General features: G+C 59.4%; 139 protein-coding genes and 4 pseudogenes. 96 read left to right on the top strand and 47 right to left on the bottom strand.

The window, feature by feature from the left end:
• The 9 genes from GSQ93_RS24045 to GSQ93_RS24085 form a co-directional block, all read left to right on the top strand.
• Positions 1-584: sensor histidine kinase (locus tag GSQ93_RS24045; protein WP_158938133.1), on the top strand; the 584-nt coding region annotated here is incomplete at its 5' end.
• Positions 574-1,923 carry a sigma-54 dependent transcriptional regulator gene (locus GSQ93_RS24050; RefSeq protein WP_158938134.1) on the top strand — a complete coding sequence of 450 codons (1,350 nt, stop codon included), beginning with the start codon at positions 574-576 and terminating at the stop codon, positions 1,921-1,923. The genes GSQ93_RS24045 and GSQ93_RS24050, both read left to right, overlap by 11 nt.
• 371 nt (positions 1,924-2,294) lie before the next feature.
• Complete coding sequence (locus GSQ93_RS24055) at positions 2,295-3,440, top strand: porin (RefSeq protein ID WP_158938135.1); 1,146 nt, start codon at positions 2,295-2,297, stop codon at positions 3,438-3,440.
• Positions 3,441-3,560: 120 nt separating this feature from the next.
• The gene (locus GSQ93_RS24060) at positions 3,561-4,649 is read left to right on the top strand and encodes a YncE family protein (protein ID WP_158938136.1); all 1,089 of its coding nucleotides are present in this window, start codon (positions 3,561-3,563) and stop codon (positions 4,647-4,649) included.
• A 35-nt stretch (positions 4,650-4,684) separates the two neighbouring features.
• The gene (locus GSQ93_RS24065; RefSeq protein ID WP_158938137.1) at positions 4,685-5,455 is read left to right on the top strand and encodes a substrate-binding domain-containing protein; all 771 of its coding nucleotides are present in this window, start codon (positions 4,685-4,687) and stop codon (positions 5,453-5,455) included.
• 268 nt (positions 5,456-5,723) lie between these two features.
• Complete coding sequence (locus GSQ93_RS24070; RefSeq protein WP_254074023.1) at positions 5,724-6,578, top strand: fumarylacetoacetate hydrolase family protein; 855 nt, start codon at positions 5,724-5,726, stop codon at positions 6,576-6,578.
• A 323-nt stretch (positions 6,579-6,901) separates the two neighbouring features.
• The gene (locus tag GSQ93_RS24075) at positions 6,902-7,912 is read left to right on the top strand and encodes an alpha/beta fold hydrolase (protein ID WP_158938139.1); all 1,011 of its coding nucleotides are present in this window, start codon (positions 6,902-6,904) and stop codon (positions 7,910-7,912) included.
• 110 nt (positions 7,913-8,022) lie between these two features.
• Positions 8,023-9,012 carry a YncE family protein gene (locus GSQ93_RS24080; RefSeq protein ID WP_158938140.1) on the top strand — a complete coding sequence of 330 codons (990 nt, stop codon included), beginning with the start codon at positions 8,023-8,025 and terminating at the stop codon, positions 9,010-9,012.
• Between the two features lie 45 nt (positions 9,013-9,057).
• Positions 9,058-9,774, top strand: coding sequence for an FCD domain-containing protein (locus GSQ93_RS24085; RefSeq protein WP_158938141.1), 717 nt, complete (start codon positions 9,058-9,060; stop codon positions 9,772-9,774).
• Between the two features lie 32 nt (positions 9,775-9,806).
• Here the strand turns inward: GSQ93_RS24085 and GSQ93_RS24090 are convergent, their stop codons facing one another.
• Both GSQ93_RS24090 and GSQ93_RS24095 read right to left on the bottom strand, forming a co-directional pair.
• Positions 9,807-11,168, bottom strand: a complete 1,362-nt coding sequence (locus GSQ93_RS24090) for a HAMP domain-containing sensor histidine kinase (protein WP_158938142.1) — start codon at positions 11,166-11,168, stop codon at positions 9,807-9,809.
• Positions 11,155-11,838: a response regulator transcription factor gene (locus GSQ93_RS24095; RefSeq protein WP_158938143.1), complete on the bottom strand. Its 684-nt coding sequence runs from the start codon at positions 11,836-11,838 to the stop codon at positions 11,155-11,157. Before GSQ93_RS24095 ends, GSQ93_RS24090 begins: the two co-directional genes overlap by 14 nt.
• Positions 11,839-11,990: 152 nt before the next feature.
• Here GSQ93_RS24095 and GSQ93_RS24100 point away from each other — a divergent pair, with 152 nt between their 5' ends.
• The 4 genes from GSQ93_RS24100 to GSQ93_RS24115 all read left to right on the top strand — a co-directional run bounded on the left by GSQ93_RS24100 (position 11,991) and on the right by GSQ93_RS24115 (position 18,621).
• Entirely contained in the window at positions 11,991-12,668 is a 678-nt protein-coding gene (locus GSQ93_RS24100) for a response regulator transcription factor (RefSeq protein WP_158938144.1), read from the top strand.
• Between the two features lie 102 nt (positions 12,669-12,770).
• The gene (locus tag GSQ93_RS24105; RefSeq protein WP_158938145.1) at positions 12,771-14,264 is read left to right on the top strand and encodes an efflux transporter outer membrane subunit; all 1,494 of its coding nucleotides are present in this window, start codon (positions 12,771-12,773) and stop codon (positions 14,262-14,264) included.
• Entirely contained in the window at positions 14,261-15,511 is a 1,251-nt protein-coding gene (locus GSQ93_RS24110; RefSeq protein WP_158938146.1) for an efflux RND transporter periplasmic adaptor subunit, read from the top strand. The genes GSQ93_RS24105 and GSQ93_RS24110 overlap by 4 nt, the downstream gene beginning before the upstream one ends.
• A complete protein-coding gene (locus tag GSQ93_RS24115) occupies positions 15,508-18,621 on the top strand; it encodes an efflux RND transporter permease subunit (RefSeq protein ID WP_158938147.1) in 3,114 nt (1,037 codons plus the stop codon). The genes GSQ93_RS24110 and GSQ93_RS24115 overlap by 4 nt, the downstream gene beginning before the upstream one ends.
• Before the next feature lie 109 nt (positions 18,622-18,730).
• Here the strand turns inward: GSQ93_RS24115 and hpnJ are convergent, their stop codons facing one another.
• On the bottom strand, positions 18,731-20,152 hold the full coding sequence (gene hpnJ / locus GSQ93_RS24120) for a hopanoid biosynthesis associated radical SAM protein HpnJ (protein WP_158938148.1): 1,422 nt from the start codon (positions 20,150-20,152) through the stop codon (positions 18,731-18,733).
• Positions 20,153-20,924: 772 nt separating this feature from the next.
• Here hpnJ and GSQ93_RS24125 point away from each other — a divergent pair.
• From GSQ93_RS24125 to catA, 3 genes are all read left to right on the top strand, one after another.
• Entirely contained in the window at positions 20,925-22,121 is a 1,197-nt protein-coding gene (locus tag GSQ93_RS24125; protein WP_254074024.1) for a porin, read from the top strand.
• A 338-nt stretch (positions 22,122-22,459) separates the two neighbouring features.
• The gene (locus GSQ93_RS24130) at positions 22,460-23,605 is read left to right on the top strand and encodes a muconate/chloromuconate family cycloisomerase (protein ID WP_158938149.1); all 1,146 of its coding nucleotides are present in this window, start codon (positions 22,460-22,462) and stop codon (positions 23,603-23,605) included.
• A 64-nt stretch (positions 23,606-23,669) separates the two neighbouring features.
• Positions 23,670-24,578 carry a catechol 1,2-dioxygenase gene (catA, locus tag GSQ93_RS24135; protein WP_158938150.1) on the top strand — a complete coding sequence of 303 codons (909 nt, stop codon included), beginning with the start codon at positions 23,670-23,672 and terminating at the stop codon, positions 24,576-24,578.
• A 163-nt stretch (positions 24,579-24,741) separates the two neighbouring features.
• Here the strand turns inward: catA and GSQ93_RS24140 are convergent, their stop codons facing one another.
• The 5 genes from GSQ93_RS24140 to GSQ93_RS24160 all read right to left on the bottom strand — a co-directional run bounded on the left by GSQ93_RS24140 (position 24,742) and on the right by GSQ93_RS24160 (position 29,849).
• Entirely contained in the window at positions 24,742-25,758 is a 1,017-nt protein-coding gene (locus GSQ93_RS24140; protein WP_216857663.1) for an anti-sigma factor, read from the bottom strand.
• Positions 25,755-26,642: an anti-sigma factor gene (locus tag GSQ93_RS24145; protein WP_158938151.1), complete on the bottom strand. Its 888-nt coding sequence runs from the start codon at positions 26,640-26,642 to the stop codon at positions 25,755-25,757. The genes GSQ93_RS24140 and GSQ93_RS24145 overlap by 4 nt, the downstream gene beginning before the upstream one ends.
• Entirely contained in the window at positions 26,639-27,184 is a 546-nt protein-coding gene (locus GSQ93_RS24150; RefSeq protein WP_158938152.1) for an RNA polymerase sigma factor, read from the bottom strand. Before GSQ93_RS24150 ends, GSQ93_RS24145 begins: the two co-directional genes overlap by 4 nt.
• A 338-nt stretch (positions 27,185-27,522) precedes the next feature.
• On the bottom strand, positions 27,523-28,776 hold the full coding sequence (locus GSQ93_RS24155) for an SRPBCC family protein (protein WP_158938153.1): 1,254 nt from the start codon (positions 28,774-28,776) through the stop codon (positions 27,523-27,525).
• 167 nt (positions 28,777-28,943) lie between these two features.
• Positions 28,944-29,849 (bottom strand): LysR substrate-binding domain-containing protein, encoded by a 906-nt coding sequence (locus GSQ93_RS24160; RefSeq protein ID WP_158938154.1) that lies wholly within the window; start codon positions 29,847-29,849, stop codon positions 28,944-28,946.
• Between the two features lie 267 nt (positions 29,850-30,116).
• Between GSQ93_RS24160 and GSQ93_RS24165 the strand changes: the two genes are divergently transcribed.
• The 5 genes from GSQ93_RS24165 to GSQ93_RS24185 are packed head-to-tail and all read left to right on the top strand — an operon-like array spanning position 30,117 to position 37,204.
• The gene (locus GSQ93_RS24165; RefSeq protein WP_158938155.1) at positions 30,117-31,742 is read left to right on the top strand and encodes an ABC transporter substrate-binding protein; all 1,626 of its coding nucleotides are present in this window, start codon (positions 30,117-30,119) and stop codon (positions 31,740-31,742) included.
• The gene (locus GSQ93_RS24170; RefSeq protein WP_158938156.1) at positions 31,742-32,689 is read left to right on the top strand and encodes an ABC transporter permease; all 948 of its coding nucleotides are present in this window, start codon (positions 31,742-31,744) and stop codon (positions 32,687-32,689) included. Before GSQ93_RS24165 ends, GSQ93_RS24170 begins: the two co-directional genes overlap by 1 nt.
• 6 nt (positions 32,690-32,695) lie before the next feature.
• Positions 32,696-33,526 (top strand): ABC transporter permease, encoded by an 831-nt coding sequence (locus tag GSQ93_RS24175; protein ID WP_158938157.1) that lies wholly within the window; start codon positions 32,696-32,698, stop codon positions 33,524-33,526.
• Positions 33,523-35,172, top strand: a complete 1,650-nt coding sequence (locus tag GSQ93_RS24180) for an ABC transporter ATP-binding protein (protein WP_158938158.1) — start codon at positions 33,523-33,525, stop codon at positions 35,170-35,172. The genes GSQ93_RS24175 and GSQ93_RS24180 overlap by 4 nt, the downstream gene beginning before the upstream one ends.
• Positions 35,156-37,204 carry a CocE/NonD family hydrolase gene (locus tag GSQ93_RS24185; protein ID WP_158938159.1) on the top strand — a complete coding sequence of 683 codons (2,049 nt, stop codon included), beginning with the start codon at positions 35,156-35,158 and terminating at the stop codon, positions 37,202-37,204. Before GSQ93_RS24180 ends, GSQ93_RS24185 begins: the two co-directional genes overlap by 17 nt.
• A gap of 81 nt (positions 37,205-37,285) precedes the next feature.
• Here the strand turns inward: GSQ93_RS24185 and GSQ93_RS24190 are convergent, their stop codons facing one another.
• From GSQ93_RS24190 to GSQ93_RS24245, 12 genes and pseudogenes are all read right to left on the bottom strand, one after another.
• A complete protein-coding gene (locus GSQ93_RS24190; RefSeq protein ID WP_158938160.1) occupies positions 37,286-38,149 on the bottom strand; it encodes a cytochrome c oxidase assembly protein in 864 nt (287 codons plus the stop codon).
• 86 nt (positions 38,150-38,235) lie between these two features.
• Positions 38,236-39,201, bottom strand: coding sequence for a sterol desaturase family protein (locus tag GSQ93_RS24195; RefSeq protein WP_158938161.1), 966 nt, complete (start codon positions 39,199-39,201; stop codon positions 38,236-38,238).
• Between the two features lie 8 nt (positions 39,202-39,209).
• Complete coding sequence (locus GSQ93_RS24200) at positions 39,210-40,226, bottom strand: YncE family protein (protein ID WP_254074025.1); 1,017 nt, start codon at positions 40,224-40,226, stop codon at positions 39,210-39,212.
• 340 nt (positions 40,227-40,566) lie between these two features.
• Positions 40,567-41,178: pseudogene (locus GSQ93_RS24205) on the bottom strand (ParB-like protein).
• 379 nt (positions 41,179-41,557) lie between these two features.
• Positions 41,558-42,220, bottom strand: coding sequence for a hypothetical protein (locus GSQ93_RS24210; RefSeq protein ID WP_158938163.1), 663 nt, complete (start codon positions 42,218-42,220; stop codon positions 41,558-41,560).
• A 286-nt stretch (positions 42,221-42,506) separates the two neighbouring features.
• Positions 42,507-42,971: a hypothetical protein gene (locus tag GSQ93_RS24215; RefSeq protein ID WP_158938164.1), complete on the bottom strand. Its 465-nt coding sequence runs from the start codon at positions 42,969-42,971 to the stop codon at positions 42,507-42,509.
• 45 nt (positions 42,972-43,016) lie between these two features.
• Positions 43,017-43,469, bottom strand: a complete 453-nt coding sequence (locus GSQ93_RS24220) for a zinc-finger-containing protein (protein ID WP_158938165.1) — start codon at positions 43,467-43,469, stop codon at positions 43,017-43,019.
• A 3-nt stretch (positions 43,470-43,472) separates the two neighbouring features.
• Complete coding sequence (locus GSQ93_RS24225) at positions 43,473-43,658, bottom strand: hypothetical protein (RefSeq protein WP_158938166.1); 186 nt, start codon at positions 43,656-43,658, stop codon at positions 43,473-43,475.
• 165 nt (positions 43,659-43,823) lie between these two features.
• Positions 43,824-44,240, bottom strand: coding sequence for an organic hydroperoxide resistance protein (locus GSQ93_RS24230; RefSeq protein ID WP_158938167.1), 417 nt, complete (start codon positions 44,238-44,240; stop codon positions 43,824-43,826).
• A 110-nt stretch (positions 44,241-44,350) separates the two neighbouring features.
• A complete protein-coding gene (locus GSQ93_RS24235) occupies positions 44,351-44,593 on the bottom strand; it encodes a DUF4148 domain-containing protein (RefSeq protein ID WP_158938168.1) in 243 nt (80 codons plus the stop codon).
• Positions 44,594-45,044: 451 nt separating this feature from the next.
• Complete coding sequence (locus GSQ93_RS24240) at positions 45,045-45,350, bottom strand: hypothetical protein (RefSeq protein WP_158938169.1); 306 nt, start codon at positions 45,348-45,350, stop codon at positions 45,045-45,047.
• A 233-nt stretch (positions 45,351-45,583) separates the two neighbouring features.
• Positions 45,584-45,898, bottom strand: a complete 315-nt coding sequence (locus GSQ93_RS24245) for a DUF4148 domain-containing protein (protein ID WP_158938170.1) — start codon at positions 45,896-45,898, stop codon at positions 45,584-45,586.
• A gap of 416 nt (positions 45,899-46,314) precedes the next feature.
• Between GSQ93_RS24245 and GSQ93_RS24250 the strand changes: the two genes are divergently transcribed.
• Genes GSQ93_RS24250 through GSQ93_RS24260 form a run of 3 tightly spaced genes read left to right on the top strand, consistent with a single transcriptional unit; the run spans position 46,315 to position 48,765 of the window.
• On the top strand, positions 46,315-47,385 hold the full coding sequence (locus tag GSQ93_RS24250) for an aromatic ring-hydroxylating dioxygenase subunit alpha (protein WP_158938171.1): 1,071 nt from the start codon (positions 46,315-46,317) through the stop codon (positions 47,383-47,385).
• A 22-nt stretch (positions 47,386-47,407) separates the two neighbouring features.
• Positions 47,408-47,575, top strand: coding sequence for a rubredoxin (locus GSQ93_RS24255; protein ID WP_158938172.1), 168 nt, complete (start codon positions 47,408-47,410; stop codon positions 47,573-47,575).
• Between the two features lie 8 nt (positions 47,576-47,583).
• Positions 47,584-48,765, top strand: a complete 1,182-nt coding sequence (locus GSQ93_RS24260; RefSeq protein WP_158938173.1) for an NAD(P)/FAD-dependent oxidoreductase — start codon at positions 47,584-47,586, stop codon at positions 48,763-48,765.
• Between the two features lie 209 nt (positions 48,766-48,974).
• On the opposite strand, the gene GSQ93_RS24265 is transcribed toward GSQ93_RS24260, so the two are convergent.
• Positions 48,975-49,898 (bottom strand): LysR family transcriptional regulator, encoded by a 924-nt coding sequence (locus GSQ93_RS24265; RefSeq protein WP_158938174.1) that lies wholly within the window; start codon positions 49,896-49,898, stop codon positions 48,975-48,977.
• A 560-nt stretch (positions 49,899-50,458) separates the two neighbouring features.
• Between GSQ93_RS24265 and xdhA the strand changes: the two genes are divergently transcribed.
• The 17 genes from xdhA (at position 50,459) to GSQ93_RS24350 (ending at position 70,971) form a co-directional block, all read left to right on the top strand.
• The gene (xdhA, locus tag GSQ93_RS24270; protein ID WP_158938175.1) at positions 50,459-51,964 is read left to right on the top strand and encodes a xanthine dehydrogenase small subunit; all 1,506 of its coding nucleotides are present in this window, start codon (positions 50,459-50,461) and stop codon (positions 51,962-51,964) included.
• A 27-nt stretch (positions 51,965-51,991) separates the two neighbouring features.
• A complete protein-coding gene (xdhB, locus tag GSQ93_RS24275; protein ID WP_158938176.1) occupies positions 51,992-54,388 on the top strand; it encodes a xanthine dehydrogenase molybdopterin binding subunit in 2,397 nt (798 codons plus the stop codon).
• 13 nt (positions 54,389-54,401) lie between these two features.
• Entirely contained in the window at positions 54,402-55,004 is a 603-nt protein-coding gene (gene xdhC / locus GSQ93_RS24280) for a xanthine dehydrogenase accessory protein XdhC (RefSeq protein WP_158938177.1), read from the top strand.
• 955 nt (positions 55,005-55,959) lie between these two features.
• On the top strand, positions 55,960-56,343 hold the full coding sequence (locus tag GSQ93_RS24285; protein WP_254074026.1) for a GreA/GreB family elongation factor: 384 nt from the start codon (positions 55,960-55,962) through the stop codon (positions 56,341-56,343).
• A 496-nt stretch (positions 56,344-56,839) separates the two neighbouring features.
• The gene (locus tag GSQ93_RS24290; protein WP_158938178.1) at positions 56,840-57,145 is read left to right on the top strand and encodes a non-heme iron oxygenase ferredoxin subunit; all 306 of its coding nucleotides are present in this window, start codon (positions 56,840-56,842) and stop codon (positions 57,143-57,145) included.
• A 46-nt stretch (positions 57,146-57,191) separates the two neighbouring features.
• Positions 57,192-58,418, top strand: a complete 1,227-nt coding sequence (locus tag GSQ93_RS24295; RefSeq protein ID WP_158938179.1) for an NAD(P)/FAD-dependent oxidoreductase — start codon at positions 57,192-57,194, stop codon at positions 58,416-58,418.
• A gap of 18 nt (positions 58,419-58,436) precedes the next feature.
• Positions 58,437-59,729 carry an aromatic ring-hydroxylating dioxygenase subunit alpha gene (locus tag GSQ93_RS24300; RefSeq protein ID WP_158938180.1) on the top strand — a complete coding sequence of 431 codons (1,293 nt, stop codon included), beginning with the start codon at positions 58,437-58,439 and terminating at the stop codon, positions 59,727-59,729.
• Positions 59,730-60,239, top strand: a complete 510-nt coding sequence (locus tag GSQ93_RS24305) for an aromatic-ring-hydroxylating dioxygenase subunit beta (RefSeq protein ID WP_158938181.1) — start codon at positions 59,730-59,732, stop codon at positions 60,237-60,239.
• 52 nt (positions 60,240-60,291) lie between these two features.
• Positions 60,292-62,706 carry a xanthine dehydrogenase family protein molybdopterin-binding subunit gene (locus GSQ93_RS24310; RefSeq protein ID WP_158938182.1) on the top strand — a complete coding sequence of 805 codons (2,415 nt, stop codon included), beginning with the start codon at positions 60,292-60,294 and terminating at the stop codon, positions 62,704-62,706.
• Positions 62,703-63,542, top strand: coding sequence for a xanthine dehydrogenase family protein subunit M (locus GSQ93_RS24315; RefSeq protein ID WP_158938183.1), 840 nt, complete (start codon positions 62,703-62,705; stop codon positions 63,540-63,542). The genes GSQ93_RS24310 and GSQ93_RS24315 overlap by 4 nt, the downstream gene beginning before the upstream one ends.
• A gap of 5 nt (positions 63,543-63,547) precedes the next feature.
• Complete coding sequence (locus tag GSQ93_RS24320) at positions 63,548-64,768, top strand: 2Fe-2S iron-sulfur cluster-binding protein (protein ID WP_174254676.1); 1,221 nt, start codon at positions 63,548-63,550, stop codon at positions 64,766-64,768.
• A gap of 101 nt (positions 64,769-64,869) precedes the next feature.
• The gene (locus GSQ93_RS24325; protein ID WP_158938185.1) at positions 64,870-65,835 is read left to right on the top strand and encodes an amidohydrolase family protein; all 966 of its coding nucleotides are present in this window, start codon (positions 64,870-64,872) and stop codon (positions 65,833-65,835) included.
• A 56-nt stretch (positions 65,836-65,891) separates the two neighbouring features.
• Positions 65,892-66,644 (top strand): Asp/Glu racemase, encoded by a 753-nt coding sequence (locus GSQ93_RS24330; protein WP_158938186.1) that lies wholly within the window; start codon positions 65,892-65,894, stop codon positions 66,642-66,644.
• Positions 66,645-66,675: 31 nt separating this feature from the next.
• Positions 66,676-67,530, top strand: a complete 855-nt coding sequence (locus GSQ93_RS24335) for an alpha/beta fold hydrolase (RefSeq protein WP_158938187.1) — start codon at positions 66,676-66,678, stop codon at positions 67,528-67,530.
• Positions 67,531-67,554: 24 nt separating this feature from the next.
• Complete coding sequence (locus tag GSQ93_RS24340; protein WP_158938188.1) at positions 67,555-68,589, top strand: 2,5-dihydroxypyridine 5,6-dioxygenase; 1,035 nt, start codon at positions 67,555-67,557, stop codon at positions 68,587-68,589.
• A gap of 18 nt (positions 68,590-68,607) precedes the next feature.
• A complete protein-coding gene (locus GSQ93_RS24345) occupies positions 68,608-69,231 on the top strand; it encodes an isochorismatase family protein (protein WP_158938189.1) in 624 nt (207 codons plus the stop codon).
• A 144-nt stretch (positions 69,232-69,375) separates the two neighbouring features.
• Positions 69,376-70,971, top strand: a complete 1,596-nt coding sequence (locus GSQ93_RS24350) for an MFS transporter (RefSeq protein ID WP_158938190.1) — start codon at positions 69,376-69,378, stop codon at positions 70,969-70,971.
• A 160-nt stretch (positions 70,972-71,131) separates the two neighbouring features.
• Here GSQ93_RS24350 and GSQ93_RS24355 read toward each other — a convergent pair whose 3' ends face one another.
• Positions 71,132-71,638 (bottom strand): MarR family winged helix-turn-helix transcriptional regulator, encoded by a 507-nt coding sequence (locus GSQ93_RS24355; protein ID WP_158938191.1) that lies wholly within the window; start codon positions 71,636-71,638, stop codon positions 71,132-71,134.
• 381 nt (positions 71,639-72,019) lie between these two features.
• On the opposite strand from GSQ93_RS24355, the gene GSQ93_RS24360 reads away from it, so the two are divergent.
• The 4 genes from GSQ93_RS24360 to GSQ93_RS24375 all read left to right on the top strand — a co-directional run bounded on the left by GSQ93_RS24360 (position 72,020) and on the right by GSQ93_RS24375 (position 76,163).
• Positions 72,020-73,345, top strand: coding sequence for an MFS transporter (locus GSQ93_RS24360; protein WP_254074027.1), 1,326 nt, complete (start codon positions 72,020-72,022; stop codon positions 73,343-73,345).
• Between the two features lie 344 nt (positions 73,346-73,689).
• Positions 73,690-74,214, top strand: a complete 525-nt coding sequence (locus tag GSQ93_RS24365) for a helix-turn-helix domain-containing protein (protein WP_158938192.1) — start codon at positions 73,690-73,692, stop codon at positions 74,212-74,214.
• A gap of 430 nt (positions 74,215-74,644) precedes the next feature.
• Entirely contained in the window at positions 74,645-75,058 is a 414-nt protein-coding gene (locus tag GSQ93_RS24370) for a DUF3331 domain-containing protein (RefSeq protein WP_301952086.1), read from the top strand.
• 118 nt (positions 75,059-75,176) lie between these two features.
• Complete coding sequence (locus GSQ93_RS24375) at positions 75,177-76,163, top strand: alpha/beta fold hydrolase (protein ID WP_158938194.1); 987 nt, start codon at positions 75,177-75,179, stop codon at positions 76,161-76,163.
• A 136-nt stretch (positions 76,164-76,299) separates the two neighbouring features.
• Here GSQ93_RS24375 and GSQ93_RS24380 read toward each other — a convergent pair whose 3' ends face one another.
• Complete coding sequence (locus GSQ93_RS24380; RefSeq protein ID WP_158938195.1) at positions 76,300-76,920, bottom strand: isochorismatase family cysteine hydrolase; 621 nt, start codon at positions 76,918-76,920, stop codon at positions 76,300-76,302.
• A 643-nt stretch (positions 76,921-77,563) separates the two neighbouring features.
• On the opposite strand from GSQ93_RS24380, the gene GSQ93_RS24385 reads away from it, so the two are divergent.
• The 3 genes from GSQ93_RS24385 (at position 77,564) to GSQ93_RS24395 (ending at position 81,233) form a co-directional block, all read left to right on the top strand.
• Complete coding sequence (locus tag GSQ93_RS24385; RefSeq protein ID WP_158938196.1) at positions 77,564-78,667, top strand: alkene reductase; 1,104 nt, start codon at positions 77,564-77,566, stop codon at positions 78,665-78,667.
• A 79-nt stretch (positions 78,668-78,746) separates the two neighbouring features.
• Positions 78,747-79,175, top strand: coding sequence for an OsmC family peroxiredoxin (locus tag GSQ93_RS24390; protein ID WP_158938197.1), 429 nt, complete (start codon positions 78,747-78,749; stop codon positions 79,173-79,175).
• Positions 79,176-79,544: 369 nt separating this feature from the next.
• Positions 79,545-81,233, top strand: coding sequence for an FAD-dependent oxidoreductase (locus tag GSQ93_RS24395; RefSeq protein WP_254074028.1), 1,689 nt, complete (start codon positions 79,545-79,547; stop codon positions 81,231-81,233).
• Positions 81,234-81,251: 18 nt separating this feature from the next.
• Here the strand turns inward: GSQ93_RS24395 and GSQ93_RS24400 are convergent, their stop codons facing one another.
• Positions 81,252-82,886 (bottom strand): MFS transporter, encoded by a 1,635-nt coding sequence (locus tag GSQ93_RS24400; RefSeq protein WP_367889779.1) that lies wholly within the window; start codon positions 82,884-82,886, stop codon positions 81,252-81,254.
• A 34-nt stretch (positions 82,887-82,920) separates the two neighbouring features.
• Here GSQ93_RS24400 and GSQ93_RS24405 point away from each other — a divergent pair, with 34 nt between their 5' ends.
• Complete coding sequence (locus GSQ93_RS24405; protein WP_158938199.1) at positions 82,921-83,946, top strand: HlyD family secretion protein; 1,026 nt, start codon at positions 82,921-82,923, stop codon at positions 83,944-83,946.
• Complete coding sequence (locus GSQ93_RS24410; protein ID WP_158938200.1) at positions 83,943-85,367, top strand: efflux transporter outer membrane subunit; 1,425 nt, start codon at positions 83,943-83,945, stop codon at positions 85,365-85,367. The genes GSQ93_RS24405 and GSQ93_RS24410 overlap by 4 nt, the downstream gene beginning before the upstream one ends.
• A gap of 85 nt (positions 85,368-85,452) precedes the next feature.
• On the opposite strand, the gene GSQ93_RS24415 is transcribed toward GSQ93_RS24410, so the two are convergent.
• Together GSQ93_RS24415 and GSQ93_RS24420 are read right to left on the bottom strand one after the other, a co-directional pair.
• Positions 85,453-86,181: a helix-turn-helix domain-containing protein gene (locus GSQ93_RS24415; RefSeq protein ID WP_158938201.1), complete on the bottom strand. Its 729-nt coding sequence runs from the start codon at positions 86,179-86,181 to the stop codon at positions 85,453-85,455.
• 408 nt (positions 86,182-86,589) lie between these two features.
• The gene (locus tag GSQ93_RS24420; protein ID WP_158938202.1) at positions 86,590-87,561 is read right to left on the bottom strand and encodes a LysR family transcriptional regulator; all 972 of its coding nucleotides are present in this window, start codon (positions 87,559-87,561) and stop codon (positions 86,590-86,592) included.
• A 653-nt stretch (positions 87,562-88,214) separates the two neighbouring features.
• Between GSQ93_RS24420 and GSQ93_RS24425 the strand changes: the two genes are divergently transcribed.
• Positions 88,215-88,844 carry an isochorismatase family cysteine hydrolase gene (locus tag GSQ93_RS24425; protein ID WP_158938203.1) on the top strand — a complete coding sequence of 210 codons (630 nt, stop codon included), beginning with the start codon at positions 88,215-88,217 and terminating at the stop codon, positions 88,842-88,844.
• A gap of 74 nt (positions 88,845-88,918) precedes the next feature.
• Here the strand turns inward: GSQ93_RS24425 and GSQ93_RS24430 are convergent, their stop codons facing one another.
• The gene (locus GSQ93_RS24430; RefSeq protein ID WP_158938204.1) at positions 88,919-89,830 is read right to left on the bottom strand and encodes a LysR family transcriptional regulator; all 912 of its coding nucleotides are present in this window, start codon (positions 89,828-89,830) and stop codon (positions 88,919-88,921) included.
• An 88-nt stretch (positions 89,831-89,918) separates the two neighbouring features.
• Here GSQ93_RS24430 and GSQ93_RS24435 point away from each other — a divergent pair, with 88 nt between their 5' ends.
• A complete protein-coding gene (locus GSQ93_RS24435; RefSeq protein WP_158938205.1) occupies positions 89,919-90,713 on the top strand; it encodes an NAD(P)H-dependent oxidoreductase in 795 nt (264 codons plus the stop codon).
• Positions 90,714-90,757: 44 nt separating this feature from the next.
• Here GSQ93_RS24435 and GSQ93_RS24440 read toward each other — a convergent pair whose 3' ends face one another.
• Positions 90,758-91,447 (bottom strand): flavodoxin family protein, encoded by a 690-nt coding sequence (locus GSQ93_RS24440; RefSeq protein ID WP_158938206.1) that lies wholly within the window; start codon positions 91,445-91,447, stop codon positions 90,758-90,760.
• A 105-nt stretch (positions 91,448-91,552) separates the two neighbouring features.
• Between GSQ93_RS24440 and GSQ93_RS24445 the strand changes: the two genes are divergently transcribed.
• The 6 genes from GSQ93_RS24445 to GSQ93_RS24470 all read left to right on the top strand — a co-directional run bounded on the left by GSQ93_RS24445 (position 91,553) and on the right by GSQ93_RS24470 (position 99,796).
• Positions 91,553-92,518: a LysR family transcriptional regulator gene (locus GSQ93_RS24445; protein WP_216857664.1), complete on the top strand. Its 966-nt coding sequence runs from the start codon at positions 91,553-91,555 to the stop codon at positions 92,516-92,518.
• Between the two features lie 132 nt (positions 92,519-92,650).
• Positions 92,651-93,649, top strand: a complete 999-nt coding sequence (locus tag GSQ93_RS24450) for a zinc-binding dehydrogenase (RefSeq protein WP_158938207.1) — start codon at positions 92,651-92,653, stop codon at positions 93,647-93,649.
• Complete coding sequence (locus tag GSQ93_RS24455) at positions 93,649-94,860, top strand: MFS transporter (protein WP_158938208.1); 1,212 nt, start codon at positions 93,649-93,651, stop codon at positions 94,858-94,860. The genes GSQ93_RS24450 and GSQ93_RS24455 overlap by 1 nt, the downstream gene beginning before the upstream one ends.
• A gap of 97 nt (positions 94,861-94,957) precedes the next feature.
• Positions 94,958-97,726, top strand: coding sequence for a winged helix-turn-helix domain-containing protein (locus GSQ93_RS24460; protein ID WP_158938209.1), 2,769 nt, complete (start codon positions 94,958-94,960; stop codon positions 97,724-97,726).
• 187 nt (positions 97,727-97,913) lie between these two features.
• A complete protein-coding gene (locus GSQ93_RS24465; RefSeq protein WP_158938210.1) occupies positions 97,914-98,942 on the top strand; it encodes an alpha/beta hydrolase in 1,029 nt (342 codons plus the stop codon).
• A 167-nt stretch (positions 98,943-99,109) separates the two neighbouring features.
• A complete protein-coding gene (locus tag GSQ93_RS24470; RefSeq protein ID WP_158938211.1) occupies positions 99,110-99,796 on the top strand; it encodes a DJ-1/PfpI family protein in 687 nt (228 codons plus the stop codon).
• A 79-nt stretch (positions 99,797-99,875) separates the two neighbouring features.
• Here the strand turns inward: GSQ93_RS24470 and GSQ93_RS24475 are convergent, their stop codons facing one another.
• A complete protein-coding gene (locus GSQ93_RS24475; protein WP_158938212.1) occupies positions 99,876-100,160 on the bottom strand; it encodes a DUF1330 domain-containing protein in 285 nt (94 codons plus the stop codon).
• A gap of 559 nt (positions 100,161-100,719) precedes the next feature.
• On the opposite strand from GSQ93_RS24475, the gene GSQ93_RS24480 reads away from it, so the two are divergent.
• The 6 genes from GSQ93_RS24480 (at position 100,720) to GSQ93_RS24505 (ending at position 106,812) form a co-directional block, all read left to right on the top strand.
• The gene (locus GSQ93_RS24480) at positions 100,720-101,832 is read left to right on the top strand and encodes an ABC transporter ATP-binding protein (protein WP_158938213.1); all 1,113 of its coding nucleotides are present in this window, start codon (positions 100,720-100,722) and stop codon (positions 101,830-101,832) included.
• Complete coding sequence (locus GSQ93_RS24485; RefSeq protein ID WP_158938214.1) at positions 101,829-102,479, top strand: ABC transporter permease; 651 nt, start codon at positions 101,829-101,831, stop codon at positions 102,477-102,479. The genes GSQ93_RS24480 and GSQ93_RS24485 overlap by 4 nt, the downstream gene beginning before the upstream one ends.
• Positions 102,476-103,165, top strand: a complete 690-nt coding sequence (locus tag GSQ93_RS24490; RefSeq protein ID WP_158938215.1) for an ABC transporter permease — start codon at positions 102,476-102,478, stop codon at positions 103,163-103,165. The genes GSQ93_RS24485 and GSQ93_RS24490 overlap by 4 nt, the downstream gene beginning before the upstream one ends.
• 68 nt (positions 103,166-103,233) lie before the next feature.
• Entirely contained in the window at positions 103,234-104,145 is a 912-nt protein-coding gene (locus GSQ93_RS24495; RefSeq protein WP_158938216.1) for an ABC transporter substrate-binding protein, read from the top strand.
• Positions 104,146-104,277: 132 nt separating this feature from the next.
• Positions 104,278-105,831, top strand: coding sequence for a histidine ammonia-lyase (hutH, locus tag GSQ93_RS24500; RefSeq protein ID WP_216857665.1), 1,554 nt, complete (start codon positions 104,278-104,280; stop codon positions 105,829-105,831).
• Between the two features lie 69 nt (positions 105,832-105,900).
• On the top strand, positions 105,901-106,812 hold the full coding sequence (locus GSQ93_RS24505; protein WP_216857666.1) for a 3-hydroxyacyl-CoA dehydrogenase family protein: 912 nt from the start codon (positions 105,901-105,903) through the stop codon (positions 106,810-106,812).
• Between the two features lie 58 nt (positions 106,813-106,870).
• Here the strand turns inward: GSQ93_RS24505 and GSQ93_RS24510 are convergent, their stop codons facing one another.
• Positions 106,871-107,623 (bottom strand): UTRA domain-containing protein, encoded by a 753-nt coding sequence (locus GSQ93_RS24510; protein WP_158938217.1) that lies wholly within the window; start codon positions 107,621-107,623, stop codon positions 106,871-106,873.
• A 283-nt stretch (positions 107,624-107,906) separates the two neighbouring features.
• Here GSQ93_RS24510 and GSQ93_RS24515 point away from each other — a divergent pair, with 283 nt between their 5' ends.
• The 6 genes and pseudogenes from GSQ93_RS24515 (at position 107,907) to GSQ93_RS24540 (ending at position 114,088) form a co-directional block, all read left to right on the top strand.
• A complete protein-coding gene (locus tag GSQ93_RS24515; protein ID WP_158938218.1) occupies positions 107,907-109,082 on the top strand; it encodes a CaiB/BaiF CoA-transferase family protein in 1,176 nt (391 codons plus the stop codon).
• Positions 109,083-109,128: 46 nt separating this feature from the next.
• Positions 109,129-109,914, top strand: coding sequence for an enoyl-CoA hydratase/isomerase family protein (locus tag GSQ93_RS24520; RefSeq protein ID WP_158938219.1), 786 nt, complete (start codon positions 109,129-109,131; stop codon positions 109,912-109,914).
• Positions 109,915-110,066: 152 nt separating this feature from the next.
• A complete protein-coding gene (locus GSQ93_RS24525) occupies positions 110,067-111,236 on the top strand; it encodes a porin (RefSeq protein WP_158938220.1) in 1,170 nt (389 codons plus the stop codon).
• A 48-nt stretch (positions 111,237-111,284) separates the two neighbouring features.
• Positions 111,285-111,986, top strand: coding sequence for a UTRA domain-containing protein (locus GSQ93_RS24530; RefSeq protein ID WP_158938221.1), 702 nt, complete (start codon positions 111,285-111,287; stop codon positions 111,984-111,986).
• A 468-nt stretch (positions 111,987-112,454) separates the two neighbouring features.
• Positions 112,455-113,672, top strand: coding sequence for an acyl-CoA dehydrogenase family protein (locus GSQ93_RS24535; protein ID WP_158938222.1), 1,218 nt, complete (start codon positions 112,455-112,457; stop codon positions 113,670-113,672).
• A 73-nt stretch (positions 113,673-113,745) separates the two neighbouring features.
• Positions 113,746-114,088: pseudogene (locus GSQ93_RS24540) on the top strand (DUF3088 domain-containing protein).
• Positions 114,089-114,157: 69 nt separating this feature from the next.
• On the opposite strand, the gene GSQ93_RS24545 reads toward GSQ93_RS24540, so the two are convergent.
• Positions 114,158-117,763, bottom strand: a complete 3,606-nt coding sequence (locus tag GSQ93_RS24545; RefSeq protein ID WP_158938223.1) for an ABC transporter ATP-binding protein — start codon at positions 117,761-117,763, stop codon at positions 114,158-114,160.
• Between the two features lie 98 nt (positions 117,764-117,861).
• Between GSQ93_RS24545 and GSQ93_RS24550 the strand changes: the two genes are divergently transcribed.
• A complete protein-coding gene (locus tag GSQ93_RS24550) occupies positions 117,862-118,800 on the top strand; it encodes a LysR substrate-binding domain-containing protein (RefSeq protein ID WP_158938224.1) in 939 nt (312 codons plus the stop codon).
• 92 nt (positions 118,801-118,892) lie between these two features.
• Here the strand turns inward: GSQ93_RS24550 and GSQ93_RS24555 are convergent, their stop codons facing one another.
• The 4 genes from GSQ93_RS24555 to GSQ93_RS24570 are packed head-to-tail and all read right to left on the bottom strand — an operon-like array spanning position 118,893 to position 123,396.
• A complete protein-coding gene (locus GSQ93_RS24555) occupies positions 118,893-119,876 on the bottom strand; it encodes an ABC transporter permease (RefSeq protein ID WP_158938225.1) in 984 nt (327 codons plus the stop codon).
• Complete coding sequence (locus GSQ93_RS24560) at positions 119,869-120,897, bottom strand: ABC transporter permease (protein ID WP_158938226.1); 1,029 nt, start codon at positions 120,895-120,897, stop codon at positions 119,869-119,871. Before GSQ93_RS24560 ends, GSQ93_RS24555 begins: the two co-directional genes overlap by 8 nt.
• Positions 120,894-122,456: a sugar ABC transporter ATP-binding protein gene (locus tag GSQ93_RS24565; protein WP_158938227.1), complete on the bottom strand. Its 1,563-nt coding sequence runs from the start codon at positions 122,454-122,456 to the stop codon at positions 120,894-120,896. Before GSQ93_RS24565 ends, GSQ93_RS24560 begins: the two co-directional genes overlap by 4 nt.
• On the bottom strand, positions 122,446-123,396 hold the full coding sequence (locus GSQ93_RS24570) for a sugar ABC transporter substrate-binding protein (RefSeq protein ID WP_254074043.1): 951 nt from the start codon (positions 123,394-123,396) through the stop codon (positions 122,446-122,448). Before GSQ93_RS24570 ends, GSQ93_RS24565 begins: the two co-directional genes overlap by 11 nt.
• 519 nt (positions 123,397-123,915) lie before the next feature.
• Here GSQ93_RS24570 and GSQ93_RS24575 point away from each other — a divergent pair.
• The 3 genes from GSQ93_RS24575 (at position 123,916) to GSQ93_RS24585 (ending at position 128,858) form a co-directional block, all read left to right on the top strand.
• The gene (locus GSQ93_RS24575) at positions 123,916-125,562 is read left to right on the top strand and encodes an FAD-dependent oxidoreductase (RefSeq protein ID WP_158938284.1); all 1,647 of its coding nucleotides are present in this window, start codon (positions 123,916-123,918) and stop codon (positions 125,560-125,562) included.
• Positions 125,559-125,885: a ferredoxin family protein gene (locus GSQ93_RS24580; protein ID WP_158938229.1), complete on the top strand. Its 327-nt coding sequence runs from the start codon at positions 125,559-125,561 to the stop codon at positions 125,883-125,885. The genes GSQ93_RS24575 and GSQ93_RS24580 overlap by 4 nt, the downstream gene beginning before the upstream one ends.
• A gap of 1,599 nt (positions 125,886-127,484) precedes the next feature.
• Entirely contained in the window at positions 127,485-128,858 is a 1,374-nt protein-coding gene (locus GSQ93_RS24585; protein ID WP_158938230.1) for a hypothetical protein, read from the top strand.
• A 273-nt stretch (positions 128,859-129,131) separates the two neighbouring features.
• On the opposite strand, the gene GSQ93_RS24590 is transcribed toward GSQ93_RS24585, so the two are convergent.
• Positions 129,132-129,341, bottom strand: a complete 210-nt coding sequence (locus GSQ93_RS24590; RefSeq protein WP_158938231.1) for a dodecin — start codon at positions 129,339-129,341, stop codon at positions 129,132-129,134.
• A gap of 23 nt (positions 129,342-129,364) precedes the next feature.
• The gene (locus tag GSQ93_RS24595; RefSeq protein WP_158938232.1) at positions 129,365-129,961 is read right to left on the bottom strand and encodes a nitroreductase family protein; all 597 of its coding nucleotides are present in this window, start codon (positions 129,959-129,961) and stop codon (positions 129,365-129,367) included.
• 373 nt (positions 129,962-130,334) lie between these two features.
• Between GSQ93_RS24595 and GSQ93_RS24600 the strand changes: the two genes are divergently transcribed.
• From GSQ93_RS24600 to GSQ93_RS24625, 6 genes are all read left to right on the top strand, one after another.
• A complete protein-coding gene (locus GSQ93_RS24600; protein WP_158938233.1) occupies positions 130,335-131,399 on the top strand; it encodes an LLM class flavin-dependent oxidoreductase in 1,065 nt (354 codons plus the stop codon).
• Between the two features lie 201 nt (positions 131,400-131,600).
• On the top strand, positions 131,601-132,170 hold the full coding sequence (locus GSQ93_RS24605) for a phasin family protein (protein WP_158938234.1): 570 nt from the start codon (positions 131,601-131,603) through the stop codon (positions 132,168-132,170).
• Between the two features lie 256 nt (positions 132,171-132,426).
• The gene (locus GSQ93_RS24610) at positions 132,427-132,768 is read left to right on the top strand and encodes a hypothetical protein (protein ID WP_158938235.1); all 342 of its coding nucleotides are present in this window, start codon (positions 132,427-132,429) and stop codon (positions 132,766-132,768) included.
• 54 nt (positions 132,769-132,822) lie between these two features.
• Positions 132,823-133,392: a DUF4865 family protein gene (locus GSQ93_RS24615; protein WP_158938236.1), complete on the top strand. Its 570-nt coding sequence runs from the start codon at positions 132,823-132,825 to the stop codon at positions 133,390-133,392.
• Positions 133,393-133,696: 304 nt separating this feature from the next.
• The gene (locus tag GSQ93_RS24620; RefSeq protein WP_254074029.1) at positions 133,697-135,055 is read left to right on the top strand and encodes a nucleobase:cation symporter-2 family protein; all 1,359 of its coding nucleotides are present in this window, start codon (positions 133,697-133,699) and stop codon (positions 135,053-135,055) included.
• Between the two features lie 204 nt (positions 135,056-135,259).
• The gene (locus GSQ93_RS24625; RefSeq protein WP_158938237.1) at positions 135,260-136,231 is read left to right on the top strand and encodes a D-2-hydroxyacid dehydrogenase family protein; all 972 of its coding nucleotides are present in this window, start codon (positions 135,260-135,262) and stop codon (positions 136,229-136,231) included.
• A 330-nt stretch (positions 136,232-136,561) separates the two neighbouring features.
• Here GSQ93_RS24625 and GSQ93_RS24630 read toward each other — a convergent pair whose 3' ends face one another.
• The 4 genes from GSQ93_RS24630 to GSQ93_RS24645 all read right to left on the bottom strand — a co-directional run bounded on the left by GSQ93_RS24630 (position 136,562) and on the right by GSQ93_RS24645 (position 141,133).
• Positions 136,562-137,509: a D-isomer specific 2-hydroxyacid dehydrogenase family protein gene (locus GSQ93_RS24630; RefSeq protein ID WP_158938238.1), complete on the bottom strand. Its 948-nt coding sequence runs from the start codon at positions 137,507-137,509 to the stop codon at positions 136,562-136,564.
• Positions 137,510-137,698: 189 nt separating this feature from the next.
• Positions 137,699-139,339 (bottom strand): chaperonin GroEL, encoded by a 1,641-nt coding sequence (gene groL / locus GSQ93_RS24635; protein WP_158938239.1) that lies wholly within the window; start codon positions 139,337-139,339, stop codon positions 137,699-137,701.
• Positions 139,340-139,352: 13 nt separating this feature from the next.
• Entirely contained in the window at positions 139,353-139,646 is a 294-nt protein-coding gene (gene groES, locus GSQ93_RS24640) for a co-chaperone GroES (RefSeq protein ID WP_158938240.1), read from the bottom strand.
• 128 nt (positions 139,647-139,774) lie between these two features.
• A complete protein-coding gene (locus GSQ93_RS24645; protein ID WP_158938241.1) occupies positions 139,775-141,133 on the bottom strand; it encodes an LLM class flavin-dependent oxidoreductase in 1,359 nt (452 codons plus the stop codon).
• A 192-nt stretch (positions 141,134-141,325) separates the two neighbouring features.
• Here GSQ93_RS24645 and GSQ93_RS24650 point away from each other — a divergent pair, with 192 nt between their 5' ends.
• Together GSQ93_RS24650 and GSQ93_RS24655 are read left to right on the top strand one after the other, a co-directional pair.
• The gene (locus GSQ93_RS24650) at positions 141,326-142,060 is read left to right on the top strand and encodes an amino acid ABC transporter permease (RefSeq protein ID WP_158938242.1); all 735 of its coding nucleotides are present in this window, start codon (positions 141,326-141,328) and stop codon (positions 142,058-142,060) included.
• A pseudogene (locus GSQ93_RS24655) lies at positions 142,000-142,512 on the top strand (aminotransferase class V-fold PLP-dependent enzyme); the annotation flags it as partial. The gene GSQ93_RS24650 and the pseudogene GSQ93_RS24655, both read left to right, overlap by 61 nt.
• 781 nt (positions 142,513-143,293) lie before the next feature.
• Here GSQ93_RS24655 and GSQ93_RS24660 read toward each other — a convergent pair.
• From GSQ93_RS24660 to GSQ93_RS24675, 4 genes are all read right to left on the bottom strand, one after another.
• Entirely contained in the window at positions 143,294-144,010 is a 717-nt protein-coding gene (locus GSQ93_RS24660) for an OmpA family protein (RefSeq protein ID WP_158938243.1), read from the bottom strand.
• Between the two features lie 94 nt (positions 144,011-144,104).
• Positions 144,105-144,845, bottom strand: coding sequence for a flagellar motor protein (locus GSQ93_RS24665; protein ID WP_158938244.1), 741 nt, complete (start codon positions 144,843-144,845; stop codon positions 144,105-144,107).
• A 71-nt stretch (positions 144,846-144,916) separates the two neighbouring features.
• Positions 144,917-146,134 (bottom strand): cyclic nucleotide-binding domain-containing protein, encoded by a 1,218-nt coding sequence (locus GSQ93_RS24670; protein ID WP_254074030.1) that lies wholly within the window; start codon positions 146,132-146,134, stop codon positions 144,917-144,919.
• A 422-nt stretch (positions 146,135-146,556) separates the two neighbouring features.
• Positions 146,557-147,210, bottom strand: a complete 654-nt coding sequence (locus GSQ93_RS24675) for a TetR/AcrR family transcriptional regulator (RefSeq protein WP_158938246.1) — start codon at positions 147,208-147,210, stop codon at positions 146,557-146,559.
• A gap of 81 nt (positions 147,211-147,291) precedes the next feature.
• Here GSQ93_RS24675 and GSQ93_RS24680 point away from each other — a divergent pair, with 81 nt between their 5' ends.
• Genes GSQ93_RS24680 through GSQ93_RS24690 form a run of 3 tightly spaced genes read left to right on the top strand, consistent with a single transcriptional unit; the run spans position 147,292 to position 153,148 of the window.
• Positions 147,292-148,830 carry an efflux transporter outer membrane subunit gene (locus tag GSQ93_RS24680; RefSeq protein ID WP_158938247.1) on the top strand — a complete coding sequence of 513 codons (1,539 nt, stop codon included), beginning with the start codon at positions 147,292-147,294 and terminating at the stop codon, positions 148,828-148,830.
• Positions 148,831-148,833: 3 nt separating this feature from the next.
• Entirely contained in the window at positions 148,834-150,027 is a 1,194-nt protein-coding gene (locus tag GSQ93_RS24685; RefSeq protein ID WP_158938248.1) for an efflux RND transporter periplasmic adaptor subunit, read from the top strand.
• Between the two features lie 13 nt (positions 150,028-150,040).
• Entirely contained in the window at positions 150,041-153,148 is a 3,108-nt protein-coding gene (locus GSQ93_RS24690) for an efflux RND transporter permease subunit (RefSeq protein ID WP_158938249.1), read from the top strand.
• 59 nt (positions 153,149-153,207) lie between these two features.
• Here the strand turns inward: GSQ93_RS24690 and GSQ93_RS24695 are convergent, their stop codons facing one another.
• Complete coding sequence (locus tag GSQ93_RS24695; RefSeq protein WP_158938250.1) at positions 153,208-153,681, bottom strand: LysR substrate-binding domain-containing protein; 474 nt, start codon at positions 153,679-153,681, stop codon at positions 153,208-153,210.
• Positions 153,682-154,281: 600 nt separating this feature from the next.
• On the opposite strand from GSQ93_RS24695, the gene GSQ93_RS24700 reads away from it, so the two are divergent.
• From GSQ93_RS24700 to GSQ93_RS24740, 9 genes are all read left to right on the top strand, one after another.
• Positions 154,282-155,172, top strand: coding sequence for an ABC transporter substrate-binding protein (locus GSQ93_RS24700; protein WP_254074031.1), 891 nt, complete (start codon positions 154,282-154,284; stop codon positions 155,170-155,172).
• A gap of 27 nt (positions 155,173-155,199) precedes the next feature.
• Positions 155,200-156,081, top strand: coding sequence for an amino acid ABC transporter ATP-binding protein (locus GSQ93_RS24705; RefSeq protein ID WP_254074032.1), 882 nt, complete (start codon positions 155,200-155,202; stop codon positions 156,079-156,081).
• Positions 156,082-156,090: 9 nt separating this feature from the next.
• The gene (locus GSQ93_RS24710; protein WP_158938251.1) at positions 156,091-156,765 is read left to right on the top strand and encodes an amino acid ABC transporter permease; all 675 of its coding nucleotides are present in this window, start codon (positions 156,091-156,093) and stop codon (positions 156,763-156,765) included.
• 6 nt (positions 156,766-156,771) lie between these two features.
• Positions 156,772-157,431: an amino acid ABC transporter permease gene (locus GSQ93_RS24715; RefSeq protein ID WP_158938252.1), complete on the top strand. Its 660-nt coding sequence runs from the start codon at positions 156,772-156,774 to the stop codon at positions 157,429-157,431.
• Between the two features lie 28 nt (positions 157,432-157,459).
• Positions 157,460-158,494: a proline racemase family protein gene (locus GSQ93_RS24720; protein ID WP_158938253.1), complete on the top strand. Its 1,035-nt coding sequence runs from the start codon at positions 157,460-157,462 to the stop codon at positions 158,492-158,494.
• Between the two features lie 88 nt (positions 158,495-158,582).
• Complete coding sequence (locus GSQ93_RS24725; RefSeq protein WP_158938254.1) at positions 158,583-159,134, top strand: cupin domain-containing protein; 552 nt, start codon at positions 158,583-158,585, stop codon at positions 159,132-159,134.
• Positions 159,131-159,904, top strand: a complete 774-nt coding sequence (locus GSQ93_RS24730) for an alpha/beta fold hydrolase (RefSeq protein ID WP_216857667.1) — start codon at positions 159,131-159,133, stop codon at positions 159,902-159,904. The genes GSQ93_RS24725 and GSQ93_RS24730 overlap by 4 nt, the downstream gene beginning before the upstream one ends.
• Before the next feature lie 3 nt (positions 159,905-159,907).
• Complete coding sequence (locus GSQ93_RS24735) at positions 159,908-160,771, top strand: aspartate dehydrogenase (protein ID WP_254074033.1); 864 nt, start codon at positions 159,908-159,910, stop codon at positions 160,769-160,771.
• Positions 160,772-160,788: 17 nt separating this feature from the next.
• Positions 160,789-161,541, top strand: coding sequence for an SDR family oxidoreductase (locus tag GSQ93_RS24740; RefSeq protein ID WP_158938255.1), 753 nt, complete (start codon positions 160,789-160,791; stop codon positions 161,539-161,541).
• 67 nt (positions 161,542-161,608) lie between these two features.
• On the opposite strand, the gene GSQ93_RS24745 is transcribed toward GSQ93_RS24740, so the two are convergent.
• Positions 161,609-162,673: a LacI family DNA-binding transcriptional regulator gene (locus tag GSQ93_RS24745; RefSeq protein WP_158938256.1), complete on the bottom strand. Its 1,065-nt coding sequence runs from the start codon at positions 162,671-162,673 to the stop codon at positions 161,609-161,611.
• A 484-nt stretch (positions 162,674-163,157) separates the two neighbouring features.
• On the opposite strand from GSQ93_RS24745, the gene GSQ93_RS24750 reads away from it, so the two are divergent.
• Both GSQ93_RS24750 and GSQ93_RS24755 read left to right on the top strand, forming a co-directional pair.
• Positions 163,158-163,748 carry a DUF308 domain-containing protein gene (locus GSQ93_RS24750; protein ID WP_158938257.1) on the top strand — a complete coding sequence of 197 codons (591 nt, stop codon included), beginning with the start codon at positions 163,158-163,160 and terminating at the stop codon, positions 163,746-163,748.
• A 359-nt stretch (positions 163,749-164,107) separates the two neighbouring features.
• Positions 164,108-164,632 (top strand): annotated as a pseudogene (locus GSQ93_RS24755) (integrase); the annotation flags it as partial.

Consider the following 164,632-nt stretch of genomic DNA (forward strand, 5'->3'; position numbering starts at 1 on the left):
ACCAGGTGCACGAAAACCTGCTTGTCATTTGCAACATGACCGAGCGAATGGGCAAGATCACCAGCCAGCTCAAGCGCTTCGCGCGCAAGTCGCCGACCTATCTGGACCGGGTCCTGATCAGTTCCGCCGTGTCGAACTCGCTCTTCCTGCTAGATGCCCGTATTCGCAGCGGAAATATAGAACTGAGACGCGACGAGCCGGACGCGAGGGTATTCGCGATCGCCGAACCGAACCGGCTCGAGCAGGTGCTGATCAACCTGATCGGCAACGCGCTCGACTCGATAACCGAGGCCGGCAACGTTCGCGCGCACGTGCTGACCATCGCGGTCTCTTGCGAAGCAGAGCACGTCGCGATCGAAGTTCGCGATACCGGGGCAGGGATGTCCGAAGAAGTCCGGGGTCATTTGTTCGAACCGTTTTTCACCACGAAGGATCAGGGCGAAGGGCTTGGCCTGGGCTTGACGATTTCGGCCAGCATCATCCAGGAGTTCGGAGGCACGCTGCTGGCCGAGGTCCGGCCCGATGGCACCGTATTTACAGTGAGATTGAAACACGCCACGCGGCGAGGCAACGATGTCCAATAACATGAAGGTGCTCTTCGTAGAAGATGACGCAGCGGTGCGGCTGGGTGGAGTGCAGGCGTTTCGACTGAGCGGGATGGAAGTCCAGGCCTTCGAGCGCGCCGAGCACGCCCTGCGTTATATCGAATTCGGTTTTCCCGGAATCCTGGTCAGTGACCTGCGGCTGCCTGGCATGAGCGGTCTCTCGCTGATGGATCATGCGATCGAAACCGACGCGTCCTTGCCGGTTATCCTCATGACGGGACACGGCGATATTCCCATGGCAGTCGACGCGATGCGCCGGGGTGCTTATGATTTCGTCGAGAAGCCGTATTCGTCGGAACAGCTGGTGGACGTCGCGCAACGGGCGCTCGAGAAGCGCCGCCTGACGCTCGACCTCTGGGCCGTACGGCAGGCGCTCGCTCATCGCGACACCATAGAAGCGAAGATCCTCGGACGCTCCCCGGCAATAGATCATCTGCGCCGCATGATCCTCGATCTTGCCGACGCCGACGCTAACGCGCTGATTCTTGGCGAGACCGGAACCGGCAAGGAACTGGTCGCGCGTTCGCTGCATGATTATGGTCGCAGGAAAGGCGGGAATTTCGCCGCGATCAACTGCGCAGGTATCCCGGAACTATTGTTCGAGAGCGAGGTATTCGGCCACGAGGCCGGCTCCTTCACCGGCGCGATCAAACGGCGCATCGGCAAGATCGAATATGCTCAGGGCGGGACCTTGTTTCTCGATGAAATCGAAACCATGCAGATGTCGCTGCAAGTGAAGCTGCTGCGCCTGCTGCAGGAGAAGAAGTTCGAGCGTGTCGGCTCTAACGACCTGCTCAAGATGGATTGTCGAATCGTTGCGGGAACGAAGGTGGACCTGCTGGAACTGGCCGCGCTCAAGCACTTCCGCGATGACCTGTATTACCGGCTCGGCGTCGTCGTGCTCGAAATTCCTCCGCTTCGAGACCGTCGCGAGGATATCCCCATGCTGTTCGAGCATTTTGTCCTGCAGGCAGCGGCGGAATACAACAAGCCGGTACCGGTCGTCTCCGCAAGTCACGTGCGGGACCTGATGTCCCGTCAGTGGCCCGGAAACGTGCGCGAGCTGCGCAATGTAGCTGAACGATTCACCCTCGGCATGCCGACGCGGGTCGACACGACGGGCAATGGCGTCGGCGCCGGCGCCGGCAAGGCGTCGCTTGAAACGCAGCTCAATTCGTTCGAGCGGCAGTTGATCGAAGAGGCGTTACGCGGATGCTCGGGCCGCGCGGCCCTGGCCTGCGAGTCGTTGGGAGTGCCTAAAAAAACGCTCTACGACAAAATGCGTCGCCTCGGCATCAGTTCGGAAGAGTTCAAGTGAAAACCGTTGGGGATTTTGTCCGCAGCATTTGTCACCGATTTCATCCATCAAACCGGCCGCTTGTCCGGCTTTCCGCAACGAACCGCTGAAGGCCCGTTCGTTTTCCCCGCCAAATCAATAGCTTGATACCAACTCATCTTGGCACGTCGCTTGCATTGTTTCTGATAGATCAACTACAACGGGACCTCCTGCTTGACCGCGCGCTTCACGACGTATGAGCGTGGCGGGATCCTTCCGCATTCAGGTCAAAGGCCGTGAGCCAGATTGGCCTGATGCAGGTAGACAGCGATCCAATGGAAACATGCTGAAAATATTATGTCGGCATACTAAATAAATTAGCAAAAACATATACCTATAAATCCGGAGATAACATGAAACGCATCGCACTTTCTGGCTTTACCATCGCCGCGCTGACCGCGGCATCGGCCGCACAGGCGCAGAACACCGTGACGCTCTATGGGGAGCTGGATAACGCGCTCGCGTACTACAACAACGTCGGGCACGCCTCCCTCGTCACTTTGCAGGGTTCGGACCTGACAGCTAACCAGTGGGGTATGAAGGGCAGGGAAGACCTGGGCGGTGGTCTCGCGACGATCTTCAACCTCGAGAACGGTTTTGACGCCAACACCGGAAAACTGAAGCAGGGCGGCAGGATGTTCGGCAAGAATGCATGGATCGGAATGACCAGCGCCACGTTGGGCACGGTCACGATTGGCCGTCAACTGGACACGACGGTCGACCTGATTCAACCGCTGACCGCCGACGGCTACGGCCCCGCGTTTTCGACCCCCGGCGATGCCGACAACAACGACAATACCTTCCGCGTCCAGAACTCGATCAAGTATACGAGTCCGACATACAGCGGCCTGCAGTACGCACTAATGTACGGCTTGGGCGGCGTGGCCGGCAGCGTCTCGTCGCAGGAGACATCGTCGGCGTCGGTGGTATACACGCATGCCGGCTTCAGCGCTGCCGCCGGCTATGTCTTTGCCAAGAACGACGGCGCCGGGGGAGTGGGCACGGCTGATACGACGGCGAACAACTCCGTGACGCCGCTTTATGACGGCACCGCGTTCGTCGGCTCCCGGTTGATCAGCCAGGCCGCTGTTCAGTATGTGATCGGCGGTTGGACCGGCAACGTGCGCTACAGCAATGCGCAGTGGAAGCCCTATGCTTCCTACACGGCGTTCACCCGCAAGGAGACGTTCAATACAGGCGCCGCGTCCCTTGCGTACCTGGTGACACCGTCGGTCCAGGTTGATGCCGGCTATACCTACACGAAATCGAGCGGGGCCTCGTCCGCGGTCTATCACACGGTGGCGGCAGGCGCTGAATACTTCTTCTCGAAGCGCACCACGGTCTACGCCATCGGCGGCTACTCGCATGCGCACGGCACCACATTCAGCGCCGACGGCAACAGCATCGTCGCCGCGGCCGGGTCGGTGGGAGACCTGGAATCGAGCTCGAGCACGCCGAACCAGGTCGCGCTGATCCTCGGCATCACCCACAAGTTCTGATGCATCGGCAGGTGCGCCCACGGGGTCTCTTGATCCTGCTGTGGGCGGCCGCCTGCTGCGGAACACCGGTTCGTTGGAACCGACACAAACAACGCTTGCACATACCAAGAAAGGATGGAGATGATGTTACGCAAACTCAATTCACTGGCGCTGCTCGGTAGTCTGTTCTCCTGCGTTCTGGCGAACCACGCAGGCGCCGCCGAGCTCAAGATGATTGCCCAGATCCAGGTGCCCGGCGAGCCCCTGGATTCGTTCGATATCAGCTTCGTCGACCAGAAGACCCATCACTACTTTCTCGCCGATCGCAGCAACAAGGCGGTGGATATTGTCGATGGAGCGACCCTGAAGGTCACGGGACAGGTGCATGGTTTCGTAGGTGTCCCCGCAGACAAGGATAACGACACGGCCGGTCCCAACGGCGTCCTGACGATCGGCAACGAGGTCTGGGCCGGCGACGGCGACAGCACGGTCAAGGTGATCGATCTCAAGACCCAGAAGATCGTCGACACGATTCGGACCGGCGGAAAGAAACGCGCGGATGAAATGGCCTACGACCCGAAGCACCAGATATTCATCGTGGCCAACGATGCCGACGATCCGCCGTTCGTGACGCTGATCTCGACCCGGCCGGGCCACAAGATCCTGGGCAAGATCGAGTTCAAGGACGCGAGCGACGGGATCGAGCAGCCGATCTATTACGCGCCCAAGGGCGTGTTCATGATGTCGGTGCCGGAACTCAAGGGCGATAAGTCGGCGGGCGAAATCGCCATCATCGACCCGCTCAAGGTCAAGGTCACGGGTGCGATGAAAGTGGCCAAGTGCCTGCCAGCCGGCCTGGCGCGGGGGCCTGGCAACCGGCTGGTGATTGGCTGCAATGCGGGCGGCAAGAAGTCGGGTCTCGAGCCGATCATACAGATCATCAACGGGGACACTGGCGCCCCGGTTGCGACGGTCGCAGACATTGGCGCAGCGGATGAAGTGGCCTACAGCGCGAAAAACGGGCAATACTACATCAGCGCCAGACAGATGCCGAACGGTCCGGTCCTGGGGGTGATCGATGCCAAGACCAATACGCTGTTGCAGAGTATTCCCACCGGCGGCAACGCGCATTCGGTCGCGGCGAGCGACGTGAGCGGACACGTGTTTGTCCCGCTGCCGAAGACGGGCGGACCATGCGGTGGTTGCATCGCTGTGTACAGTACCCAATGAAGTGCGGAACGCAAACTATCAGGAGATCGGTGCTCATGAAAGGCCGGGCGGGGATTTTAATCGGCGTGCTGCTGGTCGCCATTCAGCCGGCGCGTGCGGCCGATCTGGTGGTGTTCTCGGCGGCAGCTATGAAAGGCGCCCTCGAAAGCCTGCCGGAACAGTATTTGGTCGCGAGTGGTGACCATGTGCGCCTGGTCTACGGCACCGCCGGCCAGGTGCGTGAGCGGGCCGTGTCGGGTCAGGCTTTCGACCTGGTCATTCTCCCGCCCAAGCCGCTCGCGGATCTGGCAGCGCGTCACTTGGTGAGCGAGGACTCCGAGAAGGACATCGCACGAGTGAGGCTCGGGCTGGCGGTGAAGACCGGCGCCGCCATACCGGGTATCGCGGATGACCAGGCATTCGTGAAGGTCCTGCTCGAGGCCCGATCCATAGGTATGGCTGATCCGGCAACTGGTGCGACATCGGGGGTGTACCTGGCGAAGTTGATCGACCGTCTTGGACTCGGGGACAAGGTGGGTCCCAAGCTCAAATACTATGCGGAAGGACAGACCGCGATGGAAGCCATGGCGCGAGACGAGGTGTCGGTCGGGCTTGGACAGATCAGCGAGATCAAGCCCGTTCACGGCGTCACCCTGGTCGGGCCGATCCCTGAAGACCTCCAACTCAAGACCACCTATGCAGCGGGAATCAGCGCGACCAGCGCGTCTGCAGACTCGGCCAGGAAGCTGCTGGCTTATCTTGGCGGACCCGCGGTGCAAGCATCGTTGAAGGCGAATGGATTCGACGTGACAACGCCCGGCAACTGAGCGTCTGCGCACCGCTTTCCCCGTAGGCCGGCATGCCTGCGAATGGACGCTGTGCAGGCTTCACTCCCTCGAAGGAACGAACTTGGATAATTCACGTCGCAGGCTTCTTAAACTGGGCACGGGTTTCGCCCTGAGTTCCGCGGTAACCGTCAAGGCTGGCGCTACGGCCGCGTCAATCATCATTCCGGCAGAACCTGGACCGCAGGGCACAGTGTTGCGCCTTGTCACCTTCAGCGAAGGCGTCCCGGGTTCGCCAAGACTCGGAGCAGTGACAGCCCAGGGCAGGGTGGTCGATCTCGGGGCGGCCGCCAAGGCGATGGATATGACGCTCGCGTTTGATCCCGCGAGCATGGTGTCGCTGATCGCAGCCGGTCCCGATGCGGTTGCGCAGGCGCGCCGCTGCGCCGCATCCGGGCGTCCGCACCTGCCCCTTGACCGGGTGCGGTTGCTCGCGCCGATCCCGGTGCCGGCGCGCAACGTCTATGCAGTGGGCTGGAACTATCTCGAACATTTTGGCGAGAGCCTGACGGCCAAGAAGGCCGACCTGCCGAAGCACCCCGTCTTCTTCACCAAGGGCACGCATACCATCAATGGTCCCTTCGACCCGATTCCTTTCGATCCGGCGGTGTCAGTCAAGATCGACTGGGAGGGGGAGCTGGCCGTGATCATCGGCAAACGCGGCTATAACGTGGCGGAGAGCGATGCGATGCAGCATGTGTTCGGATATGCCGTCATCAACGACACAACCGCACGCGACATGCAGGTCGACCACGGCGGTCAGTGGTTCAAGGGCAAGAGTCTGGATGGCCACGGGCCGATCGGCCCCTGGATCGTTCCCGCCAGCGATATCGACTACACCAACCTGCAGTTGACGACGCGCGTGAACGGCGTGATCAAGCAGCGTATCAATACGAGCCAGATGTATTTCAAGGTGCCGCGCCTTATCGCGGAACTGTCTCTTGGGTTGACACTGGAGCCGGGCGACATCATTGCCACCGGCACGCCATCCGGCATTGGCGCCGCCCGAAACCCGCCGGAATTCCTCAAGCCCGGTGATGTCATGGAGACGGAAATCGATCGAATCGGGGTGATCCGCAACGAAATTCGCAGCGTCGCTGCCTGACGCAAGATCTCTATCGCCAATGTCGCTTGGTTCTTGAAGGAAGCCCTCGCGGCGCGACACCTTTTCCGGACGGCAAGCATCGCCCTGTGCGATTTTTCACATGATCAGGCGCCAAGAAAGGACGGTCGCCCCGCGCTCGCTCGTGAAGGCGGGGCAAATGAAAATTGGCACGGCGCTTGCATCTGATGCCAGTCCACATCCAGGACATCGGCGTTCGAGCAACACCGAAATTGAAGACGAATGATTTAGTCGCAACGCGTTGGCCCCGGCATGAAGCGCCGCGCTTGCCGCACGTTGAGTTTTTGCCGGAAGGGATAAAAACAATGAGCAGTACGGATGACACGCAGGATGCAGGACGGCGGCGCCGTTTCCTGCAAGGGGCAGCGCTGACGCTGGTGGCCGCGGCCGCACCGCCCGGCGCGAGCGCCACGGAAAATGCACGTATCGTCGCGGAGGATCATTGGGCGCGCAAGGGCGCCGTCAAGCTGTACCTGTATCGCAAGCGCATGCCTGACAACGGCCCCCCGAGGCCCGTCCTGTTCCTCGTGCACGGCTCGTCATTCTCGGGACGAGGAGGCTTCGACCTGCAGGTGCCGGGCACGGCGAACTACTCGTTCATGGACGAGTTCGCCCGATACGGTTTCGACGTCTGGACCATGGACCACGAGAACTACGGCCGTTCGTCCCAGACCCAATCGAATTCGGATATCCGCTCGGGCGTCGAAGATCTGAAAGCCGCCCTTCCGGTGGTCGAAAGCGTCACTGGACAGAAGAAGGTCATGTTCTACGGGCAGTCATCCGGCTCGATCCGGCTCGGCGTGTTCGCGATGGAGGAACCCGAGCGCGTCGATCGCATGGTGCTGGATGCTTTCACCTATACCGGCGAGGGCGCGCCGGAAATCATGAGGCGCCGCGCGAATATCGCGAGCCTCACAGCCAGCAACTTTCGCCCGACCTCGCAGGCAAGCTTCGACGCCATCTTCGCCCGCGACGACCCATCGACAGTCGATCCTGCGGTACCGAAGGCGCTTGGCGACTACGAGCTCAAGCTCACGAACCGCACGCCCAACGGAACCTACGTCGACATGGCGATCCACATGCCGATGGTCGACCCGAAGCGGCTGCTGTGTTCGGTCTGCATGACGAGGGCAGAACATGACGGCAATGCAACCGACGCCGAACTGCTCGACTTCTTCTCGCAGTTGCCGAACAAGGACAAGCAATTCTGTGAGATCAGGGGTGTGGCCCACGTCGCGGTGCTGGGCATTAACCGGCATCGCATCTGGCACGTGATGCATGCGTTTTTTACCCTTCCAACGCAACGTTCGGCCTGATTGCAATGGCCGTGGGTTGTCGTGGATTACAGGCAGGGCCGGCGGCATGACACCGGATGCATCGAGCGGCCTGGACAAGCGTATTCGCAATTCAAACGGAGAATGGAACGATGATAAATATTGCCCTGGCGACACGCGTGCTGGCCGGCAGCTTGATGGTGCTCGCAAGCATTGCGTCCGCGAACGCGCAGTCCCATTACAAGCTCGTCAAGACGATCGATCTTCCCGGCAAGGGTGGTCACGGTGACTGGGTCACGTTCGACGAACAGACCAATACTGTCTGGATTGGCCAGTCGCCTGCTCACAATGTCATCGTTATCGACGCGGGGACGCTCACGGTGAAAGCGACGATTCCCGGGGTCGAGGAGGCCAACGGGATCGATCTTGACGACACATACGCCTACGTCGCCGACGCCAAGTCCAACACGCTGGTCGTCATCGACAAACGGACCTTCGAGAAGAAGGCCGCCGTGGATTCGGGCGGCAAGGGGCCGGACGGCGTGAGTGTCGACCGCCGCACCGGCACGGTCTTCGTCGCCAACGACGATAGCAACAACGAGGTGATGTTCGAAGGCAAGACGCCGTTCAAGCGCGTGAAGACGATCGACCTCAAGCCGAATCCTGCCAAGCACGGACCGGACGTGGCGCTGTACGTCAGGGAGCTCGACCGCCTGTATCAGCCGGTCGACAACATGATCGACGTGATCGATCCGAATACCGGCGCGGTCGAAGCCGTCTGGGACTTCGGCGTCAAGAGCGACGCCAAGCCCATGGTCTACGACAGCCAGGCGAAGCACCTTGTGATCGGTACTCGCGACCAGAAGATGCTCATCGTCGACCCGGCGACCGGCAAGCTGGTCGCGAGCGTGCCGTTTACGGGCGGCGATATCGATCAAACAGCGATCGACGTGGCCGCGCGCCGCGCGTTCATGGGCGACAAGTCGGGCAAGCTTGAGGTCGTGGATCTGGACAACAACACGGTGATTGATCATATCGACACGGAAAAGAAGGTCCATACCCTGGACGTAGACCCGAAGACGCATCGGTTGTTCGTTTATCTGAACGAGAGCAACAAGGTCGCGGTGTTCGAGCCATCCTGACCCGGCTCGGCATGCTTTGCGCCGCGGGTAACCTACGATCGAATCATGAAAAGCGACAACCCGGAATCTGGCATCACCGTGGCCGACTTGCGCACGCATACCGTCACCGGCGTCGTGCAGCACTTGATCGAACGCATGATCCTGAGCGGCGAACTGAAGCCTGGGCAACGTCTCAACGAGACGGCGCTCGCCACGCAGCTTGCGGTCAGCCGCGGGCCGGTGCGGGAGGCTTGCCGCTCGCTTGTCGAGCTCGGGCTCCTCTGCCTGATCCCGAATCGGGGCATCTTCGTGCGACGGTTCACGAAGCAGGACGTGGCGGAGGTCTTCGAGCTCCGCGCGGGACTGGTTGCGTTGTCCGCCCTCCTGCTGCTACCGGTCCTGCGGGCCGATGTCTCGGCTGGACTTGATCGCCTGTTGGACGAGATGGAAGACGCGGCGCAAGTCAGCGACTTCGCGCGGTACGACACGCTCAACCTTGAGTTCCACGACTTCATGGTACGCGCCACGGGAAACACCCGTTTGATAAGGCTTTATAGGGGGCTCGTTAAGGAGTTCAAAATGTTTCGCTCGCATGGGGTCACGCAGGGTGACGCCTTGCTGCAGTCGAACGAGGAGCATCGCGAGATCGTGAGTGCGCTCAAGTCCGGGGACGCGAGCCGCAGCTACCAGGCAAGCTTCCGGCACATCGGGCAAGGCACGGCGCGCATGCTGGCGGCGCTCGACAAGCTGTCGCAGACGGACCTGCCAAGCAGCAAGGGATAGCGCAGAAGGGATGTGCCCGGCCGATACGCCTGCTATTCCGGCTGCATGGGTTTGAAGAGAGTGACCTCGCAGCCGCTTGCGATGTCCCCGAAGCGGATCTCCATGCCATGCATGCCCGCCACGGCGTAGGCGAGGCTCAGCCCGAGCCCGTTGCCGGCGGTATGCCGGCTTGCCTCCGTGCGGTAGAACCGTCTCAGCACGGCTTGACGCTCCGCGGGCGCGATGCCGGGCCCGTCGTCGCGGATCGATATGCCGACGCCGGTGGCGTCGCTGAAGAGACGGATCAGGACGTGGCCGCCTGTGGGCGCGAACTTGAGCGCGTTTTCAACCAGGTTCGCCAGCGCCTCGAAGAGCAGGCTTGGGTCGCCATGCATCGGATAAGGTCCGGGAGAGGAACGCTGCACGTCGAAGGAGATTCCCTTGTCTTCGGCGGTGGGTTCGTAGAGCTCGAACACGTCTGTTGCCAGCGCGCCCAGATCTACCGCGGTGAAGCCTTCGCGCCGCACCCCGCTCTCAACCTCGGAAATGCGCAACAGCGCGTTGAAGGTGCGCATCATGCCGGTTGCCTCGGTGAGCGTGTCGTCGAGCGCCGCGCGGGTTTCCTGTTCTGTGCCGGCGCGCCGCTGTGCGCGCTCCAGTCCTGCGATCAGGCGCGTGAGCGGCGTGCGCAGGTCATGGGCGATGGCGTCGCAGACGCCCTTGACCTCGTGCATCAGCCGCTCGATCTCGTCCAGCATGCCGTTCACCACGCGCACCAGGCGGTCGAGATCGTCTTGCCGCGTATGCATGGGCAGCCGCTGGCTCAGGTTGCCCGCGACGATCTGTTTGATCGATGCCGTGACCGCGTCGAGGCGCCGCACCGATCCCACCCCGATCACTGCCGCGCCCAGCAGTCCGACGACCAGCGTCAACAAGGCAGCGGAGAGCAGCGCATGCAGCAGCTCTTCGTCGAAGTGATCGAGTTCGCGGATATTCTGGCATTGCAGCGCGATGCGCTGGTCCGGGAAGCGCATCGCGATACAGCGGCCGGGCGGATTGTGGGGTACGCCGCGCAGTCGGATCGAAAACGGTTTGTCGAAGACGGGGATGGCAGGGCGCTCGCCAGGATAGCCGCCCGCTAGATGGCGACCGTTGGCGTCGAAAAGTCCGAAGGGGCGCTGCATGCGCGGGTCGTAGAGATTCTGGTGTTGAAAGCGCGCGACAAGTTCGACCGGATCCTCACGGGTCAGCTCGGCATGTTCGCGCAGCAGCCAGTCGTCGATTCGCTCCGTCTCGAAACCGGTGATTTCGGTGTACAGGTAGCCGAACAGGATCGCCGCGACGATGCCGAACATCGACAGGAACAAGGTGGCGAGCCGAAAGCTGGTAGTGCGGTGGAGTTCAGTCAGGCGCACGAAGCAAGTACCCCGATCCGCGTACGGTGTGAATCATCGGCATCGAGCCGGAAGGATCGAGCTTCTTCCTCAGGCGGCTGATGTGCACGTCGATGACGTTGGTGCGCTCGTCGAGCCGATAGTCCCAAACCGCTTCGAAGAGCATCGTTCGGCTCACCACCTGGCCTTCGTTTCGCATCAGGTATTCGAGCAGCCGGTATTCGCGCGGCAGCAGCGCGACCGGCCGGCCGGCGCAAGTCACGTCGCGCCTGAGCAGGTCGAGGTGCACGGGACCCACGCGGTACTCCTGGATTTCCGGCGCGGCGTCGCGACGGCGCATCAGGGCATCGAGCCTGGCCGTGAGTTCGATGAATTCGAACGGCTTGGTCAGGTAGTCGTCGCCGCCCGCGCGCAGTCCGCGCACGCGTTCATCCACCGCGGAGAGTGCGCTCAGGATCAGGACGGGTGTCTCTATTCCCGCGCTACGCAGCGACGCGAGCATGCCGAGTCCCTCGAGGCCACCCGGCAACATGCGATCGAGCACGATGGCGTCATAGCGGTTGGCAATGGCGAGCATCAGCCCGTCCCGGCCGGTCTGCGCGGTCTCGACCGAGCAGCCGTGATAGCTGAGCGCTTCGACGATTTCGTTCAAGGTCTGCGTGTCGTCTTCGACGACGAGTACATTCGGCATGCCGTCTCCGGTTTTGCGTGCGAGAGGCGACGGGTCGCCCTAAACGATCATCGAACTTATCCTGTATGTTGGCAGTATGCCGTGCCGAACCGGTCCGGCTTTTCTCCCGAACATGAAAAAATTTTAATGCAAGCGCGTGAGGATGGGTTTTTATGCGCGTCCTGGTGATTGAAGACGATGCCCGCGGCAGGGCCTTCCTGGCCCGTGGCCTCGCGGAGAGCGGCCATATCGTCGATACGGCCGAAGATGGCGCGACCGGCCTCGCGCTCGTGCGCGAGGGAATCTACGACGTGGTGGTGACGGACCGGATGCTGCCTCGGCTCGACGGCGTGGAGCTCGTGCGCGCGTTGCGCGCGCACGGCAATGCAACGCCTGTGCTGATGCTCTCGGCCGTGGGCGGCCTGAACGACCGGGTGGAAGGCATTCGCGCGGGCTGCGACGACTACCTGGTCAAGCCCTACGCGTTTGCCGAACTGCTGGCCCGTCTTGAAGCGGTCGCGCGCCGCCGCGACAGCGGCCGCCGGGGCGATGTGCTGCAATGCGCCGACCTGGCGCTCGACTTGCGCGCGCGCAGCGCGACCCGCGCGGGGCGCAGTCTGCGTCTACAGCATCGCGAGTTCCTGCTGCTGGAATGCCTGGTTCGCCACGCGGGCCGGATCGTGACGCGCAGCATGCTGCTCGAGGCCGCGTGGAACTATGACTTCGAGCCGCGCGGCAACATCATCGACATGCATATGCACCGGCTGCGCGGCAAGGTCGACCGTGATTTTCCGACGGCGATCATCCAGACGGTAGCGGGGGCCGGCTACCTGCTCGGCGAGCCGGTGTGAGGCAGGCCGGTCTGCATTAAAAATCTTTAATCATTGCGCGAAAGGGCGGACAGGACCGTCCCGCTACGCTGGGGTCTTCATCGTAGCGGGAGAAATCCTTCCATGTCCGAGCCTTGTCGTTCGGCACCGTCGAGGCGCCCCAAGCACCTGTCTAGCACGCGCTTGCGTGCGCTCCACGTCCTCGCCACGGGGCTTGCGTTCGCGGTCTGCGGCTGCTCGCTCGTGCCGGCCTACACGCGTCCTGATCCGCCGCTCGCCCAGGGTTTTGACGGCGCCGTCCAGACCTCGCTTGCCGATACCACCCCGGTGCGCAGCGCATGGTGGCGCGCCTACCAGGACCCCGCGCTCGATGCGCTCGTCGAGCGGAGCCTGAGCAGCAATTATTCGCTGGCGTCGGCCGTCGCGACGGTGGAGCAGGCGCGTGGCAATGCCGAGAAGGCGGGCGCGCCGCTCTTTCCGTCGCTGACACTCGGCAGTACGTATGATCGTGGTCATCAGGGCGGCAACGGCGGCGGGAAAGGTTCAACCAGCAAGAGCCAGAGCGTATTTGCCGAAGCCAGCTACGAAATCGATTTCTGGGGGCTCAACGCGGCGAACGCCAACGCCGCCGCGCTGCTCGCCCGGGCTTCTGAGTTCGACCGCGACACGGTAGCGCTCACGCTGACAGCGTCGGTGGTCAATACCTACTTCGAGATCCAGTCGCTGCGGCGCCGCGTGGCCCTGGCCCAGACAGTTTCCGCCGATGCCTCGCGCATACTCCAGTTGCTGCTCGCGCAACAGGGCGCGGGCGTCGCGACCGAACTGCAGGTTCAGCAGCAGCGCAATGCGCTCGCCACGTTCCAGGCAGCCGTCCCGGTCCTGCGACTGCAACTCGAACAAGGCCTTCATGCGCTGGCGGTGCTGACCGGATCCGCGCCGGAAGGCTTCGAGGTGGGCGACGCGCCCTTGAGCGCCATTCCGATTCCGGCCGTGCGGCCGAACCTGCCATCGAGCCTGCTCGAGACGCGGCCCGACATCCGTTCGAAGGAAGCGAGCCTGCAGTCCGCGAACTACAGCGTGGGCGCGGCGCGCGCCGCGTTCTTCCCGAATATCACGCTGACGGCCGATGGCGGCTTGAGCAGCGGCTCGCTGGAGTATTTCCTGGCGAGCCCCTTCGCTACCCTTGCTACGTCGCTGGCGGCGCCCGTGTTCGATGGCGGCGCGCTGCGGGGCCAGCTTCATGCAAACCGGGCTGCGTTCGACAAGGGCGCGGCGGACTATCGGCAGACCATCATGACTGCGCTGCAGGACGTGGAGGACTCGCTGTCCACGGCGCGCCAGCAGCAGCTCGCAGAAGCCGCGGACCAGGCCGCCGCCGACGCCGCGCTCAAGGCGGTGACGCTTGCCGAGGCGCAGTACAAGTTCGGGACCGTGGACTTCCTCACTGTCCTCGACGCCCAGCGCACCTTGTATCAATCGGAAGACACGCTGGTGCAGACGCGCCTCTTGCGGCTGCAGGCATCGGTTGGCCTGTTCCGCGCCTTCGGCGGCGGCTTTGGCGTAACCGAGGCCGACACCGGTCCCCGCTCATCCCAATCGAATCCCGGCAACTCATGAAACAAGAACACGTTCCACTCGAACCTGCGGCAATGCCCGTGCGCGCCCAAGGCCGCGATCGTCGCAAGCTGCCGGCGTTGGTGCTGGCGGTAGCCGTTGTGCTCGCGCTGAGCACCTTCTGGCTGTGGCCAAGACACCCGCCGGTGGCGCTTGTTTCAGCCGTGCCAGTCGATGCCGGCCACGCCGTGCTGCGAGACTTTCCCATCCGCGTCGACGCGGTGGGCACCGTCCAGGCGCTCAACCTGGTCGACGTGAAAGTGCGCGTGGACGGGCAACTTGCGCGCATCGCGTTCAGAGAAGGCCAGGACGTGCAGGCCGGGCAGGTGCTGGCGCAGCTCGACCAGGGGCCGCTCACGGCGCAACTGCATCAGGCGCAGGCGGCGCAGCGCAAGGACCAGGCGAGCCTTGACAACGCGCGCCTCGACCTCGCGCGCTTTTCGAAGCTGGTCGGCATCGGGGCGGCGACCTCGCAAAGCGCGGACACCGCCAAATCGCAGGTCGAGTCGCTGGTGGCGAGCGTGGCCGCGGATGCCGCGCTGGTCCAGAGCGACCAGCTCCAGCTCGACTTCACCACGCTCTACGCGCCTTTTACGGGCCGCGCGGGCGCGCGCGAAGCGGATCTCGGCGCCATCGTCCATCCGGCTGACACCACTGGTGTCGTCACCGTGACTCAGATGGAACCGATCACCGTGCTGTTCTCCGTGCCGCAGGACGCGCTGCCCGAGGTGCTCGCGAACCAGGCGAAAGCGCCGCTGACTGTCAGGGTGACCAGCCGTTCGGGAGGCGAGGCACTGGCTGAAGGCACGCTTGTCTTCATCGACAGCATTGTGGATGCGAGCACAGGGCAGATCAAGATGAAGGCGTCATTCACGAATCGCGACCGCAAGCTGTGGCCGGGCGAACTGGTCAACGCGCAGGTGCTGGTGCGCACCAGCCGCCAGCGTCTCGCGGTGCCAAGCCGCGCGGTGATCAACAGCCAGAGCGGAACGCAGTTGTACACCATCACGCCAAACGGCGAGGCGCAGTTGCGGCCGGTGAGGACGGGCCTGAGCGTGGACGGCATGACGGAGATTCTCGGCGGCGTGGCGGCAGGCGAACGGGTGGTGTTCGATGGCCAGAGCCGCCTGAACCCCGGCACGCGGGTGAATGCGAAGATCATCGCGGCAGCTCCGGACGTGCCGGGCGGCTCGGGTGGCTCCGGTGGTTCAGGCGTGTCTTCCAACGATACGGTAGGAGATCCTTCATGAGCCTGCTCGAGTTCTTCATCCGGCGGCGCATCGCGACCAGCTTCCTGGCGATCGCCGTGCTGCTGGTCGGCACGGTGGCGTACTTCCTGCTGCCGGTCGCGCCTTTGCCGCAGGTCGATTTTCCGACTATCCAGATCGTCGCCAAGTTGCCGGGCGCGAGCGCCGAGACCATGGCGACCTCGGTGGCGACGCCGCTCGAACGACAGTTGTCGCTGATCGCGGGCATCACGCAGATGACCTCCTCGAGCTCGCTTGGCACGACCAGCATAGCCGTGCAGTTCGACCTGTCACGCGACATAAACGGTGCGGCGCAGGATGTGCAGACGGCCATCAACGCGGCGGGCGGCACATTGCCGAAGAACCTGCCGAACCCGCCCACCTATGAGAAGGTCAATCCCGCCGACTTCACGCTGCTCTCGCTCGCGCTCACGTCGCCATCGCTTACGCTCACGCAGCTTGATGGCTACGCCGAAGACTATCTCGCGCAGCAGATCTCGCAGATGCCGGGCGTGGGCCTCGTCGACTTCCACGGTCAGCAACGTCCGTCCGTGCGTATCCAGATCGACCCCGACATGCTTGCTGCCCGCGGGCTCACGCTGGAGGACGTGCGTGCCATCGTAGGCGTGCAGACAGTGAACGCACCGAAGGGCAGCCTCAACGGTCCAGACCGCTCGGTGGTCTTCAACGCAACCGACCAGCTCACCTCGATCCGCGGTTATCGCGACCTGGTCGTGGCCTACAAGAACGGCGCGCCGATCCGCCTGCGGGACCTGGGCACGGTGGTGAGCGCCGCCGAGGACACGCAGGAGGCGGCATGGCTGCAGCATGACCGGGCGATCATCCTCGATGTCCACAAGCAGCCCGGCTATAACGTGGTGAAGACCATCGCCAACATCAACGCGGCGCTCCCGGCGCTGCGGGCGACCCTGCCTGCGGCGGCCCATTTGCACGTGGTCGGCGACCGCACCCAGACGATCAACGCTTCCGTCCATGACGTGCAGTTCACCCTGATGCTCACAGTCGGACTGGTGGTGATGGTGATCTTCGTGTTCCTGCGTAATGTGTGGGCGACCGTGATCCCGAGTCTCACGATCCCGCTCTCGCTGGTGGCGACCTTCGCCGTGATGTACCTGCTCGACTACAGCGTCGACAATCTCTCACTGATGGGCCTGACCATCGCCGTGGGCTTCGTGGTGGACGACGCGATTGTCGTGATCGAGAACGTGATGCGGCACATCGAAGAAGGCGTGCCGCGCATGCAGGCCGCCTTGCTCGGCGCGCGCGAGGTGCGCTTCACCATCATCTCCATGACCATCTCCCTGATCGCGGTGTTTATCCCCATCTTGCTGATGGGCGGGATCGTAGGGCGCCTCTTTCGCGAGTTCGCGGTCACGGTGAGCGCTGCGATCATCATGTCGGCGGTCGTCTCGCTCACGCTTACGCCGATGCTGTGCGGCTGGCTCATCCGCACGCCCGGCAGTGACGCCGGCCGCATGCGCAAGCTCGAAGGCTGGCTTGAGACGGGCTTCACGTGGGTGGAACGGCGCTACGAGCGCGGACTTGACTGGGTTCTGTGCCATCAGAAAACGATGCTCGGTGTGACCGTTGCAACGGTCTTCGCCACGGTTGCCCTGTTCGTTGCCATACCCAAGGGATTCTTCCCGCAAGAGGATTCCGGGCTGATCCAGGGCGTGGCGCAAGCTGCCCCGGACATCTCCCCGCAATTGATGGCCACGAAGATGCAGCAGCTTGGCCATATCATCGAGGCCGATCCCGCTGTCGACAACGTGTATTACTGGATCGGCGCGAACCCGACCGTGAGTCAGGGCCGGGTCATGATCAACCTCAAGCCGTTCGGCGTTCGCACGGCGAGCGCGGGACAGGTGCTCAATCGCCTCAAGCCCAAGCTAACGAAGGTGGTGGGAATCACGCTCGGCATGCAGGTGCGGCAGGACATCCAGGTGGGCGGCCGGGTCAGCGCGGCGCAATACCAGTACACGCTGCAGGCGCCGGACGTTGTCCTGCTGAATCACTGGGCGCAAGTCCTCACCACTCGCCTCGCCGCGCTGCCCGAAATTACTGACGTCATTTCCGATCAGCAGGCGTCCGCCACGAGCGCGACGCTCGTGATCGATCGCAGCACGGCGTCGCGCTTCGGGATCACCGCGCAGGCTATCGACGACACGCTCTACGACGCTTTCGGCCAGCGCCAGGTCGCGACCCTGTTCACGCAACTGAACCAGTACTACGTAGTCGAGGAAGTCGATCCGCGCTTTCAGCTGACCATCGACGCGCTTTCGCGCCTGTACGTTCGCTCCCCCGCGACCGGCGCGCTTGTGCCGCTCAGCACGCTGGCGAAGATAGAGAACAACGTCTCGCCGATATCCGTGAATCACCAGGGCCTGTTCCCGTCGGTCACGATCTCGTTCAACCTTGCATCCGGTCAGTCGCTCGGCAACGCGGTGGCCGCGATCCGCCGGGCCGAAATCGCCGCGCGCAAGCCCGACGCGCTGACCACCACGTTCCAGGGTACGGCGCAGGCGTTCCAGGCGTCCCTCGCAAGCGAGCCTTACCTGATCGCCGCGGCGCTTGTCGTGGTCTACCTGATCCTCGGCATTCTTTACGAGAGCGCGATTCATCCGCTCACCATCATCTCAACGTTGCCGTCGGCGGGCGTAGGGGCGCTGCTGGCGCTGATGCTGTGCGGGCAGGACCTGTCGATCATGGGGATCATCGGCATCATTCTCCTGATCGGCATCGTGAAGAAGAACGCCATCATGATGATCGACTTCGCCCTGGTGGCCGAGCGGGAGCGCGGCATGACCCCGCACGACGCGATCCGCCAGGCCTGCGTGCTGCGGTTTCGCCCGATCATGATGACCACGCTCGCAGCGCTTTTTGGCGCCTTGCCGCTTGCGCTCGGGCACGGAGCTGGCGCGGAATTGCGGGTGCCGCTCGGGATCGCGATCGTAGGCGGCCTGATCCTCTCGCAGATGCTGACGCTGTTCACCACGCCCGTCGTTCATCTCTGGTTCGACAGACTCGCGCACTGGATCGACGTCAAGCGCTCTGCGGACCCGGCCGCCGGACGCGATCCGGCTCATTCGTAGCTGGCAACCTGGCCGATGATCGCGAGGACGGTCAGGAAGACTCGCCACACAGGCGTAAGGGGGACCTTGAAAGTGAAGGAGGCGGGTGTGTCGCTCTACACATCCCGCTTCATGCCTCGTGAGCCCGCAGGAATTTGAAAAATGCCACACCTTCCTGCAGGCGCCGCTTCATCATCTCCCAGCTCATCAGCATCTCGCGCACGATCTCCCAGATCTTTGATGGCCTGAAATAGAAGCGCTTATAGAATTCTTCCACGCTGTGATAGATCTCGTCGCTTGAGAGATGCGGATAGCTGATCGCCGCCAGCTGGACGCCCGTGGCGCTCACCAGATTGCTGATGTTATTTTCTTTCAGCCAGCCATTCTCGATTGCCTGTTTGTGCAGGGACGTGCCCGGGTAGGGCGCGGCGAGGGAGACCTGGATCGTATGGGGGTTGATCTCCTTCGCGTATTCAATGGTCTTCTGAATCGTCTCGTGTGTTTCGCCCGGCAATCCGATAATGAAGGTGCCGTGAATCTTGATGTCGAGCTTGCGGCAGTCCTCGCTGAAGCGGCGCGCGATGTCGGTGCGCAACCCTTTCTTGATGTTAAGGAGGATCTGGTCGTCGCCGGATTCGTAGCCGACCAGCAGGAGCCGCAGTCCGTTATCCTTCATCACCTTGAGGGTCGAGTACGGCACGTTTGCTTTCGCGTTGCATGACCATGTCACGCCCAACTTGCCCAAGCCGCGCGCGATCTCTTCGGCGCGGGGCTTGAAGTCCGTGAAGGTATCGTCGTCGAACATGATCTCCTTGACTTCGGGCATGTTGTCCCTGATCCACGTCACTTCCGCGATCACATTCTCGACCGAACGCGTGCGATAACGATGACCGCCCACGGTCTGCGGCCAGAGGCAGAAGGTGCACTTCGATCGGCAACCACGACCGGTATAGATCGATACATACGGATGCTTGAGGTAGCCGCTGAAATAGTTCTCAATCTTCAGATCGCGTTTGTAGACCGGCGCGACGAAAGGCAACTCGTCCATGTTCTCAAGGATCGGGCGGGCGTCGTTGTGCATGATCCCGCCATCGGGTAAGCGATAGCTCAGTCCCAGAATCGACTCGAACGGCAGTTCTTTCGCGATGTCCCGGCACGTGAAATCGAATTCTTCACGGCACACGAAGTCGATCGCCTCGCTTGCCGTGAGCGAGCCGTGAGGGTCGACCGCGACCTTAGCCCCCACCATGCCGATGAGTATTGTCGGCATGCGTTGTTTCAAATGCTCCGCGAACAACGCGTCGGTAGGAAACGACGGTGTGCTCGTATGAATGATGACCAGGTCGTACTCTTCCGCGATGTCGAGTGACGCCTCCACGGAGAGGCCGTCCGCGGGAGCGTCCAGAACGCGGCTGCCCGCGATCAGCGCGGCGGGCTGTGCAAGCCAGGTGGGATACCAGAAGGACCGGATCTCGCGCCTGGTCTGGTAGCGCGAACCTGCTCCGCCACCGAAGCCGTCGAACGACGGGGCCTGAAGAAACAGTGTTTTCATGGGTGCTCCGAAGAATATTGAAGAGCTGACCGGCTCGCCCGTCCGCTTCGGGCAGAGGCGACGGGCAACGCAAAGACTACGGATGTGATCGGATCAGGTCTCCAAGATAGATCGGGCTTTTAATCGAGTGCGGAATGGGCGCTGTGCCAGGGCATCGTGTCTCGGCGCAGCGGGGGCCGCAAGACAGGCAGAAGCCGGCGCGCTCGCGATCGGACAGCGAAGCCTCGGATGCATGCCGCATGTCTCCGTATTCAAGGTATGCAGGCCTGTTCGGATAAGCCACGTTCTTACTGAGCCGAGTCGCGCGGAGGAACGACGAGTCGGTGAGCGAACGATGCTCGGATTATCCTTAAGGGATGCTTAACCTGGGTCCAAGCGGTAATCGTGCTGAATGGGATTCGAAAGAGATCAGGGGAAATGACAGGCTGAAGGCCGGCACACGGCAGAGGCCGTGCGCTCCTTCCCGGTCGCGTTCGCAATGGACACCTTTCCCGGACACGAAACGTCGCGTTGTCTGACTTTCCACAACGACAGCGAGCAAGCAAAGTGTGAATACGCTACCAGTCAATGACTTGGTCCGCGAGAAAACTGGCACGTGCCTTGCACTACGGTTGCGTCCAGGTGCCGTGCTAGTCACATCAAGGTCTGTGCTGAAAAATCTCGAACCCGTTAGGTTGCCGAACTGCTACGCGTCTGCCGGTCGCGTAGCAGCCAGCCGGTACAAGCTGGCGGCTGGAGTTGGCCTCCAAGAACGGACGGACAGGGAAGCAGCGTGAACAGATCATCGAAATCAATAATTTATCTGCGATACCCTGGAGGAAAGGTGAGAAGTCGTTATTTAGGCATACTATTCTTTGGATCTGTGATGCTCTCCTCCGGAGCTAAGGCGCAAAGCTCCGTTACGCTGTATGGAACGCTGGATGAGGCTGCGGTCTATTTTAATAATGCAGGACATGGCTCTCTCTTCCAGATGCAAGGCGGCGACCTGGATGCGAACAGATGGGGATTGAAGGGCGAAGAGGATCTTGGTAATGGCATCAAGGCAGTCTTCGACCTTGAAAATGGCTTCGAAATTAATTCAGGGGCCCTTGCGCAAGGCGGCCGGGAATTTGGCATGCAGGCGTTCGTTGGTTTGTCGAGTGACTCCTTGGGAACACTGACGCTCGGTCGCCAGTACGATCCCATCGTGGATCTGGTCCAGCCCATTACCGCCGACGGCTACGGCGCCGCGTTCTCGACACCTGGCGACGCGGACAACAACGACAACACGCTTTGGGTCGACAATGCAGTCAAGTATGTGAGCCCGAACTATGCCGGATTTCAGTATGAGTTGCTCTACGCTCTCGGCGGTGTAGCGGGCAGCACGACGTCCGGCCAAACCTATTCAGCGGCGGCGCTCTACGGAAACGGAGGATTCAGCTTTGCCGTGGGCTACTTCTTCGCCAAGAATGACGAGGCGGGCGGGAACGGCTCGGCGGATCAAATCCAAAACAATTCCGTGACGCCGCTCTTCGGCGATACAGCCTTTGTCGGCTCGCGACAGATAGCGCAGGCCGCGGCTCAATACGTAATCGGTTCGCTTACCGCGAATGTGCGATACAGCAATGTGGAGTACAAACCTTACGTCGATTTCGGAGCGTTCAATCGTACCGAGAACTTTAATATAGGCGCCGCTTCGCTTGGCTGGCAGGTCAGGCCGACAGTCCTGCTGGCGATTGGCTACACCTTCACGAAATCGAGCGGAGCAGCGTCCGCGACGTACAACTCGGTGGCTGCCACTTCGCAGTACAGCCTGTCCAAGCGAACCGTACTGTACGCGACGGCCGGCTATACGCATGCGAGCGGTTCGACCTTCAGCAGCGACGGCGCAACCCTCATGCCTGCGGGAGGGACTGTGAGCGACATGACATCGAGCTCCAGCACACCGAACCAGGTCGCCTTGTTGATCGGCATCCTGCACAGATTCTGAGCTTAAGGCGGTTGGCTTCATGATCTCTGGCTCCAGCCGCAAGGCAGCGTCGACATTGGAGCTGCTCCTAAGACCCGAGGCATGAGCAGTACGTGGCAAAACGCCGATGAAGAGGCGAGTGGATTCATGGGCCCTCCCTTTGCCGAATCTTCCCGTTTCGTCCACTAGTTCCGGGAGGGTCGAATTTTGTCGACGCTGTCTTCAAGACTGTAAGTTCAACGTTCACCTATTAGAAAAATATCCGCTCCATACCTTCAGGGTATGAAAGTAGTCGGAAGCGGTGTTGGACTTCCTGGTTCGTTTCTTTCTACCATGTGTGCTCCTGGAGGGAACGCACGATGGTGACAGAAGTAAAACCAACGCTAAAAGCAGCGGTGCAAATCGAAAGCGTGGAAACGCTGCTGATAGACGTACCAACGATCCGGCCGCATCGCCTGTCGGTCGCGACCATGAATTGCCAGACCCTGGTGCTGGTCCGGATTCGCTGCTCGGACGGCATAAGCGGCGTGGGCGAGGGCACGACCATCGGCGGTCTCGCGTATGGCGAGGAGAGTCCCGAGAGCATCAAGGTCAATATTGATACCTACTTCGCGCCCTTGCTCAAAGGGTTGGATGCAACGCGGCCCGGTGCGGCCATGGCGAAGCTGCGCAAGCTGTTCCAAGGCAATCGTTTTGCGAAATGCGCGGTGGAAACGGCGCTCTTCGACGCCCAGGCTCAACGGATCGGCGTGCCGCTGTCGGAGTTGTTCGGCGGCCGCGTGACGGACTCGGTTGAAGTGGCGTGGACGCTGGCGAGCGGCAATACACGGCGTGACATCGATGAAGCCGAGCAGATGCTGGACCTGCGGCGGCATCGCGTGTTCAAGCTGAAGATTGGTTCGGGCGCGGTGGCTGACGATGTAGCCCATGTCGTGGCAATCAAGAAAGCGCTCGGTGAGCGCGGCGACGTGCGCGTGGATGTGAACCAGGCATGGAGCGAGTCTGACGCCATCTGGGCGTTGCCGCGCTTCGCCGATGCCGGCGTCAGTCTTGTCGAGCAACCCATAGCCGCGACGAATCACGCGGGCCTCAAGCGCCTCACCGACCTCGCCCGCGTGCCGATCATGGCTGACGAAGCACTGCATGGCCCAGCCGATGCATTCGCACTGGCGAGCAACCGTTCCGCCGATGTCTTCGCCGTCAAGATTGCCCAGTCCGGCGGACTGCTGGGCGCGGCAAGCGTTGCATCGATCGCGCTTGCGGCTCATATCGACTTGTATGGCGGCACGATGCTGGAGGGAGCGATCGGCACGATTGCATCGGCGCAACTGTTCAGCACGTTCGGCTCGTTAAAGTGGGGGACGGAGTTGTTCGGCCCGCTCTTGCTGACCGAGGAAATTCTCACTGAACCCCTGCGATATGAAGACTTTTCGCTGCACCTGCCGCACGGTCCAGGTCTGGGCGTCACGCTCGACTGGGAACGGATCGAACGGCTGCGGCGTTGACTCTCACTAATCTGCACTAGTTCGCACTCACCGCACCGCCCCCCTACAACACATGGAGACAAACATGAACCACCCAGCTATCGACGCGCTGCTCAAGACCATTAACGACAGCGCCACCAGCGACGGCAATGCGCGCACGAAGGCGATCGTGAACCGCGTGATACGAGACCTGTTTTATACGATTGAAGATCTCGATGTACAGCCCGATGAGTTCTGGACCGCGCTAAACTATCTAGGCGAAGCGGGCAAGAGCGGTGAGCTTGGACTGCTTGCTGCGGGCTTGGGCTTCGAGCATTTCCTCGACTTGCGGATGGATGAGGCGGAAGCGAAGGCAGGACTTGAAGGCGGTACGCCGCGCACGATCGAAGGGCCGTTGTATGTGGCCGGCGCGCCGGAGTCGGTCGGGCATGCACGTCTGGACGACGGCACGGATCCGGGCGAAACGCTCGTGATGCGCGGTCGCGTGATTGGCGAAGATGGCGCACCGCTCAAGGATGCGCTGGTTGAGGTATGGCACGCCAATCATCTGGGGAACTACTCATATTTCGACGCATCGCAACCTGCCTTCAATCTGCGTCGAACCATTCGTACCGATAACGCGGGTAACTACAGCTTTACGAGTGTTGTACCGGTCGGCTACAGCGTGCCGCCGGCGGGCAAGACCCAGCAATTACTCGACCAGTTGGGCCGCCACGGTCATCGTCCGGCGCATATCCACTTCTTTATCTCAGCGCCGGGTTATCGCAAGCTGACGACGCAGATCAACATTGATGGCGATCCGTATCTGTGGGACGACTTCGCATTTGCCACGCGCGATGGTCTTGTACCCGCGCTTAAAAAGGCGGAAGGGGCAGAAGGCAAACCGTATGGCGTGGAGGGTCAGTTCGTGCTGATCGATTTCGACTTCACACTATTCAAGCAACGCGAAGATGTGAAAAGCACGGAGGTCGAACGCGTGCGCGCGGGAGCCTGATAGTCGCAGAGGTCGAACACCTTGAAGCCTGGATCGCTGCTTACCGCTGCAATGCGGTGCAGCGAATTTTTTTCGGTTAAATGACGTCGTACAGACTGCCAACTAAATATTGGATGGGCTAGTAAAAGACTGACCCAATCAAAAGAACAGCCAGGCAATCAATTTATTCCACGCTTGGCGCAATAGAAGACCTCAAGCTAGACGGCCTCAAGCCCGAGGCCACGCTCGGTGCCACGTTCGCCGATGCCAAAGCGGCAGCTACCGGCAACGAGGTTTCACGGCTGAACAGCGGGGCCGTTTCGCCGGCCGATATCTGCTTGCCAAGCGCCGTCAGGTCGACACCTTCCGGTTGACCGATCAGCGCGTAGCCCAACTCGGCCTGCCGCCATGTGACAACGGTCATGGAGGCGACCCGCTGGTCAGCTACCGCAGCGTCGGGCTTGACCTCCTTCATCACGCACAGCGCAATGGGCGCGCCTTTCGCCGGCAGGTAGACAATTTGCACGAGCGGTTTGTCGTTGAACCGCAGGCGCTGCACGCGCTTGAACGTAAGTCCGGCCGCGCTCAGGTCGGGAATGCGCAGCGCGAGGTCATCGTCCTGGCGAATTTCCTTGACGGTCTTGATCGACAGGCTGGTGTCGGGATCGACGTACGCGAGCGTTTCGCGGGAATAGAGTTGCTGATAGCTGGCGGCTGCCATTACCCAGGGCGACACGCCCGTGCCGACCGACGCCAGCGACGCGTCTGCATTCGATGCCGGGCCCATGCCGGGGCCCAACCTAAGCACCAGTCCACAGGCAAACGCGCCGGCCAGGAAAGCGACGCCTAGCCATGCCGGCGCTATGCGGAGCCGCGAGCGGATGGGTGAGGAAGCCGGCGTCCCCGGAGCGTGGGGAACCACCGGGTCGTTGACGCTAATGTCGGGACTCGCGACGGTCTCGGCGGTTTTTGCTTTCGCCGCACGCGCCAGCTCTTCGATCTTCGCGCTAAGGCTAGCCGGCACTGGCGGCAGCTTCTGCGCGGCGAACGCATCGCGGTACGGCAGCCGCGATGCCTGCAACAGCGCGACGCGCTCCGCCACGTCGGGAGACGTGCGCAGTTCGCGCTCGACTTCCTCGCGTTGGTGCGGCGGCAGTTCGCCGTCCACGTAGGCCATTAGCAGGATATCGTCCGATTTCATAATAGCTGCTCCACCTCGCGGTTCGAAATACGCTTGCCGAGTGCATCCAGATCCACGCCTTCGGTCTTGCCGATCAACGCATAACTGAGTTCCGCTTGCCGCCATGTGACTACGTGCATTGTGTCAACCATCTGTGCTGCTACCGCCTGATCCGACTTCACGCCCTTCATGACGCATAGCGCGATGGGCGGTCCTTTCTCAGGCAGATAAACGATCTGCACCAGCGGCTTGTTGTTGAAATTCAAGCGACGCACGGACTTGAACGTCAGGCCGGCGCTGCTCAGGTCGGGAATACGCAGCGCGAGTTTGTCCTCACGACGAATGTCATCGACTATTTTTGATGTCGATGCCGAATTCTCGTCGGCATAAGCCAGCGTGTCGCGCGTGTAAAGCTGCTGATAGCCCACTGCCGCGGTGACCCACGGCGAAAGGCCAGAGCTTGCCATGGCGGCGCTTGCGGAACTCGGCGTACCCCGGCTGAGAAGAGGAAACGTCCCGGGCCGCAAAAAGAGGCCGCCGCAAAACGCGCCGGCGACGCACGCCGCCGCGAGCCACGTGGGAACCGCGCGCAAACGCGAGCGGACCGGTGCGGCTGCGGGGACAGCTGAGGGCAGCGGAACCGGAGGATCGTTTGCACTTGCAGCCGCGTTTTTAGCGCTATGTGCACGGGTTATTGCTTCGATCTTCCGTGTCAGCGAGTCCGGTACCGGCGGCAACTTTTGCGAAGCGAATGCCTGCTTGTAATTAACACTCGACGCTCGCAGCAACGCTACCAACTCCGCGGCTTCCGTAGACGCGCGGATGTGATCCTCAACTTCCCGGCTCTCTCCAGCGGAAAGTTCGCCGTCTACATAGGCCATCAGCATGAGGTCATCGGGTTTCATGCGATGGAGTCCTTGCGTGCGGCCGACGCCCTGGCTTTCGAATCAGGCGTGCCTAATAGCGCGCCAACCGCTTGGCGTGCGCGCGACAGGCGGCTCATGACGGTGCCGATGGGCACTTCCAGAACATCTGCCGCTTCCTGATAGCTCAAGCCCTCGACCGCGACGAGCAGCATGACAACGCGCTGCGCTTCGGGCAGCCGTTCAACGGCACTGATGATCTGGCCGTGCATGAGCTGGGTTTCAGGACCTTTGTCGACAGGGTCGGCCAGGTTTTCCAGGAAGTCATCGTCCCATTCCATGCTGGAACGCTTGCGTACGCTGCGCGCTCGCAGCTCGTTGATCCAGGTGGAATGGACGATCGAAAACATCCAGCTTAGCGGGGAAGTATCGGGCTGTAATTGATGTGCCCGTTCGAGTCCTCGCACGCAGGCCCTCTGGACGAGATCTTCTGCGTCGTGCCGATCACCGGAAATGCGAAGCGCGAACGCCCATAGTCGCGGCAGCATCTCGGGAAGCATGCCTGGTAAGTCTGCGCCGTTCATTGAACGAATGTCTCCCGTGATCCCAGTGTCTACTCAAGTGCCATTGAGCGCATGCATGTGGCTGCTGCATCGCGTTAACATCGTATTTTAGCGTGATGCGGCACATGCCGCTGGACGTCATGTCGGGGCTTGGGTGCTTCAATATCGGGCGGTGTGTGCTTGACCAACCGCAATGAACAGGGAGGCATTCGCTAGCGATTCGTGCTCGCTGTAATGCATGTAAGGTAAAAGTAATCAGGCGCTAACCATCCAGCGAATCTAGCGGTCGTTGCCTGAGAATCGAAAGTATTCTGCCCGCAGTTGATCACCGGGTCACAAGGTTGACGCAATGCGCGGTATCAAATGCCGTGCGCTTCCAACCGCGTTGCGTACCAGCGAGAAAATCGTTCGAGATACGACTCGGTGAAAGGCGAGAAAGGTCCGGGCAGATAGCCAGGGTCTTGCGTACCCTGATGGTTGATCGCAACAAGGCGAGCGTCCTGAGCATTGGTCGCTTGCCATACCTCGATCAGATCCGACAGCGTGTAGTCAACGCCCTCAACCGCATTTTCGTGAACGAGCCACTTGGTTCTGACCAGCGTTCGATCCGGTGCAAGCGGAATGAGGTACGAGATAACGGCGTGGTCGCTCATGACATGCGACCACGAGTTGTGCGTCCACAAATGGGTATCGCCGAGATCGCGGCGCGCGTTGTCGCCGAGCAGCCTGGTGCTGGCGACCTTTGTATTCATCGTTTGCGACTCGCCGTTGCCGGCAATAACCAGCCGCTGTGTTCGGAACAGAGTGGCGACGTCATCCAATCGTTCTACGGCTTCGCTCAGCAATCCCTCCTTGTGCCAGCTCGCAAGCGAAGCCGCGTTGAGCGCCCGATATTCAACGAGCGCGCGCTCTGATTCCTCACTTAAGCCGTCGGGGCAAAAGCCGAAATCTTCGGCCAGGAACGATACGGTGAGCTCCGGGTGCGTCGCGCTGCAGTGATAACACTCGCGGTTGTTTTCGATGGCCAGCTTCCAGTTGCCGTTTTCAATGATGTCCGTTTCGTAGGCAATTTTTGTGCGTGTCAGATCGAACGGTGCGAGGCGCGGTGTCATAGTCTCGTCGAGCGCCGCGATGTCCGCGGGTGCTGCGTCGTTCAGGCACACGAAGATCAACCCGCCTATCACGCGTAGTTGCACGGGCATCAGGCTGCGGCAGGTCGGATCGAAATCCTGTCCCATGTGCGCGGCGTGCTTAAGGCCGCCGTCGAGGCCGTAGGTCCACTGATGGTAGGGGCAGACGAGCATGCCCACGGAACCCTTGCCTTGCTCGCGCAGGCGCGCGCCGCGATGACGGCACACGTTTCGATATGCTCGAATAATGTCGTCATCGTCGCGAACGATGATGATCGAAGCGCGGCCGATATCGACTGCGGAGACATCGCCGGGCTCGCGCACGTCGGCGGTGACACCCACCATGATCCAGTGCTTGTGGAAGAAGATATTGACGTCATTGTCAAAGACGTCCTGCCGGCCGAACAGGGCGCCGGGCATGCCGTGACCTGAAGCCCGACTGCGAAACAATGCGCCGTGCGTAGTGCCATTGATGCTCGACATCGGCTGGTCCTTCTCAGATTCCCTACGTTGCCAGGCGCGACTTGAGTCGCGGAGTGAACGGAGTATCAGTAGGCCAATTCGAAGCGTCAACGCGCTTTATTTTCTCGCTCGCATAACAAGAAGTAATGGCAGAGCGAGTCGCCAAAGCCTGCCGAAACACCTTTGCTTTACGCCACCGGTTCCTCACGAAGCCATTCGATGACGGCATCCACCGCCGGCGTGGCGGCGTGTCCGTGCGGCACGACGGCGTAGTACGCGTCGGTCATTTTCACGCAGGCCTCGCCAAGCGGCACCAGCCGTCCCGATGTCAACATGTCGCCCAACATCCGCCGCCAGCCGAGCACGATGCCCTGGCCCTGCAACGCGGCGTGAATGGCGTCGGTGTAGAGGCTGCAACGCAGCGCATAGTTCAAGCGGTGGCGCTTGATGCCCACCGCGTCGAACCAGTCTTCCCAGCCCATCCAGCCTTCCGAAGTCGAGTCGTAGGCAATGAGCGGGGCATCGCTCAAGTCCTGCGGCGACTGAAGTTCGCCATGCGCTTCAAGCCATGATGGCGAGCAGACGGGCACCACCTCCTCATTGAAGAGCAGCGTTGAGTGACCGTCGCGCCAGTTTCCCGAGCCATAGCGAATCGCAATATCCACTTCGTTATGGCGCAGGTCCGCGGTGAACATCTGCGTGGTGAGGCGTAGCTTGAGTTGCGGCTGCGAGCGCTTGAGCAGCGGCAGCCTGGGCAAGATGCGGAATTGCGAAAACGCAGCGGTCGCCAGGATCGCGAACTCCTGTTCCCGTGTGTTGCTGCTGAGACTGTCGAAGGTGCCCGCGATCTTCTGGAGCGATTCCGACGTGACGAAAAAGAGGGCTTCACCTTCTTTCGTGAGCGCGATCGAGCGATGCAGCCGATGAAACAACTGCAGCTTCATGGCGTCTTCCAGAAAGCGGATTTGCCGGCTGACAGCGGCCTGCGTGACGCCGAGTTCGTCGGCTGCTAGCGTGAAACTCTTGAGCCGCGCAACGGCTTCAAAGTCGACCAATGCATTTAGCGAAGGAATCAGGCGACGGTATCCTTTCATTTCTCGCGCTTCCAGTTTTCTTCGAGGACCCGCTTGAGTTGCTCGCATGTTGCTCGCATGGCAACGTGCGTCCGGATGGCTGGCATTCATATTACCTGTTGTTATGCGAGCGTGAAAATAAAGTGCGTTGACCGCGCAGTTTTGCCTACCGATACTCGCCGCGAGGTCGCTGCTCTGACCCTGTTGTCCGATAAAGGACCGCCCGGATAGACCAAGCCGGCGTGCATCCTGATCCCACGCGTTGACACCCTGAGGAGAAGCTCAAGCATGAAGCCGTTCGACGATCAAGGGGACTCGTTTGACCTGCCGTTGCATAAGAATCCGGATCGCCAGCTAAGTGAGTTAAGTCAAGTAAGCCGCCGTAAGTTTCTGCAAGGCGCTGCGGCGCTGGGTGCAAGCGCGGGGCTTGGCCTGATCGTCCCGGCTAGCGCGCTCGCCGCGCCGCAGCCTAAGCGTGGAGGTTTGCTCAAACTCGGCATGGGCGGCGGCAATACGACAGACTCGATCGATCCAACACTGCTGCCGGATTGGGTACCGCTCAACCAGGCATACATGCTCATGAACGGCCTGGTCGAGATCGATGCAAAGATGCACGCGCAGCCCGAACTGCTCGAAAGCTGGGAAGCGAAACCCGGTGCGGCGGAATGGATTCTCAAGGTACGCAAGGGCGTGGTGTTTCACAACGGCAAGACGCTCGATGCAGACGACGTGATCTATTCGATCAACCTGCATCGCGGCGATGCGTCGAAGTCGGCGATCAAGTCGAGTCTCGCGGATGTGACCGAGATCACAAAGATTGATCCGCTACAGCTTTCGATGAAGTTGAAAAGCGGCAATGCGGACCTGCCTTACCTGCTGTCCGACTATCACTTGCTGGTGGTGCCGAACGGCTTCAAGGACTGGAGTCATCCAATAGGCACCGGTCCCTTTGTATTCGGCGAGTTCACGCCGGGCGTACGGTCGCTCTTCAAGCGCAATCCGCACTACTGGAAGACCGATGGTCCTTATGTGGATGCAGTCGAACTGATCGTGATCAACGACGCGACGGCGCGCACGAACGCGCTGATCTCGGGCCAGGTTCACGCGATCAACCGGGTCGACTTCAAGACCGTCGACCTGCTCAAGCGGAGCCCGGCTGTCAATATCGTGCGCTCGTCCGGTGGCCAGCACTTTACGTTCTTGATGGATTGCGCCGCATCGCCATTCGCCGACAACAACGTGCGGCTCGCGGTCAAATACGGTATTGATCGCCAGAAGCAATTGACGACCATCCTGCGCGGGTACGGGTCCATCGGCAACGACCATCCGATTCCGAAGACCGATCGTTTTTATGCCGCAGATCTGCCGCAGCATACGTACGACCTGGACAAGTCGAAGTTCTATCTGAAGAAGGCCGGCTTGTCGGAACTGAAGATCGAGTTGTCGACGTCCGACGCTGCCTTCGCCGGTGCAGTCGATTCGGCTGCGCTGTTCCAGGGCGAGTGCGCGCCTGCGGGCATTCAGCTCTCTATCCGCCGTCAGCCCGCCGACAGTTACTGGGACAAGGTGTGGATGCAGGCACCGTTTTGCATGGGCTATTGGGGTGGTCGGCCGACGGCGGACCAGATGCTCTCGACCGCGTACAAGTCCGACGCGAAATGGAACGACACGCACTGGCGCGATCCGAAATTCGACGCATTGCTGCTGCAAGCACGCGCGATGCTCGACGACACCAAGCGCCGCGAGTTGTACCGCGAGATGCAGCTTATGGTGAGCGATGACGGCGGCGCGATGATTCCGCTTTTCGCCGACTATATCGATGCAACCAGCAGCAAGCTTCAAGGCGCCACGCCGCATCCGCTGTTTAACTTCATGGGCGGCCGGCTCGCGGAACACGTCTGGCTGGAGTCGTAATGAAGCGGCTTGTCTTGCAGCGGGTGCTGGCGGGTGTGTTGACGCTGTGGCTGGTTTCGGTGCTGATCTTCGTGGGCACAGAGCTCCTTCCCGGGGACGTGGCTTCTGCCATCCTCGGTCAGTCGGCGACGCCGGAAACGGTCGCGGCGCTACGGGCATCGCTCGGTCTTGACCACCCGGCGCTGCAACGCTACGGGCTATGGTTGCTGCATTTCCTCCAGGGGGACCTTGGGACGTCGCTGACGAACGGGCGTCCGGTCAGTGAGGACTTACTGCCGCGGCTGTACAACACGCTGTTTCTCGCAAGCTATGCGGCGCTTGTTGCGGTGCCGCTGTCGGTACTCGTCGGCATCGCGTCTGCGATATGGCAAGACAGTCTCTTCGATCGCGCGGCGAGCGTGCTGTCGCTTGCAAGCGTATCGATGCCTGAGTTTTTCGTCGGTTATGTGCTGCTGCTTTTGCTCGCGGTCAAGTTTCCCGTGCTGCCCAGTCTGGCCGCCGTGTCGCCCGACATGGCGTTCTCCGAGCGACTCTACGCGACCACGTTGCCAACGCTGACCCTGCTGTTCGTTGTAGCCGCCCACATGCTGCGCACCACGCGTGCGTCCGTACTTGCCGTGATGGGCAGCGCCTATACCGAAACAGCCATTCTCAAGGGCTTGCCCAAGTCATGGATCGTAGTGCGTCACGCGCTGCCCAATGCGCTCGCGCCGATCATCAACGCGGTGTCGTTCAACCTGGCGTACCTGATCGTTGGCGTCATCATGGTCGAGGTCGTGTTCGTCTATCCGGGTGTCGGGCAGTTGATGGTGGATGCGGTATCGAAGCGTGACCTGCCGGTGGTGCAGGCTTGCGGGATGCTTTTTGCTACGGCTTATGTCGGGCTGAATACCGTGTCCGACGTGCTCGCTGTCTGGGCAAATCCGCGCTTGCGGCATGCGAGGTAAGAGGCAATGAGATTGTTTGGCAAGGAAGTGCCGTTAAGCGCGGCGATCGGGATGTTGCTTGTTGCGGTCATTGCAGTGACGTCGTTGTGCGCGTCGTTGATCGCGCCGCACGGCGAAACTGAAACGGTCGGAGACGTATGGATGATGCCCGGTGCCGGCCACTGGCTCGGCACCGACAGCATCGGGCGTGACATGTTTTCGCGTCTGTTATACGGCGGTCGTACAACGCTCGGCTTGGCGCTCGCGATCACACTGCTGTCCTTTTCGCTCGGCATTGTCACGGGGTTCGCGGCCGCAGTGCTGGGACGTAAGGTGGACCAAGTGCTGTCGAGGATCGTGGACACCCTCATGGCGATGCCCGTCCTGATCTTCGCGCTGATGATCCTGTCGGTGCTGGGTACGTCGACGCCGGTGCTGATCGGCACGATCGCGATTCTCGATTCAACGCGCGTATTCCGGCTCGCACGGCTCGTGGCACAGGGCATCGCCGTACAGGAATATGTGGAGGCGGCGCGGCTGCGCGGAGAAGGGCTCGCGTGGATCATCCGTCGCGAAATCCTGCCGAATGCGGTGCCACCTTTGCTGGCCGAATTCGGCATGCGCTTCGGGTTCACGATCCTGTTTGTGGCGGGCCTGAGCTTCCTCGGGCTGGGTATCCAGCCTCCCTTTGCCGACTGGGGCGGCATGGTCCGCGACAACGCGCAGGTGATCAATTTCGGCGGCATCGCGCCGCTCGTGCCGGCCGCGGCGATTGCGTTGCTGACGATTGGCATCAACCTGATCGTCGACTGGTTGTTGTCCGTGCGGGCTGTCGGGCAGGCGGGAGTGATCGCATGAACCCAATCTTGAGAATGCGCGCGTTGAGGGTCGAGGCGCCCAACGGTCAGGTACTGGTCGACAACGTCGATATCACGCTTGCACAAGGAGAAGTGCTTGGGCTGATCGGCGAATCCGGCGCGGGCAAATCGACGATCGGCCTCGCCGCGCTCGGTTATGCGCGCGGCCGCTGCCGGATCACAGGTGGCGAAGTGTGGCTCTCCGGCGAGAACATCCTGGGCGCAACGCCGCAACGGCAACGTGCACTGCGTGCGACCAAGGTGGCTTATGTCGCCCAGAGCGCGGCCGCTGCATTCAACCCGGCGTTGACCATTGGCGAGCAGGTCTGCGAAGGGCCGGTACGACACGGATTGATGGGCCGCGACGAAGCGCGAGCCTGGGCGCGCGAGTTGTTCGCGTCACTCGACCTTCCAGATCCGGATACGTTTGGGCGGCGTTATCCGCATCAGGTCTCCGGCGGGCAGTTGCAACGGGCGATGGTGGCTATGGCGATGTCTTGCAAGCCATCAATCCTTGTGCTGGATGAGCCGACTACGGCGCTTGATGTGACCACGCAGATCGAAGTGCTGGTCGTGCTGCGCAGGATCGTGCGTGAGTTCGGCGCGGCCGCGCTCTACATCACGCACGATCTGGCGGTCGTCGCACAGGTCGCCGACCGGATCATGGTGTTGCGTGGCGGCCGAATGGTGGAAGAGGGCACGACGGACGCGGTGCTGAACGCGCCGCGTGAAGAATACACCCGGCGTCTGGTTGCTGAACGCAGTGCGGCTGACACCTTGCGAGCCAGTCCTCCGCATGTGACGGAGCCACTGCTTCATATCGAAGGATTGAACGCGGGTTATCACGGCAAGGCGATCGTTCGCAATATCGCCGTGCAGGTTGCACACGGTGAAACATTGGCGCTCGTTGGCGAGTCGGGTAGTGGCAAGAGCACGGTCGCGCGAGCGATAGTCGGTCTGATCGAGCAGCAGAGCGGTACGCTGCGGTTCGACGGCGAGCCCTTGCCTCATAGGCTGGTTGAGCGTTCGCGTGAGCTGAAGCGGCGTATCCAACTCGTCTACCAGTCGCCTGACGTCGCCCTCAATCCGATGCATACCGTCAGCGAAATCGTCGGGCGTCCGGTTGAATTTTACTTCGGTATCCATAAAGACAAAGTGCGTGAGCGCGTACTGGAGTTGCTACGCCTGACAGAGTTGCCGGAAACGTTCATTGACCGGAAGCCGGCCGAGCTGTCCGGTGGTCAGAAACAGCGCGTTTGCATTGCGCGGGCGCTGGCGGCGCAACCTGACCTGATGATTTGCGACGAGGTCACGTCCGCCCTCGATCCTTTGGTCGCCGATGGCATTCTTTCGTTGCTCGAGTCGCTGCAAAAACGCATCGGGCTGTCATACCTGTTCATCACCCACGATCTAGGCACGGTAAGGCGCATTGCGCAGCGCGTGGCGGTGATGCTGCAGGGCGAGATCATTGCGCAGGGCGCTACGGCTGACGTGTTTAACGCGCCGACTCATGCCTATACGAAACGGCTGTTGTCGTCGGTGCCCGAGTTGCGGATCGGATGGCTCGACGAAAACCTCTTGCAGAGCGCGCGGCCGGCTGTATCGAACACGCTCACGGGAGAGTTGAAGTATGCAGCGCAACAATGAGCAGGCGGCGCACGTGCGCGTGATCGAGCACGTCTGGATTCCGCTCGCTGACGGCACGCGTCTCGCGGCCCGTATCTGGCTGCCGGATGATGCCGCGACCGATGTGTCCCCGGTGCCTGCGATCCTCGAATACATTCCGTATCGCAAGCGCGACGGCACCCGTTCGCGCGACGAACCGATGCATCACTACTTCGCATCGAACGGATTCGCGGCGGTGCGCGTCGATATGCGTGGCAGCGGCGAGTCCGACGGTCTAATGGCCGATGAATACGTGCTGCAGGAGCAGGGCGACGGGTTGGAGGTGATTGAATGGATCGCCCGGCAATCGTGGTGCAGCGGCGCGGTCGGTTTGATGGGGAAATCGTGGGGAGGCTTTAACGCGCTGCAGATCGCAGCACGCAGGCCGCCGGCGCTTAAAGCGATCATCACGGTCTATTCAACCGACGACCGTTACGCGGACGACATTCATTACAAAGGCGGCTGCCTGCTCAACGACAACCTGTGGTGGGGCAGCATCATGCTCGCCTATCAGGGACGCCCGCCTGACCCATTGCTGTACGGCGACGAATGGCGCTCCGCGTGGCTCGAACGCCTCGACAAGCTGCCGTTCTTTCCAGCGTTATGGATGGAGCATCAGCATCGCGACGACTACTGGCGGCATGGTTCGATATGCGAGGACTGGTCATCGATCCAGTGCCCGGTGTTCGCCGTCGGCGGCTGGGCCGACAGCTATACGAATGCCGTGTTCCGCTTGATGGCGGGCTTGCAGGTGCCACGGCAAGGCCTGATCGGACCGTGGGCACATATCTATCCGCACGATGGCGTACCGGGGCCGGCAGTCGGTTTCCTGCAGGAAGCCGTGGAGTGGTGGAACCGTTGGCTGCGTCCTGACTATAAGGATGGTCCACGCGAGACGCCGGAGCGTCCGGCAATGCGAGTGTGGATGGAGAGCGCTCGTGCTCCGAAGACCACCTATGCTACGACGCCGGGAAAATGGATCTCGGAGGCCGCATGGCCAAGCTCCTCTGTCACCATGCAGCCGCTCTATCTTGGCAATGGGACCTTGACACGCACTGCGCCCGACACGGCAACCACGGTGCTGGTTCACACGCCTCAGGGTCACGGTGTGGCGGCCGGCGAATGGATGGGTACCGGCGTTGCAGGCGAGTCACCCGCCGATCAGCGCATCGACGATGGTCTCGCCCAAGTGTTCGACAGTGCGCCACTAACTGAACCCTTGGCGCTGCTCGGCATGCCGGAACTCGAGATCGATGTATCGAGTGACCGTCCCGTTGCTTACTTGTGCGCAAGGCTTTCCGAGGTGATGCACGACGGCGCAGCAACGCGTGTTTCTTATGGCGTATTCAACCTGACGCATCGTGACGGTTCTGCTGAACCCGTAGCTTTGACACCGGGCGAAACGGTTCGCGTACGACTGACGCTTGATGCGTGCGCGCACGAATTTGGCGTCGGCAATCGGGTCAGGTTGTCATTGTCGACCACCTATTGGCCGCTGATCTGGCCCGCGCCGGAAGACGCGACGATTGAGGTAACACTCGGCACTACGGCGCTTCATCTGCCAGTGCGCGAGACTAAAGGCGCTGAGCCGCCGGTCGAATTTCACGTTCCCGAACGAGGTCCTGCGGCGCCCACCGAGCAAGTGCGCTGCGGCACTATGACGCGGACTTCGTCCTACGACCTGACCACGGGCGAGTGGACGTATGTTACTGAGGGTATCGGCGGGCTATTTGGCGAAGGCGTGCAGCGGTTTACAGAAATCGATACAACCGTCGAGCACAACCTGAAGCGCGCTTTGAAAATCCAGGGTGACGATCCGCTTAGCGCGCGCTATACGCTGACGCAATCGCTGCGCATGGGACGAGAAGGCTGGGATATCCAGGTGCGCAGCGAAGTACATATGTCCGCAGACAAGGAGCGCTTCTATCTTAAGGGTTCGTTGCAGGCGGAGGAGAACGGCGAGAAGGTGCGCGAGCGAAGCTGGGATGAAACTATCCCGCGCCTGTTGCTTTAGTTGAGTCAAAGAGGGGCAAAGTTCTTGACCAAGTCCGTTAGAGATTTCTAACGGAACGGTTAGCCTGATCTCGCCAACCCCTCAATTCCCGAGGGCTGGCTTCGCTCGCCGTTTCGCAGGCCGTGGTTTGGGTGGCACGCGGGACGGGAGTTCTGACAGACGCATCAGATGGCGCAACGCCATCATGGCGCCGATCGCCTCAAGCACTCCGGCGGGTACCCACATGATGAGTCCACCCAGGCTCTGGTCGAGCGTCGCAGGAACCGACGTGAACGCACGGCCGCAAAGCGAAAAGATCGGATAGAGGTCGTGCGTCGAGAAGGTAATGATCGCGCCGACGAGAATCTGGGGGGTCATGGTGATGACCGGCGACAACACCCGCAAGCCAGGCCGGGTACGACTCGGTGGATGCGGCCGATGATCGAGCAGCATCCACCAATACAGCAGCCCGCTCACCGCAACCGACCAGTTCATGAACGTGTAGATGCGCCAGTCCAGCATGGCAACAAACTGCACCGATGGAATCAGCCAGAAGACAACCGAGATGACAAACGCTGCCGAGATGAAGGCCGGATTCAGCACGACGGCCGCAAGCACACGCGCCGGCTTGCGGTATTGCCAACGTCGCAGCGCACTGCGCCAACGCAATGGCAGGCCGCCCCGGAGTGCACTGCCCGGATAAGACGCCATCATGATGAGCGGAGCGAGATGGTGCAGCACCAGATGCTGGAGCCGATGTACAAAAAACTCATGCTCGGCGTAATAGTCGAGTCGTGTATGAAGTGCTATGTAGAAGAGCGTCAGGCCAACCCAAAACGCGATGCGCCGGGCAATGCTGATACGAATGTGCCGCGACCCTCGCGCATACAGCGCTGCCGTGATAACGAAAACTGCCACGAGCCCGAAAGAAGGTTCCCATGGGACGAGCAGGTTGAGCAGAGACATGGCAGATCGGAGTTTGTAAGGGAGGCTAGACGCGTCCGCGCCTCAGCGACCCGCATGGTAGCAGGAGGGTAAGAGGCTTGCTGTCGTCACGAACTGCGATGCGCCTTCTTCGATGACGCCCGCATTTCATCGATGAAAAACTGCAAGCCGCCCAGTTGCTGGGCGAAGTAACCTCCGCTTGCCATCGATTCAGGCGCGCGTCGATCTCCGGTCGGGAGATACTGCGCCGAGAAGTCGGCCGTGCGAAACACGATGTCCCAGATCGGGAAAACGGCGCCGTAATTGCATGAGTTACGGCCCGCAGCCCGCAGTCCATGATGCAGACGGTGAAAACGCGGTGAGACGAGCAACCTGTCGCCCAGCCAGCCAAACGACAGGCGGATGTTGGCGTGACTCAGGCTTTCGACGAAACGCATGAACAGGAACAGCAGCGGAAATTGCAGCGGTGGAATGCCGATTGCCAGACCGACCACGCCAAACCAGATAGCCGCAATGAGATCGTCCAGCAGGTGATTACGGTCGTCGGACCAGAAGCTCATCTGCCGTTGCGCGTGGTGCAGCGCATGCAACGCATACCAGCCGCGCCACGAATGCGAGAGGCGATGCCGCCAGTAGTCCGCGCAATCGAGAATCAGGGCGTACGCGAAGAACGTGATGATCGGATGTCCGAGCAGCGCCGGCACAACCGTCTCCAGCGTTGGCGGAATATAGCCGTGGGCGACCACAAAACCGTTCACCCACACCTGTACCTGATAGAACAGCAGGAAGCTGACGACGGGCAATAGACCGACGCGATTGAGCACCGTATAGAACGCGTCCGTTACCACTGTTTTTCGATCTTTCCAGTGTTCGATCGGGAACAGCGCTTCCAGCGGCCAGCAGACGGCATAGGTGACGATGACCGCGAACAACCCATACACGCACACGAGTACCCAGTCGAAAGACAGCTCCTCCCACTGCATCCAGCCGAAGTGATAAAGCAACGGCAGGACAAGGTATTGATCGATTTCGCCGGCAAGGGCGTTAAACAATCTGTCGAGGAATATCAGCATGGCGTTCTTTACAAGGTTTCCGCGGTGATCGGGCCCTTACGGCTCAACTCGGAACTAAGGAAAATGCCATGCGGCGAGCGTCCCACATCAATGGTTTCGTAAGCGCCGCTTTTGGGGTCCAGCACGGCGACCTGTTCACGAAAGCGCAACGTAACCCATAGCTTGCCATCCGGCGCGACGCCGATGTCGTCCGGTCCGGCGGCGTGGAACGGATACGTGCGTTGTATGGCGAGGGAGGTGGGATCCATGGCGACCAGGGATCCGCCGATGCGGTTCGACACGTAGAGCGTGCTGCCGTCCGGTGAAAGGAAAATGTTGTGCGGGCCGACCCCCGTCTTGACTCGACGCAACACGTCACCGGTGACCGGGTCGACCTCCGCGACGTGATCGCTTCCCATGACGCAGACGAGTACTTTACCGTTGTGCCATAGCACGCCAGCCGGCGTTGAACCTACCTTCGACTTCCAGCGGATTGCCATGGTGGTCAGGTCGAACGAAACGAGCGTTCCCGAGCCTTGCATGGAGTTAAAGCTCCAGCGGGAATCCGGCGAGAAATCGAGGTGGCTCGGCATGGAGCCGGGCGAGAAACGCTTGGCGAGGCTCAGGTCCTCAGCGTGATAGACATCGACATAGTCGAGGCGAAGCGCATTCACCACGAGGTAACGATGATCCGGCGTAAAGCCAAGTTGGTAGGGATCGGCAATGACCTTATGACCAAGCGCGGTACCCGTATGTGGATCGACGATGAACAGCGCATTGCCGCTGGCGTCGGCTATATAAAGCTTGTTGCGGTCCTGCGAAAGCGCCCAATGACTCGGCTCGCGCAGCGTAGGTAAGGTACGAACGACTTTGCGCGTCGCCATGTCGATGACCGAGACACTGGCTTCGCCGGAATTCATCACGATGGCCAGCGGCGATGTGGCGGCGTTAGCGATTTCAGACTGAAGAGCCATAAATGGCGACAGACTCAAGCTCAGGGGAACAGCAAGGCCGCGGCCGAGCAGTGCGCGACGTGAAAGCTTCATGGGAGTGTGCATTTCGGAATTCAGCTTTCTATTTTACGGAGAGGGCACCGGCGCGGTCAGGTGGAATGATGTACGGAGGAAGATCGGCAAACTAATGACACCTCAGATACTTTCAGTTCCGCAATCGGACGCGTGGATTCAGGCGAATGATGCGTGATTGTCGCATTTTTGCTTAAAACCATACTGCGCCGGATAGGTTGCTGACGCAGTCCTTGTTCGCGGTCGTCGTCTGGTGCAGGAGCCGAACGAACGAGCGGGCACCGGGGCGCCCGCATCCCGTTTATCAATCTCGGCCGGCAATGAAATTGCACCTACCTGTGCGGTGCCGACAAAGGTCTGCTTAGCGGCTTTCGATCAGCCCGGACCAGCCCGGCCGATACCGTGCCTCTGATGTATGCGCGACGGCTTTGGCCTGATCGAGCGCCTTCGCGAAGCTCTTGCGGATCTTGCTCTCCGCAACGCGCGGGCGCAGGAAGTCGGCCCACAGAAATTCGCTGAACGGCGTCGCGTCGTTTGCAAAGCCACCCACCCTAGTAGTTCGCCAGCGAGACTTCTATACGGATCGTCCGCCAGTCCGGTCACCATCTTGGGGAGATGTTCGTAGTCGTATCGCGAGCCGTCTGCGCCGAACGGATGCACCCACTGGTTGTGCTCCATCATGCGCCAAAAGATTGCCTCGTCCAGCCACGAGAGGTCCTTGAGCATCGCCACCTTCACTTCCTTCGCCCCCTCTTCAAGCAACGCCAGCCCCAGATGATGATCCACGATGTAGTAGAGCTTCTCCGGGCCGAGCACTGCGGGGAAACCAGTGTGAAGCAATGGCTTCGCTGCGCGCCTTCTTGCCAAGCGTCCTCCAGTGCTCGCGCTTCTCGATGACTTCGCGATAACCCACCGTCATCTGTGTGGGCCGCAATGCGGTGAGCTTCGCGTGGATCAGGCATGTTCGCCTCATAGATTTTATCTGCCGCAACGATAGCGCGGTTCAATCAAGCCGACAATTGTGTAGGTGGCGTGGGCGAAGGGCAGCGTCAGCGGCGGGGCGTTCACGCAAGATCAAGCGATAGAGAATGTAAGGTGCTTTGCCAAGGTCATGGCTTTGGTCGCCGTAATCAATCGGTTTCACAAAACATTATAAATTATTACTTTAATTCGGAATGCGAATCAAGAAATCGAAACAATGTGATTTCGCGCTTCAACATGGGTGCGAACCCAGCGAGCGACTTGCGGTAATGGGTGAGAATAATCGGGAAAGCGAATTTTTCACAGGCCGTTGGGGCCTGCACTCGGCGGCAGAAAACGCAATCTTCGTTTGATCAACGACGAACTCAGACTTACGCCGGACCGCCCACGGCGAGTCCGCTTCTTCTGTTTCCTGAACGATGCAGACTGGGCGTCACGTGTGAAGGCAAGGGGGCTTTTTCGTGGCGGACTTTGTGGCGTTGTTCCCACGCGGTGTATCGGCTGAGTGCCGCGTCGAACTCGATCAGGTAGTCGTGATCCTTGACCGCGCCTAATTCGTTTTCTTCGCGTAATTCAACTGCCATGAGCCATGCCCGTCGCCCGAATTCAGCGCAATGCCCTTTGATATAGGCGGCGAACTCGTCAACATTTGTGCAACGATCGTCCGTCTGGATTCGCTCGGCGTGATGCGTTTGGTCGGCGCTGAAGGCCCGCAGATAAGATGCCTTTCCAGCGTCGAGATCACGCCATTCGGTGTCATTGGGGAATGCAAAAGGCGGTATCTCTATGTCGCCCAACTGCACGTGCCGCTGCTCGGAGAGGTCCCTGCGTTCTGCCCGGTCGATGGTCACCTGACAGCGGTGGGCGAACTCTTCCAGGGTGATGGCCGCTGCCAATGCGGTATGACGACCGGCATGAACACGCTCGGTGGCGTTGCGCGTCGAGTTGCGCTTGCGAGCAACCGTATTGCAAGCCACGTTGACGACCGCGCTGAAAACTCCAGCGCCCAAGGCGACGGCTAACCAAGGCGACATAGTGCTCTCGCTAGATTTGACCGGCGTGTTTTAAGCCGATCTTTACAGATGCCCATGCGTAACGAGACGACTCCCTGCGCGCGGTGCAAACCCGGTCACATCGGAAGCAGCCCAGGCAATTTAATCATTTTGCTATGACCCATGTCACCTTATTTCATGCATGACGCGTGCAGTGTTGTGAAGTTTTGACACAGTGGAAACCCGCTCGTGCGACCAAGTCAATGGGCTCAGGGGGGAGGCGCCGAATCCGCCAGGCAGACGTCAAGGAGCAGACGGGTTTTTCTGTTCACGCCCTCTTTAATTTTGGCATTGGGTCCGCTTCGCCAGCCTTAAGACGTTCGAGCCGCTCGCTAGCGGCAGCGAGCACGCCCAACGGAGCGTTGTGAAGTTGGGCATCGTGCACGCAGACGACGCTGGCGACCTGCTCACAGCTTGCGTCGTCCAGTTTCCAGACACCCGTGGCGTGACCTTGCGCGAACGCGGCGTTAATCGCACTTTCGCTTTGCAGCCACGCCTCGCGCGTGATTTGTCCGTATCCCGCCTCGGCGACGTACGCCGTCAGGATCAGGACTTCTGCCAAGGATTGGGTTCCGGCCATCCATCCGGCGCCGTCGCGCAGCGCTTGCAGTGCGCAATGCGCGTGCAATGAAAGGGTGTCCGCGTCCGTCTTGGGCATCGGGAGAAGCTGCATTTTCGACAGGCGGACACGCGTTGCTTGCGCGCTGCGGTTAAACGGTAGGGTACGGGCCATGGAGTCGTCGCGAGAGTTGTCCACGGGTTAACGTACAGGTCGCCGTTATTCTGAAGGGGTGGCAGCTCGTCGATTTTGTTCAAATTGTTCTATTACGCCGATTGCCGCCCTGCATTGCTCCAAATCCAGCAAATTGATGTGGCAAGCTCTGGGTTCGATCTTCAGTTCCCCCGCCAGCCACTTATAGCCCTTTGATCTTGCCTCGAAGATGCTGACGCCGTCGCGCCTGGCCTTGGCTTCCGCCATCGGTTCGAGTGCGGCGTGAAGTTTTGCTTTCCATTCCCGCAATTCGGCATTCGCCAGCCGGCCGAGCGGGAGGTTGCGCGTACTGCGTGCGAATATCCCGATCCAGGCTTCGCACGGTCCGCATAGCCACAGCGGCCCGTGTCCGTCCTGATAAGGGTAAGCGGCCTCTCCGGGGCGCACGAGTGTGGCCTTTGCGCCGCAATAGTCGCAATTCGGATGGGGTAGGGCTTGAACCGGACGGCCGACTCGCATGAATTAGAGGTTGCCTGATAAAACACGGAATATAGCAAAAGCCTGTTCGTACATGACGAGATAGGGGTCGAAGTGGCTGGAATGTCGGCGCGAGCCGGGATTGCGTTTCTTTACGGCGGCCGCGAGAAGTTTTAACGCCTGGGTGAAGCCGCGTCCGCGATTGAAGCCAACAACGAGGAAGCTGAACATTCGATCACGAGTGCCGCAATGGTAGCCGGGGCGGAGTTACGCACTCGGACTTCCATGAATTCTTACAAGCGGAAAGAAATCCGGCTGACGTAGTGACATGAATTGCCTTGCGGCATCGAACCGGCAGAACAGCGGGAACGATGGCGCAAAGAGCGGGTGTTTGGCTCAGACCACCTCGATCACAATATCAATGTTGCCGCGTAAAGCTTTGGAATAAGGACAGGTCTGGTGAGCGGCATCAGCGAGAGACTGGGCGACTTCGGGGTCCAGCCCGGGAAGGCTGACATTCAACCGTGCCTGAAGGAAATAGGCGCCCGCAGTCGTACCCAGATCCACTTCGGCGTCGACTGCCGTGTCCGCTGGCAGGGCAATCTTCAATTTGGCCGCAGCAATACCCATTGCGCCGATAAAGCAGGCAGACCAGCCGGCAGCGAGCAGTTGCTCGGGGTTAGTGCCGGCGACCTTGCTCCCAGGCGCGGAAAGCGCGACGTCCAGGCGGCCGTCGTCGCTGTGGGACATGCCATCACGGCCGCCCGTGGTGTGGGTCTTGCCGGTGTAAAGGACTTTTTCAAGCTGTGCCATGGTTGACTCCTTATCTGGTCCTATTGAGCGCCGATGTTCCTTCGGAACCTCAGTGCAGATTTATTGCACTATGTTGTACTAACTGAAATAGCTCAACGATGAACACGAACTCACATACCTCCCCTATATAACGTGCTGTCAAGGTAAGCGAGCTGTCCGTCCCGCTTCGCTTCAACCAGTTCCTGACGAATTTGCGAGCGGGTCTTGGGGGTGATGTCGTTCGGGGCCGCTGACCCATGTTGTGTCTGAACGTCGCTGATCCCGTTTCCGCCCACGCTAACCGTACCGGCTGCATGAGCCCATCCTGAGACTGCGCAGACAGCCAAAGCCAAGCTAATCATCGAGCGTTTCATATAACTCTCCTGAGAAGGTTTGATCAGTGCCGGCGAATCCGGCGTTGATGCATTAGAACCTCCGCAGGTATCCGGTTTGTGTCTCTAGAACCGGGGAAATCCAGTGTTTTGTATCGATGCCACTCCCGGATACCTTGCGATACAAATCTGCCGGGTGACGCTTGAAGAGGCGCGGTCGCACTTCTCTCGCATTCCATGGTCGCGTCCCATGCGATGGCTGAGAATGTCTACCCAGTGCTTGGAGGCGGCCCAATATAAGAAAGACAACGCTAAAAACAAAAAAGGTCTTGATCCATCGGAGCACGAACTCCGATGGATCAAGACCTTGCAGTGGTCCCGTTATTTCGGGCAGAAAGATAGATTGTTTCTCTGTCGATTTCGCCTCGAAGGCAGCGGCCGACAGATCGCCCAAAGTCGGTGCGGGCGAAAGGGTTATAGAGCAATGCGTTGGTTAAAAATTCACGAATTGTTTCTGGATGAGCGCCGAGTTTTTGAATAGCAATACCACGTGAAGTTGACCGGAGACGCCGCCGACGTAATCCCATCGGCTCAGGTCACCCGCGGCGCTGGTGGCGAACGGACTTCCAAGCTTCTCGAATACTTGCGTCGCTGAAGTCCCGACTGGAAACCGTTGATCGAGGCTTTCATGCGTCCACCCACGTACATGTACTTCATCATAGGAGTACATGGGTGTGACGCAGCCACCCAGTCCTGCTAAGCACGCCGCGCTCACCGCCAAAATAGCAAAGGCTTTCATGTTGTTCTCACTTGAATTTGGATGTGTTCACAATCGCATGTGCAGGGTTGCAAGGCGATCGGACACATCTCAATCCTTCGTGGCAGCGGCGAATTGCTGCAACATGGCGTTACGCTTGCATGACTGAGTTGGTGGGGCATGGTCGTCATCAAGGTGATAGCAATCGGCCTTAGGCCGACTGCTATCTATCTCGTGCAGGCACTTGCCGGCCCTACTTGAGCTTAAGGACATGCTTAAGGATGCGCATAGATCGGGCCTAAGCCAATCACGTCCGAATCCGTCCCGCGTGAACCTGCCGCGGCTGTGCCGCTTGTCGACGGACCATACGATTTTGCTGACACGCCGTTCGCGGCGTCGATCCGCGCTTGCGCCGCTTCAATGTTCTTTGGATATTGCGTCTGATCGCTAGCCGGGTTATAGCCCGCCTTTTCCAGTTGGATGAGTTGGGCACGTACATCGGCCCGGGTGAGCGGTTCGTTCGATTGAGCGAACGATACGGCTGGGATGGCAACAACAGCGGCAATGATCAGCGATCGAACGAGTTTCATAATTGCTTCCTTTAGAGAGTGTGTTTCGGCAAACACCGGTTGCGTATCAAGTGGTTGAAGCTGAATCCGAGTCGGGCTTAATCTGGACTAGATTCGAATGCGCCGTGATGCAGGGCTGGCGTGAATGTATTAGAGCGCGGGGACGTATCTGGCTTGTGTCCGGCAGGCACCTCGGGTGAAACGTTGTGTGTCCATGCGCGTCACAGATACATTGCGATACAAACGATCCGGCGCGCGCTGCTGCGACAGCTCCCGGGTATGTATCCTGCGATACCCCACTCCTTTGCGTCATGTCATTTCATACATAGACTTGTTGCTCTCCCAAGGATGGGTGACGCGATGGGATCCGGATATTGTTTGTTCACGCGGCCGGACTGACAGGTTGCGACGACCCACATCAATTTCTGGAGACACGCATGACATCCGCCAACGCATCGTCTTTTACATCCCAGCCGTTGATATTCCAGCCGCCGAATGGGCCGGCGCGTCACGGCACATTTGACGCCCGGGATTGGGAAATACTCAGTCGCTACTGGCACCCGGTTGCCTTCTCGTCCGATGTAAAGGAAACCCCGATCAGCGCAACGTTGCTGGACGAACCGCTGGTCGTGTTCCGCTCCAATGGTGCGGTTGTGGCGGCAAGCGACATTTGCCCTCATCGCGGAGCGCCGCTTAGCAAAGGATGGGTCGAAGGCGGCAATATCGTGTGTCCGTATCACGGCCTTGCGTATGGCAGCGATGGCAAGTGCCGCCACATTCCATCGCAAACGGGCAGTCCCATTCCCGACCGGCTGCACCTGACAACATTTGCCGCGCAGGAAGCCTACGGGCTCGTCTGGGTATCGCTTGGCGGAGGCCATGAGCCGTTGCCCGCGTTCCCTGCGTGGGACGAAGCGGGTTATCAACAGATCTTGCCGCCCTCGATCGATATCAAGGCGTCAGCCGGGCGGCAAACGGAAGGGTTTATCGACGTTGCGCATTTTGCGTGGATTCATCACGACAGCTTTGCCGATCGGGCGAACCCCGAGGTCCCGACGTATTCGGTTGAGCGGCGTCCAAATGGCATGCACGCGGAATACGTCAGCACTGTCAGTAATTTTCCCAAGTCGATGCAACGTCGTGCGCCGGAGGGGTTTCTATGGCGGCGCATCTTTGAAGTCGATGCGCCATTCTTCGCGCGCCTGACCGTGCATTTTCCGGAAGGTGGTCGGCTTTCGATCCTGAACGCCGCGAGTCCCATTTCCGCGCGACTGACGCGTCTGTTCGTTCCCATCGTGCGAAATTTCGATACGGATCGGCCGCTCGAAGAGGTGTACGCGTTCAACCGGCAGGTGTTCGAAGAAGACCGGGCGATCGTTGAATTGCAGCGCCCTGAAGATCTGCCAATTGCGCGGACCGCGGAAGCGCCTATCCTCGCCGATCGTTCGTCCGGGGCGTACCGTCGCGCACTATCGGAAATCGGACTTGGACAAGCGTATGTCGCTTGAGGGCACACTCTGGAGACTTGTCATGAACATCTGGGAATGCGTGATTTGTGGATTTCGCTACGACGAAGCGCTCGGGCTGCCCGATGCAGGAATAGAACCAGGAACCCGCTGGCAGGATGTTCCCGAAGACTGGATATGTCCTGACTGTGCCACCGGAAAGCAGGACTTTGAGATGCAGGTGGTGGCATGAACGCAAGCATGAAACCAGACGCACAGAATCGCGAACACGATCCGGTGGTCATCATCGGCACGGGTCTCGCGGGCTACACGGTTGCGCGGGAACTGCGCAAGCTCGATCGCGAGGTTCCGATCGTTCTCGTCACCCGAGATGACGGTTGCTTTTATTCGAAGCCGATGCTGTCCAACGCGCTTGCGATGAAAAAGCAGCCGGCAGCACTCGCGAGCTTCGACGCATCCACCATGGCTGCGCAACTTGGCGCGACCGTGCGCGTGCAGTGTCACGTCGAACGGATCTTGCCCGCGGCGCATGAGATCGTCGTGAGCGGCGAACACTTGAAATACCGGAGTCTCGTGCTCGCGCTGGGCGCAGACGCGAGACGTCCCGGTGTCCCAGGTTCGGGCGCAGCCAATATTCTTTCCATCAACGACTTGAGTGACTACGCCCGCTTTCGGCATGTACTCGAGGGATGCAAGTCGGTGGCAATACTGGGCGCTGGATTGATCGGCTGCGAATTTTCAAACGATCTTGTTGCAGCCGGATATGTTGTGTCTCTGATCGACCCGGCGGCGACGCCATTGTCGCGGTTGTTGCCGGAGAAAGTAGGGATGGCTTTCGCGAAAGAGCTTCTTGCCAGCGGCATACACTTTTATCCGGGCCGGAGCGTGGCGACGATAGAGCGCGCTGTGACGGGCTATCGTCTGCACCTGTCGGACGAAACGCACATCGACGCTGACATTGTTATTTCAGCCATCGGCCTTGCACCGCGCACGGCTTTGGCGAGTGCTGCGGGGATTCAGATCGACCAGGGTATTCGTACCGATGCGTGGTGTCGAACCAGCGTTGAGAACATCTTCGCACTCGGCGATTGCGCGGCGATCGACGGGAAAGTGCAGCCATACGTGTTACCTATCATGCATGCAGCAAGGGCATTGGCGCGAACCTTGTTCGGTGAACCGACACGTGTGCAGTTTCCCATCATGCCGATCATCGTCAAGACGCCTGCTATACCGGCAGTGATCGTACCGTCGGGCGGCGCGGGCGAATGGCTTGTTGAGGAGGGAGCGGCTGATCAACCTAGTGCGTTGCGGGCCATCTTCCGAAGTCAGGGGAATGACCGACCGACAGGTTTTGCACTGCTCGGTGCCGCGACGGAAGGCAAGGCATCATTGATCAAGACGATGACCGTGGGCACTTCATAACGCGATGTCAGCCGCGGGCCTATAGAGATCCACTTTCCGAAGGCCGTGAGAATAGAAGAGCTAGTCTGACCGACCATTTGCCGGCTAACGGTCGCATCCCCTTTAGGCGAGGGTGCGTCCTGGTGCCAAACCGCTGCCGCAAGCCATGCTTGCGGCTTTTTTTTTCCAATCAGATCAAGATGCCGCAGGCGGCTCCGCGTAGACGTCGTTCAGGAAACGAGTGCCTTCGCTACTCCAGCGACCAGGCGACGCAGCCAGACGGCCGCTACGCTTCTATGCGTTCTGTCGTGCCAGAGTTGATAGTAGGTGAGTGCCTTGACATCGCCGGGAACGGGTTCAATTCTTAGCGGCAGCACATTGCAGTAATGCTCGGCAAGCGTGCGCGTGGTCGTAAACATCAAGTTCGAACGGACCAGCACATAGGGCGCCATGCCAAAGTAAGGAAGGGTGGTCGTGACCGTCCGGGACAACCCGCAGCGTGACAGCTCGACATCAATCGTGCCCCAGGCCGTCGTGTTGTGCGTCGTGACAGCCAAGTGCTCCGCTTCCTGATAGGCGTGTGCATCCAGTTGTCCCGGTCGGACCGGATGACCCGTTCGCATCAGGCAAACGAGTGCATCTTCGCAAAGCGGTTGCAGGTGAAGATGCTCAGGCGGTGTTCTCCAGTTGCCGATGACGAGATCGAGATATCCCGTCTCCAGACCATGCTCGTAGCCACCGTCGAGCGTCATCAGATGTTTGAATTCAATCTTCGCACCGGGCGCCTCGGTATGGAATGCATTGACGACGGCGGGTACGAAGAAGACATCCAGATAGTCGGGTGAGCCAATGCGGAAGGTCTTGTTCGTGTTCGCGGGATTAAAACTCGTGGTGGGATGCAGGATCGATTCGATGCTGGCCAAGGCCTGCGCCGCCGGGTCGATCAACGTTAAGGCATGCGAAGTCGGCACCATTCGGCTGCCGCTTCGCACCAGCAATGGATCGCCCGTCAACTTGCGCAATTTCCGCAACGCGACGCTGATGGTGGGTTGTGACTGATCGAGCAGGGCGGCGGTTCGTGACACGCTCGACTCGGTTAGCAGCGTAAGCAGAACCCTGATCAGATAGGAGTCCATGGTTTCCTGGCTGGACATGCGAACACACTGTAATTTGCAAGGAAACTGACTGATGCGCTCGCCACACCTGTTTTTCCGAAGCACGTTTAAGGACGCGTAAGAACGGTCGGAATATATATTCGAATATAACGCTCGTCAATTTAGCGCTCGTTTGAAAATTCGCCCTATCCCGCCAGCATTGGCTCATGCCGTGAATGACATGCCTCTTATGCGAAGGGCGCTATGTCACGTGGCCTACAGGTTGTCATCATTATTGCGCATGGTCAGACCAATTCGTAGCTGACCGCAGACGTCAACTACGGCCACCGATAGCGGGTTATGGCGGCGCGCTTCACCTACATTACATTCCGAAAGCCGCGTCGGCATACCGCAGCGCTCCCCGCACGCCGTGACTTATCGCCGCAGCGATATGACGCGCATATCTTCCCCGCTATGGGTTCCAGATATTGACAGTGATACTTTTCGAACCGTCACTGAGACTGCGGTCAGGCCAGCCGGAAAAAGCCGCGTAATGACGCTAGAACGTCGCCAGGACCACCCGAAAAAGCAGCAGCGCAAACCAACGCGAGCAACGAGACATGAGCCAGCCCATCCGCTTTTACCACCGCAACGCGATCCGCGAAGTCAGCGACGCAGCCGTCACGCGCACCGTCCTCCAGTACCTGCGCGAAGACGCACTCTGCACTGGCACGAAAGAGGGCTGCGCCGAAGGCGATTGCGGCGCGTGCACGGTCGTTCTCGGCGAACGAGACGAAGCCGGTGCCGTCAAGTTCAAGGCGGTCAACGCGTGCATCCAGTTCCTGCCGACGCTCGACGGCAAAGCGCTGTTCACGGTCGAAGATCTGCGTCAACCTGACGGTTCCCTGCACCCCGTGCAGGAAGCGATGGTCGAATGTCACGGATCGCAGTGCGGCTTCTGCACGCCCGGCTTCGTGATGTCGATGTGGTCGTTGTACGAGAAAAACGGCCACGAACATTCATGCGCCAGCAAAACCGTTCCGTCACGCGCTGAGATATCGGATGCGTTGACCGGCAACTTGTGCCGCTGTACCGGCTACCGGCCCATCGTCGACGCGGCGGTGCGGATGTTCGAATTCCCCGCGCCAAAAGCGCCGGTCGATGTCGTTGCGTTGTCCCGCACGCTGGCAACGCTCGAACGCGATGACACATTCCGCTACGAACACGCGGGCCAGCGCTTCGAGGCACCGCGCACCGTCGACGAACTCGCCCGAATCAAGGTCGCGCAACCGTCCACGCGCATTCTGTCCGGCAGCACCGACATCGGCCTGTGGGTCACGAAACTGATGCGCGATCTCGGCGATATTGTCTACGTGGGGCGAATCGCCGCGTTGCAGAAGATTGAAACGTCGGATGACTGGATCGAAATTGGTGCGGGTGTCTCGGTGGAACGAGCCTACGAAGAACTCGCGAAGCACTATCCTGAACTGAAGGAAATGTGGAAACGCTTCGCGTCGCTGCCGATCCGCAATGCGGGCACGCTCGGCGGCAATATCGCGAACGGTTCACCAATTGGCGACTCCATGCCCGGCCTGATCGCGCTTGGCGCGCATGTGATCGTTCGTGGAAACGACATCGAGCGCGAGATGCCGCTCGAAGACCTGTACCTGGCGTATCAGAAGAAGGACATGGCCGAGCACGAGTTTGTCCTCGCGCTGAAAGTGCCGACACGCACCGGCGTGCGCACGAATCTGCAGTTCCGCACCTATAAGTTATCGAAGCGTTTCGACTCGGATATCTCGGCGGTGTGTGCGGCGCTCTCTTTTATAGCCGATGGCAACACGATTCGCGATCCGCGCATCGCGTTCGGCGGAATGGCCGCAACGCCCAAGCGCGCGACGCACGTCGAAGCCGTCCTGCGCGACGCCGACTGGCACGAAGCTACCGCGCAGGCAGCAATGCTCGCGCTCGCGAAGGACTACGCGCCCCTGTCCGACATGCGCGCATCGAGCGACTATCGGCTCGAAGCCGCGAAGAACACGTTGCATCGATTCTGGCTTGAGACACGTCCAGTTAATCCGTTGCCGAAAGCGGCGCTCGACGTACGCGCAGTGACTGCTTCCTGAACCCCGAAGGACACGGAGAACAACAGAATGAATCAGCAAGCCGAACCGTTCCTGAAGGACTTGAAGGAAGCGAAGGATCTCCTGGAAGCAGACTTCACGCAGGTCCATGTTTCGCGTCCGCACGAATCCGCGCATCTGCACGTCAGCGGCCGCGCGAGCTATACCGACGACATTCCGGTGGTCGCCGGCACGCTGCACGCGGCGCTCGGCATGTCCGCGAAGGCACACGCAAAAATCGTATCGATGTCATTTGATGCCGTGCGGGCAATCCCCGGCGTTGTCGCCGTCCTCACTGCCGCGGACATCCCGGGCGTGAACGATGTCGGCCCCATCATTCACGGTGACGACCCGATCCTCGCCGATGGCATCGTGCAGTTCGTCGGTCAGCCGATGTTCATTGTCGTCGCGACGTCGCACGACATTGCCCGCCGTGCCGCACGCCGGGCGGAGGTCGTGTACGAAGAGTTGCCGGCAATCCTGACGCCGCAACAGGCGCGTGCGGCCGACTCCCGCGTGCTGCCCCCAATGAAGCTCGCGCGTGGCGATGCCGGTGCGAAGATCGCATGGGCCGCGCATCGCGAAACCGGCGAAATGCTGCTCGGCGGGCAAGAACAGTTCTACCTTGAAGGCCAGATTTCGTACGCAGTACCGAAGGACGACGATGGCATGCACGTGTGGTGCTCGACGCAGCATCCGTCGGAAATGCAGCACATGGTCGCGCACATGCTCAACGTCGCGTCGCACAACGTGCTGGTCGAATGCCGGCGGATGGGGGGCGGCTTCGGTGGCAAGGAGTCGCAATCGGGGCTGTTCGCGTGCTGCGCGGCGCTCGCCGCTTGGAAGCTGCTGTGCCCCGTGAAATTGCGTCCGGATCGCGACGACGACATGATGATCACCGGCAAGCGGCACGATTTTCACTACACGTATGAAGTCGGCTATGACGACACCGGTCTGATCGACGGGGTGACCGTTGACATGACGTCGCGCTGCGGTTTTTCGGCTGACCTTTCAGGCCCGGTGATGACCCGCGCGCTGTGCCATTTCGACAATGCGTACTGGCTGCCGCACGTCTCTATCGACGGGTTCTGCGGCAAGACGAACACGCAGTCGAACACCGCGTTTCGAGGTTTCGGCGGACCGCAGGGTGCGTTTGCGATCGAATACATTGTCGACAACATCGCGCGTTCGGTCGGACTCGATTCCCTCGATGTACGCCGCCGGAATTTGTACGGCAAGACCGAGCAGAACGTGACGCCGTACGGGCAAGCGGTCGAAGACAACGTGATTCACGAACTGCTGGACGAGCTCGAAGCCACCAGCAATTACCGCGCTCGACGCGAGGCTGTGCGCGAATTCAACGCGAACAACGATGTGCTGAAAAAAGGACTCGCGCTGACGCCGGTGAAGTTCGGCATCGCGTTTAACGTGACTCACTTTAACCAGGCAGGCGCGCTGGTGCACATTTATACCGACGGCTCGGTGCTCGTGAATCACGGCGGCACGGAGATGGGCCAAGGGCTCAATACGAAGGTTGCGCAGGTCGTGGCACACGAGCTTGGCATCCGGTTCAATCGTGTCCGCGTCACCGCGACCGATACGAGCAAAGTCGCGAACACGTCGGCAACCGCGGCGTCGACGGGCAGCGATCTGAACGGCAAGGCCGCGCAGGACGCCGCCCGCCAACTGCGCGAACGGCTTGCCGCGCTGGCCGCCGAGCACTATGGATCGGGACAGGTCGACGCACGCGACGTGCGTTTCGTCGACGACCGGATTGTGGTCGGCGACAAGGCGATCCCTTTCGACGAAGTGATCATGCAGGCTTATCGCGCGCGAGTGCAATTGTGGTCCGATGGTTTTTACAAGACCCCGAAGCTCTACTGGGACCAAGGGAAGATGCAGGGTCGGCCGTTCTCTTACTACTCCTACGGCGCAGCGGTTTCCGAAGTCGTGATCGACACGCTGACCGGCGAAATGCGCGTGCTGCGCGCCGATGCATTGCATGACGTGGGCGCGTCGCTCAATCCGGCTTTGGATGTGGGCCAAGTCGAAGGTGGTTTCATTCAGGGAATGGGTTGGCTGACGACCGAGGAATTGTGGTGGAACGCAGGCGGCAAGCTGATGACCCATGCACCATCCACGTACAAGATCCCGACCGTCAATGATTGCCCGCCTGTGTTTGACGTCCGGTTGTTCAAGAACCGCAATGCGGAGGACAGCATCCACCGCTCGAAGGCTGTCGGCGAACCGCCCTTGCTGCTGCCGTTTTCGGTGTTCTTCGCGATCCGCGATGCAGTCGCGAGTGTCGGCAATAACACCGTGAATCCGCCGTTGAATGCACCCGCGACCAGCGAGGAAATCTTGAAAGCAGTGGGTGCCGTTCGTGCTGCAATGGCTGCGGCTGCTGCCCCTACTGCAGCTTCTTGATTCGAGGCTTGCTATGGAAATGCTCCGGGAATCTGTTGTTATCGGCCGTCGTAGCACGGTGTCGACGTCGTCGCCTGCACCGCCAACGCATATCGTATTGTTTGGTGCAGGGCACGTCGGGCATGCCCTTGTCAAGTTGCTGGGGATGCTGCCTTGCGTAGTTCAGTGGGTCGATGCACGCGACGAACTCTTTCCCGATGAAGTGCCCGGCAACGTAGAGATCGAAGCGACCGATACGCAGGATGTCATTGTGGATTCAGCGCCGGCCGGCGCCTGTTTTCTGGTGATGACGCACGACCATTCGCTGGATTTTTCACTTGCGGTCCGGATCATGAGACGCAACGATTTCGCTTACTTCGGCATGATCGGGTCGAAGACAAAACGCGTGAAATTCGAGCGACGATTGGTTGATCGAGGGGTGGACCCCGCGCGATTGATGGAGATGACCTGTCCCATCGGCGTGGAGGGAATCGTGGATAAGGCGCCGGCTTCAATTGCTGTCGCTGTTTGTGCGCAGTTGATGCAGGTCAGGGCCTTGTCACAGTATGGCGCTCGGCTATGCCTGGGGCGTGAAGGCGAACGGCTTTACGGTGAGGCAGCGACTGAAAAAGCGTAAGCGTCCTGAGCGCATCGTTTGGAGCGCAGAAGGCATCGCCCTCCCGGCGTGATTGTGAGTACGGTGATCGGGAGCGCTCGGCAAGCTGTTTTCCAAAGGTGCGAGCCGCGACGTACGCCGAGCAAAATCTTCTCACCTCGATCCGGCACCGATCGAAATAAACCCTTCTACGACAAATCGGATCAGCAACTCGCTCCGTGCATGAGTCCCCGATTTCGCCCATGCTTCAACGAGCATTCGATCAGATCGCAGGTTAGTGGGCAAGTTGCGCTATGGAAAGAACGTTCCAATGGGCGAGGAAAAGCAGATTCAGAGTTTGGAAGCTTGCAATATGCTGACAAACAGGCTTTAATGAGCCATCTGCTTCTTAATTCTTCTCCAGCGCTCTTGACCTAGGCAACCACCGTGTTTCTCACTTCGCTTCATTCACTCACAGTGTTCAATCTTCCGGTCGTGACCGGAAGATGCCTGCGTGCGAGCGAAAAATCGAGCGTCACGCAGTTCAACTGGAGCCGCGCACGTCCGGCGGACAGGTCCACACTTCCTTGAGCCCGGCTCCCGCGTAACGACTGATCTTCAGTCAACGCGCGAACCGGGCCTTTTCCCGCACATCTCACATCGCTGCATAGGCGTCGATTCAATAAGAACCGGCGTTGGAAACGCACGCGTGGCCGTCTGATCGTCGATTGGGCGCATCATTTTTGAGCTGCGGTTTTAACCGTTAAAAAGCGTTTCTTCATTGATTCTCCCTGAAGGCCGGTAGCGATCCTGCGGCGCACATGGGTCTTTCCGTGTCAGTGGCCTAGGGCGCCTTATCACCTAGGATAACTAACGGTAGAAGAATTGGTTCGATGGCGATTGCGTTATCCAACTTAATTTTCAATTTACACACGAGGTACCTATGTCATTCAACAAACTTCAACCCTCTACATTGGCGCGATCCCGGACCAAGGGCATGCCAATTCTGTCCGAACTCGATATGGAACGGCTCAAGCGTTGTGCACGCGTGTCAAGCGCCTCATCCGAGCAGCGTACGCTCGTGGAGGAGCTGGAAGACACAGCCATGCTGCTTGACGCTGCCGAAGTACCAACAGATGTCGTCATGGTGAACACCCGGATCGAATGCACGGCGCTCGCCAGTGGCCACGCCCATCAATGGACGCTCGTCTATCCGGATGAAGCGGACTATGAACGGGGATGTCTGTCGGTTCTTTCACCCGCTGGGTACGCGCTTCTTGGCGCACGGGTGGGGCAGACCGTGGAGTGTCGGCCGCCGAGTGGTGTGTCGATTCAATACATTGTCAAACGCATTCTGTTTCGTCCCGAACAGGTTTCTTAAAAGATGACCTCCACATCCAGACGCGCATCGGCGCGGACGGCGTGTTATTGCGTGCGTCAATCCGAAGGTGCGGGCGGGCAATGCGATGCGCAAGGCGTCGCGTTCACCCCGCTGCGTCTGATGTGCCGCCAGCAAATTTTGCGCTAAAGGTCGCAACCAAAAGGCGCAATTTCGGGTGTGGCAGATTCGTCTGCTTTCGCCGTTCTCCCTCTCAAATAGACAATGCCGATACCAGCCTCAGCTGGCCTTAATTGGTTTGTCAGCCATCGCGAGCACGAGCAGCGCGCTCAAGGCTAGCCGCAGATGCGACAAGAACACTCCGGTCTTTGTCCGTGGCGATACCGCGGATAGACAAACCGCGTCGGCCCCGCAATACGACCCTTTTTCCATAAAGCCGCTCGCCAAGGGTAAACGATAATTTTGACAATATTGACTCAGGCCGGATTAGAGCTATGATTAATTCATCAGCATACTGATCAATTAGCCGGGCAAGCCGATGACACTCAAATTCGCAGCAAACCTCGACGATTTGAACGCGGATCAACCTTATGCCGCGACGATCGAGAACGAACAGATCGCCCTGTACCTGGTAGACGGCGAGGTCTATGCAACGCATAACGTTTGCACCCACCAGTTCGCGTTGCTGAGCGACGGTTTTCTGGAAGACGGATGCATTGAGTGCCCGCTTCATCAGGGGAAATTCGATGTAAAGACCGGTGCCGCGCTTTGCGCGCCCGCGACCGCGCCGATCAAGACTTACAAGGTCCAGATTGAAAAGGGCGCCGTGATGGTCGAGCTTTAAGCGATCGGCTCTTTGACTCAAGCTGACTCAAGCCAGGAATTTAAACGTGGAAACGATCTTGATTATCGGTGCGGGACAGGCCGGTGGCCGCGCCGCCGAAGCGCTGCGGGCACAAGGCTTCGACGGCTCGATAGTGCTCGCGGGTGATGAACAGCACCGGCCGTACGAGCGCCCGGCATTGTCGAAGACCGTGCTGACGGCGATTGACGATAACGACTGCTTCAACGCGTGGCTCCATTCGAGCGACTTCTACGAGACGAGCAATATCGACTGGATCGCGGACAGCGTTGAACGACTCGACGTGACGCATCGCACGGCAACGTTCCGAAGCGGGCGAAGCATCGGATTCGACAAATGTCTGATCACGACCGGTGGGCGAGCGCGTCGGCTTCCCGGAACGCCTGACAGCCATCATGTTTTCACGCTGCGCACGCTGCAGGACGCGATGAGAGTACGAGAGCGCTTGGCCGATGCGCGTTCGGTAGCCGTGATTGGAGGAGGTTTCCTCGGGCTGGAGTTCGCGGCAAGTGCCCGGGCGCGCGGAATTGACGTCACTGTGGCGGAAGCCGATGAGCAATTGCTGGGACGCGCGCTGCCGCGCGAATTCTCTGATCGTCTACGCGCCAAGCACGAGCAAAACGGAGTCAGGTTTATGCTCGGCGCAAAGCTGATTTTGTCAACGGAAGAGGCGTGCGGGGTGAACCTGACGTTCGAAGGGAATACATCGGAGCACTTTGACTTCGTCGTGGTTGCCATTGGACAGGAGCCGAATGAAGCGCTCGCCAGAGCTGCCGGTCTTGAGACAGGTAACGGCATACACGTTGATGCGCATTGCCAGACGTCGATTGCCGGCTTTTATGCAGCAGGCGATTGTGCGAATTTTCCGTTCGGAACGTCCGGCCGGCGTCTGCGTCTGGAGTCATGGCAGAACGCGCAGGACCAGGCAATTGTCGCGGCCCGCAACATGTTGGGAGAGTCGGTCGAGTATCGCCCAAGTCCATGGTTCTGGACTGACCAGTACGACTGGAACGTCCAGATGCTGGGAATGCTCGACGGTCCCGTGGATCAATGGATCGAGCGTCGCACTTCCATCGACAAGACCTTGCTCATGGGCTTGCGGGATAAAGCGATTGTGTACGCGCTCGCGGTAAATAACGGAGGTGAGTTGCGGGCGATTCGTCGTCTTGTTGAACAGGCAACCCAGGTCGATCCAGAGGCTCTCGCGGACCCGAACGTCAAGTTGCGACACCTCGAACGACACGCTCACTCTTAACGTATTCAGGAGAGCATTTTGTATTCGTCAGAGACAGTCATTGGGCTCGGTACACCGAGCGTCAAGAACAAGCCGATTGAACAACTCGTGTGGCCGGAAGAGGGTCTTCATGCGATCCCGGACTGGGTCTATACGAGCGATGATGTATACGCCCGCGAGATAGAACGGATTTTTCACGGCCCTACCTGGAATTTCGTCGCCCTCGAGGCCGAGGTTCCCAACAGCGGGGACTACAAGCGTTCGTACGTGGGGCCAACGCCGGTGGTCGTGTCGCGCGCGGAAGATGGTTCCATCCACGTGTTCGAGAATCGTTGCGCCCATCGTGGCGCCGAATTCTGTCGCCACACACGAGGGAACAATACCGAATTTGTCTGCCCGTATCACCAGTGGTCTTATGACCTGAAAGGAAACCTGCAAGGTATTCCGTTTAAACGCGGCGTGAACAAGCTCGGCGGGATGCCGCGAGATTTCCGCAACGAGGACCACGGTCTGAAGAAGCTCGCTGTCACCACGCGCAATGGGGTGGTCTTCGCTTCATTCACGCACGACATGGAGCCGATTGAAGATTACCTGACGCCGGAAATCCTGAAAGATTTCGACACTGTCTTTAACGGCAAGAAGCTGCGCATTCTCGGGTTTTACAAGAACGAGTTGCCGTGCAACTGGAAGATGTACCACGAGAATCTGAAGGACCCGTACCACGCAACCCTGCTGCACTCGTTCCTCGTGGTGTTCGGCTTGCTGGTCGCAGGAAACCGGTCGGCGATGGTGGCCGACAGCAAGCGCGGTGTCCACGGGACGATGGCATCGGCGAAAAGTGATTCACTTTATGCGGCAGTGGATGCCGACAAGAAGAAAGAGATGCGCTCGTTCCACGAGGGCATGGTCCTGAAGGACGAACGCTTCCTTGAGTACGTGAAGGAGTTTGATTCCGAGTGGTCGGTGACCATGCAGACGATCTGGCCGAACCTGATCGTTCAGCGTGAAATGAACACCTTGGGCGTACGGCATATTGTTCCGAACGGCCCAAACAGCATGATCATGCTCTGGACCATGTTCGGCTACGAAGACGATACCGAAGAGACCACGCGCCACCGGCTCCGCCAGGGCAACCTGATGGGACCCGCGGGTTTCCTGGGTCTGGAGGATAACGAAGCAATGAAGTTTGTTCAGGAAGGGGTGCGCCGCTCCGTAACGGACCGCAGCGTTCTCAAGCTTGACAGCGACAACATCGGAACCGCGGATAGCCTGATCTCTGAAGCCGCCATTCGTGCGATGTACAAGCACTATCGTGAAGTCATGGGGTTCTAAATGCTGCCAGGATTCGATAAGAAACCGATTGCACACGACAAGGCGCTTGTAGCCCGCGCGGCCGTGGAGGATTTTCATGCTGAATATTGCGCGGTGCTCGATGGCGGCGACATTGAGCAGTGGCCGGAATTTTTCACGGAAAACTGCGTTTATCGCGTGACCGAGTACGAAAATGCTGCCCACGGCTTCCCGGCCGGTTTGATATACGCGGAAGGCCGGAACATGCTCCGCGACCGTGCGGTAGCCATTTCCAGAACACAGATGTTCGCGCCCAGGCAGATGCTGCATTTCGTGAGCAACGTCCGCATCCTGGATGTGACCGACGAAGAGATCGTGGCGCAGAGCAATTACATGTTGCTGCAAACGCTGGTTGAAGGGGCGACCACTTTGCATCAGGCCGGCCGGCTTTTTGACCGCTTTGCGCGCAACGGCGCTGAACTTCTCCTCAAGGAACGGCAGGCTATTTATGACACTGCCATGATCGCAAACGATCTGGCCTATCCTGTTTGAACGAGCATGATCAGACCATGTTATTCGCGGACTATGAACCTGGGAGACGTTTATGAGCAGCACTGAACCGACGGAAGCGCCTATCGAAAGTGGCGGCGTCGGCGCCCGTGTCAGGCGTCGCGAAGATGAGCGGCATTTGCACGGGAAGGGGCGATTTGTCGCCGACTATACGTTTCCTGATCTGCAGGAAGTTGCGTTCTTGCGCAGCCCGCTTGCGCACGCGCGGATTGAGCACATTGGCAAGCCGGAGCGCTTCCCAGGCCAGGTCATAGTGCGAGAAGACATGCATACCGCCACAGACATTGTGGCCGACTCCAGTCTGCCGACATACAAGCCTTCTGCGCATCCCCCGCTTGCTTCGGGAAAGGTACGTTTTGTCGGCGAACCTGTCGCCATGTGTTTTGCGAGCTCCCGCGCCGAGGCTGAGGATATCGCGGAAGAGGTTGAGCTGGATCTGCATGAGCTGCCCACATTTGCAAGCGCGTTTGCTGCTCGAGAGCGTACCGATGTCCGTGTGCATGATCACTGGACCGACAATCTCTTCCTGGATCTGAAGGCGGACGTGAATTTCGACGAACGCGCCAAGGATGCACCCGTCGTGGTGAAGCAGAAGGTCGACCTGGCGCGCCAGTGCATGGTCCCGATGGAAGGCAAGGCGGTGCTGGCGTACTGGGATCACACCCAGGCGCAACTGGTCGTCATTACATCGACGCAAGTGCCGCACATGATCCGCACGGTGTTGTCTCAATGCCTGGGAATCGATCATGCGCAGGTCCGCGTGATTTCCCCCGATGTTGGCGGTGCGTTCGGATATAAATGCGTCCTCCAGCAGGAAGAGCTTTGCATCGCGTGGCTCGCTCTCACGTACAAGCGACCCTTTCGTTTTATCGAAGACCGTCGCGAGCATCTGATCGCGGGCGCCAACACGCGTCAGCATCATTACGAGCTGACGGCCTATGCAGACAAGAACGGACGGCTCCTGGCGCTGGACTGCGACCTGTTGATCGATGGCGGCGCCTATTCAGCGTGGCCATTTACGATAGGACTGGAAACTGGGCAGGCGCTCGGCAATCTTCCTGGCCCGTACGATTTCAGCGGGTACCGCTGCCACACGCAGTGCGCGGCGACCAACAAGCCGGGCTTTCTGCCGTATCGCGGTGTGGCGCGTACGGGCGTCTGTTTCGCGATCGAACTGACCATGGATGCCATTGCGCGGGCCGTCGGCCGCGAGGCGTGGGAAGTCCGTTACGACAATCTGGTTCGCGGGGCGGACATGCCCTACACGAACGTTGTCAAAAAACACTACGACAGCGGCGATTTCCAGGAGAGCCTGAAGCGAGCAGCTGCACAGCTCGATGTTGCTAAATGGCGCCGCCGCCAGAAAGAGGGTGAACCGGACGGTCGGCTGATCGGTATCGGTTTTGCGACCTTCACCGAGCAGTCAGCTCATGGAACGGCGGTGTTCGCATCGTGGGGTTTGCCGGTCGTTCCCGGTTATGACCTGGCAACCGTGCGCATCACCGCGGACGGTGGTCTCGAAGTACGCGCCGGCATTCATTCCCACGGACAGGGCATGGAAACCACCCTGGCGCAGATTGCCAATGAAGTGCTGGGCGTTTCCATCCAGAAGATCAAGGTCGTTCACGGCGACACGGCGCTCACCCCATTTTCAACGGGCACATATGCGTCGCGCAGCATTGTCATGGCCGGCGGCGCGGTCGCTGCAACATGTCGCGAACTGGTGCCGCGGCTGATAAAAATTGGCGCGCATATCCTTGGTGAAACGGAGGACGCAGTCCGGTTCGAGGCAGGCGAGGTTGTCGGTGCAACGGGACGGGTTTCCCTGGCGGATATCGGTCACGCCTGGTACTTGCGGCCTGAGCGTCTGCCGAAGGACGTCGACTTGACAGGGCTCGAGGCAACTCATGGTTTCAAGCCGAAGGTCGATACCGGCGCGTTCAGCTATGCAACGCATGCGGCCGCCGTTGCGGTCGACACAAGAACGGGTCACGTCGAGATTCTGGAATATGTGATTGTTGAGGATTGCGGACGAATGATCAACCCGATGGTGGTCGAAGGTCAGACGATTGGCGGCACGGCACAGGGCATTGGCACGGCATTCTATGAAGAGACGCTGTACGACGAAAATGCCCAGCCTCTGACATCCACGCTTGCAGACTACATGTTGCCGGGGCCGACGGAGCTTCCGCCGCTGACGATTATCCATATGGAGACGCTGTCGCCCTACACCGAGTTCGGCGCGAAGGGTGTCGGAGAAGGCGGCGCGATCGCGCCTCCGGCGGCGCTTTTCAATGCGGTGAACGATGCACTGAGTCCGTTGGGCGCACTCGTCTCCGAGACACCGCTCACGCCGCGTAGGTTGCTCGCGGCCATTGAAGCTGCGAAGGCCGCTGCACGCGAAAAGGCAGAGGCAGCGGCAGAACCTGTGCATGAGGTGATTCGATGAAGGCCGCCGCTTTTGATTACGTCAGGGCCGCGACATTGCCGCAAGCGCTAAGCGAGCTCGGCGCTTCGGCCGGGGGCGTCAAACCAATTGCCGGAAGCCAGTCGATGGGGCCAATGCTCAATCTCCGGCTGGCAAGGCCGTCGAAAGTGATCGATATATCGCGTGTCGATGAACTGCGCAGCGTCACCGTTTCAGGCGATCTTATTCGTGTGGGTGCGGCTATCACTCATGCGGAAATCGAGGATGGCAAGTACGAGCTCCTGCGGAATGATTTTATTCAGTATGTCGCCTCGGGCATTGCATATAGAGCGATTCGCAATAGAGGAACCATTGGCGGCAGCCTAGCGCATGCTGATCCTGCAGCGGACTGGCCCTTGGCGCTTGCCACTCTCGACGCCCGGATCGAACTCGCGAAGGCGAGCGGTACACGCCGCGTGCGTGCCAGCGAGTTCATGCTAGGCGCATTTACGACGCTGCTGGAGGAGGGCGAAATCATCTCGGCGGTTTTGTTGCCGAAGATGGGGCTCACCTTGCGTTGGGGCTATTACAAGCTGTGCCGTAAGACGGGTGAATTCGCTCACGCGAGCGCTGCTGCTGCGTTTGACGCGCAAACCGGTCTGGCCCGCGTGATGCTTGGCGCGCTTGACGGTCCCCCCGCAGCGCTGGAGGCACTCGCTCAGTCAATAGCGCAACACGGACCCAGCGCGGCGACTCCGGAAGCGATTGCGGCGGGCGTGGCGAACGCGATGCCGAATGCTGACGCTATCGACCGTTCCATGCACGAAGCGACCGTCGAGCGCTGTCTCGCGCAAGCCTTCGGGTCATCCGGGCATTAACAGGAATTTCCATGTCTGTCATTGAACTCACCATCAATAACCGGGCAATCCGCCGCGACGTCGCGCCGCGTACCCATCTGGGCGATTTTCTTCGCGACAATCAGAACTTGACCGGCACCCACCTAGGTTGCGAGCACGGCGTCTGTGGCGCGTGTACGGTTCTTATCGACGGTGAACCGGTGCGGTCCTGCATCACGTTCGCCGTGGCCTGTGACCATCAGAAGGTCCGTACGATCGAAGGCTTCGACGACGATGAACTAATGAAGCGGCTGCGCCGGTCTTTCTCGGATCATCACGCGCTGCAATGCGGCTACTGTACGCCCGGCATGCTCATTACCGCGCGCGATATCGTGCGGCGTTTTCCGGATGCTGATGAGGCGCGCATTCGACTCGAGCTCTCAGGGAACCTGTGTCGATGTACGGGGTACGTTGGTATCGTCAACGCAATCAAAGCCGTGCTTGTCGACCTGAAGGAGAATCCGCCAGCCGACGTGCCCGTTGCGCCGGTTCGACAAGAGCGCGCACATAAAGCCCCGCCGCAGGCAGCGGGTGAGTTTCAAACGTTTGCTGCGGTAGCTGCGGGATCTATGGATGGGCCACCGCGCTCGTTGCAGGTAGGAGCGGTGTTGCCGGTTTCGAACGTTCAGCCGACGGGTGCGCGCAAGGGCTGGACCGCGATTGACGACAGCTTTGTCGTGCCGTTTCCGCTCGAGAAGGTCTGGGCATTTATGGGCGACCTGCCGTCTGTTACCGCATGCCTTCCCGGCGCTGAATTGATCGAGCACGACTCCGAAAAGGTGAAGGGAAAGATCGCCATCAAGTTTGGTCCGATGTCGGCAAATTTTGCGGGCGCGGCGCGCCTTGAACGTGATGACGCCGCGTACCGTGCGGTGATGCGTGGAGCCGGGCAGGACAATATCAGCCGCTCGAAAGCAAATGGCGATGTGACCTACGCGTTGAGCGATGAATCGAATGGGACGCAGACACGTGTTGCAGTCACGCTCGAATATATGTTGCAGGGGCCCCTCGCTCAATTCTCGCGGTCAGGACTTGTTAAAGACTTCGTTCGCCGGATGATTGCCGACTTTGGTGCGCGGATCACCGCACAACTGTCGGGCGCTGACTTGCCCGCCTCCGAAGGTTCGACGACCCGATTCAATGTCGGTAGTCTGGTGTGGGGTGTTCTCTGGGGCCGCGTAAAACGTCTCTTTGGCCGAGGCGAATAAAACCGCCGGAAACGATAGCTTGAGACGAGCCTAAGGATTCGTCGAAACGCTGCGTTGCATCCATACAATCAGTATGCTGAATAAACGTCTGGAGTCTTTTCATGACTAAACGAATTCGGAAAATTGCCCTGGAAGAACACTTTTCAACGCCCGGTTTCCAGGGCTACTCGAAAAGCTTTACCCAGCACATTGCCCCTGACGTACTGGCCGATCTCGCTACTCGCCTTGCGGACTTCGATGAGCAGCGCATTGCCGAGATGGACCGCGCAGGGATCGATTACACCATCCTGTCCCAGACAGGTCCGAGCGTGCAGGGTGAGACTGACCCGGCCGTGGCAATGGCTCGCGCGAAGGAGAGCAATGACTTCCTGGCAAAACAGATTGCGCGTCACCCAACGCGGTTCGGCGGTTTTGCCACGTTGCCCATGCATACGCCGCAGGGAGCGGTTGACGAACTGACTCGCACGGTACTTGAGCTCGGTTTCAAAGGCGCGCTAGTCAACGGACACACTCTGGGAACGTACTACGACGACCGTACATACGATGTTTTCTGGGCGCGGATGCAGGAACTCGATGTGCCGCTGTATCTGCATCCTACGGATGCCTATGTCATGCCAAAGGTATTCGACGGTCATCCGGAATTGACCGGTGCTGCATGGGGCTGGGGCGTGGAAACGGGCAGCCATGCATTGCGGCTGCTCTTTGGCGGCGTCTTCGACCGCTTCCCCGCGTTGAAGGTCATCCTGGGCCACATGGGCGAAGGCTTGCCGTATCTGCGCTGGCGGTTTGATAGCCGTTTCGCGGTTTATTCGCACGGTATTCGTCTTGAGCGGGCGCCGTCGGCGTACATCGGAACGAACATCCTGATCACTACATCCGGTGTGTGCTCTGCGCCTTCGTTGCTTGGCGCGATTGGCGAAATGGGCCCTGAGGCCGTGATGTTCTCGGTGGACTATCCGTACGAATCGACAGCGATTGCCGCTGATTTTATCGAGCAGGCGCCGCTTGACGACCACGTCAGAAACCTTGTTTGCCACGGTAACGCTGAACGTATTTTCAAGCTGTGACGCCGACCACCGCCGGGAGCAGAAATACATCACATCAAATGGACCTGGAGTTAGCAATGACAAAGCAATATCGAATTGGCCAGATTGTGCCGAGTTCGAACACGACAATGGAGACGGAGATTCCGGCGATGCTGCTCGCGCGCCAGGCAATCCGTCCCGAGCGTTTCACGTTCCATTCCAGCCGTATGCGCATGAAGAAAGTGGTCAAGGAGGAACTGGCTGCGATGGATGCGGAGTCGGACCGCTGCGCGCTTGAGCTGAGCGATGCGCGCGTGGATGTGCTGGGCTACGCGTGTCTGGTTGCAATCATGGCGATGGGGCATGGTTACCACCGCGTGTCACAGGAGCGCCTGCGCTCGCGTACCGTTGAGAATGGTGGCGCGGCGCCGGTCATCACGAGCGCCGGTGCACTCGTCGATGCGCTGAAGGTCATTGGCGCCAAGCGGATCGTGGTCGTTGCGCCCTACATGAAGCCGCTGACCGAACTGGTGGTCGACTATATCCGTAACGAAGGATACGAGGTGCTCGATTACCGGGCGCTCGAGATTCCCGACAATCTCGATGTAGGCCGTCACGACCCGAGCCTGTTGCCTGGCATCGTGGCCCAGATGGACACATCGAATGCCGATGCGATCGTGCTCTCGGCCTGCGTGCAGATGCCCTCGCTGGGAGCGGTGGCCAAGGTCGAGGCGATGACGGGCAAGCCGGTCATCACAGCCTCGATAGCGACCACCTACGCGATGCTCAAACAGCTGGGTCTGGAAGCGGTCGTGCCGGGTGCCGGTGCGCTGCTATCGGGTGCTTACTGACGTGTCGACGTTCGATCAATCCGGGACCCGCATGAGCACAGCATCCACCTTCCTCTATGGCGGTAACGTCCACGCGAACGGGATCCGCCAGCACTACTTGCGCTACGGCGGTGCCACTGACGCACGCGCCGGGCGCGACGCCGTCATCATCGTGCCGGGTATCACCAGCCCGGCCGTGACGTGGGGTTTTGTCGGCGAGCGCTTCGGCACGACGTTCGATACCTACGTGCTTGACGTCCGTGGCCGGGGGCTATCCTCGGCGTCAAACACGCTCGACTACAGTCTGGATGCGCAAGCGGCAGACGTGATCGCGTTCGCTCAGGCGATCGGGCTTGCGCGCTACAGCGTGGTGGGCCATTCGATGGGCGCACGCATTGGCGTACGCGCCGCTCGTACGCGGCCTGCGGGTCTGGCTCGGCTGGTCATGGTCGACCCGCCCGTGTCCGGACCGGGGCGCCGTTCGTATCCGTCCCAACTGCCGTGGTACGTCGATTCCATGCGGCTCGCACGCGAAGGGACGGATGCAGAAGGCATGCGCACGTTCTGTCCCACCTGGACGCATGAGCAGAGGCAGCTGCGCGCGGAGTGGCTGCATACGTGCGACGAGCGTGCAGTGATCGCGAGCTTCGAGGGCTTTCATTCCGACGATATCCACGTGGACCTGCCGCATGTCGGTGTATCCGTGATGCTGATGACCGCAGGGCGTGGTGATGTGGTGCGCCCGGAAGATGTCGAGGAGATCCGCACGCTGGTGCCGCCCCTCGCGCATTCACATGTGCCCGATGCCGGCCACATGATTCCGTGGGACGACGAGGAAGGCTTCTATCGCGCGTTCGGTGATTTCCTGGGCACACCATTGCCGGTTCGGATTGACGCTCAGGCCTGACGCCCCTTACTTGAGGAAACCACTATGCCGGTCAGTGACTACCAGATGATTGAAGCGTGGAAGCAGGTGTTAACGCTCTCGCGGCTCGAGGCGGGTCAGACCGTCACGATTCTCACGAGTGCCGGGACCCACCCACAAACACTCTCAACCGCGTTGATCGCCACGCAGTCGATGGGCGCGGTCGTCAACCGGCTGGACCTGCCTCCCGTGAACGGCGAGAAGGCTCTGAGCCGTGACCCGCTCGCGTACCTAGGCACGACGCCGCTCACGGGGAACCCCGCGGCGATCGCCGCACTCAAGGCGAGCGACCTCGTGCTGGACTTGATGACGCTGCTGTTCTCACCTGAGCAGCTCGACATCCTGAAGACCGGCACCAAGATCCTGCTCGCGGTCGAGCCGCCCGAGGTGCTCACGCGGCTCGTGCCAACTTTGGGCGATCGAGAGCGGGTCTTGGCCGCCCAGGCGCGTATCAACCGCGCCCGCGAGATGCACATTGTTTCCGCCGCAGGGACGGACTTTCACTGTCCGATAGGCGAATTCGAGGCGATTGCGGAATACGGCTTCGTCGATGAACCGGGGCGGTGGGATCACTGGCCGAGCGGATTTGCATTGACGTTCCCGGACGAAGGCCGCGCCTATGGGCGCATCGTAATCGACCGCGGAGACATCCTGCTGCCGCAGAAGAGCTACGTTCAGGACCGTATTGAACTGACTATCGAGAATGGCTTTGCTACCCGGATCGACGGCGGCATGGACGCGGACCTGCTCAACGAATACATGGCTACTTTCGGCGACCCGGAGGCGTACGCGATCTCGCACATAGGCTGGGGGCTTCAGCCACGCGCGCACTGGTCGACGCTGGGCTTATACGATCGCGAGGCGACTATCGGCATGGACGCACGTGCCTTCGAAGGTAACTTTCTCTTCTCGCTGGGACCAAACAACGAAGCGGGCGGCAAGCGAACGACGGCCTGTCACATAGATATCCCGCTGCGTCACTGCGACGTGTACCTCGATGGTGAGGCGGTGGTACGCAACGGCCGCGTGCTGGATAAATAAGATCAGTAAGGAAACCGCATGTCCAATGAACTTGAACCTTACCAGCGCCAGGGTTTCGGCTCGACGCTTGAACCGAAGGCGCCGGTGGGTCTGCTCATCGTTGATTTCGTCAACGGCTTTTCGGACCCCGCAGTGTTTGGCGGGGGCAATATCGGGCCGGCCATCGAGCGCACCGTTGCGCTGCTGGCACACGCGCGTGAGCGCGGTTGGCCTGTCGCCCACACGCGCATTGTGTTCGCCGACGATGACGCAGACGAAAATATCTTTACGCTGAAAGTGCCAGGTCTGCTCGCGCTCAAGGAGCATGCGCACAATAGCGCCATCGTGCCGGAACTCACTCCGCGCGAAGGCGAACTGGTGGTGCGCAAGACGGTACCCTCGGCGTTCTTCGGCACATCGCTGGCTGCGTGGCTTGCGTTGCGTGGCGTGCAGACGCTGGTGATTGCCGGTGCCGTGACAAGCGGCTGCGTGCGCGCAAGCGTAGTGGACGCCATGCAGTGCGGCTTCCGTCCGTTCGTGCTCTCCGACTGCGTTGGTGACCGCGCCATTGCTCCTCACGACGCCAACCTGTTCGAAATGGCGCAAAAATACGCGGCCGTCATGACCCGCGACGAAGCACTGGAAGTACTCGGAGATTGGTAGGAAGCTTTAAGGAAGAGGACGTGCCAGACATGACGTTACAAATGAAAGCGTGGTTTGATTCTGGCCCGGCAATGTCCACTCAATATTGTTCAATTAGCATAACTGAATTTGAACATGGTAGGAACCCTGCCCTCAGGAGTGAGAATGGACATCTCGACGTCCGAGCCAACGCGGAGCGCTGTCACGCGCCGCGAATTTACGCTGATCATCGCGTCATCATTCGGGGCATTGCTCGAATGGTACGATTTTTATATCTACGCGGCGCTGGCTGGAACATTCAGTACGCTTTTCTTCCCCAGCGGCAATGACACCACGGCTTTCCTGGCCAGTCTCGCCACCTTCGGTGCGGGGTTCCTGGTGCGGCCGCTCGGCGCGTTGTTCTTCGGCCGTCTTGGTGACAGGATCGGCCGAAAATATACCTTCATGGCGACAATCGTCCTGATGGGTGTTGCTACGGTGGGTGTCGGGCTACTGCCTCCGTTCGCGAAGATCGGCATGCTGGCGCCGGTGTTACTCGTCTGCCTGCGGCTATTGCAGGGTTTCGCACTGGGCGGCGAAACGGGCGGGGCGGCTACTTATCTGGCGGAACATTCTCCTGCGGGCCGCCGCGGGTTCTATACGAGCTCGCTTCAAACCACCGCGACGCTTGGTTTGCTGTCATCCATTGCGGTGGTCAGCGCAAGCCGAAGCGCCATGAATGATGCGTCATTCCAGGATTGGGGCTGGCGCGTGCCGTTCCTGGTTTCCATTGTGTTGCTCGTCATCTCCGTTTACCTGCGTACGAAACTGGCGGAATCGCCTACCTTCCAAGGGATGAAAGAGGCGGGAAAATTGTCGAAGTCTCCAATTAGCGAGAGCTTCGGCAAGTGGGAAAATCTCAAGTACGTGCTTATCATGCTGTTCAGCACAGCGTCCGGCGTTGGCGTCGTCTTCGGGACGGGCCACTTCTACTCCATGTATTTCCTGCAGAACACATTGAAGGTCGCACCTGACACCGTGAGCCTTTATCTGGCGATCGCGCTCGTGTGCGTCTTTCCGTTCTACCTTGTATTCGGCTGGCTTTCGGACCGCATCGGGCGTAAGTGGATCATGATGACCGCCTGCCTGTTGCTTGCGCTAACCACCCAGCCCATCTTTCACGCGCTGACGCATTACGCCAATCCGAAACTGGAGCTGTTTCAGAAAACCTCGCCGGTTACCGTCCATGCGGATGACTGTCACTTTTCGCTGTTCGCCGCGCCAAGGAGCGAATGCGACCGCATCCGCTCGTTCCTGAGTGCCTCGGGGGTCTCGTACCAGCAAGTGCCGTTGCAGGCCGGCCAGGCGACCGCTACGGCCATTGGCGATGTGACGGTGCACGGTAGCGACCGTGGCGATCTGGAGCGCGCGCTGCTGGCCGCTGGCTGGGTACGGCACGCGGACCCGTCGCAGATCAACGCGCCTGCCGTGATTTTCCTGATGTGGTTGCTGATCGTGTATCTCGCCATGGTCTACGGCCCGATGGCGGCGTTCATGGTTGAACTTTTTCCTGCGCGAATTCGCTACACCTCTCTCTCACTGCCGTTTCATCTCGGATCTGGCTGGTTCGGTGGAATGTTGCCGTTCGTGGTCTCCGCGATGGCAGTCGAAAATGGGAACGTGTACTTCGGTCTGTGGTACCCGATCGTGGTTGCAGGCGTGTCCCTGATAGTCGGCGTGCTCTTCGTTCCTGAAACATTCCGCCGGGACATCTCGCAATGAAGCGCGTTCCCACCCGCCGCAGGAGATCGTTCGGCGCGGTTGCCTCGACCGTCGTTCAGGCACACGCGCCGTGCCCGGTTCATCTCTGGCGACCACTTGATACGGGAGTCGTGGTGGTCACCGATCAGCTGGGGAACCGGCGTCTGAAGACGCCGGTTTTTCAGTCGAAGTGCTTCAGCAACGTGCGGCCGTACTGATTGTTGCCTTCGACCAGTTGCATCATCATCCGGACGAATTCGATGCGCTCTTGCGGGTCCAGCGGCGCCAGGAACCGGACCTGCGCTTCGCGCATGCTCTCGTACATTTCGTTCATGACGCGTCGCCCCTTGACGCTGATGTTTGCAATCTTCTGCCGCCCGTCAGCAGGGCTGGGCTCGCGCTTGACGAGCCCGCGCTCTTCCAGGCGCCGGAGAACGTCTGCCATGGTTGTGCGGTCGACGCCGACTTCGGCGCACAGTGACGTCTGGTCGAGCCCGGGACGCTCGCTTAGCGTCGTTAGCAAGCCGTACTGAACCGGAGTAATCGCGAAATCCTTACAGCTTTCGAAGAACAGCGCGATGTGAATCTGGTTGAGGCGCCGGATCAGGAAACCCGGGCGCTGCCATAAGTGACCCGTCTCGATCGTCGGATTCGAGACGGTAGCTTTCTTCTCCGTAACTGTGCCCATATTCATCCTTTCCAGTAAGTCCTGTCGTTCGGGACAAGTGTAACTCGCGCTTGCCCGATGGCAGGAAGCGCCGCAGGGGGAGGCGGCTGCTTCGTCTCATTCCGGTTCGTGTAACCCCTATGCGAACCACTGTTGCATTTGGATTTTTTTCCAGATAAAAACTTATCTGTCAGTGTGCTGATTATTTTACCGCCAAGTCACCAGACCGTCTTCACAGACACCTATTTCCCTAAGCTTAAGAGTTAACTTAACAAGCGTCGCGCAAGGATATCGGCCAGCGTGTTCGTCAGTTATCGAAACGATATGTATATCGTCAGTATGCTGATCAGTGTGGTTCGGCAATTTTGCCAGGCGTCAACTTTCACGTGTTTGGAGCCAACGATGAGTACTACACCTGCCAGATCAAATGACGCGCCCATGGCGCAGCGGTCGATGTCCTGGAGCGACATCAAGACGCTGGGTCTCGCGTCGCTAGGCGGCGCGCTTGAATACTACGATTTCATCGTCGCCGTATTCTTTACCAAGTTGCTCGCCACTGTCTTCTTTCCCCCGCACACGCCGGAGTGGCTCGCCCAGCTTAAGGTGTTTTGTATCTTCGCCGCGGGCTACCTCGTTCGTCCGATGGGGGGCATCTTCTTTGCTCACTTCGGCGACCGGATCGGGCGCAAGAAAATGTTCGCACTCAGCCTGTTCCTGATGGCGTTCCCCACGCTGCTGATTGGTCTGCTACCTAGTTACGCGATGCTCGGCATGACCGCGCCGCTGTTGTTCCTTCTGTGCCGGATACTGCAGGGCCTGTCGGTCGGCGGTGAAGTACCTGGGGCGTGGATCTTTTGCTCCGAGCACGTCCGGCGTGATCGCGTGGGACTTGCGTGTGGCCTCCTGATGTCAGGGCTGTGCACGGGCATCCTGCTGGGTGCATTGAGCGCAAAGTACCTGATGGGCAACCTCGACGCGGAGAGCCTGAAGAGTTGGGGCTGGCGTGTGCCGTTTATCGCCGGCGGAATTTTCGGACTGATCTCGGTCTACTTGCGCCGCTACTTGCATGAAACACCTGTTTTCGAGGCCCTTCGCGCTAAGCGTGCTGCCGACCCGCGCCTGCCGCTGTCGGTGGTGCTTAAGCATCACCGGGGTGCAATTGCGGTGTCGCTGCTCGCCACGTGGGTGTTCTCCGGAATCTTCGTGCTGTATTTCCTGTACACGCCGACCTTTCTGCAATCGCAGTTTCACTATGAAGCGAAAGCGGTCTTTACCAACAACTCCTGGTCTATCTTCGGGCTGATCATCGGCAGCACGGTCGCGGGATGGGCCGCGGACAGGATTGGAGGTGGCCGTGCGTACGCGCTGGGCAGCCTTGCCATGCTGGCTGTGACCAGCGCGTTCTATTTCGCACTGAGTTCCGGAAGCAGCGCAGTGTGGCCGCTTTATATTGCGGGTGGATTCCTGATCGGCACCATTACGCTCGGACCGTACATTATCGTCAAGAGCTTCCCGCCTGAAGTCCGTTTCACCGGCTTTGCTCTGTCGTACAACACCGCCTACGCGATCTTCGGTGGTACTGCGCCGGCAGTCGCGTCGTACTTGGTGGGCCGTCAGGGCCTTGTCATGGCACCCGCCTGGTACATCGCCGGACTGTGCGTGCTCGGTGTCGTCGTCGGACTGACATGGCGCGCGCCGGTGCATGCGGATGTTGGGTCATCGCATTGAGAGAGCGTTTTCATATCTTTTCTTGATGCCGCTTGAGATGCTCCTGCCTGATGCCTCAATGCACAGGCAGGAGCGTGTCTGAAATAGTGCACGCCAACAGCGTTGTCGCGGCGCCCCTTGCGGCGCGCTGTCATCGTAGGGGCAATCACTGACCTCCTATCGGTCACCTGCGGAACGCAAAAATATTGTGGAGATTTCGACCGTCCCCACGTAGTATTTGGTTTTGCTTCATAAAATGAAGCTAAGCGATCAAAATAGGCGAATGACGCAAAAGAAACCGCCGCGTAGTGCGGTGTATTCGCCAGACGCACAAGCGTTGTACAACCGGGAATGTAGGAGTCGACATGCGCTGGGATGATATTGGCTTTAGCCTTTGTCCAATTGCCCGATCGTTATCCGTAGTGGGCGACCGTTGGACCCTGTTGATCCTGCGGGAACTTGGAATGGGCATGCGCCGTTTCGAAGAGGTTCAGGCGCAGACCGGCATGTCTTCGCACCTGCTTTCGACTCGTCTGAAGCGACTGAAAGCGGAGGGCGTGATCGAGTGGCGTCTTTATAGCGTCAGACCGGCGCGCTACGAATACTCAGCAACAACCAAAGGCAAGGAGCTTGACGCGGTATTACTCGCGCTTCAGGCTTGGGGACAGAAGTGGGGTGGTTTCGATCCTCAGGCCGAGCCATCGCTCACCTGGGTGTTGAAGGCAACCGGGGAAGGGGTCCGTGGTCTATGGACGACTCCCACCGGCGACAAGCCTTTCACTTTCGATGAAACTGATCCGGTCATAAGCGCCGCGTTCCAGGCGGAACGAGAGGCGCGTCGAATTGCATTCCTTGCCCTCCGGCGCGACGCACGAGGCGCACGAAAATAAGCAGGTGATACGCAGTTCACGCCTCCTGGGTCGAGTTCAATGCCGATCGAATGGAGGACGGTCATGCGGTCATGCGGCTTGAATTTTGGAAGCTTGATGCTTTTCACTGTCGCTCATTTTTTGCGTCGACCCATGTTTTTTGCGCGGTCGCTTGGATAGGGATATCAAGCGCTGACGGCAGTCTTCGATCTCCCTCTCATCTGAGCTGAAGAGCGCTCGGCATTTGGAGGATAGGCTGAAGCCGGCAAACCCCGCGAATTAACAACTCTTAATATGAAGTAACTCGTCAACTGACCACCAAAAAGATGACCATAGCGTCACTGTCGCTTGGAGATAGAGACTGCAATGGAACATCATGGACCCCATTTGGCGAGGAACAACTATGCAACGCAATGTTGGTAACGACGATCCGTGGCTGCATGCAATAAAAATGCTCAAGTGTTCAAATAACGCACCTTTCGAGCGCTCTGGATCAACGCATGTGCAGCCACTGACGTGTTCTTCCCCACGCCAAATCGCTCACAGGCAAAAGAACACATTTGTGAAAGTGCTGGAAAAACCGACGAGCACTACGGCAACGGTCGCGTGGTTCGACTCGACGTCCTGTCACTATGGCGATCAGAGTTGGTCGCTTCGCGTTGCGCGTTCCAATGGCATCTGCGCGCTGACCGGCGAGCCGGTGCGAAAGGGCGACCGTGTCTATCAGCCACGCAAGTCGGGTTATCGGCCGCGTAACGCTAACGAGATGATTTTATCGTCGGTGCTAAGCCTCGAAGAATCTCCCGACGTGCCCGAAACACGCGTTGTCGTGAAGCGCAAAAAATGCGAGCGCGAGCCCGCCTAAGCATCGAATCCACATAGTTGGAAATACGGATTGCTCGCAAAATGCTTGCTGGAAAGGCGGCAGACCGTGGCTCGCTACAAGCTTCGTTTGCATCTCATTCAAGCGGATAGGTCGATCAATGAAGTCAAAAACTGTTCTTGCAGCGTTGGCTGTCGCTCTTTGTTCTGGCATTGCGCTCTCCGCGCCGAGAAAGGACAAAGCAAAGACGTATGCGGTATCGGATAGCGCGCTGGTCAAAAGCTTACCCGGTTTTAAAAACGGCTATGCCGATGTTGATGGCATCCGGTTGCACTATGTGACGGGAGGCGAAGGCAGTCCTGTCCTGCTACTTCCGGGCTGGCCCGAAACCTGGTGGGGATATCACAAGATCATGCCCGAGTTGGCGAAGACGCATCGCGTCTACGCGATCGACATCAGAGGAATGGGTAGCTCCGACAAACCTGCTGGCGGTTATGACAAAAAGACCATGGCCAACGACCTGTCCGAACTGATCCACCAGCTAGGGTTTGAAAAGGTCGATGTGGTCGGGCACGACATTGGCGCAATGGTCGCCTTTAGTCTGGCAGCCAACCACCCTGAGCAGGTGCGTAAGCTGGTCATGCTGGACGTCGCTCATCCGTCGCCCGGGTATTTCAAGCTGGCGCTCTTGCCTGAAGCGGGTACGTTCGGTGACAAGATCGACGAAGACCACCCATACCTCTGGTGGTTCGCCTTCCATCAAGTAAAGGGTCTGCCAGAGGATCTGCTGGAAGGTCGTGCAGGACTGGAGCAAGCATGGTTCTTCCGATACCAGCTGAAAGACGAAACCGCGATCGATGCCCGGGATCGCGCTGTCTACGCCGCCGCTTATTCAAGCCGCGACGCAATCCGTGCAGGAAACGGCTGGTATCAGGCCTTTTCCCGGGATATTGCAGATAGTAGAACCTATCAACCCTTGGCGATGCCGGTGTTGGGCCTGGGTGGAACAGGATATCCGCGGCTGAAGGCGTCGCTCGATGCGAGTGCGCCGGGATCGAGTACCTTCCGGATAGACGGAAGCGGTCACTTTATTGCCGAAGAAAAACCATTCGTGCTGCTCTTCTACCTGAACGACTTCTTGAACTGAACTGAACTAAGCGCGCCGCGCGCCAATGCGCCGCGATGCGGGGCCCGAGAGCCCCGATCGGCGGCGCAGTTCATCTACCGGAAAACATGACGAGACCCTGGGTAACAGTGGTCTCGCATGTTCGGTCAAGACCTGCTTAAGCCACGGGTAGCTGTTCCAGAAGCTCCGCAGTCGAATATATCGCATGGGCGAACATGGGCGCATTCGTCGCCGCGGCTTGCATGCCCTCAGCGCTGAACGCCGCCGTCGCGTCGGTCACAAGCGTGACGTGATAACCAAGTTCCATGCCAAAGCGCGCCGTTGATTCAATGCAGCTGTTCGCGATCAATCCGATCAGAATAATTTTCTGGATCCCGTGCTGTTTCAATTGGACATCGAGGTCGGTATTCGCAAAACCACTTTGCGCCCAGTGTTCCTTGATGACCACGTCACCCGGCTGCGGCCCGAATTCGGGGTTGAATTCACCGCCCCACGACCCGACTTCGAAAGCCTTGGTCGGAAGTCCCGCTTTCTGGAACATGTTGATATGTTGCCAGCCGTCGAAGTCGCCATGATGCGAGCGATGGTGAGGCACGATGAACACCTGGATTCCAGCGGCGCGCGCAGCCGGGATGATCTTGCGGAGGTTGCCGAACATGCCGGACGCGTCGGCTGTCGCCTTGATGGCGTTAAACAACTTTCCGCCTTCACTCATAAAGTCGTTGTACGGGTCGACGATGAGGAGGCCGGTTCGTTCTGCGCTATAGGTTGCAGTCATGAAATCGCCTTTCGTATTCAGTGAGTAGGGGGAGACTGGACAGTCGCACGGATGCGCGGCGCGGATGGATCATGGAGGTCGACGTGGATCGACTTTCCGCAGACGGTTTGTCCATTTCAGCAGCGTCGAATAGCCAGCGAGCCGGCTCCTTCGTTCAAGGGTTCGATATTCCGGCCTGCTTAACCGCCCGGTTGAAAGCGTTCGGATCTTGAGGCTTTTAAATACCCTCGAAAGCAGGTCGACGCGAATCGAGAATAGACGCTTTAAAAATGAAAGTCACGTTATTTCTGTCCGCCAAGATCCTCAAGTCAGCGGGGGAGGAAACACAGTCATGCTTTTTTCTTTGCTCACAGTCGGAGACTGGATAAGAGACGGTCCATAGACATACCCGTTCGCGAGCGCCTTGCAGTCGCGGAGCGCACTCTGCAATGTGACCGCCCTCAAATGTCCGTCATTGCTTTCGCGCGCTGACGAAGGCGGGGTTCTTTGACAACACTGGAGATCCGCTGTATTGTAACTTCAAAACATGAAGTGACAAAATGAAGGTGTAAATTTCCCGCGCCGCTTCGGATCGTTGCGGCTGCCCCTGCGACGTAATCGGCTCACCGTCCATGACAACACCTGTCAACGTAAGCGGAATTCAATGACCACACTTTTCGACCCTGTAAAAATTGGCGATATTTATACGGAAAACCGTGTCGTGATGGCGCCGCTGACCCGCGATCGTGCTGGCCCTGGCGGCGTGCCGCGCGAGATGGCTGCGACCTATTATCGTCAACGTGCGAGCGCCGGACTCATCATCGCGGAAGGCACACAGATCTCGGCGCTGGGTCAGGGGTACGTCGATACGCCGGGTATTCATACCGCAGCTCAAGTGGCGGCCTGGCGCCGTGTGACAGACGCCGTGCACGAAGCAGGCGGCAAGATCGTGGTTCAGTTATGGCATGTAGGGCGGATTTCCCACACGTCGTTGCTGTCCGGTGGCCAAGTGCCGGTATCGAGCAGCGCTCGAATCGCAAAAGCACAGACGTTCACCGCCAAGGGCTTTGAACAGGTATCGGCGCCGCGCGCCCTGAGCCTGCAGGAAGTGGCCGGGGTAGTGGAGGAGTTCCGTATTGGTGCGAGAAACGCCATCGCAGCAGGATTCGACGGCGTCGAGGTTCATGGCGCGCATGGTTACCTGATCGAGCAGTTCCTGCGCGACAGCATCAATGACCGCACGGACGCTTATGGCGGTGAGATCGAAAATCGGGTGCGTTTTGTGAGCGAAGTCATGACGGCCATCTCGGACGAGATCGGAGGCGGTCGCTCGGGAATCCGGCTGTCGCCAGTGTCGCCGGTCAACGACGCCGCGCTCGACAGTGCGACGCAAGCGACCTACAACATGGTCGTCGAACGCATGGCGAAGTTGAAGCTTGCTTTCATTCATGTGGTGGAAGGTGCGACAGGAGGTGCGCGTGACTTCGCGCCTCTCGACTACGGGGCGTTACGCAGCCGCTTCAAGGCCGGCAATGGAAGCGGCGCATGGATCGCAAACAACGGCTATACCCGCGAGATGGCGCTGGACGCTGTGGAAAGCGGAGCAGTGGACGCGGTGGCTTTCGGCAAGCCGTTTATTAGTAACCCGGACCTGGTGCGTCGTCTCAAGGAAAACGCACCGCTCGCACCCGCGGACCAGAAAACCATGTATGGCGGCGACGAGAGAGGGTACACAGACTATCCGATGCTTGATGGGAAGGCTGCGTAGTCACTCGTTGTGTTCCGGGGTCTCGCAGTGTTTGCGGTCGTGCGTGACGCCATCCTGACACCTTGATTTGGAGCATTTTATGCAAGCGACCGGATTTTCAAGCTGGACGGGTTCGTGGAAGAGCGGGACGGGGACCTTGTCGACTGACACCGGCTTATTCAAGGCTACGCCGTATTCCTATGCGAGCCGATTCGAGGGCGCCCCAGGTGCGAGCCCGGAGGAGTTGCTAAGTGTTGCTCATGCAGGATGTTTCAATCAAGCACTTGCCAACAACTTTGGCATGATCGATCTGGAAGCGGAGAGTATCGAGACTTCGGTCGACATCGATTTTGGAACGGGAGACGATGGGCATCCCGCCATCAAGCGGTCCCATATCACGGTCAGCGCCAGGGTGCCGGGCGCATCGGATGAGCAATTTCAACATTGCGCGGATCGTGCGCGTACGAATTGTACGATCGCCAAGATCATGAACATCGAGATTACGATGGTCGCCAAGCTGCTTCCGTGAGACAAGCCATAAACTTCTCGAAGGGACTCAGAGGGACCAATCACAATCTGATCGACGCCTTGGATCGGTGAATCCAGCTCCATGCATGGTGCCTCGTCGATTGCTGCGCTGCCGCGCGTGCAAACAAGCTTGGCAGTGGTCGAGAGACTATTAGGCAATCTGATAAAGCCAGCTAAGTGTTTGCAATCAAACGACGGCCCGTACGCTACGTGCGCACTTGCAACCTTGCTCATTCGATGGGACCTGTTACTAATGACCGAAATAACCGAAACACAAAAGATGCAAGCGAACGACGGCGTGCTACCACCGCATGAAGCGCTCAATGTTGTTTCGCGTGGTGTTGCCACTACTCGTCAAAACGACACCGTCATGACAGGAGACGCTCCCTTCTCGGCGCTTGACGACCGACATCATCAAACCCATCCGATTCTCACCGACAGTGAAATTGAGCGGATGAAACACTTCGGCACGCTGCAAACTTACCGATCCGGCGAGCAGTTGCTGGAATCCGGCGTGCCTGTGCCCGGCATGTTCGTTTTGCTTAGCGGCCGGATCAGTATTACCAGACGCGACGGGCTCGGGCGCGTGAGCGAGGTGCTCGAACAACAACCCAGACGCTTCGTTGCGGAGATCGGTCAACTCTCGGGAAGGCCGTCACTCGTCGATGGCCACGCAGTAGGCGACGTCACAGTCATCCTGATCCCGCCGGAGCGCTTGCGCGCGCTTCTCGTGGCGGAAGCGGAGTTAGGAGAACGGATCATGCGTTCTTTGATTCTCCGGCGGGTCAGACTGATCGAGCGCGGAACCGGGCCGATACTGCTGGGAAAATCGGATGATGCGCGCTTGATATTGCTGCAAGGGTTCTTGAGCCGAAATGGACACCCGCACACGGTGATTGATACCGACACCGACCCCGATGCGATCCAGTTACTAGAACGCATGTCCAGATCGGATGCCGATCTTCCGCTGGTCATTTGTCCGGATGGCACGGTACTACGTGCCCCGGACGAAAATCAGCTCGCGTCACAATTGGGCTGGTTGCCTGAATTCGATCCTGAGCATACCTATGATGTCGCGATCGTAGGCGCGGGACCTGCTGGATTGGCCACAGCCGTCTATGCTGCGTCAGAAGGTTTGTCGGTTGCGGTGTTCGATAGCCGCGCGCCTGGCGGGCAAGCCGGAGCAAGCTCCCGCATAGAAAACTATCTTGGTTTTCCGACTGGCATTTCCGGACAGGCGCTAGCGGGTCGCGCTTTCGTGCAAGCCCAGAAATTTGGGGCTCACATTGCAATTCCGTTGCAGATCAAGGCGCTTCACTGCGATTGCTTGCCCGTCGAGATTGAACTGATGGACGGCCGTCGCATTGCTTCGCATACGGTCGTGATTGCTACGGGTGCCGCTTATCGCAAGCCAGCCATTGTGGGACTGGAAAAATTCGAAGGACACGGCACCTACTATTGGGCGTCCCCTGTAGAAGCCCGGCTGTGCAAAGGAGCCGAGGTGGCGCTTGTGGGCGGCGGGAATTCGGCGGGACAGGCGATCGTTTATCTGGCGTCGCATGCATCGCATGTTCACGTGCTGATCCGTGCTCAGGGATTGGAAGCAAGCATGTCGCGATATCTGATCGACCGCATTGCTGCGTTGCCCAATGTCACGCTTCATCGAAGGGCCGCGATCGAGTCCATGGAGGGGGAAGGAGGCGCGCTGTCCACACTGAATTGCACGACTCCCGAAGGTCCGCTGACATTGCATGTCAGGCATCTTTTTCTGTTCACAGGAGCCAATCCGAACACGAGCTGGCTACAAGGTTGCAGTGTGAACACCGACCAGGGTGGTTTCGTGCTGACCGGCAATGCCGCGGCCGGTAGCAGGATCTATAGAACAACAACACTTGAAACCAGTGTGCCGGGCGTGTTTGCCATTGGAGACGTTCGATCAGCATCGACGAAACGAGTGGCTGCAGCCGTGGGGGAAGGCGCTGCTGTCGTGTCGCAGATCCACGGCGTGCTGGCCGGGCGTCAGGAACTGGCGCAACGTGCTAACGCGACACCGGCTTGAGGTACGACGAGGCCTCAATCAGATCTTTGCCGGCGGTCTGCGTAGAACCAACGCAATCAAGACGCCCACAATGCCGGCGGTAGCGGCGATCCGATAGTTGTCCGCGAGGGCGAGCGTGGTCGCCTGGACACGAACGGCACGATCGATCAATGCGTATGCTGCAAGCGGTGCAGATAGCACACTGCTTGGTCCGACTGAAAAGATCCCGGCTTGGGAGAGTATCCGTTCAACCGATTGTGCATCGAAATTATTGAGGTGCATGCCAAGATCATTCGAATACATCTGCTCTCGAACTCGTTGCGCAAACGCGATGGACGTCGTCCCCAGTTGACCTCCGAAAAGGCGGGTTGTCTGCACCAGTGCTCCGAATGTCAGCGCGTACTCCGGGGAAAGATGCTTGATCAGGAAGTAGACCGTCGACGTGACGACCATGGTTTGCCCAATTCCCTGAAGCAACTGAGAAGGAATGAAGTTTCCTTCTACCCAGTCGGGTGTGATGTTGGCGCCAAGAAGAAATGCGACCGTGACAATGGCAAAGCCCGCGACAATGACGCGGCGAGCGTCGATGTGCAGCAGCAGGAATGCGACAAGAGGTGCGGCAAAGATCTGAGGAACAGCAATCCAGCGTAGCGTTTCACCGATCTGAAGCGGCCTTAGATTGTGGACGGCACCTAGAAAAATCGGCGGTATGAAACTTGTGTTGAGCAGCGCAAAACGAGTCAGCAACGTGAGTGTCAACAACAGGGAAATATTGGGTTTCAGCAGGTATTCAAGCGCGATTCCGGGCGATTTCGCCAGGAGTTCCCGTGCGAGGAACGCCGCCAGCAGCACCGCGCCGGCGTAGAGTATCGCGGTCACAAAACCTGACTGAAACCAGAATAGCCGCTCACCCTGGTCCAGCCCCACGAGCAGGCAAACGAACCCGCTGGCTCCCAACAGCATCCCGGCGTGGTCGCCTCGCAACGTTGATGGGGGATAGGGCTCCTTAGGAATGGACAGCGCCACGAAGGCGATGAACGGCAACGTCAGCGCGGCATTCTGCCAATAGAACCAGTGCCACGTGAGATGCTCGCTGTACCAGCCCTCCAACGTGGCCGAAACGTTCAATGACATCTCGATGTTCATCGCGTATGCGGCGATTCCGAAGGGAAGCCACTTCGGAGGCAGCGTTCTCGCGATTACCCCGATTGCGACGGGAACGAAGACCCCGGATGAAAGCCCGGACACCACCTGAATGAAAATCAGCGTCGCAAAGTTGGGCGAAAAAGGCAGTGCCATCTGCGATATAAAAAATATTGTCGCGCCGTAGATAAGCAGCCTTCTAACCCCGGTGACAAAGGCAGCCCACACGGCGATAGGGCCGATGAACATCTGGCCCGCGTTGAACGCCGTATTGATCCAGGCACCCTGGTCGAAGCTGATGCCAAGCGCGCCGCGCAAGTCTGCTAACCCCAACGACGTCAGGCGTGACGTGAACGTCGAAATAATGGTTCCAAGCAACACGGCTCCTATTGCCGCATACGGGCGCAAGCTTTCCCGCGCAATCGCAGCAGCAATGGTGGGATCGACTCGCTCAGTGTCTGGTTTCATTGCCGATGTAAGTTCTCGCCTGTAGACTTGTGACTTCAAATATGAAAGCGTAGCATACGCCATGTTTCAGGATGCGCAACCGAGGAGTTGAAATACCGTGGATGGAGCTGACAACGAGGAGGTATTGGCGTCGAACAGGCGCAGGATCACAGCGATCCTGGGGCTGGTTGCCTTCGCGGTTGCACTCGGTGCAGTACTTGCCTATGCGTACGGGTCAGGCGACCGCGGCACAGACGACGCTTATGTGACCGGTCATGTCCATACCATTGCGGCAAGAGTCAATGGAACGGTTGAGCAGGTGCTGGTGCGGGACAATCAGTTCGTCCACGCCGGGGACAAACTCGTTCGGCTCGATACACGCGACTTCGACGTGCGCGTTGCATTGGAGAAATCGAGGGTCGAGCAGGCACAGGCGGATCAAGCCAAAGCGCGGGCATTGATAGCGCAGGCAAGGGCGGCGATCGTAGCGGCCGCCGCAGACGCGAAACGTGACGATCTTGACTTCGGGCGGGCACAGGAACTCACGCGCGAGACGCCTCGCGGTCTGTCGCAACAGGAATATGACGCAGCCGATGCAACACGCAAATCTGCCGCCGCACGCGTGCTTCAGGCACAGGCGCAACTCGCTATATCGGAAGCAACGTTAGCGTCGTCGGTGGCCACTGAAACTCAGGGCAAGGCCAACCTGCGGGATGCTTCGCTGCAATTGAACTATACGGATGTCGTTTCACCCGTGGATGGTTTCGTCGGTAAGAAGACGGTCGAAACCGGGCAACGTATCGTGCAAGGGCAGGCATTGCTTGCCGTTGTTGAAAACGATGCGTGGGTCGTGGCGAATTTTCGTGAGACCCAGTTGAAGCACGTTCATGTAGGCGATACCGTGAGCCTCCGCTTCGACGCATTGCCGGACGTGGAGTTGTCGGGTCATGTAGAGAGTTTCGCACCCGCCACGGGAGCGCAGTTCGCGCTGCTGCCGCCGGATAACGCGACGGGTAATTTCACGAAGGTCGTGCAGCGCGTTCCGGTCAAGATCTTGATCGACAATCCGGATCTTGCAAGTCGACACATTGCGCTGGGCATGTCGGTGACTGCCAGGTTAGGCGTCCAGGACAAGAGCCCATGACCCGGTTAAACCTTTGGCTCCTGGGCGCCGTGTGCGCAGTAACAGGATGCACGTTGAATCCTCAGCCGCTGCCGGACCTGGCGCTGAGCGGTCAACCTTTCCGACACAGCGAAGCAGCGTTGGCAGCAGGGCGCGTTACCAAGCCCTCCGATGCCATCGAGCTGTCGAATTGGGTCAGTCTTTTCGCCGATCCCCAACTCACCGGTCTGGTCGATTCCGCCCTGAGAGAGAACCTTGAAATTAAATCGGCCAACGCCCGCATCGCGCAGTCGCGGGCGCTGTTCGACGTGGACAAGTCTTACACCCTGCCCACTGTGCGTACAAGTCCGGGTTTCGATAGAAGCCGTGTCTCCGGTACCGTGAATGAAGCGCTCCCCCAACGGACACTGCATAACTGGGCCATGCCCGTCGACGCCAGCTACGATGTCGATTTATGGGGGCGATTGAGGGGCGGCGTCGAGTCGGGGCGCGATAAGCTTCTTGCCGCGCAAGCTGATTCCGACGCCGTCACGCTTCGCATTTCGACGGAGGTCGCGAGCGACTATCTGACACTTAGGTTTATTGATTTCGATCGCACCGAATTGCTGCGTTCAATCGAACTTCGGCAGACTGCGCTCGACCTGATCAATAGGCGGGTGAAGGCTGGCTCCGCTGGTGACCTCGACGCGCTTCGCGCTACAACAGAATTGAAGACCGCATCCGCCGAGCTGAAAGAGAGTGACCGGCTTCGCGAAAATCTCGTCGATGCCATCGCTGTACTGACGGGAAGCTCTGCCACCGATCTCTCGATTGCGAACAGGCAGGACGATGTCGTCCTTCCCTCGGTACCGGTGGGATTGCCGTCCGAGATACTGGGAAATCGCCCGGACGTGTTCGCTGCCCAGCGGCGCCTGGATGTGGCTTCCTTGCAGATCGGCATAGCGAAAACGGCATTCCTTCCATCGCTTACGTTGACTGCCAGCGGTGGGTTTGCAAGCGACAGCTTACGAACTTTTCTCGACCGAAACAGTTCGATGTGGGGATTGGGAGTCAGTGTTGCCGAGACCTTGTTCGATGGCGGCCGCCGCCAGGCAGCGGTGGATTCAGCTAACGCGGGATACCTGATTGCAGAGGCGGACTACCGCTCGACGACGCTTCAGGCATTCCGCCAGGTGCAGGATGCGCTCAACGACATTGCGGCCCAACGTCTTCAAGCCGATGACTACGGCGCCGCGTCGAACGCTTCTTCTCAGGCCGCGGCGCTTTCACGCAGTCGATACGAACACGGCTATGTCAGCTATTTTGAAGTTGTCGATTCCGACCGTAGCGCACTCGCCATCAAGCGCCAGTTGATCCGGAGTCATCAGGCGCAGGCAGTGGCAACGGTTTCGCTGCTACGGGCGCTTGGCGGTGGGTGGAATGGGGTCCGTCCGAGCCTGTGATAGGGGAAAGAGAACCCATGTCGCTACGCCGTGGCCCTGGTTTGCAGTGATCGCTGCAGGGCGGCGGCGCAAGAACCGGCAAGCATCACGCTGCTTTCGATGCTTTCTTGATCGGGGACGCTTTCTTTCTCGCAGGCGGCCGCGCAATCGTTACCCCGGCTTTTTTCGAGGCGGGTTTGGCCACCTTGAGGCGCGGCTTAGCGGACGCGTCTGCTTTTCCTTTTGGCGCAGCTTTTAGTGCCGTTTTCTTCGCCGGCGTTGCAGCGGGTTTTGCCGCAGCACTCGACTTTCGCGCCGGTTTGTCAACGGCCTTTCCGCGGTTGGCCTTAAAAGCCGCAACCCTTGCTTCTCGTTCCTTCGCGAATGCCTTGCTGACCTTGCTTTCAGTGTCGGCGAAAGAGAATGGCTTTTTGCCGCGAGGGACTTGCCACAGTGCGTCTATAGTTTCGCCCGTCTTTCTATACACCAATGCGACGGCCGGCTCTGCGCCTTCCGGCAGGCCGCCCCAGCGCAAAGCCCATGCGCGGATCGCGAGCAGGACGCCGTCCAGTTCCTTGCCTTTCTGGGTTGCGTAGTATTCGAACCGGTTCGAGTGCGAGCTGTACTGCCTGCGCTCGATGACTTCGTCTTCCTCCAGGCGTTTCAGCCGCATGGAGAGCAGGTTCGAGGACATGCCGGTCTGCACCTGGATGTCTTCGAAACGCCGGACGCCCATGCTGATTTCCCGCATGATCAGCAGTGTCCATCGATCCCCGAAGACGGACAGTCCGCGTGCAATATCGCAAACACTCTCTGACGTTGCATCCCAGCTCATGTCGTTTCCCTTCCCGATGATTCGCGTCGTCTACTTGGCATCGTCGCTATCACTATAGCCTTGAAGCGGTCTGCAGCTTTTTGACCGCGATGCTGAGTAGCTGCCTAATTTGAAGGCAGCTGAAAAATAGCTGCTATCCACACATATTATAGCTTATCGTCAAGGCGTGTCGGGCGTACCTAAAGGGCGCGCTGTGGTCTCAGGCAGGCGCCATCGGCGCTTGTCATGACGCGCTGGTTTAAGTTTTTTGGGGGGCGCAGACGCGACGCGAACGAGACGGACCAGCCCTTAGGGCATGTCTCATTCACTGGTTCGAATCTGCCTTTGAAAGACGCTGACCTGAACGGACGATATTCGCCCAATGCGATCGATCGATTGACGAGAATTGAAAGTCTAAGCGGCTGTCGACTAAGCGGCCATCAATCTTTCCGATTCCATCGGACGGCTCGGAAGCGTCATATAAGCCCCAGTTGGGCCCTTGCTGATTCGATCGTTGATCGAGGCAAGCGCGAGTTCATCGAGGAGGTAATCAATGAGCTTGCGCACGCGCACAGGTTCGAGTCGACGCGGCCGGTAAAGAAGATGCACGTCGAGCGATTTCGACGACCATCCGGAAAGGACCGGCAGCAGGTGCGCCTGCTGCGCCAGGAGCGAAGGAACGAGCGCCACTCCCGCACCATGGATTGCCGCCCCAATCAGCGCATCCGCATTGTTGGCCCTCAGCGAACCATTCCTCGGAATGGCAAACCGGCCGGCGCTTGACGCCTCGAATAGCTCAAGCTCCCCGCACGTCGACCGGCTCGCAAGCGCCATGCAGTCTTCGGGATTCAGGTCGCGCGGGTGCTGAGGTATCCCCACGCGCTCGAGGTAGGACTGACTCGCGTACAGCCCGGTCTTCAGCGGCGTCAGCGCGCGTGCTATCAACGTTCCGGGTATGACGCGGTCGACCGAGATAGCCACGTCGGCAAAGTCGCTCAGGGCGTTGGCGTCGCTGTCGTTCGCGTGAAGATCCACGTTGATGCTGGAATTCTCGTTCATGAACATCGCGAGCATACCCCCAAGGCGCTGCAACCCAAACAGCGCGGGCGCGTCGATCCGCACGCAGCCACACGCGTCAGTCGCGTTTTGCTGACCCATGAAAGCCAGTTCTTCGTAGGAGCCGATCACCGCCGTCGCGCGCTCGAAGAAGCACTGTCCAAACGGCGTCAATGACACTTTCCGGGTCGTGCGCACTAACAGGCGCGCTCCCAACTCGGCCTCCAGATCCTGAACCACGCGAGTGGCGATTGACCGGGAGACGTTCAATGCGTCAGCGCCACGTGAAAACCCTTTGTGGTCGACAATGGCTTTAAAAACCTCGAGTGCTTTCAAGCGGTCCATGGCGATTCTCCAAGTTGGTCCGTGTTTGGACCGGATGCGATTTAGACAAAGCGACGTATCTGCGGCGCGTAGCCTGCTTTCGTCCGCTTGTTGCAATCTTGGTGCGCACGACAAAGGACGTCGAGTTAAATGCTATTAATGGTTGTTATTGCGGCTATACACAGCAGCAGGGCAGTGGATGTCATTGCATTTGCGACGCTCTGTCGTGTGTCCCTGGGCCTGTTATCGTTCACGCCAAGGTAACGGTCATTTCACGAAATTTCCGTGAGTCGTGCATATGCATGCGAGTAGCATTCGCTTCGAAGCGATGACGTCAGGCGGACCGCGATATTCAGATTTTATGTGTTCACTTCAAAAAAGTAAGCGAACAACCGAGGAGTCGGCGGGGCTGCCCTGAGCAGCCACTGTTGAGCCGGTTCATGCGCAGCGCGGGAGGCAGACTTCAATAAGCAGAGTGTAAATCCTTTCTTGACAATGTTTTGTTATGGCTTCAATATTTGAAGTGAAAGTTGCGCGCCACACACTGTAGCCTGCTCGACCGCTAGTGAGTCCCGTGCAGTCAGGTAAAAGCTTCACACGGGTTCGCAGGTTTTCGCCGCGTCGCGAACTCGCGAGACCTCCCATGGTGTTGCAAAACGAATTCAGAGGCCTATATGGCAAATCCGACTTATCCTACGAATGTTTCCGCGTTGATTCTCGTCGACGTTCTCAACGACTTCCTGTCGCCGGAAGGCAAGATCAATCCCGGAATCAAGGATCAGATCGAGAAAGTCAACTTGATCGAAAACCTCACCCGGTTGATTGCGGGCGCACGGGCCACCGGCGTTCAGATCGTCTATGCGCCGCACGGATTGCATGAGCATAGCTTCGACGATTTCAAGTACGTCCCGTTGCGGATGCAAAGAGCGATGGAAAACAAGATGTTCTGGGAGGGAGAATTCGGCGCCGATTTTTATGAGCCGTTTCGCCCGCAGAGCGGTGACATCATCATCGGCCGGCACAAGACATTCGACGCCTTCATGGGTACCGACATGGACGCGCAACTCAAGGAGCGCGGCATCGAGAAGGTGATCCTTGCCGGACTGACGTCGCAGACATGCGTTGAAGGTACGGGACGGCACGCTACGGAGGCGGGCTATCACCTGACCTTCCTGAAGGATGCAGTGGCGGAGTTCACCGAAGAGGCTCACAAAGCCGCGCTCGAAATCTCTTACCCGACTTTTGGCCACGAAGTCCTGACCGTGGACGAGTTCCTGGCGGCAGTTCGCAAGTCGGGCGAGTGACTCGCATTGCCGGACGTGCAACGTCCACTAAAAAAAAGCGGCGATGCTTGTTCGAGCAAGCATCGGGTCGAGCTTTATAGCCCGGCATCACTTCCCACCACTCCGGCAATCTGTTCCCGCAACCACCGGTGCGAAGGATCGCGATGTGAACGTTCATGCCAGACCATCGCCATGGTGTAACCGGGAACGTCGACCGGTGCGTTAACCCGTTTCAACGTAGGTCTGTCGGCAATGAGTCTTGAGGGGAGCATCGCCACGAGATCGGTTTCCTCAATAACGGAGATCGCGACTAGAAAATGCGGCACCGAACAAACCACGCGTCGCGACAAGCCGACTGCGTCAAGGACGGCATCAGTCGCACCCTGAAAGCCGCCGCCGCTCGGCGATATGATCGCGTGCTCCATGGAACAGAATTGCTTGATGGTAGGCCGCCGATTCAGTTGCGGGTGCCCAATCCGGCCAACAAGGACGTAGTGTTCGTCGAAGAGTTTTTGCGCCCTCAGCCCTGCGGGTACGGAATCCATGGTCTGCAGGCTCAAATCGATCTCGCCGTCTTCCATACGCTTGGCTATACGTAACGGATTAGTCTCCAGAACGGCCAGCCGGGTTCCGGGAGCGCTTGTCCGAAGGTGTCGAAGCGTGGGAATGAGAACAGCCAGCTCGCCGTAGTCTGCCGCCGCCACTCGCCACGTATTCGTGGCGGATGCAGGGTCGAACGCTTCGTTGGCCATCACGACACGTTTCAGGTGTTCGAGCGCTTCCCGCAGCGGCTCGCGCAGCTCATCGGCTCGAGGGGTGGGCAACATGCCTCTGGGGCCCGGCAGCAACAGGGGATCATCGAACGCTTCGCGCAACTTGCCCAGTTGAATACTGACCGAGGGCTGGGACAGGTTCAGGCGCGTAGCGGCGCGCGTCACGTTACGTTCGCTGAGCAGCACGTCGAGCGTGATCAGGAGATTGAGATCGAGTCGATTGAAATTGTGCACGGCTATACCTGATATTCAGAGAATTCATTTCAGTTATACCAGTCTCGCCTATACGCTACAAAGCACAGTCAACTCAATCAGGGTATATATGAACGTCCTTATCGTCTACGCGCACCCCGAACCGACCTCGCTCAATGGCTCGCTGCTGGACTTCATGGTCAAGCGCTTCGAAAGTGCGGGACATACGGTGCAGGTTTCGGATCTTTACGCCATGAAGTGGAAGCCTACGCTCGACGCCGATGATTTCCTGAATCGCGAGCCTGGAGCGCCCTTCGACGCGATGCACGATTCCAAGCGTGCCTATGCAGCCGGTCAACAGACAGAGGACATTACACGCGAACAGGAGAAGCTTGTCTGGGCCGATGCAGTGGTCATGCAGTTCCCGTTGTACTGGTATTCCATGCCGGCAATCTTGAAGGGCTGGGTCGAGCGCGTCTACGCCTATACGTTTGCGTACGGCATTGGCGAACACTCGGACAAGCGCTGGGGCGATCGTTTTGGTGAAGGGAAGATGACCGGCAAGCGGGCGATGTTGCTCGTGACGGCTGGTGGCTGGGAGTCCCACTACAGTCCGCGCGGAGTAAATGGACCCATGGATGACCTGCTGTTTCCCATCCAGCACGGCATTCTTTACTATCCGGGCTTCGATGTGCTCCCGCCATTCGTCGCCTACAAAATTGGTCTTGGGCGCGTGGACGTTGATCTGTATACGTCGTTGACCGAGTCACTGGGAAAACGAATCGATGAGTTCTGGACGGCCGAGCTAATTGCGTTTCGACCGCAGAACGGCGGCGATTACGACATTCCCGCATTGACGCTGCGCCCGGAGATCGCACCGGGACAGGTCGGATTCGCCGCCCATCGATCCGGCACGACGTCCTGAAGCAGTGACTGGGGAAGGCAAGTTGAGCGCAATGGAGGATGCGCTCAGTCGTCAAACTTTCTCCACTCATGCGGCCCGGCGACATTCCGCCGACGTGACTCTTTTTCGCTGACGGGCTGCGGAGGAAAGGCTTCGGCGCCCACCATCCAGCGGGCGGTGGTACGGGCTATCCGGCGGCCAAAGCGCTCCGCGGTCAGAAGGTCGCCGGGGTGCGGCGCGTTGTCGGGGGTACCGTCGCCAAAGCTTTGTGCGATAAGACCAAGCCATGCCCCATTGACGTTGACGTCCGTGTATTGGCTGGCTGAATAGTTGCCGCCCGGCTGATCGCCTACACCGACCCAGACCATACTCATCTGGGCCGCGAAAATGGCCATCTGTTCGAGCGCGATCAGCTTGTCGCCTGAGCGCGATGCAGAGTTGGTAAAGCCGGCAGCGATCTTGTCCTTCCACACTTGATCAAGCCAGGGAGTGAAGCCGGTTTCGAGGAACAACTTGAACAGTCTATGGGCGGATCCCATGTAGGTAGGCGCACCAAACACGATGGCGTCGGCTTTAGCCAGGCGCGCCATGATGTCGTCGTCGTGCCAGCGGCCATCGGGTTTCAACTGACTGGCCGTGATCTCGATCAGTTCGGCCCTGGCGCCCGGGAAAGAGTCGACGCCTTGCCTGATGTGCTCGGCTACGGTACGGGTATGTCCGTGACCCGACGAATAGACTATGGCGATACTGGTCATCCTTTCTCCCTGCTGTTGGTGTTGAAGACGGAATGTCGTTTTAGCTCAAGGCGGTTTTGCTCAAGACCTTGCTGATAGGCAGCATAAGGCCGGAGGACCGGTCGGATGAAATTCAAACTTTATGGTGCGGGTATCATCGACATGGATGACAAGAGGCTCGACTTAAATCTGCTCCTGGCCCTCGAAGCGCTGCTTGCCGAGTTGAACGTCACGCGTGCGGCCAGACGACTCAACCTGAGTCAACCCGCGTTGAGCGCTCAACTGTCGCGACTTCGAACGATCTTCGGTGACCAGCTCCTGATCCCGACTTCGAGGGGCATGCTCCCCACCGCGATGGCCGCTGATCTCGAGACGCCGTTACGCCTGGCGCTCGACCAGGCGCGCGCCCTGATTAGTCGCGCTCATGCGTTCGATCCGGCAAGCGCAAACCTGACCTTCTCGATCTCGGCCAGCGACTACATGCAGGTTGCCATCCTGCTTCCCTTCCTGTTGCAACTGAATAGCAGGGCGCCCGGGCTGCGCGTCATGATGAGGCTAGGGGACATCCGGGTAGCCGCAGCCGAGCTTGAACGAGGTGACATCGACGTAGCGTTCGTGCAGTCCGGAGACGTGGAAGGGCGCGACCTGCGAAACGTCGATGTACTGAGCGAACGGTACATCGGCATCGCGCGCAAGAATACGGTGCGCGACGGCGTCATGCCGATTGACCGGTTCATGGCCGCGCGACACATCATCGTGTCGCCACGTGCAGAGGGGTTCGCCGGACCGACAGATGACGCACTAGCCTCCCTGGGTCTTACCCGGCAAGTTGCGTTTGCGGTCTCATCCTTCGTTTTCCTGATCGAGGCTGTATCCAGGTCTGATCTGGTCGCACTTGCGCCGGAGCGGCTGGTAGCGCGCTATTCGGATCGGGTCGATACATTCGAGCCACCCATTCCGGTTGCTGGTTTCAAGATTGCCATGGTCTGGCATGACCGCACACACGCCCATCCCGCCAGAGTATGGTTCCGGGATCAGATCCAGGCGTTTTGCGAGGAAAACCAGGCACTCCCTTCCAACGGTTTCGAATAGTGGCTTCTAAAATGAAAGCTATCCATGAAACTGATAGGAGGCGAGAGATTTTTCGATTTCCGGTAACACCCTGTTCGACGTTAAGCTGGTCACCCTACTAACGACGAACCTCGACTGAGGAAGGAGCTGGCCATGGAATCCGCAAAGCAGGTCATCGTGGATCATTTTGGCGGCCCGGACGTCTTGAAAGTGGTTGATGCAGTCATTCCGTCTCCGGGCCATGGACAACTTCTCGTTCGCGTCGAGGCGGCAGGCGTTCTTTATGGCGATATCATGCGTCGTACTGACCGATATCTGACGCCGACGTCCTTGCCTTACGCACCCGGCACCGAAGTGGCCGGAACAGTTGCCGCGATGGGGCCAGGCGTTTCCACCGCTGCCGTAGGCGATCGGGTCCTGTGCCGGGTCGCCTCGCACGGGTACTCGCAATACACGCTGGCCGACGCCACCTCAGCCCTTGCGTTGCCCGACTCGATCGAGTTTGGGGAGGCGACCGGGTTGCTTGCGCAAGGCTTGACGGCTTACCTGTTGACCCACGATGCTGCGAACCTGAACGGCAAGTCGGTGTTTATCGAGGCGGCGTCCGGAGGCGTGGGAATGCAGATGGTCCAGATGGCCCGTGCGCAGGGTGCGACGTTTATCGCAGGGTCAGCGAGCTCGGAGGAGAAGCGCGAACTGGCTCGCCGCAATGGTGTGGATCTGATGGTGAGTTCGGTGACCCCGGGATGGTCGCACGAGGTGCTCGAGGCTACGCATGGTCTGGGTCTCGATGTCGCTTACGAGTCATCCGGCGCGATGTTTTCCGAGTTGCTCAAATGCCTGGCGCCGTTCGGCACGCTGGTCAAGTTCGGGCGCGGGGTCAATGAAAATCAGACTTTCGATCCGTCTCATCTGCTTGGTAAAAATCAGTCGCTGCGCGGCTTTTATCTTCCTGGCTACTTCGACCAGGCCCATCTGCCGATGATCGATGTGGCGAGCCAGGCGCTGATCGATTCGGTGCTCCGTGGTGAACTCAAAGTGCGGGTGGGTCACCGCTTTGCGCTCAATGAGGCGGCGCTTGCACACCATGCAATCGAAGGGCGCCTGACTACGGGGAAAGTGGTCCTGGAGCCGTGGCGGCTGGCGGAGTAATGGCTTCCTCGTCCGGGTATCCGCGCCGTGGCGCTGTTGTCGTCATGGCCGCAGGATGTGGAATCACAGTGGGAAATGTGTACATTTGCCAACCGCTGTTACCGGCAATGGCGGTCACATTCCACGCAACGCCCGGTGCTGCTGCACTGGTGGCAACGGCGGCCCAGATCGGTTACGCCATAGGCATTCTCCTTGTCATTCCCATGGCGGATCGCGCGGACCCGCGCAAGCTGATTCGGATACTGCTTGGCCTGACGTGCTTGATGCTCGTCTGCGCGGGGTTGAGCCCTTCGATAAACGGGCTGGCGTTGTTGACACTGCTAGTGTCCACGGTGACCGTGATTCCGCAGATCTTGATTCCGATCGCCGTATCGAGTGCGGCCGATGGCCAGTCGGGACGGGTTATCGGCGCGATGCAGACGGGACTCGTCCTCGGAATATTGCTTTCCCGCGCAGTCTCGGGCGCAATAGCGCAATTGAGCGGCACATGGCGAGCGTCTTATTTCTTTAGCGCGGCGCTGAGTGCTGTCCTGTTCCTAACGCTGCCTATGTATCTTCCCGAGCGCCGACCCGCAGACGCGGCAGGGGATGTGTCATATCGGTCATTGCTGGCTTCGCTTCCCGGACTCCTAATCAAGTGGCGCGATCTGCAACTATCCGCTGTTCTGGGCGCGACCGTGTTCGGGGCGTTCTCTGCGTTTTGGGCCACACTCGCTTTTCATCTTGCACTCCCGCCGTTTAACCTTGGGAGTGCGCAAGCAGGCTTGTTTGGGCTGTATGGTGCGGCAGGCGCGATTCTCGCACCCGTTTGCGGGCGTCTCGCGGATAAGTATGGCTCGACAACGGTCAACACAATCTCGATTGCCATGGCCGCGATTGCGTTCGCGGTGTTTTTCGTCGCTGGCGATGCGTCGGTTCTAGCCATTGTGATCGGCGTCAATCTTCTGGATTTTGGCGTGCAGTCCGGCCAGATCGCGAATCAGGCCAGAATCTTCAAGCTCGACGGCACCGCAAGAGCGCGCCTCAACACGGTCTATATGGTGTTCACTTTTGGTGGTGGCGCACTGGGGTCGACTCTGGGTTCATGGGCCTGGACCTTCGCGGGATGGCGCGGTGTCTGTTGGGCCGGCCTGAGCCTCTTGGCCGTCGGTGCGCTATTCATGTTGACGCGGGGATTGTCGAGAGTTCGGGTCATCGAAGCACACCAGTAGGGACTTTCTTATCGGCAGCGTAGGTCCCTTAATTGAATTGACCGTTGGCACGCAGGCAAGCAGTGCGCACAACGAATTATCTTGATGACGCAATACGATGACTCAACACTATGCTCTCGCATTCGGCCCGTTTACACTTGACTTCCCGCAGCGGACTCTCTCGCGCGATGGTGTGGAGATCAAGCTGGGTAGCCGTGCGCTCGACATTCTGGTCGCGCTGGCAGAAGCGCTTGGCGAGCTCGTCAGCAATCAGGCGCTGGTGGCGAAGGTGTGGCCTAACACGGTAGTCGACGAAGGGTCGTTGCGGGTGCACATGTCTGCGCTGCGCAAGGCGCTGGATGATGGCCGCGATGGCGCGCGTCTCATCGTCAACGAAATGGGGCGTGGTTATCGGCTGGCGGTGGCGGTTGAAAGACAGACCGTCTTCGCGCGCGGCGAATCGTTCGCCAGGCCGCCGGCCGCCAGGTCAACTCTGCCAATTCTGGTCGGGCGCATCGTAGGGCGTGATGCCGTGATCGACGGCCTGTGCGCGTCACTGGCGGAGCGTCGCCTGATGACCGTTGCGGGCTCGGGCGGCATCGGTAAAACGACCGTGGCACTCGGGATCGCGCATCGTTTCGAGGCCACCACCTCGGCGCGCGCATTCTTCGTCGATTTCGCGCCAGTGACCAATCCGGCGAGCGCGGCCAGCACCATTGCGTTGGCCTTGGGCGCTCCGGTGTCGACCGATGACCCGATACCCCACCTCATCGCGGCAATAGGCAACGAACCGACCCTCATGGTGCTGGATAATTGCGAGCATCTGGTGGACACCATCACCACGCTCGTCGAACGCCTGTTGCGAGGCGCGAGCGGGTTGCGCCTGCTCGTCACGAGCCGCGAGCCGCTTCGCGCCGAGGGGGAGTGGGTGCACCGGCTCGCGCCGCTGGCGATTCCGGGCGATCAGTCGAGCCTGAAGATTGCCGACGCGATGTCGTTTCCTGCGGTCGCGCTTTTTGTCGAACGCGCGGTGGCGGCGCATGACGCGTTTCAACTGTCGGACGCCAACGTAACCGCAGTCTGCGATATCTGCCGCCAGCTCGACGGCATTCCGCTCGCGATCGAGATGGCTGCGGCACGCATTGCATCGATGGATGCCCATACCCTCGCAAGCCGGCTGGTCGATCGTTTCGCGCTGCTCACGCGTGGCCGCAGGAGTGCTTTGCCGCGTCAGCAAACCCTGCGCGCGATGCTGGACTGGAGTTATGCGTTGCTGGAGCCCAGCACCCAGAGCATCCTGAACCGGCTGTCCTTGTTTCGTTCGTCGTTCAATATCGACGCAGCGGTCGCTGTTGCAACGGATGCGGATATCGACAACGTCATGGTGCTCGATGCCGCAGCCGACCTGGTCGCCAAGTCCCTGCTCGTGAGTGACTCAGACCAGGGTGCAACGAGCTATCGGCTGCTCGAAACCACCCGGCATTATGCGTTTGACAAGCTATCCGCGGGTAACCAACGGAGCGCGGTACAAAGGCGGCATGCGCTATACGTCTGCTCGCTCTTCGTTGACCCTGGCCCTGCGTGGGAAGGCAGTGCACGCCGCGAGTCAACCGTGCTTCACCGCGCAACGATTAACGACGTGCGCGCGGCTTTCGACTGGGCAGCGTCATTGGAGGGAGACCCTGCAATCGCGGTCAGGATTGCGGCGTTGACGTCCCCGCTCTGGTTCCAGTTGTCGCTGCCCTATGAGTTCATGCGACTCGCTGAGCGCGGAATCGAGGCCGTTGTGCGTGCGGGTTTGACCGGCTCGGTTGATCACGTGCAACTGCAGATTGCCTACGGACACGCGGTATGGCACACACGCGGTCCGATCCAGGCCATGGCGGACGCATTTGGCGAAGGGCTGGTGCACTCGAGAGCGCTAAACGAGCCGGAGATCATCATGCGTTGCATGTGGGGCATGTGGTCACAAAAGCTTCAAAGTGGCCAGTATGCGCAGAGCCTTGAGATCACTCTGGCTTATCAGCAGATGGCAGCGGTTTCATTGCAGTTATCGACTACGCAGACGGCAAAGCACACACTTGCCTTGTCGCTGGAACGTCTCGGACACTTTGACAAATCGTTCGATCTGATGGAAGACGTGCTGATGGTCGACAGTGCGAATGCGGTGCGGGCGGGCCATGCCAATGCAGCGCAAATGGACGGGCGCATCGCGGCGTGGACGGTAAAAATGCGCCTCTTGTGGCTCCAGGGACGCAGCGTCGAAGCGCTTGGGTTGGCCAGGAACGCGGTAGAGGAGTCGCTGGCCGTCGGACATGATCTCTCAATCTGCTTCTGCCTGACAATGGGCGCCCTGCCGGTTGCCCTATGGTGTGGAGACCGAGGCTTCGGCCTCGAATTACTCGATATATTGCGGAGCCGCACCCGCAAAAATGGTTTGCGGTTTTGGGACACATGGGCCGATGGCTTTGAGGCCATCATGCACGGCACGCCATTTGACGCACGGGAGGCGACGGTCTACCAAATGGAAATTTTCGCCACCTGCGGCGAGAAATCGTCGATAGCGGCACTGGATAAGTTGGGGCGGGCAGAGGAGCCGGTCTGGTGCCGCGCCGAATTGCTGAGGCGCGAAGCCATGCTGGCCTGCGACCATGATGCAGATTTTGAAGCGATGTTGCTGCTCGCACTCAAGGTGGCGGCTGAGCAGAACGCCCATGCGTGGTCGCTGCGTGCTGCCACGACACTGGCTTCGCTGAAGCGGCGCAAGGGGGAAGTCGATGCAGCCAGGGCCATTCTTGCCGATGTGCGCGAGGTGTTCAGTGACGATGACAACACTGCAGATCAACAGGCAGCGGACGCGTTACTGCACCTGCTTTCATGCGAGTGACTGCGAATAACAAGGACTAGCCGGATACGGTCCGTCGCATTAACAACCATTTGCAAAGCTTAACTTACCCGTGACGCTAGTCTTGATGACAATGAAGCCTTGATGCGCAATCACTCCGCTCGCCGCAAGCCGGCAGATGTCGGCGGGGCGGTGAGCGCTGGTCCACGCAAGCTTAGGCAAAACCATCATGACGACGCACGAAGCGAAACCGTTTTCAAAATCGGGCAGCCCTCACCCCTTGCTATCGCCGTCATCGGCACATCCCATCCTTGACGCGGACGTGCAAAGCTTTGTCGACGCTCAGACCGATTCCGACGATGAGTCCTTTTATCTTCGAGAACCTGCAGCTGCCCGAGAGGCGTTCGGAAAACTGCAGGGCAAGTCCAGGCGCGAATTTGCCGTCAGCGTGGATGACCTGGTCCTCCCCATAGGACCTAGCGGGTCAGTGGCTGTGCGCATCGCACGTCCTTCCGGCGCCACGCGGGCTCTGCCGATCGTCATGTACTTTCACGGTGGTGGATGGATCGCCGGAGACCGTCATACGCATGACAGGCTGATTCGCGAGATAGCCATCACAGCGAATGTTGCCGTGGTGTTTGTCGACTATAGCCATTCACCCGATGCGGTGTTTCCTTGCCAGAACGAAGAGGCCTATGCGGCCCTGATTTATGTCGTGGCGAATGCCGCTGCTTTGGGACTTGACCCAGAGCCGTTGGCGTTGGCGGGGGACGGCGCGGGGGGGAACATGGTGGCGGCGGTCGCGATTCTGGCGAAGCGCAGGCGGGCTCCAGCCATTGCGCTTCAGGTCATGTTCTACCCGGTGATGTCGGCGAGTACGGACAGCAGTTCATATCACGAGTTCGAGAACGGGCCGTGGATCACCGCGCTAACCATGCAGAGCCTGGTTAGCGCGCAATTCCCGTTGGACTCGCAAGCCGATTTCAGCGCGCTGCCCTTAAATGCGAACTTCACCGAACTGGAAGGTCTTCCCGCCGCACTTGTGATTACCGCCGAGAACGATCTGGTTCGTGATCAAGGGGAACACTATGCAAAAAAGCTCATGCAGGCAGGGGTGGAAGTGACAGCGACGCGCTATCTCGGGACCATCCACGATTTCATCTGCCTCGATGATCTGGCGCATACACCTCCTTCGCGGGCCGCATTGATGCAGGCCTGTTCGGCACTGCGTGACAGGCTCCATTCAAAGCCAGCGTGAGACGGGTTCAGGCTGGCTCGCACATGCGGGAAGACTGAAAATTTCCTTGGCTGTTTGTAACGTCAATTATTGAAGTAAAAATAAGAAATTTGATTATGTTGCGCGTCCGGTAGGCCGTTACGCGATGTTTCGGCCGACCTCTTTAACTTGCACCTTCGGAAACTAAAATGAAAGTCCTCTTTATCATTACCAGCTCAAAGCGGGGCACGTGGCTCGCTGAGGTCGTACGCCCTTACTGGCATCTTTCGGAGCGCGGCAGCGAGATCCATTTCGCCAGCCCAGCCGGTGGAAAAATCGTCTGGGACCGGCTTAGCGACCCCTTTACAGAGGGCTCGTTCGAGGCCAACGACCTCCCGAGCAAAGGCTTCTTATCCGATAAGGCGCTTGTCGCACGGCTTGAGACAACGATGGCGCTCGAGGCGGTCAAACCGGAGGACTACGACGCGGTGCATGTAGCGGGTGGAACCGGCGCGGCCGAAGATCTATTCCCCAACGAGCAAATGGCGAGAATCCTCGATCACTTCTGGGCGGCCGGCAAGGTCATCGGAACCATCTGTCACGGCTCGATAGCACTGGCGAACAACCCGGCTCGTGTTACTGGACGGCAGGCAACCGGTTTTACGCTGAAGGAGGACATCGAAGCCGAGGCGCTGTATGGGCCGCAGTTCGTGCCCGTCTATCCACAGCCGGCGATGGAAAAGGTCGGTATCGACTTCGTGCATGTTGGACAGCAAGGCGTTCGGGTCGTTGTAGACGGAAAATTGGTGACCGGACAGAACCAGCAATCGGCATCGGAGTACTCGCTCCAGTTCAATCACGTGTTGTTTGGCCAGAACCCGGTGATCACTGTTTAGACTGATGGATCCGTCACTTCCGGCATGACGCCTGGTTGCGTCTTAGCCGGAAGTTGGTCTCTAATGTCCTAAATAGAGACTAGATGCCTTGCACGATCACGCAACGGTACTCTGCCCCCTGAAGCGATGTTCGCGAGCCTCCTGATACGCCGGGCTCGTACCATGCGCTCGCCTCCTCGAATGTCGGAAACTCGATGATCACCATGCCTTCGATCTCCGCCCCTTCCAGCACTTTGTGCTTACCGTAAATCGCCCTCGGTTTCATGCCGAAAGTGCCAAGCGTCGGCTTAACTTTGACGTCGTACACGTCTAGCTCTTCCTGGTTGGTTGTCTTGTCCCGCGTGAATACGATATAGGCGCTCATTCGGTTGTCTCGGTTAGTTCGGGAAGAGGCTTGAACGCTTTGCGGATCTAGCCCAGGGGAACTTCACGCCGATGCCATGAGAAGAACGATCCTGCCGAAGTGCAGCGCGGGATCTACATAGGCTGGAATGATTTACTTCAAATTGTGAAGCTACATGAGCAATGCGTCAAGGCAGCCGTTAAATCCTGTTTCCCCGTGACATTGATAAGTGCCGCGTTTTGCCCGCGTTACGCAGGGAAATGACGATCGTAAGGATCCGGCGATTCCGACAGGAAAATGAAGGCTGCAGGGCTAAAACAGCCAAAGCGGATTGGTCGGGCAACTCCTCGCCCGACATTTTCAGCTCAGGCCGGTCCTGCCAGATTTTATTTTTTCCACTTGCAGACTTTGTTTTTGAATGCGAGCATCAAATCTATACATGTAAAGACAAGTATGTATCACCGGTGACTCAGGGTTTCTTCGAGGGTGACTTTCTTGATGCAGACAATTTTGGCAATCGATGTCCGGTTGCGCGTGCGCGCTCAGCTCGACGGCACCCATCCCGTAGGGGAGGATCACTATGATTTTCTTTGAGAACGTGTCCAAGCGGTACGGTGACGGCGCGGCCGCGGTCGACGGGCTGACGTTTTCAGCGCCGACGGGAAAATTGACGGTGCTCGTTGGACCATCCGGGTGTGGGAAGACGACCTCGCTGCGGATGGTGAACCGCCTGATCCGGCCGTCGTCGGGTTCGATCAGCGTGGGTGGGGAATCCACGGCGAACATGGACGACTCAATGCTTCGCCGCAAGATCGGCTATGTAATCCAGCATGCAGGTCTCTTTCCGCATCGAACGATTGTGGACAACATCGCGACCACGGCCCGGCTCAATGGCAAGAGCAGGAGGGAGGCGCACGTTGCCGCTCAGGGGTTGATGGAGCGTGTTGGATTGCCTCCTTCATTTGCAAAACGCTACCCGTGGCAGCTCTCCGGAGGCCAGCAGCAGCGCGTCGGTGTCGCGCGGGCCCTGGCATCCAATCCGCAGTTCATGCTGATGGACGAGCCGTTCAGCGCCGTTGATCCCGTCGTGCGGACCCAGCTGCAGGATGAGTTCCTACGGCTCCAGAGGGAACTGGGCAAGACCATCATCATGGTTACGCATGACATTGACGAAGCGCTCAAGCTGGGCGATCTGGTAGCAGTTTTGCGCACGGGCGGCCGGCTCGCGCAGCTTGCTTCGCCGCAAGAACTGCTCAAGCGGCCAGCCGATGCATTTGTCGCGGACTTCATTGGGCGGGACCGGGGTTACCGATTCCTGGGTTTTGCGCCTATCGCGGGTGATCTGGTCATTGACGCAGAACCAACGGTCTTCCTCGGCGAGAGTGCCGAAGCCGCACGGCGAGCGACGCGCGAGCGCTGGCTGCTGGTGCTCGACGAACGCAAACGGCCAGCAGGCTGGGTGGAACCGTCCAGCTTGCGTGAGCCGGTTCGCATGGAAGACCTTAACCTGAGCGGGACAATAGCGCCCGTGGATGGCTCCTTGCGGCAACTACTTGACGCGGTGCTGAGCTCGCCCAGTCGTCGCGGCCCGGTTGTCAGCGCTGTGGGTGCTTTGCTGGGGACCGTGACAGCAAATCAGGTCATGGGTGCGCTCGACGAACGCTCGGCTGACGAGCTCAGGAGATCCGCATGAATGTTGACTGGCTATTGCGTGAGGCAGGGAGCATAGCGAGCCTCTTTGCCTGGCATCTTGGGCTATCGGTCGTACCGGTATTGATCGGACTGGCGCTTGCTTTGCCGCTTGGATGGCTGGCGCGCAGCAGCGGTCCTCTAAGGTCCATTGTGCTGGGCGCGGCGGGTTTGCTTTACACGATCCCGTCGCTTGCGCTCTTTGTCTTGCTGCCGGCTGTGCTCGGCACCCGGATTCTCGACACCATCAACGTGGTGGTCGCGCTCACTATCTATACGCTGGCGCTGCTGGTCCGCACAGTCGACGATGGTCTTGGCTCCGTGCCGGCGGACACCTTGCAAGCCGCCCGGGCGATGGGTTATCGGCCACTTCAGAGGTTGCTTGCGGTCGAGTTGCCTGTCGCGGTGCCGGTGATCGCCGCCGGACTTCGCGTCGCGGTGGTGTCGAACGTCAGCATTGTGTCGGTCGCAGCGCTCGTTGGCATGCCGCAACTTGGACTGTTGTTCACGCAAGGGCTGCAACTGCATTTCCTGACGCCGATCATCGCAGGGATTGTCCTTTGTATCGGGCTTGCCGCGGCGCTGGACTCGATCGTTATCCTCACCGGCCGTTGGCTCACGCCGTGGCAACCCAGGGAGGTGCGGTCATGATCGACTGGCTTCTGGACCCGTCACACTGGACCGGAGACGACGGTGTGATGGCGTTGATCGCCCAGCATCTGGCTTATACAGGTGCGGCATTGCTGATCGCAATGGTGATCGGCTTACCAATTGGGCTCTACGTGGGCCACACGCGGCGCGGCACGGTTCTCGTCGCAGGATTTGCCAACGCGCTTCGGGCGTTGCCGACGCTCGGCCTGATTGTCTTGCTCGTGATCTTGTTTGGACCGGTCTTTGCATCGGACCTCGCGTTTATCGTACCCAGCCTGATTGTGCTGATCGTGCTCGCGGTTCCGCCCATAGTGACAGCGGCCTATGCCGGCGTGCTGGCGGTCGACCCAGCCGTCGTCGATGCAGCGAGAGGCATGGGCTATCGTCCCATGAAGATCCTCTTTAGCGTGGAGGTGCCTTGCGCGTTGCCGCTGATTCTTTCCGGCGTGCGCAGCGCAACCCTGCAGGCAGTCTCGACCGCGACCATTGCAGCATATGCGTCGCTTGGCGGTCTCGGCCGCCTCATCATAGACGGCCGCGCGCAAAACGATTACGCGCAGATGGCTGCAGGGGCGGTCCTGGTGGGAGTGCTCGCACTGGTGATCGATCTTGCAATGGGTCTTCTTTCGGTCGTTGTAGTGTCACCTGGAATTAACCGGCGAGTGAGCCGGAGATCACACGCGTGAGTTCTATTTTAGAAGTTTAGTTAGTCATCCTTCCCGAAAAGGGATAACCCCAATCCAGGCAGGTCACCATGTTAAAGAAAATCTCTTCTCTCGCTACAGTTGCAACCGCCGCGCTGTTTGCATTTTCAAGCCACGCTGCGGAAAACCCGCTTAGCTCGGCCCCCTCCGGCGCCTCTGGGCCAAGCATAGTAATTGGTTCAGCCGATTTTCCCGAGAGCGAACTGATTGCCACTATTTACGCTCAAGCACTCAGGGTGAAGGGGATCAAGGCAGAAACCAGGTTGAATATTGGCAGCCGTGAAGTCTACATGCCGGCTTTACTGGATGGTTCGATCGATCTGATTCCCGAATACACCGGCGCGACGCTGAGTTATCTTGACAAGAACTCGACTGTCAGCGCCGCATCGGACGTTGCGCAAGCGCTGGCGAAGGCACTGCCGGCCAAGATCTCGATGCTGACTTATTCCAAGGCCGAGGACTCGGATGTCCTCGCGGTGACTGAAGCAACGGCGCGGAAATATTCGCTGGTGAGCATTGCCGACCTCTCGCCGGTGGCAAGCAAGCTGGTTCTGGGCGCTCCGCCTGAATGGAAGACACGCCAGGAGGGGGTGGTCGGTCTAAAGCAGGTATACGGCCTTAACTTCAAGTCGTTCAAGACGCTGGACGTTGCAGGTCCGCTTACTGTTTCCGCACTTCGGAATGGCCAGGTGCAGGCGGCTGACATGACCTCGACTGATCCAGCAATGAAGCAGGAGAAGCTGGTGGCGCTCAAGGACACAAAAAACCTGTTTGCGGCGCAGAATATTGTGCCGCTCATTGCCAGCAACAAACTCAACGACAACGTCTCTAACGCGCTGAATGCGGTATCCGCAGCCCTTACTACCGAAGACCTCGTGCTGATGAACGGGCGTCTCGCGAACCACGAAAGCTACGACACGGTGGCGGCGGACTGGTTGCACAAGAAGGGCCTCTCTCGCTAAGTCCAGGCAAATGGAACCGGCGTAAAGCGTTCTTCTCAGGCACCGGAATGCCATGCCATTGTCCTCAGGGATTCATGCGCATGATCCGCGAAAGGAAATGAATTGGAACAGCAATATAAGCAAGGAGTCGCCATGACAGACAGAGCCGCGCAGGCCATGGGGTCAGCTGAGCGTGGATCGGTGACCTTGGGGAGCGATCCCACGTCCATTGGCGATATAGCGGCTATAGCCGCAGGCGCAAAGGTAGTCGTCCAGGCCGAGGCGTGGGCGTTGGTGCAGCGCACGCATGAACTGATAGGGCGCGCGCTGGCAAGTGGCAAGCCTATTTATGGGCTGACGACAGGGGTGGGCGATCTCTACACGAAGGTGCTCTCGCGCGAAGAGGTCGCACGCGCCCAGCTAAACATGCTTCGAAGCCATGCAAGCGGTGTGGGCGCTCCGCTTGAACCCGCAGCGGTCCGGGCGATCATGGCCACCATGATCAAAAGCCTGTTGCAAGGCGCGAGCGCTGTTAGCCCAGGGTTGATCGAGACCATGGTCGCGATGCTCAACCGAGGCGTCACGCCGTGGTCTCCCGGCAAAGGGTCAGTGGGCTATCTCATTGCGACCGCTCACATCGGCCTCGTGATCTTTGGGCATGGGCAAGCGTGGCACAACGGCGAGCTACTTGATGGGGGCGAGGCAATGCGGCGGGCCGGCATTCATGCGAAGGATCCGGGGCCGAGAGAAGGGCATGCACTGCTGAGCGGCACCTACGAGATCACGGGCATTGGTGCGCTGGCGTTGCATCGCACAGAGCAACTGGTTGCGATCGCTGATGCAGCCGGTGCGATGAGTCTCGAAGCGCTCAAGGGAAACACGCGTGGATATGACGAGCGGCTGCAGCGCCTGCGTCCGCATCCGGGACAGATCGAGACGGCACAACGTTTGCGCGGATTGTTAAAAGACAGCGAGATACTGGAGTCGTACAAGGATTATCGTCTTCAGGACGCGTTGAGCCTGCGTTGCATTCCACAGGTTCATGGCGCTGTTCGAGACGCGATCGCGCATTGTCGATCCGTGTTGGAGATTGAAATTAATTCAGTCACGGACAATCCGGTCTTCCTGATCGAGGACGATGAACTGGTCGCTCTCCCGGGCGGAAATGGCCACGGCGCACCGACTGCCCTGGCGCTGGATTTCCTGGCAATTGCCATTGCGGCAGTGAGCACGATGTCGCAGGCCCGTTCCGATCGGCTCACGAATGCACACGTTAGCGAACTGCCGCCATTTCTGGTCGATGCCAGCGGTGCGAACTCTGGCTTGATGATTCCACCCTATGTAGCTGCCGCGCTGGCGGGGCAGAACCGCAGTCTCGCGGCACCGGCGACGGTTCATACGGTGTCCACGTGTGCCGGGCAGGAAGACCATGTCAGCATGGGAGTAACCGCTGCTCAGAAAGCCATGGAGGCGGCTGAAAACACAGTTGACATTTTAAGCGTCGAGTTGCTGTGCGCAGCTCAGGCGCTCGAATTCCACCGCCCTTTGCGCGGCGGCAAAGGAACCCGTGCGGTCTATGACGCAATAAGACAGGTCGTGCCTGCGCTGGCGGTGGACCGGGAAATGCACCGCGATCTGCGCGCCATTCGGGACCTGATCGACGACGGGGTCATCAATGCGCTCGTCGACCGTTCACTCGAATCTTGATGCGGTCAGTCATTCGCCGTATCGCAAGTGCATTTGCTTGCGCGCACGTTCAATAAAACAAGGACAGGTATGCCGGAAAAAGTAGCGGTTATAGGCGCCGGAACAATGGGGTCGGGAATCGCGAGTGTGTTTGCTGCTCATGGGTATTCCGTTGCCGTGTATTCGCGCAGCGAGCGCACCCTCGAAACATCCCGGTCGTTTATTGAGGCCGCATCGAAAGAACCGGTCACAATAAAGTACACCACGTCGCTCGAAGCGTGCCTCGACGGAGCCGCGCTCGTCAGCGAAAACATTGCAGAAGACATCAAGCTCAAGCAGGCCATTTTCACGCGCGCGGAAGGCCTCGTGTCGCCGGACTGCCTCCTGACTACGAACACATCGAGTGTCCCGATCAGCGCCATTGCAGAGGGTCTGGTGTTCCCCGAGCGAGTGGTCGGCGTTCACTGGTTCAACCCCGCAACCCTCATGCCGCTGGTCGAGATTGTTCGTGGCGAACGCACGTCGGATGAAACCGTACGGCGCGCTCGTGCACTGTGCGGATATATCGGCAAGCAAACCATCGAGGTGAATCAGGACATTCCTGGTTTCGTCGTGAACCGGCTCCAGTACGCAATCCTGCGCGAGGCGCTGTATCTGGTAGAGGAAGGGGTCGCTTCCATTGAAGACGTTGATCGTGCGGTCGAAACTACGCTCGCGCCGCGATGGGCCGCGTCAGGACCGTTGCAGCTCATGGACCTTGCCGGTCTGGATGTTGTGGAGAAGGTGTCGGGAATCCTGATGCCGTCACTGTGCCGAAGCACGGACATTCCCACCATTGTGCGGCGGCTCTGCGAGGAAGGTGCGCTGGGTATCAAGAGCGGTAGCGGCTTTTATAAGTGGACACCCGAAGGGATCAGCGCAGCTGTTCGAACGCGTGACGAAACCGTTCAACTGCTCACGAAAAAGGGCCGCTCCAAAGTGCGCGACACCGCTACCCAATGATCGATGTGCTTCTGTGCCGGAGAAATTTCGCGGTGGAAATCATAGCCGGCACAGATGATCAGGACTCGGTGTTATCGAGTGTAGAACGACTGAAAAACGTGTGGCGCGAACCAGGATGAATGAATCGGGTAAAGGTGGTCACCGAACCGTTGACCCAGGTTTTGCGCGTGACCAGGAGGCATGGTTCGATGCCAGGCACATCGAGCAATCCCGCCTCGACGGCGTTCGGCGCGATGGCCTGCATCTCGTGTTCAGCTTCCGTGGGTTGCGCGATCAGTTGGAGGTAGTCCGTGGTCGATTGCCGGGTGAAGTCCTGCTTCAGATAGTCGGGGGCAAAACCTGGCGCCACATACCGGTCCTCGATCTGGATGGCAACGTTATTGGCGCAGTAGACGAGCAGACTATGGAAGAGAGGGTCCCCGCGGCTGACGTTCATGCGGCCGGCTATTTCGGCCGTGGCCTTGATCCGCGAGAGATTGTGAACCCGGATGCTGAGCGCTTGCCGGCGCCCGCGTATGTCGTCCGCAATGTTGTGAATGCGGATCAGCGTCGAGGCGGCCTTGGGGGCGGCAACAAACGTTCCTACGCCGTGTACCCGCTTTAGGACGCCGCTCGATGACAACTCTCTCAGCGCGCGGTTTACCGTCAGTCTAGATGTACCAAACGTGGTAACCAGTTCGTTCTCGCTGGGTATCTTCTCTCCCGGCCTATACGATCCGTCCGAGATGCCTGCCATAACGTGCCGCTTGATCTGTTCGTAGAGAGGTAGAGGTTGAGACTCAGCGGTGTTCTTTGGGGAAACTTGACGCATGGTTGATTCCATCGCAGCAAAGTCGCGACAACGGGTTAAAGGCGGAGATCCAAGTCGCATACCGGATCTGGAGTCAAACAATCATAGCATTCATGTATTCCTCGAAGTATTCCCCGAAGTAGACATGTAAAGCACGCGAGTGCACGTCGTGCCGGGTCTTCGCTGGTCAATATTGAAACGCTTGTACTTGTCTTTACATGTAATTAAGATCAATGCACATGAATGCATCACTCCATTGATTGACGATGTGTGCATCCTTACTTATCAACTACCGGTGGTCCTTATGAAAAGTGCGTTCGAAACATTGTCGAAAGACGCTGCCCGGTCTGGTCCGCTCGCGGGCATCAAGGTCGTGGATTTCACGCGGGTGTTATCGGGTCCCTTCGCAACGGCTTTGATGGCCGACCTTGGCGCGGAGGTCATCAAGATCGAGTCGCCTCAAGGCGATGATTACCGGCATGTCGGCCCCTTTGTCGACGGTTCGAGCGCCTTGTTCATGTTTGCAAATCGTGGCAAGAAGAGCGTCGTGCTCGACCTCAAGAACCCGGACGATCTGGCCCAGGCACTGATGCTGGTTGAAGGAGCGGATGTCGTCGTAGAAAACTTCCGCCCCGGCGTCGCAAGCAAACTCGGCATTGGCCATGAGGCGCTTCGCGAGAAACATAAAGGCTTAATCTACGCGAGCATCTCGGGTTTCGGACAACGCAGCGCCTTCTCGAACAAGCCTGCCTACGATCTCGTCGTACAGGCAGCCACGGGCCTGATGTCGATCAATGGCACGAGCGACGGTCCGCCGCTCATTGTCGGCGAGGCTTTCGGTGATCTCTCCGCCGGCTTGTTTGCGTCGTGGGCGGTCCTGGCGGCCCTCGTCCAGCGCAACGCAACCGGCGAGGGCTGTTACATCGATGTCGCCATGTTCGACACGCTTCTCGCGTTGATGCCCACGGCTGCCTGCAGCTACATCGCGACAGGTTTGACGCCACAACGCGTTGGAAACCGACATCCGCTTTCAGCGCCGTTTGGCGCGTTCGCAGCACGCGACGGGACGTTCATCATCGCAGTCCTGAACAACCGCTTGTTCGAAACGCTGGCCAAACTGATCGGCCGACCTGACCTGATCGATGATCCGCGTTACGCCTCGGACGAGCTTCGTGCCGCCAATGAGCCCGGGTTGAGGGAGGCCATTGAAACGTGGTCCCGTTCAGAAAATGTCTCCGTGGTCCTGGAAGCGCTTGGCGCCGCAGGAATACCTTGCGCGCCGATAGAGGATGTCGCCAGCGCCGTGGATAGCGAGCAGACAAGAGATAGAACGCTTTTCCGCGCTGGCAACATGGGTGATGTGAACTTGAGGCTGCCCGAGCAGCCCGTGCACTTTTCGACCATGGAGCGGGGCGCACGCGTCACCGTTCCCACGCTCGGCGAGCACACGGATCAGTTCAAAAGTCAGGCCGGGAAGTAAACGTTGCCGAGTCTATGCAAGTCAATACGGAGCATCGAAGAGAATTATGGATGACCTCGTTCTGCTGGACATTGAAGTGCCGCTTGCGATCATCACGATCAACAGGAAAGACGCGGCCAACGCGCTTAGCGCAGAGGTTCGTCAACAACTTTCGGGCGCGCTGAAAATCGTTCGGAGCACACCATCGGTGCGGGCGTTGATCCTGACCGCCGCCGGCGAAAAGGTTTTCGCAGCAGGTTCTGATATCAAGGACATGGTGGATATGAACGGGCAGGAGTCGATCGCGTTGTCTGAATCTATCCTGCGGTTGAACAACCAGTTCGCTTCCCTCGATATCCCGGTTATTTGTGCCATTAACGGGTGGTGTCTTGGCGGTGGCCTGGAGCTTGCACTCGCATGCGACATTCGCATAGCCGCAGATCATGCACGGTTCGGGTTTCCTGAGCCCAAGCTCGGCATAATGACGGGCGCCGGCGGCGTCCCGCGGTTGCTGAGGACCGTGGGCGGCGGGGTCGCGCGCCATATGTTACTCACGGGCGAAATACTCGATGCGCGCCGGGCATACGACATTGGTCTTGTGACCCGCGTTGTCACCATGCCCGGGTTGCTGAATGAAGCCAAGGCAATGGGTTTGCGCATTGCGGCTCTGGGTCCCACGGCGCTTGCGCAAATCAAACGTACCGTTTCTTTTGCCGAGAGTGCCGATTTGACAGGCGGCATTGAAGCAGAAACGCAGGCCTGCGCAGTTTGCTTCGCCAGCCCGGAGAAGCGCGAGGGCATGGCCGCTTTTATAGAAAAGAGAAAACCGGATTTCGCGGCTGCGGCAATATAGCGATAGATCGGTAGCAGGGCTCGGTTTCGAGCCTTGATGCTTTTTATTCGATTAGTCATCCAAATTATATGAGCAGTCAATTCTAACCGACATCTGCACGCCTTGATCCCCATCAATCGCCTACGTCGACACTGTAACCACTCGAGAAAATCATGAAAAAATCATTGTTCGCATTGGGAGTTTTAGGCTCGTTCGCTGGATTGGCGCACGCTCAAAGCAGCGTGACGTTATACGGGATTATCGATGAAGGGCTCAACTACACCAATAACGTAGACGGCCACAATCTCTTCGCGTTATCGAGTGGCGACGTGCAGGGCTCCCGCTGGGGCCTGAAGGGAACGGAGGATCTGGGCGGCGGCTTGTCCGCTCTGTTTCAGCTGGAAGCAGGATTCAACGTCAATAACGGCAAGCTGGGCCCTGAAGATCAGCAGTTTGGCCGGCAGGCGTTCGTCGGTGTGTCGAGCACCACGTTCGGTACGCTTACGCTTGGGCGTCAATATGATTCCCTGGTCGACTATCTTGCACCGCTGACCGTCAACGGCAACTGGGGTGGGGCGATGTTCTCGCACCCCTATGACAACGACAACACCGACAACACCTTCCGCATCAACAACGCGGTCAAATACGCCAGCATCGATTACGCCGGATTCACGTTTGGCGGCGCATACGCGTTCAGCAATTCGTCGAGCTTTGCTGTCAACCGGGCTCAAAGCATGGGGGTGCAATACGTTCGTGGACCGCTTTCCGTTGCAGCGGCTTATCTCAACGTCGACAGCCCGAACGAAGGGTCGGCCGGTGCGGTTGCCAATCTGGGCGCAAGCGGCGCTGACGGAAGCTGGAGCGCGGCGCGCCAGCGCGTATTTGGCGTGGGCGTCAACTACACGATTGCCGCGGCGACGCTGGGCATTGTCTACACCAACACGAACTTGTCCCAGCCTACTGGAACGCTGTACGCGAACCTCATGGCCAGTCCGGTATCCGGCGCGGCATCGTCGATCAAGTTCAACAACGTAGAGGCTAGCCTCAAGTACCAGTTCACGCCGGCTTTCTTCGTTGGCGGGATGTACACCTATACGCGAATGACCTTTGATGGGAGCTCAGGTTCAAGTGGCAAATCCCAATATCATCAATTCGGCCTGATGGCCGACTACAACCTGTCAAAACGAACTGACGTCTACGTGCAGGGCACCTATGTCATGGTTGGCGGCGCTTCGGGGGTGGCGGGTACGGGACTGGAGTTCGCGGGCAACCCGGACAGCGCAGATCGCTCGTCGACCAACAAGCAGGTCATGGCACGCGTCGCTATCCAGCACCAGTTTTGAGCGTGCTCTTCAAACGCCTGGCTGCGTAGGGACAGCGAATTCAGTGATATGTCAAAACCAACGCTGCCCTATGAGCAGGTGAAGCGCTACATCCTGAAGTGCATTGCAGACGGTATATGGAAGCGTGGCGAGCTGACTTCGTCGGAGCATGATCTGGTCAGGCAGTTCGGCGTGGCACGCATGACGGTTTCAAGGGCTTTGGACGAACTCGCGAGAGAGCGCATTCTCACGCGGGTGAAAGGGATAGGCACGTTCGTGTCCGTTCCGATCCCCGAGACGACGCGGGTCGAGATTCGCGATATCAAGAGCGAGATCTTGGCGCGGGGGCATCGCCACAGGACGGAGGTGCTGGATATAGGGGCGAGCGATGATCCCGACGCGCATGCTGACTTGCAATTGTCGTCGCCCGGTGAAGGCGGCCGGGCGTTCCGTTCAAGAGTTGTTCATTTCGAGAATGACGTGCCGCTTCAGGTCGAAGACCGGCACGTCGATCCGATCCTCTTTCCAAACTATCCTGACCAGGATTTCAAGCACAAGACGCCCGGTGAATATCTCGCGCGTTGCATGTCGCTCCAGCATACGGGCTTTCAACTATCTTCGCGTCTGCCTGACGATTCCGTACGACGACTCCTTCGCATGGAGGTAGGCGAGCCATGCCTGACCGTGCGATACCAAGCCAGCGCGATGGGCTGCACCGCGACCGTGGCGACGTTGTGGCATCCGGGGTCAAGATTTTCTCTTTCCGGCTAGCGCGATTTCACAAGGCGGCGGGACCTCAGTCGACGACGGTCAATCTCACAAGCCCGTCGCGATAGTCATCCCCCACCGCTTGACCGTCATTCTCGTCTTTACAGAACAACGCATATACAAAGCTGAAATCGATAGAGCGACACTCCGAGCCCAAGACTACATTAGCGCGCTGTCACAGTGCGCGCGTCGGGGGGAAGAATGATCGTGGCTCAATACCTGCTCGCCACCGACGACCCGCAGGTCATCGGGTGTTGACCCCTGTATCGGCGAACTGAACTGAGGCAGGCACGAGCGCCATGACCAAACCTGGCGTAGCGATGTAACCGCTTTCGACCGCCGGCCAGCTCTCTCAATTAACGGGCGCCGTGAAATACCTAAAACAGATCTACGCTCGGAACAACGGTGCAGGTAGCGCCTTGCCGATTGCATGTCCTGAGCCCGGCACCCTACTAGAAGGATTAAAAAATCATGAACGCACCCTCTGAAGTTCCAGCAGCATCACGGCTGCATGCTGCGTTGGCCGCCCTGCCGGGGTTGGCACATGAAATAGGCGAGGATGCCGCACAGCGCGAGGCACGGCGCGAATTGCCGTTCGATGGTTTCGCGCTGTTTCGCAAGTCCGGCCTGGGGTTGTTGCGACTCCCGGTCGAATGGGGCGGCCTCGGTGGTTCGCTGGAAGATCTCTTTCATGTGATCGCCACCCTCGCTGCCGAGGAATCGAACGTAGCCCATGCATTGCGCATCCATTTCGACCTGACCGAATCACTCCTTCTGTCACCGCGTTCAGCGTTCAACGACACGCAGATCCAGCGCTTGCAGGAGGGAGCAATATTTGGGGGCGCTTCAACCGAGCGCGGCACGTCGAGGCCGGGCGAAATCGGCACGATATTACGACGTGACGGCGACAACTACCGCGTGACGGGCAAGAAGTACTACTCGACCGGGACGGCATTTTCCGACTATGCGCGCATCAACGTGCAGGATGAAACGGGCAACAACGTGGTTGCCGTCGTTCCTGTCACACGAGAGGGTATCCAGGTACTGGATGACTGGGACGGTATGGGCCAGCGAATGACTGCCAGTGGCAGCCTGGTGCTCGACAACGTGCAAGTCTTTGCGAGCGAAGTTGCACCGCGCGGCAATGCGACCCTGGCAGGGCGGCATGGCGGGGCACTGCGGCAACTTCACCTTGTTGCGGTTGCCGCGGGCATCGTCCGCAACATTCTTGCGGATGCTGAACACTACGTGCTCAAGCATGGGCGGCCGGTGCTTCACAGCCCGGCGGCATCAGCGCGTGAGGATCATTTCATCCAGCAGGTGGTGGGCGATCTTGCGGCACACAGTCACGCTATTGATGCGTTGGTCGATCAGAATGCGCGCGTACTGGACCGCTCGGCCAATGCAATTCGAGCCCAGGCTGACAACGCTGAGGAACTGGTGTTGCAGGGCGCGCTAGCTACGGCCAAGACACAGTTAGTGGTGAGCAAGCTGGCGTTGCATGCGGGAGAACGTTTGTTCGAGGCGGGCGGTGCGTCGGCCACGTCGCGTGTGCATAACTTCGATCGCCACTGGCGCAACTTGCGCACGATCTTCAGCCACAACCCGCTGCTGCACAAGGCGCGGGTCATCGGGGGCTATCAGTTGAACGGCGACACCACGCATCTGACCGAAGGCCGCGTGTTCTGAAGATTCAAGGCGACCCCGTTTCGATGAAGCGGAGTCGCTCGATTTGTCTCTCTTTTGTGAGGGTTTTAAAATCGTGAGCCAAGACCTTTTACTGCTGCTGGAGCCGGGTTTCACCGATCCGAAATATCCTGGCGAGCGTTTCATCTGCCCGGACGGCGCACCTATCGAGGGCCTGCTGGCCAGCGATCCGTCGAAAACCTCGCGCCTCGATATTCATCGCCTTCCGTTTGCGCGCCCTCGCGAGGCGGTCGTCGCTGCGCTCGACGAGGACCACCAGAGCTTGCCTGTGCTGATTCTCGGCGACGAACATCCGGTGCACCGACGCACACACGCTCGGCAACAAACGCTTCGTAACTGACACGCGTCGCATCCTGGATCTGCTCGCCGAGCGCCACGATTTCCCCAAGGTCCATTGATGAACCGGGAACCGGCCGGCAGCGTTGGCATATCGCTATAAGCATCCGTGGCGCCCAGGACCCATCGCCTCACGCGGACTGTTGCAAGCCGTTGCCAACCTGTTGCCGGTTCACCAGCTGCGCATAGACCGAGTTGTTCGCGAGCAGTTGCGCATGGGGACCCGCTTCAATCACCGAGCCGTGGTCCAGCACGATGATCAGATCGGCCTCGCGTACCGTCGCCAGACGGTGCGCGATGATCAACGTCGTGCGGTTGGCCATCAAGGTTTTCAGCGCGGTATGTACCTGTGCTTCGCTGATGGCGTCCAGATGCGACGTTGCTTCATCCAGAACCAGTACCGGTGCATCCTTGAGAAAAGCGCGCGCAATGGCAACACGCTGACGCTGGCCTCCCGATAACTGCACGCCCCGTTCACCAACCCGCGTGGCGAGTCCTTCCGGCAACGTGGCCACGAAGTCGCCGAGCGACGCCTGGTCCAACGCGAGCCGTAGTGCTTTCTCGCTGGCGTCAGGCCGGGCGAGACGGATGTTGGCCTCAAGCGTATCGTTGAACAGATACGTGTCCTGTGAAACGAGGGCAACGTGAGAGCGTAACGAGTCGAGCCGCAAGCGCCGCAAGTCGACACCATCCACTTGCACCGAACCCGCATCCGGGTCCCAGAACCGCAGCAACAGATTTGCAATGGTGCTCTTGCCGGCGCCTGAGGCTCCCACAAGCGCCGCGGTAGAGCCGGCGCGCACGCAGAAGGATACGCCGTTCAACACGGGTTGCGTGCGCTCGGCGTAGGCGAAACGCGCGTCTTCAAAGCGAACCTCCGAGCCACCCGGCGCCGCGTGCAAGTCGTGTTCTCCGTCGAGCACCAGAACCGGTTCGTCATGCACGACCCTTAACCGCCGAGCCGACGCGATCGTATCGGCGAGTTGCCTGCCTACCTGCGCGATCTCCGCCACGGGCATGGAGGCTGCCACGGCGAGCAGGATCAGCATCGGTAGCCAAGCCGCCGACAGTTGCCCGGCCGAGACCAGAAACGCGCCCCCTAATGCAATAGCCAATCCGCCGAGGCCGGTCGCGACATCCAGTAGCGCAGTTTGTCGAGCCAGATCCGCCAGCAACGCGAGCCGGGTCACGCTGTATTCGCGCGCCAGCGCCATGAACGCATCCCGCCGGCGCCCGGTCGCCTGGAACGCGAGCAGATCGGATAAACCCTGGATGGTCTCGGTCATATGCGCGCCGAGCAGGCCGAGCGATTCGCGTGCCTTGCTGCCCAGTGCATCGATACGGCTGCGCCCGCGCACCGGCGAGAGCATCGCGTATGCGAGGAACGGCAGCAGCCCGAGCGCAAGCGGCCAGGCCGCCGTTGCGAGGACGGCTATTACCGCGGCCGGTACCAGCACCGCGACGACTGCCGGGGCAACCGTATGCGCATAGAAATATTCGATGGTCTCAACGTCTTGCGTAGCCAACGTGACGAGGTCACCGGAGCGACGGCGGAGCAAGTAGCCAGGCGCGAGGCGATCGAGTTGCGCGAACAGGCGTATGCGCAGATCCGCCAGCAGCCGGTATGCCATGTCGTGCGCAAGCCATGATTCAAGCCAGTGCAGAATGGCTGCCAGTGGGGCCACGATCAACAGCCACATCTCGATCGTCTGATGCGGGCTGCCGGCCCGCAGCGCGGCGACCAGCCATGCGCCCAGCACACCGACGCCGATGAAGGCCGTCACTCGCCCGACGCCCAATAGAATGGTCAGCACCAACCGTACTCGCCAGGGGCGGATCGCCGAGATCAGGGACGCAAGGGTCGCCTTCCAATCCAGTGTTTTCGCATCGGCATCGAGTTCGCGCGGACCTTGCACGGCGTCTTCTTCCGCCTCGCTTGTTAGCGCGGTTTTTGTTCCGGGTGCGCCTGCCTGAGGACCGGGTGCAGCGGCATCGGAGCGCAATGCAGATACAGTGTGAGGCGTCGCTTGCGCCCCCATCAACCGATGATACAGCCCGCTTCTTTTCATTAGTTCGTCATGCGTACCAGTCTCCGCGACAACGCCATCGTCCAGTACCAGGATCCGATCGGCGTCGATTACGCTGGAAAGTCGATGCGCGAGAATCAGCGTGGTGCGGCCTTGCATCAGACGATCGAGCGCCCGTTGAATCAGCGCCTCGTTTTCCGCATCGACGGCCGAGAGCGCTTCATCCAGGATCAGGATCGGGGCATCACGCAACAGCGCTCGGGCAATGGCAAGCCGTTGACGCTGGCCGCCTGACAGCTGAACACCGCGTTCGCCGATCGAGGTCTGATACCCGTCAGGCAGGCTCGCTATAAAGTCGTGAGCGTAAGCTGCCCGCGCGGCCGCCTCCACTTCATCAGCGGTGGCGTCCGGGCGGCCGAGCCGAAGGTTTTCTTCGACGGTGCCCGCGAACAACATGGTGTCCTGCGCGACCACCGCAATCTTTGCGCGCAGTGCATCGGGGTCCAGCGACCGTACGTCCTGACCTGCAATGCGGATACTGCCGCTCTGCGGATCGTACTGGCGCAGAAGCAGGCGAACGATCGACGACTTGCCGGCACCGCTTGGCCCCACGATGCCGATGCGCTCGCCTGCCGCCACCGAGAATGTCAGCCCGCGGTGCGCGAGACCTCGGCCGCCGGCATAGGCAAAGCTGACGTTATCGAAAGCCAGCGACGCCGGTGCGTCGCTCAACGGGTCCGTGCCGGCTGCCGGCATGGGCGGGCTCGCCTCGAGCAGCGAGCGAATGCCGGCCGTCGCGGCTTGCCCGAGCATGCCCTGGTGCAGGACACTACGCAGGTCGCGCAACGGCCGGAAAATCTCCGTACCCGCCATCAGGACGATCAGCAGCGTGGTCAGGCCCATCTCCCCGTGGGTCACGCGCCAAGCGCCAAGGACGAGCGCCAGCGCGGCGCCCAGAGCGGCCCCAAGATCGACGATACCGCGTGTAAGCAGGCCTGCCGCGAGCACCCAGAAGGTGTTGTCGGAGACAGCACGTGCTTGCGCGGCGAGGCGTTCGCCCCACACGCGGCTTTGCCCGAAGGCTTTGAGCGTCGGCAGGCCCTGGACCGCGTCGAGAAACGTTTCTCCGAACTCCTTGAATGCCTGCGCGCGCGCGAGGCTGGTGCGGCGTTCATGCATATGCACGACGATCGGTCCGAACAACGCCACCAGGGCCGCAACCAGCAGCACGGTGGCCACGGGCAGGTCCCAGAAGGCGATGAACCCGAAGATGGCAAACGGCGCGCAGAGGGCCACGGCCAGTTGCGGCAGATACTGCCCAAAGAAGGTCTGCAACTGCTCGACGCCGTCGATGACCGACAACATCACGCCACCCGTCCGCTGTTCGGCAAACCAGGCCGGCCCAAGCGTCACGATGCGGTCGTACAGCTGGCCACGCAGGGTTTCCTGGGCCCGTGCTGCGGTGCGGCAGGCGATGCCCGCACGCCAGTGATCCAGCAGCGCGCGCAGGACGATAGCGGCCGCTACGGCCACGGAAGGCGCTATCCACGATTGCCACGGGCTACCCCGCAAGACCAATGCGAGCAACTGGCCCAGAAACACAAAGCGGGCGATACCGGCCAGCAGGGCCAGCAGCCCGACGACAATGCTGAGCAGCATGTGCCCGCGCAGGCCTTTAGTCAGTTGCCAAAGGCGAAGATCGAAATACATCAGGGTGACTCCTCTAGGTATTGGATCATCGTGGCATGGACCCGCGTTGCGCGCGAGCGATGCTTTCTCAACCAGGGTTGAGCTAAACTTTACCCATCATGCCAAGACTTTCTCAGCACATTCCTCCGTTACCCGCCTTGAAGGCGTTCGAAGCCGTAGCCAGGCTCGGAAGCCTGAGCCGCGCCGCGGAAGAGCTCAACGTGACCAAGAGCGCCATCAGCCATCAATTGCGCGCGCTGGAATCAGCATTGGGTACAACGTTGATGCACCGTGGCGGTACGACTTCGCGCGCGCAACCCACGGCCGCCGGGCAGGAGTTATTGCTTGCTATTGAAACCAGCCTGATCCCGTTGGGCGAAGCCTGCGAGCGGTTAGCGGTGCGGCGGCGCAAGCGTCGCCGCACGTTGACGGTTTCCGCCAATGCGCCATTTTCATCGCTGTGGCTCGCGCCTCACGTGGTGGAATTCTCGACGCGGCATCCGGAGATCGCGGTGAACCTGAGGGTGTTTGACGACGAGCCCGACTGGCAGAACGACACGATCGATATCGCGATTCTGCGCGTGCCATTGATGAGTTCGACGATTGATAAGCCCGACCCGCACCCGAGCGATCGGGCGCTGGTCCGGGAGACTGTGTTTCCCGTGTGCAGTCCGCTGTTGATGGATCCTCGGACCGCTACGCCGCAGACGCTGACCGAGCATCGCTTGCTGCAGGAGGAACACCACGCATCGAGTCGTGAAATAGACTGGCAGACGTGGTTTGCGCTGCTCGGTGGTGGCGCGCTTCCGGAGCAGAATCTAGTCCGGTTGAGCAGTTTTAGCCCGATCATCGGCGCCGCGATTGCGGGAAAGGGTGTTGCGCTAGGCCGTTCACCGTTGATCGATTTTGACCTGGCCCACGGCCGTCTGGTTCGCCTGTTTCCGGAGCATGAATTGCCCGGGTCATGGCAGTTTGTCATTCGTCTGCATCCCGAGCGCTCAACTGATCCGACGTTGATCCAGTTCCAGACTTTCATGCTTGAGCGCTCGGCGATCTGACAAGTGAAGACGGTTTTCGCCCGGTCGCTCGGGCTCGGAACCGGCGGAAGCACTCGTTGATGCGTTGCTCAGTGCGTTGCGCGGCGACGCCTTCACCCACGTCGTGAACTCAAGGTCCCGACTGCGAGCACGATGAAGATCAGGATTCCAATGGCGACCTGCTGCCAATAGAAGTTCCATCCGATAAGAAGCAGCCCGTTTGTCGCGAAGCCTAGCAACAGGACGCCCACGAGCGTTCCCGGTACGTTTGGGCGATGCGAAGAAGAAAGCGTCGCGCCAATAAACGTGGCCCCGATTGCATTGAGCAGGTAACCATTGCCAGCGAGCGGCACATACGCCTTCACGTTCGACGACAGGATCAACCCGACCAACCCGGAACTCACCGCGCTCAACGCGAATGCGAGATACAGCAATGCGCGCACGGGAAGACCGGAGTAGCGCGCGACGCCTGCTTGAACGCCAAGCACAGTGATGCCGCGCCCATGCCGTGAGCGTGCGAGCAGCACATGCAGAAAACAAGCAAGGGCGACGACAAGATACAGGGGCAGTGCAATACCGAAGAGACGGCCGTGGCCGAGCGTTGAGAAAGCCTGCGGCAAGACCTGGTTCAGTAGGTAAATGGGCTGGCCGCCGTCGGTCGCGAGTTGCTGGATGCTCTGGCCTATGAACAGTGTGCCGAGCGTGGCAAGAAAAGGCTCCACGCCGAAGGAGGCAATCAGTACACCGTTGAACAACCCAACCGCGAGGGCCGCACCCAGTGCCGCGACGGTCGCGATCGGCATTGCGACGTGTCGCGCCACGAGCGTCACGAATACGAGGCTGGCGAGATCGACGGCCGTGCCGACCGAGAGGTCCACTGCGCCGAGCGACGCCACCACCGTCATGGCAAGCGCCACGATCGCAAGCGGAGCGACTGTGTTGAGCAGCACGCTGTCGATGTTCGAGAACGTGGCGAACGCCGGCGCGAACACGGCAAAGAATACGATAGCGGCGGCGAAGGCGAAGACCAGCGCATAGCGCGTCCAGCCTTTGATTGGGACGGTACGCGCGAAGGGGCGAAGGATGAACTCACGCATGACTGCGCTTCTCCAGGTTGCGTCGGCGCAGCAGCGCCGTGAGCGAAACGACGAACAGGATCAACGCGCCTTCGACGCCGCTGATCCAGTAGCTCGACACGTTGTCCAACTGGAAGCCGTTCGCGACAAGACCGAGGAACACAACGCTCAGCCAGGTGCCGGCCACGGTCGGCACGAGCCGTCGTGAGAAGACCACGCCCAGCAGCGCCGCAGCGATCACTGCGAGAAGATTCTCTCCCGCACCGGGTGCGCTGCCGCTTAGCAGTGCCGTGGAGGCAAGGGCGGCGATGCCGCCCGACAGCCCGCACAGTACGTAGCTCGCCGCGACGTAAACCTTGGCCCTAAGTCCAGCCGCGCGGACCGCTGCAGGATGACTGCCCGACGCGTGAAGCCTCAGCCCGAATCGCGTAAAGTGCCCGACCCAGACGAACAGCAGACCCACACCGACAAACGCATAGGAGAGCCACGGAATAGAAAACGGGCCGTTGTCGAGAAGGGCCGCGAGCGTCGGTCCGGTCGCAGAAACGGTCGAGTTTTTCGTAATCACCAACTCCAGTCCCGCCACGATGTTCATCGTGGTGAGCGTGGCAAGAAGGGGAAGCATGCCCAGTACGACCACCGCGAACGCATTGAATGCGCCGACCGCTGTACCGGCTGAGAGCGTGAGCGCGATTGCTGTTGGCGAAGCAATACCATTGGCCAGCGAAGTCGCATAAATGGCTGTACAGAAACCGAGATTCGCTGCAATCGAGAGATCGATGCCGCCGGCGACGCCGTTCGCGCCACCACCGATCAACACGAGTGTCAGGCCGAACGCGAGCGTACCGATCACCGCCGACTGCTGCATCACATTGGCGAGATTACCTACGGTGAAGAAGAGGGGCGAGCTTGCTGCGAAGACTCCCAGCACCGCGAGAATCGCCAAGAGCGCGCCGCTTTGCAGCCACCATTGCGGAAGTTTTAGGGACCTTGCAAGAGTGAGCACGTTGGTGCGCGATTGTTTGATTTGAACTTGACTCATGCTTGCACCGTTTCACGATCATGGGTCGAACTCGCGCTCATGCCTGGATCGGCACCCGAACCCGCTGCACTCGCCCAGCCCAGGATTTCCTGATGGGTCGTCTCTTTCGAGACCAGTTCTTGCACAAGCTTCCCGCGCGCGAGGATGAGAATCCGGTCGGTGATGCCCTGCAACTCGATCAGGTCAGTTGAAAACAGCAGCACCGCTGCGCCCTGTGCAGCGAGTTCATCGATGACCCGGTATATCTCAGCTTTCGCGCGTATATCGACACCTACGGTGGGTTCGTCGAGCAAGTACAGGTTCGCGCGCGTGCTCAGCCATTTCGCCAGGACAAGCTTCTGCTGGTTCCCGCCAGAGAGCTGACGCGCAGGCGCTTCGGTTCCCGGTGCTCGAACCTGCAGGCCGTCCATGCGTTGCTGCACCAGTTCCTTTTCGCGACGACGATCGATCGTGAAATGCCGCGCGAGACGCCTGAGGCTCGCGAGCGAGATGTTCTCGCGAACGGCCATGTCGAGTGCGATGCCATGCGCTCGCCGGTCCTCAGGAACGAACGCGACGCCACGGCGAACGGCGTTGCGCGGATCGTCTGGAACGTAAGCACTGCCATCCAGTTCGATATGACCGCGCACGCCGGGTTCGAGTCCGAACAGGCTGCGCACGACGGCTTTTCCACCAGACCCCAGCAGCCCCGTCACGCCGACAATCTCGCCGCGGCGTACATCGAAGCTGATGTCTTCGAAGCGAGCCGCTGCACTCAGCCCGCAGACGCGCAGGAGCGGTGCGCCGGTTTTGCGTGTCGATGCAGGGACAAGTGCAGCGGTACTGCCGCCGATCATCGCGGCGACCAGCTGTTGCGGCGTTGAGTCGGCCACACGGACCCGGGCTACGTCCCGGCCATCGCGAAGAACGGTCACGACGTCGCAGAGCGCTTCGATCTCGTCGAGGTAGTGAGAGACATAGAGGATCGCAAGACCGCGCTCGCGTAGCCCGCGAATCGCTGCGAATAATTGCTCGGCTTCATGCCGCGCGAGTGCGGCAGTGGGTTCGTCGAAGACCAGCACGCGGGGAGCGCTAAGCAGCGCACGCGTGATCTGCACGAGTTGCTGTTCGGCCACGCTTAACTCGGCTATCAGCCGGGTGGGCTCGATATCGATACCGAAATGCTCCTGCACGGCGCTGCGCGCAAAGCGGCGCATGCGGCCGGCGTTGAGAAGCGGCAACGGGCCGAAGGTAGGCTCGTTGCCGAGCAGTAACGCTTCGGCCACGGTCAGGGTCGGGGCCAGCAGGCGGTCCTGATGCACGATCTCGATTCCAAGCCGCCGTGCATCGGAAGGACTGTTGATCAAAATGGCTTTGCCATCGAGAATCACCTGACCTTCGTCTGCACGGTGTATGCCGCCGAGGACTTTGATGAGGGTCGATTTTCCCGCGCCGTTCTGGCCGATCAAGCCATGCACTTGTCCAGGCGCCAAGTCGAGCGAGACGTGGCGCAATGCCGGTATGCCGTCGAACTGCTTGGAGATGGCCCGCAGTTCGAGCAACCGATGCTCACTTGGCATCGGCCTGGCCCAGCGTTTTCGCGGCGTCGGCGGCGTTGTCCTTGGTCACGAGAATCGCCGGTACGTAGGTGGCGGGCGGCAATGAGCGGTCACCGTTGAGATAACGCGCGACGTTGTCGACCGCCGTCTTGCCGATCAGGTACGGTTGCTGGGCGACGACCGCGGCCGCGCTGGACTGCGGGTTCTTCACGAGGGCGACTACGTCAGGGCTGCCATCGACCGCGTACGTCTTGACATCCGTGCGATGCGCCGCGTCCACCGCTTGCGTCGCGCCGATCTGCGGAACATCCCATGCGGCCCAGATAGCCTGGACCGTGCCCTTCGGATACTTGTTCAACAACTGGCTGATCTGCGCGTATGAGTCCTGCACCGTGTTCGGCACCACGTCGCGCAACTCCGGCTGGATGATCTTGATCTTCGGATACCACTTGAGGACCGAGCGCAACTGGTCATAGCGCATGGCGACAACCGGCACGCCGTAGAAACCGTTGAAAACGAGAATGTTGCCTTCGCCATGCAAGTCGTTCACGAGCTTGAGTGCCAGTTGCTCACCGATAAAAAAATTGTCGGACGTGGTGACGTTGATGCTCGAGGGGCTGGCGGTATCGACGGTAAAGAGCGGGATACCCGCCGCACGGATTTTCTGGAGCCAGGGTTCGAGGACCGACGCTGTACCGAGTTGCTCGATGATCGCATCGGGCTTCTGCGCAATCAGCGTCTGGATTTGAGCGATCTGCTGCGCGTCTTTGCGCCCGCCGTCCAGCGCGATCGGCGTTCCGCCCAGCCGCTTCACCTCATCGATCTGCCCTTGATAGGCCTTCAGGTCCCAGTAATGTTCCGTGCCGGCCACGGTGATGCCGATACGTTTTCCTTTCAATGACGGGATCTCGTCCGGGGCCGGCGCAGCCAGCGCTGCGCTGGCGAGCAGCCCGGCAAGCATGCCGGTGACGCCTCGTGCGATCGAGTTTCGCATGAATGCGCGATTGGCCTTTGTGTGTCTGAAATTATTGTTCTGCATGTCAAATGAGTCAGGGTCAGAGAGTGGATAGAGTTAGACGCTAGCATGAAGAGGGCGGGTGTCTAAGTCGTATTCAGGCTAAGGTTCTGAGGAAAAAGATGGAAAGCAAATGACGATATTCGACCGTGGCCTGCGGCTGAGTGCGCCGCATCGTGCCGTGCCATAACGACGTCCTGGCATGGCTGCCGACGCCACAGCGATCGCTCGATCGCTTGCATCGAAACAGTCGTTTGAAGCCGCTCGTGGCGCGTGGATGATCTCGGAAAGACTTCCCCGGAAAAAGAATAAGAAAGCGAGAAATGCTTGGTTTTTATCGGTGACGGCGCTCGCTAGAGTTAGTGGTTGTGATCGCGTTGTCCGGGCTTCCTGCGGACGGGTTCAGACGGTCACATCTAACGCAGACCCAAGATTTCAGATCAGAAGCGGAAAAACACCATGGCAATGAGCAACGGCGATTCGGGCAAACAAGTCGTGTCGAGTGCGGAAGGAGCCGGGCAGCACGAGGTGGACGTGTTGGTCATCGGGGGCGGTCCCGCGGGTACATGGGCTGCGATCAGCGCCTCGGCGAAGGGCGCGAAGGTGTTGCTCGTGGATAAGGGTTTCTGCGGAACGTCGGGGGCAACGGCACCGGCTGGCACGGCGCTATGGCACGTTCCTCCCGACGCTCAGTCGCGCGAGAAAGCCAAGGCGAGCCGGTTCGCCCTCGGCGGCGAACTGGCCGAGCACGCGTGGATGGATCGTGTGCTCGAACAGACCTGGATCAATGCCGAGCGGCTCGCGGAATGGGGCTATCCGTTCCCGGTCGATGCGAACGGAATCGAGCACCGCGACTCGCTGCAGGGCCCCGAGTACATGCGGCTCATGCGCAAGCGGGTCAAGCAATCGGGCACCCGGATCCTCGATCACAGCCCCGCACTCGAGTTGCTGACCGATGAACATGGCGTGGTCGCCGGCGCTGCCGGCGTGCATCGGCAGACGGGTGACACTTGGCTTGTCCGTTCGCACGCTGTGGTCATCGCGACAGGCGGATGCGCGTTCCTCAGCCGCGCACTCGGCTGCGACGTGCTCACCGGTGATGGCCACCTGATGGCTGCCGAAGCGGGTGCGGAGTTGTCCGGCATGGAGTTTTCGAACTCCTATGGACTGGGGCCCGCATTTTCGTCGGTGACGAAATCGCTCTTCTATAACTGGGCAACTTTTTACTACGAGGATGGCTCCGTCATCGAGGGTGCCGGTTCAGCGCGGGGCAGGGGCATCATCGCTCATACGCTGCAAACGCAACCGGTGTACGCACGCCTCGATCGTGCCGACGGCGAGATTCGCCAATGGATGCGCACGGCTCAGCCCAATTTCTTCCTGCCGTTCGATCGTCAGGGCATTGATCCCTTCGAGCAGCGCTTCTCCGTGACCTTGCGCCTCGAAGGCACGGTGCGCGGCACGGGTGGACTGCATGTCGTCGACGAAAGCTGCGCAACCTCGGTTGAGGGTCTCTACGCTGCGGGCGATGCAGCCACCCGCGAATTGATATGCGGCGGCTTCACGGGTGGTGGCAGCCACAATGCCGCCTGGGCGATGTCCTCAGGATTCTGGGCGGGTGCGGGCGCGGCGGATCGTTCGAGGGACGCTAGCGCCACGGCGCGTCGCGTCCTGACGCGCGCAGGCGGAGTCGGTCTGCACGCGAATAGCGCAAGTGCCCCCTACGATAGCGCTGAAGTCATTCGCGCCGTGCAGGCTGAGGTCTTTCCCTATGAGCGCAACTGGACGAGAAGCGCTGATCTCCTTGAAGACTCGTTGCAGCGCCTCGATGGCCTATGGGCGCGGCTAGCGCATTGCGCACCGGCGCGGACCGCTCAGGAGGCCGTGCGTGCCCGCGAGGCGGCCGCCATGCTTGCCACCTCGCGCTGGATGTATCGGAGCGCGCTGCAGCGCACCGAGACGCGTGGCATGCATCGCAGGCGCGAGCACGCGACCCTTGATCCGCATCAACGTCACCGGCTGGTGAGCGGTGGGCTGGATGAGGTGTGGGTGCGGCGGCTTGCAGTGCCGTATCGGCAACACGGGAACGTCTCGATCTCGGCGGTTGCATGATCGAAGTCGTCAGTGCCGCGTGCTGTACAGGGTGCAATATCTGCGTGACCGCGTGCCCGACCAACGTGTTCGACGCAGTCCCGCACGGCATTCCAGTGATTGCCCGACAGGACGATTGCCAGACCTGCTTCATGTGCGAATTGTATTGCCCTGAGGACGCGCTTTTTGTCGCGCCGCTCGCCGATGCGGTCCGGTCGCAGGCAAGTGTCCTGGCCGAACCGGTGACGATGGGCGCTTATCGCAGTGCGGTCGGTTGGGCGCATGGCGAGCGGTCCACTGCGGATCAAGACGCGAGCTATGAGCTGCTGATCCGGGCGCGCTGAACGGTCTCATAAGCGGGCACAGGTGCGGACAGACTGGTATCCCGCCTTGGGCCGCGGCGGGGTTGCGGTCTCCTTATTGCACGCTTTACTCGAAGCAAATGTCAGTCTGGAATCTCTCCCCCCTTATTCTCGAAGTTATCCTAAACGGTTAGCCCTTACGACATCAACGCCGCGAATTTGCCCTGCAGATACCTACGTTCGGAACTCGTCTGAACGTAGGTAATTGACCAGTGGCCTGACGCTCTGATGGCCTCGTCCGAAACGTCGGTCTTTTCGAACGCGGGTTGATCGTTCACCTCTCGACCCGCACGTCATGTAAGCACACGCGGTGAAGTCGCGCACGTAGCCGAAGCGCTTATGGTCGCGCAAGCCAAACGCCGCCAGTGACAAAGTGCCGATAAGGCTGATTCGTAGTCGGAGCACGGTAGTCGTTTCAAGCGTCGCTCAAAAGTGGCCGGTTCTAGATTCTCCATTCCCCGTATGCGCAAGCCAGACTTCGGCCGCCGCTTTGTCGCGGTCTCCTTTTGCGAAGCCCGATGTGGACATCGTGACAAATGCTGATCGGAAAATATCAATCCGGAAGCGAGAAACCCGGTCAATCTGACCTCTTTGGAGTCACCGTCCAAGTTGCTATTTGCTTAAAAGAGTGGATAGTCAATTTTGATTCAAATTTGATACATAAGAAGAATGCGGCATAGAGAAATCTTGTATATTTGCCGCTAAATCGCGACATTTCCTGATTTGTTTTCAAAAGGAGAGAAAAAATTTCCTTAAAAGAATATCGAATAGGTAACTAGTTCCTGTTTCTACAGAAAGTTACAAGATCTTCCACATTGATCGCGATTAAAAACGTTTCTTTAATGTAACATTCCGCTCAAGCGTCGAGGTTGTAAATGCCAACGCAACAGATTCTGCTCAGGTAAATCGTACCCATTGATTTGTCTGGCAAGACAAGGACGAGCGCTGTGGTCTGCGCACGGCGGTCTTGCTTTGTGTTGGTGAATTAACACCGGCAGATCAGTAGGCCGCGTGATCGAAATGTCGCAGTGTTCGCGTCCTATGCCTTCGGCGCACGCGACGCACTCCGTGGGACCTTTGCTGTGCATAAATCCCCGTCCGTCAGGCCGGTGCGACACCACGGACTGTTCGACAACCGGATTTGTGTACGCCGACCGAGCGTGTGAAACAAACCCCTAGGGGTCAGGAAATTGAAATGATTTCTTTAATCGATAGATTTGTTGGTACCCCTAATTAGATAGATTCGGCCGCCGTATCACCACGGCTGTGACCAAGATCTATGGCTGAGGGATGGAAGGGCTCGTGTCAGTCCGACCGCTAAGTAGTCGATCCAAATGCTTTTTCATAAACATTTTCGTCGGGGTCCCTCGACGATGGAGAAACTTATGATGTTAGTACAACGAAAATTTGTAGGCGCGTCCACGCTTTTCTGTCGCGCAAACGATGAAGATTCCGGCCGTCTAACGCTTCGGGGCGAGCGCGAGGTTCGATTTTTCTCCGCAGGCTCACAAAACCAACCAGCGCGGATACCGGCCTAGCCGTTAAGTCGCCTCGTATTTTCCCCAATTCTAAGGATTCCAAATGAACAATCTTATTACGCGCCGGAAGGTTCTCGGTGGTCTTGTTGCTGGCTGCATTGCCCCTCTCATCAGTGCATGTGGTGGTGGTAGTAGCGGTACTAGCGGCAGCGCTGTCGACGCTGCCGAAGTCAATGCTCAAAAGAGCTCAACGGGTAGCACGACCGCCTTCGCTGTCACATCACCCGCGCAGAATGCCACTGCAGCTTCCACGTTCACCGTGAGCGGTACTGCAGGCACCCAATGGGTCAACATCGCGATCTATAGCGGCAGTACAAAGCTCAGCTCTGACGTGGCTCCTTCCGGTGGGAAGTGGAGCGCGTCTGTCAAGATGGGCACGCTAACGGGTGCCCAGACGCTGACCGTGATGGCCTTCAGTGTCGCGGCAGGGAAGTCAGGCGGTACGTCCACGTCCACCTCTCTGAATCTGACTATCGGTGCGGCAGCACCAGCGAAGCCCGCTGCGGGCGTCTTACCGTACTTCGGTATCAACGCCCATTACATCCAGGGCGGCCTGTACCAATCAATTCCGCTTGCCCAGCAGGTTTCGCTGATGACGGCAAACGGGATGGGTACGTGTCGTCAGGACTGCTATGACCAGTCGGGCATGACCGCGCTGGCTAACACGGTGATTCCTGGCATGAAGGGCATTACCGTGTTGCCGGTCGTCGCCGCTACTCCCACGGGTTCCTCGGTCTCCAGCGCCTATACCCAGGGCTACCAGTTGGGCGTTGCAGCAGCGAACACCTTTGCTGGCCTCGTGCCCGTGATCGAGATGGGCAATGAGTACGATGAAGCCTGCGTGAACAACAACGTCGATGGCACCGTTCCGTCGAACTTCAATTCCAGCGCTCCGCTGTACGTCGCCTATCAGGCTGGCCTTTGCAACGGTTTCCGAAGCGTCGACACCACTGGCAAGACCAAGGTGATGCTGGGTGGTATTGCCTATATCCATTTCGGTTTCCTCGAAATGATAGTGAAGAACATCCAGCCGAATGGTTCGGCTATGTCGACAGCAGCAGCAACTTTCGACATGATCGCGTGGCACTACTACTACACCGGTGGCAACATGGAATCGGTGAGTGGGTTGAGCGGCACGTACAACATATTCACGTCCATCGCGCAGATCAGCACGAAGCCTCTGTACTTCTCCGAGTGCGGTATGGGCCAGTCGTCAGCGTCGACTTCGACCAGTACCGGCGCGGCATACATCAACCAGGCAATGGCACAGATGGTGGCGCAGCCTCAGGTGGTCGGGTTCAACTTTTACGAGTTGTACGACGGCACGGATGGCTACGGCCTCTATAACAATAGCGGGGCAGCCTATGGCTGGCGGTCGACGCTGAGTTCGTTCATTTCAGCGAATGCCAAGGCCTGATCATCAATCCGCCTTCGGGCGGATTTTTGCGTTTGACAGGGCGGCAGCACGGGGCTTTGTTCGGAAGGAGGCAGTCTTGCGTAGCAGACGCGGTTCGGGTAGAACTGCGCGATCAACAAGAAAGCAGATCGGATTGCCACACAAAGCCATCGTGCTGCCGTGCACGGCGAGGAGGACGCCGCCTCGCACACACTCAAGCCCAGTATTTCAGCTATGGAAAGCGTCGTCCTCCTGAGCGAGTCTTTTCGGCTTTCACCTACGGGACCACCGCGACTAGTCGTCGAGACGGATGCCGATTTTTAGCGTCACTTGCCGGTGCGCAACCTTGCCGCCCTCGACATGACCACGCGTTTCAATGACCTGAAACCAGTCAATGTTATGCAAGGTCTTGTTGGCTCTCGCCAGAGCGACCGATACCGCGTCGTCACTCGATTGCGTTGACGAACCGGTCAGTTCAATTTGCTTATAGACGTGATGGGACATTGGCGTGTTTCTCCTTGTTTAAGTCAGGCTGAAAATCGCCCTTCGGTGGCGATTTCGCCCAGGGGTTTGCGCGGGCTCGGGGTTTCTCGCGCCTGCAACGCTTCCGACAGGGAAGCCTTGTTGCCGAGACGGCCTATCGCGATCCCCGCTTCAATCGTGTAGGCATCCGGAATGTTCAGCTCTGTCCGAATTTTGTCTCGCTCGATTCCAGCCAGCCCGTGCGTATGCCATCCGGCCAGACTTGCCTGCAGCGCGAGATAGCCCCACGCGGCGCCGCTGTCGAACGAATGACTTTTTGACTGCACTTCATCTGTCGCGCCCGCCGGAACAAACGTACTCTTTGAAAGGACGATGACCAACGCCGCGGCCTCACTTGCCCAGCCGCGATTGAAGTCGTTCAGGAAGCCCAGAAATTGTTGCCAGTGCTCGCTGTCACGCGTTGCATAGATGAACCGCCATGGCTGTGAGTTATACGACGATGGCGCCCAGCGGGCAGCCTCGAGAAACGTCAGCAGCGTGGCTTTATCGAGTAGTTCCGGGCTAAAGGCGCGCGGCGACCAGCGATTGACGAATTGCGGATCAATAGGATGATCTGCGCTGCGAGGGTTCGGCGTTGTCATGATGGGAAGACGCTCACGAGGTAGTCGTTCACAAGAGAGCCGCTAAGGAAACGGCACGGCGAGAAGGGAGTGGCTCAGCTCGAACCAGCCAGCTACGTGAGCGAGTATAAGAACGGGCCATGACTTGATCTAACAAAAAATCGACCGAACCTTATAGCGACGGCGCGGCTGCACGATTTCGCGATCGGAGATAAGAGGTAGAGGGACGGGACCGTTCACTGGGGATAGCCCCATCGGAAATGGACTCTCATTCCAATTTTCCTTCTATCGATATGCAAACAAACTGGAAGAGCGGCATTGACCGGTGCGATGCGGTCGACGCATGCTTGCAGGTTCTGATTCTTATCTTTCTCAATCTACGTTAGGTCGACTGATGCCTTCGTCAACTCCCCGCTTCGGCATTTGGGCGCTGGTGCACGGTAGCCGTGCCGCGCTTCAGGATCCCGATGAACCCTACGATGCCTCATGGTCTCGCAACCGCGAGCTCATCCTGGAAGCCGAGCGACTAGGTTTCGACTCGACGCTGGTCGCGCAGCATACGATCAATCCTCATGACGAAACGCTGGATCAACTGGAAGCCTGGACTGCGTCGGCAGCGTTGGCTGCGCTCACTACGCGCATAGAGATTATCACGGCGATCAAGCCTTATCTCTATCATCCTGTCACCCTGGCCAAGATGGCCTTGCAGATTGAAGACATCAGCGGTGGGCGCTTCGCCATCAATCTGGTCAACGCATGGAATCGTCCAGAGTTGGCCAAGGCCGGTATCGGTTTTGCCGAGCACGACGAACGCTACGCGTATGGCCGTGAATGGATTACGGTTGTGAATGACCTGATGCTTGGAAAGCGCACTAATTTCAAGGGACGGTTCTTCGATGTCGAAGACTATGTCTTGCGCCCGGCCGACCGCTTCCGGGAGAGACCGCGCATCTATGTCGGCGGCGAGTCAGAGCCGGCGAGGGCGCTCGTGGCTGATCGCGGCGATGTCTGGTTCATCAACGGCCAACCGTTGCCCGATGTGCGTCGGCTGATCGAAGACGTGGGAGGGCGTGCGCGTACGGGGCCGCCATTGCGCTTCGGATTGTCTGCCTTCGTGATTGCGCGGCCAACGGACGGGCAGGCGCAGGAGCATCTCGATCACCTGTTCGCGCTTGCCGCGAAGGATGCTCCCTTGCGCGCAGTGCAGAAGGAAAATAGTGATCCAAAGGTGGTCATGCACCAGACGTTCGCGAAGTCAGCGCGCGTCGGATCGAATGGCGGAACTGCCGCGGGACTGGTCGGCAGTTACGAAACGGTAGCACGGCGTATTGTCGAGTTTCATCGAGAGGGAATTGAATTGTTCATGCTGCAGTTTCAACCGTTTGAAGCGGATATGAAGCAATTCGCGCAAGAGGTCATACCGCTCGTTCGTGAGCTGAGATCCCGGGACGATAAGTGAGAAGGGTAGGACTCGTCGGTCTTAGCCGCTGCCCTGCTTGAGTCAAAAGCGGCCACCGCATTTGCTATCACGAATATGTCATTTGACATCTTTGCTCGTGGCACCAAGAATGGGTTTCATGTTGCGACGCACCACGTTCGCACCATGTTTTCGAATTTGCTACCCGTGCCCGCAAGTGTCCGTCTACCCAGGAGCATAGAGATGACCCAGTTTTCTCCGGAACAGTTCGCCGCAGCACAAAAAAGCCATGTCGACACATTCTTCAGCCTGACGAGCAAGGTGTTTGAGGGCGTTGAAAAGCTGACCGTCCTGAATCTCCAGGCCGCAAAGTCGATATTTGCCGAAACGCAGGAAACTGCGCAGAAGACGTTGTCCGGGAAAGACCCGCAGGATCTGCTCAAGCTTCAGAATGCCTTCGCGCAACCGGCTACCGAAAAGGCCCAGGCATACGGTCGTCATGTGTATGAGATCCTGACCAGCACTCAGGCGGAATTTCTCAAGGTTGCCGAAGCGCAGTTTGCCGAAAACAGCCATAGCGCGCAGACCTTCATCGACGATGTGACAAAGAACGCGCCAGCGGGCTCGGAAACAGCAGTTGCGCTGCTGAAGTCGACGATCAGCGCCGCCAACACGACCTACGATACGGTTCACAAGGCAACGAAGCAGGCCGTCGAAATTGCTGAAAGCAGTTTCGACGCAGCAACGGCTGCCACGTCGAAGGCCGGTAAGGAAACAGCCACGCAGGCATCGCGAGCCACCAAGGCCGCCTAACACAGCAAGACGGCGTACCGCGCCGTGCTGCACCGACCGGAGGTACTTTCCGGTCGGTCACGAAGGGCTCGGCTTGTTGCCATGTCCGATCTCGCCGCTGTTCCCGATGAAGTCAAGACAGCCGGAATCCATAAGAAACCCCTGTACGTTCTCGGCGCTGTCCGTGTACTGCGTATCAGCATTGATCATAAGTCGCTTTGAGCGCATTTGACGCGCAACTACCATGCTTAGGATTCCATCTTAGTCAGGATAGTCAATGAAACTCACGCAGGTTACCCTTCTTGATCGCATGCAGATTGGTCGCGACTACAACCCGACCTATCTGGCGCAATATTTTGATGTAACAACAGCGATCCTGCGCGACGCGCTCTGCGCGCTTGCGCAAGAGGGGTTCGTAAAAATGATTAATAAAGACGATGGAAAAATTGTGTTTCGCAGGGTAAAGGATGGCTTTCCCGTACAAGGTGACAATCCCACCGAACAGATCAGGAGTGTCGCGACTTTCCCCGTTACGCGCCGCTTGACCGGTATTCTCAGCGACTACGGTGCGTCGTTGGCAAGCGTTCGAGATCTCGCGCTATCGACACGAAGGGCCTAGTTTTGCATATAGGCTCGATCTCATAGTAAAGTATTTTCTTAGCGAGCTTTAGCCATGATCATCGCGCACTATTCCCATCGCTTGCCGGCCAACTACGATACCGGACTGATTCGCACCCGGGCGCAGGAACGGGGTCCTCTTTGGGACGAGGTTCCGGAGCTTTACTTCAAGGCTTTTCTGCTGCGGGAAGAGGGGCGTTACGGCGCCATCGCGAATAGTTATTCGTCGCTGTATCTGTGGCGCCATGATGAGGCATTTCGTGATTTCCTGATGAGCGGCCGTTACAAGGTCGTGACAGACGCTTTCGGGCGAGCAGATATTCAGACGCGGTTTGCGCTCGACGCGCGCAAGGGGCAAGCACATCACGCGCGTTTCGTTGCCAGGGAGGATCTGAACATTCCCTTGGACGCAGACCTGACGGCTGCATTCGCCAGCGAGATCGAGCGGAACCGCGAATTGGCCGAGCGATCCACAACGGTCGCCGCCGCGGTTGGCGTAGACACTCAAAGCTGGACATTCACGCGCATCGTGCTTTCGGAAAATGAACCAACTGGCAGCGAGCCCGGCACGAGCTATGAGATCTTGCACCTCGCCAAGCCGCTTCTTGAGACGCTGCCTCTATAAAGCGCCGCATAGAAAAGAGACGGTCGGCACCCTGTGGCACGCTCGTTAGCCAGCTTACGAAAATAGTGCACCGCGCACCGACTCCGGCCGCGCTTGCACAAAAAAATCTCCCGCAGCACCACTGCGCGGCATCGAATCCGCCTATTCCAGCAGAAAAGCCGTGCATTTGCCTGGTCTGCTTTTTGCCTTAGTGATTCCAACTTGAATACAAGATGGAATTCAAGACAATCCAGTCGAAATTCTCTATGACGACGCGCCTGGCGCTTGCCTGACTGCGCGCCCGTCATCATCGGGAGCGAAACAAGTGTCTACTCAAGCCGCAGTTCATCCGGTCGATGAAGTCTTGCCGTTTCCCCTTCTATTCGTGTTAGGACTACAGCATGTATTGGTGATGTACGCGAATGCCGTTGCGGTACCGCTGATTCTGGGAGGTGCGCTACATCTACCGAAAGAACAGATAGCAATGCTGATCAATGCCGATTTATTCGCGTGTGGTATTGCGACTTTGATTCAGACGATTGGCTTCGGCCCCCTCGGCATTCGCTTGCCGATCATCATGGGCGTGACGGCCGTTGCGATCTCGCCAATGTTGGCGATGGCGGCCATGCCGGGGGTGGGGCTGAATGGAATCTATGGCGCGGTTCTGGTCGGTGGCCTTTATGCATTGTTGGTGGCGCCTTTAATCAAATATGTTTTGCGATTCTTTCCTGCCGTGGTGACCGGCACGATCATCACCATGATCGGCGTGTCACTGATGCGCGTCGGCGTCGCCTGGGCAGGGGGCGGAGCGGGTGCCGCCGACTTCGGCGCAGCCGGTTATATCGGCATGGCTGCCCTGGTGCTTGGGGTGATTCTTTTGGTGATCAAATTTGGCCGCGGTTTCCTGGGGAATATGGCGGTGCTGCTGGGTATCTCGGTCGGCTACCTGGTGGCAATCTCACTGGGCTGGACCGACTTCTCCGGCTTGTCCGCCCAACCCTGGGTCCGTGTCGTGTTGCCCTTGCAATTCGGCTTGCCGACCTTCTCGCTGGTGCCTTGCCTGACCATGTGCCTGGTGATGACGATCGTGTTCATCGAGGCGACCGGCATGTTCCTGGCGATGGGCGCGATGACCGGCCGCGCTGTGGGCGCGGAGCAGATCAAACGGGGCTTGCGCGCCGACGCCGTGGGAACGCTAATTGGCGGCTTGTTCAATACCTTTCCCTATGTTTCCTATTCGCAGAACATCGGTCTGGTAGGGGTAACGGGTGTCTATAGCCGCTGGGTCTGCGTAACGGGCGGCGTGATCATGCTGTTTCTCGGGCTGGTGCCGAAGCTTGCCTATGTTGTTGCTTCAGTGCCGCAGGCCGTGTTGGGAGGCGCGGCCTTTGTCATGTTCGGCATGGTGTCGGCAACCGGCATCAAGATTTTGTCAAACGTCGACTACGCGACGCAGCGGCACAATGTGCTGGTCATCGCGATCTCGATCGGATTCGGGATGATCCCGATTATCTCGCCCACTTTCTTTCACATCATGCCGCAAGTCTTGCGGCCGATTTTCACCGATCCCATCATGATGACGTCTATCACGGCGGTAGCATTGAACGCCTATTTCAATCGTACTTCCGGTGCGGCGGCGAGCCAGGATGCAATGCTCGCGGCGCAACAGGCCGAAACGCTGTAAGCGAGTCTTTGAGCGAGGTGCTAACCGTCAGGCAGTGGCAAGCAGTCTCTCGAAGATCCCATTAGACTGATCACTCGCGCGACGGCCGACTCCGGCGTTCCCGTTAGCGTAGTCTGTGTCGCGCGATTTCACATGGTGCTACTTCGATGACCGTGCCTTCTTCGGCAAGGGCGTCATTTCCCCCTGACGAAAGGAGCGAATCGCATGTCACATTCCGCCGTCGCGAGCATTGCGGTGCTCGACGACTATCAGCAGGTTGCCAGTGGGCTCGCTGACTGGACCCGTCTCGCGCCTCAAGCACAGCCGGTTTTCTTTCACGACCATGTCGCCGATCCTGATTCGCTCGCCGTGCGCCTCGCGCCTTTCGATGCGGTCGTGCTTATGCGCGAGCGCACCCGCCTGGACGCCGCACTGCTTGCGCGTCTGCCACGGCTCAAGCTGATCGTGACCGTCGGCATGTGGAACGCGGCGATTGATCTGCACGCCGCCCGCAAGCAGCAGGTCGTTGTGTCGGGCACGACCGGCGGTGACCCTGCAGCTACGCCGGCGCTTACATGGGCGTTGGTCCTCGCCATCACGCGCAACCTGCATGCAGAAGCCTCATCGGTGCGCGCGGGTGGCTGGCAAGTTGGCCTCGGCGTAGACGTGAACGGCAAGACACTTGGGCTGTTGGGACTCGGCAAAATCGGGCAGGCGGTCGCGCGCATGGGTCAGGCATTCGGCATGCGCACGATCGCCTGGAGCCAGAACCTGACGGCCGAGGTGGCCGCTGAACACGGCGTTGAACGCGTCGACAAGGATCAGTTATTTTGCGATGCGGATGTGCTCTCCGTTCATCTGAAACTTGGCGAGCGTACCCTCGGGATCGTCGGCGAGCGTGAACTGGCGCTGATGAAGCGGAGCGCCTATCTGGTCAACACTTCGCGTGGCCCGATCATCTCCGAACCGGCGTTGATTGCGGCATTGCAGGCACGTCGCATTGCCGGCGCGGCACTCGACGTGTTCGATGAAGAACCGCTCGCGCCCGGACATCCGTTCCGGTTCCTGCCCAACGTGCTGGCGACGCCGCATATCGGCTATGTCACCGAAAACACTTACCGCACCGCCTATCCACAGATCGTTGAAGCGATCCGGGCCTGGCTTGACGGTGCGCCGATTCGCGAATTGCCGCTTTGAACGTTGTGGTTTCGGACGGGGTCAGCGCTAGGATGCGCTGACCCGTGACGGGCGTCAGGTCGGTTTCGCTTGGTATAGCTGTGTGACTTGCCCGGCAGAGCAGGATTAGCCGAACGACCGCGCGCCGGGTCGGCTGCATCAGGCAATGCGCAGCCGTGTTCCCATGATCATGTTTGCTGTGTAAGAACGGAAACGAAACTCGCGATTTCGGGCTTCTTCGGCCGGTTGAAGATGTCATCTGGCAAGCCCGATTCAATCACGCTGCCACCGCTCAGGAAAACGACCTCGCGAGCAATCGATGCGGCCGGACGTAGATTTGTCTAAGTGCGCTCAGTAGCCTCGGTGGATATCGACGAGATCTTCCAGCGACGTTCCGTGAGTAAAGGCGCTGAAATTGCGTACGAACTTGGCGGCCAGTTCGGCCGCATTGTGCGGGCCGATTGCCGACGTGTGTGGCGACAGGCGAATGCGCGGGTGAGTGTAGAACGGATGCCCGGCCGGGAGCGGCTCCGGCTCGGTGACGTCGAGCGATGCCGCATCTATAAGACCGTCGGCAAGCGCCTCAAGCAACGCCTCGTTGTCGATTAGTGAACCTCTTGCGACATTAATCACGTGTAGTCCCGGCTTGGCCTGAGCAAGCAACTCCCGACCGACAATATGACGGGTTGCTGCAGTAGCCGGTGCCGAGAGTACGAGATGGTCTGCTTCTCGCACCAATTCGCCGATATCAGCAACGAACGTCACGCCGGGCAGGTCCAGTGCGGTAGAACCTTGACGCCGTACCGTCACGACCCGGGTGCCGAGCGCGAGCGCTTTTTGCGCAAGCGCCTGCCCGATCGAACCAAAGCCGAATATGCCAACCGTGCTGCCTTGGACCCCGGCGAGGGGCGTCAATGCCCATTGCTTCGCATCGTGAATCCAGATGTCCGGCAAGCGTTTCGCGTGGGCAAAGATGGCTGCCAACGCGAATTCAGCAATGGCTGTTGATGAGGTGCCGCGCGCGGTGGTAACGGGCAATCCCTCGAAGAACCAGCGCGGATAAAAATCGATCCCCGATGAACCAAGTTGCACCCATCGAAGCCCGAATGGCCAGCCGGCGGGGGCATGCTCAGGTGCCCGCGCACCCCGTATGATGATCGGCGCGGCGACCAGGATTGACGCTCCGTCAGGCAGTTCGGCCGGCACTCCTCGGGGAATGCCGACTACCTGAACATCAGGCAGCAGTGCCCGCACTGCATCATTGAAAGGTTCGGCGAGCTGGATGGCTATGGTGACCATGGATCTTTAGAACGGGAGGCGTCGGCACACTCGCGCATGGAGAGCGAGAGAATTAGTAAGGACTACAGGGATAAAATATCGAGGAGGTTTGAAGCCTGGCGAAACGCTGTGTCGTGAAACCGGAGCGCACGTCGGAGCCTCTGAAACAGGAAGCGCCGACGTGCGTATATCGTTACAAGTGAGGAAGCCTCAGAAATCGAAACCCGGTCCGCCGGCACCCGGGCCGCCCACTGGGCCCGCAGGGGATGCGTTTTTCGGTGCTTCGGTTACCGTTGCATCGGTGGTGAGCAGCAAGCCGGCGATGGATGCCGCGTTTTGCAGCGCGGTGCGCGTGACCTTGGTCGGATCGAGCACGCCCGATTCAACCAGATCGCCGTATTCGCCGGTCTGCGCGTTATAACCAAAGTTGCCCGTGCCTTCGGCGACCCTCGCGACAACGACGCTTGCTTCCTCACCGGCATTCGTGACGATCTGGCGCAGCGGTTCTTCCAGTGCTCGCAGCACGATCTTCACGCCGGCGTCCTGGTCCGCGTTGGCGCCCTTCAGGCCGCTGATTGCTTGCTTGACGCGGATCAGCGCGACGCCACCACCCGGCACGATGCCTTCTTCGACTGCTGCACGTGTTGCATGCAACGCGTCGTCAACGCGGTCCTTCTTCTCCTTGACCTCGATCTCGGTCGCACCGCCCACCTTGATCACCGCCACGCCGCCGGCCAGTTTTGCGACACGCTCCTGCAGCTTTTCGCGGTCGTAGTCGGAACTCGCTTCTTCGATCTGTACGCGGATCTGCTTGACGCGTGCCTGGATATTTTTCGTGTCTCCAGCGCCGTCGATCACGATAGTGTTTTCCTTACCCACTTCAATGCGCTTGGCCTGACCCAGTTCCGCCAACGTCGCCTTCTCCAGCGTGAGACCGGTTTCTTCCGCGATCACCTGGCCGCCGGTCAGGATAGCGATGTCTTCGAGCAGAGCCTTGCGACGATCGCCAAAGCCCGGTGCCTTGACTGCCACCGTTTTAAGAATGCCGCGGATGTTGTTCACCACGAGCGTCGCGAGGGCCTCGCCCTCGACGTCTTCAGCGATGATCAATAGTGGCCGTCCCGCCTTCGCGACCAGTTCCAGCACCGGCAGAAGGTCGCGAATATTCGACACCTTCTTGTCGTGCAGCAGAATAAAAGGATCGTCCAGAACCGCGACCTGTTTATCCTGGTCGTTGATGAAATAGGGCGACAGGTAACCGCGATCGAACTGCAGCCCTTCAACCACATCGAGTTCATCGTCAAGCGACTTGCCGTCCTCGACCGTGATCACGCCTTCCTTGCCGACACGGTCGATTGCTTCTGCGATCCGTTGGCCGATCGATTCTTCGCCATTCGCCGAGATGGTCGCGACCTGGGCGATTTCCTTGCTGGTCGTGGTGGGCTTACTGATCTTCTTCAGTTCTTCGACGGCGGCGATCACGGCCTTGTCGATACCGCGCTTCAGGTCCAGCGGATTAAGACCTGCAGCCACGTATTTCAGCCCTTCGCGCACGATTGCCTGTGCCAGCACGGTGGCTGTGGTGGTTCCGTCACCGGCGTTGTCGCTGGTGCGCGACGCGACTTCCTTAACCAGTTGCGCGCCGATATTTTGCAGCTTGTCGGCCAGCTCGATTTCCTTCGCAACCGACACGCCGTCTTTCGTTACGATGGGTGAGCCGAAGCTGCGTTCCAGCACGACATTACGGCCTTTGGGCCCAAGCGTTACCTTCACTGCATTGGCGAGGATGTTGACGCCTTCTACCAGCTTCGATCGTGCGTTGTCGCTAAAGACAATTTCTTTGGCTGCCATGTCTGACGCTCCGTTATTGTTGGGTGACCACAGCGACAATGTCCTCTTCGCGCAGCACGAGTAGTTCGTTGCCGTCGACCTTGACTTGCTGTCCCGAGTATTTGCCGAAGAGCACGCGTTCGCCGACTTTCAGGTCGGGCACGATGCGCTTGCCATCGTTATCACGCTTGCCGGGGCCAATCGCAATGACTTCGCCCTGATCGGGTTTTTCAGCAGCGCTTTCGGGAATGACGATGCCCGATGCGGTTTTTGTTTCCTGGTCGAGACGCTTGATGATCACGCGGTCGCCGAGCGGACGTAAGCTCATGGTTGAATTTCCGTTTTGGTGAATGAGTAGCACTCCTCGAAACCGGGTGCTAACAGGAACCGAGTATAAGAATGTGTCGAGGCTCGATCCAATAACGAATACATGAAACGTTATCGGTGTTTGGCATTTCAGCTCGCCGCGCGTTTTTGTATCGCCTGAACGTAACGATTTTCCGGTCGTGGAAGTCCCAGGTTCTCGCGTAACGTCGTGCCTTCGTACTCGGTGCGAAACAGGCCGCGTCGTTGCAACTCCGGTACCACCCGCTCGGCGAACTCAGTCAGCCCGCCCGGCAACCAGGGCGACATGATATTGAAACCGTCTGCGCCTTTTTCTTCGAACCATTGCTGCAATTGATCGGCAATACTCTCCGGCGTGCCCACGACCTGTTGATGTCCGCGAGCCCCGGCTATGCGCAAATACAGGTCGCGAATGCTCAGGTTCTCGCGTCGCGCCAGGTCGAATAGCAACTGCTGCCGGCTTTTACCGCCATTCGTTTCAGGCAGGTCGGGCAACGGTCCGTCGACGGGATACTTTGATAAATCAACACCGCCAGTCATTTTCGACAGCAAGGCGAGGCCGACATCGGGATGAATGAGGTCCTGTAGCGCGTTGAACTTGGCCCGTGCCTCCTCTTGAGTCCTTCCGATTACGGGGAAGATACCCGGCATGATCTTCAGATCGTCAGGCTGCCGGCCGTATTTGGTAAGCCGCCCCTTTACATCCTGATAAAACGCCTTCGCTTCATCAAGCGTCTGGTGCGCAACGAAGATCACTTCAGCGGTTTGCGCGGCAAGCTCACGGCCCGCATCCGATGCGCCAGCCTGCACGACCACCGGCCAGCCTTGCGGCGAGCGGGCGACATTAAGCGGACCGCGCACCTTGAAATGCGGGCCGCGATGGTCGAGCGTATGCAACTTCTCAGGATCGAAATAGATGCCGCTTTCACGGTTGCGGATGAACGCGTCGTCTTCCCAGCTGTCCCAGAGGCCCGCGACGACGTCGTAGAACTCGCGTGCCCGTTCGTAACGAACTGCATGAGCCGGGTGTTGCTCGAAGCCGAAGTTCAGCGCCTCCGTTTCGCTGCTCGACGTAACCAGGTTCCAGCCCGAGCGGCCGCCGCTCAAATGGTCGAGCGACGCGAACTTGCGTGCGACGTTAAACGGTTCATTGAACGTGGTGGAGACCGTCGCGATCAAGCCGATGTTCTTCGTCACTACCGACAACGCGGCCAGCAGCGTCAGCGGTTCGAAGTGGTCAGCGCGCGCCGTGCGCGAGAGCGACGCCAGATTCGTATCGCGGATGCCTACGCTGTCGGCGAAGAAAACCGCGTCGAACTTCGCACGCTCGGCGATCTGCGCGAGTTCAGCGTAATGCGGGAAATCGAGGCCGCCAGCCAAGTGCGTGTCGGGATGACGCCAGGCAGCAATATGGTGTCCTGTCTCCATCAGGAAGGCGCCTAGCTTGATCTGCCGCTTGGCCTTGCTCATTGTTTGCTCCGCGTCGTTGGATGGTTCGGATGGGTGGACGCTTATTCTTCGCCGCGGACACGTTTTCAACAATCAACAATTTTTGCTTTGCATATTCAGAGCAATGGCGAATGCATGGCGTCAAACCATTGCGGTGCTGGAAGTTGTGCTTGTGCTAGTCCAGCGTAGCGGTTCGCGAGCAGCGGTGCGCCGATGATCGACGCTCTTTCCGCCATCCTGTTTAATCTTCCGTACTTGCTTGTCGGCACGTTTCCCGAGGGTCCTTTAGGCGGCGCCGCGCTGACGCTCGTGATGGCATCTATCTCCGCCGTGTTGTCCGCGATCCTCGGACTGGCAGGAGGCGTTGGACTCGCCATGACGCGCGGCATGAGCCACGTGATCCTGCTTGCGCCAATCGGATTCTTCCGCGCCATACCTGTCCTGATGCTGATTTTCTGGACCTTTTTCCTGTTGCCGGTTGTGCTTCACATCGACGTTCCCGGCTTGGCGACGGTCGTGGCCGCGCTTTCGCTGATCGGGGGTGCCTACCTGTCGCATTCGGTTCACGCGGGTATCGAAGCGGTGGGGAGAGGGCAGCGGCAAGCAGCGCTGTCGCTCGGGTTGACGCGCTGGCAGGCGATGCGTCATGTCCTGCTGCCGCAGGCTATCCGCATCATGGCGCCTTCGTTTATTAACCAGTGGGTGTCGCTCGTCAAAGACACATCGCTGGCTTACATCGTTGGTGTGCCGGAACTCGCGTTTCTCGCCAACCAGGTAAATAGCCGGCTCATGATTTACCCGGTGCAGATCTTTTTGTTCGTGGGTCTCGTCTATTTGATGTTGTGTACATCGCTTGATGCATTGGCGACTCGCCTGCTGCTCGGACGGTCTATGGCAAGCGTGATCTGCTTGAGGACATGCCGCCATGGCAGGGCGGCGGCAACATGATCGCGGACGTGACGTTCGAGAAGACGGTGTTCCAGGCACCGCCCAATCGCTTTGAGGCGGGTACGGGCAACATTGCCGACGCAGTAGGACTTGGGGCCGCGATCGATTATGTGACGCGTGTGGGTATCGAGAATATCGGGCGTTACGAACACGATCTGCTTGCCTACGCGACAAGTGTGCTGCAGCCGGTGCCGGGCGTGCGTTTGATTGGTACAGCGAAAGACAAAGCCAGCGTATTGTCGTTCGTGCTGAAGGGCTACGAGACGGAGGAGGTCGGGCAGGCGTTGAACGAAGAAGGGATCGCCGTGCGTTCGGGTCATCATTGCGCCCAACCAATTCTTAGGCGGTTTGGCGTGGAGGCGACCGTGCGGCCGTCGCTCGCTTTTTACAACACGTGCGATGAAGTCGACAGGCTTGTGTCTGTCGTGCGGCGGCTTGCTTCGCGGCGGTAGGCTGGAAGTTGGAAATGAGTAACGCAGCGCGCGGTCACTGCGGCCGCGCGCGATCACCCCTCACTGTCCCACATGCGGCTGTAGAGGGATTATCTCTTGAAGGTCGTTTAGCCGCTGCGTTCCCTGGGCCACTTTGGGAACGGCCAAACGTCCGCGCTTGCTTCTGCCACTCGAACGACTTTTTCCCGCCCACGGCATCCACACGACGTTCGGAGGCCGCTTCGTACATAACTAGAGGCAAAGATCTTCCCGGACCCGCAATCACACTGAAAAAACCAGCGCGCGCCGTTCTTGCCGTGATTCACGTAGTGAGATGCAGTGAGTTGGCCAAAGCGATGGCCGGTTGCGATTTCAATCTGACGCAAGCAGCCACACGATAGCGTCTTGCGGTACCTGACGCTCTGAGCGGCGAGTACCTTTTCGACGCCGCAAGCGCACCGGAAAAGCCAGCGAGAACCGTCCTCGCGGGATAGAGCGGTGAGCCTGCCAAATGTTCGGCCGGTGATATCGATTGCCATCTTGGGTCAGCTCAAAGGTCAGCTCAAAGCAAAACTGCTTGTTTCGTTCGGGCGATCGGAACGCGTTGCGGGCGAGTATCCTGGATCAGCTTCCGTTATTGGTTCAACACTTGCAGACCAACTCGAATAGTCGAGAAATCATACCAACATTGGGGTATGAGGCGCGCCGTCGTGAGTTAAATGCCCATGATCGCAGTCGATTCCTCGGCACAAAGCGTTTCGCGTCGGCCAACCCGATCGTTGATTACCTCATTCGCCGGAGTCTATTGAGGCGTTGCCGGAACATCGTATTGCACGACGATCACGACTCGGCGATTCGCCGCACGGGCAAATGAGTCGTCTCCCATCACAGCGGGAATATTGTCTGCACGGCCAATCGCCGCGAGCCTGTGTGGTTCAATGCCGCGATCGACCAGGAATCGTACGAGCGAGCCGGCTCTCGCGGACGAAAGCTCCCAGTTAGACTCGTATTTTGCCGTCGATATCGGCACGGAATCAGTGTGTCCTTCCACCAGGATCTGTTGTGCAGAATGCTCCTTGAGCGCCGTCGCCACCTGATCCAGCACGGCGTTTGAATCCTGCATCAGATGGGCCTCGCCTGAGCGAAAGAGGATCTTCGCATTGATTTCGATCTCGACGCCGCGCGCACTTTCGATTACGCGGATTTCCTGCTTGTCGCGCATAGCCTTTAATGCAGAGATCAGTTCTTTCTTGGACGCCTGGACCTGTTTAAGCGCCGCAGTCTGGGGCGCTTGAACGTTTGCATCGCTTGCATCGTTTGAGGTCCGTTTCTCCAACGGCGCAAGCGCGAGACTTTTCGTTTCAATTTCCCGATGTTGGGCTAGCTGCATCGCGTAAAGCGCGATGAACAGCACCATGAGGGTAGTCACGAGATCAGAGTACGAAATCAACCACCGCTCCGAGAGTATCTCGGCTTCGTCATCGAACTTGGGATTGGGTTTGCTAGATACTGTGGACATATTCTTCAGATAGAAATTGGCGCTGTAAAGTGCCTTGTGTCACGTGCATCCGGGGCGAGCGCTCGATGGTTGACTTCACCTGTCGCAAACGCCTCTAGGTAATATCCGCTACAAGACGGGCTTCAATCAACTGCGGGGACTCTTTGCGGGAGATAGCAAGCAAGCCGTCGAAGTACAATTTCTTGAAGCGTAATTCGCTTTCTATCCTTGCCTTGATTTTTCCGTAGATGGGCAGCAACAAGATGTTGGCGAGCGCCAGTCCGTACAACGTCGTGATAAAAGCAACGGCAACACCCTGGCCAAGCTGAGCCGGTTCCAGGAGGTGCCCTGTCACCTGAACCAGACCCAGCACCGCGCCCAGGATGCCGAAGGTTGGGGCGTAACCCCCGGCCTGCAGCCATATCCGCGCCGCGGCCATCTGGTTGCGCTCGTATGCGTCGAGCTCTCTTTGCAACGCATCCTCGATCACGGCAGTCGGCACGCCGTTGGCGATCAGCTCCAATCCTCTTTTGGCGAAGGGGCTGATGCCTTCGGGATCGATGGTTTCGAATGCGAGCATGCCTTCCACTTTCGCTTTATGACCCCATTCGAGCAAGATGGTCAGGTTTGCCCGATCCACCGGCTTCGCGTTGGTGAAAACCATGCTGAGTTGCCTGACCCCCGCCGAGAACTTGGACCACGTGTTCTGAACCATCACGGCGCCGATCGTGCCGCCCAGCACAATGACTATGGCTTCCACCTGAAAGAGCGACAGGAAACGGCCGCCTTCCAAAGTGAATCCGGCCACGATGGCGACGATGCCAAGCAGTGCACCGCACAGCGTTAGGATGTCCATTCGATCTCTCGTTTATTTTTTGACGACTATGACGGTTTTCAATGCTGATCTACTGTACGGGTCCGGACAAGTCAGGTTCCGACCGAAAGCTGCTCGGGGGTGTCGGCGGCAGGGCCGGCCTTTATCGACTTGACCAGTTGAATGAAACGTTCTTCGATGTCCTGGATCTCAAGGGGATTGATCACGAGGTCGCGCCGCATGATCCACGACGTCTCGCTCTGCCGTGCCTTGGTCATGACTGAAAGCAAGCGCTCAGAGACCGTGTGATCCGTCGCCGAGGCGAGCAGCTTGGCGAGATCGTAGGTATCGAACGCGCTGACGGCATCGAATAGCGTGCGGTCGTCAACCAGATCAAGGTCCGTAAGCGATTCGAGTTCGCTGGCCGGTCGCGCCTTTTTCTTGGAGAAATAAGCTACGCCGTTCTTTTCGATGTACGTCAGCACTTTGGTGCGTCGGAACGCGAAGATATCGTCGGCAATTTCCGCACGCGAGAGCTTATCGAGTATCAACTGTCTCTCGACGCCGATAAGCGCCTCAAGGTCGGACAGTTCTATCAACTCGAGTTCGCTGGCGATCGAAATATCGAGATCGTGGTCACCTACTCGCTGAGCACGTTCGATAATCCGCACGGGATCGAACGTGACAACCTGCCGGCTGATAGTGTCTTCCGCGGCGGAAGCCGGGAGGTTGCCGAGAAAGTCCGCGTGACCCACCTCGAGAGTAATGAGGTTGAGTTTCTCCATGCGTTTGAGCATGGCCATGACATGCACGCGCGGATGAGCGGCTACTGCCTGGCACCGCTTGCAGACTTCAGTCAGCGAGATTGACACTTCATCGGATTGAAGCCGGCGGCCTCGTGGTTCTCGATTTTCACCTCCTGCCATCAAGCTAAGCACGTGGGCGTAGGAGACGATGCCGGGCAGGAAGTCTGCGTTCGTATACGTTGCGAGGAGTTCGTCCTTCCTTTTGTTTCGGCGAATCAGCGTGCGCATCAAGTGGCGAAGGAGCGGCGAGACGCGTTCTAGTTCTTCTTCCACGACCTTTGCTTCGATCATGCTTAGCCGGCAGAAGCTCAACGCCTTCGCCGTCGACCCGCGTGGCTCGGACGGCAACAACGCTGACTCTCCGAAGCACTCCCCCTTGCCCAGGGTCGCGAGGACAACACGCCTGTCGTCGCATTTCGCCGAGATCTCCACTTTTCCTTCGGCAATGACATAGATCGCCGAGGTTCCGATATACCCTTCCGAGTAGATGACTTCACCCGGTGCGACGGTCCGTAGTCTGGACAAGGTTTCCTGATTCAATGTAGCCCCCGAAGTGTTGACGCCTGGTCCCGTTTTTGTTTGTCGGGCACTCAAGCGTTTCGCCGATATTTACGTGTTCTGGATGCAATATCGGCCCTTTTTGGGAACTCTTTAGTGATCCTTGCGCAACAAAATGATTGAGTGGAGGAGGGCGAGGAGAGGCGGCTCTCAGGCCTGGTCTAATGATCATTTCCTGCAAATAAGCAAACGTTAAACCGGGGTAGCGGTGTCCGATTGACGTGATGTTTGCATGGGAAGACCGGATGCGGTGGCGGGCGCGAGGATCGTGTTGCGGCAAGCGCTTAATACAAGGCGATACCGGCACCCTCCGCGCACCCGAGAGCTATTGCAGGGTACTTTTTAAGGCGGTTCGTGAGCAACTTCTATAAATAAGCATTGCTATGCATTTACAAGGACTTGCGTTTGCGTGGATTCGCGTATGCGCGCAGAAATACATCGGTGCCGCGCCGCGCACGCGTCTCGATCTCCTTGGGACTCGCCGGCTCCACCAGCCCAAAAACGATGCGTGCCGGCAAGCCGCCTTCCCACAAACTCACGAGGTCTTCCGCCGCCAGTTTGGGAGAATCGACGATCAATTCGTTCCGCTCCGCCGCCGCGCGGATGATCTCGGTCAGTGCCGCCGCGGTTCGCCCCGGCCCCGCGTTGTAAAAGCGTGTCCGGAGTGCTCGGTCTTCGCGCCATACGGACGGCAGTGAATGCGCCATGCCCGCGACATGAAGGTCGATGATGACGGTCAGGAACGCAGCGCCAACACTCGCCAACCGTTCGCGCAAGGGCATTTGGTCCGAGTCGGAGTGAGATAGCCCACGCATCATCAGTTCTGAAATGCCGCTTACCACGGTTTCAAATAATGCGTCCTTGTCGGAGAAATGACTGTAGACGGTCATCTTCGAGACGCCCGCTTTTGCAGCCACATCTTCCATGGTGACCATGTCGTAGCGTTGCGCCACAAACAGTTCGGTTGCGGCTTCCACAATGGAAGCGCGCTTGGCCGGATCTTTCGGACGACCTGCGCGACTTACCGATAAAGATTTCTGCACGTAATTTTTCCCTTTGCAATTTCTGTACCGATGAGTCTATTATTGAGAATAATGTACTCATCGGTATAGGAATGGATGCACATGTCAAAGCCTTACCCAGTCTTTCATTTTAAGTGCGCATCCCGTTTATTCACAGCGATTGTGCCGATCGCACCTGTCGCGCTCCTTGTGCTCGGCTCGGCGATGCTTGCGGGCTGTACGGTCGGACCGGATTTCGCAGCACCGGCAGCGCCCAACCCATCCAGCTTTACCGAGAAACCTCTGCCCACGCGAACCCTGTCGGCCGATACAACGGCAGGCGCGTCACAAGCGCTCGTCGCCGGGCGCGATATCCAGGGTGACTGGTGGGCGCTGTTCCACTCACCTCAGATAAACGCGCTGGTGGTTCGGGCGCTCAAGGCGAATCCAACGCTCGCCGCCGCGCAGGCAAGCTTGCGCGAGGCACGCGAGAACACGCGTGCGGAGCAGGGGAGTTTCTTTCCGCAAATCAGTGCGAGCACGTCGGGCGAGCGGGAGCGAAACACGCTCGCGAGCCCAGTGCCATCGGCTTATAACGTGATCAGCGGATCGTTGAGCGTGTCCTACACGCTTGATGCTTTTGGCGGCGTTCGCCGGCAAGTCGAGCAACTCAACGCTCAGGCTGACTACCAGCGCTTCGAGCTTGAGGCAACCGAGTTGACGCTGGTTGCCAACGTGGTCAATGCCGCGATCAACGAGGCCTCGCTGCAGGCGCAGATTGATACCACGCACGACATCATCCGCGCCTATACCACCGCCCTTGACGTGACCCGCCGCCGCTTCGAACTCGGCGGAGTGAGCCAGGTAGATGTGCTGCAGCAGCAATCGCTGCTTGATGCGCAGACAGCCACGTTACCCGGTTTGCACAAACAACTCGAGCAGCAACGCAATCAACTGGCGGTCTATCTGGGTGGGCTGCCGAGCGAATACACAGCACCCACGCTGGACCTCGCAAGCCTGGTGCTGCCGGACGAGTTGCCTGTGTCCTTGCCGTCGAGTCTTGTCGCGCAACGACCCGATATCCAGGCCTACGGCGCCTTGCTGCATTCGGCGACCGCGAACGTGGGCGTGGCAGTGGCCAATATGCTGCCGCAAATATCGCTGACAGGGAGTTACGGGCGTGATGCCAGCGGCTTCTCGAACCTGTTCAACCCCGCCGGTATTGTATGGAGCATTGCGGGCAGCCTGACGCAGCCGGTCTTCCAGGGCGGCACACTGAAAGCTAAAAAACGCGCCGCCGATGCCGCCGTCGACGTAGCGGCAGCCCAATACAGCAGCACGGTGAACTCCGCATTCCAGGATGTCGCCAATGCGCTTGTCGCAATCAATCGCGACGCCGAGACGCTTGCTGCGAATCTCGCTACGCAGAAGACGGCGGCCGCGAGCCTCAAGGTGGCGCGGGCGCAATACAGCGCTGGCGGCGGCACGTATCTCAACGTGCTGACGTCCGAGCAAGCCGACCAGAGCGCACGCCTCACCCTGATTTCCTCTCAAGCCACTCGCTACACCGACACCGTCGCGCTGTTCCAGGCGCTGGGCGGTGGCTGGTGGCATCGAAGCGATGTCGATCCCAAAGTAGCGCAATGTTGCGGAGTGTTTTAACCCATGACCAGCCTTTCCACCCGTGCCGATACCACCAGTCCCTCGCAGGAACGTCAGCGGCCTCCCAGAACCTCGCTTCGCCTCTTCCTGATGCTGCTCGTCGTGGCGCTGCTCGCGGCTGCGCTGATCGGCTTCCATCTCTTCAAGGGCAACATCCTCAAGAAAGTGACCGCGACTATCCAGTCGCAACAAGCAACCGTGTCTACCGCGCCGGCCGGCATGCAGCCGTGGCAGCCGACGCTCACGGCAGTGGGGTCGCTGAGGGCATCGAAGGGCGCGGATCTGTCGCTTGAAACGAGTGGCGTGATCGATGAAATCAACTTCGACTCCGGTCGCGACGTGGAGGCGGGAACGGTGCTGATGCGGCTGCGTCCGAACGACGATGTCGCCAAGCTCGAGCAGTTGCAGGCGAGCGCCGAGTTGAGCGCGATCACGTATAAACGCGATCTGCAGCAACTGGCGGCGCAAGGTGTTGCGCAATCCACGGTGGATACCGATGCCGGCAACCTGAAGGTCGCGCGTGCGCAAGTCGCGGCACAGCAGGCGTTGATGCGCGAGAAGACGGTGCGTGCGCCGTTTGCGGGGCGTCTGGGCGTGCGTCAGGTCGATGTGGGTCAATATCTGGCGGCCGGTACGACGGTCGTGACCTTGCAGGCGCTTGACCCGATGTTCCTCGACTTCTACCTGCCGCAGCAGGCGCTTGGCCAGATCGGCCTGGGCCAGGCTGTATCGGTGAGTGTCGACGCCTATCCGGGAAAAACGTTCGCCGGGAAAGTGACGTCGATGAATTCGAAAGTCGATACATCCAGCCGCATGTTGCAGATACGCGCATCGTTCGCCAATCCGGACGGCGCGCTGCTACCCGGCATGTTCGCGAGCGCCAGCGTAACCAACGGCCCGGAGCAATCGCTCGTGACCATTCCGCAGACCGCCGTTGCGTACAACCCGTACGGGAGCCTTGTGTATGTGGTCCACAACGGCAAGAACGCGCAAGGCCAGCCGCAGGCGAGTGTCCATCAGCAGTTCGTGACGGCCGGCGAAACCCGCGGCGACCAGGTCAGCATCCTGAAGGGACTGCAGGCGGGCGACTTGGTGGTCACGGCGGGGCAGCTCAAGCTGCATAACGACGCGCTGGTCCAGATCGACAACAGCGTGAAACTGACGAACGATGCCGCACCCGTTCCGCAAGATCACTGACCGGGACGGCACGATGAAATTCACCGACATCTTTATCCGCCGGCCCGTGCTGGCATGCGTCGTCAGCCTGATGATCCTTGTGATTGGCTACAAGGCCTTCACCTCGCTGCCCATTCTCGAGTATCCGAAAACCGAAAACGCCGTGGTGACCGTGACCACGACGTATTACGGTGCTGACCCGCAAACCGTGGCCGGCTTCGTCACGACGCCGCTGGAAAATGCGATCGCGCAGGCGAATGGGATCGATTACCTGACGTCGAAGAGCATCTCCGGCACCAGCACGATCACTGCGAACCTGGTGCTCAATTTCGATGCCGACAAAGCCATCACCGAGATCAACGCCAAGATCAACTCGGTGCTCAACCAGTTGCCGAGCGGCGTGCAGCAGCCGACCATCACGGTGGCGATCGGCCAGTCGCTGGATGCGTTGATCATCGGTTATTCAAGCGATGAACTCACGCCCAATCAGATCACCGATTACCTCGTGCGCAATGTGCAGCCGCGCTTGCAGGCGGTGAAAGGTGTGCAGACGGCCGAGTTGCTGGGTCCGCAATATTTCGCGTTGCGCGCGTGGCTCGATCCGCAAAAGCTGGCGGCGTATGGACTGACCGCAACCGACGTTACTAACGCGCTGGCGGCCAACAGCGTGATTGCGGGATTGGGGACCACCAAGGGCCAGATGGTGCAGTTCAACCTGACGGCGTCGACGGATCTGCATTCGGTGCAGCAGTTCCGCGATCTCGTGGTGAAGCAGGTCAACGGCGGCATCATCCGGCTGAAGGACGTGGCGAACGTCACACTTGGTTCGGAGGACTATGAATCCGGCGTGTCGTACAATGGCAAGAAGGGCGTGTACCTCGGCATTCAGACAGCACCGTCGGCGAGTTTGCTCGATGTGATCAAGGGCGTGAAGGCCGTGCTGCCGGACATTCAGAAGGCGCTGCCCGCTGGCTTGCACAGCGCCGTTATCTACGATTCCACAGTGTTCGTGGACAGCTCGATCCACGAGGTCGAAGCGTCGCTGATCGAAACCGTGGTGATCGTCACCCTGGTGGTGTTCGCATTCCTGGGCTCGCCGCGCTCGGTGCTGATCCCGGTTGTCGCGATTCCGTTGTCGCTGGTCGGCACCTTCGGCGTGATGCTCGTGCTCGGCTTCTCGATCAACCTGCTGACCTTGCTCGCGCTCGTGCTGGCAATCGGGCTGGTGGTCGACGACGCCATCATCGTGGTCGAAAGCGTCAGCCGTCATCTGGAGGAGGGCATGCGGCCGCGCGACGCCGCGATCAAGGCGGCGCGCGATCTGGCGAGTCCGATCATCGCGATGACCGTCGTGCTGGTCGCGGTCTATGTTCCGATCGGTTTCCAGGGTGGCCTCACCGGTGCGCTCTTCACTGAGTTTGCGTTCACGCTGGTGGGCGCCGTAACGATGTCGGCAGTCATCTCACTGACGTTATCGCCCATGATGTGCGGCGCATTCCTGAAGCCGCACGACCAGGGCGGGCGCTGGGTGACGGGCGTCGTGGAGACGATCGACCGGGTTTTCGGCTCGATTCAGCGGGGCTACGAACGGCTCTTGCGCAGCAGTTTGCGGACGGTTCCCGTGACGCTGCTCTTCACGGGCCTGGTCATCGGCAGCATTTATTTTCTATACACGAGCGCCGACAGCGAACTCGCACCGCAAGAGGATCAGGGCGTGGTGATCCTGCAGCCGACCTCTGCGCCTAACGCGACGCTCCAGCAAAAGGAGATGTTCGGCCGCCAGGTCGGCGACATGATGGCTCTCTTGCCCGAAGCCGCGCAGACGTTCCAGGTCGAGAGCCCAGCGCAGTCGATCGCTGGTGTGACGCTCAAGCCTTGGGACGAGCGTCATCGCAACGCGTCCGTGATCCAGCGCGACTTGCAAAACCAGCTCAACGAAGTGGCGGGGCAAAAAGTCGTCGCGTTCCAGCCGCCTGCTCTGCCGGGCTCGCAGGGTTTGCCTATCCAGTTCGTGCTCAAGTCCACTCAGCCGCTGGATACGCTGAATGGTGAGGCGCAGAAGTTTCTTGCTGACGCCGCAGCAAGCGGGATGTTTCTGTTTATTGATAGCGACCTGAAGTTCGACCAGCCGCAGAAAGTGATCGATATCGATCGCGACAAGGCCTCTCAACTCGGGCTGACGATGACACAAGTCGGCACGGCGCTTGGCGGTTTGCTTGGCGGCGGTTATACGAACTACTTCAGCCTCGATTCGCGGTCATACAAGGTCATTGCGCAAGTGCAGCAGCGCTCCCGGCTGACGCTGGACCAGATCATGGATTTTCAGATCGCGACCGTGAACAATGTGCCCGTGCCGTTATCGGCGATTGGCCACATACGGACCGAAACGGTGCCTGAAACCATCAACCATTTCCAGCAGGTGAGTTCGGCGACCATTTCCGGGGTGCCCGCGCTTGGTGTTTCGCAGGATGCTGCACTCAAGTCGCTGCAGGCGCTGGCGGCTCGCACGCTGCCGGCCGATGTTTCTATCGACTATGCGGGGCCTCTGCGTCAGCTCGTGCAGGAATCAAGTGGCTTTGTCGGTACGTTCATTCTCGCGCTCATCATCATTTACCTGAGCCTCGCGGCGTTGTTTGAAAGCTTCCGCGATCCGCTGGTGATCCTTGTGTCAATTCCGATGTCGGTCGCGGGAGCGCTCGTCTTCATCAGTCTTGGACTTGGCGGTGCGTCGCTCAACATCTACACCGAGGTCGGTTTGGTGACGCTGATGGGGCTGATCAGCAAACACGGGATCCTGATCGTTGAAGTGGCGAATGCGGCACAGCAAGAGGGAATGTCGAAACTCGAAGCCATCATTCACGCTGCGGGAATCCGGCTTCGTCCGATCCTGATGACCACGGCTGCCATGGTCCTCGGTGTCGTGCCGCTCATCATGTCGGCGGGTGCGGGCGCGGCGTCGCGATTCAACATGGGGCTGGTGATTGCGAGCGGGTTGTCTATCGGCACGCTGTTCACGCTTTTCGTGTTGCCGGCGGTCTATCTCACGATCGCGGCGCGTCATGTCCCGGAAGAGGAAGAGGGGTCGGCAGATACTGCTTCACTAGAGCCGGCATCTAATCGAACCCCAAGCGCAGTTGCATAAAGCTGCGGACGGCGTACACGTGACGACGCCGTTTTCTTCTCATCGACCATAAGAAAAAATCAGGTGCTGGTCGATGCAACGAGATCCCGAAGGCTTGCCGTCAACGTCTCAATGACGACTTCCCGTAGCCGCATGACAGCGGGCTGCAATGGTCGTCCGCCGTCATGCAACGAGACGCTTAATGTGGGCGGCGCTACTGCCGGCAAGCCCATCGCGTCTCCCACAGTCCGCAGGCTATTCGGCAAGCCGGCCGTCGTGCGCAGCGTCACGCCCAGTCCAGCTTCAACAGCCGCCCATAGCCCATGAAGGCTTGGACTCGTGAATGCGATACGCCAAGGTACACCGGCATCGTCCAGTGCGGCAAGCGCGCGTTGGCGAAAAAAACAGGGGGTCCGGTACATCACGAGCGAGATCGGCTCACCGGGTGCCCACACCCTTTCCGTGGATACCGGCCCGGTCCAGGCCAAAGGCAACACGCCCAGCCGTTCGGCATCACCGCGTGCCCCATTACCGAGCGCAACGACAAGATCCAACTCGTATGGGGCAGATAAATCTCGTTTCGTTCCGAGTGACGCCTGCAGGGCCGTCGAACTAACGCTTTCACCCGTCCGTTTCCCCAAGAACTTCCGGGGAAGGACGCAAGCCTGCAACCCGGCGGACATCCAAAACCGCAGTCTGCCCGCCATCATGGCCTCTCTCATCAGGTGAGGCCCTTACCGCCTACCCGCGTCTGACCTCCACCGCGCGATTCAGTCGTACCGCAAGGCTGTTGCCGCGCCACCTAACTTGCTGCGTTGCAACATTTTGCTGCTAATCCGTGTTTTGGTAATCGTTTTCCATCGATTAAACCTTTATAGGCATTGAGATTAGTGAAATCACTAGGTCAATGATGTAAAGCTTTACGCTTTATTTTTTTTCTACTAGCATGGTTGTACGCGCTCAGACATCAGCTGTTTCCTGGCGACAAGAGGTTCGTCATCCCGACGATGACTGGTTCGACCACCCTCGTAAACGATTACCACGAAGCCGAAGCACGGCTCGGTTGATTGAAAGGGTGATCGGAGTCAGAAAAGTCGCCTTGAGTCCGCGGAGCGTTAAGGGAAGTGTTAATTCGTTCATATTCTTTGGAGTCCATGACCACCATGAAGAACACGCTTATGCCGGCCTCTCGCCGCGCCCCGGCCGCCCAAACGCTTCGCCCGCTGTTCAAGGCTATGCTGGCGCTGGTTTGTTTTGCGACAGGCGTGAGCAGCCTGGTTACCCCCGCTCACGCGGCGGATCCAACGACTTTCCAGTCAGTGCGCAAAGCGGGTGAACTGCGTTGCGGCGCAGCGCTGGCGCCCCCGTTTGTCGTTCGTGATGCGAAGACCGGCGGTTATACAGGTGCGTTCAGTGACCTGTGCCGCCGGTTCGGTGAGGACGTCCTTAAGGTCAAGGTGAAGTTTGTCGACACGACCTGGGACAACATGATTGCCGGACTGCAGACCGACAAATGGGACCTGGCCATGGCGATCAACCGGACGCCCGTGCGGGAGCAGGTGATCAACTTTTCGACGGCCGTCGTTCGTAACGATACGAACTTTGTGTACAGCCGATCCGACGCAAAGGTGCCCAAGCAGATCAAGGCGGTCGCCGATATCGACAAGCCCGATTTCATTGTTGCCGTGGTGCAGGGTACGACCGACGACAAGGCGATCAGCCCGGTGCTCAAGCAGGCGCAGATCCTTCGTCTGCCGGACGCTGACAGCACGCGCCTTGCACTCATGTCGCATCGTGCCGATTTTCTTGCCGACCAGTCCGATGCCAACCTGATCTTCCAGGCGGCACACCCCGACTGGGCCGAGATCTATCGGCCGGACCCGGCCTTCAATCTTCAGGACGTGGCGTTCGGAATGAACAAGAGCTACACCAGCGCGGACCTCAACGAGCTGAATCAATTCATTGAGCAGCAGACCAAGAGCGGTTTCGTCAAATCCAGCGTCGAAGCGGCCGTGAAGCAGGCGGCGCAGTCCGTAAAACAGTAGCCGGATTTTTCCATAGACAGCCAGACAATGAGCAACGACATGGAACAGGTCATGAAAGTGAGCCGGCTGATGAAACATGACGCCGATGCGCGCCCGGCCGGATGGCAGGAAGGGCGCTCGCCGGTTCACCCCAAGCTGCCGGCGGGCACGCAGCCACTCGTGCGTATCAAGGGCTTGGTTAAGCAATACGGTCCCACGGTCAAAGTCCTCAAGGGCCTTGACCTGGAGATGCAGCACGATGATCGCCTGGTGGTGATCGGACCGAGCGGAGGAGGGAAGAGCACGTTGTTGCGTGTTCTGATGGGGCTTGAAACCATCGACGGGGGCGCAGTCGAGTTCAACGGCAACCCCTATCTCTCGTTTGATGAAGCGAATCGCCGCACGCGGATGGACCTGAGCATCCGCAAGCAAATAGGGATGGTCTTCCAGAACTACACGCTCTTTGCCCATCTGGACGTTCTGCGCAACCTGACGCTCGCGCCCTGCAAGGTGAAGGGTGAGCCGCGCGCCGACGCGGATCGAAGGGCGACGTTGCTGCTCGATCGATTTGGACTATTAAATAAAGCGCGTGCTTATCCTGCACAGCTTTCCGGCGGCCAAAAGCAACGCGTCGCGATCGCGCGCGCCTTGATGCTGGACCCGCGGCTCATGCTGTTCGACGAGGTCACATCCGCGCTGGATCCTGAGCTGGTTGCGGAGGTCGAGACGGTCATTCTTGAGCTGGCGTCGCAGGGAATGCCAATGGTCATGGTGACGCACGACATGTGGTTTGCCAGGAAAGTTGCTTCCCGCATTGTGTTCTGCGCGGACGGTGTGGTCATCGAGGCAGGAACGCCCGATGAAATGTTCAAGAACCCAAAACACGCCAGGACCCGGGAGTTTCTGAACAACGTCCTGCATGTGAACTAGGAAAGCGCCGTGAACTATTCTCTGGATTTCTCCTGGATCTCCTCGGGACTCGGTCCCCTGTGGCAGGGCCTGGCGGTGACGCTTGCGATCGCGTTGTGTGCGAATGCAATAGGCGTAGTAGCGGGTTTCGCTGTCGGAATGTTGACTCAAAGCAAGTCGCGGCTTGTCCGCGCGCCGGTCTCGGTGTTCATAGAGTTCTTCCGCTGTACGCCGGCGCTAGTCCAGGTGGTCTGGTTCTTCTACTGCGTTCCGATCATCTTCAACGTGTTTCTCAGTCCGATGACAATGGGCATCCTCGCCATTTCCCTGAACCTGACGGCGTTCAATGCCGAGGCGTACCGGGGCGGCATCCAGTCGGTTCCGCGAGACCAGCACGACGCGGGTGTCGCGCTGGGCTTCTCGCCCTTTCAGCGCACGACGCTGATCGTGCTTCCGCACGCTTTTCGCGTGGCGCTGCCGGTTCTTGTCACCAATGGCATCTCGGCGTTGCAACAGACGTCGCTGCTGTCGGTGGTGGCGATCCAGGAGTTGATGTACCGGGGCAAGGAGATTGCTTCGGATACCTATAGACCATTGGAAGTATTTACGACAGTCGGAATTTTGTATCTCGTTGTGTCGGTGCTCGTTGCGCAGGCGTTGCGCGTGATCGAGCGCAAACGGTCCTTCAATTATTCAGCGGCGTAGCCAGTCATGAAATTCAATTTCGTGTTCCTGCTGGGTTATATCGAGCCATTGCTTGACGGGCTTGCGCTTACCGTCAAGCTGACCGTGGCCTCCGCAATCGCCGGCATTGCGCTGGGATTCGTGACGAGCCTCGTCAGGACTTACGGCCCGAGCGCTGCTCGAGCAATAGCGACGGGTTATGTGGAAATATTCCGAGGGACACCGCTACTGGTCCAGCTGTTCTGGTTTTTCTTCTGCCTGCCGCTTTTGCTTCACGTGAATATCAGCGTAGGCGTTGCATCGTTTGCGGCGCTTAGCTTGTACATGGGCGCGATCACGTGCGAGACCTTCCGCGGATCGCTGACCACCATCAAGAAGGAAGAACTGGACGCGTGCGTGGCGCTTGGACTGAGCCGTATGACACGCGTGACGCACATTGTCCTGCCGCTCGCTTTTATCCGTTCAATGCCCACCTTGCTCTCGAACGTAGTCAGCCTGTTCAAGGAAAGTGCTTTGGTGTCCGCGCTTGGCATGGCCGACCTGATGTTCGTCGGCCAAAACATTGCGAACACAAGTGCCCGGCCGGTGGAAGTCCTGACGACGACCGCGCTCATCTACTTCGTGGTCGCGTATCCGCTCACGCGATGCGTCGGGCATATCGAACGAAAGGTACTCCGGCGGTTCTAGCGGCTAAACGTTTCTGGAGGCAATGCACATGAAAATGAAGCGAATGGTGAATGTCGTTGGCATGCACACGGGTGGCGAGCGCAACGACGTGATCACTGGCGGTGTTCTCGATGTCCCCGGTCAAACGATGTTCGAGAAGATGCGATATCTGGAAACGCAGGCCGACGATCTGCGCAAATTCTTGCTGCAGGAACCGAGAGGAACGGTGACCCAATGCGTCAACCTCGTGCTTCCGCCGTGCGACCCGCAGGCAGACGCAGGATTCGTGATCATGGAGTCCGAGAGTTACCCGCCCATGTCCGGCAGCAACACTATTTGCACGGTGACCGCGCTGCTGGAGACGGGCATGTTGCCGATGCAGGAACCGTACACCGACCTGATCCTGGAAGCGCCCGGAGGCCTGATCAAGGTTCGGGCCGAGTGCCGCGACGGCAAGTGCGTCAATGTCCGTTTTACCAATGTGCCGTGTTTCGTGTTTGGGCTTGATCTTCCGCTGGAGGTGCCCGGTATTGGGACGCTGACGGTCGATGTCGCTTATGGCGGAATGATCTACGTACTTGTCAATGCCGCGGCGTTGGGCTTTTCCGTCGTCCCGGATGAAGCCGCCGATATGGTGGAATTGGGCGAGGCGATCAAGGCAGCGGCGGCCGTGCAGATTCCCGCGGTGCATCCGGAGAATCCGCAGATCCATACGATCAACCAGACCCTGTTCGCCGGTCCTCTCGAACGCGGACCAGACGGTCTTTCGTCAAGGAACGGCGTAATCGTCTCGCCGGGCCGCCTCGACCGATCGCCATGTGGAACGGGAACCAGCGCACGGCTGGCGGTACTTCATGCGCGTGGCCTGATTGAGCCGGGCGAGCGATTCGTCCACCGGTCGATCATAGGCTCTGAATTTACCGGTGAGATTGTCGAGACGCTTACGGTGGGCGGCAGGCCGGGCATACGTCCCGCTATTTCCGGCGGCGCGTGGATCACGGGTTTTCATCAATACGTGCTTGATTCATCGGATCCCTTTCCGACGGGCTACACGTTGAACGATCTCTGGAAGAAAAGGGCTTAAGGGTTGCTGAGGCCTGAAGATCGCGCGTTGACGCGGGTACGCGTAAACGTTTTCCATCGCTGTATTGATTGTGGAGCAGGAGGTTGAGATGATCGACAACCCGATTGAACGTAAGAGTGAGGCGTCCGCTGAGGTCGCCGGCACGGGCAGGTATTTGTATGTGCATCCGGCAGAGGAAGAGAGCTACTGGCAGCCGCAGCCGGCGAATGGATATGCGTCGGTCCATGTCGCACCGCATCGGGTGCCGATGGATCGGCAATTTTCCGTTGGCACGCAAACCTTGCCGCCGGGCGGCGTTGTCCGCCTTCACTCCCACACCGATAACGAAGAGGTGCTGCACTTCATCTCCGGCGCGGGCAAGGCCGACCTGGATGGCAAGGAGTATCGGCTCGAACCGGGGGTCACGCTGTTCCTCGGCAAACTGCGCACGCATACCTTTATCAACGACGGCGACGTCGATCTGCATTGGGTGTGGTTCTTCGTGCCCGCAGGCCTCGAAACCTTCTTCCGCGAGATCGGCCGGCCGCGCACGCCGGGCGAAGCTGCGCCAGAACCCTTCGCGCGCCCGGTGGACGCGGCGCAGATCGAGGCCCGCACCGTGTTCACTCAGCCTGGCCAGAGCGATAAGAGGCCGCAATGATGGAGGGTCGTACAACTTCAGGTATCCACTACGAAGTAGCCGGCAGCGGCGACGCGCTCGTGTGCATCTCCGGGCTTGGCGGTCTCGCCTCCTTCTGGCGGCCGGTTGCCGCGTTGCTTGCGAGCGGCTATCGAGTGATCTCCTTCGACCATCCGGGAGTGGGCCGCAGCACTCGGGACGCGGACCAGCGCATACCTGCGATCGCGCAGGCTGCTCTCGACGTGCTCGACGCCGAAGGTGTGATCCATGCGCATTTTGTGGGGCACTCCACGGGCAGTCTGGTCGCACAGACGCTTGCGCTTGATCATCAACGCCGGTGCCGCAAGCTTGTGCTAAGCGGCGGCTGGGTGAAGCCGGACCGGCGCTTCAGGGATCTCTTTGATCTGCGGCGGCGGATGCTGGAGCAACTCGGGACGCGCGCCTATTCGGCGTTCTCGCGCCTTGGGGGTTATGACGCTCAGTGGTACGAACATAACGTGGCGTCGCTGCCGCTTCAGTTCGATGGCGACGACGAGTTCGACAAGCAGACGGTCGTCAATCGAATCGAGATGTTGCTTTCGTATGACCGCGCGGGCGAGCTTGCATTGATCGATAAAGATACGCTGGTTGTGGGTGCACGCGACGATTTCATCGTGCCGTTCCATCACTCGGAAGATCTGGCGCAACGCATCCCGAAAGCGACGCTTGTCGAGGCTCAGGGCGGCCATTTTTTCCCACAAGTCGACCCGCAAGCGTTTGCATCGCGGATTGGCGCATTCCTGGACAGATGACTCATGACGATGCCGGAGCTCAACGAACAGTCGCCGGTCCCCGTGGATCGCGACAGGAATTTTGCGGCGCTCGAGCGAATCGCGATCGTCGGTATGGGCGCGATGGGCAAGCGCGTTCTGGCCGCGTTACGTGAGCGAGGAATCAAGGCTCGCCAGCTAGCGTGTCTTGTTCCCGCTCACGAGGCCGACTCTCCCAACATGCGATCAGTCGGGATCGAGGTTTTCCATGACGTCACCGCTCTCGTTTCATGGAACCCGACGCTTTGCGTCGAGTGCGCGGGCCACGCGGCAGTCGATGAAACGGTCATCCCGCTTCTTGAGCGTGGAGTCGACGCCATCCTTGTTTCCGTCGGTGCGCTGGCGTCCGCGCCGCTGCGCGAGAAGATCAATCGCGCGATGACGCTCGGCGATTCGGCGCTGACGTTGGTGTCCGGCGCGATCGGAGGCATTGATGCTTTGCGTGCGGCACGCATGGGCGGTCTCGATTCAGTCCGCTATACCGGACGAAAACCCCCGCATGCATGGCGGGGGTCGCCAGCCGAATTACAGTTCGATCTGCTTACTATCGATAAACCCACTGTGGTCTTCGAGGGTACGGCCGGCGAGTCGGCAAGACTGTTCCCGAAGAACGCCAACGTCACCGCCGCGGTTGCCCTGGCGGGCATCGGCTTCGAGAAAACGACAGTCACGATGATGGCCGACCCGGGCGTCGCCCAGAACGTGCATGAAATAGAAGCGGTCGGCGCGTTTGGCCGCCTGTCGATTCGCCTTGAAAACAATCCATTGCCGGACAACCCTCGGACATCGTGGCTTGCGGCAATGAGCATTGAAGACGCGGTCATCCGCCGTCTTGAACATTCCATTTAATCTTGTGAGAAAAGAACATGCGACTCGAAGGAAAAGTAGCTGTCGTGACGGGTGCGGCAGCCGGAATCGGAGCCGCCACGGCAGCGTTGTTCATCAAGGAAGGCGCAAGGGTGGTGGTCGCGGACAGCAACCTGGAGCAGGCTGAGAAGGTCGCGCGTGCGTTGGGTGAAAACGCGCTTGCAGTCGGCGTGGACGTCACGGTTGCGTCGCAGATCAAGCACCTCATTGCTGCGACCCTAGCCGCATTTGGCGGCCTCGATATCCTGGTCAACAATGCGGGTTACGGCATTCGCGGCAGCGTTGTCAATACGGATGAAGAGGACTGGGACAAGGTGATCGACGTGAATCTGAAGAGCGTCTATCTTTGCTCCAAGTACGGAATACCGGAGATTGAAAAGCGAGGCGGCGGGGCGGTGGTCAACATCTCGTCGACCGCTGCCGTCTGTGGTATCCCCGATCGGGCCGCCTATGTGGCGGCGAAGGGCGGCGTCGCGTCGCTGACCCGTTCGATGGCGCTCGACCATGCGGACAAGAACATCCGCATCAACAGTATTGCGCCGGGCGTCATCTGGTCCAACTATTATGAAAAAATGCTCAAGGAGGTTCCCGATCCCGACGCATTCGTACACGGACTGAAAGCGCGTGCGCCAGTGAACCGAATGGGCACGCCGCAGGAGATCGCCTCGATGGTCTTGTTCCTGGCGAGTGACGAGTCTTCGTTTGCGACCGGCGGGATGTTCACGGTCGACGGCGGCTACACAGCACGATAACGCACGATCGAAGCCGGACGCCCCACCCGCTCAGCGAGCGGGTGGGGCGTCCTTCGCGTGGCTTTCTTCAAGCGACAGCTTTCGGAGGCGTACTCGTGGAAGCGACGCGGGGGACACTCGTTGACTCGCGCACGATCAACTGCGTGTCCAACCGGGCGGGCGTGACTTTGCCTCCGTGCGTCAGGGCGCCGATCAGCGATCGCGCTGCAAGACGTCCCATCTCCGCGGCAGGAACAGCGATGGTCGTCAGCGCCGGGGAGAAGATAGTAGTGTAGTCGTCGTCATCGAAACCGACAACGGACATGTCTTCCGGCACCCGCAGACCAAGCCGCCGGCACTCTGCCATGGCGCTGAGCGCGAAGACATCGGCATTACAGACGACTGCAGTGACGTCCGGGAATTCATGATGGATCTGCCTCATGGCATCCGCGCCCTGGTGCGTCGCCGAGCCGTAGCTTTTTTCGATGACATGGGCCTTGTCGCCCAGTCCGTGAGCCTGCATGGTTTTTTCAAAGCCACTGAGCCGGGCTTGTTGCCGATCGTTTCCTTGCAACGGACCCGCGATCATCGCCATCTCACGATGACCCAGCCGGATCAGGAATTCGACCGCTTGCCGGGTTGCCGCGAAGTTGTCGAAGCCAATGGACGGCACGAGGTCATCGTCATTGTAGGAGTAGGTGGTCACGCAGGGAATCTGTTTGTCGGCCAGGTAGCTTTGCAGCTTGGGATCTACCATCTTCCCAACCAGTAACAGCGCCTCCGCGCCGCGTTCGACGATCCGCTTGACCGCATCGAGCATGTTGCGGTTGTCGAACCCGTTCGTCACCACGAACACGCTGTAACCCGCCATGGTCAACTGCTCTTCGAACGCATGCGTCAGCCGCGCGAACATGGAGTAGTCGAGCGACGGAATCACGGCACCGATGATGAACGATTTGCGAAGGCGTAACGCCTTGGCTGCCGGGTCGGGACTGTAGCCGAGCTCCTTTGCTACGGCCAACACCTTTTCACGGCTCACCGCGCTGACACGATTGGGGATGTTGAACGCGCGCGAGACGGTAGCGACCGACACGCCTGCCGCTTTCGCGACGTCAAAAACGTTGATATTGGGTTTGGCTTTCTGTCTGTTCATGGCGCGACAAAATAGGTCGAAGGATCACGTTCCTTCCTCGTACTGCGGGGTTAGTTTAGCACTTGGCGACACTGGTGGAAAACGATTACATCACTATTGCAGCCTCCGGCGCCGCGGGAATCGACGCCCGGTAAGCTTAGGCCGCATCAAAGCGGACATTGCAATTTACTCACCGCGTTCGCCGTACAACGCGGCCAGTGCTTTCACGGCATCGAACACCCACCGTTGAAAGGGTGAGGTTGTCGTCGATCATCGAGACGGATGGGGCAATGCAGGCAGAACAGGTTGCTAGCTATACGCCAACCTGTCGGCGCGCATCGGTCATTTGACCGATGCCGTCAGGCCAGGGCGAATGCCATCATCTCTATCAATGCAGGCTTCTTGTCGCGATGAAGCGGGTGCGGTCCTGCCGACAGCCCATCGCAGCAAAAGCCTGGTGCGTCGCTCAAGGCGACGCGGTCGACAACCTCTTAGAGGACTTTCAGTGGCTACTCATCTTTCAGATACCACCCGCCTTCAGGATGAGCGGTGGCTCAAACACTATTACTTTTCCCGTGCCGCGTTTTCTGTCGTGTGGGTCGCGCTCGCGTTTGCCATCGGGCAGCATGCCCCGGCGATCGGAGCCGCACTGCTTATCGTCTATCCCCTATGGGATGCGCTGGCCAATTACGTCGACATGTCGCGTAGTGGTGGGATGCGCGAAAATCTTACTCAGGCTTTGAACGTCCTCGCTAGCGCAGCGATAGCGGTTGCGGTGGTTGTGGTTGTGGTATTGAGCGTCAATACAAGCCTGGTGCTTGATGTATTTGGAGTCTGGGCCGTTCTGTCCGGATTACTTCAGCTTGCCACCGCCGTCCGTCGCTGGAAGCGCTTTGGTGCGCAATGGGCAATGATTTTGAGCGGCGGACAGTCGGCGCTGGCGGGCGCGTTTTTCATCGCGCAGGCCCATGCATCCGTGCCTCCCGCGATTGTCAAAGTGGCCGGCTACGCAGGTGTCGGCGCGATCTATTTTCTTGTCTCCGCGCTGTGGTTATCGGCCGGCCAACTGCGGCGCAAATTTGCAACGACGCCTTGAAGACGGGATAACCGCGAGCGGCTGGATCGCTTTCAGTCGCTTAAGTTCGCGCATGTTCATGGTGATTCTGTCCGTCGCCGTCATCGTCGCTCCCGGCGCCGTAGGAATCGACGCCGGCTAAGCTTAACCCGCCTGAAACCCGACATTTCTATCTTGCTTAAACACGACATTAGGATATTGCTGCTACAGCATAAAAGTTGATAATTTGTATTATGTAAAATTTAGGGTGCCGAACTGATACGTATCTATTTTGTCCACCGTCGGCCAATACGATCGCGTATCGTCCGGCAATTGTAAACCTGGCCTTGTTCTGAACGCGGCTTTCGTCAACCGCTGTGCCGCTTCCTCAGCCCCTCCAGGTGTCCGACCGTACGCTCGTGCCACTCGAGCAGTTATCGCTACCGTCCGATCTGGACGGCGGCCACGGCACGAACCGCGCCCTCGGCGCCCGTCCTCAAATTGCGGCTGAGAACGATATCGACGCCATCAGGGCGTGGCTCGCGCGCTTCGTCGACACGAAGTCAACGTTCGACACCTACCGTAAGGAGTCCGAACGCCTGCTGCTGTGGTCAACCACAGAACTGAGGAAACCTTTCTCGTCGCTCACGCACGAAGACCTGCTCATCTACCGGCGGTTTCTGGCGAATCCCCAACCAGCCCAGCGCTGGATCATGACCGGGCGCAAAGTGGCTCGCGTGGACCCATCCTGGCGGCCGTTCGCGGGACCGCTCTCACCCGCCAGCGAGCGACAGGCGTTTGTGATTCTGAATACGCTGTTCGCATGGCTGGTCAATGCAGGCTACTTGGCCGGCAATCCGCTGTCCCTATCGCGTCAGCGAGCACGCAAGGCTAAGCCGCGCGTGACACGCTTCCTCGAAGACGAT

The sequence above is a fragment of the Burkholderia sp. S171 genome, from assembly GCF_009766085.1.
GTDB lineage: Bacteria > Pseudomonadota > Gammaproteobacteria > Burkholderiales > Burkholderiaceae > Caballeronia.

Bases quoted from the DNA above. Each gene is read 5' to 3' on its own strand.
- GSQ93_RS24050 (WP_158938134.1), top strand. From the start codon at position 574: ATGTCCAATAACATGAAGGTGCTCTTCGTAGAAGATGACGCAGCGGTG.
- GSQ93_RS24055 (WP_158938135.1), top strand. From the start codon at position 2,295: ATGAAACGCATCGCACTTTCTGGCTTTACCATCGCCGCGCTGACCGCG.
- GSQ93_RS24060 (WP_158938136.1), top strand. From the start codon at position 3,561: ATGATGTTACGCAAACTCAATTCACTGGCGCTGCTCGGTAGTCTGTTC.
- GSQ93_RS24065 (WP_158938137.1), top strand. From the start codon at position 4,685: ATGAAAGGCCGGGCGGGGATTTTAATCGGCGTGCTGCTGGTCGCCATT.
- GSQ93_RS24075 (WP_158938139.1), top strand. From the start codon at position 6,902: ATGAGCAGTACGGATGACACGCAGGATGCAGGACGGCGGCGCCGTTTC.
- GSQ93_RS24080 (WP_158938140.1), top strand. From the start codon at position 8,023: ATGATAAATATTGCCCTGGCGACACGCGTGCTGGCCGGCAGCTTGATG.
- GSQ93_RS24085 (WP_158938141.1), top strand. From the start codon at position 9,058: ATGAAAAGCGACAACCCGGAATCTGGCATCACCGTGGCCGACTTGCGC.
- GSQ93_RS24095 (WP_158938143.1), bottom strand. From the start codon at position 11,838: ATGCCGAATGTACTCGTCGTCGAAGACGACACGCAGACCTTGAACGAA.
- GSQ93_RS24100 (WP_158938144.1), top strand. From the start codon at position 11,991: ATGCGCGTCCTGGTGATTGAAGACGATGCCCGCGGCAGGGCCTTCCTG.
- GSQ93_RS24105 (WP_158938145.1), top strand. From the start codon at position 12,771: ATGTCCGAGCCTTGTCGTTCGGCACCGTCGAGGCGCCCCAAGCACCTG.
- GSQ93_RS24110 (WP_158938146.1), top strand. From the start codon at position 14,261: ATGAAACAAGAACACGTTCCACTCGAACCTGCGGCAATGCCCGTGCGC.
- GSQ93_RS24115 (WP_158938147.1), top strand. From the start codon at position 15,508: ATGAGCCTGCTCGAGTTCTTCATCCGGCGGCGCATCGCGACCAGCTTC.
- hpnJ (WP_158938148.1), bottom strand. From the start codon at position 20,152: ATGAAAACACTGTTTCTTCAGGCCCCGTCGTTCGACGGCTTCGGTGGC.
- GSQ93_RS24130 (WP_158938149.1), top strand. From the start codon at position 22,460: ATGGTGACAGAAGTAAAACCAACGCTAAAAGCAGCGGTGCAAATCGAA.
- catA (WP_158938150.1), top strand. From the start codon at position 23,670: ATGAACCACCCAGCTATCGACGCGCTGCTCAAGACCATTAACGACAGC.
- GSQ93_RS24140 (WP_216857663.1), bottom strand. From the start codon at position 25,758: ATGAAATCGGACGATATCCTGCTAATGGCCTACGTGGACGGCGAACTG.
- GSQ93_RS24145 (WP_158938151.1), bottom strand. From the start codon at position 26,642: ATGAAACCCGATGACCTCATGCTGATGGCCTATGTAGACGGCGAACTT.
- GSQ93_RS24150 (WP_158938152.1), bottom strand. From the start codon at position 27,184: ATGAACGGCGCAGACTTACCAGGCATGCTTCCCGAGATGCTGCCGCGA.
- GSQ93_RS24155 (WP_158938153.1), bottom strand. From the start codon at position 28,776: ATGTCGAGCATCAATGGCACTACGCACGGCGCATTGTTTCGCAGTCGG.
- GSQ93_RS24160 (WP_158938154.1), bottom strand. From the start codon at position 29,849: ATGAAAGGATACCGTCGCCTGATTCCTTCGCTAAATGCATTGGTCGAC.
- GSQ93_RS24165 (WP_158938155.1), top strand. From the start codon at position 30,117: ATGAAGCCGTTCGACGATCAAGGGGACTCGTTTGACCTGCCGTTGCAT.
- GSQ93_RS24170 (WP_158938156.1), top strand. From the start codon at position 31,742: ATGAAGCGGCTTGTCTTGCAGCGGGTGCTGGCGGGTGTGTTGACGCTG.
- GSQ93_RS24175 (WP_158938157.1), top strand. From the start codon at position 32,696: ATGAGATTGTTTGGCAAGGAAGTGCCGTTAAGCGCGGCGATCGGGATG.
- GSQ93_RS24180 (WP_158938158.1), top strand. From the start codon at position 33,523: ATGAACCCAATCTTGAGAATGCGCGCGTTGAGGGTCGAGGCGCCCAAC.
- GSQ93_RS24185 (WP_158938159.1), top strand. From the start codon at position 35,156: ATGCAGCGCAACAATGAGCAGGCGGCGCACGTGCGCGTGATCGAGCAC.
- GSQ93_RS24190 (WP_158938160.1), bottom strand. From the start codon at position 38,149: ATGTCTCTGCTCAACCTGCTCGTCCCATGGGAACCTTCTTTCGGGCTC.
- GSQ93_RS24195 (WP_158938161.1), bottom strand. From the start codon at position 39,201: ATGCTGATATTCCTCGACAGATTGTTTAACGCCCTTGCCGGCGAAATC.
- GSQ93_RS24200 (WP_254074025.1), bottom strand. From the start codon at position 40,226: ATGAAGCTTTCACGTCGCGCACTGCTCGGCCGCGGCCTTGCTGTTCCC.
- GSQ93_RS24210 (WP_158938163.1), bottom strand. From the start codon at position 42,220: ATGTCGCCTTGGTTAGCCGTCGCCTTGGGCGCTGGAGTTTTCAGCGCG.
- GSQ93_RS24215 (WP_158938164.1), bottom strand. From the start codon at position 42,971: ATGGCCCGTACCCTACCGTTTAACCGCAGCGCGCAAGCAACGCGTGTC.
- GSQ93_RS24220 (WP_158938165.1), bottom strand. From the start codon at position 43,469: ATGCGAGTCGGCCGTCCGGTTCAAGCCCTACCCCATCCGAATTGCGAC.
- GSQ93_RS24225 (WP_158938166.1), bottom strand. From the start codon at position 43,658: ATGTTCAGCTTCCTCGTTGTTGGCTTCAATCGCGGACGCGGCTTCACC.
- GSQ93_RS24230 (WP_158938167.1), bottom strand. From the start codon at position 44,240: ATGGCACAGCTTGAAAAAGTCCTTTACACCGGCAAGACCCACACCACG.
- GSQ93_RS24235 (WP_158938168.1), bottom strand. From the start codon at position 44,593: ATGAAACGCTCGATGATTAGCTTGGCTTTGGCTGTCTGCGCAGTCTCA.
- GSQ93_RS24240 (WP_158938169.1), bottom strand. From the start codon at position 45,350: ATGAAAGCCTTTGCTATTTTGGCGGTGAGCGCGGCGTGCTTAGCAGGA.
- GSQ93_RS24245 (WP_158938170.1), bottom strand. From the start codon at position 45,898: ATGAAACTCGTTCGATCGCTGATCATTGCCGCTGTTGTTGCCATCCCA.
- GSQ93_RS24250 (WP_158938171.1), top strand. From the start codon at position 46,315: ATGACATCCGCCAACGCATCGTCTTTTACATCCCAGCCGTTGATATTC.
- GSQ93_RS24255 (WP_158938172.1), top strand. From the start codon at position 47,408: ATGAACATCTGGGAATGCGTGATTTGTGGATTTCGCTACGACGAAGCG.
- GSQ93_RS24260 (WP_158938173.1), top strand. From the start codon at position 47,584: ATGAAACCAGACGCACAGAATCGCGAACACGATCCGGTGGTCATCATC.
- GSQ93_RS24265 (WP_158938174.1), bottom strand. From the start codon at position 49,898: ATGTCCAGCCAGGAAACCATGGACTCCTATCTGATCAGGGTTCTGCTT.
- xdhA (WP_158938175.1), top strand. From the start codon at position 50,459: ATGAGCCAGCCCATCCGCTTTTACCACCGCAACGCGATCCGCGAAGTC.
- xdhB (WP_158938176.1), top strand. From the start codon at position 51,992: ATGAATCAGCAAGCCGAACCGTTCCTGAAGGACTTGAAGGAAGCGAAG.
- xdhC (WP_158938177.1), top strand. From the start codon at position 54,402: ATGGAAATGCTCCGGGAATCTGTTGTTATCGGCCGTCGTAGCACGGTG.
- GSQ93_RS24285 (WP_254074026.1), top strand. From the start codon at position 55,960: ATGCCAATTCTGTCCGAACTCGATATGGAACGGCTCAAGCGTTGTGCA.
- GSQ93_RS24290 (WP_158938178.1), top strand. From the start codon at position 56,840: ATGACACTCAAATTCGCAGCAAACCTCGACGATTTGAACGCGGATCAA.
- GSQ93_RS24305 (WP_158938181.1), top strand. From the start codon at position 59,730: ATGCTGCCAGGATTCGATAAGAAACCGATTGCACACGACAAGGCGCTT.
- GSQ93_RS24310 (WP_158938182.1), top strand. From the start codon at position 60,292: ATGAGCAGCACTGAACCGACGGAAGCGCCTATCGAAAGTGGCGGCGTC.
- GSQ93_RS24315 (WP_158938183.1), top strand. From the start codon at position 62,703: ATGAAGGCCGCCGCTTTTGATTACGTCAGGGCCGCGACATTGCCGCAA.
- GSQ93_RS24325 (WP_158938185.1), top strand. From the start codon at position 64,870: ATGACTAAACGAATTCGGAAAATTGCCCTGGAAGAACACTTTTCAACG.
- GSQ93_RS24330 (WP_158938186.1), top strand. From the start codon at position 65,892: ATGACAAAGCAATATCGAATTGGCCAGATTGTGCCGAGTTCGAACACG.
- GSQ93_RS24335 (WP_158938187.1), top strand. From the start codon at position 66,676: ATGAGCACAGCATCCACCTTCCTCTATGGCGGTAACGTCCACGCGAAC.
- GSQ93_RS24340 (WP_158938188.1), top strand. From the start codon at position 67,555: ATGCCGGTCAGTGACTACCAGATGATTGAAGCGTGGAAGCAGGTGTTA.
- GSQ93_RS24345 (WP_158938189.1), top strand. From the start codon at position 68,608: ATGTCCAATGAACTTGAACCTTACCAGCGCCAGGGTTTCGGCTCGACG.
- GSQ93_RS24350 (WP_158938190.1), top strand. From the start codon at position 69,376: ATGGACATCTCGACGTCCGAGCCAACGCGGAGCGCTGTCACGCGCCGC.
- GSQ93_RS24355 (WP_158938191.1), bottom strand. From the start codon at position 71,638: ATGGGCACAGTTACGGAGAAGAAAGCTACCGTCTCGAATCCGACGATC.
- GSQ93_RS24360 (WP_254074027.1), top strand. From the start codon at position 72,020: ATGAGTACTACACCTGCCAGATCAAATGACGCGCCCATGGCGCAGCGG.
- GSQ93_RS24365 (WP_158938192.1), top strand. From the start codon at position 73,690: ATGCGCTGGGATGATATTGGCTTTAGCCTTTGTCCAATTGCCCGATCG.
- GSQ93_RS24370 (WP_301952086.1), top strand. From the start codon at position 74,645: ATGCTCAAGTGTTCAAATAACGCACCTTTCGAGCGCTCTGGATCAACG.
- GSQ93_RS24375 (WP_158938194.1), top strand. From the start codon at position 75,177: ATGAAGTCAAAAACTGTTCTTGCAGCGTTGGCTGTCGCTCTTTGTTCT.
- GSQ93_RS24380 (WP_158938195.1), bottom strand. From the start codon at position 76,920: ATGACTGCAACCTATAGCGCAGAACGAACCGGCCTCCTCATCGTCGAC.
- GSQ93_RS24385 (WP_158938196.1), top strand. From the start codon at position 77,564: ATGACCACACTTTTCGACCCTGTAAAAATTGGCGATATTTATACGGAA.
- GSQ93_RS24390 (WP_158938197.1), top strand. From the start codon at position 78,747: ATGCAAGCGACCGGATTTTCAAGCTGGACGGGTTCGTGGAAGAGCGGG.
- GSQ93_RS24395 (WP_254074028.1), top strand. From the start codon at position 79,545: ATGACAGGAGACGCTCCCTTCTCGGCGCTTGACGACCGACATCATCAA.
- GSQ93_RS24400 (WP_367889779.1), bottom strand. From the start codon at position 82,886: ATGGCGTATGCTACGCTTTCATATTTGAAGTCACAAGTCTACAGGCGA.
- GSQ93_RS24410 (WP_158938200.1), top strand. From the start codon at position 83,943: ATGACCCGGTTAAACCTTTGGCTCCTGGGCGCCGTGTGCGCAGTAACA.
- GSQ93_RS24415 (WP_158938201.1), bottom strand. From the start codon at position 86,181: ATGAGCTGGGATGCAACGTCAGAGAGTGTTTGCGATATTGCACGCGGA.
- GSQ93_RS24420 (WP_158938202.1), bottom strand. From the start codon at position 87,561: ATGGACCGCTTGAAAGCACTCGAGGTTTTTAAAGCCATTGTCGACCAC.
- GSQ93_RS24425 (WP_158938203.1), top strand. From the start codon at position 88,215: ATGGCAAATCCGACTTATCCTACGAATGTTTCCGCGTTGATTCTCGTC.
- GSQ93_RS24435 (WP_158938205.1), top strand. From the start codon at position 89,919: ATGAACGTCCTTATCGTCTACGCGCACCCCGAACCGACCTCGCTCAAT.
- GSQ93_RS24440 (WP_158938206.1), bottom strand. From the start codon at position 91,447: ATGACCAGTATCGCCATAGTCTATTCGTCGGGTCACGGACATACCCGT.
- GSQ93_RS24445 (WP_216857664.1), top strand. From the start codon at position 91,553: ATGAAATTCAAACTTTATGGTGCGGGTATCATCGACATGGATGACAAG.
- GSQ93_RS24450 (WP_158938207.1), top strand. From the start codon at position 92,651: ATGGAATCCGCAAAGCAGGTCATCGTGGATCATTTTGGCGGCCCGGAC.
- GSQ93_RS24455 (WP_158938208.1), top strand. From the start codon at position 93,649: ATGGCTTCCTCGTCCGGGTATCCGCGCCGTGGCGCTGTTGTCGTCATG.
- GSQ93_RS24460 (WP_158938209.1), top strand. From the start codon at position 94,958: ATGACTCAACACTATGCTCTCGCATTCGGCCCGTTTACACTTGACTTC.
- GSQ93_RS24465 (WP_158938210.1), top strand. From the start codon at position 97,914: ATGACGACGCACGAAGCGAAACCGTTTTCAAAATCGGGCAGCCCTCAC.
- GSQ93_RS24470 (WP_158938211.1), top strand. From the start codon at position 99,110: ATGAAAGTCCTCTTTATCATTACCAGCTCAAAGCGGGGCACGTGGCTC.
- GSQ93_RS24475 (WP_158938212.1), bottom strand. From the start codon at position 100,160: ATGAGCGCCTATATCGTATTCACGCGGGACAAGACAACCAACCAGGAA.
- GSQ93_RS24480 (WP_158938213.1), top strand. From the start codon at position 100,720: ATGATTTTCTTTGAGAACGTGTCCAAGCGGTACGGTGACGGCGCGGCC.
- GSQ93_RS24485 (WP_158938214.1), top strand. From the start codon at position 101,829: ATGAATGTTGACTGGCTATTGCGTGAGGCAGGGAGCATAGCGAGCCTC.
- GSQ93_RS24490 (WP_158938215.1), top strand. From the start codon at position 102,476: ATGATCGACTGGCTTCTGGACCCGTCACACTGGACCGGAGACGACGGT.
- GSQ93_RS24495 (WP_158938216.1), top strand. From the start codon at position 103,234: ATGTTAAAGAAAATCTCTTCTCTCGCTACAGTTGCAACCGCCGCGCTG.
- hutH (WP_216857665.1), top strand. From the start codon at position 104,278: ATGACAGACAGAGCCGCGCAGGCCATGGGGTCAGCTGAGCGTGGATCG.
- GSQ93_RS24505 (WP_216857666.1), top strand. From the start codon at position 105,901: ATGCCGGAAAAAGTAGCGGTTATAGGCGCCGGAACAATGGGGTCGGGA.
- GSQ93_RS24510 (WP_158938217.1), bottom strand. From the start codon at position 107,623: ATGCGTCAAGTTTCCCCAAAGAACACCGCTGAGTCTCAACCTCTACCT.
- GSQ93_RS24515 (WP_158938218.1), top strand. From the start codon at position 107,907: ATGAAAAGTGCGTTCGAAACATTGTCGAAAGACGCTGCCCGGTCTGGT.
- GSQ93_RS24520 (WP_158938219.1), top strand. From the start codon at position 109,129: ATGGATGACCTCGTTCTGCTGGACATTGAAGTGCCGCTTGCGATCATC.
- GSQ93_RS24525 (WP_158938220.1), top strand. From the start codon at position 110,067: ATGAAAAAATCATTGTTCGCATTGGGAGTTTTAGGCTCGTTCGCTGGA.
- GSQ93_RS24530 (WP_158938221.1), top strand. From the start codon at position 111,285: ATGTCAAAACCAACGCTGCCCTATGAGCAGGTGAAGCGCTACATCCTG.
- GSQ93_RS24535 (WP_158938222.1), top strand. From the start codon at position 112,455: ATGAACGCACCCTCTGAAGTTCCAGCAGCATCACGGCTGCATGCTGCG.
- GSQ93_RS24545 (WP_158938223.1), bottom strand. From the start codon at position 117,763: ATGTATTTCGATCTTCGCCTTTGGCAACTGACTAAAGGCCTGCGCGGG.
- GSQ93_RS24550 (WP_158938224.1), top strand. From the start codon at position 117,862: ATGCCAAGACTTTCTCAGCACATTCCTCCGTTACCCGCCTTGAAGGCG.
- GSQ93_RS24555 (WP_158938225.1), bottom strand. From the start codon at position 119,876: ATGCGTGAGTTCATCCTTCGCCCCTTCGCGCGTACCGTCCCAATCAAA.
- GSQ93_RS24560 (WP_158938226.1), bottom strand. From the start codon at position 120,897: ATGAGTCAAGTTCAAATCAAACAATCGCGCACCAACGTGCTCACTCTT.
- GSQ93_RS24565 (WP_158938227.1), bottom strand. From the start codon at position 122,456: ATGCCAAGTGAGCATCGGTTGCTCGAACTGCGGGCCATCTCCAAGCAG.
- GSQ93_RS24570 (WP_254074043.1), bottom strand. From the start codon at position 123,396: ATGCTTGCCGGGCTGCTCGCCAGCGCAGCGCTGGCTGCGCCGGCCCCG.
- GSQ93_RS24575 (WP_158938284.1), top strand. From the start codon at position 123,916: ATGAGCAACGGCGATTCGGGCAAACAAGTCGTGTCGAGTGCGGAAGGA.
- GSQ93_RS24580 (WP_158938229.1), top strand. From the start codon at position 125,559: ATGATCGAAGTCGTCAGTGCCGCGTGCTGTACAGGGTGCAATATCTGC.
- GSQ93_RS24585 (WP_158938230.1), top strand. From the start codon at position 127,485: ATGAACAATCTTATTACGCGCCGGAAGGTTCTCGGTGGTCTTGTTGCT.
- GSQ93_RS24590 (WP_158938231.1), bottom strand. From the start codon at position 129,341: ATGTCCCATCACGTCTATAAGCAAATTGAACTGACCGGTTCGTCAACG.
- GSQ93_RS24595 (WP_158938232.1), bottom strand. From the start codon at position 129,961: ATGACAACGCCGAACCCTCGCAGCGCAGATCATCCTATTGATCCGCAA.
- GSQ93_RS24600 (WP_158938233.1), top strand. From the start codon at position 130,335: ATGCCTTCGTCAACTCCCCGCTTCGGCATTTGGGCGCTGGTGCACGGT.
- GSQ93_RS24605 (WP_158938234.1), top strand. From the start codon at position 131,601: ATGACCCAGTTTTCTCCGGAACAGTTCGCCGCAGCACAAAAAAGCCAT.
- GSQ93_RS24610 (WP_158938235.1), top strand. From the start codon at position 132,427: ATGAAACTCACGCAGGTTACCCTTCTTGATCGCATGCAGATTGGTCGC.
- GSQ93_RS24615 (WP_158938236.1), top strand. From the start codon at position 132,823: ATGATCATCGCGCACTATTCCCATCGCTTGCCGGCCAACTACGATACC.
- GSQ93_RS24625 (WP_158938237.1), top strand. From the start codon at position 135,260: ATGTCACATTCCGCCGTCGCGAGCATTGCGGTGCTCGACGACTATCAG.
- GSQ93_RS24630 (WP_158938238.1), bottom strand. From the start codon at position 137,509: ATGGTCACCATAGCCATCCAGCTCGCCGAACCTTTCAATGATGCAGTG.
- groL (WP_158938239.1), bottom strand. From the start codon at position 139,339: ATGGCAGCCAAAGAAATTGTCTTTAGCGACAACGCACGATCGAAGCTG.
- groES (WP_158938240.1), bottom strand. From the start codon at position 139,646: ATGAGCTTACGTCCGCTCGGCGACCGCGTGATCATCAAGCGTCTCGAC.
- GSQ93_RS24645 (WP_158938241.1), bottom strand. From the start codon at position 141,133: ATGAGCAAGGCCAAGCGGCAGATCAAGCTAGGCGCCTTCCTGATGGAG.
- GSQ93_RS24650 (WP_158938242.1), top strand. From the start codon at position 141,326: ATGATCGACGCTCTTTCCGCCATCCTGTTTAATCTTCCGTACTTGCTT.
- GSQ93_RS24660 (WP_158938243.1), bottom strand. From the start codon at position 144,010: ATGTCCACAGTATCTAGCAAACCCAATCCCAAGTTCGATGACGAAGCC.
- GSQ93_RS24665 (WP_158938244.1), bottom strand. From the start codon at position 144,845: ATGGACATCCTAACGCTGTGCGGTGCACTGCTTGGCATCGTCGCCATC.
- GSQ93_RS24680 (WP_158938247.1), top strand. From the start codon at position 147,292: ATGTCAAAGCCTTACCCAGTCTTTCATTTTAAGTGCGCATCCCGTTTA.
- GSQ93_RS24685 (WP_158938248.1), top strand. From the start codon at position 148,834: ATGACCAGCCTTTCCACCCGTGCCGATACCACCAGTCCCTCGCAGGAA.
- GSQ93_RS24690 (WP_158938249.1), top strand. From the start codon at position 150,041: ATGAAATTCACCGACATCTTTATCCGCCGGCCCGTGCTGGCATGCGTC.
- GSQ93_RS24700 (WP_254074031.1), top strand. From the start codon at position 154,282: ATGACCACCATGAAGAACACGCTTATGCCGGCCTCTCGCCGCGCCCCG.
- GSQ93_RS24705 (WP_254074032.1), top strand. From the start codon at position 155,200: ATGAGCAACGACATGGAACAGGTCATGAAAGTGAGCCGGCTGATGAAA.
- GSQ93_RS24715 (WP_158938252.1), top strand. From the start codon at position 156,772: ATGAAATTCAATTTCGTGTTCCTGCTGGGTTATATCGAGCCATTGCTT.
- GSQ93_RS24720 (WP_158938253.1), top strand. From the start codon at position 157,460: ATGAAAATGAAGCGAATGGTGAATGTCGTTGGCATGCACACGGGTGGC.
- GSQ93_RS24725 (WP_158938254.1), top strand. From the start codon at position 158,583: ATGATCGACAACCCGATTGAACGTAAGAGTGAGGCGTCCGCTGAGGTC.
- GSQ93_RS24730 (WP_216857667.1), top strand. From the start codon at position 159,131: ATGATGGAGGGTCGTACAACTTCAGGTATCCACTACGAAGTAGCCGGC.
- GSQ93_RS24735 (WP_254074033.1), top strand. From the start codon at position 159,908: ATGACGATGCCGGAGCTCAACGAACAGTCGCCGGTCCCCGTGGATCGC.
- GSQ93_RS24740 (WP_158938255.1), top strand. From the start codon at position 160,789: ATGCGACTCGAAGGAAAAGTAGCTGTCGTGACGGGTGCGGCAGCCGGA.
- GSQ93_RS24745 (WP_158938256.1), bottom strand. From the start codon at position 162,673: ATGAACAGACAGAAAGCCAAACCCAATATCAACGTTTTTGACGTCGCG.